The 230686-nt window shown below is 54.9% G+C and carries 209 protein-coding genes, 4 tRNA genes, 3 other RNA genes, 3 pseudogenes and 1 riboswitch (2 of these 220 cut by a window edge); of the genes and pseudogenes, 101 read left to right on the top strand and 118 right to left on the bottom strand.

Translation table 11 applies throughout. From position 1 onward, the window contains the following. Nucleotides 1-479, bottom strand: partial view of an oxygen-dependent tRNA uridine(34) hydroxylase TrhO gene (gene trhO / locus SK51_RS18425; RefSeq protein WP_022647710.1) — the 5' portion only. Its footprint begins 571 nt before the window's first position; the window shows 479 of its 1050 coding nt (coding positions 1-479); it begins with the start codon at nucleotides 477-479; the stop codon falls past the left edge of the window. 218 nt (nucleotides 480-697) lie between these two features. On the opposite strand from trhO, the gene SK51_RS18430 reads away from it, so the two are divergent. The 3 genes from SK51_RS18430 to SK51_RS18440 all read left to right on the top strand — a co-directional run bounded on the left by SK51_RS18430 (nucleotide 698) and on the right by SK51_RS18440 (nucleotide 3455). Further along, complete coding sequence (locus SK51_RS18430; protein WP_023305852.1) at nucleotides 698-1624, top strand: Kdo(2)-lipid IV(A) acyltransferase; 927 nt, start codon at nucleotides 698-700, stop codon at nucleotides 1622-1624. A gap of 141 nt (nucleotides 1625-1765) precedes the next feature. After that, nucleotides 1766-3001 carry a multidrug efflux MFS transporter MdtG gene (gene mdtG / locus SK51_RS18435; RefSeq protein WP_023305851.1) on the top strand — a complete coding sequence of 412 codons (1236 nt, stop codon included), beginning with the start codon at nucleotides 1766-1768 and terminating at the stop codon, nucleotides 2999-3001. Nucleotides 3002-3080: 79 nt separating this feature from the next. Then, the gene (locus SK51_RS18440) at nucleotides 3081-3455 is read left to right on the top strand and encodes a MysB family protein (protein ID WP_003858026.1); all 375 of its coding nucleotides are present in this window, start codon (nucleotides 3081-3083) and stop codon (nucleotides 3453-3455) included. A gap of 7 nt (nucleotides 3456-3462) precedes the next feature. Here SK51_RS18440 and SK51_RS18445 read toward each other — a convergent pair whose 3' ends face one another. The 3 genes from SK51_RS18445 to mdoG form a co-directional block, all read right to left on the bottom strand. Next, nucleotides 3463-3690, bottom strand: coding sequence for a YceK/YidQ family lipoprotein (locus tag SK51_RS18445; RefSeq protein ID WP_003858030.1), 228 nt, complete (start codon nucleotides 3688-3690; stop codon nucleotides 3463-3465). Nucleotides 3691-3774: 84 nt separating this feature from the next. After that, nucleotides 3775-6303, bottom strand: a complete 2529-nt coding sequence (gene mdoH, locus SK51_RS18450; protein WP_048206930.1) for a glucans biosynthesis glucosyltransferase MdoH — start codon at nucleotides 6301-6303, stop codon at nucleotides 3775-3777. Beyond that, the gene (gene mdoG, locus SK51_RS18455; protein WP_032622136.1) at nucleotides 6296-7849 is read right to left on the bottom strand and encodes a glucans biosynthesis protein MdoG; all 1554 of its coding nucleotides are present in this window, start codon (nucleotides 7847-7849) and stop codon (nucleotides 6296-6298) included. The genes mdoH and mdoG overlap by 8 nt, the downstream gene beginning before the upstream one ends. A gap of 255 nt (nucleotides 7850-8104) precedes the next feature. Here mdoG and mdoC point away from each other — a divergent pair, with 255 nt between their 5' ends. Further along, nucleotides 8105-9244 (top strand): glucans biosynthesis protein MdoC, encoded by a 1140-nt coding sequence (mdoC, locus tag SK51_RS18460; protein ID WP_022647705.1) that lies wholly within the window; start codon nucleotides 8105-8107, stop codon nucleotides 9242-9244. A 41-nt stretch (nucleotides 9245-9285) separates the two neighbouring features. Here the strand turns inward: mdoC and ymdB are convergent, their stop codons facing one another. The 5 genes from ymdB to csgB all read right to left on the bottom strand — a co-directional run bounded on the left by ymdB (nucleotide 9286) and on the right by csgB (nucleotide 11716). Further along, nucleotides 9286-9822: an O-acetyl-ADP-ribose deacetylase gene (gene ymdB / locus SK51_RS18465; RefSeq protein WP_022647704.1), complete on the bottom strand. Its 537-nt coding sequence runs from the start codon at nucleotides 9820-9822 to the stop codon at nucleotides 9286-9288. An 80-nt stretch (nucleotides 9823-9902) separates the two neighbouring features. Next, a complete protein-coding gene (locus tag SK51_RS18470) occupies nucleotides 9903-10223 on the bottom strand; it encodes a type 1 fimbrial protein (protein WP_022647703.1) in 321 nt (106 codons plus the stop codon). A gap of 153 nt (nucleotides 10224-10376) precedes the next feature. Further along, the gene (gene csgC, locus SK51_RS18475) at nucleotides 10377-10709 is read right to left on the bottom strand and encodes a curli assembly chaperone CsgC (protein ID WP_023299776.1); all 333 of its coding nucleotides are present in this window, start codon (nucleotides 10707-10709) and stop codon (nucleotides 10377-10379) included. Between the two features lie 56 nt (nucleotides 10710-10765). Continuing rightward, the gene (gene csgA, locus SK51_RS18480; protein WP_003858043.1) at nucleotides 10766-11221 is read right to left on the bottom strand and encodes a curli major subunit CsgA; all 456 of its coding nucleotides are present in this window, start codon (nucleotides 11219-11221) and stop codon (nucleotides 10766-10768) included. Nucleotides 11222-11260: 39 nt separating this feature from the next. Next, nucleotides 11261-11716, bottom strand: coding sequence for a curli minor subunit CsgB (csgB, locus tag SK51_RS18485; protein ID WP_023305850.1), 456 nt, complete (start codon nucleotides 11714-11716; stop codon nucleotides 11261-11263). 207 nt (nucleotides 11717-11923) lie between these two features. Here csgB and SK51_RS25365 point away from each other — a divergent pair, with 207 nt between their 5' ends. The 5 genes from SK51_RS25365 to csgG all read left to right on the top strand — a co-directional run bounded on the left by SK51_RS25365 (nucleotide 11924) and on the right by csgG (nucleotide 14806). Then, the gene (locus tag SK51_RS25365; protein ID WP_155404797.1) at nucleotides 11924-12160 is read left to right on the top strand and encodes a hypothetical protein; all 237 of its coding nucleotides are present in this window, start codon (nucleotides 11924-11926) and stop codon (nucleotides 12158-12160) included. A gap of 298 nt (nucleotides 12161-12458) precedes the next feature. Continuing rightward, nucleotides 12459-13109, top strand: a complete 651-nt coding sequence (gene csgD, locus SK51_RS18490; RefSeq protein WP_032676330.1) for a biofilm master transcriptional regulator CsgD — start codon at nucleotides 12459-12461, stop codon at nucleotides 13107-13109. Nucleotides 13110-13113: 4 nt separating this feature from the next. Further along, nucleotides 13114-13503, top strand: a complete 390-nt coding sequence (csgE, locus tag SK51_RS18495) for a curli production assembly/transport protein CsgE (protein ID WP_023305849.1) — start codon at nucleotides 13114-13116, stop codon at nucleotides 13501-13503. Nucleotides 13504-13529: 26 nt separating this feature from the next. Next, complete coding sequence (gene csgF, locus SK51_RS18500; protein ID WP_003858054.1) at nucleotides 13530-13946, top strand: curli production assembly/transport protein CsgF; 417 nt, start codon at nucleotides 13530-13532, stop codon at nucleotides 13944-13946. 26 nt (nucleotides 13947-13972) lie between these two features. Next, nucleotides 13973-14806, top strand: coding sequence for a curli production assembly/transport protein CsgG (gene csgG / locus SK51_RS18505; protein WP_023299773.1), 834 nt, complete (start codon nucleotides 13973-13975; stop codon nucleotides 14804-14806). Nucleotides 14807-14849: 43 nt separating this feature from the next. Here csgG and SK51_RS18510 read toward each other — a convergent pair whose 3' ends face one another. The 4 genes from SK51_RS18510 to ghrA all read right to left on the bottom strand — a co-directional run bounded on the left by SK51_RS18510 (nucleotide 14850) and on the right by ghrA (nucleotide 17763). Further along, nucleotides 14850-15332, bottom strand: a complete 483-nt coding sequence (locus SK51_RS18510; RefSeq protein WP_072200882.1) for a DUF1097 domain-containing protein — start codon at nucleotides 15330-15332, stop codon at nucleotides 14850-14852. 96 nt (nucleotides 15333-15428) lie between these two features. Further along, nucleotides 15429-15983 carry a TorD/DmsD family molecular chaperone gene (locus SK51_RS18515; RefSeq protein ID WP_022647698.1) on the bottom strand — a complete coding sequence of 185 codons (555 nt, stop codon included), beginning with the start codon at nucleotides 15981-15983 and terminating at the stop codon, nucleotides 15429-15431. Between the two features lie 19 nt (nucleotides 15984-16002). Then, complete coding sequence (locus SK51_RS18520) at nucleotides 16003-16740, bottom strand: phosphatase (protein ID WP_023305847.1); 738 nt, start codon at nucleotides 16738-16740, stop codon at nucleotides 16003-16005. A gap of 84 nt (nucleotides 16741-16824) precedes the next feature. Further along, nucleotides 16825-17763, bottom strand: coding sequence for a glyoxylate/hydroxypyruvate reductase GhrA (gene ghrA / locus SK51_RS18525; protein WP_023305846.1), 939 nt, complete (start codon nucleotides 17761-17763; stop codon nucleotides 16825-16827). 229 nt (nucleotides 17764-17992) lie between these two features. Between ghrA and SK51_RS18530 the strand changes: the two genes are divergently transcribed. The 3 genes from SK51_RS18530 (at nucleotide 17993) to SK51_RS24520 (ending at nucleotide 18445) form a co-directional block, all read left to right on the top strand. Further along, nucleotides 17993-18080 (top strand) — tRNA-Ser (locus SK51_RS18530). Nucleotides 18081-18127: 47 nt separating this feature from the next. Beyond that, nucleotides 18128-18264: non-coding RNA, RtT sRNA (locus SK51_RS24515), on the top strand. 44 nt (nucleotides 18265-18308) lie between these two features. Beyond that, nucleotides 18309-18445, top strand: a non-coding RNA gene (locus SK51_RS24520) — RtT sRNA. A 243-nt stretch (nucleotides 18446-18688) separates the two neighbouring features. On the opposite strand, the gene SK51_RS18535 is transcribed toward SK51_RS24520, so the two are convergent. Continuing rightward, nucleotides 18689-19594 (bottom strand): LysR family transcriptional regulator, encoded by a 906-nt coding sequence (locus SK51_RS18535; protein ID WP_032671021.1) that lies wholly within the window; start codon nucleotides 19592-19594, stop codon nucleotides 18689-18691. A gap of 109 nt (nucleotides 19595-19703) precedes the next feature. On the opposite strand from SK51_RS18535, the gene SK51_RS18540 reads away from it, so the two are divergent. From SK51_RS18540 to SK51_RS24525, 4 genes are all read left to right on the top strand, one after another. Continuing rightward, the gene (locus tag SK51_RS18540) at nucleotides 19704-20564 is read left to right on the top strand and encodes a pirin family protein (protein ID WP_023305844.1); all 861 of its coding nucleotides are present in this window, start codon (nucleotides 19704-19706) and stop codon (nucleotides 20562-20564) included. Between the two features lie 20 nt (nucleotides 20565-20584). Then, complete coding sequence (locus SK51_RS18545; protein WP_003858068.1) at nucleotides 20585-21262, top strand: isochorismatase family protein; 678 nt, start codon at nucleotides 20585-20587, stop codon at nucleotides 21260-21262. A 137-nt stretch (nucleotides 21263-21399) separates the two neighbouring features. After that, nucleotides 21400-21487, top strand: a tRNA-Ser gene (locus SK51_RS18550). Between the two features lie 45 nt (nucleotides 21488-21532). Beyond that, a non-coding RNA gene (locus SK51_RS24525) (RtT sRNA) lies at nucleotides 21533-21670 on the top strand. A 213-nt stretch (nucleotides 21671-21883) separates the two neighbouring features. Here SK51_RS24525 and SK51_RS18555 read toward each other — a convergent pair. From SK51_RS18555 to efeU, 5 genes are all read right to left on the bottom strand, one after another. Then, nucleotides 21884-23389 (bottom strand): alanine/glycine:cation symporter family protein, encoded by a 1506-nt coding sequence (locus tag SK51_RS18555; protein ID WP_022647693.1) that lies wholly within the window; start codon nucleotides 23387-23389, stop codon nucleotides 21884-21886. A 419-nt stretch (nucleotides 23390-23808) separates the two neighbouring features. Further along, nucleotides 23809-24600 (bottom strand): phosphate starvation-inducible protein PhoH, encoded by a 792-nt coding sequence (gene phoH / locus SK51_RS18560; protein WP_017384762.1) that lies wholly within the window; start codon nucleotides 24598-24600, stop codon nucleotides 23809-23811. A 499-nt stretch (nucleotides 24601-25099) separates the two neighbouring features. After that, nucleotides 25100-26383, bottom strand: coding sequence for an iron uptake transporter deferrochelatase/peroxidase subunit (efeB, locus tag SK51_RS18565; protein WP_023305843.1), 1284 nt, complete (start codon nucleotides 26381-26383; stop codon nucleotides 25100-25102). Between the two features lie 3 nt (nucleotides 26384-26386). Beyond that, nucleotides 26387-27514: an iron uptake system protein EfeO gene (efeO, locus tag SK51_RS18570; protein ID WP_022647690.1), complete on the bottom strand. Its 1128-nt coding sequence runs from the start codon at nucleotides 27512-27514 to the stop codon at nucleotides 26387-26389. A gap of 41 nt (nucleotides 27515-27555) precedes the next feature. After that, nucleotides 27556-28389: an iron uptake transporter permease EfeU gene (efeU, locus tag SK51_RS18575; protein WP_023305842.1), complete on the bottom strand. Its 834-nt coding sequence runs from the start codon at nucleotides 28387-28389 to the stop codon at nucleotides 27556-27558. A 251-nt stretch (nucleotides 28390-28640) separates the two neighbouring features. Between efeU and SK51_RS18580 the strand changes: the two genes are divergently transcribed. Then, complete coding sequence (locus SK51_RS18580; protein ID WP_023305841.1) at nucleotides 28641-29825, top strand: NupC/NupG family nucleoside CNT transporter; 1185 nt, start codon at nucleotides 28641-28643, stop codon at nucleotides 29823-29825. 82 nt (nucleotides 29826-29907) lie between these two features. On the opposite strand, the gene SK51_RS18585 is transcribed toward SK51_RS18580, so the two are convergent. Further along, the gene (locus tag SK51_RS18585) at nucleotides 29908-30327 is read right to left on the bottom strand and encodes a DUF3574 domain-containing protein (RefSeq protein WP_023305840.1); all 420 of its coding nucleotides are present in this window, start codon (nucleotides 30325-30327) and stop codon (nucleotides 29908-29910) included. Nucleotides 30328-30399: 72 nt separating this feature from the next. Continuing rightward, entirely contained in the window at nucleotides 30400-31908 is a 1509-nt protein-coding gene (putP, locus tag SK51_RS18590; protein WP_022647686.1) for a sodium/proline symporter PutP, read from the bottom strand. A 422-nt stretch (nucleotides 31909-32330) separates the two neighbouring features. On the opposite strand from putP, the gene putA reads away from it, so the two are divergent. Together putA and SK51_RS18600 are read left to right on the top strand one after the other, a co-directional pair. Further along, nucleotides 32331-36293, top strand: a complete 3963-nt coding sequence (gene putA / locus SK51_RS18595) for a trifunctional transcriptional regulator/proline dehydrogenase/L-glutamate gamma-semialdehyde dehydrogenase (RefSeq protein ID WP_023305839.1) — start codon at nucleotides 32331-32333, stop codon at nucleotides 36291-36293. 101 nt (nucleotides 36294-36394) lie between these two features. Then, entirely contained in the window at nucleotides 36395-36790 is a 396-nt protein-coding gene (locus tag SK51_RS18600) for a lysozyme inhibitor LprI family protein (protein ID WP_022647684.1), read from the top strand. On the opposite strand, the gene rutR is transcribed toward SK51_RS18600, so the two are convergent. Continuing rightward, entirely contained in the window at nucleotides 36787-37425 is a 639-nt protein-coding gene (rutR, locus tag SK51_RS18605; protein WP_023305837.1) for an HTH-type transcriptional regulator RutR, read from the bottom strand. The two genes, SK51_RS18600 and rutR, sit on opposite strands and share 4 nt — an antisense overlap. Before the next feature lie 245 nt (nucleotides 37426-37670). On the opposite strand from rutR, the gene rutA reads away from it, so the two are divergent. Genes rutA through rutG form a run of 7 tightly spaced genes read left to right on the top strand, consistent with a single transcriptional unit; the run spans nucleotide 37671 to nucleotide 43099 of the window. After that, nucleotides 37671-38762, top strand: a complete 1092-nt coding sequence (gene rutA, locus SK51_RS18610) for a pyrimidine utilization protein A (RefSeq protein WP_023305836.1) — start codon at nucleotides 37671-37673, stop codon at nucleotides 38760-38762. Next, nucleotides 38762-39451, top strand: a complete 690-nt coding sequence (rutB, locus tag SK51_RS18615; RefSeq protein WP_022647681.1) for a pyrimidine utilization protein B — start codon at nucleotides 38762-38764, stop codon at nucleotides 39449-39451. Before rutA ends, rutB begins: the two co-directional genes overlap by 1 nt. A gap of 11 nt (nucleotides 39452-39462) precedes the next feature. Then, on the top strand, nucleotides 39463-39849 hold the full coding sequence (gene rutC, locus SK51_RS18620) for a pyrimidine utilization protein C (RefSeq protein ID WP_015570870.1): 387 nt from the start codon (nucleotides 39463-39465) through the stop codon (nucleotides 39847-39849). 7 nt (nucleotides 39850-39856) lie between these two features. Next, entirely contained in the window at nucleotides 39857-40657 is an 801-nt protein-coding gene (gene rutD / locus SK51_RS18625; RefSeq protein ID WP_023305835.1) for a pyrimidine utilization protein D, read from the top strand. A 9-nt stretch (nucleotides 40658-40666) separates the two neighbouring features. After that, nucleotides 40667-41257, top strand: a complete 591-nt coding sequence (locus SK51_RS18630) for a malonic semialdehyde reductase (protein ID WP_022647679.1) — start codon at nucleotides 40667-40669, stop codon at nucleotides 41255-41257. 9 nt (nucleotides 41258-41266) lie between these two features. Further along, the gene (gene rutF, locus SK51_RS18635; protein ID WP_048206936.1) at nucleotides 41267-41761 is read left to right on the top strand and encodes an NADH-dependent FMN reductase RutF; all 495 of its coding nucleotides are present in this window, start codon (nucleotides 41267-41269) and stop codon (nucleotides 41759-41761) included. A 21-nt stretch (nucleotides 41762-41782) separates the two neighbouring features. Continuing rightward, a complete protein-coding gene (gene rutG, locus SK51_RS18640; RefSeq protein WP_032676333.1) occupies nucleotides 41783-43099 on the top strand; it encodes a pyrimidine utilization transport protein G in 1317 nt (438 codons plus the stop codon). 102 nt (nucleotides 43100-43201) lie between these two features. On the opposite strand, the gene SK51_RS18645 is transcribed toward rutG, so the two are convergent. Together SK51_RS18645 and SK51_RS18650 are read right to left on the bottom strand one after the other, a co-directional pair. After that, entirely contained in the window at nucleotides 43202-44122 is a 921-nt protein-coding gene (locus SK51_RS18645; RefSeq protein WP_023305833.1) for a DMT family transporter, read from the bottom strand. 116 nt (nucleotides 44123-44238) lie between these two features. Further along, complete coding sequence (locus SK51_RS18650) at nucleotides 44239-44409, bottom strand: con-10 family general stress protein (protein ID WP_001273664.1); 171 nt, start codon at nucleotides 44407-44409, stop codon at nucleotides 44239-44241. Between the two features lie 391 nt (nucleotides 44410-44800). On the opposite strand from SK51_RS18650, the gene wrbA reads away from it, so the two are divergent. Beyond that, nucleotides 44801-45397 carry an NAD(P)H:quinone oxidoreductase gene (gene wrbA, locus SK51_RS18655; RefSeq protein ID WP_022647675.1) on the top strand — a complete coding sequence of 199 codons (597 nt, stop codon included), beginning with the start codon at nucleotides 44801-44803 and terminating at the stop codon, nucleotides 45395-45397. Nucleotides 45398-45415: 18 nt separating this feature from the next. Further along, entirely contained in the window at nucleotides 45416-45643 is a 228-nt protein-coding gene (locus SK51_RS18660) for a YccJ family protein (protein ID WP_022647674.1), read from the top strand. Nucleotides 45644-45674: 31 nt separating this feature from the next. Here the strand turns inward: SK51_RS18660 and agp are convergent, their stop codons facing one another. Next, nucleotides 45675-46916 (bottom strand): bifunctional glucose-1-phosphatase/inositol phosphatase, encoded by a 1242-nt coding sequence (gene agp, locus SK51_RS18665; RefSeq protein WP_023305832.1) that lies wholly within the window; start codon nucleotides 46914-46916, stop codon nucleotides 45675-45677. A gap of 105 nt (nucleotides 46917-47021) precedes the next feature. Beyond that, nucleotides 47022-47522, bottom strand: a complete 501-nt coding sequence (locus SK51_RS18670; RefSeq protein ID WP_023305831.1) for a DedA family protein — start codon at nucleotides 47520-47522, stop codon at nucleotides 47022-47024. Nucleotides 47523-47680: 158 nt separating this feature from the next. Then, nucleotides 47681-47850: riboswitch (M-box (ykoK) riboswitch) on the top strand. Between the two features lie 60 nt (nucleotides 47851-47910). Between SK51_RS18670 and SK51_RS18675 the strand changes: the two genes are divergently transcribed. Beyond that, the gene (locus SK51_RS18675) at nucleotides 47911-48912 is read left to right on the top strand and encodes a magnesium transporter (protein WP_023299757.1); all 1002 of its coding nucleotides are present in this window, start codon (nucleotides 47911-47913) and stop codon (nucleotides 48910-48912) included. Between the two features lie 42 nt (nucleotides 48913-48954). Here SK51_RS18675 and SK51_RS18680 read toward each other — a convergent pair. Further along, nucleotides 48955-49042, bottom strand: a tRNA-Ser gene (locus SK51_RS18680). A 277-nt stretch (nucleotides 49043-49319) separates the two neighbouring features. Between SK51_RS18680 and SK51_RS18685 the strand changes: the two genes are divergently transcribed. After that, nucleotides 49320-50171, top strand: a complete 852-nt coding sequence (locus SK51_RS18685) for a hypothetical protein (protein ID WP_023305830.1) — start codon at nucleotides 49320-49322, stop codon at nucleotides 50169-50171. A 17-nt stretch (nucleotides 50172-50188) separates the two neighbouring features. Next, on the top strand, nucleotides 50189-50716 hold the full coding sequence (locus tag SK51_RS18690) for a helix-turn-helix domain-containing protein (RefSeq protein WP_023305829.1): 528 nt from the start codon (nucleotides 50189-50191) through the stop codon (nucleotides 50714-50716). Between the two features lie 31 nt (nucleotides 50717-50747). On the opposite strand, the gene SK51_RS18695 is transcribed toward SK51_RS18690, so the two are convergent. Then, complete coding sequence (locus tag SK51_RS18695; RefSeq protein WP_023299754.1) at nucleotides 50748-52361, bottom strand: mechanosensitive ion channel family protein; 1614 nt, start codon at nucleotides 52359-52361, stop codon at nucleotides 50748-50750. Between the two features lie 173 nt (nucleotides 52362-52534). Between SK51_RS18695 and SK51_RS18700 the strand changes: the two genes are divergently transcribed. The 3 genes from SK51_RS18700 to SK51_RS18710 are packed head-to-tail and all read left to right on the top strand — an operon-like array spanning nucleotide 52535 to nucleotide 55403. Next, a complete protein-coding gene (locus SK51_RS18700; RefSeq protein WP_023305828.1) occupies nucleotides 52535-53542 on the top strand; it encodes an ABC transporter substrate-binding protein in 1008 nt (335 codons plus the stop codon). Further along, nucleotides 53539-54570, top strand: coding sequence for a FecCD family ABC transporter permease (locus SK51_RS18705; protein WP_032671016.1), 1032 nt, complete (start codon nucleotides 53539-53541; stop codon nucleotides 54568-54570). Before SK51_RS18700 ends, SK51_RS18705 begins: the two co-directional genes overlap by 4 nt. Further along, nucleotides 54567-55403, top strand: a complete 837-nt coding sequence (locus tag SK51_RS18710) for an ABC transporter ATP-binding protein (RefSeq protein WP_023305826.1) — start codon at nucleotides 54567-54569, stop codon at nucleotides 55401-55403. Before SK51_RS18705 ends, SK51_RS18710 begins: the two co-directional genes overlap by 4 nt. Here the strand turns inward: SK51_RS18710 and SK51_RS18715 are convergent. Together SK51_RS18715 and SK51_RS18720 are read right to left on the bottom strand one after the other, a co-directional pair. Next, nucleotides 55390-55477 (bottom strand) — tRNA-Ser (locus tag SK51_RS18715). The two genes, SK51_RS18710 and SK51_RS18715, sit on opposite strands and share 14 nt — an antisense overlap. Nucleotides 55478-55621: 144 nt before the next feature. Further along, nucleotides 55622-57250 carry an ABC transporter substrate-binding protein gene (locus tag SK51_RS18720; RefSeq protein WP_023305825.1) on the bottom strand — a complete coding sequence of 543 codons (1629 nt, stop codon included), beginning with the start codon at nucleotides 57248-57250 and terminating at the stop codon, nucleotides 55622-55624. Between the two features lie 270 nt (nucleotides 57251-57520). Between SK51_RS18720 and yccA the strand changes: the two genes are divergently transcribed. Together yccA and tusE are read left to right on the top strand one after the other, a co-directional pair. After that, entirely contained in the window at nucleotides 57521-58180 is a 660-nt protein-coding gene (yccA, locus tag SK51_RS18725) for an FtsH protease modulator YccA (RefSeq protein WP_003858127.1), read from the top strand. Nucleotides 58181-58268: 88 nt separating this feature from the next. After that, complete coding sequence (gene tusE, locus SK51_RS18730; RefSeq protein ID WP_003858129.1) at nucleotides 58269-58598, top strand: sulfurtransferase TusE; 330 nt, start codon at nucleotides 58269-58271, stop codon at nucleotides 58596-58598. On the opposite strand, the gene yccX is transcribed toward tusE, so the two are convergent. Then, complete coding sequence (gene yccX, locus SK51_RS18735; protein WP_023305824.1) at nucleotides 58595-58876, bottom strand: acylphosphatase; 282 nt, start codon at nucleotides 58874-58876, stop codon at nucleotides 58595-58597. The genes tusE and yccX overlap by 4 nt on opposite strands. Nucleotides 58877-58969: 93 nt before the next feature. Here yccX and rlmI point away from each other — a divergent pair, with 93 nt between their 5' ends. Together rlmI and hspQ are read left to right on the top strand one after the other, a co-directional pair. Continuing rightward, nucleotides 58970-60160, top strand: coding sequence for a 23S rRNA (cytosine(1962)-C(5))-methyltransferase RlmI (gene rlmI / locus SK51_RS18740; protein WP_023299749.1), 1191 nt, complete (start codon nucleotides 58970-58972; stop codon nucleotides 60158-60160). Between the two features lie 60 nt (nucleotides 60161-60220). Further along, nucleotides 60221-60538: a heat shock protein HspQ gene (gene hspQ, locus SK51_RS18745; protein ID WP_003858136.1), complete on the top strand. Its 318-nt coding sequence runs from the start codon at nucleotides 60221-60223 to the stop codon at nucleotides 60536-60538. Between the two features lie 32 nt (nucleotides 60539-60570). On the opposite strand, the gene SK51_RS18750 is transcribed toward hspQ, so the two are convergent. Then, on the bottom strand, nucleotides 60571-60984 hold the full coding sequence (locus SK51_RS18750) for a CoA-binding protein (protein WP_006809337.1): 414 nt from the start codon (nucleotides 60982-60984) through the stop codon (nucleotides 60571-60573). A 171-nt stretch (nucleotides 60985-61155) separates the two neighbouring features. Between SK51_RS18750 and csgI the strand changes: the two genes are divergently transcribed. Continuing rightward, a complete protein-coding gene (gene csgI, locus SK51_RS18755) occupies nucleotides 61156-61818 on the top strand; it encodes a curli synthesis inhibitor (protein ID WP_023305822.1) in 663 nt (220 codons plus the stop codon). An 80-nt stretch (nucleotides 61819-61898) separates the two neighbouring features. Then, nucleotides 61899-62357 (top strand): methylglyoxal synthase, encoded by a 459-nt coding sequence (gene mgsA / locus SK51_RS18760; RefSeq protein WP_003858146.1) that lies wholly within the window; start codon nucleotides 61899-61901, stop codon nucleotides 62355-62357. A gap of 53 nt (nucleotides 62358-62410) precedes the next feature. On the opposite strand, the gene helD is transcribed toward mgsA, so the two are convergent. Continuing rightward, nucleotides 62411-64465, bottom strand: a complete 2055-nt coding sequence (gene helD, locus SK51_RS18765; protein WP_032676335.1) for a DNA helicase IV — start codon at nucleotides 64463-64465, stop codon at nucleotides 62411-62413. 122 nt (nucleotides 64466-64587) lie between these two features. Here helD and SK51_RS18770 point away from each other — a divergent pair, with 122 nt between their 5' ends. Beyond that, nucleotides 64588-65034, top strand: coding sequence for a YccF domain-containing protein (locus tag SK51_RS18770; protein ID WP_023299745.1), 447 nt, complete (start codon nucleotides 64588-64590; stop codon nucleotides 65032-65034). An 18-nt stretch (nucleotides 65035-65052) separates the two neighbouring features. Continuing rightward, a complete protein-coding gene (gene yccS / locus SK51_RS18775; RefSeq protein WP_023305820.1) occupies nucleotides 65053-67215 on the top strand; it encodes a YccS family putative transporter in 2163 nt (720 codons plus the stop codon). Here yccS and SK51_RS18780 read toward each other — a convergent pair. Then, nucleotides 67172-67798, bottom strand: coding sequence for a TfoX/Sxy family DNA transformation protein (locus SK51_RS18780; protein ID WP_023299743.1), 627 nt, complete (start codon nucleotides 67796-67798; stop codon nucleotides 67172-67174). The two genes, yccS and SK51_RS18780, sit on opposite strands and share 44 nt — an antisense overlap. A 217-nt stretch (nucleotides 67799-68015) precedes the next feature. Here SK51_RS18780 and sulA point away from each other — a divergent pair, with 217 nt between their 5' ends. Both sulA and ompA read left to right on the top strand, forming a co-directional pair. Continuing rightward, nucleotides 68016-68525: an SOS-induced cell division inhibitor SulA gene (gene sulA / locus SK51_RS18785; protein WP_032610196.1), complete on the top strand. Its 510-nt coding sequence runs from the start codon at nucleotides 68016-68018 to the stop codon at nucleotides 68523-68525. A gap of 356 nt (nucleotides 68526-68881) precedes the next feature. Further along, the gene (gene ompA, locus SK51_RS18790) at nucleotides 68882-69934 is read left to right on the top strand and encodes a porin OmpA (RefSeq protein WP_017694761.1); all 1053 of its coding nucleotides are present in this window, start codon (nucleotides 68882-68884) and stop codon (nucleotides 69932-69934) included. Nucleotides 69935-69999: 65 nt separating this feature from the next. On the opposite strand, the gene matP is transcribed toward ompA, so the two are convergent. Then, complete coding sequence (matP, locus tag SK51_RS18795; RefSeq protein ID WP_006809347.1) at nucleotides 70000-70452, bottom strand: macrodomain Ter protein MatP; 453 nt, start codon at nucleotides 70450-70452, stop codon at nucleotides 70000-70002. 186 nt (nucleotides 70453-70638) lie between these two features. On the opposite strand from matP, the gene SK51_RS18800 reads away from it, so the two are divergent. Next, nucleotides 70639-72399 carry an AAA family ATPase gene (locus SK51_RS18800; RefSeq protein ID WP_023305819.1) on the top strand — a complete coding sequence of 587 codons (1761 nt, stop codon included), beginning with the start codon at nucleotides 70639-70641 and terminating at the stop codon, nucleotides 72397-72399. A gap of 68 nt (nucleotides 72400-72467) precedes the next feature. Continuing rightward, a complete protein-coding gene (gene fabA / locus SK51_RS18805; RefSeq protein WP_000227926.1) occupies nucleotides 72468-72986 on the top strand; it encodes a bifunctional 3-hydroxydecanoyl-ACP dehydratase/trans-2-decenoyl-ACP isomerase in 519 nt (172 codons plus the stop codon). 71 nt (nucleotides 72987-73057) lie between these two features. On the opposite strand, the gene rmf is transcribed toward fabA, so the two are convergent. The 6 genes from rmf to rlmKL all read right to left on the bottom strand — a co-directional run bounded on the left by rmf (nucleotide 73058) and on the right by rlmKL (nucleotide 80983). Next, on the bottom strand, nucleotides 73058-73225 hold the full coding sequence (gene rmf / locus SK51_RS18810; protein WP_003858162.1) for a ribosome modulation factor: 168 nt from the start codon (nucleotides 73223-73225) through the stop codon (nucleotides 73058-73060). Nucleotides 73226-73479: 254 nt separating this feature from the next. Then, nucleotides 73480-74046: a membrane integrity-associated transporter subunit PqiC gene (pqiC, locus tag SK51_RS18815; RefSeq protein ID WP_022647654.1), complete on the bottom strand. Its 567-nt coding sequence runs from the start codon at nucleotides 74044-74046 to the stop codon at nucleotides 73480-73482. Beyond that, nucleotides 74043-75683, bottom strand: coding sequence for an intermembrane transport protein PqiB (pqiB, locus tag SK51_RS18820; protein ID WP_022647653.1), 1641 nt, complete (start codon nucleotides 75681-75683; stop codon nucleotides 74043-74045). The genes pqiC and pqiB overlap by 4 nt, the downstream gene beginning before the upstream one ends. Nucleotides 75684-75687: 4 nt before the next feature. Next, nucleotides 75688-76941 carry a membrane integrity-associated transporter subunit PqiA gene (pqiA, locus tag SK51_RS18825; RefSeq protein ID WP_022647652.1) on the bottom strand — a complete coding sequence of 418 codons (1254 nt, stop codon included), beginning with the start codon at nucleotides 76939-76941 and terminating at the stop codon, nucleotides 75688-75690. 13 nt (nucleotides 76942-76954) lie between these two features. Further along, nucleotides 76955-78862 (bottom strand): ABC transporter ATP-binding protein, encoded by a 1908-nt coding sequence (locus SK51_RS18830; protein ID WP_022647651.1) that lies wholly within the window; start codon nucleotides 78860-78862, stop codon nucleotides 76955-76957. A gap of 12 nt (nucleotides 78863-78874) precedes the next feature. Continuing rightward, entirely contained in the window at nucleotides 78875-80983 is a 2109-nt protein-coding gene (rlmKL, locus tag SK51_RS18835) for a bifunctional 23S rRNA (guanine(2069)-N(7))-methyltransferase RlmK/23S rRNA (guanine(2445)-N(2))-methyltransferase RlmL (RefSeq protein ID WP_032671569.1), read from the bottom strand. Between the two features lie 98 nt (nucleotides 80984-81081). Between rlmKL and SK51_RS18840 the strand changes: the two genes are divergently transcribed. Further along, nucleotides 81082-82191, top strand: coding sequence for a YcbX family protein (locus SK51_RS18840; RefSeq protein ID WP_022647649.1), 1110 nt, complete (start codon nucleotides 81082-81084; stop codon nucleotides 82189-82191). Here SK51_RS18840 and zapC read toward each other — a convergent pair. Together zapC and pyrD are read right to left on the bottom strand one after the other, a co-directional pair. Continuing rightward, on the bottom strand, nucleotides 82188-82730 hold the full coding sequence (gene zapC / locus SK51_RS18845) for a cell division protein ZapC (RefSeq protein ID WP_023305817.1): 543 nt from the start codon (nucleotides 82728-82730) through the stop codon (nucleotides 82188-82190). The genes SK51_RS18840 and zapC overlap by 4 nt on opposite strands. A 166-nt stretch (nucleotides 82731-82896) precedes the next feature. Further along, complete coding sequence (pyrD, locus tag SK51_RS18850) at nucleotides 82897-83907, bottom strand: quinone-dependent dihydroorotate dehydrogenase (RefSeq protein ID WP_015570907.1); 1011 nt, start codon at nucleotides 83905-83907, stop codon at nucleotides 82897-82899. A gap of 249 nt (nucleotides 83908-84156) precedes the next feature. Here pyrD and ssuE point away from each other — a divergent pair, with 249 nt between their 5' ends. Genes ssuE through ssuB form a run of 5 tightly spaced genes read left to right on the top strand, consistent with a single transcriptional unit; the run spans nucleotide 84157 to nucleotide 88397 of the window. Further along, entirely contained in the window at nucleotides 84157-84732 is a 576-nt protein-coding gene (gene ssuE / locus SK51_RS18855; protein ID WP_022647647.1) for an NADPH-dependent FMN reductase, read from the top strand. Next, the gene (locus SK51_RS18860) at nucleotides 84725-85687 is read left to right on the top strand and encodes a sulfonate ABC transporter substrate-binding protein (protein ID WP_023305816.1); all 963 of its coding nucleotides are present in this window, start codon (nucleotides 84725-84727) and stop codon (nucleotides 85685-85687) included. The genes ssuE and SK51_RS18860 overlap by 8 nt, the downstream gene beginning before the upstream one ends. Next, nucleotides 85684-86829: an FMNH2-dependent alkanesulfonate monooxygenase gene (ssuD, locus tag SK51_RS18865; RefSeq protein WP_023305815.1), complete on the top strand. Its 1146-nt coding sequence runs from the start codon at nucleotides 85684-85686 to the stop codon at nucleotides 86827-86829. Before SK51_RS18860 ends, ssuD begins: the two co-directional genes overlap by 4 nt. Before the next feature lie 9 nt (nucleotides 86830-86838). Next, nucleotides 86839-87630 carry an aliphatic sulfonate ABC transporter permease SsuC gene (ssuC, locus tag SK51_RS18870; RefSeq protein WP_023299738.1) on the top strand — a complete coding sequence of 264 codons (792 nt, stop codon included), beginning with the start codon at nucleotides 86839-86841 and terminating at the stop codon, nucleotides 87628-87630. Continuing rightward, nucleotides 87627-88397 carry an aliphatic sulfonates ABC transporter ATP-binding protein gene (gene ssuB, locus SK51_RS18875; RefSeq protein WP_023305814.1) on the top strand — a complete coding sequence of 257 codons (771 nt, stop codon included), beginning with the start codon at nucleotides 87627-87629 and terminating at the stop codon, nucleotides 88395-88397. The genes ssuC and ssuB overlap by 4 nt, the downstream gene beginning before the upstream one ends. A gap of 89 nt (nucleotides 88398-88486) precedes the next feature. On the opposite strand, the gene pepN is transcribed toward ssuB, so the two are convergent. After that, nucleotides 88487-91099, bottom strand: a complete 2613-nt coding sequence (gene pepN / locus SK51_RS18880) for an aminopeptidase N (RefSeq protein ID WP_023305813.1) — start codon at nucleotides 91097-91099, stop codon at nucleotides 88487-88489. A 253-nt stretch (nucleotides 91100-91352) separates the two neighbouring features. Here pepN and pncB point away from each other — a divergent pair, with 253 nt between their 5' ends. The 4 genes from pncB (at nucleotide 91353) to SK51_RS18900 (ending at nucleotide 97164) form a co-directional block, all read left to right on the top strand. Beyond that, nucleotides 91353-92555 carry a nicotinate phosphoribosyltransferase gene (pncB, locus tag SK51_RS18885; protein ID WP_023305812.1) on the top strand — a complete coding sequence of 401 codons (1203 nt, stop codon included), beginning with the start codon at nucleotides 91353-91355 and terminating at the stop codon, nucleotides 92553-92555. 168 nt (nucleotides 92556-92723) lie between these two features. Continuing rightward, nucleotides 92724-94124, top strand: coding sequence for an asparagine--tRNA ligase (gene asnS / locus SK51_RS18890; RefSeq protein ID WP_003858191.1), 1401 nt, complete (start codon nucleotides 92724-92726; stop codon nucleotides 94122-94124). A 606-nt stretch (nucleotides 94125-94730) separates the two neighbouring features. Further along, nucleotides 94731-95789, top strand: a complete 1059-nt coding sequence (gene ompF / locus SK51_RS18895; protein ID WP_022647640.1) for a porin OmpF — start codon at nucleotides 94731-94733, stop codon at nucleotides 95787-95789. A 184-nt stretch (nucleotides 95790-95973) separates the two neighbouring features. After that, the gene (locus SK51_RS18900; RefSeq protein WP_023299734.1) at nucleotides 95974-97164 is read left to right on the top strand and encodes an amino acid aminotransferase; all 1191 of its coding nucleotides are present in this window, start codon (nucleotides 95974-95976) and stop codon (nucleotides 97162-97164) included. Between the two features lie 52 nt (nucleotides 97165-97216). Here the strand turns inward: SK51_RS18900 and SK51_RS18905 are convergent, their stop codons facing one another. The 7 genes from SK51_RS18905 to cmoM all read right to left on the bottom strand — a co-directional run bounded on the left by SK51_RS18905 (nucleotide 97217) and on the right by cmoM (nucleotide 107853). Next, a complete protein-coding gene (locus tag SK51_RS18905; protein ID WP_022647638.1) occupies nucleotides 97217-97864 on the bottom strand; it encodes an MBL fold metallo-hydrolase in 648 nt (215 codons plus the stop codon). A 20-nt stretch (nucleotides 97865-97884) separates the two neighbouring features. Beyond that, nucleotides 97885-98436 (bottom strand): peptidoglycan L,D-endopeptidase MepK, encoded by a 552-nt coding sequence (locus tag SK51_RS18910; RefSeq protein WP_003858202.1) that lies wholly within the window; start codon nucleotides 98434-98436, stop codon nucleotides 97885-97887. Nucleotides 98437-98611: 175 nt separating this feature from the next. Beyond that, nucleotides 98612-100435, bottom strand: coding sequence for a L,D-transpeptidase (gene ldtD, locus SK51_RS18915; RefSeq protein ID WP_032671009.1), 1824 nt, complete (start codon nucleotides 100433-100435; stop codon nucleotides 98612-98614). Between the two features lie 179 nt (nucleotides 100436-100614). Then, complete coding sequence (mukB, locus tag SK51_RS18920; RefSeq protein ID WP_048206944.1) at nucleotides 100615-105063, bottom strand: chromosome partition protein MukB; 4449 nt, start codon at nucleotides 105061-105063, stop codon at nucleotides 100615-100617. Next, a complete protein-coding gene (mukE, locus tag SK51_RS18925; protein ID WP_003858208.1) occupies nucleotides 105063-105767 on the bottom strand; it encodes a chromosome partition protein MukE in 705 nt (234 codons plus the stop codon). Before mukE ends, mukB begins: the two co-directional genes overlap by 1 nt. Beyond that, nucleotides 105748-107070, bottom strand: a complete 1323-nt coding sequence (gene mukF, locus SK51_RS18930; RefSeq protein ID WP_022647635.1) for a chromosome partition protein MukF — start codon at nucleotides 107068-107070, stop codon at nucleotides 105748-105750. The genes mukE and mukF overlap by 20 nt, the downstream gene beginning before the upstream one ends. A 3-nt stretch (nucleotides 107071-107073) precedes the next feature. Then, complete coding sequence (cmoM, locus tag SK51_RS18935) at nucleotides 107074-107853, bottom strand: tRNA uridine 5-oxyacetic acid(34) methyltransferase CmoM (protein WP_006809373.1); 780 nt, start codon at nucleotides 107851-107853, stop codon at nucleotides 107074-107076. A gap of 120 nt (nucleotides 107854-107973) precedes the next feature. Here cmoM and elyC point away from each other — a divergent pair, with 120 nt between their 5' ends. Beyond that, nucleotides 107974-108753: an envelope biogenesis factor ElyC gene (elyC, locus tag SK51_RS18940; protein ID WP_048206947.1), complete on the top strand. Its 780-nt coding sequence runs from the start codon at nucleotides 107974-107976 to the stop codon at nucleotides 108751-108753. Here the strand turns inward: elyC and SK51_RS18945 are convergent. The 13 genes from SK51_RS18945 to SK51_RS19005 form a co-directional block, all read right to left on the bottom strand. Then, nucleotides 108730-109623, bottom strand: coding sequence for a YcbJ family phosphotransferase (locus SK51_RS18945; protein ID WP_023305810.1), 894 nt, complete (start codon nucleotides 109621-109623; stop codon nucleotides 108730-108732). The genes elyC and SK51_RS18945 overlap by 24 nt on opposite strands. Nucleotides 109624-109753: 130 nt before the next feature. After that, complete coding sequence (gene kdsB, locus SK51_RS18950) at nucleotides 109754-110500, bottom strand: 3-deoxy-manno-octulosonate cytidylyltransferase (protein ID WP_023299728.1); 747 nt, start codon at nucleotides 110498-110500, stop codon at nucleotides 109754-109756. Further along, nucleotides 110497-110679 carry a protein YcaR gene (gene ycaR / locus SK51_RS18955; RefSeq protein WP_003858220.1) on the bottom strand — a complete coding sequence of 61 codons (183 nt, stop codon included), beginning with the start codon at nucleotides 110677-110679 and terminating at the stop codon, nucleotides 110497-110499. Before ycaR ends, kdsB begins: the two co-directional genes overlap by 4 nt. Before the next feature lie 45 nt (nucleotides 110680-110724). Continuing rightward, nucleotides 110725-111954: a winged helix-turn-helix domain-containing protein gene (locus SK51_RS18960; protein ID WP_032676339.1), complete on the bottom strand. Its 1230-nt coding sequence runs from the start codon at nucleotides 111952-111954 to the stop codon at nucleotides 110725-110727. A gap of 43 nt (nucleotides 111955-111997) precedes the next feature. Then, nucleotides 111998-112975: a tetraacyldisaccharide 4'-kinase gene (gene lpxK / locus SK51_RS18965; protein WP_023305808.1), complete on the bottom strand. Its 978-nt coding sequence runs from the start codon at nucleotides 112973-112975 to the stop codon at nucleotides 111998-112000. After that, nucleotides 112972-114720, bottom strand: coding sequence for a lipid A ABC transporter ATP-binding protein/permease MsbA (gene msbA, locus SK51_RS18970; RefSeq protein ID WP_003858227.1), 1749 nt, complete (start codon nucleotides 114718-114720; stop codon nucleotides 112972-112974). The genes lpxK and msbA overlap by 4 nt, the downstream gene beginning before the upstream one ends. Nucleotides 114721-114756: 36 nt before the next feature. Beyond that, a complete protein-coding gene (locus SK51_RS18975; RefSeq protein WP_032676340.1) occupies nucleotides 114757-117021 on the bottom strand; it encodes a ComEC family protein in 2265 nt (754 codons plus the stop codon). Nucleotides 117022-117233: 212 nt separating this feature from the next. After that, nucleotides 117234-117521 carry an integration host factor subunit beta gene (ihfB, locus tag SK51_RS18980; RefSeq protein ID WP_003858233.1) on the bottom strand — a complete coding sequence of 96 codons (288 nt, stop codon included), beginning with the start codon at nucleotides 117519-117521 and terminating at the stop codon, nucleotides 117234-117236. A gap of 170 nt (nucleotides 117522-117691) precedes the next feature. After that, nucleotides 117692-119365, bottom strand: a complete 1674-nt coding sequence (rpsA, locus tag SK51_RS18985) for a 30S ribosomal protein S1 (RefSeq protein WP_003858235.1) — start codon at nucleotides 119363-119365, stop codon at nucleotides 117692-117694. Between the two features lie 111 nt (nucleotides 119366-119476). After that, nucleotides 119477-120160 (bottom strand): (d)CMP kinase, encoded by a 684-nt coding sequence (gene cmk / locus SK51_RS18990; protein WP_015570968.1) that lies wholly within the window; start codon nucleotides 120158-120160, stop codon nucleotides 119477-119479. Between the two features lie 185 nt (nucleotides 120161-120345). Further along, entirely contained in the window at nucleotides 120346-121629 is a 1284-nt protein-coding gene (aroA, locus tag SK51_RS18995) for a 3-phosphoshikimate 1-carboxyvinyltransferase (RefSeq protein WP_023305806.1), read from the bottom strand. 68 nt (nucleotides 121630-121697) lie between these two features. After that, nucleotides 121698-122786 carry a 3-phosphoserine/phosphohydroxythreonine transaminase gene (gene serC, locus SK51_RS19000; protein ID WP_022647627.1) on the bottom strand — a complete coding sequence of 363 codons (1089 nt, stop codon included), beginning with the start codon at nucleotides 122784-122786 and terminating at the stop codon, nucleotides 121698-121700. A gap of 162 nt (nucleotides 122787-122948) precedes the next feature. Continuing rightward, nucleotides 122949-123641, bottom strand: coding sequence for a DUF421 domain-containing protein (locus tag SK51_RS19005; protein ID WP_023299721.1), 693 nt, complete (start codon nucleotides 123639-123641; stop codon nucleotides 122949-122951). Between the two features lie 127 nt (nucleotides 123642-123768). On the opposite strand from SK51_RS19005, the gene ycaO reads away from it, so the two are divergent. From ycaO to pflA, 4 genes are all read left to right on the top strand, one after another. Continuing rightward, nucleotides 123769-125529, top strand: coding sequence for a 30S ribosomal protein S12 methylthiotransferase accessory factor YcaO (gene ycaO, locus SK51_RS19010; protein WP_022647625.1), 1761 nt, complete (start codon nucleotides 123769-123771; stop codon nucleotides 125527-125529). Nucleotides 125530-125934: 405 nt separating this feature from the next. After that, the gene (gene focA, locus SK51_RS19015) at nucleotides 125935-126792 is read left to right on the top strand and encodes a formate transporter FocA (RefSeq protein WP_017384832.1); all 858 of its coding nucleotides are present in this window, start codon (nucleotides 125935-125937) and stop codon (nucleotides 126790-126792) included. Between the two features lie 51 nt (nucleotides 126793-126843). Next, nucleotides 126844-129126 carry a formate C-acetyltransferase gene (pflB, locus tag SK51_RS19020; RefSeq protein WP_022647624.1) on the top strand — a complete coding sequence of 761 codons (2283 nt, stop codon included), beginning with the start codon at nucleotides 126844-126846 and terminating at the stop codon, nucleotides 129124-129126. A gap of 203 nt (nucleotides 129127-129329) precedes the next feature. Beyond that, a complete protein-coding gene (pflA, locus tag SK51_RS19025) occupies nucleotides 129330-130070 on the top strand; it encodes a pyruvate formate lyase 1-activating protein (protein ID WP_003858250.1) in 741 nt (246 codons plus the stop codon). Between the two features lie 36 nt (nucleotides 130071-130106). On the opposite strand, the gene SK51_RS19030 is transcribed toward pflA, so the two are convergent. The 10 genes and pseudogenes from SK51_RS19030 to lrp form a co-directional block, all read right to left on the bottom strand. Beyond that, nucleotides 130107-130628, bottom strand: a complete 522-nt coding sequence (locus tag SK51_RS19030; protein WP_022647623.1) for an anti-virulence regulator CigR family protein — start codon at nucleotides 130626-130628, stop codon at nucleotides 130107-130109. Nucleotides 130629-130751: 123 nt separating this feature from the next. Then, on the bottom strand, nucleotides 130752-131900 hold the full coding sequence (locus tag SK51_RS19035) for an MFS transporter (RefSeq protein WP_023305804.1): 1149 nt from the start codon (nucleotides 131898-131900) through the stop codon (nucleotides 130752-130754). A gap of 274 nt (nucleotides 131901-132174) precedes the next feature. After that, nucleotides 132175-133038 (bottom strand): dimethyl sulfoxide reductase anchor subunit family protein, encoded by an 864-nt coding sequence (locus SK51_RS19040; RefSeq protein WP_023299719.1) that lies wholly within the window; start codon nucleotides 133036-133038, stop codon nucleotides 132175-132177. A gap of 1 nt (nucleotide 133039) precedes the next feature. Next, nucleotides 133040-133631 (bottom strand): annotated as a pseudogene (locus tag SK51_RS19045) (DMSO/selenate family reductase complex B subunit). Nucleotides 133632-133665: 34 nt separating this feature from the next. After that, entirely contained in the window at nucleotides 133666-136110 is a 2445-nt protein-coding gene (gene dmsA / locus SK51_RS19050; RefSeq protein ID WP_023299718.1) for a dimethylsulfoxide reductase subunit A, read from the bottom strand. A gap of 211 nt (nucleotides 136111-136321) precedes the next feature. Continuing rightward, complete coding sequence (serS, locus tag SK51_RS19055; RefSeq protein WP_003858266.1) at nucleotides 136322-137614, bottom strand: serine--tRNA ligase; 1293 nt, start codon at nucleotides 137612-137614, stop codon at nucleotides 136322-136324. Nucleotides 137615-137706: 92 nt separating this feature from the next. Then, complete coding sequence (gene rarA, locus SK51_RS19060; RefSeq protein WP_023305801.1) at nucleotides 137707-139050, bottom strand: replication-associated recombination protein RarA; 1344 nt, start codon at nucleotides 139048-139050, stop codon at nucleotides 137707-137709. A 9-nt stretch (nucleotides 139051-139059) separates the two neighbouring features. Then, the gene (gene lolA, locus SK51_RS19065) at nucleotides 139060-139674 is read right to left on the bottom strand and encodes an outer membrane lipoprotein periplasmic chaperone LolA (RefSeq protein ID WP_022647618.1); all 615 of its coding nucleotides are present in this window, start codon (nucleotides 139672-139674) and stop codon (nucleotides 139060-139062) included. Between the two features lie 127 nt (nucleotides 139675-139801). Further along, nucleotides 139802-143485, bottom strand: a complete 3684-nt coding sequence (locus SK51_RS19070; RefSeq protein ID WP_023305800.1) for a DNA translocase FtsK 4TM domain-containing protein — start codon at nucleotides 143483-143485, stop codon at nucleotides 139802-139804. A 135-nt stretch (nucleotides 143486-143620) separates the two neighbouring features. Next, nucleotides 143621-144115, bottom strand: coding sequence for a leucine-responsive transcriptional regulator Lrp (gene lrp, locus SK51_RS19075; protein ID WP_000228469.1), 495 nt, complete (start codon nucleotides 144113-144115; stop codon nucleotides 143621-143623). Nucleotides 144116-144658: 543 nt separating this feature from the next. Here lrp and trxB point away from each other — a divergent pair. The 5 genes from trxB to infA all read left to right on the top strand — a co-directional run bounded on the left by trxB (nucleotide 144659) and on the right by infA (nucleotide 150482). After that, nucleotides 144659-145627, top strand: a complete 969-nt coding sequence (gene trxB, locus SK51_RS19080) for a thioredoxin-disulfide reductase (protein WP_048206950.1) — start codon at nucleotides 144659-144661, stop codon at nucleotides 145625-145627. Between the two features lie 114 nt (nucleotides 145628-145741). Next, nucleotides 145742-147508: a heme ABC transporter permease/ATP-binding protein CydD gene (gene cydD, locus SK51_RS19085; RefSeq protein WP_032676342.1), complete on the top strand. Its 1767-nt coding sequence runs from the start codon at nucleotides 145742-145744 to the stop codon at nucleotides 147506-147508. Continuing rightward, the gene (gene cydC, locus SK51_RS19090; RefSeq protein WP_023305797.1) at nucleotides 147508-149229 is read left to right on the top strand and encodes a heme ABC transporter ATP-binding protein/permease CydC; all 1722 of its coding nucleotides are present in this window, start codon (nucleotides 147508-147510) and stop codon (nucleotides 149227-149229) included. The genes cydD and cydC overlap by 1 nt, the downstream gene beginning before the upstream one ends. Before the next feature lie 45 nt (nucleotides 149230-149274). Beyond that, nucleotides 149275-149979 carry a leucyl/phenylalanyl-tRNA--protein transferase gene (aat, locus tag SK51_RS19095; RefSeq protein ID WP_023299713.1) on the top strand — a complete coding sequence of 235 codons (705 nt, stop codon included), beginning with the start codon at nucleotides 149275-149277 and terminating at the stop codon, nucleotides 149977-149979. 284 nt (nucleotides 149980-150263) lie between these two features. Further along, nucleotides 150264-150482 carry a translation initiation factor IF-1 gene (gene infA, locus SK51_RS19100; protein ID WP_002211347.1) on the top strand — a complete coding sequence of 73 codons (219 nt, stop codon included), beginning with the start codon at nucleotides 150264-150266 and terminating at the stop codon, nucleotides 150480-150482. A gap of 71 nt (nucleotides 150483-150553) precedes the next feature. Here infA and SK51_RS19105 read toward each other — a convergent pair whose 3' ends face one another. The 3 genes from SK51_RS19105 to clpS all read right to left on the bottom strand — a co-directional run bounded on the left by SK51_RS19105 (nucleotide 150554) and on the right by clpS (nucleotide 154083). Then, on the bottom strand, nucleotides 150554-151003 hold the full coding sequence (locus SK51_RS19105) for a hypothetical protein (RefSeq protein WP_023305796.1): 450 nt from the start codon (nucleotides 151001-151003) through the stop codon (nucleotides 150554-150556). Between the two features lie 452 nt (nucleotides 151004-151455). After that, nucleotides 151456-153735: an ATP-dependent Clp protease ATP-binding subunit ClpA gene (gene clpA, locus SK51_RS19110; RefSeq protein ID WP_022647611.1), complete on the bottom strand. Its 2280-nt coding sequence runs from the start codon at nucleotides 153733-153735 to the stop codon at nucleotides 151456-151458. 27 nt (nucleotides 153736-153762) lie between these two features. Beyond that, nucleotides 153763-154083 (bottom strand): ATP-dependent Clp protease adapter ClpS, encoded by a 321-nt coding sequence (gene clpS, locus SK51_RS19115; RefSeq protein WP_006174393.1) that lies wholly within the window; start codon nucleotides 154081-154083, stop codon nucleotides 153763-153765. Between the two features lie 267 nt (nucleotides 154084-154350). On the opposite strand from clpS, the gene cspD reads away from it, so the two are divergent. Next, on the top strand, nucleotides 154351-154572 hold the full coding sequence (gene cspD / locus SK51_RS19120) for a cold shock-like protein CspD (protein WP_006174390.1): 222 nt from the start codon (nucleotides 154351-154353) through the stop codon (nucleotides 154570-154572). A 70-nt stretch (nucleotides 154573-154642) separates the two neighbouring features. Here the strand turns inward: cspD and macB are convergent, their stop codons facing one another. After that, complete coding sequence (gene macB, locus SK51_RS19125; protein WP_023305795.1) at nucleotides 154643-156583, bottom strand: macrolide ABC transporter ATP-binding protein/permease MacB; 1941 nt, start codon at nucleotides 156581-156583, stop codon at nucleotides 154643-154645. Beyond that, the gene (macA, locus tag SK51_RS19130) at nucleotides 156580-157695 is read right to left on the bottom strand and encodes a macrolide transporter subunit MacA (protein WP_023305794.1); all 1116 of its coding nucleotides are present in this window, start codon (nucleotides 157693-157695) and stop codon (nucleotides 156580-156582) included. Before macA ends, macB begins: the two co-directional genes overlap by 4 nt. A 159-nt stretch (nucleotides 157696-157854) precedes the next feature. On the opposite strand from macA, the gene SK51_RS19135 reads away from it, so the two are divergent. Next, nucleotides 157855-158811, top strand: a complete 957-nt coding sequence (locus tag SK51_RS19135) for a VirK/YbjX family protein (protein ID WP_023299710.1) — start codon at nucleotides 157855-157857, stop codon at nucleotides 158809-158811. Here SK51_RS19135 and SK51_RS19140 read toward each other — a convergent pair. Next, entirely contained in the window at nucleotides 158808-160466 is a 1659-nt protein-coding gene (locus SK51_RS19140; protein WP_023299709.1) for an ATP-dependent endonuclease, read from the bottom strand. The two genes, SK51_RS19135 and SK51_RS19140, sit on opposite strands and share 4 nt — an antisense overlap. A 291-nt stretch (nucleotides 160467-160757) precedes the next feature. On the opposite strand from SK51_RS19140, the gene aqpZ reads away from it, so the two are divergent. The 8 genes from aqpZ to SK51_RS19180 all read left to right on the top strand — a co-directional run bounded on the left by aqpZ (nucleotide 160758) and on the right by SK51_RS19180 (nucleotide 170855). Further along, nucleotides 160758-161453: an aquaporin Z gene (gene aqpZ, locus SK51_RS19145; protein ID WP_026080729.1), complete on the top strand. Its 696-nt coding sequence runs from the start codon at nucleotides 160758-160760 to the stop codon at nucleotides 161451-161453. A gap of 176 nt (nucleotides 161454-161629) precedes the next feature. Beyond that, the gene (locus SK51_RS19150; RefSeq protein ID WP_022647606.1) at nucleotides 161630-162529 is read left to right on the top strand and encodes a LysO family transporter; all 900 of its coding nucleotides are present in this window, start codon (nucleotides 161630-161632) and stop codon (nucleotides 162527-162529) included. Nucleotides 162530-162673: 144 nt separating this feature from the next. Beyond that, complete coding sequence (gene hcp / locus SK51_RS19155) at nucleotides 162674-164326, top strand: hydroxylamine reductase (protein ID WP_023299708.1); 1653 nt, start codon at nucleotides 162674-162676, stop codon at nucleotides 164324-164326. A 10-nt stretch (nucleotides 164327-164336) separates the two neighbouring features. Continuing rightward, complete coding sequence (hcr, locus tag SK51_RS19160) at nucleotides 164337-165305, top strand: NADH oxidoreductase (protein ID WP_023299707.1); 969 nt, start codon at nucleotides 164337-164339, stop codon at nucleotides 165303-165305. 238 nt (nucleotides 165306-165543) lie between these two features. Then, complete coding sequence (gene poxB, locus SK51_RS19165; RefSeq protein WP_023305792.1) at nucleotides 165544-167262, top strand: ubiquinone-dependent pyruvate dehydrogenase; 1719 nt, start codon at nucleotides 165544-165546, stop codon at nucleotides 167260-167262. Between the two features lie 38 nt (nucleotides 167263-167300). Continuing rightward, nucleotides 167301-168302 (top strand): low-specificity L-threonine aldolase, encoded by a 1002-nt coding sequence (gene ltaE, locus SK51_RS19170; RefSeq protein ID WP_023305791.1) that lies wholly within the window; start codon nucleotides 167301-167303, stop codon nucleotides 168300-168302. A gap of 10 nt (nucleotides 168303-168312) precedes the next feature. Continuing rightward, on the top strand, nucleotides 168313-169749 hold the full coding sequence (locus tag SK51_RS19175) for an SDR family oxidoreductase (protein WP_023305790.1): 1437 nt from the start codon (nucleotides 168313-168315) through the stop codon (nucleotides 169747-169749). 92 nt (nucleotides 169750-169841) lie between these two features. Beyond that, nucleotides 169842-170855, top strand: coding sequence for an NAD-dependent epimerase/dehydratase family protein (locus SK51_RS19180; protein ID WP_022647600.1), 1014 nt, complete (start codon nucleotides 169842-169844; stop codon nucleotides 170853-170855). A 144-nt stretch (nucleotides 170856-170999) separates the two neighbouring features. Here SK51_RS19180 and SK51_RS19185 read toward each other — a convergent pair whose 3' ends face one another. The 15 genes and pseudogenes from SK51_RS19185 to gspC all read right to left on the bottom strand — a co-directional run. Then, complete coding sequence (locus SK51_RS19185; RefSeq protein WP_022647599.1) at nucleotides 171000-172826, bottom strand: chitinase; 1827 nt, start codon at nucleotides 172824-172826, stop codon at nucleotides 171000-171002. A gap of 134 nt (nucleotides 172827-172960) precedes the next feature. Continuing rightward, the gene (gene iagB, locus SK51_RS19190; RefSeq protein ID WP_023299704.1) at nucleotides 172961-173401 is read right to left on the bottom strand and encodes a type III secretion system invasion protein IagB; all 441 of its coding nucleotides are present in this window, start codon (nucleotides 173399-173401) and stop codon (nucleotides 172961-172963) included. A gap of 102 nt (nucleotides 173402-173503) precedes the next feature. After that, on the bottom strand, nucleotides 173504-176206 hold the full coding sequence (locus tag SK51_RS19195; RefSeq protein ID WP_023305789.1) for a glycosyl hydrolase family 18 protein: 2703 nt from the start codon (nucleotides 176204-176206) through the stop codon (nucleotides 173504-173506). A 253-nt stretch (nucleotides 176207-176459) separates the two neighbouring features. Continuing rightward, on the bottom strand, nucleotides 176460-177257 hold the full coding sequence (locus tag SK51_RS19200; protein WP_023305788.1) for a prepilin peptidase: 798 nt from the start codon (nucleotides 177255-177257) through the stop codon (nucleotides 176460-176462). Then, complete coding sequence (gene gspM, locus SK51_RS19205) at nucleotides 177254-177739, bottom strand: type II secretion system protein GspM (RefSeq protein WP_022647595.1); 486 nt, start codon at nucleotides 177737-177739, stop codon at nucleotides 177254-177256. Before gspM ends, SK51_RS19200 begins: the two co-directional genes overlap by 4 nt. Next, on the bottom strand, nucleotides 177736-178869 hold the full coding sequence (gspL, locus tag SK51_RS19210) for a type II secretion system protein GspL (RefSeq protein WP_023305787.1): 1134 nt from the start codon (nucleotides 178867-178869) through the stop codon (nucleotides 177736-177738). The genes gspM and gspL overlap by 4 nt, the downstream gene beginning before the upstream one ends. Nucleotides 178870-178884: 15 nt before the next feature. After that, on the bottom strand, nucleotides 178885-179895 hold the full coding sequence (gene gspK / locus SK51_RS19215; protein WP_023305786.1) for a type II secretion system minor pseudopilin GspK: 1011 nt from the start codon (nucleotides 179893-179895) through the stop codon (nucleotides 178885-178887). Then, complete coding sequence (gspJ, locus tag SK51_RS19220; RefSeq protein ID WP_023305785.1) at nucleotides 179892-180545, bottom strand: type II secretion system minor pseudopilin GspJ; 654 nt, start codon at nucleotides 180543-180545, stop codon at nucleotides 179892-179894. The genes gspK and gspJ overlap by 4 nt, the downstream gene beginning before the upstream one ends. After that, nucleotides 180542-180922, bottom strand: coding sequence for a type II secretion system minor pseudopilin GspI (gene gspI, locus SK51_RS19225; protein WP_022647591.1), 381 nt, complete (start codon nucleotides 180920-180922; stop codon nucleotides 180542-180544). The genes gspJ and gspI overlap by 4 nt, the downstream gene beginning before the upstream one ends. Next, entirely contained in the window at nucleotides 180915-181400 is a 486-nt protein-coding gene (gene gspH, locus SK51_RS19230) for a type II secretion system minor pseudopilin GspH (protein ID WP_023299697.1), read from the bottom strand. The genes gspI and gspH overlap by 8 nt, the downstream gene beginning before the upstream one ends. Next, nucleotides 181400-181849 (bottom strand): type II secretion system major pseudopilin GspG, encoded by a 450-nt coding sequence (gene gspG, locus SK51_RS19235; protein WP_023299696.1) that lies wholly within the window; start codon nucleotides 181847-181849, stop codon nucleotides 181400-181402. The genes gspH and gspG overlap by 1 nt, the downstream gene beginning before the upstream one ends. 3 nt (nucleotides 181850-181852) lie before the next feature. Next, nucleotides 181853-183061 (bottom strand): type II secretion system inner membrane protein GspF, encoded by a 1209-nt coding sequence (gene gspF, locus SK51_RS19240; protein WP_048206956.1) that lies wholly within the window; start codon nucleotides 183059-183061, stop codon nucleotides 181853-181855. Beyond that, entirely contained in the window at nucleotides 183061-184539 is a 1479-nt protein-coding gene (gspE, locus tag SK51_RS19245) for a type II secretion system ATPase GspE (protein ID WP_048206958.1), read from the bottom strand. The genes gspF and gspE overlap by 1 nt, the downstream gene beginning before the upstream one ends. Before the next feature lie 14 nt (nucleotides 184540-184553). Further along, nucleotides 184554-186476, bottom strand: a complete 1923-nt coding sequence (gene gspD / locus SK51_RS19250; RefSeq protein ID WP_023299693.1) for a type II secretion system secretin GspD — start codon at nucleotides 186474-186476, stop codon at nucleotides 184554-184556. 13 nt (nucleotides 186477-186489) lie between these two features. Next, nucleotides 186490-186996: pseudogene (gene gspC / locus SK51_RS19255) on the bottom strand (type II secretion system protein GspC); the annotation flags it as partial. A 108-nt stretch (nucleotides 186997-187104) separates the two neighbouring features. Here gspC and SK51_RS24555 point away from each other — a divergent pair. Then, nucleotides 187105-188313 (top strand): IS4-like element ISVsa5 family transposase, encoded by a 1209-nt coding sequence (locus SK51_RS24555; protein ID WP_001339197.1) that lies wholly within the window; start codon nucleotides 187105-187107, stop codon nucleotides 188311-188313. A 12-nt stretch (nucleotides 188314-188325) separates the two neighbouring features. On the opposite strand, the pseudogene SK51_RS19260 reads toward SK51_RS24555, so the two are convergent. Beyond that, nucleotides 188326-188559, bottom strand: a pseudogene (locus SK51_RS19260) (type II secretion system protein GspC); the annotation flags it as partial. 300 nt (nucleotides 188560-188859) lie between these two features. Here SK51_RS19260 and SK51_RS19265 point away from each other — a divergent pair. Together SK51_RS19265 and SK51_RS19270 are read left to right on the top strand one after the other, a co-directional pair. Next, the gene (locus SK51_RS19265; RefSeq protein ID WP_048206960.1) at nucleotides 188860-190422 is read left to right on the top strand and encodes an ExeA family protein; all 1563 of its coding nucleotides are present in this window, start codon (nucleotides 188860-188862) and stop codon (nucleotides 190420-190422) included. Continuing rightward, the gene (locus tag SK51_RS19270) at nucleotides 190422-191054 is read left to right on the top strand and encodes a hypothetical protein (RefSeq protein ID WP_023305779.1); all 633 of its coding nucleotides are present in this window, start codon (nucleotides 190422-190424) and stop codon (nucleotides 191052-191054) included. The genes SK51_RS19265 and SK51_RS19270 overlap by 1 nt, the downstream gene beginning before the upstream one ends. Before the next feature lie 3 nt (nucleotides 191055-191057). Here SK51_RS19270 and SK51_RS19275 read toward each other — a convergent pair whose 3' ends face one another. The 3 genes from SK51_RS19275 to SK51_RS19285 form a co-directional block, all read right to left on the bottom strand. Then, nucleotides 191058-191681: a helix-turn-helix domain-containing protein gene (locus SK51_RS19275; protein WP_022647582.1), complete on the bottom strand. Its 624-nt coding sequence runs from the start codon at nucleotides 191679-191681 to the stop codon at nucleotides 191058-191060. Nucleotides 191682-191943: 262 nt separating this feature from the next. After that, nucleotides 191944-192774 carry an N-acetylmuramoyl-L-alanine amidase gene (locus SK51_RS19280; protein WP_023305777.1) on the bottom strand — a complete coding sequence of 277 codons (831 nt, stop codon included), beginning with the start codon at nucleotides 192772-192774 and terminating at the stop codon, nucleotides 191944-191946. After that, the gene (locus SK51_RS19285; protein WP_003858361.1) at nucleotides 192771-193094 is read right to left on the bottom strand and encodes a heavy metal-binding domain-containing protein; all 324 of its coding nucleotides are present in this window, start codon (nucleotides 193092-193094) and stop codon (nucleotides 192771-192773) included. The genes SK51_RS19280 and SK51_RS19285 overlap by 4 nt, the downstream gene beginning before the upstream one ends. A 97-nt stretch (nucleotides 193095-193191) precedes the next feature. On the opposite strand from SK51_RS19285, the gene SK51_RS19290 reads away from it, so the two are divergent. From SK51_RS19290 to artJ, 6 genes are all read left to right on the top strand, one after another. After that, nucleotides 193192-193710 (top strand): lipoprotein, encoded by a 519-nt coding sequence (locus tag SK51_RS19290; protein ID WP_022647580.1) that lies wholly within the window; start codon nucleotides 193192-193194, stop codon nucleotides 193708-193710. Nucleotides 193711-193936: 226 nt separating this feature from the next. Then, a complete protein-coding gene (gene artP, locus SK51_RS19295) occupies nucleotides 193937-194665 on the top strand; it encodes an arginine ABC transporter ATP-binding protein ArtP (protein ID WP_006809439.1) in 729 nt (242 codons plus the stop codon). 18 nt (nucleotides 194666-194683) lie between these two features. After that, a complete protein-coding gene (gene artI / locus SK51_RS19300) occupies nucleotides 194684-195415 on the top strand; it encodes an arginine ABC transporter substrate-binding protein ArtI (RefSeq protein WP_006174322.1) in 732 nt (243 codons plus the stop codon). 6 nt (nucleotides 195416-195421) lie between these two features. Beyond that, nucleotides 195422-196138 carry an arginine ABC transporter permease ArtQ gene (artQ, locus tag SK51_RS19305; RefSeq protein WP_003858367.1) on the top strand — a complete coding sequence of 239 codons (717 nt, stop codon included), beginning with the start codon at nucleotides 195422-195424 and terminating at the stop codon, nucleotides 196136-196138. Continuing rightward, the gene (gene artM, locus SK51_RS19310; RefSeq protein WP_023305776.1) at nucleotides 196138-196806 is read left to right on the top strand and encodes an arginine ABC transporter permease ArtM; all 669 of its coding nucleotides are present in this window, start codon (nucleotides 196138-196140) and stop codon (nucleotides 196804-196806) included. Before artQ ends, artM begins: the two co-directional genes overlap by 1 nt. Nucleotides 196807-196979: 173 nt before the next feature. Then, nucleotides 196980-197711, top strand: coding sequence for an arginine ABC transporter substrate-binding protein ArtJ (gene artJ, locus SK51_RS19315; protein WP_015571008.1), 732 nt, complete (start codon nucleotides 196980-196982; stop codon nucleotides 197709-197711). A 75-nt stretch (nucleotides 197712-197786) separates the two neighbouring features. Here the strand turns inward: artJ and SK51_RS19320 are convergent, their stop codons facing one another. From SK51_RS19320 to nfsA, 11 genes are all read right to left on the bottom strand, one after another. Beyond that, nucleotides 197787-199256 (bottom strand): sensor histidine kinase, encoded by a 1470-nt coding sequence (locus SK51_RS19320; RefSeq protein WP_023305775.1) that lies wholly within the window; start codon nucleotides 199254-199256, stop codon nucleotides 197787-197789. Further along, nucleotides 199240-199947 carry a response regulator transcription factor gene (locus tag SK51_RS19325; RefSeq protein WP_023305774.1) on the bottom strand — a complete coding sequence of 236 codons (708 nt, stop codon included), beginning with the start codon at nucleotides 199945-199947 and terminating at the stop codon, nucleotides 199240-199242. The genes SK51_RS19320 and SK51_RS19325 overlap by 17 nt, the downstream gene beginning before the upstream one ends. A gap of 72 nt (nucleotides 199948-200019) precedes the next feature. Beyond that, nucleotides 200020-201147: a 23S rRNA (uracil(747)-C(5))-methyltransferase RlmC gene (gene rlmC, locus SK51_RS19335; protein WP_048206966.1), complete on the bottom strand. Its 1128-nt coding sequence runs from the start codon at nucleotides 201145-201147 to the stop codon at nucleotides 200020-200022. Nucleotides 201148-201187: 40 nt separating this feature from the next. Beyond that, entirely contained in the window at nucleotides 201188-201685 is a 498-nt protein-coding gene (locus SK51_RS19340) for a YbjO family protein (protein WP_087878582.1), read from the bottom strand. A 42-nt stretch (nucleotides 201686-201727) separates the two neighbouring features. Beyond that, nucleotides 201728-202573, bottom strand: a complete 846-nt coding sequence (potI, locus tag SK51_RS19345; protein WP_022647574.1) for a putrescine ABC transporter permease PotI — start codon at nucleotides 202571-202573, stop codon at nucleotides 201728-201730. After that, nucleotides 202570-203523, bottom strand: a complete 954-nt coding sequence (gene potH, locus SK51_RS19350; protein WP_022647573.1) for a putrescine ABC transporter permease PotH — start codon at nucleotides 203521-203523, stop codon at nucleotides 202570-202572. Before potH ends, potI begins: the two co-directional genes overlap by 4 nt. Before the next feature lie 9 nt (nucleotides 203524-203532). After that, nucleotides 203533-204666 (bottom strand): putrescine ABC transporter ATP-binding subunit PotG, encoded by a 1134-nt coding sequence (gene potG, locus SK51_RS19355; protein WP_048206969.1) that lies wholly within the window; start codon nucleotides 204664-204666, stop codon nucleotides 203533-203535. A gap of 143 nt (nucleotides 204667-204809) precedes the next feature. After that, nucleotides 204810-205922 (bottom strand): spermidine/putrescine ABC transporter substrate-binding protein PotF, encoded by a 1113-nt coding sequence (gene potF, locus SK51_RS19360; protein WP_022647572.1) that lies wholly within the window; start codon nucleotides 205920-205922, stop codon nucleotides 204810-204812. A 350-nt stretch (nucleotides 205923-206272) separates the two neighbouring features. Further along, on the bottom strand, nucleotides 206273-206749 hold the full coding sequence (locus SK51_RS19365) for a YbjN domain-containing protein (RefSeq protein ID WP_022647571.1): 477 nt from the start codon (nucleotides 206747-206749) through the stop codon (nucleotides 206273-206275). A gap of 63 nt (nucleotides 206750-206812) precedes the next feature. Then, on the bottom strand, nucleotides 206813-207715 hold the full coding sequence (gene rimK, locus SK51_RS19370; RefSeq protein WP_032621711.1) for a 30S ribosomal protein S6--L-glutamate ligase: 903 nt from the start codon (nucleotides 207713-207715) through the stop codon (nucleotides 206813-206815). Nucleotides 207716-207779: 64 nt separating this feature from the next. Beyond that, nucleotides 207780-208502 (bottom strand): nitroreductase NfsA, encoded by a 723-nt coding sequence (gene nfsA / locus SK51_RS19375; protein WP_023299683.1) that lies wholly within the window; start codon nucleotides 208500-208502, stop codon nucleotides 207780-207782. A 185-nt stretch (nucleotides 208503-208687) separates the two neighbouring features. Here nfsA and SK51_RS19380 point away from each other — a divergent pair, with 185 nt between their 5' ends. After that, nucleotides 208688-208957, top strand: a complete 270-nt coding sequence (locus SK51_RS19380) for a GrxA family glutaredoxin (RefSeq protein ID WP_014169305.1) — start codon at nucleotides 208688-208690, stop codon at nucleotides 208955-208957. 30 nt (nucleotides 208958-208987) lie between these two features. Here SK51_RS19380 and SK51_RS19385 read toward each other — a convergent pair whose 3' ends face one another. Beyond that, nucleotides 208988-209362 (bottom strand): inner membrane protein YbjM, encoded by a 375-nt coding sequence (locus tag SK51_RS19385; protein ID WP_023299682.1) that lies wholly within the window; start codon nucleotides 209360-209362, stop codon nucleotides 208988-208990. Between the two features lie 274 nt (nucleotides 209363-209636). Between SK51_RS19385 and SK51_RS19390 the strand changes: the two genes are divergently transcribed. The 3 genes from SK51_RS19390 to SK51_RS19400 all read left to right on the top strand — a co-directional run bounded on the left by SK51_RS19390 (nucleotide 209637) and on the right by SK51_RS19400 (nucleotide 212875). Then, nucleotides 209637-211322, top strand: coding sequence for an aspartate:alanine antiporter (locus tag SK51_RS19390; protein ID WP_001024855.1), 1686 nt, complete (start codon nucleotides 209637-209639; stop codon nucleotides 211320-211322). A gap of 266 nt (nucleotides 211323-211588) precedes the next feature. After that, nucleotides 211589-211987: a hypothetical protein gene (locus tag SK51_RS19395; RefSeq protein ID WP_032670998.1), complete on the top strand. Its 399-nt coding sequence runs from the start codon at nucleotides 211589-211591 to the stop codon at nucleotides 211985-211987. Nucleotides 211988-212092: 105 nt separating this feature from the next. Next, nucleotides 212093-212875: a DUF2971 domain-containing protein gene (locus SK51_RS19400; protein ID WP_032676351.1), complete on the top strand. Its 783-nt coding sequence runs from the start codon at nucleotides 212093-212095 to the stop codon at nucleotides 212873-212875. A gap of 137 nt (nucleotides 212876-213012) precedes the next feature. On the opposite strand, the gene SK51_RS19405 is transcribed toward SK51_RS19400, so the two are convergent. Beyond that, the gene (locus SK51_RS19405) at nucleotides 213013-213738 is read right to left on the bottom strand and encodes a hypothetical protein (RefSeq protein WP_023305770.1); all 726 of its coding nucleotides are present in this window, start codon (nucleotides 213736-213738) and stop codon (nucleotides 213013-213015) included. Between the two features lie 833 nt (nucleotides 213739-214571). Here SK51_RS19405 and SK51_RS19410 point away from each other — a divergent pair. The 5 genes from SK51_RS19410 to arsC all read left to right on the top strand — a co-directional run bounded on the left by SK51_RS19410 (nucleotide 214572) and on the right by arsC (nucleotide 218293). Next, nucleotides 214572-215279 carry a hypothetical protein gene (locus tag SK51_RS19410; RefSeq protein ID WP_023305769.1) on the top strand — a complete coding sequence of 236 codons (708 nt, stop codon included), beginning with the start codon at nucleotides 214572-214574 and terminating at the stop codon, nucleotides 215277-215279. A 221-nt stretch (nucleotides 215280-215500) separates the two neighbouring features. Next, the gene (locus SK51_RS19420) at nucleotides 215501-215980 is read left to right on the top strand and encodes an Hcp family type VI secretion system effector (RefSeq protein WP_023305768.1); all 480 of its coding nucleotides are present in this window, start codon (nucleotides 215501-215503) and stop codon (nucleotides 215978-215980) included. A gap of 224 nt (nucleotides 215981-216204) precedes the next feature. Then, complete coding sequence (locus SK51_RS19425) at nucleotides 216205-216525, top strand: metalloregulator ArsR/SmtB family transcription factor (RefSeq protein ID WP_023305767.1); 321 nt, start codon at nucleotides 216205-216207, stop codon at nucleotides 216523-216525. Nucleotides 216526-216565: 40 nt separating this feature from the next. Next, nucleotides 216566-217855 carry an arsenic transporter gene (locus SK51_RS19430; RefSeq protein ID WP_023305766.1) on the top strand — a complete coding sequence of 430 codons (1290 nt, stop codon included), beginning with the start codon at nucleotides 216566-216568 and terminating at the stop codon, nucleotides 217853-217855. Between the two features lie 12 nt (nucleotides 217856-217867). Then, complete coding sequence (gene arsC, locus SK51_RS19435) at nucleotides 217868-218293, top strand: glutaredoxin-dependent arsenate reductase (RefSeq protein ID WP_023305765.1); 426 nt, start codon at nucleotides 217868-217870, stop codon at nucleotides 218291-218293. Nucleotides 218294-218320: 27 nt separating this feature from the next. On the opposite strand, the gene SK51_RS19440 is transcribed toward arsC, so the two are convergent. Beyond that, the gene (locus SK51_RS19440) at nucleotides 218321-218872 is read right to left on the bottom strand and encodes a TetR/AcrR family transcriptional regulator (RefSeq protein WP_023305764.1); all 552 of its coding nucleotides are present in this window, start codon (nucleotides 218870-218872) and stop codon (nucleotides 218321-218323) included. An 82-nt stretch (nucleotides 218873-218954) separates the two neighbouring features. Here SK51_RS19440 and SK51_RS19445 point away from each other — a divergent pair, with 82 nt between their 5' ends. Next, nucleotides 218955-220169 (top strand): MFS transporter, encoded by a 1215-nt coding sequence (locus SK51_RS19445; protein ID WP_032676352.1) that lies wholly within the window; start codon nucleotides 218955-218957, stop codon nucleotides 220167-220169. Further along, entirely contained in the window at nucleotides 220159-220971 is an 813-nt protein-coding gene (locus SK51_RS19450) for a Cof-type HAD-IIB family hydrolase (RefSeq protein ID WP_022647558.1), read from the top strand. The genes SK51_RS19445 and SK51_RS19450 overlap by 11 nt, the downstream gene beginning before the upstream one ends. A 518-nt stretch (nucleotides 220972-221489) precedes the next feature. Here SK51_RS19450 and SK51_RS19455 read toward each other — a convergent pair. Then, nucleotides 221490-222722 (bottom strand): MFS transporter, encoded by a 1233-nt coding sequence (locus SK51_RS19455; protein WP_023305763.1) that lies wholly within the window; start codon nucleotides 222720-222722, stop codon nucleotides 221490-221492. A gap of 167 nt (nucleotides 222723-222889) precedes the next feature. On the opposite strand from SK51_RS19455, the gene SK51_RS19460 reads away from it, so the two are divergent. The 3 genes from SK51_RS19460 to deoR all read left to right on the top strand — a co-directional run bounded on the left by SK51_RS19460 (nucleotide 222890) and on the right by deoR (nucleotide 225060). After that, nucleotides 222890-223618: a phosphatase PAP2 family protein gene (locus tag SK51_RS19460; protein ID WP_023305762.1), complete on the top strand. Its 729-nt coding sequence runs from the start codon at nucleotides 222890-222892 to the stop codon at nucleotides 223616-223618. 7 nt (nucleotides 223619-223625) lie between these two features. Further along, the gene (ybjG, locus tag SK51_RS19465) at nucleotides 223626-224234 is read left to right on the top strand and encodes an undecaprenyl-diphosphate phosphatase (RefSeq protein ID WP_023305761.1); all 609 of its coding nucleotides are present in this window, start codon (nucleotides 223626-223628) and stop codon (nucleotides 224232-224234) included. 67 nt (nucleotides 224235-224301) lie between these two features. Continuing rightward, entirely contained in the window at nucleotides 224302-225060 is a 759-nt protein-coding gene (gene deoR / locus SK51_RS19470; RefSeq protein ID WP_022647554.1) for a DNA-binding transcriptional repressor DeoR, read from the top strand. Nucleotides 225061-225146: 86 nt separating this feature from the next. Here deoR and dacC read toward each other — a convergent pair whose 3' ends face one another. Beyond that, on the bottom strand, nucleotides 225147-226352 hold the full coding sequence (gene dacC, locus SK51_RS19475; RefSeq protein WP_023299674.1) for a serine-type D-Ala-D-Ala carboxypeptidase: 1206 nt from the start codon (nucleotides 226350-226352) through the stop codon (nucleotides 225147-225149). A gap of 243 nt (nucleotides 226353-226595) precedes the next feature. Between dacC and SK51_RS19480 the strand changes: the two genes are divergently transcribed. Continuing rightward, nucleotides 226596-227222, top strand: a complete 627-nt coding sequence (locus SK51_RS19480) for a glutathione S-transferase family protein (RefSeq protein ID WP_022647552.1) — start codon at nucleotides 226596-226598, stop codon at nucleotides 227220-227222. Here SK51_RS19480 and SK51_RS19485 read toward each other — a convergent pair whose 3' ends face one another. Then, the gene (locus SK51_RS19485) at nucleotides 227223-228341 is read right to left on the bottom strand and encodes a PQQ-dependent sugar dehydrogenase (RefSeq protein ID WP_022647551.1); all 1119 of its coding nucleotides are present in this window, start codon (nucleotides 228339-228341) and stop codon (nucleotides 227223-227225) included. Between the two features lie 106 nt (nucleotides 228342-228447). Beyond that, nucleotides 228448-228831 carry a biofilm formation regulator BssR gene (gene bssR, locus SK51_RS19490; protein WP_023305760.1) on the bottom strand — a complete coding sequence of 128 codons (384 nt, stop codon included), beginning with the start codon at nucleotides 228829-228831 and terminating at the stop codon, nucleotides 228448-228450. Nucleotides 228832-229048: 217 nt separating this feature from the next. Between bssR and rimO the strand changes: the two genes are divergently transcribed. Continuing rightward, on the top strand, nucleotides 229049-230374 hold the full coding sequence (rimO, locus tag SK51_RS19495) for a 30S ribosomal protein S12 methylthiotransferase RimO (protein WP_022647549.1): 1326 nt from the start codon (nucleotides 229049-229051) through the stop codon (nucleotides 230372-230374). Nucleotides 230375-230493: 119 nt separating this feature from the next. Here the strand turns inward: rimO and gsiD are convergent, their stop codons facing one another. Continuing rightward, nucleotides 230494-230686, bottom strand: the end of a protein-coding gene (gene gsiD, locus SK51_RS19500) for a glutathione ABC transporter permease GsiD (protein ID WP_015571027.1). It continues 719 nt past the right edge of the window; 193 of the gene's 912 nt are visible here — the last part of the coding sequence; its start codon lies off the right edge, out of view; its stop codon occupies nucleotides 230494-230496.

Raw genomic sequence — 230686 nt, forward strand, 5'->3', positions numbered from 1 at the left:
TCGTAGTGGTTACGCATATCGATGAACACTGCATCCGGATCGTCGAGCATCGCGTTCACTTCAGCGGCCTTGAGGTACTCCCCCACATTCGCGGCATTGAAGCTCGGATCGTCGATGCCATCCGCCACAATACGCTCACGCACCTTCATGCGCAGCACCCAGAACGATTTGCCGTCATCATCCAGCGCAATGTTCAGGCGTAAGCCGTTAAGCGCCGGATCAAAACCATAAAGGAGATCGCGGAAGGCGCTGACTTTGCTTTCCGGCACGCTGATCTGCGCGTTAATACCCTCACGCGCCAGATAGACGCGACCAAACACGTTCAGGGCGGTGAAAGCCTGGTAAAGCGCATCGCGGGTCGCCTGTGGATCGTTGATGGTAAAATATTTATAGAAAGAGATCGTTGTGCGCGGTTCGGTTTCGGCCAACATACGCGCTTTCAACATCTCATTCGAAACGCGGTTGTGTAACACTGGCATGGTGTACAAGTCCTGCAATCGTTGAGAAATAAAAATCGGTCGGCATGATATAGCAAACAAAGACAATTTACATCCACACAATTTACGCTACATTTCAGTCAACCTGATTAATCAGACTTAACACTTGCATATTCTTTCATGTTTCGATGACAGACATTTTGGCTATGCCTCAAAAAATGAGACAATAGCCCTTCAGGACGTTAGAACACAGGACAGACATGACCCAGTTACCGAAATTTACTGCCGCGCTTTTACACCCACGCTATTGGTTAACATGGTCAGGCATTGGCTTGTTGTGGCTAATTGTACAGCTGCCTTATCCCGTAATTTTCCGCATGGGTAAAGGACTGGGCCGCATTGCTCAACAATTTATGAAGCGTCGCGCCAGGATCGCGTATCGAAATCTTGAGCTTTGCTTTCCTCAGATGAGCGAATCTGAGCGTCACGACATGGTGGTTAAAAACTTCGAATCTGTCGGCATGGGACTGATGGAGACCGGTATGGCCTGGTTCTGGTCGGATAAGCGCATGGCGCGCTGGACGGAAGTGGCCGGAACCGGCATGGATCCGGTGCATAATCTCCAGGCCAACCAGACTGGCGTCCTGCTGATTGGCGTTCATTTCCTGACGCTCGAAATTGGCGCGCGCATGTTCGGCATGCAGGCGCCGGGTATTGGCGTTTATCGTCCCAACGATAATCCGGTGATCGATTTGATACAGACCAACGGACGCATGCGCTCGAATAAAAGCATGATCGACCGCAAAGACCTTAAAGGGATGATCCGCGCCCTCAAATCAGGTGAAGTGGTCTGGTATGCCCCGGATCATGACTATGGCCCGCAATCCAGCGTGTTTGTCCCGTTCTTTGCGGTGGAAGATGCGGCGACAACCACCGGGACCTGGATGCTGGCGCGGATGTCCAAAGCGGCTATCGTGCCGTTTGTACCGCGCCGTAAACCAGACGGTTCAGGCTATCAGCTCATCATGCTGGAGCCGGAACTCACGCCGCCGCTGGATGATGCAGAAACCACCGCGCGCTGGATGAATGCTATTGTCGAGAAATGCATTATGCTCGCTCCCGAGCAGTACATGTGGCTGCATCGCCGCTTCAAAACCCGGCCTCAGGGCGTCCCTTCTCGTTATTAATCTGCATGCGGTCTTCCGGGCCGCAAGCTGTTTTAGCTTTAAAAGCTCCCCGTCATTGCGGCAATCATACCCCAGGCGCATAATTAGCAGGCTTATTACCTCACTGGTCACGGTGCCCTGCACCTCATTATGCGGATAGTTATGTCCTCCACAGATGCTCCCATAAACTGGAAACGCAACCTGACGGTTGCATGGCTGGGTTGTTTTCTTACTGGCGCCGCCTTTAGCCTGGTAATGCCCTTCCTGCCCCTCTACGTTGAACAGCTCGGCGTCACCGGCCATAGCGCACTGAATATGTGGTCCGGCCTGGTGTTCAGCATTACGTTCCTGTTCTCCGCCATTGCGTCGCCTTTCTGGGGTGGGCTTGCGGATCGCAAAGGCCGCAAAATTATGCTGCTGCGCTCCGCGCTCGGCATGGCGATCATAATGCTGTTGATGGGGGTGGCGCAAAATGTCTGGCAGTTCCTGATATTACGCGCGCTCCTGGGTCTGCTCGGGGGATTTATCCCCAATGCCAACGCCCTGATCGCAACCCAAATCCCACGCCATAAAAGCGGCTGGGCATTGGGTACGCTTTCCACTGGCGGCGTAAGCGGCGCACTGCTGGGTCCGCTGGCGGGCGGGCTGCTGGCCGACCATTACGGACTGCGGCCGGTATTCTTCATTACCGCCAGCGTGCTGTTCCTCTGCTTCCTCGTGACGCTTATCTGCATCCGTGAGAATTTCACGCCGGTAGCCAAAAAAGAGATGCTGCACGCCCGGGATGTGCTGGCCTCGCTGAAAAACCCAAAGCTGGTGCTGAGCCTGTTTGTGACCACCATGATTATTCAGGTGGCCACCGGTTCAATCGCGCCTATTCTGACGCTCTATGTCCGCGACCTGGCCGGCAACGTCAGCAATATCGCCTTTATCAGCGGCGTGATCGCCTCTGTTCCCGGCGTGGCCGCGTTGCTGAGCGCGCCGCGGCTCGGCAAGCTGGGCGATCGCATCGGCCCGGAGAAAATTCTGATCTGCGCCCTGATCCTCTCCGTCCTGCTGCTGATCCCCATGTCGATGGTGCAATCGCCGTGGCAGCTCGGCGTGTTGCGCTTTCTGCTGGGCGCAGCGGACGGCGCGTTGCTTCCGGCGGTGCAGACGCTGCTGGTCTATAACTCCACCAACCAGATTGCCGGGCGTATTTTCAGCTACAACCAGTCGTTTCGCGATCTGGGTAACGTCACCGGGCCGCTTGTCGGCGCGGGGGTTTCGGCCAGTTTCGGTTTCCGGGCGGTCTTTATCGTGACGGCAGGCGTCGTGCTGTTCAACGCTGTTTATTCCTGGCTCAGCTTATCCCGGGCGCTACGCCCGGCGCGCATAACACAACATCGTGACGGCTAATTTACGCATTCATACTTGCACAATCATATAATCAGCTATTCTTTCCCTGAATACCTTCACGAAAAACAGGGAGACACCAATGACCATGTACGCCACGCTGGAAGAAGCTATCGATGCCGCTCGCGAAGAATTCCTCGCCGATAATCCCGGCATTGAGGAAGAAGATGCTGACGTGCAACAACTCAATATCCAAAAATACGTCCTTCAGGACGGCGATATTATGTGGCAGGCCGAATTCTTTGCTGATGAAGGTGAGGACGGAGAATGTCTGCCGATATTGAGTGGTGAAGGTGCGCAGGCGGTATTCGACGGCGACTATGACGAAATTGAGTTACGTCAGGAGTGGCTGGAAGAAAATACGCTGCATGAATGGGATGAAGGTGAGTTTCAGCTCGAACCGCCGCTGGATACCGAAGAAGGTCAGGCCGCAGCGGACGAATGGGACGAGCGATAAGCTCTCGTTACTCGTAAGGGCCGTGGCTGGCATCGATGGGCAGCAGTAGCGTGTCGAAAATGAGTGAAAACGGCAGATCGAGCACGGTGAGATAGCGCCATGCGGAATCGCGGACATCCCACTGTACGCCGGGGTAGTACTGATTCCCGTGGCCCTGTCCGGGAATGGTGCGGCTGATGATGCTGCCGCAGCCGCTGAGCAGGCATGCCATCATGACAACAATGATTACTTTCATTTCTGACCTCTAAAAAAATACCGGCGATTAAGCCGGTATTTTATTTGGCGGGTGGCGCTTCGCTTACCCGCCCTACTTAACAACTTACTTCGCCTTCAGGGCCAGCGGATTCAGCTTCACGTCTTTGTAGTAGTTCACCCACGAAGAGTATCTCTCCGGAGAAGTCCACACGCGGTAGTGAAGCCGTGCCATCGTCACCGGATCGCTCAACAGCACCAGACGACGGTCGCGGTTAAGCTTTTCTGGCGTCTCGTTCAGCGCCTGCTCAACGTGGCGATCGCGGGCGATCTCCAGCACCTGGCTGGCGCGGTGACGCGCAGTCGCCATCGCGGTTGCCAGCGCGTTGAATGACGGGTTAAACACGGCGTGCATAAAGCCATCATCCAGCGTGCGTTTGCGGTTCTGCTCCAGATAGGTATCGGTATCCACCAGCACCTGCGGCGGAGAATACTCTTCCGGGATCAGGAACAGCTTCCAGCGTTTGGTACGCAGGCCCACCGTAGAACGGCTGGAAATCACCGACACAAACGGCGACAGGATCAGCGAGAAGACGATTGGCGCCAGCCAGAACAGGAAACGCAGATCCAGCCAGGCCATACCAACGGCCCACACCAGGCCCAGCAGCAGCTGAGAGCCGTGGCGCATAAAGGCTTCACTCCATGGCGTAGAGTCATCGTCACGCTGCGGTGAATTCCACACCACTTCCCATCCCAGGAACGCGCTCACCACGAATACCGTGTGGAACAGCATACGCACCGGTGCCAGCAGGACCGAGAACAGCACTTCCAGCAGCAGTGAAAGGGTTACGCGGCAGAAACCACCGTACTCCTTCGAACCTTTACACCAGATCAGAATGATACTGAGCAGCTTAGGCAGGAACAGCAGCACCATGGTCGACGCGAACAGCGCAATCGCCAGCTCCGGACGCCACTGCGGCCACACCGGGAACAGCTGGCGCGGTTGCAGGAAGTACTGCGGCTCCGTCAGGGCATGCACAACCTGCAACGCGGTCGAGAGTGCCAGGAACATAAACCACAGCGGCGCAGACAGATAGGACATGACGCCCGTCAGGAACACCGCACGGTGAACAGGGTGCATCCCCTTCACCAGGAACAGGCGGAAGTTCATCAGGTTACCGTGACACCAGCGGCGGTCACGCTTGAGCTCATCCAGCAGGTTCGGCGGCAGCTCTTCATACGAGCCCGGCAGATCGTAGGCAATCCAGACGCCCCACCCTGCGCGACGCATCAGCGCGGCTTCCACAAAGTCATGCGACAGAATGGACCCGGCAAACGATCCTTCACCCGGCAGCGGCGCCAGGGCGCAGTGCTCGATGAATGGCTTCACGCGGATAATGGCGTTGTGGCCCCAGTAGTGAGATTCACCCAGCTGCCAGAAGTGCAGACCGGCAGTAAATAGCGGCCCGTAGACGCGGGTCGCAAACTGCTGGCAGCGCGCATACAGCGTGTCCATACCGGACGCTTTTGGCGAGGACTGAATAATACCCGCGTTCGGATTGGCTTCCATCAGACGGACCAGCCCGCTCAGGCAGTCGCCGCTCATCACGGAGTCCGCATCCAGTACCACCATGTAGCTGTACTGGTTACCCCAGCGACGACAGAAGTCATCGATGTTCCCGCTCTTACGCTTAACACGACGACGACGACGACGGTAGAAGACCTGCCCTTCGCCCTGCACTTCAGCAATCAGCTCCATCCAGGCTTTTTGCTCTGCCACGCAGATATCCGGGTTGTAGCTGTCGCTCAGGATGTAGACGTCGAAATGCGCCGCGTTACCGGTCGCCTTTACGGACTCCCAGGTGGCACGCAGCCCGGCGAATACGCGGTCAACATCTTCGTTACAGATAGGCATGATCAGCGCGGTACGGTGCTCAGGATTGAGGGGTTCATCCCCAACCGTCGACGCGGAAATGCTGTATTTGTCACGTCCCATCAGCAGTTGCAGGAAGCCCATCAGCGCCGTCCAGAACCCGGCGGAGACCCAACAGAACAGCACGGCGAACAGCAGAAGGATGCCGCTCTGTAAAATATACGGCAGCAGCTGCATGAAGGAGACCCAGATATCCTGGCCAATCATGTCAGCAGGGTTAATCAATGCCCAGCCCTGGTACGGCAGAATAGTTTTCATGTACCAGGTGGCGACAACCGTCTGTGCCAGCGTCAGCAGCAGCAGAATGTAACGACGAATCGTTCCCACGGTACGCCATTTCTGCTCGGACGCCTGCTGTTCTTTGGTGAGACGTGACAGATAGCGTGGCGTCACGTCACGTCCACGCAGGCGATCCCAGAAGCGACCCACCGGGTTGGTGCGCCACGGATCGGGGAACATAGAGGAACGCGTGGCCTTCGGCATCGCCTGTAGCTGGTCACGCCCTTCGTCATCCTTGATTAACTGCCCTTCTGCCAGCGAGTCTGGCCATGCCTGCTCCAGACGTGCCTTCACTGACCCCAGCGGCGTATCATCATCACGGGAAAAGTGACGATGTTCACCATCCAGCGCGGTGTGAACCGCGCGGATGTCGCTCGCAGGGAGTGCCGCTTTTTCAATGTCCGTTAGCGGCATGGCATCAATATATTCAGATGTATTATTCATTGGCAGGTAGCTGATAGCTCCAGGTTTCACTCAGCGGCTTATCGTTACTGACCAGCGCGGCGCGCATTTCAGTGGTCTGTTTCGGATCTTTCACCTTCACGCGCAGGGTCAAACGCCACCCTTTGGTGACCGGATTGTAACGCACGGCGTTCTCAACGATTTCACCGTTATCGCCAATGCTGGCCTGTGCCGTCACGGCAGTATCCGGCGCCAGTTTTTTCATATCCTGCCCGGTGAAGTCCACGATAAATGCCAGCGTGCCATCCGGCTGACGAATCAGGTTGGACTGCTTCACGTCCCCCGTAGAACGACGCGTCTGCATCACATACGCGTTATCCGGTGCGTGCAGTTTGTCTTCGTCACGGCTGAAGGTGATCGCATACTTGAAGTTCATCTCTTTACCGGCTTCAGGCAGCTGATCCGGTGTCCAGTACGCCACGATGTTATCGTTGGTTTCATCATTGGTTGGAATTTCAACCAGCTCAACCTTGCCTTTACCCCAGTCGCCTTTCGGTGTAACCCAGGCGCTTGGGCGCAGATCGTAGCGGTCGTCCAGATCTTCAAAGCGGGAGAACTGACGGCCACGTTGCAGCAGACCAAAGCCCTGCGGGTTTTCCATCGCAAAGCTGCTGACGGCGAGGTGTTTCGGGTTGTTCAGCGGACGCCAGATCCACTCGCCGTTACCAGCATGTATGGAAAGGCCATTAGAATCATGCAGTTGAGGGCGGAAGTTAGTCGCCGGAGACGGCTGATTCGGCCCGAACAGGAACATGCTGGTCAGCGGCGCGACGCCCAGTTTGCCCACTTTATCGCGCAGGTAAACTTTAGACTGCACGTCAACCACCGTGTCACGCCCTGGCATGATCACGAAGCGATAAGCGCCTGTCGCACGAGGGGAGTCCAGCAGCGCATAAATTGTCAGACGTTTGTCGGTTGGTTTTGGACGTTCGATCCAGAACTCGCGAAAACGTGGAAATTCTTCACCTGATGGCAGCGCGGTATCAATTGCCAGACCGCGCGCAGAAAGCCCGTACACCTGCCCCGCGCCAATCACGCGGAAGTAGCTGGCGCCAAGCATGCTGACGATTTCGTCGTTTTTATCTTTGCTGTTAATCGGGTAAAGCACCTTGAAGCCTGCGAAGCCGAGGTCTTTCACCGTGTCTTTATCGTGTTGCACATCGCCAAAATTGAAATAATCCGGGCTGTACTTGATTTTACGTACCGCGGTCGCCGTCACTTCATTGATGGCAACCGGCGTGTCGAAGTACATACCCTGGTGGTAAAATTCAAGCTTGAACGGGGTTTTAATATTGTTCCAGTACGCTTTATCGTGATTGAACTGGATCTGCTGATAGTCCGCGTATTTCATGTCGCGGAAAACGGAGGGCAGGTTACTTTTTGGCGCTTCGTAGCTCTTGCCCGCCATCGATTTAGCCTGTTTTGCGACATCATCGATGTTAAAGGCCAGTGCAGATGAGGTATACAGTGACAACAGCACTGCTACACCCAACCAACGCATTTTCATCATTTGTGGTTTATGTTTCATAATAAGTAAGCACTTCCCCCTTTGTGTGCTTATATCGATCCGATCCATTTTAATGGAAACTCAGGCAATCCGACAACATTATCACTGCTTTGTTCAGCTCGCTGGCTCATGGATTAAGCAAATGAAAGAACCCGCTTTTCACTTTGCGTGCTTATCCTGGAGACAGGGTGTCGGTCTTGGTGTAGGGTTGGCTCCGAATGTAACCATTATGAGTCTTAGGGATAAGGCGAAAAGTCTGAGAATGCGCAAAGTTATATGAGCACAACCCCTGTACAACGTGAATATTTCCTCGACTCGATCCGCGCATGGCTCATGCTATTGGGGATCCCTTTTCATATTTCACTGATCTATTCCAGCCACACCTGGCATGTGAACAGCCAGATGCCCTCCTGGTGGCTGACGCTGTTCAATGATTTTATCCATGCCTTCCGCATGCAGGTGTTTTTCGTCATTTCAGGCTATTTCTCTTACATGCTCTTCTTGCGCTATCCCCTCAAGCGGTGGTGGAAAGTGCGCGTGGAGCGCGTGGGCATACCAATGTTGACGGCCATTCCGCTGCTGACGCTGCCGCAGTTCATCATGTTGCAGCATGTTAAAGGCAAGGCGGAAAACTGGCCTAATCTCTCGTTCTATGAGAAATACAACACCCTGGTCTGGGAGCTAATTTCCCACCTCTGGTTCCTGCTGGTACTGGTGGTGCTAACCACGGTGAGTTTGCTGATCTTCAGTCAACTGCGCCAGCGCGCGAGCGCCGCAACCTCGACCTTCTTCGCCAACATCACCCTGGGCAAGCTGTCGCTGCTGTTTCTTGCGCTGGGGGTCGCGTATGCCGCCGTCAGGCGTACCCTGCTCATTGTCTACCCTCCCATTCTGAGCGATGGGCTGTTTAATTTCGTGGTGATGCAGACCCTGTTCTACATTCCCTTCTTCCTGATTGGGGCGCTGGCATTTATTCATCCCCGGCTTAAAGCGCTGTTTACCACCCCCTCCCCCTGGTGTGCGGTGGGTGCTGCGCTGGCCTTTGCCGCCTATCTTCTCAATCAGCGCTTTGGCAGCGGGGACGCGTGGATGTATGAGACAGAGAGCGTGATAACGATGCTGATGGGCCTGTGGATGGTTAACGTGGTGTTCGCCCTTGGCCATCGTCTGCTGAATTTTAAATCCAGTCGCGTCACCTATTTCGTTAATGCTTCACTGTTTATCTACCTGGTCCACCATCCGCTGACGCTGTTTTTCGGGGCGTACATTACGCCGCATATCAAATCGAATGCGCTGGGCTTCTTCACCGGTCTGGTCTTTGTGGTTGGCATTGCCATCGTGTTGTATGAAATCCACCTGCGGATCCCGCTTTTGCGTTTCCTGTTCTCAGGCAAACCTCAGGTTAAAGCGGGATAAAAAAACGGCGCCTCCAGAGCGCCGTTTTTGCTTTTCAAACATCAAAATGCCTGGCTGCGCGCGGTCAAAAGCCGCTGATACAGGTCGGCGGTGTGCTCATCGAAACAGACAAAAATGACTTTTTCCGGCATGGGTTTGAGGGAAAGGTAGTGATAAACGGTATTCACGGCGATCGTAGCTGCCGCTTCCTTTGGATAACCGTACACCCCGGTGCTAATGGCGGGGAACGCCATGGTCTTATAGCCGTTATCTGCCGCAAGCCGCAGGCAGTTACGATAAGCCTGCTCCAGAATCTCAGCCTCATGGCGGTCGCCACCGTGCCAGACGGGTCCAACGGTATGGATCACCGCTTTGGCCGGGAGATCGCCCGCAAGCGTAATAACAGCATGCCCCGGCGGGCACTCTCCCTGCTGCTGGCGCACGGTTTTGCATGCTTCAAGGAGCTGAGGGCCCGCGGCCCGGTGAATGGCACCATCCACCCCGCCCCCACCCAAGAGGGAGGAATTGGCTGCGTTGACGATCACGTCAACGTGCACCGTCGTGATATCACCATGAATAACGTCGATTTGCGGTCTCATAAACACCCTCTGCAACCCGCCTTTTTCATCAGTGTATCGCAGAGGGAGAAGGAGAAAAACTGTCGCGAAAAAAACGGCGGTTAACGGTAATCCACCTGAACGACCGCAAGCGTTTTCTTTTCATTCAGGTATTTCATGGTAACAGCGGCCAGCGCTGAGTGAGGATGATGGCCCCGGAGCGCCTCGTCATAACTGATGGTATGCGTTTTCATACGGTTATTTTCCGGGCAGGAAATTGCAAACTGCTGATGCCGGGGCGTGACTTCGCACGGGTCAGCGACCACCGCGCCACGAAAATGAATCACCCCACCATTCTCTATAGTTGCTGAATAAGCCGGAGAAAAAAAAGAGGACAGGATCAGTCCCAGACCAGAAATAATACACGCTGCGGATTTGAACATTATTTGTACTCCTCAATGAAATTCGTCCTTGAGGGGTAAAAACGCTCCGTTATGACGTATCAATTTAAGCAACCCGTTTGCTGGGTTCTTGATATCAGCATAGCTTACCTGTGCAGCGCCGCCACTTTATTAAATCATTGATTTTATGAATGATTAAAGCGTACTTGCCGGTGCGTTCCACTGCTGTGATAAATGAAGCGATTTTCCATCGGAAACGGTGACGATTATTTTTACCGCATCCCCTGAGCGAATATTTAAACTGATTCGCGTTAAATCAATCGGCTGATTAGCGGGTATAAAAAGAGTATTTTTCTGCCGCGATGTACTTTGCCCCCCCTGCCCCTGTCGGACAGATAACACCTCAACCTGACATTCGCAGGCGTCTGCCAGCGTGACCTGAGGAATAATGGTTGTCACATTTGCCTGCTGTGAGGTACTGAACGTTATCTGGCTGGCAAGCGCGGCAAGGAGAATGAATGTGCTCATGAGATCCTCCCGAAAAAAAACAGGGCGGATGCCCTGTTTTTTGGTACAGAAATGAATCAGTACTGGTGTGCGGTCGCGTTGTTGCCGAAGCCAACCTGGTGCACAGTCACCGTTGAGCCGGACGCTGTCTGGTCTACCGCCGCGCCGTTGCCGCCGCCGAACTGTTTCACGTTGATAACAGAATCTTTGCTATTCCACTGGTCGATGGTGGCGCTGTTACCAAAGCCTTTTTGCAGCAGATCGATAGAACTGTCATCAGAGCCCTGGCCAACATCTGCGCCGTTACCGCCACCATGCTGGGTAATGGTCAATTCAGAATCTCGGGCGTCCGTCTGCAAAGCAAGCGCGGAGTTACCGCCGCCGTACTGGTAAATGCTCAGGGTTGAGTCAGGGCCGTTATTGCCGCCACCCCAGCCGCCACCGTGACCGCCGCCAAATTGTGGTACCGCACCTGCGAAAGCACTGCCAGAAACTACGATTGCTGCAATAACTGCCACTTTGAAAAGTTTCATGGTAAACCCCCATCGGATTGATTAAGGCGTCACACATCGCTAGCGTTGAATAACGCGAATAGCCATCTGCGACTGTCTCTGTACTACAACTGCTGTTTTCTGCGTACCATACTGCGTTATATTCGCCCTGTTACCCGAGCCTTTCTGGATAATCATGGCGGTGTTGCCAAAAGCGCCCTGCTTAATACTCGCATCGTTGCCGTTGCCGGTCTGATCGATATAAGCAAGGTTATACGTCCCTGACTGATCAACATTCGCGCGGTTATTCCCGCCCTCCTGGGAAATAACGGACAGCAATTTAGAACCGCCCTGGCGTACATCAGCATTATTTCCTGAACCCTGTTGACCAATAATGGCTGCCTGATTGTATGAAGCTTTATTTAATTCATTTATCGCAAAATTATATTCAGAACTGGCTAAATCTGAATCACCTGCGATTACAAACCCAGGCGCACCCAGTAATGTAAACATCATAAACAACGTTTTGTTTTTCATGCTGTCACCTGGACCTGGCTATAAAAAAGGTATTCCTTACTCCGTTAACGCGATTCGTTTTGTTAACGCCGCGTTACGGAAAAGAGTATGTCTGCCGAAACATGTTTAATATCTCACCCGTGCGCCTTATTTTTATATTCCCCTTCACCTCAAAGTCGTAAATCTCGCCTGAAACGACGGGATACTCGCCTAAAGCAGAAACCAAAAATGTCTTCCTACGCTTGTACAACAGCGAGACAGGCTGTCCAACCTGTACCGGCTTCTTCAGACAAAAACGACAATGCCCTTTGTCACGCGCGTGACACGAAGCAAGTTTTCTTAAGAAAAAATTCCGGCTTAGGGAAGTCTTATGTTTTTAGCAGAGTTCATACTTTTTACCGGCTGGCTTACAATAATAAAAAACCAGATAATACAACTCATTATAATATACCTTATGGTTTTTAAAATCTGTGCACGTTTATACACCTGTACAACTTTCCCCTTATCTTAAAATCTATTAGCCCTGCAAAATACACAAATGAATATCGAATTTTACATTCTGTTACACGATTAACACTTGCTTTAAAGTTTGCAATAGCTAGATTGAAAACAGCAGTACGTTATTTGTTTTTAATTTTACCGCCTCCTTTGGAGGAAGGTTTTTTAACTACACACAGCAGTGCCACACCTGCAGTACTTCTGGTGCCCTTTTCAATAATACGAGGGCAGCTGCCGGGTGTCATAAATAACGTGGGGTTTCATCATGTTTAATGAAGTCCATAGCTTACCCGGTCATACATTATTGTTGATCACAAAACCTTCCTTACAAGCGACAGCGTTATTGCAGCATTTAAAACAATGCCTGTCACTTAACGGGAAACTTCATAACATTCAACGTTCTTTTGATGATATCGCTCCTGGCAGCATCATTCTTCTCGATATGATGGAAGCGGATAAAAAACTGATCCATTACTGGCAAGATAATTTAAGCAGGAAAAACAATAATATCCGCGTGTTGTTATTGAATACGCCTGATGAGTATCCTTTCCGCGAAATTGAGAGCTGGCCGCATATTAACGGCGTGTTTAACGTTACAGAAGAAGAAAACCGTGTCGTGGAGGGTTTGCAGGGCATATTGCGGGGGGAGTGTTATTTCTCGCAAAAACTGGCCAGCTACCTCATTACCCACTCCGGAAATTATCGCTATAACAGTTCGGAATCGGCCCTTCTGACGCACCGTGAGAAAGAGATCCTGAACAAACTGCGTATTGGTGCTTCAAATATTGAAATCGCCCGTTCGTTATTTATCAGCGAAAATACGGTTAAGACGCATCTTTATAATCTTTTCAAAAAGATAGCTGTTAAAAATCGCACGCAGGCGGTGTCGTGGGCAAACGATAACCTCAGGCGTTAATAGCATGAAACGCACCCTAATTTGGATTGCCGCCGCAGGCATTATGCTTGCTGCCGGAAACCTTCAGGCTGTTGAGGTGGAAGTTCCTGGACTGTTGACCGACCACACCGTCACCTCTGTCGGACACGATTTTTATCGTGCCTTCAGCGATAAGTGGGAAAGCGATTATCCGGGTAATTTAACCATCAACGAACGGCCCAGTGCGCGGTGGGGAAGCTGGATCACAATAACCGCTAATCAGGACGTTATTTACCAGACTTTTTTATTCCCAACGAAAAGAGACTTCGATCAGAACGTCGCTTTCGCACTGGCACAAACAGAAGAAGCTATTAACCGCCTACAGTTAGATAAAGCCCTTTTGAGCACAGGCGATTTAGCAAAAGATGAGTTCTAGCAACGACACCTATTTCGGAGGCTGTAATGCGTCTCGCACACACAGTGATTTCGTTAATGCTCATTGCGCCGTTGAGTTGGGCCGGAAATATGACATTCCAGTTCCGCAACCCTAATTTTGGCGGCAACCCGAATAACGGAGCCTTTATGCTTAACCAGGCGCAGGCTCAAAACTCCTATAAAGACCCCAGCTATGACGATGATTTCGGTATCGAGACCCCGTCAGCTCTGGATAATTTTACTCAGGCCATCCAGTCGCAAATATTAGGTGGCTTATTAACCAACATTAATACCGGAAAACCCGGCCGGATGGTCACTAATGACTTTATCGTCGATATTGCCAATAAAGACGGGCAGCTTCAGTTAAATGTGACGGACCGAAAAACCGGTAAGACGTCGACAATCCAGGTTTCCGGTTTGCAGACCAGTTCAACTGATTTCTAAACAACCCCGAAATAAGGACAATTATTATGCAGCGCTTTTTTATTTTAGTTGCAGTGTGCTTATTAAGCGGTTGTTTAACTGCCCCGCCAAAAGAAGCCGCCAAACCCACCCTAATGCCCCGTGCCCAGAGCTATCGGGATCTGACGCATCTGCCCGGCCCTACCGGGAAGATATTCGTCTCGGTCTATAACATTCAGGATGAGACGGGCCAGTTCAAACCGTATCCGGCCAGTAACTTCTCCACGGCCGTACCGCAGAGCGCCACCGCGATGCTGGTTACCGCCCTGAAAGATTCGCGCTGGTTTATCCCGCTGGAACGCCAGGGGCTGCAAAACCTGCTTAACGAACGAAAAATCATTCGTGCTGCACAGGAGAATGGTACCGTTGGCGTCAATAACCGCATGCCGCTACAGTCTCTCACCGCAGCCAATATCATGGTTGAAGGCTCGATTATCGGCTACGAAAGTAACGTGAAATCGGGCGGCGCGGGTGCCCGTTACTTTGGTATCGGGGCCGACACGCAGTATCAGCTGGATCAGATTGCCGTCAACCTGCGCGTGGTTAACGTGAGCACGGGTGAAATTTTATCCTCCGTGACCACCAGCAAAACGATTCTCTCATATGAAGTGCAGGCGGGGGTATTCCGCTTTATCGACTACCAGCGTTTGCTGGAGGCTGAAATTGGCTATACCTCTAACGAGCCGGTCATGCTGTGTCTGATGTCGGCCATCGAAACCGGGGTGATTTTCCTGATTAATGACGGCATCGATCGCGGCTTGTGGGATCTTCAGAATAAAAGTGACGTGAGTAATGCGGTGCTGGTGAAATACCGTGAGATGTCGGTTCCGCCGGAGTCATGATTGGCGGCGTATAAAAAGGCGAGATTTTCGTCTCGCCTTTTTTTTATTTACCTACCACAGGAACGTTCTGGCTCTTCTCGCGTCGGGCTGCAAGCCAGAGACCGCTGTTCTTCATAGCGTAGCCAAACAGTAATCCCAGCATGAGCGAAGGGACCACCAGCTTCCAGTCCCCCTGGCCTGCAAAGGTCGCGCAGGCACCCATGAACGTGCCGGGCACAAAGGACAACAGCAGATGTTTTGCCTGAACGCACATCAGGAAAGCCACAATACCAGTCATGACGTACCCCAGGATTTCCACATGCGGCGCCAGCGCGCTGCCCTTCATAATGATCAGCGCCCAGACCACGCCACTCAGTAACGTGCTGCCTGAAATAAAGAGCCCTTTAAAACCACCCTGCGGACAGGCGAAATAGGCCGTGCAGCCAAGAAAACCGGCCCAGCTCAACAAACCGAGAGATACCGCCACCCAACCCCAGAGGCCGGAGAGGATGCCAGTCGTGATTGCAATACAAAGTAATATGTTCATGGTGCGCATCTTAGCAGATGCGCACCCTAGAAATGAGATCAGAAGCACGTTACGTGCAAGTTGAAATGTATCGTTGCAGGATTTTTGTGATTTAAATCACTCTTCACTCTCTTCTTCCAGCTCATCCCACATGGCAGCGATAGCGTCACGCGTCAGCGGAGCCAGCGTTCTCCAGAACGGAGAGGTGGCGTGGGCTTCAACTTTACCCAGGAAGGTTCCGACCCACGGCAGCAGATACGTTTCGAACAGGGTTTCAATCGCCTCATTCTCATCATCACCTGCTTTATCTTCAATCCATGAGGCCGCCAGCAACAGGGTACCGATATGATCGGCAGGCATATCCGTCAGCGGCATGCCGCGTTCTGAAAGAAACGCCCGAACTTCCGCTTCGGTCGCACCTTCCTGCCAGGCAGAACGATACGGCGACACGCGACACTCTTCTCCCACGAACAGCGCGTTGTAATCCGTTGAAATCTGCTGCATATCGCAACTTTTTTGCAAGCGTTCCAGCAACTCATCCTGTTCCAGCGGCCAGCTCTGCGCCAGTTTACCTTCACGAATCAGGGTAAACAGCGGAACCAGCAGCGGATCCTGCGGCTGGCGGTAATATAAGGTGCCCAGCACGCGGCAAAGGATGGAAAACTCATTCATGTTTTTATTCCGTTATTAATTAAAGATCGGCAAATTCATCAATCGGCGCCATGCCGCGCGACTCAAGGAAGTCGAGCATACGACGCGGCGTGACGTTCAGGATCTGTTCTTCCGGGAAATTCACGTCCCGCAATATTTTCATGCACTCGCTGAAATCACCCAGCGTGAAGGCCGTGTGTGAATCAGAGCCCAGCGCCACCATTCCGCCCGCGTCACGCACGGCCGCCGCAACGTCGCGGCAGTTGGCCTCACTGCCCTTACGCGAATGCACGAACGAGGAGTTGTTGATCTCCAGCGCCACGCGGTGCTTCGCTGCGGCCTGTGCCACGGCCTGAATATCGATCGGGTATTTCGGATTTCCCGGGTGGCTGATAATGTGCACATTGCCGCTGGCAATGGTGGCAATCATCGCCGCGGTGTTGGTCTCTTTATCCTGGGGCGCAAAGACCGGCTCGTGGAAGCCGGCGAGGATCAGATCTAACGAGGTCAGCATCGGGCCGGTGCAGTCAATTTCCCCGTCGGTATTTTTGATGTTCGCTTCGATGCCGCGCAGTATCCCGATACCGTCAACCAGACGTGGCCAGATACGCATATTCACAAAATGCCAGTAGTGCGGCGCATCCGCCATATCCGGACCGTGATCGGTTATCGCAAACAGTTTGATGCCTTTCAGCTTTGCCTGAGCGATATAATCATGGAGGTTACTGTAAGCGTGGGTACTGGCGACGGTGTGCATATGCAGGTCAACGGGATACATCTTTCTCTCCTCTGCGGTTTTTCCAAAGGATAGCAGTTATCAGCGGCGAATATTAGCAAAAACCCGGCGAACGCCGGGTTTCTCTCAGTAGCCTCGCTGTCTGTCTACCTGTCCGGTCACCGCATTGCCCTTCTCTATTTCGCTGATGGTATGCGAGATATACGCCACGGCCTCCGCCGGTCGCGTCACGGCCGCAATATGGGGCGTCATCGCCACGCGTGGATGTGCCCAAAGCGGGCTGTCTGTCGGCAGCGGTTCGCGGCTATACACATCCAGCATTGCGCCTTTCAGTTTACCGCTATCCAGCGCTTTCAGCAGATCGTCTTCCACAACGTGTACCCCGCGCGCCAGGTTCATTAAGTAGCTATCTTCTGCCAACTGGTTGAGGAGCGTGCCATTGATAATGCCGACCGTTTCCGCCGTATTCGGCAGCAGGTTAATGAGAACGCGTGTCCCTTTCAGGAACGCCGGGAGTTCGTCCAATCCGGCAAAGCTCTCGACGCCCGGATAATCCTTACGGCTCCGGCTCCAGCAGCGCAGTGGGAAGCCCCACGGAGCGAGCGCTTCGGCGACTTTCGAACCCAGCACACCCGCCCCGAGGATGCCGATGGTGAAATCTTCACGCTGATAATCCGGGAGCGGTTCCCAGTGGGAGTGCTGTTTAAACGCCTGATAATCGTCGAAGCGGCGGAACCAGTGCAGCACCTGGCTTACGGCGTATTCCTGCATCTGCTCCCCCATACCGGTATCTTCCAGACGAAACAGGGGAATATCTTCCGGCAGCATTTCAGGGTGAGCCTTCAGCTTACTGAGAATGGAATCCACCCCCGCACCAAGAGCAAACACCGCCTTCAAACGGCGTCCCTGTAGCATTTCGACCGGGGGATGCCAGACCAGCGCGTAGTCGGCATGTTCATTATCGCCCTGTTTCCATTCGCGAACGCGTGCGCCAGGCAGTGCCGCCGTGAGCGCCTTAATCCAGTAAGCCGTATCAAAAGTGGGGTGATAGAAGATAATATCCATAGTCATTGCCTTTTAGTGCGCTGTTTTATTTTCATTTTTAACTGGCTTGTCAGCATAACAAATTTATCGCTAAACCGCGTTGCTGATAAAAGAGGCGCTTTTCGCACATTTCGAAATCAGGTTGCCTGAAGTTTGTCTAAACACGCTAAATTACTGAAAAAGTGGGTTGACGGCAGTACGGCTTTTCCTTACATTAGCGCCCGTCCCGACAACAACGGGATGACAATATGGTGAGGTGTCCGAGTGGCTGAAGGAGCACGCCTGGAAAGTGTGTATACGGCAACGTATCGGGGGTTCGAATCCCCCCCTCACCGCCATATTTGAAGAAGAGCTCGCATGAAAATGCGGGCTTTTTTTTTCGCATGTTGCACGACTGCGGGGGGGGATGAGAACCCCCGACCGGGGTTCGACAACTGGCGCAGCCAGTTGGACAGACTGTGAGCGAAGCGAACAGGCTGCCCGCAGGGCGAGCGAAGCGAGTCAATCCCCCCCTCACCGCCATATTTTAAGAAGAGCTCGCATGAAAATGCGGGCTTTTTTTTCGCATGTTGCACGACTGCGGGGGGATGAGAACCCCCGACCGGGGTTCGACAACTGGCGCAGCCAGTTGGACAGACTGAGAGTGAAGCGAACAGGCTGCCCGAAGGGCGAGCGAAGCGAGTCAATCCCCCCCTCACCGCCATATTTGAAGAAGAGCTCGCATGAAAATGCGGGCTTTTTTTTCGCATGTTGCATGACTGCGGGGGGATGAGAACCCCCGACCGGGGTTCGACAACTGGCGCAGCCAGTTGGACAGACTGTGAGCGTAGCGAACAGGCTGCCCGCAGGGCGAGCGAAGCGAGTCAATCCCCCCCTCACCCTAACCCTCTGCCCGGAGGGGAGAGGGGATAGTTAGGTGCTCGCATTCAGTTGTCCCCTGGAAACGTTACTCCTCCACCATCCGGGCATATTCTTCGGTTAGAAAATCCACCAGCGTCCTGACCGACGGCAGTAAACCGCGCCGGGAAGGATATACTGCGTGAATCACTTCCCGTCTTGGCTCCCACGCGTTCATCACCCGAACAAGCTCACCTGAAGCCAGCTGATCCTTCACCATCAAAATGGGCAACTGTACCACGCCCACGCCCGCCATCGCTGCCTCCCGCAGCGCCAGCATATCGGTAGTCACCAGGCGCGGCGTGAAGTGAATGTCTGCTTTCGCCCCCTCCGGCCCGCTCAGCTCCCACTTATGCAGGTGTTTACCAGCGCCCATACTTAAACCCGGCCATTCGCTGAGCTCAGAAGGCATCGCCGGGTTGCCCATCCGTTCAATCAGTGTCGGCCCGGCAACCAGACAGTGACCCCTGTCCGCCAGCACCCTTAATACCAAATCGCTGTCATCAAACGGGCGCGGACGAACGCGGATCGCCACATCCACCCCCTCCCCCACCAGATCGACCCGGCGGTTGGTGGCTTCAAGCTGGAGGTTAATTCCCGGATAGCGCGCCATAAACCTCGCCAGCATGGGCCCCACGTGAACGTGCAGTAGGGTTACGGGGCAAGTGATCCTGACCATACCGCGCGGCTCAGCCTGTAAAGCAGCCACCGCCTCCTCCGCAGCTTCAGCCTCCACCAGCATGGCTTTACAGTGCTGATAGAACGTCTGCCCCACTTCAGTCACCGCAAACTGCCGCGTGGTACGTTGTATCAACCGAACACCCAGGCGTTCTTCCAGCTGCGCAATCCGACGGCTCAGTTTCGACTTTGGCTGATCGAGCGCCCGCCCCGCCGCCGCAAAGCCGCCATGCTCCACCACCTTCACAAACCATACGAAATCATTGAGATCCTGCATACGCCCCCATTGTTCCATTTACGGAACAGTGAATGTCATTTTTGCTATCTACCGGGATATTAACCCTGAATATAAGCTAATTACATCAACAGGACATCAGGAGTTAATCATGAAAAACGTAACAGGCGTGTATACCGCACCTCGTCCGCACTGGGTCGGTGATGGTTTTCCGGTTCGTTCGATGTTTTCTTACCAGACGCACGGCGAACCGCTGAGCCCGTTCCTGCTGCTTGACTACGCCGGACCACATACCTTCCCGGCGGATGGCGCAAAACGCGGCGTGGGCGAGCATCCTCATCGCGGTTTTGAAACGGTGACCATCGTCTACTCAGGCGAAGTTGAGCACCGTGATTCCACCGGCAGAGGCGGCGTTATTGGTCCAGGCGATGTGCAGTGGATGACGGCAGGCGCAGGCATTTTGCACGAGGAGTTCCACTCCAGCGCGTTCTCGCTGAAAGGCGGTGAACTGAAAATGATGCAGCTGTGGGTCAACCTGCCCGCCAAAGACAAAATGGCGACGCCTGGCTACCAGAGCATCACTCAGGCGGATATCCCGGTGGTCACCCTGCCGGATAACAGCGGAACAATGCGCGTGATTGCTGGCCGCTTTGGAGAGGTAACCGGCCCGGCGCATACCTTCTCACCGCTTAACGTATGGGATCTCGCGCTGCACCAGGGCAGCCACCTGACGCTCAATCAGCCCGAAGGCTGGAGCACGGCGCTGGTTGTTGTTGAGGGCAGCGTGACGGTGAACGGCACCACGCCTGCGGGTGAGGCGCAGCTGGTCGTGCTGAGTCAGAGCGGCGACAAGCTGCATCTCGAAGCCAGCAGCGATGCCAAAGTGTTGCTGATGGCCGGGGAGCCACTGAATGAACCCATCGTGGGCTATGGCCCGTTTGTGATGAACAGTAAAACCGAAATCGCCGAAGCTATTCGCGATTTCAACTCCGGCCGCTTTGGCCAAATCTAAACGTAATAAAGGAGCGCATTATGTCTACCCCTGCAAACTTCAACGGTGCACGTCCCGTTATTGACGTCAATGATGCCGTTATGCTGCTTATCGATCACCAGAGCGGATTGTTCCAGACTGTTGGAGACATGCCAATGCCTGAGCTGCGCGCTCGTGCAGCAGCGCTGGCAAAGATCGCCTCGCTGGCGAAGATCCCGGTGATCACCACGGCGTCGGTTCCACAGGGACCGAACGGCCCGCTTATCCCGGAGATCCACGCCAATGCGCCGCACGCACAGTATGTGGCACGCAAGGGTGAGATCAACGCCTGGGATAATCCGGAGTTCGTGGCGGCGGTGAAAGCCACCGGACGCAAAACGCTGATTATCGCGGGGACGATTACCAGCGTTTGCATGGCCTTCCCGTCCATCAGCGCGGTGGCGGACGGATATAAAGTGTTTGCGGTGATTGATGCCTCCGGCACCTACAGCAAAATGGCGCAAGAGATCACCCTGGCGCGCGTGGTGCAGGCAGGCGTGGTACCGATGGACACAGCGGCAGTGGCCTCAGAGATCCAGCGCACGTGGAACCGTGAAGATGCGGGAGAATGGGCAGAGGTGTACACACACATCTTCCCTGCCTACCAGCTGCTGATCGAAAGTTACAGCAAAGCGCAGGACGTCGTGAAAAACAGCGAAGTGCTCGATTCGCAGCGTTGATCCTGCGCGGTGCGCCATAAGCTGATTAAGGCTTAACCGAACAGGCACGAATGCAGAAAATCTGCTTGACCGCTTTCGCGCAACTCCCTATAGTAGCGCCCCGTTGCCCCCCAAGCGGTCAGGCAGCAAAACAATATGGTGAGGTGTCCGAGTGGCTGAAGGAGCACGCCTGGAAAGTGTGTATACGGCAACGTATCGGGGGTTCGAATCCCCCCCTCACCGCCATATTTAAGATGAGAGCTCGTACGAAAGTACGGGCTTTTTTCTTTTATATTCTCCGAAAAGGGGGGGATGAGAACCCCCGACTGGGGTTCGACAACTGGCGGCAGCCAGTTGGACAGACTGAGAGCATAGCGAACAGGCTGCCCGCAGGGCGAGCGAAGCGAGTCAATCCCCCCCTCACCGCCATATTTTAAGAAGAGCTCGCATGAAAATGCGGGCTTTTTTTTCGCATGTTGCACGTCTGCGGGGGGATGAGAACCCCCGACCGGGGTTCGACAACTGGCGCAGCCAGTTGGACAGACTGAGAGCGAAGCGAGTCAATCCCCGCCGGTGCGGGTGATACCGCCTCACCCATAAAAAAAGCCCGCGCATAAGCACGGGCCCGTTTTAAACTATTCCTCAGTTATTCAACTTCCCCGCCGGCTGCTTTCCTTCAGGAGAAGAAACCTGCCCCGGCAATCCCCCCTCTTCATCTCTGCGCTCCCCCAGCCAGTAATCCGCATTTTTAATCCCAAGCCGAACCGGATCAAACTGTGGATCAATTCCCTGCGCATTCTGGGTTTCATAATCCTTCAGGCTGGCAAAGGCTTTTTTATGCAAGAGGACAATGGCAATAATGTTGAGCCAGGCCATCAGCCCTACCCCGATATCCCCTAATCCCCATGCCAGATCCGCGGTGCGGATTGTGCCATATACCGTGGAAGCCATCAGACATAATTTAAGCAGGAATGTCAGCCACGGACGGTGAATTTTACGGTTGATGTAGGCGATATTGGTTTCAGCGATATAGTAATAGGCAATGATGGTGGTGAAGGCAAAGAAGAATAGCGCGATGGCGACAAAGTAATTACCAAAGCCCGGCATCATACTTTCCATCGCTGTCTGCACATAGCCAGGACCCGCCGCCACGCCTGCAATACCGGTATAAAGGGCTGCGCCGTCGACGCCCTGAACATTATAAAGCCCGGTGATCAACAGCATAAACCCGGTCGCGGAGCAGACAAACAGCGTGTCGATATATACGGAGAACGCCTGAACCAGCCCTTGTTTCACCGGATGACTTACGGCTGCTGCCGAGGATGCATGTGGCCCGGTGCCCTGCGCCGCCTCGTTGGAATAGACGCCGCGTTTAACGCCCCACATGATAGCCTGGCCCAGAATAGCGCCAAATCCCGCTTCAAGGCCAAATGCACTTTTCCAGATCAGCAGGATAACAGCAGGCAGTTTTTCAATATTGATCGCGATAATAACGCAGGCAACAATAATATAGCCGAGCGCCATAAACGGAACGACCATACTGCTAAAGCTGGCGATCCTTTTTACACCACCGAAAATAATGAAGCTTAACAGTACAGCCAGTATTGCCGCCGTAACGTTTGGGTTAAGACCGAAGGCAATATCCAGGCTGGCGGCAATTGAGTTTGCCTGTACGCCCGGAAGTAATAAACCGCAGGAGAAAATGGTCACAATAGCAAATAACCATGCGTACCACTTCACCCCCAACCCTTTTTCAATATAAAAGGCAGGTCCCCCACGATATTCGCCGTTAATTTTTTCTTTATAAACCTGACCTAACGTGGATTCAACAAAAGCAGAGCTGGCGCCTAAAAATGCCACTACCCACATCCAGAAAAGCGCACCGGGGCCACCAAAGGTAATGGCGGTCGCCACACCGGCGATATTCCCTGTCCCTACGCGGCCCGCCAGCGTCATCGTCAACGCCTGAAACGATGATACGCCGGCATCGGTAGCCCCGCCCTGAAACATCAGGGTAATCATATGTTTTATATGACGTAATTGCAGAAAACGACTACGCAGTGAGAAATAGAGACCGACACCCAGACATAAAAATATTAACGCAGGGCTCCAGATAACACCATTAATTGCACTAACCAGTTCGTTCATGTATGACCCTCAGCGTGATGTTCCAGAGGAAACGATCCCCTGATGTGTTTCTTCTTAGAATTTAATTTGAACAAGTACGAAACATAGATAATTACCCAAAAGACACCAACTTAATTTTTACTGCTTAGTCATATTCTGTGACAACATTCACGTTTAATTTTCACCTAACAATTAGCGCGATCATTATATTTACAGGTATTTTGTGGGTATTGTAAATACATATCACATTTTTGCGACCTGTATAAAAAGCGTTCGCAGCAAATTAACAGCAATATTATTATTACCGAAAAACGGTGCGTAAATCCCGTTGAATGCTATAGGAAATAAATATGATTAAAAAAAAGCCATGCGAACAGAGGGAATAAAAGAAGCTTCCCGGCATGACGCCGGGAAGAAATGACTTAAAATGTGAAATGATCTTAGTCGGAGTACACTTCCAGCGTTCGTTGACACAGCGCTGAGCGGACGCAGTCCTCTTTTGTGAAGCGGACCACCCCTATCATCTCATCTTCCTCAAAACGTGACATAGCATCGCTCAGGCCAGACTTCACGCCCGACGGCAGGTCACACTGGGTAATATCGCCGTTGACGATAACCGTCACGTTCTCCCCGAGGCGCGTTAAAAACATCTTCATTTGCGCAGCGGTCACGTTCTGAGCCTCGTCAAGAATAACGACCGCATTTTCAAATGTACGTCCGCGCATATAGGCGAACGGCGCGATTTCCACCTTGCCAATCTCTGGTCGCAGGCAGTACTGCATAAAGGAAGCGCCCAACCGCTTCACCAGCACGTCATAGACGGGCCTGAAGTACGGGGCAAACTTCTCAGAAATATCGCCAGGCAGGAAGCCCAGATCTTCATCCGCTTGCAGTACCGGACGGGTAACGATGATCCTTTCCACGTCCTTATGAATCAGCGCCTCCGCCGCTTTGGCGGCACTGATCCAGGTTTTCCCGCATCCGGCTTCCCCGGTTGCAAAGATGAGCTGTTTACTCTCGATAGCATTCAGGTAGTGCGCCTGAGCTTCATTCCGCGCCACTATTGGCGATGCATCGCGGCTGTCCCGCGCCATGCCAATGGATTCTACGCCGCTCATCTGCACAAGCGAGGTGACCGATTCTTCTTCACGCTGTTTATGGCTACGTGAATCCCGTCTCAGCACACGTTTTGCTTCGCGACGAGCTTTGATCACTGCTTTCTGTCTTCCCATGGATAGCACCTTGAGTTGTTGGTATTCATCACACGCGCCAGCATCGGCACGATTATGCGCACGAACATCAGAGGGTTGGCTTCCTTGTAAGCCATTGCTTGCATTACCGGATGACGATACAGAACGGCTACGCGCACCGTTATGCACGTCGGTAGAAATCGTATTTAGAGGTGGAGGGGAGAATTTTGTGGTGAGGAAATCGCTGCCGGAGTCTGAGCCTCCGCGCCGGGTGCTGCGGTTGATGTGTTTACCTTGTCCAGTACAGGACGCAACCATTCGCGATCTCCATAGTGAGTCAATATCACTGCCGGGAACTACCGCTGTCTTATCTTAAGTACATCAGGAATTATCATAAATGCAACATTTATTTTACCTAGATGCAACCTTTAAGACTGCTCCTGCAGCGGAATCAGTCTCATATATGAATATTACAGAAATATAACAACAAGATAGTCATATGGAAAAATAATGTCCCCGCGAACTGTCGCAGGGACGATTATCAGGCTTCTATCAGACCCTGAGCGAGCCAGGTCTTCGCGTCACGCGCGCCGGGCAGGGCAAAGAAATAGCCGCCGCCGATGGGCTTGATGTACTCCTCCAGCGCTTCGCCGTTGAGCCGCTTCTGCACGGTGAGGAACCCTTTCTCCAGATCGTGCTGATAGCAGACAAACAGCAGTCCCATATCAAGCTGACCGGAATTGGTCACCCCCAACGAGTAGCTGTAGCCCCTGCGCATCATCAGGCTGGACTGGGTCTCTTTGGTGCGAGGATTGGCGAGACGAATATGGCTGTCCAGCGCGATGACATCTCCGTTCGGATCGCGGGCGTAGTCGGGTTCATCGTGCTCGTGCTTCATGCCGAGCGGTGCGCCGGTTTGCTTATCGCGGCCGAAGATCGTCTGCTGCTCTTTCAGCGGCGTGCGGTCCCAGAACTCCACGTGGAACTGAATGATACGCACCGCCTGATAGCTGCCACCCACCGCCCAGGCCGGTTCGCCCTGATCCGCCGTCACCCAGACCACGTTTTTCATCAACACGGTATTGCTGCTGTCCGGGTTGGCGGTACCGTCTTTGAAGCCCAGCAGGTTGACCGGCGTCTCTTTCCCTTTACTGCGCGCGGCGTGGTCAGAGATAAAACCTTCCCGCTTCCAGCGCACGCTGAGCAGATCCGGAGTGTGCTTGATGATATCGCGCAGGGCGTGGATCACCGTATCCTGGGTATTGGCGCAGATCTGCAACAGCAGATCGCCGTGGCACAACGCCGCGTCGAGAGAGTCATTCGGGAATCGCGTCATTTTTTGCAGCGCTTTCGGCTTCTGCTTCGCCAGACCGTAGCGATCATCAAACAGCGATTCCCCCACCGACACGGTGATGGTCAGATTATCGGGAGCGATAAACGCCCCGAGGATCCCGGAATCCATCGGCGGCAGGCGCGGATTCGGTGTTTCCGGTGCCGGACCGCCCGCCGTAAGGAAGGCAATGCGCGTGGTCAGCAGCCTGAACAGACGCTCAAGGTCAGCCTTATCACTCGCCAGCGAATCGAAAGCTACCAGCATCATCGAGGCCTGCTGCGGCGTCAGGATTCCTGCCTGGTGCTCACCATAAAATGGCTGCGTTTCCATACGCGCATCCGGGGAGAGCGTGCCGGGGGCGCTTTGTGGTTTTGCCGCATGCGCCACCGGACAGCCGCCCGCCAGGGCAAACGCGCCGCCCAGCGCCCCTACCCCTTTTAACAACCGACGTCGGGAAGGTTCCGCCACGTCGTACTCATCATGCTTATTCATCGCTTAGTCCAGACCCAGAACGCCACGCAGCAGGGAGAGATCTTCCGCCAGCGTCGTAATCGGGCCTTTCAGCGCGTTACGGTCAGCATCGGTCAGCTTGTCGTAGGTTTCGAACCCGTCTTTGGTACGGTATTTCGCCAGGATGGCGTCAACTTTCTTAAAGTTGGCATCCACTTTCGCCAGCAGTTCGCCGTTCTCTTTTTGCAGCTGAGGCCGCAGCAGATCGACAATTTTCTGTGCGCCGTCGACGTTTGCCTGGAAGTCCCACAGGTCGGTGTGGCTGTAGCGATCTTCTTCGCCGCTGATTTTGCTCGCGGCCACTTCTTCAATCAGACCCGCAGCACCACCCACCACTTTCGACGGCGGGAAGGCCAGCTCGCTGATGCGTTTTTGCAGCTCCAGCACGTCGCTGTTGAGCTGATCGGCGTATTTCTCCATCCCTTTGGTGGAGCTATCGCCAAACAGGGCTTTTTCCAGGCGGTGGAAGCCGGTGAATTTCGGATCGGCGGCCTTCTGCTCGTAGTCATCTTCGCGGGCGTCAATGCTGCCATCGAGGTCAGAGAACAGCTCGGCAATCGGCTCGATGCGCTCGTAGTGCTGACGTGTAGGCGCATACAGGGATTTCGCTTTTTCGATATCGCCCGCTTTCACCGCGTCGGTAAAGGCTTTGGTGCCTGCCACCAGGTCAGCCGTCTCTTTGGTGACGTAGGCTTTATAGGCGGTAATGGCGTCGCCGAGGCTCAGCAGCGCGGTACCTTTGGCCGCGTCCGCCGTCGCTGCGCCTTTGACGATCAGCTTACCTTTCGGGTTAGTCAGCAGGCCGCAGGTCATGTCATATTCCCCCGGCTGAAGATTAGCGGTCATTTTCTGGCTGAAGCCAGGCGCGATATTTTCACGCTCTTCTACCACCATCACGCCTTTCAGGATCTCCCACTCCAGCGCCTTCTGGCTGTGGTTCTGAATAATAAACTGGGTTTTACCGCTGTTAACCGTGATAGTCATCGGCTCGCACTGTTTATCGTTGACGGTGACTTTTACCTGCGGAATATCTGCTGCCTGAGCGGCGAAGGCAGACGCGAACAGCGCTGCCACACCAACCTGTAACGCGCTACGACGGAATTGAATAGCCATGTCTCTTCCCTTTAAAGTATGTTGTAACTAAACAAAGCGCTTCACGGCGCAGTACGCGACGGCTGAGCGCTGGGGCGCGATGGCATGAAGAACAGCACCAGCGCCGGAATAAGATAGATAAAGTACATCGCCACCTCGCTGACGCTCGGCGTTTCCTGATAGCCGAAGATACCTTCAAGGAGCGTGCCGGTCAGTGAGTGGGTGGAGAGAACGTTACTAAGATCAAACGCCACGTCCTGGAAGTGGTTCCACAGGCCCGCTTCATGGAAGGCGCGGATCGCCCCTGCCGCCAGCCCCGCGGCCACCAGCAAAATAAACAGGCTGGTCCACTTGAAGAACGCGCCCAGGTTAAGACGAATGCCGCCCCAGTAGAGCAGGAAGCCAAGCACAACCGCCGTGGCCAACCCAAGCATCGCGCCCAGCGGCGGCCAGATGCCCACGTCCTGCTGAAAAGCCGCGAGCAGGAAGAACACTGACTCCAGGCCTTCACGCGCCACGGCGAAAAAAACCATCATGATCAGCGCCCAGCCGTGTTGGTTGCCTTTTTGCAGGGCGTTATCCACCGCCTGCTCCAGCTGTACCTTCACGTTACGGGAGACCTTGCGCATCCAGAACACCATCCAGGTGAGGATCACCACCGCTATTACGGCAACAATGCCTTCAAAAAGCTCTTGCTCTTTCTGAGGAAATTCTCCGGTGGTTTCGTTGATAAGAATACCCAGCCCCAGGCAAAGCGCCGCGGCCAGGAAGACGCCAACCCACATCACGCCGATCCAGCGTCCACGATGGGTGCGCTTCAGATAACTGGCGATAAGGCTAACAATCAGGGCCGCTTCAAGGCCTTCACGTAACATAATGAGAAAAGGAACAAACATGCAGACACCTTAAATGTTTATCGCGGTCAACTGATGCAAAGAAAGGTAAATTCTTGTGATAGTGATTATCATTACGGCTACAAGAAAAACAAGCGAAATATGTGGAGTTTTGATGACCAGATGTAAACGCATTGCGGAATAATAATTGCCTGAGTAACCGTTGCGTTTATAAGGTATAACGAAAATGCCCATTTACGGTTAACCGGGGCTGTGGCTAAATGTCCGCCTCGAAAACCAACTGAAAATAAACCATGTTTAAAATTGTCCATTTCCTGCTGGCGCTGGTGATTATTCTTGCGCTTGCCTGGCTGGTGAGTTTCGACCGCCGAAAAATTCGCATTCGTTTCGTTTTACAGCTGATCGTGATTGAAATCGCGCTGGCATTCTTTTTTCTGCATGCAGAAAGCGGCCTCTTCATTATTAAACATGTCTCCGGTTTCTTTGAATCACTGCTTAAATTCGCTGCCGAAGGGACGAATTTTGTCTTTGGCGGGATGGGTGAAAAAGGGCTGGCGTTCATTTTCCTTGGCGTGCTCTGCCCCATTATTTTTATCTCGGCGCTGATTGGTATTCTGCAGCACTGGCGTATTCTGCCGATCTTTATTCGGGTTATCGGGACGCTGCTGTCAAAACTGAACGGCATGGGCAAGCTGGAATCCTTTAACGCGGTGAGCTCACTGATACTCGGTCAGTCTGAAAACTTCATTGCCTACAAGGGCGTGTTGGGCGATCTCTCCTCACGCCGCCTGTTTACGATGGCTGCAACGGCGATGTCGACGGTTTCGCTGTCGATTGTCGGTGCCTATATGACCATGCTCGACGCCAGATTTGTCGTCGCGGCACTGATCCTGAACATGTTCAGCACCTTTATTATCCTTTCGGTCATTAACCCGGCCCGCCCGGAAGCCGAACCCGATATCAAACTGGAAAAGCTGCATGAATCCCAGAGCTTCTTTGAAATGCTGGGCGAATATATTCTGGCCGGTTTTAAGGTGGCGATGATTATTCTGGCGATGCTGATAGGCTTTATCGCCCTTATTAGCGCCGTTAATGCCCTCTTCTCCAGCGTATTTGGCCTGAGCTTCCAGCAGATTCTGGGTTACGTGTTTTATCCGCTGGCGTGGCTTATTGGTATTCCGCTGAGCGATGCCTTAAGCGCGGGCAGTATTATGGCAACCAAACTGGTGGCGAATGAATTTGTGGCGATGATCGAGCTGCAAAAAATAGCCCACCAAATGTCACCGCGCGGACTGGGGATTTTGTCAGTGTTCCTGGTGTCGTTCGCTAACTTTGCCTCCATTGGTATTGTGGCGGGGGCAATAAAAGGCCTGAACGAGCAACAGGGTAATGTGGTGTCGCGGTTTGGTTTACGCCTGGTGTACGGGGCAACGCTGGTGAGTTTGCTGTCGGCGAGCTTTGCGGGGTTGGTGTTGTAAGTTTTGTGCGGTTAATGCCCGGCGGCGCTTCGCTTACACGGGCCTACGATACAACAACGGCGGGATTTCCCGCCGTTTTTTATTAAAACTGTACGCACACCGGCTGGTCGACCCGCATCACCGACTCCTGTGCGAAGCGGGATTTATAAATACCGCGTAAAGCCTCAATGTTTTTCTCGCTCTGCGCGTCTTTGCCGTGGATCAGCATCAGCGCCTTGCTCGGCTCGCGCGCCACCTTGCCGTCGTTACCCAGCCACTGACCACGGGCATCAAACACCGTTAAGCCATCGCGAAAGCGCGGCGTCACGTCCTGGTCGACAAACTGCTGCCATTCGTTGCCTGTAATTTGCGCCCCGGCAGGACGGTTTAAGCCGAAATAGAGCGTGGTTTGCTGCATCTGATTTTCTGCTTTGCAGGTTTCCACCGCCGCATGCTGCGCGGGTGCGTTACAGCCCGCCAGCATTACGAATGCTGCCACCATTAGCCCTGTTTTAATTCTCATTGATGAAGACTCACATAGGTGAAAGGACTATCCCCTCTCCCCACCGGGGAGAGGGTTAGGGTGAGGGGGAAATTACTCAGCCTGGAGCTTAGACGGCGGCGCTGAGTGGTAATGCGCATCCGCTTCCGCAAAGCGCTTCTGCATAGATGCAGACGGCGCTTTACCCAGCAGGCTAAACACCACAATACCGAGGCTGCCGAAGATGAAGCCCGGGATAATTTCGTACAGGCCCAGCCACGCGAACTGTTTCCAGACGATAACGGTAACCGCACCGATGATCATCCCCGCCAGCGCGCCGTTGCGGGTCATGCGTGACCACAGAACGGAGAACAGCACCACCGGACCAAATGCGGCGCCAAAGCCCGCCCACGCGTAGCTCACCAGCCCCAGCACGCGGTTTTCCGGGTTAGCCGCCAGCGCAATCGCCACCAGCGCCACCAGCAGCACCATAAAACGCCCTACCCACACTAACTCTTTCTGGCTCGCGCCCTTACGCAGGAACGCTTTGTAGAGGTCTTCGGTGATGGCACTGGAGCACACCAGCAGCTGACAGCTCAGGGTGGACATGACTGCCGCCAGGATCGCGGAGAGCAGGATACCGGCAATCCACGGGTTGAACAGGATCTGCGCCAGCTCGATGAACACGCGCTCGGCGTTCTGGTTCACCGCGCCCGCCTGCGCCGGGTTGTTGTTGAAGTAGGCGATACCGAAGAAACCGACCGCGCACGCCCCCGCCAGACACAGGATCATCCACGTCATGCTGATGCGACGCGCGTGAACGATGGTGTGGTGAGAATCCGCCGCCATAAAGCGCGCCAGAATGTGCGGCTGACCGAAGTAGCCCAGGCCCCAGCCCATCAGGGAGACGATGGCCACGAAGTTCAGCCCTTTCAGCATATCGACGTTTTCGATGCTCTTCTGCTTGATCACTTCCAGCGATTCGCCAAAGCCGCCGACGGTAAAAATCACAATTATCGGGGTCAGGATCAGGGCGAAAATCATCAGACTCGCCTGCACGGTATCGGTCCAGCTTACCGCCAGGAATCCGCCCACGAAGGTATAGAGGATGGTCGCGGCCGCACCGGCCCACAGCGCCGTTTCATAGCTCATGCCGAAGGTGCTTTCGAACAGGCGCGCGCCCGCCACAATGCCGGAGGCACAGTAGATGGTGAAGAACAGCAGGATCACCACCGCAGAGATAATACGCAATATGCGGCTGTTATCTTCAAAGCGTCCGGTGAAGTAATCCGGCAGCGTCAGGGCGTTGTTGTTGGCTTCGGTATGCACACGCAGACGGCCTGCTACCAGCTTCCAGTTGATCCATGCGCCAACGGTCAGGCCGATGGCGATCCAGCTTTCGGAGATACCGGAGATGAAAATCGCGCCCGGCAGCCCCATCAGCAGCCAGCCACTCATGTCGGAAGCGCCCGCTGAGAGCGCGGTGACCATCGGGCCTAAGCTGCGCCCGCCGAGGATGTAGTCGTCAAAGTTTTTAGTGGACCGCCATGCCAAAAACCCTATCAGGATCATGCCAAAAATATAAACGAGAAATGTCACCAGCATCGGTGTGCTAATAGCCATTCAAATTCTCCAAAATGTCGAGCGACAGCCGTCCGGGCTGCCTTGTTATGTCATCACCGGAACGTAGTGATGTGTGTATGTGTTTCCGTTGGGCGCGCTATCCTGCCGTATACGCATCCCACTGACAAACGATTTAACACTGCATTTACATGAATTTCATCCCTGGTTTTATACGTCTTTCCTATAGGTTGCACTCGCTCACGCTTTTATGGGTTGCACCTTTAAAAAATGTTAAGCACCGCATAAAAACTGGGCTCAGAAACCGCCGCGCGTTCTTTTTCACAGCTAACTAATCGTTAACAATCCATTCATTTTCCAGCTTGCAGACCAGGTCACATTTAACACGGTTGCACAAAGTTGCAACATGGTGGATATTTCACGCTATCAACAGAACGCTATTACAGAACAACAGGAGTTTTGGCATGGGGATGACCACCATGGGGGTTAAGCTGGATGACGCTACCCGCGAACGGATTAAAACCGCTGCGACCCGTATCGACCGCACGCCGCACTGGTTAATCAAGCAGGCGATTTTTAACTATCTGGAAAGACTGGAGAGTGAAGAAGGTCTGCCGGAGCTGCCTGCCCTGCTGGCGGGCGCTGCGAACGAAGGCGAAGAGGCCGCGACGGCCGCTGATGAGAACCACCAGCCGTTCCTGGAATTTGCCGAGCAGATCCTGCCGCAGTCCGTCAGCCGCGCCGCCATTACCGGCGCCTATCGCCGTGCCGAAACCGACGCCGTGCCGATGCTGCTGGAGCAGGCGCGCCTGCCGGAAGCCGTTGCCGCTCAGGCGCACAGCCTGGCGTATCAGCTCGCCGACAAGCTGCGTAATCAGAAAACCGCCAGCGGACGCGCCGGTATGGTGCAGGGTCTGTTGCAGGAGTTCTCCCTCTCCTCGCAGGAAGGCGTGGCGCTGATGTGTCTGGCGGAAGCGCTGCTGCGTATCCCAGATAAAGCCACCCGCGATGCCCTGATCCGCGACAAAATCAGCAACGGCAACTGGCACTCCCACATTGGCCGCAGCCCGTCCCTGTTTGTGAACGCCGCCACCTGGGGCCTGCTGTTTACTGGCAAGCTGGTCTCCACCCATAACGAAGCCAACCTGTCGCGCTCCCTGAACCGTATTATCGGCAAGAGCGGCGAGCCGCTGATCCGCAAGGGTGTGGACATGGCGATGCGCCTGATGGGCGAGCAGTTCGTCACCGGGGAAACCATTGCCGAAGCGCTGGCGAACGCCCGCAAGCTGGAAGACAAAGGCTTCCGCTACTCCTACGATATGCTGGGCGAAGCGGCGCTGACCGCCGCCGACGCGCAGGCCTACATGGTCTCTTACCAGCAGGCGATCCACGCCATCGGTAAAGCGTCCAACGGTCGCGGTATTTATGAAGGGCCAGGCATCTCTATCAAGCTTTCCGCCCTGCACCCGCGCTACAGCCGCGCGCAGTACGACCGGGTGATGGAAGAACTCTACCCGCGCCTGAAGTCCCTGACCCTGCTGGCGCGCCAGTATGACATCGGCCTCAACATCGACGCCGAAGAGGCGGATCGTCTGGAGATCTCCCTCGATCTGCTGGAAAAACTGTGCTTCGAGCCGGAGCTGGCGGGCTGGAACGGGATTGGTTTCGTTATCCAGGCCTACCAGAAACGCTGCCCGTTCGTCATTGACTACCTGATTGACCTGGCCAGCCGCAGCCGTCGCCGCCTGATGATCCGTCTGGTGAAGGGTGCCTACTGGGACAGCGAAATCAAACGCGCCCAGATGGAAGGACTGGAAGGCTATCCGGTCTATACCCGCAAGGTCTACACCGACGTCTCTTACCTCGCCTGCGCGAAAAAACTGCTCGGCGTGCCGAACCTGATTTATCCGCAGTTCGCCACCCACAACGCCCACACCCTGGCGGCGATCTACAGCCTGGCGGGTCAGAACTACTATCCGGGCCAGTACGAGTTCCAGTGTCTGCATGGCATGGGTGAACCGCTGTACGAGCAGGTGACCGGTAAAGTGGCCGACGGCAAGCTGAACCGTCCGTGCCGTATTTATGCCCCGGTAGGTACTCACGAAACCCTGCTGGCCTACCTGGTGCGTCGTCTGCTGGAGAACGGGGCGAACACCTCCTTCGTTAACCGCATCGCCGATACCACCCTGCCGCTGGACGAACTGGTGGCCGATCCGGTACAGGCCGTAGAGAAGATGGCGGCGCAGGAAGGCCAGATTGGTCTGCCGCATCCGAAGATTGCCCTGCCGCGCGAGCTGTATGGTGCAGGCCGCGTCAACTCGGCGGGTCTGGATCTCGCCAACGAACACCGTCTGGCGTCGCTCTCTTCTGCCCTGCTTAACAGCGCATTGCAGAAGTGGCAGGCCAAACCGATCCTTGAGCAGTCCGTTGAAGACGGTGAAATGCAGCCGGTGATCAACCCGGCAGAGCCGAAGGATATCGTCGGCTACGTGCGCGAAGCCACAGAAGCGGAAGTGGATCAGGCTTTGGAGAGCGCGGTGAACAACGCGCCAATCTGGTTTGCCACCCCGCCGCAGGAGCGTGCCGCCATTCTGGAACGCGCGGCGGTGCTGATGGAAGATCAGATGCAGCAGCTTATCGGCATTCTGGTGCGTGAAGCGGGTAAAACCTTCAGCAACGCCATCGCCGAAGTGCGCGAGGCGGTCGACTTCCTGCACTACTACGCCGGTCAGGTGCGCGATGATTTCGACAACGAAACGCACCGTCCGCTCGGCCCGGTGGTCTGTATCAGCCCGTGGAACTTCCCGCTGGCAATCTTCACCGGCCAGATTGCCGCGGCCCTTGCCGCAGGCAACAGCGTGCTGGCAAAACCGGCAGAGCAGACTCCGCTGATTGCCGCTCAGGGCATCAACATTCTGCTGGAAGCGGGCGTACCGGCGGGCGTGGTGCAGCTGTTGCCGGGGCGCGGTGAAACGGTGGGTGCCAAACTGACCTCCGATAACCGCGTGCGCGGCGTGATGTTTACCGGTTCGACCGAAGTAGCCTCCCTGCTGCAACGCAACATCGCCACCCGTCTGGATGCGCAGGGCCGTCCAACGCCGCTGATCGCTGAAACCGGCGGCATGAACGCCATGATCGTGGACTCCTCCGCGCTCACTGAGCAGGTCGTCGTTGACGTGCTGGCCTCTGCCTTCGACAGCGCGGGTCAACGCTGTTCCGCCCTGCGCGTGCTGTGCTTACAGGATGACGTGGCTGACCACACGCTGAAGATGCTGCGCGGTGCGATGGCGGAATGCCGCATGGGCAACCCGGGCCGTCTCACCACCGATATCGGGCCGGTGATCGACGCGGAAGCCAAAGCCAACATCGAAAACCACATTCAGGCCATGCGTGCCAAAGGCCGTCCGGTGTTCCAGGCGGTGCGTGAGAACAGTGAAGATGCCCGCGAGTGGCAGACCGGCACCTTCGTGCCGCCAACGCTGATTGAGCTGGCAAGCTTCGACGAGCTGAAAAAAGAGGTCTTCGGCCCGGTACTGCACGTTGTGCGCTACAACCGTAACAACCTCAACGAGCTGATCGATCAGATCAACGCCTCGGGTTACGGCCTGACGCTCGGTGTACATACTCGTATCGACGAAACCATTGCCCAGGTGACCGGCAATGCTAAAGTCGGCAACCTGTACGTCAACCGTAATATGGTCGGCGCAGTCGTGGGCGTGCAGCCGTTCGGCGGTGAAGGCCTCTCCGGCACCGGTCCGAAAGCGGGTGGCCCGCTCTACCTGTACCGTCTGCTGGCTAACCGTCCGGAGAACGCCCTGGGCGTGACCCTGGCGCGTCAGGACGCACACTATCCGGTGGATACGCAGGTGAAAACCGTGCTGACCCAGCCGCTGGAGGCGCTGATCGCCTGGGCGGAAAAACGTCCTGAACTGCGTGCCGTCGCCCGGCAGTACGGCGAACTGGCACAGGCGGGAACACAGCGTCTGCTGCCGGGTCCAACCGGTGAGCGCAACACCTGGACGCTGATGCCGCGCGAGCGTGTGCTGTGCATGGCGGATGACGAGCAGGATGCGCTGGTGCAGCTGGCAGCCGCTACAGCAACGGGCTGTGAGGTGCTGTGGCCGGAAGATGCGCTGCATCGCGACCTCGCCAAACAGTTGCCAAAAGCGGTCTCGGCTCGCATTCGCTTTGCGAAGGCCGATGCCCTGCTGACCCAGCCGTTTGACGCGGTGATCTACCACGGTGATTCCGACCAGCTGCGCGAACTGTGTGAGCAGGTTGCGGCCCGCAGCGGTGCCATCGTTTCCGTGCAGGGCTTTGCGCGCGGGGAAACCAACCTGCTGCTGGAGCGTCTGTACGTGGAGCGCTCGCTCAGCGTCAACACCGCGGCGGCAGGCGGTAACGCCAGCCTGATGACAATCGGTTAATCGTGTAAACTTTCCCCGGTGACGCTACGCTTACCGGGGCTACAAAATCACCGTAGGCCGGATAAGCGCAGCGCATCCGGCTTTTTTACACGGAGGGAATGATGAAAAGAGTATTTCTCGCAGGCGCAGCACTGCTGCTCAGCGCCAGTGCGCTTGCCGACGAGTGCGACAAAGCGACCACCCAGACAGAACTCAGTGCCTGTGCGGCAGAGCAGTACCAGGCTGCGGATAAAAAGCTCAACCAGACGTACCAGGCCGCCATCAAACGCGCGGCAGCCCCTCAGCGCGACCTGCTGAAAAAGGCGCAGCAGGCGTGGATCGCCCTGCGTGACGCAGACTGTAAATTGATGGGTTCAGGAACCGAAGGTGGCACTATTCAGCCGATGATTATCAACCAGTGCCTGACGGAGAAAACAGCGGAGCGCGAAGCCTTTCTGGCCTCGTTGATGCAGTGTGAAGAGGGCAATTTAAGCTGCCCTTTCCAACCGGCTGATTAACGCACGCGGATCCCTTCAATAATCATCCGCTGCACGTTTTCCAGGGTGCTCTGGAAAAACGCCTCGTCCTGGAGCGTTTTACCGGTTACCGCCTCGACCTGGGCCGCGAAGTCAGCGTAGTGCTGGGTTGAGGCCCAAATCATGAAAATCAGATGCTGCGGATCGACGGGCGCCAGTTTTCCGCTGGCGACCCATCCGGCAATAATGGCCGATTTTTCGTCCACCAGCTGCTTTAGATCTCCCGTCAGCTCCGCCTGCAACAGCGGCGCGCCCTGTAACATCTCCAGACAAAACAGCCTCGATGCCTGGGGATAATCGCGCGACACCTCCAGCTTCAGGCGAATATACTCCCCGATGGCCACCAGCGGAGCCAGCTCTTCGCGAAACGCCTTAAGCGGCGCAAGCCAGATATCCAGGATCTGCTGCATCACCGCCACATATAGCGCCTCTTTCGACGGGTAGTAGTAGAGCAGATTGGTCTTGGACACCCCGGCCTGCTCCGCCACCTGCTCAAGGCGCGTACCGTGAATACCAAACTGCGAAAATGTCTCCAGCGCGGCGCTGAGGATCGCCTGTTTCTTGGCGCTCACCGCCTGCGAACGTTTACCGGGTGTTTTCACTGCGCCTTGTGTCATTTTCGCTCTCCATTTTCTGTCCTGCGCTCAGCATAGCAAAACCCCCGTCTCGCCACGACCTTCTGCACCCTCAGCGCGCATGAGTGCCTGTTTTCTGTGCAATGATTTTGACCACTTAGTCCACATTTTCGCTGTTAAATTTAACAACCACCAGTTAACACCCTAATAACAAAGTATTTTTCAAAACTGGCACTCCCTTTGCAAAAACGTCGTGACACCTGCAACGTAATGAAGAGAGGTTCGTGATGAAAATTGGCGTATTTGTACCGATCGGCAACAACGGCTGGCTTATCTCGACCACGGCCCCGCAATACATGCCGACCTTTGAGCTGAATAAAGCCATCGTGCAGAAAGCGGAGCATTACCACTTCGACTTTGCGCTCTCGATGATCAAGCTGCGCGGTTTCGGCGGTAAGACCGAATTCTGGGACCACAACCTGGAGTCCTTTACCCTGATGGCGGGCCTGGCGGCGGTAACCTCGCGCATCCAGATTTACGCCACCGCCGCCACCCTTACCCTTCCCCCGGCAATCGTGGCGCGGATGGCCTCCACCATCGACTCCATCTCCGGCGGGCGCTTTGGCGTCAACCTTGTCACCGGCTGGCAAAAGCCGGAGTACGAGCAGATGGGGATCTGGCCGGGTGACGATTACTTCTCCCGTCGCTACGACTACCTGACTGAATACGTGCAGGTGCTGCGCGATCTGTGGGGCACCGGCAAAAGCGATTTCAAAGGCGACTTCTTCACCATGAACGACTGCCGCGTCAGCCCGCAGCCGTCGGTGCCGATGAAGGTGATATGCGCCGGACAGAGCGACGCGGGAATGGAATTCTCGGCGAAATACGCCGACTTCAACTTCTGCTTCGGCAAAGGCGTTAACACCCCGGCCGCCTTCGCGCCCACCGCGGCACGCATGAAAGCGGCCGCCGACAAAATCGGGCGCGACGTGGGCTCCTACGTGCTGTTTATGGTGATTGCCGACGAAACCGACGACGCCGCGCGCGCCAAATGGGAACGATACAAGGACGGCGCCGACGAGGAAGCCCTGAGCTGGCTGACCGAGCAGAGCCAGAAGGATACCCGCTCCGGCGCGGACACCAACGTTCGCCAGATGGCCGACCCGACGTCTGCCGTCAATATCAACATGGGCACCCTGGTTGGCTCGTATGCCAGCGTCGCCAGAATGCTCGACGAAGTGGCTGCCGTGCCCGGCGCCGAAGGCGTGCTGCTGACCTTCGATGATTTTCTCACCGGCGTGGAAACCTTCGGCGAGCGTATTCAGCCGCTGATGCAGTGCCGCGCCCACATCCCTGCCGTGACGAAGGAGGTGGCGTAATGACGACCCTCAACGCTCGCCCGGAGGCCATCACCTTTGACGCGCAGCAGAGCGCGCTGATCGTGGTGGATATGCAAAACGCCTATGCCAGTAAAGGCGGGTATCTGGATCTGGCCGGGTTCGACGTCTCGGCCACGCAGCCGGTGATTGAGAATATCAAAACCGCCGTGAGCGCCGCGCGTGCTGCGGGCATGCTGATCGTCTGGTTCCAGAACGGCTGGGACGACCAGTACGTCGAAGCTGGCGGTCCCGGCTCACCCAACTTTCACAAATCCAACGCCCTGAAAACCATGCGCCAACGGCCTGAACTCCAGGGCACGCTGCTGGCGAAAGGCGGCTGGGATTATCAACTGGTGGATGAGCTGGTACCGGAAGCTGGCGATATCGTACTGCCGAAACCGCGCTACAGCGGCTTTTTCAATACCCCGCTCGACAGCCTGCTGCGCAGCCGGGGCATTCGTCATCTGGTCTTTACGGGCATTGCCACCAACGTCTGCGTGGAGTCCACCCTGCGCGACGGCTTCTTCCTCGAGTATTTTGGCGTGGTGCTGGAAGACGCTACCCATCAGGCCGGGCCGGATTTTGCCCAGAAAGCCGCCCTGTTCAATATCGAAACCTTTTTTGGCTGGGTCAGTAACGTCAATGATTTCTGCGACGCGCTGGATCCCCCGCTCGCCCGCATCGCCTGAGGAGAACCGCTATGCCGAAATCCGTGATTATTCCGCCGGGCACCAGCACCCCGATAGCCCCGTTTGTCCCCGGTACCCTCGCCGACGGCGTGGTGTATGTCTCAGGCACGCTGCCGTTTGATAAAGACAACAACGTGGTGTTTATCGATGACCCAAAGGCGCAAACCCGCCACGTGCTGGAGACGATCAAAACCGTGATCGAAACGGCGGGTGGCACGATGGAGGACGTGACCTTCAACAGCATCTTTATCACCGACTGGAAAAACTACGCCGCGATTAACGAGATCTACGCGGAGTTTTTCCCCGGCGATAAACCGGCGCGATTTTGCATCCAGTGCGGGCTGGTAAAGCCTGAAGCGCTGGTTGAAATTGCCACCGTTGCGCACATCGCGAAGTGAGGCCGCCATGAAACTGTCCATTTCCCCGCCCCCCTTTGCGGGCGCGCCCGCGGTGGTGCTGATTGCCGGGCTCGGCGGCAGCGGCAGCTACTGGCTGCCTCAGCTCGCCGTGCTGGGGCAGGAGTATCAGGTGGTGTGCTACGACCAGCGGGGCACGGGGAATAACCCGGATACCCTGCCGGAAGATTACACCCTCGCACACATGGCCGACGAGCTCGCACTGGCGTTAGCCGGGGCCGGGATCGCCCGTTACTGCGTGGTCGGCCACGCGCTGGGGGCGCTGGTCGGCCTGCGGCTGGCTATCGATAAGCCTGACGCCCTCACCGCGCTGGTTTGTGTCAACGGCTGGCTGACCCTCAATGCCCATACCCGACGCTGTTTTGACGTTCGCGAACGTCTGCTGCATGCGGGCGGGGCTCAGGCGTGGGTAGAGGCACAGCCGCTGTTTCTTTACCCGGCAGACTGGATGGCCGCCCGCGCTCCGCGGCTGGAGGCCGAGGAAGCGCTGGCGCTGGCCCATTTCCAGGGCAAAGCCAATCTGCTGCGCAGGCTGCATGCGCTGAAACAGGCTGATTTCAGCCGCCACGCTGCACGCGTTCGCTGCCCCGTGCAGATTATTTGTTCCACCGACGATCTGCTGGTGCCGTCCGTCTGCTCCGCGGAACTGTACGCCGCCCTCCCGCACGCCCGCAAAACGGTCATGCGTCAGGGCGGGCATGCCTGCAACGTGACCGCGCCGGACATCTTTAACACGCTGCTGCTGAACGGGCTTGCCAGCCTGCTGCACAGCCCTGAACCCGCTTTGTAAGGAGCCTGAATGAGCGAAGCCATCACGCCCGCCGCGCTGGAAACGCTGTTTACCGGCGCACGTACCCATAACGGCTGGCTGGATATACCGGTCAGTGACGAGACGCTGCGCGAGATTTATGACCTGATGAAATGGGGGCCGACGTCCGCCAACTGTTCCCCGGCGCGCATTGTCTTTGTGCGAAGCCCGGAAGGAAAAGAGAAGCTGCGCCCGGCGCTCTCCAGCGGCAACCTTGAGAAAACGCTCACAGCCCCGGTCACGGCAATTGTCGCCTGGGACAGCGAGTTTTATGAGCGCCTGCCTGTACTGTTCCCGCACGGCGATGCCAGAAGCTGGTTTACCTCCAGCCCCGCACTGGCGGAAGAGACCGCCTTTCGCAACAGTTCGATGCAGGCCGCGTACCTGATCTTCGCCTGCCGCGCGCTCGGGCTCGACACCGGGCCGATGTCCGGCTTTGACCGGGAAAAAGTGGACGCGGCCTTTTTCACGGGCACGCTGCTTAAAAGCAATCTGCTGATTAACATCGGCTATGGCGATATGAGCAAAGTCTATGGGCGCTTACCGCGTCTGACCTTCGAAGACGCCTGCGGGCTGGCGTAAGGAGCCATCATGACGACACCCGATCAACAAACCTTCCGTGATGCCATGGCCTGCGTCGGTGCGGCGGTCAATATCATCACCACCGACGGCCCTGCGGGAATGGCGGGCTTTACCGCAAGCGCGGTATGCAGCGTGACCGATTCCCCGCCCACTCTGCTGGTTTGCCTCAACCGTGGCGCGTCCGTCTGGCCGATTTTCAGCGAGAACCGCACCTTGTGCGTTAACAGGCTGAGTGCCGGACAGGAGCCATTATCCAACCTGTTTGGCGGTAAAACGCCGATGGCGGAACGCTTTGCCGCTGCCCGCTGGCAGACAGGCGACACGGGCTGTCCACGTCTGGAAAATGCCCTGGCCTCGTTCGACTGCCGCATCAGCCAGGTGGTTAGCGTCGGCACCCACGACATTCTGTTTTGCGACATCGTATCCATCGTTCGCCACCCGGCACCGCAAGGGCTGGTGTGGTTCGACCGCGGCTATCACGCACTTATGCGACCCGCCTGTTAATCCGCATTCAGGAGACAGAACATGTTCGGACTTCCCCACTGGCAGTTGAAATCGACCTCCACAGAAGCAGGCGTGGTCGCGCCGGATGAAAGGCTCCCGCTCGGGCAGACAATGGTGATGGGCGTGCAGCATGCGGTCGCGATGTTTGGTGCGACGGTGCTAATGCCCATGCTGATGGGGCTGGATCCTAACCTCGCCATTTTGATGTCGGGTATGGGTACCCTGCTGTTCTTTTTTGTCACCGGCGGGCGCGTGCCCAGCTATCTGGGCTCCAGCGCCGCCTTTGTGGGAGTCGTTATTGCAGCGACCGGGTTTAACGGTCAGGGCATTAACCCCAACCTGAGCGTGGCCCTCGGCGGCATTATCGCCTGTGGGCTGGTCTACACCCTGACCGGTCTGGTGGTGATGAAAGTCGGCACGCGCTGGATCGAGCGGATGATGCCCCCCGTCGTCACCGGGGCGGTGGTGATGGCGATAGGCCTGAACCTCGCGCCGATTGCGGTGAAGAGCGTATCCGGCTCGCCGTTTGAAAGCTGGATGGCGGTGATTACGGTGCTGTGCATCGGCGTGGTGGCGGTCTTTACGCGCGGGATGATCCAGCGGCTGCTGATCCTGGTCGGGCTGATTGCGGCCTGTCTGATCTACGCGCTGCTGGCGAACGTGTTTGGTCTCGGCAAGCCGGTTGATTTCACACTGATTCACCAGGCCGCCTGGTTCGGGATGCCGCACATGACCTCGCCCACCTTTAACGCTCAGGCGATGATGCTCATCGCGCCTGTCGCGGTGATCCTGGTGGCTGAAAACCTGGGCCACCTGAAAGCCGTAGCGGGAATGACCGGGCGCAATATGGACCCGTATATGGGGCGGGCGTTTGTGGGAGACGGTCTGGCGACCATGCTCTCCGGCTCGGTCGGCGGCAGCGGCGTGACGACCTACGCGGAAAACATCGGCGTGATGGCAGTGACCAAAGTCTACTCGACGCTGGTCTTCGTGGCGGCGGCGGTGATGGCGATACTGCTCGGCTTTTCCCCAAAATTCGGCGCATTGATCCACACCATCCCGGCACCCGTGATTGGCGGCGCCTCGATTGTTGTATTTGGTCTGATTGCCGTCGCGGGGGCACGCATCTGGGTGCAGAATCATGTTGATCTGAGCCAGAACGGTAACCTGATCATGGTGGCGGTCACGCTGGTGCTGGGCGCAGGCGACTTCGCCCTGACGCTGGGCGGGTTTACGATTGGCGGGATTGGTACGGCGACCTTCGGCGCGATCCTGCTCAACGCCCTGCTTAGCCGCCGCAAAGGGGATAAAGCGCAAGCGGAAGCCATCACCCCCTGAACCTGAAATAGCCGGGTGACGCTACGCTTACCCGGCCTACATGCCAATTGTAGGCCCGTGCAAGCGAAGCGCCGCCGGGCAAAACGGACAGCGTGCGCGTTGTTAGCTATCTGCCCCTTGTTCAGTGCCCAACCCGGCAATCGACTTACGTCGTTTTTTTAACTTTAACTCGCTCACCAGCACCCCGGCGACAATAAATGCCGCGCCCACCAGCGCCAGCAACGGCAGACGCTCCCCGGCGAGTCGCCCGAAAATACCCGCCCACACCGGTTCACCGGTATAGATGACCGTCGCCCGTGTCGGAGATACGCTGCGCTGCGCCCAGTTCATGGTGACCTGAATAATGGCGCTAAAAACGCCCAGCCCCAGCGCCACGACGATAAGCCCGGTAGACATCGGCGGGACGGACTCCCCTGCCGGCACCATCGTCGCGAACGCCACCAGCGACGCGGTGGCAAGCTGCACGACCGTCACCCGCTTGACGTCCACTTTTCCTGCCCAGGCGCTAATCAAAATAATTTCTGCCGCAATGGCAACGGCCCCCACCAGCGTGATGATCTCTCCCGGCCCCAGCGCCAGCAGATTATTTCCCGGCCCGGCTAATAAAATGAGGCCGATGAACGCCAGCACGATACCAATGCACGACATCAGGCCCGGTATTCTGCCCAGGCACAGCCACTGCAACAGCGGCACCAGCGGTACGTACATGGCGGTGATGAAGGCGGATTTACTGCTGGAGATAGACTGGAGCCCCCACGTTTGCAGGCTATAGCCCATGGCAATCGCCACGCCAATAGCGACACCCGCTTTAAGCTCTCTCAGGGTCAACCCGCGCAGGGTTTTCAGCGAAATAAGCGCCACGGCAACCGCCGCGGTTGCGAAACGCAGCCCTACAAAGAAAAACGGATCGCTCATCGTGACCGCGTACTGAACGGCAAGAAAGGTTCCGCCCCAGAACATGGTGATCAAAATCAGGATGGCTTCCTGAGGCTTAATGGAGAAAGTAAAACGGGAAACGGACATGGGACACCAGCACGAAGAATCAATCCTGTAGTGTGCGATGCCTTTGATTACAGTTCAATGTAGCAGACATAAAAAAACCGCCGGGAAACCCGGCGGCAGAGAGTTAACCCGGCGTACTACTTGTTGCTGCCGTGGCTATTTTTACCCCCTTTTTTGCCAGCCTCTGATGCGCGCTGAGGGTCGTTTTTAAAATTGCCCCCGCTAGACTGGCCACCTTTACGACCTGCTTCTGATGCTCTTTCACGGTCTTCAGCGAAATTACCTGAACCACCACGATGGTTTGCCATCTCTAACCTCCAGAGTGTGAAACATTAGACATCATATTGCATTCAGTAAAAGAGGATTCTTTCACCTCGCGGCTCAAGGACAGTGCCTTTATCTGTGCCGCGTGAAACTAAGCTTAGTGTAATGCGGCTATCCGGCAAGCGAGAGGTAATATTCTGCAACATGATCTCAGCCTTTCGTATGAAATATTGAGGAGGTCATCCATAAGCCATTCTTATATTTTGAAAAATCAGCGCCGCTAAAGTTGTTTCATTTTGCTACAAAGCACGTAACAAAAAGATATTGTTATATATCAAATAAATGCCGTTCATTTTTGCAGTCTGGCCGTGATGTCATATCTTTAAAGTAACGCAGCGATCCGCTGTAAGAAAAACCAACGAGGAGTGATGCAAAATGGCAAAAGTTCTGGTGCTCTATTATTCCATGTATGGACACATTGAAACCATGGCTCACGCAGTTGCAGAAGGCGCAAACAGAGTAGACGGCGTTGAGGTTGTGGTTAAACGCGTACCGGAAACCATGCAGGCGGAAGCCTTCGCCAAAGCCGGGGGAAAAACACAAAACGCCCAGGTCGCCACCCCGCAGGAGCTCGCGGACTATGATGCCATTATCTTCGGCACCCCGACCCGCTTCGGCAATATGTCCGGCCAGATGCGCACCTTCCTCGACCAGACGGGCGGGCTCTGGGCCTCCGGCGCGTTATACGGCAAGCTGGCCAGCGTGTTCAGCTCTACCGGCACAGGCGGCGGCCAGGAGCAGACGATCACCTCAACCTGGACTACCCTTGCACATCATGGGATGGTGATTGTGCCGATTGGCTACGGCGCGCAGGAACTGTTTGATGTTTCCCAGGTTCGTGGCGGGACACCGTATGGCGCGACAACCATTGCCGGTGGGGATGGTTCACGTCAGCCAAGCAATGAAGAACTTTCGATCGCCCGCTATCAGGGTGAATACGTCGCGGGTCTTGCCAAAAAACTGAACGGCTAACCCAACAGGAGGACAAGTATGCCAACTCAAGAATCCAAAGCTCACCACGTGGGCGAATGGGCAAGTTTACGCAATACCTCTCCGGAGATTGCAGAAGCCATCTTTGAAGTCGCCAGGTATGACGAAAAGCTGGCTGAGCAGATTTGGGAAGAAGGCAACGATGAAGTGCTGGTTCGCGCTTTCGAAAAAACCGACAAAGACTCGCTGTTCTGGGGCGAGCAAACCATCGAACGTAAAAACGTCTGAATGTTCCCCCCGCCCGCGCGGGGGTTTTCTTCTATTTCGCCGCGTTGTTCATCACCGCATTGAATTTATCGATCGTACAGAAGCCGTTGCCATCTACCGGACAGCCCTTCAGCTCCAGCGTCACGCGCTGCGCAGGAGATTGCAGCGACAGCACGCTGGCATTACGCAACTGCTCTGAACTCTGGTAGACATACTCAATTTTCATCAGCTCCTGGTTAGTGTTTTTGTCATGCCAGCGCTGGAAGACAATTTTACCGCCAATCGGGGTTCGTTCCTGCTGGTCGTGCAGCTGATACGGCCTGAAATCCAGCGCGGTCAGCAGCGAGGCAATGTTGGAGTCGTGCCCCACCAGCAGGGTAATTTTTGGCGCTTTGGCCTGTTCGGTCACCAGCGCTTTATCAATGTACTTCACCAACGGTTTAGCCACGTTCTGCGCCACGTCCGTCGAGGTAAACAGCGAGTCCTGGTAGCCGTTTTTCAGCTTCGACAGCACGCGCCACTGCTGATCGGTTTTGATTTCCCCCCATGCCACCTGGTCTGCCGGGAATCCTTCGTAATACTGTAGGGTGAACGCATCCACCAGCGAGTTACCCACTTTCAGCGGCCCGGAGACGCCCGGCTCTTTTTCATAATCGGCGCTGAACGTATCTTTCGCCTCCGTCAGGGAACAGACTTTTTTCTCCTTGCAGGACGGCGAGTCGCTATAGTTTGTCAGCTGCTCCAGCAGTTTGTAGCTTTCATCCAGCTGCATTTTCTGCCGTTCTGTCTCCATCGCATTCAGCGCTTTCTCACGAAACTCAGGGGAATTATCGGTAATGACCGGATTGAAGGTGGGGTCCATGGTGCCCATTTTTTCCTGATGATGCACAGGCACATCGCACCCCGGGAACGCGCCGGTGATAAAGAACTGCGCGGTCGCCACGGTGCGCTGGAGGCTGTTGGCGTAGGCATAGACGGTATCCGCTTGCGGGCATTCACCCGTCTTCACCATCCCCTGCTCTGCCAGCCACTCGCGTATATAGTGACCCATATACACTTCCAGTACGCCCCCTTTGGTGGTGAGCTGTCCACCCGGGACGTCCCACTCCGGCCACTGCTTCGGCGTGGACTGCTCCAGTACGCTGCCGTTATTGGCGAGCGGTGCACGCAGGTTGTGGCGGCTCATGATGAGTACCTGTTCCAGCTGATAGCCGTCCGGTGTGTCCTGCGCCTGTGCGCCAAAGGTCACGGCAAGGGTACCTGCCACGGCAACTGCGAGTAGTGCTTTTCTCATCCCTAATTCCTCACACGTTTTTTTAATGTCGCATTGAGTGTGACAGATTCGTGACAGGTTTTTCGGGAAGCATTTCTCAAACTGATGAATACGTGACTCGCTGATTCAGAGGCTGATGCCGGTGACGATGCCGACATACAGCGCCGCCCATGCGCAGGCTGAAAGCAGGCTGATGGCGTAAACCTTTATCGCGCTCAGCCTGAGCATGCCCGCCGCCAGCGGCACGATATAGCGCAGTACCGCCAGGAAACGCGAGGTGAACAACACCAGCACGCCATTTTTATGCAGCTGGTGCTGTACCCGCAAAAACTTCCCGGCATGTTTTGCCGTGAAGCGTGACACTCGCCGGGTATGCCCCATCAGCTGGCCGATATGGTAATTCAGCACCGATCCTGCCGTAGCGCCCATCACCACCGCCAGCCACGTCAGCGCCGGATGCATACTCGACTGGCTGACGGCAATCCCCGCCAGCAGCATGACCGATGCGGGCGGGAGCACGGAAGAGATCAGTACCGTTGATTTACTCAGTGCCATAACAACGAGCAACGCGAAGAGATGCGTTGGATAATGCGCAAAATGATCCAGCAGCGTGTCCAGCCATGCCATTTTACTCTCCCCGGTAACATCAGAATTTCCCATTAGAAGTGAAAATAGTTAAATAAAACGTCAACATTCATTCAATAATATTCATTTAAACCATACCTAAACATTATTTAAATTCCTCAGCAGCCATTTTAAATAAGCGTATTATCCCTCACGTTTTACAACGATCTCGTTATGGCGAGGCTCCTGTACAAATACACGTTATCGCTCTGGTGGGTTCGAGAGAACCGGCACAGGGTAAAACAGGCACTGTCGAATCAAGGCTTTGCCAGTATAACTTCCCTTACGGGATACGGTGTACAGTGCTGAACCCAGGACGTGGGGATCTCCTTTCCGACATGCCCTGTCTTGCTCGCCCCTGAGAGATTTTATTATTCAAAGGGAAGTTACAATGTCTTACGCTATTCACAACCATAATCTGGCTTTTAACGACAGCGCCATCGCGCAATATATGAATACCGATTTTATCGTTATTGATATTTCATTATGCGTAGCTCTGGCACGCGAGCAGTTCTTTGAAAAATTAAAAGATGATGATATTCCGTCACATATTTTTATCGAAGACAACGGTCGCCTCGCGGGTTTGATTGCCGTACGTAAATTATTGCAGGCCACGGATACCGTACAGCCCGTTAAGGGGCTGATGATATCGGATTTTATCCAGCTTAAACCGGAAGATGAGCGGGCTGATGTCGCCGGGTTGCTGGCGCACGCAGGTGCGGATGTCGTACCGGTGGTGACCCACGGCAAGCTGGTGGGCTGCCTTACCGAGCGTGAAATCGCCCATCTGCTGGAAGATGACGTTACTGAAGATGCCCAGCTTCAGGGGGCAACGCTGCCGCTGGAGAAGCCCTATCTGGAAACCAGCGCCTTTAGCCTGTGGAAGAAACGCTCCGTCTGGCTGCTGCTGCTGTTTGTCGCGGAAGCGTATACCAGCTCGGTGATCCAGCATTTTGAAGAGGCGCTGGAATCCGCCATTGCGCTGGCGTTCTTTATTCCGCTGCTGATTGGCACCGGCGGAAACAGCGGGACGCAGATTACCTCGACGCTGGTGCGCGCCATGGCGCTGGGTGAAGTCCACCTTCGCGACGTGGGTCGCGTGCTGCGCAAAGAGATGAGCACCTCGTTAATGATTGCCGCCACGCTAGGCCTGGCGGGCTGCGTTCGTGCCTGGATGATGGGCATTGGGATGGAAATCACGCTTATCGTCAGCCTGACGCTGGTCTGCATTACGCTGTGGAGCGCCATTGTCTCATCGGTGATCCCGATGGTTTTGAAACGCTGCAAAATCGACCCGGCGGTCGTTTCCGCGCCGTTTATCGCCACGCTGATCGACGGTACCGGGCTCATTATCTACTTCAAAATCGCACAGTATACGCTTGGGCTGGAATAACGAAAAAACCCTGCGATATTGCTATCGCAGGGTTTTCGAATTTGGCGGAAGCGTAGAGATTCGAACTCTAGAACCCTTTCGGGTCGCCGGTTTTCAAGACCGGTGCCTTCAACCGCTCGGCCACGCTTCCAAAGTGAGGCGCACTATAAACATCTCTGAGCATGATGTAAAGCAGGAAATTGCATTACGTTGAGCTTCTTGCCTCATTCCCTTCCGCTCCGATCACTTCTTCGTCATCGGCTGGCTAAAATGTAAACATTTATTTTTACATCACATAAACTTATTAGAATGAAAGTTTGTGATCTAGACTCTTTTTCATACACCGCAGCTTATCCGTGCAACATTACCACCTCAATATGCCCTTGTAAGACCCTATTCACGCAGGTCACTGCGATAAGAGATTTTCCATGAAATTATTCGATACCGATAACTACAGACTTATTCTCTGGCGTAAATTTCTGCCGTGGCTGATCCAGAACGGTGCGCAAAAAAACAACCCGCATGACTATTTTCTGGTGTACTTAAAAGATGCCGACAATACGCGTTATATTCTGATGAAGCACGAAAGCAGCAACGTTGTGCTCTGCCCGATGCATAAAAGCGAAGATGTCAGTATGAGCGTGGAAGATATCAGCGAAATGCAGGCTGAAATCATTCACTATAAGCGCAATGGGTTTCAGGCTTACAAAGGCATTATCCCGTTTGCCTTTGACCATTATACGAAAATCATCACCTTAAAAACGGCCCTTGCTCGTCTGAAAGGGCGCTGTATTTCTGGCCTGAAATCTGATTCAGAAACCATCAGCCGGGACCGTTACAACTTGCTCAGGCTGCTGGTGACCGACTACGTCAACCAGCGCCCTTCGCGCGTTTCGTCTGGTTTCGCCCAGCGGGAAGTGATCGCCATGCTTTACGGCACACTTTGGTATAAACATATCAAAAATGAGTCGTTTAGCAGAAAAATCGCGCTCTTACTTGAGTCGCTCGTGATCACGGGCGATCTCAGCGAAGAGGGTAAGGTGTACTACGTGCAGGGCCAGGCTATTACCACCATGGTCGAGTATGAAAAAGAGGACCAGCGGGTAACGCATCAGCAAAAAATGCAGAAAAAAATTACGCGTTTTATGTTTGCGATAACGCTATCTACGCTGCTGATTATTCTGGTTCTGCTGTCGATGGCAGGGGTCGTCGACCTCGCCGCTGTCTGGCAGAAAATACTACAGATTAAGCCTCTTAGATTTTTAATGAATTTTATCTAAAACCCTGCCCATTAATTATGAATTTTATTTTTATCAGCGATAACTATTACCTTTGCCACGGTGTCTCAAGCTCACTGACATCTACCCATTTGATTCGCGATGAGGAGGATATTCACCATCTTTATGAGGTCGATCCCGAGCTGGATTTTATCATTGCGATTGAACAGGATAAGTTACGCAATAAAACCATTCAGCAGGTCAAAAAAGTCAAGCGTGATTACATTGTCCTGATGCATGAGATAGAAGCCAACAGCGCGGTGAGAATTGATAATATTATCTATTCGTCGATGCATTTTACTGCTCACCCTTTTCAGCAGCTGATGCGCTTTTATCGGGCGCTCAGGACACACTCCTTTACCCGACGCGAATATGACGTGCTAAAGCTTTTCCATATGGAAAATCATGAAATCGCGAAAAAGCTGCAACTGTCACAAAAAACGACCAGCACCTACCGCGTGAGGATCCTCGAGAAATTGAATATGCGTTCAAAAAACATTCTGGCGATGACCCGTATAAAATCGGCGATTGTCGATCAGAAACTGTGATCTTTTGGCTTACCTTGGGAAAACCGGGGCCTCAGGTTTCGCCCTGAGGGGGTTTGGCGGGCGCGGTATACCAGTTCTCTTTGGCAACCATTACGCTGCCCTCTGGCTGCATAACAAAATTCGGAGACATGATCTGCACGTTAAATTCGTTAAATACATCCTGTATCTGGCTATGCAGCTCATTGCGGGCAACCGCGAGGGACTGGTCGGGCAGCAGACGAACCTGCAACTCGTAGGCAATATACCAGTCCATTAACCCTAACTGGCGCACCAGCGGCGGCTCAGAAAGATCAATCCCTTTTGCCCGTTTCGCGGCCAGCTCCAGCATGGCATGCACCTGACGCCATGGGGTGTCATAACCAATAGTGACGCTGACCGTCAGATTGAGGCTGCCATCGGGCTGTAGCGCGCTAAGGTTGGTGATCTTACCGCTCACCACCACCGCATTGGGCACGGTAACGACATAATTTTCCCGGGTAATAATTTTGGTCGCCAGCATGCCTATTTCACTGACCTTACCTTCGTTATCCGCCACCCGAATGACATCGCCTTTACGCAGTGCGCGGGAGTAAATCAGGACCAGACCGCTCATGGCATGGTTCATCACCCCTGCCGAACCCAGCGTTAACATCAGGCCGAAGAAGACGCTAATACCTTTAAACGCCAGTGAGTTTGCGCCGGGCAGAAACGGCCAGGCAGCGGAGAGAGCAAATAGCCAGACGGCGACGGAAATGAGCTTACGGGTTGCCCCCACGGTTTCCGGATGTACGCCGGGAAGTTGCAGACGACCAGCCTCCACCTGATTCAGCACCATCCTCAGAAGCTTCAGAATAAAAGCGGTAATGAGGAAAATGATCAGAACAATCGTCAGCCCCGGCAAAGCCGAGACAATCGCCAGGGCAATTTGCTGCACCACGCGAAGCGACCAGTCTCCCAGCGACGTGCCCCACACCCGCGTCCACGGAAACAGACTGAATGCCCAGCTCAGCCAGACGTAAAAGCCAATCAAACCCAGCAGGAACATCAGCAAGGCGTAAAGCCGAATCTCAATGGCGCCAATGTACCGCCGCCAGCTTTGCGGCACCCGGCTGCGATTCTCCACAATACGCAGACGGTAGACGCGTCGAAACCAGCGCCAGGATCGCCAGGCGCCATAGCAGAGCAGCAAAAGCGCCAGCAGGCCAGCGGCAGCTTTTACCGTCGACAGCGCCAGCCAGCCGGTATCGTATTGATCGCGCAGCGCCATTCTCTGCGCTTCCATGCGCGCCAGCACGCGCTGCGCGGCCTGATCGAGGGTCAGATCGTCCCCTTCGTCCAAATCCCCTTCCGTCAGCAGCATCACGGGCTTACCGTTCATCACGATCAGCCGCCCCTGCTGGTTATAGCGGGTCACGGGGACGATAGTGAGCGGCTCACGCACGTCCGCCTCGGTAAAATTGCGCAGGGTGTTGCGGATGCGTAAAACGCGCTCCTCCGGCGTGGTCAGGCCAAATTTCGCCTGAAGCATGACGATCGGCTGATGAAAAATATAGACCGTCCGGGCGCGCTCCTGCTCAGAAGGCGCCTGGCGGGGCTCAGCGGCATACGATGAGAAGGCGCTCAGGGAGGCAAAACAGAACGCAAACGCGAGCAGGATCTTTTTCATCCTCACTACCCCAGATCAGAAATCTTGTTGTTTTTCAGGCAACCCGCGAATGCCAGGTGGGTATGTTGAGAATAGTCCAGCCTTTCGTTTCTGCAACAAGCGACGGTGAGCGTGTTGCTCTCAATCACAATATATGTATTATGTTATAACATAACAATTTGGGATTATGTTCTATGTTACTTAAAAAAGGGTTATTTCTGGCTTTATTGCTCTCCACGGCGCCTGCCGCTTTCTCAGCAACCTCCTGGCCCCTCACGATTGAAAATTGCGGCGTAAAGCAGACCTTTGCGCAGGCTCCTCAGCGCGTCGTGACCGTGGGACAGCATGAAACAGAATTACTGCTCGCACTGGGGCTGGAGAAAAAGATCGCCGCAACGTCGGTCTGGTTCGGCAAGCTCCCGGATCCGCTGGCAGATGCCGGGAAAAATATCCCCCGGCTTGCAGATAATTCCCCCTCCTTTGAAGCCGTGGTGGGACAGAAACCTGAGCTCGTTCTCGCGCAGTATCACTGGCACATTGGTCCGCAGGGAGAAGTGGGCACCCGTGAGCAGTTTGCCTCGCTGGGGATTAATACGTGGATCTCTCCTGCCGACTGCACGGATAAAGCGGTGACGGAAAAGTCAAACGCAGACGGAGCACGCAGCGCGCCGTTTTCGCTGGCCGAAATCACACGGGAAGTGACAGATCTGGCGACGATATTTGATGTTTCCGCGCGAGGTGAGCAGCTTAATCATACGCTGACGGAACGTATCAAAAAGGCCAAGGCGCGCGTCTCAGCGAAACCGCTTCGCGTCGTATTCTGGTTCTCAAGTAGCCGTCTGAATGGCGATCCCTGGGTGGCGGGGAATTACGGCGCGCCTGGCTGGATCAGCCGCACGCTGGGGTTGAAGAACATTATTGACTCTCATGACGAATGGCCGGCTGTAACCTGGGAACATATTGCCCAGTCGCAGCCGGACGTGATTGTTATCGCCGGGATGTCCCGCAGGCTCTACCCTGCCGATGACGTTAAGGTAAAAAAAGCATTCTTGCGTAATGACCCGGTGACGAAGAACATGCCTGCGGTCAGGAACAACCACATTATTGTGGTGCCGGCGATGTCGTTAAACCCTTCATTACGTAACGTCGATGCGGTTGAGCTTATCAGCGAGCGGCTGGCTTCTTTCCGGGATGAACAATGAGTCATTTCACTTTTGACCGCCGCCAGCAAGGTTTACTGGCAGCAGGCGTCATGGCGCTGCCGCTAATGCTGGTTTTTGCCGCCAGTATCGGTGATATGCCGGTGTCGTATGCCAGTACCGGGAAAGCGATCCTCAACGGACTGGGTTTGACCTCTTATGCGTTGCCACAAACGGAGGAGGGTATCGTCTGGCAATATCGCATGAGCCGGGCAGTGATGGCCGCGTGCAGCGGCGGTGGCCTGGCGCTGTGCGGGCTGGTGTTACAGTCGATCCTGCGTAACCCTCTGGCTGAGCCTTATCTGCTGGGGATTTCCGCGGGCGCCTCGCTGGGGGCCGTCTGCGTGATGCTTCTCGGCATGGGGGGAAGCGTGATTGGCGTGAGCAGCGGTGCGTTTGTCGGCTCCTGCGCCGCCTTTGCGCTCATCATGGTGATTACAAACGGCATGAGTGAAAGCCCGTCGCGCATTTTGCTGGCCGGTATTGCGGGCACCCAGCTCTTCAACGCCATGACCGCGTACGTAGTCAGCACGTCCGCCAATGCCGAGCAGTCCCGTAGCGTCATGTTCTGGCTGATGGGGAGTCTGAGCGGCGTGCGCTGGCCTGACGCGCTGCTGGCGCTGGCCGTTACGCTTGCGGGTTTACTGGTGGTATTGCTCTTTTCCCGGGCGCTGGACACCTTCACCTTCGGGGATGAGGTCTCCACCACGCTGGGGATCCCGGTTACCGCCGTGCGTATTGTTTTATTGCTGACCTGTGCCGTTGTCACCGCCACGTTGGTGAGCGCTACAGGCGCAGTGGGGTTTGTCGGGCTGGTCATTCCCCATGTGACGCGCATGCTATGCGGGCCGGGCCATCGCCGCTCGATCCCGCTGACGTTTCTCATCGGCGCCCACTTTATGATCCTTGCCGATATCGTCTCACGCACGTTGATCGTGCACCAGGTTCTGCCCATCGGGGTGGTGACTGCGCTGGTGGGCGCCCCCGTCTTTGTGGCGTTGCTTTATCAAAACCGAAAGGAGCATCCATGAATATAACAGTGGCCGGGTTAACCGTAACCCGCCAGGCGCAGACGGTGCTTAAGGATATCGATCTCGACCTGCCATCCGGGCAGATTGTCGGCCTGTTAGGGCCAAACGGCTCAGGCAAGTCGACGCTGCTGCGCTGCCTCGCCGGGCTGTTTCCACGACACAGCGAACGTGTTGCGCTTAATGGCACAACGCTTGGCTTGATGCCGCTGAAAATACGGGCGCAGCACATGGCGTTTGTCCCGCAACATGCTGAGGTCGACGGGGAACTGACCGTTGAGGATATTGTCAGGCTGGGGCGTACGCCCTACCGGAAAACATTCCAGAGAACCACGCGCGACGATGAGGCTGCGGTTGAACAGGCGATTGGCCTGATGCAGTTATGCAGCTTACGCCAGCGGCGATGGCACTCTTTGTCAGGCGGAGAACGACAGCGAAGTCAGATAGCCCGCGCGCTGGCCCAGCAGCCGCAGGTGCTGTTGCTCGATGAACCGACAAACCACCTGGACATTCAGCACCAACTGGAGCTGATGCGGCTCGTTTCACAGCTGCCGCTTACGGTGGTGGTTGCACTGCACGATCTCAATCTTGCGGCCAATTATTGCCAGCGCCTGATCCTCCTGAAGGCCGGGCAGATCGCAGCCACGGGTGCGCCCGAAGCGGTGCTGACGCCCTCGAACATCGCGGATACCTGGTGCGTAAAAGCTCAGGTCTGTAAGGCCGACGCCGGGATCACGATAAGCTATAACATGGGTGACATGGCGGAGAGCCAGAACAAAAGCAAAAACCCCTGCGATATTGCTATCGCAGGGGTTTTGAATTTGGCGGAAGCGTAGAGATTCGAACTCTAGAACCCTTTCGGGTCGCCGGTTTTCAAGACCGGTGCCTTCAACCGCTCGGCCACGCTTCCTAAGTGAAGCGAACTATAAACACCTCACCGCGCGCTGTAAAGGGTGCGCGCATTCGTTCGCTTTAAAAATAGCCAAAATGCGTTTAATCGGTTGAATAGACAACAGATTGGCCGTTTTACCAGCATAATATCCACCGCGGATCGTTAGTGCTTTTCGATGTACATATCTTTGGTGTAATAGTAGCCAAGCTTATCCGGCGTGAAGCCCCCTACCCACGGTTTCACCAGGTGCGTGCGCACGTAGTGATAGACAGGGATCGCCGGCACATCGCGCCCCAGCAGATCTTCTGCCTGCTGGTAGAACTTACCGCGCTCCTCCGCCGTTTTCGCCTTCGCCGCATTCACCAGAGCCAGATCGTATTCCGGATTGCTGTACTGAGTGGTGTTTTGGCTGTCACCGGTACGGAAGTTATTCAGGAAGGTTGCGGCGTCATCGTAATCAGCAATCCAGGCGTAGCGCACCGCGTCAAAGTTATGGGTGTGCATGGTATCAAGCATGGTTTTCCACTCCTGGTTTTGCAGCTTCGCCTCTACGCCGAGGTTCTTCTTCCACATCGAGCTGGCGGCAATCGCAATACGCTGGTGCGATTCCGAGGTGTTATAGAGGAGATTAAAGCTGAGCGGATGGCTGTCGTTAAATCCGGCTTCGGCCAGCAGTTTTTTCGCCTCGGCAATGCGTTTATCCATCGGCCAGCTGGCGTAATCAGGGTTCTGTAACTTGACGCCGCCAATATCCGGCTGGCTGATGAGCCATGCCGGGCGTTGCCCCTGCCCTAAAACTTTCCCGGCGATAATATCTTTATCCAGCGCCAGATTCAGCGCCTTACGCACGCGGGCGTCGCTGAACGGCGGCCGGGTGGTGTTGAATTCGTAATAATAGGTGGCAAGCTGCGGCGATACATCCAGCTCGCTCCCCAGCGTTTTCTTCAGCTGAGCAAACTGGTTGATCGGCACCGTGTAGGCGATGTCGATTTCGCCCGCTTTGTAACGGTTGACATCAGCGGCTTCAGAGGAAATGGGCAGATAGGTCACCTTGTTGATGACAGTATGTGCGTTATCCCAGTATTTCGGGTTTCGCACCGCCACAATGCGTTCGTTCACCACCCACTGTGACAGTTTATAGGCCCCGCTGCTGACGAAGTGCTCCGGTTTGGTCCATTTATCACCGAAACGACCTACCAGGACTTTATCTATCGGCACCAGAGACGGGTGAGCCAGCATCGCCAGGAAAGCAGCATTTGGCTGGGTGAGCGTCATTTCCAGCGTGGTGTCATTGATGGCTTTCACGCCCAGCGACTCGGGTGCTTTTTTGCCTTCTGCGATATCAGTGCCGTTGACGATACGCATACTGCCGGGATAGCTGGCATACGGAGAGACGGTTTTCGGGTCGACCAGTCGCTGCCAGCTCCAGACAATATCTTCCGCGGTGATGGGGGTGCCATCGCTCCAGGTTATGCCCGGGCGCAGATGGAAAGTCCAGACGGTGTTATCTTTATTTTCCCATTTCTCCGCCAGGCGCGGCTGGATTTCACCTGCCGGAGAGACGCTGACCAGCCCGTCGAATAAATCGCTGATAATATTGAATTCGACATCGCTTTCGACTTTATGCGGGTCGAGCGAGGCGGGTTCACTGCCGTTGTTCCTGACCAGTTCCTGCTTATCTGCCAGCTGGGTTCCTGCCGGCACGTTAGCCGCCCAGGTTGCCGTGCTGGCGCACAGGACCCCTGCGGTTAACAAAGAGAGCGTAAAGTGCATGCGTGTTTGTGGTTTCATTTCCTTCGCCTTATTGTCTGTTTTTATGACGATCCGGAAATAACTCTTAGCGGCCTTAGGGAAAGAACGCAATATTTTTCAGTGACCTATAAGAGGTTGATCTGAATACGCCTTGCATACCGCACTTCATTCTGAGTACAAAGGCTTTACCAGAATAAAAAACCAGCATAATCCCTAAGGGGCTGAGTAAAGATGGGTAAAACCACTTTGCGTCTGCCGCGCCGTTTCCTATTCTTTGCGCTAATTACATCTGTCATAAGAGAGTGACTCATGGATCGTATAATTACTTCTTCACGCGACCGCACATCGCTACTCAGCACCCATAAGGTGCTGCGCAATACCTATTTCATGCTCAGCCTGACGCTGGCGTTTTCGGCTATCACCGCGACGGCCAGCACCGTACTGATGCTGCCTTCTCCGGGCCTGATCCTGACGCTGGTGGGTATGTATGGTCTGATGTTCCTGACCTATAAAACCGCGGATAAACCAGTGGGTATTCTCTCCGCGTTCGCCTTCACCGGCTTCCTGGGCTACATTCTGGGGCCAATCCTGAACGCCTATCTGTCTGCCGGAATGGGCGACGTGATTGGTATGGCGCTGGGCGGTACCGCGCTGGTGTTCTTCTGCTGCTCGGCCTACGTGCTGACCACCCGTAAGGACATGTCCTTCCTCGGCGGTATGCTGATGGCGGGTATCGTGATTGTGCTGGTCGGTATGCTGGCGAACATCTTCCTGCAATTGCCTGCTCTGCATCTGGCAATCAGCGCGGTGTTTATCCTGATTTCATCCGGCGCAATCCTGTATGAAACCAGCAACATCATTCACGGCGGTGAGACGAACTATATCCGCGCCACCGTGAGCCTGTATGTGTCGCTGTACAATATTTTTGTCAGCCTGCTGAGTATCCTGGGCTTCGCCAGCCGCGATTAACTCACCGTGCTGTGAACAAAGCCCCGCTTATGCGGGGCTTTGTTTTTTTGGTAGACTGAGGCGGTTTTTGACTAACGCGTGAATGAATATGTTGAGTTTTGAAGGCAAAGAGATCGAAACCGATAACGACGGTTATCTGAAAGAGAGCAGCCAGTGGAGCGAAGCGCTGGCGGAGAAAATTGCGGAAAACGAAGGAATTACCCTCTCCCCGGAACACTGGGAAGTGGTGCGCTTTGTGCGCGAATTCTACCTCGAATTCAACACCTCTCCGGCTATCCGCATGCTGGTCAAAGCCATGGCGAATAAATTTGGCGAAGAGAAAGGCAACAGCCGTTATCTGTATCGCCTGTTTCCGAAAGGCCCGGCTAAACAGGCGACAAAAATTGCCGGCCTGCCAAAGCCGGTAAAATGCATTTAATAGCGAATACTGAAGTCAGGGTATTCCCGGCCGGGTTGATGCGGTTCCGTTAGCACCTTATCAACCCGCGCGCTGCGCGGTCCGCCCGCTTTCAGCCACGCCACCAGCTTCTCTACCCGATCCGCCTCACCGCAGGCCACAACCTCCACGCTGCCATCATCCATGTTACGCGCATACCCCGTCAGTCCGAGCTGAAGAGCTTCGCGCTGGGTGCTGTAGCGGAATCCGACGCCCTGTACAAGGCCATGGACCCAGGCAATGGTGCATACATTTGACATCATCCTTCTCCTTATCCGACTGGCGCGTTGCATTTCCTCGCTGAAGTCGGGAAAATGGCGGCCATTTCATTGGAATCGACAGAATAGCAAATTATGAGTGTACGTTTAGTGTTAGCCAAAGGGCGCGAGAAGTCATTACTGCGCCGCCATCCCTGGGTCTTTTCCGGCGCGGTTGCCCGCATGGAAGGTAAAGCCAGCCTCGGTGAAACCATCGATATTGTTGACCATCAGGGGAAATGGTTAGCACGCGGCGCATACTCGCCTGCATCTCAGATCCGCGCGCGCGTCTGGACGTTCGATAAAGAAGAAGCCATCGATATCGACTTCTTTGTCCGTCGTCTGCAACAGGCGCAGCAGTGGCGCGAGTGGCTGGCAAAGCGTGACGGGCTGGACAGCTATCGTCTGATTGCCGGTGAATCCGACGGGCTGCCGGGCGTGACCATTGACCGCTTCGGCAATTTCCTGGTGTTGCAGCTGCTGAGCGCCGGGGCGGAATACCAGCGTGCCGCGCTAATTAGCGCCCTGCAAACCCTGTTCCCGGAATGTGCCATTTACGACCGCAGCGACGTGGCGGTACGTAAAAAAGAGGGCATGGAGCTGACGCAGGGCCCGGTCACCGGCGAACTGCCGCCTGCCCTGCTGCCTATCGAGGAGCACGGCATGAAGTTGCTGGTGGATATCCAGGGCGGCCATAAGACCGGTTATTATCTCGACCAGCGTGACAGCCGTCTGGCAACGCGCCAGTACGTTGCCGATAAGCGCGTGCTGAACTGCTTCTCCTATACCGGCGGCTTTGCGGTCTCTGCCCTGATGGGCGGCTGTGCCCAGGTTGTGAGCGTCGACACCTCACAGGAAGCGCTGGATGTGGCGAAACAGAACGTTGAGCTGAACAAGCTGGATCTGAGCAAAGCGGAGTTTGTGCGCGACGACGTGTTCAAACTGCTGCGTAAATACCGCGACCAGGGCGAGAAATTTGACGTTATCGTGATGGACCCGCCGAAGTTTGTAGAAAATAAAAGCCAGCTGATGGGCGCCTGCCGTGGCTATAAAGACATCAACATGCTGGCGATCCAGCTGCTGAACCCGGGTGGCGTTCTGCTGACGTTCTCCTGCTCTGGCCTGATGACGACAGATTTATTCCAAAAAATCATCGCCGATGCCGCAATAGATGCGGGTCGTGATGTACAATTTATAGAGCAGTTCCGTCAGGCCGCCGATCACCCGGTGATCGCTACCTACCCGGAAGGGCTGTATCTGAAAGGGTTTGCCTGTCGCGTCATGTAACTTGAAAAGAGAAATATTGCCCGCACATAGTGTGTATGTAATGTTTCCCGGGAGGTGACTATGATTGCCAGCAAATTCGGTATCGGCCAGCAGGTCCGCCACACCTTGCTTGGATATTTGGGTGTGGTCGTGGATATCGACCCGGAGTATTCCCTTGATGAACCGTCAGCAGACGATCTGGCCGTTGACGCAGAGCTTCGCGCCGCGCCCTGGTATCATGTGGTTATGGAGGGCGACGATGGTCAGCCTGTCCATACCTATCTTGCCGAAGCGCAGCTGAGTGGTGAACTACAGGATGAGCATCCGGAACAACCCACTATGGACGAGCTTGCTCAGACCATCCGCAAACAGTTACAGGCGCCAAGACTGCGTAACTAAAGGTGTAAAAAAGCCCGTCAAGCGGGCTTTTTTTATTTTGCCAGCCCCAGACGGGGGATGTCGATTGCCGGACAGCGATCCATCACCACCTTCAGCCCGGCATCGCGTGCCAGCACGGCCGCCTGCTCATTAATCACGCCCAGCTGCATCCACAGCGTTTTCGCGCCAATGGCGATCGCTTCCTGCGCCACGCCCCAGGCCGCCTCTGAATTACGGAAAACGTCCACCATATCCACCTTTTCCGGCACGTCCGCGAGCGTCGCATAGCCCTGCTGACCCAGCAGTGTTTTCCCCGCCACCTTCGGCGAGACCGGGATCACGTGATATCCCTGGTCCAGAAGGTATTTCATGACCCGATAGCTTGGGCGATCCGGTTTATCGCTCGCGCCGACCAGCGCGATAGTGCGCGTGGACGTCAGAATCTCGACAATGTCGTTCTCTTTCATGCTGTTCCTCCTGGTTTTTCTCAAAGTGTACGTCAAAGCGGACATCTCAACCACGCATCCCATACAGAAGTATGAGGGCAAAACGGCAAAATATGTCTATATGTTAGTAAACGTGTTTATCGAAAAATTTTGATACATTCTTACCAGGTAGTTTGTCTACAGGAGTCTGCTATGAAAACCGGCATTGCCTGGGCTGTGGTTGCATTAATCATGCCGGTTTGTGTTTTCGCAACCACCCTCAGACTCTCAACCGACATTGACCTGCTGGTGCTGGACGGAAAAAAAGTCTCCAGCTCCCTGCTGCGGGGCGCAGACAGCATCGAGCTTGATAATGGCCCGCATCAGGTGGTTTTTCGGGTTGAAAAGACGATTCGCCTCGCCGACAACGAACAGCAGGTGTACATTTCGCCTCCGCTGGTGGTCAGCTTTAATACCCAACGCATCAGCCAGGTCAATTTTCGTCTCCCGCACCTTGAGACAGAAAAAGAGTCACTGGCATTTGATGCCTCACCGCGCATTGAGCTGGTGGACGGGGATTCTATGCCCATCCCGGTAAAGCTGGATATCCTGGCGCTGACAAAAAGGCCAAAAGGAACAGATTACGAAGCGGACACGGAGATCTATAACAGAGCCAGCAGGCGCGCCTCCCTGCCCCAGTTCGCCACCATGATGGCGGATGACAGTACCCTGCTTTCGGGCGTATCGGAGCTGGATGTACTCCCTCCTCAGTCGCAGACCCTTACTGAGCAACGCCTCAAATTCTGGTTCCAGAATGCCGATCCGGACACGCGCGCCCGTTTTCTGCAATGGGCGAAACGACAACCTTCGTCGTAAGCCACATTTTTTCGTCCTTTCTCTTGCAGCATCAGTCAGTTCCCGTCATCGTGTAGCGAGGTAACCTCACGGATAAGATTATGGAACTGACAACACGCACACTTCCGGCGCGCAAGCACATTGCTCTGGTTGCGCACGATCACTGTAAACAAATGCTGCTTAACTGGGTTCGTCGCCATCAGCCTCTTTTACAGCATCATGCCCTTTCTGCCACGGGAACAACCGGCAACCTGATCCACCGCGAAACCGGTCTGGAAGTGAATGCCATGCTGAGCGGCCCGATGGGGGGTGACCAGCAGGTCGGCGCTCAGATTTCGGAAGGTAAAATTGACGTTCTGATATTCTTCTGGGATCCGCTGAACGCGGTTCCGCATGATCCGGACGTTAAAGCGCTGCTGCGTCTGGCGACGGTATGGAACATTCCGGTAGCCACCAATCTTTCAACGGCAGATTTCATCATTGAATCGCCGCAGTTTAACGATCCGGTGGAGATTTTGATCCCGGATTATCAGCGTTATCTTGCGGAGAGACTGAAGTAGTTTTTTGCCCGGTGGCGCTGCGCTTACCGGGCCTACAGAATTTGCCCGGCGCGTTACGGCTTTCTCGCCACCGGCACGTCAATACTTTTCAAAATATCGACAAACACCGACGGCTCCTCTTTGTTGAACAAGAGCCACACGCGATGGCGCGCGCGGGTTATCGCCACGTACAGTAAGCGCCGCTCCTCTGCATCCGGGAAATCTTCCGGAACAGGCAATAACGCCTCTTCCATCACGGATTCCCGCGCCGGTGCCGGGAAACCGTCGCTCCCCTCTTTCAGCCCCACCACAATTACGTAGTCGGCCTGCTGCCCTTTACTGGCGTGAATGGTCATAAAATCGAGCTGTAGTTTTGGCCAGCGCGTTGCCGCTTTTTCCAGCGCCGTCGGCTTGAGGTGGTGATAACGCGCCAGGACCAGAATCCGTTCATCCGGTTTCGCATAGCCGCTCAGTTTATCCAGCAGCGGTTCCAGCTGATCGTCCGCCAGCAGCGTGACGGCCTTTTTATCCCCCGACGTCAGGCTGTTAAGCGGCTTCGACAGCTGATGTGGGTTCTGCTGAATAAAACGGTTGGCAATTTCACCAATCCGCGAGTTGAAGCGGTAGGTGGTGTCCAGATCGCTGCGATCGCCTTCCCCAAAATAGTGATGGAAGGCCGTCGTGAGGGAAAGTTGCGCCCCGCTGAAGCGGTAGATAGCCTGCCAGTCATCGCCCACGGCAAACAGCGACGTGTGTTTATTCTGCGCCCGCAGCGCCGAAAGCAGCGCAGCGCGCTGCGGCGAAATATCCTGAAACTCATCCACCAGAATGTGTTTCCACGGGCTGACGAAGCGCCCTTTCTCCAGAATGATAATGGCCTGATGGATTAGCCCGGAAAAATCGACCGCGTTTTCGTCTTTCAGCGCGGTTTTCCACGCTTTCAGCATCGGCGCCATTAGCTTTACCCGCTTAGAAAACACGGCGCGGATCGCTTCCGGTGCGCTTTCTATCATCTCCGCCTGAGAGCCGCCGTGCATGCGCATCAGGCTTACCCACCGGTCGAGACGAGAGCCCAGCCGGCGCGCCAGCTTTTCATCCTGCCAGAAACTGCCCTCCGGCACCTCCCAGTTGAGTTCCTCTTCAAGCCACTGACGCCAACCTTTCGCCTGCGCCTTTTTTTCACTGCACTGCTGACGCCATGCCTTGATAAACAGCGCCTGGCGAGCCTGAGCATCATTCTCCAGCTTGCTGACAACAGGGACTTTTTTGCTGCCCTGTTGAATGATGTGTAAAGCGAGGGAGTGGAACGTGCGCGCCGAGATATCCTGGGTATGCAAACGCGCCTGAATGCGCTCATCCATCTCCTGCGCCGCCTTGCGACCAAAAGCCAGCAGCAAAATCTGGTCGGCAACTGCCTCGCCCGTTGTCAGAAGCCAGCCCGCGCGCGCCACCAGCACCGACGTTTTGCCGCTCCCTGCGCCTGCCAGCACCAGTAAAGAGTGCTCGCCATTCACCACTGCGCGCGCCTGGGCAGGATTGAGAGGCGATGATTCCACCGTACTGAAGAAATCGGCATATTGCGTAAGCATCGCCTCAGTCCAGGCCTGGTTATGCGCCAGACGGCTTTTCTCGATATCGCTAAGCCAGGCCTGACACTTCCGCCACGCATCGCGACAGTTATCAAATTCCTCAAGCCGCGCCACCGGTAAAGGCAATGCCGTCAGCGCCTGGGTGATTTTTTGCTGAAGCCCGGCGGTTTGCTGGCGCGTCAGCCACTTCTGCTGCGTATTGCTTAGCGCGATATCGTCCAGCACCTGATGCAGCACCTGTGCGGCAATCACGCTCATCTCCTGGCTCCACTGGTGCCAGCGCATGTTCAGATGATGGTAGAAGCGTTGGGTTTCCGCCCACTCGGTCCCGTGGAGTCGCACCACTTTCTCTGCTGGCAGAACGAACTCCAGCTCCCCCCATACCAGCCCTCGTTTACAGTGAATGGCCAGTAGCTGATTAAACGGAATAAGGTATTCGTGGCGTTCACCGGAGACTTTCACTCCCGCATTAAGAAGCACAACCTTGTCGTAAGGGTGCTGCGCCAGGCGTTTGCCCATTGAAGTTGCTTTCAGTTCCATATCCTGCCGGATCCACGAGGTCATAATTTGTCAGACAGTTTAACTGCCAGTTTTAAGGTGCTCCAGCCCAAAAAAACGTTACAATCACCGGGCGTTAATCATATCGAAGGGAATGAGGGTTTATGCGTACCGTTCTGAATGTGTTGAATTTTGTCCTTGGCGGTTTTGCCACCACCCTTTCCTGGCTTTTTGCCACCCTGGTGAGCATCGTGCTTATCTTCACCCTTCCGCTGACGCGCTCCTGCTGGGAAATCACCAAACTGTCCCTCGTTCCTTATGGAAATGAAGCGATACACGTGGATGAACTGGAGCCGGAAAGAAAAAATGCCCTGATGAATACCGGCGGCACGCTGCTGAATATTTTATGGCTAATCTTCTTTGGCTGGTGGCTGTGTCTGATGCATATCTTCGCCGGTATCGCCCAGTGCATTACGATTATTGGCATTCCGGTTGGCCTCGCTAATTTCAAAATTGCCACCATCGCCCTGTGGCCGGTAGGACGCCGAGTTGTTCCGGTCGAAGTGGCGCAAGCCGCGCGTGAAGCCAATGCCCGTCGTCGTTTTCAGTAATAAGGACTGGCCGCTCTCATGCTAAGCCCCCTGCTTCGTCGCTATACATGGAACAGTAACTGGCTGTATAACGTCAGGATATTTATCGCCCTCTGCGGCACCGTCGCTCTGCCGTGGTGGCTGAATGATGTGAAGCTCACCATCCCCCTCACGCTTGGGGTGGTGGCCGGCGCGCTGGCGGATCTCGACGACCGCCTGGCCGGTCGTTTGCGTAATCTGGTCATCACGCTGGTCTGCTTCTTTATTGCTTCCGCCTCCGTTGAGCTGCTTTTCCCGTGGCCCTGGCTGTTTGCCTTAGGGCTGACGGTGTCCACCAGCGGCTTCATTTTGCTCGGCGGCCTCGGGCAACGCTACGCCACTATCGCGTTTGGCGCCCTGCTGATTGCCATTTACACCATGCTGGGCGTCTCTCTTTACGATCAGTGGTATCAGCAACCGGTCCTGCTGCTATTGGGCGCTATCTGGTATAACCTGCTGACCTTAACCGGGCATCTTATTTTTCCGGTTCGTGCCTTACAGGACAACATTGCCCGCAGTTACGAACAGCTGGCCCACTATCTGGAGCTGAAATCCCGGCTGTTTGATCCGGATATCGAAGAGGACAGCCAGGCGCCCCTGTACGATCTGGCGCTGGCAAATGGCCAACTGGTCGCCACGCTGAATCAGACCAAAGCGTCTCTGCTCACCCGTCTGCGCGGCGATCGCGGTCAGCGCGGTACCCGGCGCACCCTGCACTACTACTTTGTTGCCCAGGATATTCACGAGCGCGCCAGCTCCTCGCATGTACAGTACGCTGATCTGCGCGAGAAATTCCGCTACAGCGACGTGATGTTCCGTTTCCAGCGTCTGCTGTCGATGCAGTCTCAAGCCTGCCAGCAACTTGCGCGCTCAATACTGCTGCGCACGCCCTATCAGCACGATCCTCGCTTTGAACGCGCATTCAGCCACCTGGATGCGGCGCTCGATCGCGTTCAGGCCAGTGGAACTTCGCCGGAACAGTTCAAAGCCCTGGGATTCCTGCTCAACAACCTGAGAGCCATCGATGCTCAGCTCGCCACCATTGAGTCTGAACAGGCGATGGCGATGCCGGGCAATGACGCTGACAACCAGCTTGCCGACGACAGTCTCAACGGTTTCAGCGATATATGGCTGCGCCTGAGCCGGCATTTTACGCCGGATTCCGCACTCTTTCGCCATGCGGTAAGGATGTCGTTGGTACTGTGCGTTGGCTACGCGTTTATCCAGATAACAGGATTGCACCACGGCTACTGGATCCTGCTGACCAGCCTGTTCGTCTGCCAGCCGAACTATAACGCTACCCGCCATCGACTCGCGCTGCGTATTGTCGGGACGTTAGTCGGGGTCGCCATCGGGCTGCCGGTGCTCTATTTTGTGCCCTCAGTAGAAGGGCAACTGATCCTGATTGTGATTACCGGGGTACTGTTCTTCGCCTTCCGCAATGTGCAGTATGCCCACGCCACGATGTTCATCACGCTGCTTGTGCTGCTCTGCTTCAATCTGCTGGGTGAAGGCTTTGAAGTGGCCCTCCCCCGTGTGATCGACACGCTGATCGGCTGCGCCATCGCCTGGGCGGCGGTGAGCTTTATCTGGCCGGACTGGCGTTTCCGAAATTTACCGCGCGTGTCCGACAGAGCAATGAACGCCAACTGCCGCTATCTGGACGCTATTCTTGAGCAGTACCATCAAGGTCGCGATAACCGTCTGGCCTATCGGATTGCCCGTCGCGATGCGCATAACACTGACGCAGAGCTGGCTTCTGTTGTCTCGAATATGTCAACTGAGCCGCGCGCCACGGCAGAAATCCGGGAGACAGCCTTCCGCCTGCTGTGTCTGAACCACACGTTCACCAGCTATATCTCTACCCTTGGCGCCCACCGAGAGAAACTGACGAATCCGGGCATCCTGGCACTGCTGGACGATGCCGTTTGCTACGTTGATGATGCGCTTCATCATCAACCTGCGGATGAGCCACGGGTTCACCAGGCACTGGATGAACTGGTGCAACGTATCGCACACCTTGATCCAGGCACCGACAACAAAGCTCCGCTGGTCCTTCAGCAAATTGGCCTGCTTATCGCTTTGCTGCCGGAAATTTGTCGGCTGCGACAGCAGATCGCTACCTGGCGGAATGATGGCCCTGCGACTCAGGCAGCGCATTAAACCACTCCGTAAGCTCCCGGCGAATATCCGCCGGGAGTGCCGCTTCATGTAACCCTTCAATCGCGCCTTCAAGCGCGAACAATACCCGGATACTCAGCGCTTTATTCTTAGAGCGCATTTTCAGCCAGCTCGTCTTCGCCCCCAACTGTCGTAGCGTCTCTTCATTAGTAATGCCCGCCTCCATAAGCAGGACCTCAATCTGAAAGGTCAGGTTCGGCAGATCTTTAAGCCGGTTACGCTGATGGCGCTGGTAGCGCTCTTTCCTGGCGGCATCGAGCGCAAACGAGGAGAGCTGAAGCAGTTTTTCCCTGTTTTGCCACAGACCTTCATCCACACGGTAGTAATTAAGCAGCACAGGACGTCCTCGTTTCATCAGGGTCAGAAAAGAAGAGGCGTTTTTTACACAGTATTTTGCACTTTGCTCACAGGCGCGAAGGTAAAGCTCACCGTCAGACACCATCGCGAATACCGCTTCATCCACGGCCAGGGTATAACCGCCAAACAGGGCGCGATGATGAATTTCGCCCAGCGGAGAGAGGTATTCTTGAGATTGATAAATCCGATCATAAGATATCTTTTTCATGATAATTCCATTAAAAATCATACAGTAACCACGATATTTCTTACTAACGGATCCGTTAGCAGGAAAATAGGCAACTTATTGCCGTTGGGCAAGATGATTTTTTCAGGTTCACCAGGAATGGATGAAATTTGCGAGTCGCTTTCCGAAAATGAGGTTGATCTTTATGCATACAGGGGTTACTGTATATCCATACAGTAACTACAGGGCTGGAATGAATATGTACACTTCAGGCTATGCAAATCACTTAACACCTTCTACTTCTGCCGCAGGCAATGCTGCGCAGAATTCTATCGGGCGTGAATCGACAGGGCTTATCAGTGAAGTGGTTTACCGTGAAGACCAGCCGCTGTTGACACAACTCTTACTCCTGCCGCTTTTGCAGCAGCTCGGGCAACAGTCTCGCTGGCAGCTCTGGCTGACGCCACAGCAAAAATTAAGTCGCGAATGGGTTCAGTCGGCTGGGCTGCCGTTAGCGAAGGTGATGCAGATTAATCAACTCTCCCCTTGCGATACGGTCGAGTCGATGGTCCGGGCATTACGTACCGGGAACTATAGCGTCGTGATTGGGTGGTTGCCTGAGGATCTGTCGCAAGAGGAACATTTGCGTCTGACTGAAGCGGCTGAAGAAGGTAACGCGATGGGTTTCATCATGCGGCCAGTTCGTGGAGATTCCTATCGCAGAGGACAACATCCCGGGCTAAAAATTCACTCAAATGTGTACCATTGAGTCATTTTAAGAGTTTTCCTGGAATTTTTTTCGACCGCAGTATGCAAAAAAAGTTCAACGCGCCAAAACTGCGGCAAGGCTTGTCTGACGCGGTTCTCGTTAATTTTACTGCACAAAATTCGTTCAAAAATTGTTAAATATTAGGTATACGGAACTTTTTTTTTCATATGCCTGACGGACTTCACACTTGTAAGTTTTCAGCTACGTTGTAGACTTTACATCGCCAGGGGTGCTCGGCCTAAGCCGAAGATATCGGTAGGTTTATATTTGACCACGCCCCCCGGTGAAGGATTTAACCGTGATTCCTCCGATGGAGATATTCATGGCAAATTTTGGATGATAACGAGGCGCAAAAAATGAAAAAGACAGCTATCGCGATTGCAGTGGCACTGGCTGGCTTCGCTACCGTAGCGCAGGCCGCTCCGAAAGATAATACCTGGTATGCAGGTGGAAAACTGGGCTGGTCTCAGTTCCATGACACCGGTTGGTACAACAGCAGCCTGAACAACGATGGCCCTACTCACGAGAGCCAGCTGGGTGCAGGTGCGTTCGGTGGCTATCAGGTTAACCCGTATGTTGGCTTTGAAATGGGTTACGACTGGTTAGGTCGTATGCCTTACAAAGGCGACAACGTAAATGGCGCTTTCAAAGCTCAAGGCGTACAGCTGACCGCTAAACTGGGTTACCCAGTAACTGACGATCTGGACGTGTACACCCGTCTGGGCGGCATGGTATGGCGTGCAGACTCCAGCAACAGCATCGCTGGTGACGACCACGACACTGGTGTTTCCCCAGTATTCGCTGGTGGCGTTGAGTGGGCAATGACCCGTGACATCGCTACCCGTCTGGAATACCAGTGGGTTAACAACATCGGTGACGGTGCTACCGTTGGTGTTCGTCCAGACAACGGCATGCTGAGCGTTGGTGTTTCTTACCGTTTCGGTCAGCAGGAAGATGCGCCAGTCGTAGCTCCAGCTCCGGCTCCAGCGCCAGAAGTACAGACCAAGCACTTCACTCTGAAGTCTGACGTTCTGTTCAACTTCAACAAAGCTACCCTGAAACCAGAAGGTCAGCAGGCACTGGATCAGCTGTACACCCAGCTGAGCAACCTGGATCCTAAAGACGGTTCTGTAGTGGTTCTGGGCTTCACCGACCGTATCGGTTCTGACGCTTACAACCAGGGTCTGTCTGAGAAACGTGCTCAGTCTGTAGTTGATTACCTGGTATCTAAAGGTATCCCAGCTAACAAGATCTCCCCACGTGGTATGGGCGAATCTAACCCAGTTACCGGTTCTACCTGTGACAACGTGAAACCACGCGCTGCACTGATCGACTGCCTGGCACCAGATCGTCGCGTAGAGATCGAAGTTAAAGGTATCAAAGACGTTGTAACTCAGCCTGCGGCATAAGTTATCGTCTTATAAAAAAACCCCGCCATGCGGGGTTTTTTATTATCTGAAGAAAAGTAAAAAGCTTATTTTTTACCTAACAGTGCCTGTAGATCGTTTTTCAACGTCGACATCTGGCTGGCATACTTCTCTTTGTGCTCGGCATCTTCAATCAGCTGCACCACCGTTTCCGACAGGGTTTTCCCGCGCCGTTGCGCAAGCCCGGCCAGACGCTGCCAGACCATGAATTCCAGGTCGATGGATTTCTTACGGGTGTGCTGATGCTCGGCATTGAAATGCCGTTTACGACGAGCACGGATAGTTTGCTTCATCCGGTTTAACAAGGCCGGATTAATGTGTTTCTCGATCCAGCCGTTGACCTGTACCGGTTCGTTTTCGAGGGTCAGCAACATATCCACAGCTTCTTGTGCCGCGCTGGCTTCGATGTAGCAGGTGATCAGCTCCCCTTCACGGTGCTTTTTGACCAGGTACTTCCATTTCCAGCCGCTTTCGAGGTTTTCCAGTTGTTGATATTTCATTGCGATCTCAGTGTTACCGTGTAACTCTGTTCAGAATATCAGTTTTTTGGCAATCTGCTGAAAAGAAATCATATCCTGTGAAACGTCGCAGGCGATCCGCATGACGAAAACCCGAATCCTGATTGGGCAGAGTGCGCCGCTTACGGTATACTCCACGGTTTTACTTCTGACTAAAAAACATCAACTTTGACCATTACGAAACTTGCATGGCGTGACCTGGTTCCGGATACCGAGAGCTATCAGGAGCTGTTTGCACAGCCAGACCTCACAAAAGAACACAAATTCATACTTAGCGAGACACAACCGCGTTTGCATTACGCGCTGGAGCAGATGTCATCCCCATGGGCTACATCTCCTTTCATGCTGCTCAAAGCCCCGGAAGAAGCCGAGTATCTGACGCTTCTCGGTGATGCCATGCGCCAGTTGCAGCCAAAAACGAATGCCGTTTTTGGTGGTCAGTATCATATTGCCGGTCGCGACGTGACATTCGAACCTGCCACGCAGGCAGATGGATTGTTCGCTGCAAAAGGCGAGGTGATCACCGCCAACTGGGTGGAAGCAGAACAGTTGTTCGGCTGCCTTCGTCAGTTCAATGGCGATGTTTCACTGCAACCCGGGCTGGTACACCGCGCGAATGGCGGCGTATTGCTCATCTCCCTTCGCACACTGCTTGCGCAGCCGCTGCTGTGGATGCGCCTGAAAACGGTGGTGACGCAGCAACGTTTTGACTGGGTAGGCTTCGACGAGTCACGTCCTCTGCCTGTTTCCATTCCGTCTATGCCGCTGTCGCTGACCGTCGTGCTGACGGGTGACCGTGAATCCCTGGCTGACTTCCAGGAAATGGAGCCAGAACTCGCGGAGCAGGCGGTTTACAGCGAATTTGAAGACAATATTCAGATTGCAGATGCCGATGACATGGCGCAGTGGTGTCAGTGGGTTATGGCCGTGGCGGAACGTTTCGCGCTGCCCTCACCTGCCGAGGATGCGTGGCCGGGCTTAATCCGAGAGGCCGTACGCTACACCGGCGATCAGGAAACCCTGCCGCTCTGTCCGCTCTGGATCGGCAAACAGCTGCGTGAAGTGGGCGTTATCAGCGGCAACGGTACGTTCAACGGTGAGCAACTGAGCCAGATGCTGGCCCAGCGTGAATGGCGCGAAGGCTATCTTGCTGACCGTATGCAGGATGAAATTCTGCTTGAACAGATTCTGGTGGAGACCGAAGGCGAACGTATCGGGCAAATCAATGCCTTGTCCGTCATCGAGTTCCCCGGGCACCCACGCGCCTTTGGTGAGCCTTCCCGTATCAGCTGTGTCGTACACATTGGTGACGGCGAATTTACCGATATCGAACGCAAGGCCGAACTGGGCGGAAACATTCATGCTAAAGGCATGATGATCATGCAGGCATTCCTGATGTCTGAACTTCAGCTCGAGCAGCAGATCCCCTTCTCTGCCTCGTTGACCTTTGAGCAGTCCTACAGTGAAGTCGACGGCGACAGCGCCTCAATGGCAGAGCTGTGCGCCGTGATCAGCGCGCTTGCAGACGTGCCGATTAACCAGAATATTGCGATTACCGGGTCCGTGGATCAGTTTGGCCGTGCCCAACCGGTGGGCGGACTGAATGAGAAAATCGAAGGCTTCTTCGCAATCTGCCAGCAGCGCGGTTTAAACGGCAAACAGGGCGTGATTATTCCGGCACCTAACGCTCGCCATTTGAGCCTGAGCCAGGCGATTCTGGATGCGGTAGAGCAGGAACAATTCACTGTCTGGGCCATCGAAGGGGTTGAGGATGCACTACCCTTACTGACAAACCTGGTCTGGGACGGCGAAGGCCAGACAACCCTGATGCAGACCATTCAGGAACGTATAGCTCAGGCGACACAGCAGGATGCTCGTCATCGTTATCCGTGGCCGTTACGCTGGTTAAGTTGGTTTAGTGCGAACTGATCGGACTTGTTCAGCGTACACGTGTTAGCTATCCTGCGTCCTTCACTAAAATAAGGCTTACTGAGAACATGGTAGATAAACGCGAATCCTATACTAAAGAAGACCTTCTTGCCTCTGGTCGCGGTGAACTGTTTGGCGCGAAAGGCCCGCAGTTACCAGCCCCAAATATGCTGATGATGGACCGTGTCGTGAAAATGACCGAAACCGGCGGCAACTTTGATAAGGGTTACGTAGAAGCAGAACTCGATATCAACCCGGACCTGTGGTTCTTCGGTTGCCACTTTATTGGCGATCCGGTAATGCCTGGCTGCCTGGGCCTCGATGCCATGTGGCAGCTGGTTGGCTTCTATCTGGGCTGGCTTGGCGGTGAAGGCAAAGGCCGTGCGCTGGGCGTAGGCGAAGTGAAATTCACCGGTCAGGTTCTGCCTACCGCGAAGAAAGTCACCTACCGTATCCATTTCAAACGCATCGTTAACCGCCGTCTGATTATGGGCCTGGCGGACGGTGAAGTGTTGGTTGATGGTCGTCTGATCTATACCGCGAACGACCTGAAAGTGGGTCTGTTCCAGGATACCTCCGCTTTCTAATAACAGCTTTTAGCCCCTTCCAGAAAGGCGAAACCTCCGCATTGCGGAGGTTTCTTTTTAAAGAGACGGTATCAAGCAAGTACTGCCCTGTCTCCGATGGCTTCTCGCCAGCCCCCTAGCCATTGGGACCTTTGATTCAGGGCCTGATAGGGACACATTTCTTTAGAACGTCCGGCGATGCCAGCCTGATAACCACGTTGATGAGCCCTTTCCAGGCGATCTCGTTTCTGTCTCTTCATGCCTCGTTTCCCTCATTCTTTTGTCTGGTGGAAAGAAAACAGTGGTTGCAATATGTGCAAGCACAGTTAACGAATACCCCGAATCTGCGTCAGCGTCAACGTTCAAAATTCATACGGGTGTCATATTTGTGAGCTACATGGAAGATCGTTTGTACAAAAAGTGTGATGCGGGACAAGTAACAACCTGAACGTAAAACGAAAAAAAAGCCGCAATCAGCAAGAAGCTGAGTGCGGCTTTCGTCGATGAATTTTACTTATGGCAGGCGGGAAATCTCTCTTGCTATAGTAGCCGACTCCTGTGCCCATCCCTGCGCAAGTACTTTCACCATTTCGTCATAGCCATCTTTCTGCTGCTTGAGTTCAAGATGGAAAGGACGCTTAATCAGCTGACCCTGGTGATTCAGCAGCCACTCCCCGCTGATAACAACGGCACCATCATAGCGGCCATGGAATCCCGTCACGTTAACATTCAGAGTGTCCTGATCGCTTCCCAGAGGCTGCGAGGCAACGACCCAACCGGGGAGCTGGCTGCTCAGATTCGCCACCAGCGTATTGCGTAGCTGCTGATCCAGCGGGCTGGCCCACAGGTTATTGTTGGCGATTACATACTGCACATCGCTGGTCTGGTAGACCACCCCGTTGCCCGCCAGGTAATCTGGCACGGCAACCTGCTCAACCCACAGCAGACGGCTGCCCTGCGAGGCGCTGCTCTGCGCCCCCGACTGCGCGCTTAACGGCAGCTGGTAGTAGCTTTTGTTATCGCTTCCAGAGCTACAGGCCGTTAATACCAGTGCGCCTGCGATGATTAGCCATTTTTTCATTGTTTCGCCCTCTTAGGCTCAGGATCCTTTTTATCTTTCGCTTCAAACACCAGCGCGTTGCTCTTTTCATTGAGCGTTTTCAGAACGGGCTGTAGCTCGCGTAAAACCTGATCAAGACGTTGCATATCCGCCACCATCTTGTTGTAGGCCGCTGAGCCCGGCTGGAAGCCCTGCATGCTGCGATTCAGTTCACGCAACGTTTTCTGCATATCCTGCGGCAGCTGCTGCATGGACTGGTTGGCCGTGATCTTGTTGATATTATCCAGGGTGGTTTGCAGACGTTGCATCGTCGCCTGGCTCTGATGCAGTGATCCCGTCGCAGCCTCAAGCATTGGATTCAGCGGCAGATTGTTGATCTTATCCAGCGTTTCCATCAGACGCTGTTGGATCTGCGCCAGGCCACTGCTGACCGTAGGAATGATTTTGTAGCCGCCAAATTCACGGACTCCCGTCATAGGTGGCGCTTTTGGATAGAAGTCCATATCGACATACAACGCCCCTGTCACCAGGTTGCCGGTTTTCAGCGAGCCACGCAGACCGCGATTCATCAGGTCGCTGATATGCTCCCCAATATCCTGATCCTCACCAATCTGGTTAATTAAACGCTCAGGCTCAATGCGTATCAGCACCGGAATACGATAATCATCATCAAGCATTTGCTTGAGTCCCGGAACAAAGTAAGGCACTTGCCCTACTGTACCCAGACGGATACCGCGGAACTCAACTGGCGCTCCTGGCTGCAAGCCGCGTACAGAGTCCTTAAAGAACATCAGATAATCGATGTGATCGGTATAGAGCGCATCCTGAATGCTTTTTTGATCGTCAAACAATCTGAAGGCGGTTTTTTCCGCCACCGGTTGTCCCAGATCTATACCTTCCGGCACGTCAAAACTGACGCCCCCACCAAACAGCGTGGTGAGTGAACCCATCTCAACGCGCATCCCCGCAGAGGTGAGATCCACAGCGATCCCACTGTCTTTCCAGAAACGAACGTTACTGGTCACCAGTCGGTCATTAGGCGCATTGATAAATAGCTGATAGCTGATGGTCCGTTTTTGCGGATCGAAGGTGCTCGTTTCAACCGAACCGACACGATACCCACGGAACAGCACCGGATCGCCCGGCGAGAGCTGGCCCGCTTTTTTGCTGTCCAGAATGACGCGGATCCCTTTTGCATCCGGTGGCGCAAGCGGCGGTGAATCCAGCAACTGATAGTTTGCTGGCTGGGCGCCTTTATTGCCGGGCTGGAGTTCAATGTAAGCCCCTGACAATAGCGTCCCTAAGCCGCTGATCCCTTCTCTTCCGACCTGCGGTTTCACCACCCAAAAAACGGAATCTTCATGGAGCAGTTTTTCCATGCCAGCATTCAGGCGGGCCTTAATTTCAACATGGGTTAAATCATCCGTCAGGGTCGCGCTTTCCACGACACCCACATCCACGCTGCGGCTCTTGATGGTGGTTTTTCCGCCCTCAATTCCCTCTGCATTGGTGGTAATTAGCGTGACTTCCGGTCCCTGATGGCTGTAATGATAAAACAGGATCCATGCACCGATCAGCGCGGTCACGATGGGGAAAATCCACACCGGCGACCAGTTTCTGACCTTCTGCACTTTAGCCTCTCCACTCTTATTTTCCATGCTCTTACTCTTCCTCATGGCTTGAATCGGGCTCACGATCCCACGATAAACGAGGGTCGAAGGTCATGGCCGCAAACATGGTCATAATGACGACCAAAGCAAACATCAGCGCTCCCATAGCGGGATAAATACTCATCAGCCCACCCATACGCACCAGCGCTGAGAGAACCGCAATCACGAACACGTCAATCATCGACCAGCGGCCAACAAATTCCACGACCTCATAAATCAGATGCATGCGCTCACTGTCACGCTTACCGTGCCCTTTTGCATCCCAGCAAAGCCAGGCAATGGCAATCATCTTTAAGGTCGGAACCATAATGCTGGCGAGAAATATGACGCCTGCAACAGGGTATGACCCTTCGCTCCACAGCAAAATCACCCCGGCAAGGATGGTCGAGGGCATTCTGTCGCCGAGCAGATCGGTGATCATGATCGGCAAAATATTGGCGGGCAGATAAAGCATGACAGAGGTCACCAGCAGCGCCATGGTCCATTGCAGGCTATTTTTGCGTCGGACGTGACCTTTTGTTTCACAGCGGGGACACACCTCGACATCCGCGGGCAGCACGGCGGTGCAGCAGGAGCAGGAGCGCAGCCCCTGACGGATACCCGGTACGCCCACCTTTACCGTCTGCGAGAGCGTCGGTGCCGGGGCAATATCGTCCCAGGTCCAGCGTCGGTCCACGCACTGGAAAGCGCGCAGTTGCAGCACGCAATACAGACACCACGGAATAAAGCTACTGCCAATCCCCACATCGCCGTAGGCCATCAGCTTCACGAAGCTGACCAGGATACCCGCCAGAAAAATTTCCGCCATCCCCCAGCTTTTCAGCTGGAACAGGATCCGCGCGAGTTTGATTTTAAGGGCGGTGGGCATCCTGACGCGATTGACCAGTAGCAGAATGACGACCAGGCAAAAAGCCGGGACTATCTGCACGAACAGAAGAAAGAAGGTGCCAAGGCTGGCGTAATCTTCCGAGAACATCACGCCTGGAATTTCCAGTAACTCCACCTGGCTTACCATCCCACCCACTTTCATAGAGATGAAAGGGAAGAGATTGGAGAGCAGTAACATGAACAGGGCTGCCAGCGCGTAAGCCGTAGGACGCTGCCTTGGCGCGTCCCACTCGGTCGTCAGCGTAGCTCCGCAGCGCGGGCAGGCAGCCTTATGTCCGTGACCAAGCTCTGGCAACGCCACGAGCATATCGCATTGCGAGCATAAAATATGCCGATCGGCATGGTGCTGGTCACACATAGATTATCCCTGTTTATGCGCCGTTTTTCAGAGACTCAAGGTACTCCCAGCGCTCAAATGCCTCTTCCAGCGCCTGCTCGGCCTGGGAGAGTTCAGCCAATACTTTCTGAGTATAGTCGTGAGGCTGCGTAAAGAATGACGCATCAGCGACCTGAATTTGCAGTGCTTCCAGTGCCGCTTCCAGCTCTTCCAGACGCTGCGGCAGCCCTTCCAGCTCGCGCTGCAAGTTATAGCTCATTTTAGCAGGAGACTTTTTGACAGTTTCTGCTTTCACAACAACAGGTTCAGCGACATTTTTGGTCTTCGCCTGTTTTTGCGCCAGCGACTGCGATTGCTGTCCACGCGCGTCATGATAGCCGCCCACATATTGACCGATGCGTCCTTCGCCTTCGAAGATCCAGCACTCGGTCACGGTGTTATCGACAAATTGACGATCGTGGCTGACCAGCATCACGGTTCCCTGATAGCCATCAATCAACTCTTCCAGCAGTTCCAGCGTTTCGACATCCAGATCGTTCGTCGGTTCATCGAGAATCAGTAAGTTACTGGGTTTCAGGAACAGGCGCGCCAGTAAAAGACGGTTACGCTCACCGCCGGACAGCGCGCGCACAGGCGTCAGGGCGCGTTTTGGGTGGAACAGGAAGTCCTGAAGGTAGCCCAGCACGTGACGCGGCTTGCCGTTAACCATCACCTCCTGTTTACCCTCTGCGAGGTTGTCCATCACCGTACGGTCCGGATCCAGCTCTGCGCGATGCTGGTCAAAGTACGCTACTTCCAGCTTGGTACCACAGTGAATACGACCGCTGTCTGCCTGCAACTGGCCCAGCATCAGTTTCAACAGCGTGGTTTTGCCGCAGCCGTTTGGACCAATAAGCGCAATTTTGTCGCCACGCTGAACCTGTGCGGAGAAATCGTTCACCAGCACTTTGCCGTCAACCGAATAATTCACGTTCTCCATTTCGAAGACAATCTTGCCCGAGCGGGACGCCTCTTCCACCTGCATTTTGGCGCTACCCATGACTTCACGGCGTTCGCTACGTTCGCGGCGCATCGCCTTCAGGGCGCGAACGCGGCCTTCATTACGGGTACGACGCGCCTTGATGCCCTGACGGATCCATACCTCTTCCTGCGCCAGCTTGCGGTCGAACTCGGCGTTTTGCAGCTCTTCCACGCGCAGGTTCTCTTCTTTCTCCAGCAGATAGGTATCGTAATCGCCCGGATAGGTCACCAGCTTGCCGCGGTCGAGGTCGACAATGCGCGTGGCCATGTTGCGGATGAACGAACGGTCGTGGGAGATGAAGATAATGGTGCCATTGAAAGTTTTCAGGAACCCTTCCAGCCAGTCAATTGCTTCGATATCCAGGTGGTTCGTTGGTTCGTCCAGCAGCAGTACCCTGGGCCCGCTCACCAGGGCACGGCCCAGCGCGGCTTTACGCAGCCAGCCGCCGGAGAGCGCCGACAGCTCCATATCCGCTTCCAGGCCAAGCTGAGCCAGCACTTCGTTAATGCGGTTTTCCAGCTGCCACAGGCCGTGGTGATCGAGCATCTCCTGCACTTTTGCCAGCTCGTTGAGATTTTTGTCGCTCGGGTCGGTCATGACCAGATGCGAAATCTCGTGGTAGCGCTTGAGGTATTCCGCCTGCTCTGAAATTCCTTCAGCCACAAAATCGTACACGCTGCCGGTAACGTTACGCGGCGGATCCTGTTGCAGACGAGAGACGACCAGATCCTGCTCGTAAACAATACGGCCGTCGTCCAGCCCCTGCTCTCGGTTGAGGATTTTCATCAGCGTCGATTTACCTGCGCCGTTACGGCCGACCAGACAGACGCGCTCGTTATCTTCGATATGCAGCTCTGCATTATCGAGAAGCGGTGAGTCGCTGAAAGAGAGCCACGCGCCGTGCATACTAATTAAAGACATTTATTTTTCCTTTCAGACCGCGGAGATCAGCCAGCAGTTGTGGATTTGACGGTTACGGGCAAAGTCCTGAGACAGCGTTTTTTGGCTGATTTCTTGTGCTTTAAGTCCCAGTTCGGCCAGGCCGTCGTGATCCATGCGGAATCCGCGCTTGTTATTCGAGAACATAATGGTGCCGCCTTTACGCAGCAGACGCTTCAGGTCGGTCATCAGGCGCAGGTGATCGCGTTGAACGTCAAAGCTATCCTCCATACGCTTGGAGTTAGAGAAGGTCGGCGGATCGATAAAGATAAGGTCAAACTGCTCATCGGTATCGCGCAGCCAGCCCAGCACGTCGGCCTGTAACAGGCGATGCTGACGACCGGTTAAGCCGTTAAGACGCAGGTTGCGCTCTGCCCACTCCAGATAAGTACGGGACATATCGACCGTGGTGGTGCTACGCGCCCCGCCAAGCCCTGCATGAACGCTGGCGCTGCCGGTATAGGAGAACAGGTTCAGGAAGTCTTTGCCCTTACTCATCTGTCCCAGCATGCGGCGGGCGATGCGGTGATCGAGGAACAGACCGGTATCAAGGTAATCGGTCAGGTTAACCCACAGGCGCGCGTTATATTCGCCCACTTCGATGAAGTCGCCCTTCTCGCCCATCTTCTGATACTGGTTTTTGCCTTTCTGACGCTCACGGGTTTTCAGCACCAGCTTGTTTGGCGAAATGCCGAGTACGGCGATGGTGGCCGCAATCACATCCAGCATACGCTGACGCGCTTTTTGCGCATCAATGGTTTTCGGCGGGGCGTATTCCTGAACCACCACCCAGTCTGCATAGCGGTCAACCGCCACGTTGTATTCCGGCAGGTCAGCGTCGTAAAGGCGATAACATTCGATGCCTTCCTGCTTCGCCCACTTCTCAAATTTCTTCAGGTTTTTGCGCAGACGGTTGGCATAATCTTCCGCCACGCCAGACGGTTTGCTGTCCGCTGCTATCTCTGCCAGATGGTAGTTTTTCTGCACGCAGTCCAGCGGGCCGTTTTTCGCCTTGAACTGGCGATCGGCACGTAATTGCAGGCAGCTCAGCAGCTCCGGCGAGGCGCTAAACAGGGAGAGGTTCCAGCCGCCGAAATGCGCTTTCATGTTGCGGCCCAGCAGGCTGTGTAGCGCAATCAGCGCTGGCTCGCTGCCAAGACGCTCACCATACGGCGGGTTGCTGATCACCGTACCGTACGGGCCTTTTGGCAGCGGATTGGTCAGGTTCGCCACATCTTTGACGTCGAAGGTCACCAGCTCACCGATACCGGCACGACGGGCGTTGCTGCGCGCGCGTTCAATCACCCGTGGGTCGTTGTCCGAACCGTAAAAGTGAGAGGTGTACTCCGCCAGCCCTTTACGGGCACGGGTCTGCGCGTCGTCTTTGACCTCTTTCCAGAGGGCTTCATCGTGCTGCGCCCAGCCTTTGAAGCCCCACTGTCCACGATGCAGCCCTGGCGCGCGGTCGGTGGCCAGCATCGCGGCTTCAATCAGCAGCGTACCGGAACCGCACATCGGATCGAGCAGCGGCGTACCTGGCTGCCATCCGGAGCGCATCACGATAGCGGCAGCCAGCGTTTCTTTGATCGGCGCCATCCCGGTGCGATCGCGATAGCCGCGCAGATGCAGGCCTGCGCCGCTCAGATCCAGGGAAATGCTGGCAGTGTCGCCGTTCAGCCAGACGTTGATACGCAGATCCGGGTTTTCACGATCAACGTTCGGACGTTCTTTATTACGACGCGTGAAGCAGTCCACAATGGCGTCTTTGACGCGCAGGGCACCGTACTGGCTGTTGCGGATCTCATCGTTGACGCCGTTGAAATGCACCGCAAAGGTGGCGTCCGGGGTGAAGATCTCTGTCCAGTCGATCATCTGTACACCGGTGTAGAGATCAAGATCGCTGTAGACCTTGCACTCTTTCATCGGCAGCATGATGCGCGACGCCAGACGGCTCCACATCAGGCTCTGGTAAATAAGCCGCGTGTCGCCCTCAAAATGGACACCACCCTGAACCACCTGGCACTCTTTCGCGCCCAGGGTTTCCAGTTCAGTTTTTAACAGCTCTTCCAGCCCACGGGCCGTACTGGCAAACAGAGAATTCATATCGTCACTTTTACTCATAGAAAATTGTCGCGCATTATAGCTAATATGGCGTGTATGTCATAAAGTTGAAGGCTTATTTTATTTAGCGGGAGTGTGCAGTGGCGACGTTATCCAGGCTTTTTATTCATCCGGTGAAATCCATGCGTGGTATCGGCGTGACGCACGCGCTGGCCGATATGAGCGGATTCGCCTTCGATCGTATTTTTATGATCACCGAGCCTGACGGTACGTTCATCACCGCACGTCAGTTCCCGCAGATGGTTCGCTTTACCCCTTCCCCGCTTCATGACGGATTGCATTTGACCGCGCCAGACGGTTCAAGCGTCGTGATCCGCTTTGCTGATTTTGCGCCGGTTGAAGCGCCAACGGAAGTGTGGGGCAATCATTTTACCGCGCGTATCGCGCCGGATAACATTAACCAGTGGCTGAGCGGCTTTTTCTCACGTGACGTTCAGCTGCGCTGGGTTGGGCCTGCGCTGACTCGTCGCGTGAAACGCCACGACGCGGTTCCCCTCTCCTTTGCGGATGGTTTTCCCTTCCTGCTGACCAGCGAGGCCTCGCTGCGTGATTTACAAACCCGTTGCAAAGCCAGCGTGCAGATGGAGCAGTTTCGCCCGAATCTGGTGGTGACCGGAGCGGATGCCTGGGATGAAGATACCTGGAAAGTGATCCGCATCGGCAGCGTTATCTTTGATGTCGTGAAGCCGTGCAGCCGCTGTATTTTTACCACCGTCAGCCCGGAGAAAGGCCAGAAACACCCTTCTGGCGAACCGCTGAAAACCTTGCAGTCATTTCGTACCGCGCAGGATAACGGTGATGTCGACTTCGGCCAGAACCTGATCCCCCGCTCCAGCGGCGTAATCCGCGTGGGCGACGAGGTCGAAATTCTTACCCGCGGGCCTGCAAGAGTGTACGGCGCAGGCCAGGAAGAAGAAATGGTTGACGTTGTCACCAACGTCGCTTCCGCGGTGGATATTCACTGGGAAGGCAAAGTTATTCGTGGTAACAATCAGCAGGTGCTACTGGAACAGCTGGAGCAGGCGGGTATCCGCGTACCTTATTCCTGTCGCGCGGGGATTTGCGGATGCTGTCGCATTAAACTGGTCGATGGTGAAGTGAGTGCCCTGAAGAAATCTGCGATTGGCAGTGACGGCACGATCCTGTGCTGTAGCTGTGTACCGAAAACATCCGTACAGCTGGAAGCTTAAACCGCCTGTTCGAGGCTGAAGGAATCGACGCGCAGCTGAGGCTTCAGCCTGTCATTCATCACTTTGATGGCATCACCTAACTGCATGACTCGCCCGGCAATGGTCAAGCCGGGTTGGGCCAGCAAACAGAGCGCAGCGTTTTCACCGGGTTCAACCACCAGCAGATTCACCTCTTCTTCGGTATCGCTCAGATTGACGCTGGCCGCATCGCCGATAGCCGGGGTCCAGCTCATACCGTGCGCGAGGAAATGCCAGCTTTTCGGCATTTGTGGTTTCAGGAAACGGATCGCCACCAGCGCATTTAGTACCAGTTCAGCGCGCTGTTCTTTGGAGAGATTGAAGTCGCGGCATTTTTCTTCAAAAGAGAAATAGAGTGCAGCGTCGTCAACGCAAAAGCCTGAGGGAGCAAACGCGTCTGGCGTTAACATTCGGCGCGCAAAACGAGAGCGAAACAACATGCCATTGGCTAAGTCGAGCATCATACGGTCATGCTCGTCACAAAAATACCAGCGCCAGTTATCGTCAGGTTTAATTCGCATGTTTCTCTCCCGTCCCCAAAACGTCCTGTACTAAAAATGTCCTGTTTGCCGCTTCGCTTATAACACTAGTAATAAAAGACTATAATGTCTAAATAAGCAACAATGACGGAATATAAAACAACCAGGGCTGGAAATAAAGCCCTGGTTGTCTGATTAAGAGAAAAGATTAGATATGCGTGACAATTTCTTTAATCAATGGCGGCCCTTTAAAAATAAAGCCGGAATAAATTTGCACCAGTGAAGCCCCTGCCGCCATCTTCTCACGTGCAGCGATGACGGAGTCAATGCCACCCACGCCAATAATCGGCAGCTGGCCTTTTAATTCCGCAGAGAGTGCGCGAATAATTTCGGTGCTTTTTAATTGTACCGGACGGCCACTTAATCCACCCGCTTCGTCACAGTTTTTCATTCCCTGGACGAGGGAGCGATCGAGCGTTGTATTGGTCGCAATCACACCATCAATATTATGGCGAACTAAACTGTCGGCAACCTGGATCAATTCCTCTGCCGAAAGATCCGGGGCGATCTTAACCGCGACCGGAACATATTTATGGTGGATCGCCTGTAGTGCCGTTTGTTTATTTTTAATGGCGCTAAGAAGATCGTCAAGCGCTTCGCCATATTGTAATGAACGCAGCCCTGGGGTGTTAGGCGAGGATATATTCACCGCGATATAACCGGCATAAGCATAGACTTTTTCCATACAAATCAGATAGTCATCTTTACCCTGCTCGACTGGCGTGTCTTTATTTTTGCCAATATTAATACCCAGCACACCATCAAAATGGGCTTTCTTAACGTTCTCAACCAGATGATCGACGCCAAGGTTATTAAAGCCCATGCGGTTGATCAGCCCCTCGGCTTCAACCAGGCGGAACAGACGTGGCTTGTCATTTCCCGGCTGCGGACGCGGCGTCACCGTCCCGATTTCGATCGAGCCAAAGCCCATCGCACCGAGTGCATCAATGCATTCGCCATTTTTGTCCAGACCGGCTGCAAGGCCCAGTGGATTTTTGAACGTCAGGCCCATGCATTGGACAGGTTTTTCCGGCACGTTTTGACGCACCAGCGCGGCCAGAGGCGTTCCTGTAATACGACGTAACTGCTGAAATGTAAATTCATGAGCGCGCTCAGGATCGAGCTGGAAAAGGGCTTTACGAACGAAGGGGTAGTACATGAACTCTCCTGGATTCCCGGTGTGCAAACCGGGAGGGGATTATGTGCGATCCCGCCCGGAAAGGGAATTGACCTGTGGCAAAAAAAGCCATGTAAAACGCAATCGTTTACTTATCGGTTCGCTTCTTATGCTTTTTTCTGCATTCATCCTGAGGATAAATCATTTAGTGGAATAACCACGCAATGTCACACTCCTGAAAATTGTTATGAATGTTAGATAAAAGCAAACAATTAGTTATAAGGAGCAACCATGCGCGTCATTACCCTGGCCGGAAGCCCCCGCTTCCCCTCTCGATCCAGCGCACTGCTGGAATACGCTCGCGAAAAGCTTAATGCTCTGGATGTCGAAGTGTGTCACTGGAATTTGCACAATTTCGCGCCTGAAGATCTGCTCTACGCCCGTTTCGACAGCCCGGCGCTGAAAACCCTGATCGAACAACTTAAGCGTGCTGACGGGTTGGTCGTCGCGACACCAATTTATAAAGCCTCTTTTTCCGGTGCACTGAAAACGCTGCTCGATCTGCTGCCCGAACGCGCGCTGGACGGTAAGGTCGTCCTGCCGCTGGCCACAGGCGGTACGGTAGCCCATTTACTGGCGGTGGATTATGCCCTCAAGCCAGTTCTGAACGCGCTGAAAGCGCAGGAGATCCTGCATGGCGTCTTCGCTGACGACTCACAGGTAATCGACTACCAGCATAAACCGCATTTCACGCCGAATCTGCAAACCCGCCTCGACAGCGCGCTTGAAACCTTCTGGCACGCCCTTAATCGTCGGGATCGCCACGCGGCGGCATTTCATCAATCACAAGGAGTGGCGCATGTTTAAAACAGTTACCCGTATCGGGCTGGCAGGTCTGCTGGCAGTGGCATCGCTGGCTCAGGCGGCGGAGAAAACGCCGGAGAGCCTGCGTATCGGTTATCAGAAAGGCAGCGTCAGCATGGTGCTGGCGAAAAGCCATGCGCTGCTGGAGAAACGTTTCCCGCAGACCAAATTCTCATGGGTCGAGTTCCCTGCCGGACCGCAGATGCTGGAGGCGCTGAACGTCGGGAGTATTGATTTAGGCAGCACCGGCGATATCCCGCCGATCTTTGCCCAGGCGGCCGGGGCGGATCTGGTTTACGTTGGCGTTGAACCCGCCAAGCCGAAGGCAGAGGTTATTTTGGTGCCGGAAAACAGCGAGATCAAAAGCGTCGCCGATCTCAAAGGTCATAAGGTTGCTTTCCAGAAAGGTTCCAGCTCGCACAACCTGCTGCTGCGCGCGTTGCAGGAGGCCGGCCTTAAATTCACCGATATCCAGCCCGTTTACCTGACGCCTGCCGATGCGCGCGCGGCGTTTCAGCAAAAAAATGTTGATGCCTGGGCTATCTGGGATCCGTACTACTCCGCCGCACTGTTGCAGGGCGGTATGCGGGTGCTGAAAGACGGCACCACCCTGAAACAAACCGGTTCGTTCTACCTGGCGGCACGTCCTTACGCTGAAAAAAATGGCGCATTTATTCAGCAGGTGCTGGATACCTTCTCTCAGGCCGATGCGCTGACCCAAAGCCAGCGTCAGCAGAGCATCACGCTGCTGGCAAAAACCATGGGCCTGCCTGAACCGGTGATCGCCACTTATCTTGACCACCGTCCTCCCACCACCATAGCACCGGTTGACGCCCACGTTGCCGCTCTCCAGCAGCAAACGGCAGACCTTTTTTATCAAAACCGCCTGGTTCCAAAGCAGGTGAATATTCGCGAACGCATCTGGCAACCCGCTGGCATTGAAGGAAAAAAATCATGAGTCTGAATCTTTTCTGGTTTTTACCCACCCACGGTGATGGACACTATCTTGGCACAGAAGAAGGCGCCCGCCCGGTCGATCACGGCTATCTACAGCAGATCGCCCAGGCGGCAGACCGCATCGGTTTTACCGGGGTGCTGATCCCGACGGGCCGTTCATGTGAGGATGCGTGGCTGGTTGCCGCGTCGATGATCCCCGTCACCAAGCGCCTGAAATTCCTGGTAGCCTTGCGCCCAAGCGTGGTGTCGCCCACCGTCGCGGCACGCCAGGCGGCAACGCTGGACAGGCTCTCCAACGGCCGCGCGCTGTTCAATCTGGTGACGGGCAGCGATCCGCAGGAGCTGGCGGGCGATGGTGTTTTTCTCGATCATACCGAGCGCTATGAAGCCTCCGCAGAGTTCACCCGCGTCTGGCGACGTCTGCTGGAAGGGGAAACCGTCACCTTCGAAGGAAAACATATCCACGTTCGCGATGCGCAACTCTACTTCCCGCCGGTACAACAGCCGCGCCCTCCCCTTTATTTCGGCGGATCGTCGGACGTGGCGCAGGAGCTGGCGGCTGAGCAGGTCGATCTCTATCTGACCTGGGGCGAGCCACCGGAGCTGGTTAAAGAGAAAATTGCTCAGGTACGCGCCAAAGCCGCAGAACATGGCCGTACGGTGCGCTTCGGCATTCGCCTGCACGTGATCGTACGCGAAACCAACGACGAGGCCTGGCAAGCTGCCGACCGTCTGATCGCTCATCTGGACGACGACACTATCGCCAAAGCACAGGCGGCGTTTGCCAAAACCGACTCCGTGGGCCAACACCGAATGGCCTCCCTGCACAACGGCAAGCGTGAAAATCTTGAGATCAGCCCGAACCTGTGGGCCGGGGTGGGTCTGGTGCGCGGCGGCGCCGGTACGGCGCTGGTCGGCGATGGTCCAACCGTAGCGGCACGCATTAATGAATACGCGGCGCTGGGGATCGACAGCTTTATCCTGTCTGGCTACCCGCATCTGGAGGAGGCCTACAAGGTGGGTGAACTGCTCTTCCCGCACCTGGATGTCGCTATCCCGGAAATTCCGCAGCCACGTCAGCTTCAGTTGCAGGGCGAAGCCGTGGCGAATGCGTTTATCCCGAGAAAAGTCGCGCAAAGTTAAGGAGCCACCATGTCTTCAACCGCACAAAAATGGCTGCTGCGCGCCGCACCGTGGTTTCTGCCCGTCGGCATTGTCCTCGTCTGGCAACTGGCGTCTTCAACTGGCTGGCTGTCGAGCCGTATTTTGCCCTCTCCGGAGGGCGTTGTGGAAGCGTTCTGGTCGCTAAGCGCCAGCGGTGAGCTGTGGCAACATCTTGCCATCAGCTCCTGGCGCGCGGTAATCGGCTTTTCGATTGGCGGGAGCATCGGCCTGACGCTGGGGCTGATCAGCGGCCTGTCCCGCTGGGGTGAGCGGCTGCTGGATACCTCCGTTCAAATGCTGCGTAACGTGCCGCATCTGGCGCTTATTCCGCTGGTTATCCTGTGGTTTGGCATTGATGAGAGCGCCAAAATTTTCCTCGTGGCGCTGGGAACATTATTCCCGATTTATATCAATACCTGGCATGGGATCCGCAATATCGATCGCGGTCTGGTTGAGATGGCCCGCAGCTATGGCCTGTCAGGTTTTGCCCTGTTTACCCATGTGATCCTGCCGGGCGCCCTGCCCTCCATTATGGTTGGCGTGCGTTTTGCGCTCGGCCTGATGTGGCTAACCCTGATTGTGGCGGAAACCATTTCGGCTAACTCCGGCATTGGTTATCTGGCGATGAACGCCCGCGAGTTCCTGCAAACGGACGTGGTGGTGGTTGCCATTATCCTTTATGCCCTGCTTGGCAAACTTGCGGACGTCAGCGCCCAGTGGCTGGAACGTAGCTGGCTGCGCTGGAACCCGGCCTACACCGCTCAGGAGGCGAAAGCATGAATACTGCACGACTGAACCAGGGAACACCGTTACTGCTGAACGGCGTGACCAAACGCTACGGCGACAACACCATTCTGAATGCACTGGATCTGCATATTCCTGCCGGACAGTTTGTGGCCGTTGTTGGCCGCAGCGGTGGCGGCAAGAGTACCCTGCTGCGTCTTTTAGCCGGGCTGGAGGCGCCAAACAGTGGTGACATTCTGGCAGGCACCACGCCGCTGTCCACGATTCAGGATGATACGCGCATGATGTTTCAGGACGCGCGTCTGCTGCCGTGGAAAACGGTGATGGATAACGTCGGGCTGGGCCTGAAGGGCAGCTGGCGGGAGCACGCCCGGCAGGCACTCGCCGCCGTCGGGCTGGAGAATCGTGCGGGAGAGTGGCCTGCGGCCCTGTCGGGTGGACAAAAGCAGCGCGTGGCCCTGGCACGCGCGCTGATTCATCGTCCCGGCCTGCTGCTGCTTGATGAACCGCTCGGCGCGCTTGATGCCCTGACGCGGATCGAGATGCAGGATCTGATTGAAACCCTCTGGCAGACGCACGGCTTTACGGTGCTGCTGGTGACGCATGACGTAAGCGAAGCTGTGGCAATGGCAGACAGGGTGCTGTTAATAGAAGAGGGTAAAATTGGTCTGGATCTGACGGTGGATATTCCACGTCCTCGCCGGGTGGGATCGGCCAGACTGGCGGAGCTGGAGGCGGAAGTGCTGGATAGAGTGATGAAACGTGGAGAAGCGGAGATTCAGCGGATAAAGGCTAATGCCTGATGCCCTCACCCCGGCCCTCTTCAACAGGGAGCACGGCGCAAGGGCAAATCGTAGGCCCGGTAAGCGAAGCGCCACCGGGCTTTTTTACATCAGGCCAGCGCCTTTGTAATCTTCTCGTACAGATCGCCAGACAAATTTTCCAGCCCTTTCAGCTGCTCAAGTGCGGCACGCATTTTCGCCTGACGCTGCGCATCGTAGCGTTTCAGGCGGATCAGCGGCTCAATCAGACGAGACGCCACCTGCGGGTTACGGCTGTTCAGCTCGGTCAGCATTTCAACCATGAACTGATAACCGCTGCCGTCTTCAGCATGGAACGCGGCCGGGTTACTGCTGGCAAACGCGCCAATCAGGGAGCGGACGCGGTTCGGGTTGCTCATGGTGAACGAACGGTGCTTCAGCAGGCTGCGGACCTTGCTGAGTACATCGACTGCCGGGCTGGTGGCCTGAAGAATGAACCACTTGTCCATCACCAGACCATCCTGATGCCACCTGTCGTCGTACTCCTGCATAAGCGCATCGCGGCACGGCAGCTCGGCGGCAACGCTTGCAGCCAGTGCGGCCAGCGCATCCGTCATGTTATCGGCCTCATGGTACTGCTTGCTGACCAGCGTGTTCGCCAGCTCTGCCTCACCAAATGCCAGATAGCGCAGGCAGGTATTGCGCAGGGAACGTTTACCGATATCCGCATGTTCCACCCGATACGCGTCCAGCTTGTTGGCGTTGTAAATTGCGAGGAATTCATCTGCCAGTTCGGTCGCCAGCGTGCGGGTCAGCGCTTCACGCACGGCGACGATCGCAATGGGGTCAATGATGTCAAACAGCTCGGCGATTTCAGTCGCAGACGGCAGCGTCAAAATTTCAGCCGCCAGCGCCGGGTCAATATTCTCATCCAGCAGGATGGCACGGAAGGCGTCTGCCACATGAACCGGCAGCGTCAGCGGCTGGCCCTGCTGGTAACGGTTCACGTTCAGCTTGATGTACGTTGCCAGCAGGCTTTGTGCCGCATCCCAGCGCGAGAAATCGTTGCGCGCGTGACGCATCAGGAACGTCAGCTGCTGATCGCTCCACTTGTATTCGAGTTTCACCGGCGCGGAGAACTCGCACAGCAGGGCAGGAACAGGCTGGAAATAGACGTTATCGAAGATAAAGGTCTGCTCTGCCTGGGTCACGTTCAGCACGTTATGCACCGGGTGACCGCCCTTCTGTAACGGGATCACGTTGCCTTCGTTGTCGTACAGCTCAACGCTGAACGGAATGTGCAGCGGATGTTTCTCTTCCTGCTCCGCCGTTGGCGGTGTGCGCTGGCTGATGGTCAGCGTGTACTGCTCAGTTTCCGGGTTGTAGTCGTCTTTGACCGTCACAATCGGCGTACCGGCCTGGCTGTACCAGCGGCGGAAATGAGACAGATCCACGTTAGAGGCGTCTTCCATCGCCTGGACGAAATCGTCGCAGGTGGCCGCACTGCCGTCATGACGCTCGAAGTAAAGCTGCATCCCTTTCTGGAAATTCGCTTCGCCCAGCAGGGTGTGGATCATGCGGATAATTTCAGCGCCTTTTTCGTACACCGTCAGGGTGTAGAAGTTATTCATCTCAATGACTTTATCCGGGCGGATCGGATGGGCCATTGGGCTGGCATCTTCTGCAAATTGCAGACCACGCATGGTGCGCACGTTGTTGATGCGGTTTACCGCCCGCGATCCCAGATCGGAGCTGAACTCCTGATCGCGGAAGACGGTTAAGCCCTCTTTCAGGCTCAGCTGGAACCAGTCGCGGCAGGTGACGCGGTTCCCGGTCCAGTTATGGAAATATTCGTGGCCGATAACGCGTTCGATATCGAGGTAATCTTTATCCGTTGCGGTATCGGTACGCGCCAGCACGTATTTGGAGTTGAAGATGTTAAGACCTTTATTCTCCATCGCGCCCATATTGAAGAAATCGACAGCAACGATCATATAGATGTCGAGGTCATATTCGAGGCCAAAGCGCGTTTCATCCCACTTCATGGAGTTGATGAGGGAGGTCATTGCCCACGGGGCGCGGTCAAGGTTGCCACGGTCCACGAACAGCTCCAGCGCGACTTCACGGCCAGAGCGCGTTTTAAAGGTGTCGCGCAGAACATCGAAATCGCCCGCCACCAGCGCAAACAGGTAGCAGGGTTTAGGGAACGGATCCTGCCACTGTACCCAGTGACGGCCATTCTCCAGTTCCCCTTCACCAATCCGGTTGCCGTTGGAAAGCAGGTACGGGTACAGCGTTTTGTCGGCAATAATTTTGGTGGTAAAGCGCGCCAGGACGTCCGGGCGATCCAGATACCAGGTAATGTGGCGGAACCCTTCGGCTTCACATTGGGTGCACAGGGCTACGCCTGACTGGTAAAGCCCTTCCAGCGCGGTATTGGCGGCAGGGCTGATTTCATTCACGATGCGCAGGGTAAAGCGTTCCGGCAGGTTGTCGATGACCAGCTGGTTGCCTTCTTCTTTATAGTCTGACCAGGCTTCATCATTAATATGCAGGGAAACCAGCGTCAGGTCTTCACCATCCAGACGCAGCGGCACGGCTGTCGCGCTCTGGCGCGTCACCTGGCTTACCGCCGTCACGACGGTTTTTGTGGCATCCAGGTCGAAGGTCAGATCGATATCGCTTATCAGGTAATCCGGCGCACGGTAGTCGTGGCGGTATTTAGCTTGTGGCTGTTGTGTCATAGAAAACCTTATGCATCGTTTGTCGAGTAACGATTCAATATATTCCGGTTGTGTAAAACGCGCTATGCAGAATGTTCATCTTTTCAGGCACAACGCCGTTTTTGCTACATTTTTATAACACGGGGCACGAAATGCGCTCGACCATAAAGTGTGCTTATGTTGTGATCGGGGTTCAATAAATCACTAAACAGGGTATACTCCGGAGTTGTTTATTGTACTAAACGCTCCCGTGAGAGGATGCTACAGCGCACCTATGACTCAATTCGCTTCTCCGGTTCTGCATACGTTGCTGGATACCGACGCGTACAAGCTGCATATGCAGCAAGCCGTGTTTCACCACTATCATGATGTTCATGTTGCGGCGGAATTTCGCTGCCGGGGTGACGACTTGCTGGGTATCTACGCAGATTCCATTCGTGAACAGGTCGATGCCATGCAGCATCTGGCGCTCACCGATGACGAATATCAGTGGCTTTCAGGCCTGCCTTTCTTTAAAGCGGACTATCTGAACTGGCTGCGTGAGTTCCGCTATAAGCCGGAACAGGTCACCGTCACCAATGATAACGGCAAGCTGGACATTCGTCTGACCGGCCCGTGGCGCGAAGTGATCATGTGGGAAGTGCCGCTTCTGGCCGTGATCAGCGAGCTGGCCCACCGTTATCGCTCCCCTGAAACTGGTGTAACGCAGGCGGTTGCCGCTCTGGAGAATAAACTCGTTGAGTTTTCCAGACTGACAGAAGGGCTGGATATGTCCCGCTTCCGTCTGATGGACTTTGGCACGCGCCGCCGCTTCTCTCGCGAGGTTCAGGAAGCCATTGTCAGACGTCTGCAACAGGAGCCGTGGTTCGTTGGCACCAGTAACTACGATCTGGCGCGTCGCCTTGATTTAACGCCGATGGGTACCCAGGCGCACGAATGGTTCCAGGCGCACCAGCAGATCAGCCCTGACCTTGCCAACAGCCAGCGCGCCGCCCTCGCCGCGTGGCTTGAGGAATACCCGGATCGGCTGGGTATTGCCCTTACCGACTGCATTACCATGGACGCGTTCCTGCGCGACTTTGGCTCTGAGTTTGCCGAACGCTACCAGGGTTTGCGCCATGATTCCGGGGACCCGGTTGAGTGGGGTGAGAAAGCCATCGCCCATTACGAAAAACTGGGTATCGATCCCATGAGTAAGGTGCTGGTCTTCTCCGATAACCTTGACCTGGCGAAAGCCGTCGACCTTTATCGCCACTTCTCATCGCGGGTGAACCTGAGTTTCGGGATTGGTACGCGCTTAACCTGTGATATCCCCCAGGTGAAACCGCTGAACATCGTCATAAAGCTAGTGGAATGTAACGGTAAGCCGGTCGCGAAGCTCTCCGACAGCCCTGGCAAAACCATCTGCCATGACAAAGCGTTTGTCCGCGCATTACGTAAAGCCTTCGATCTGCCTCAGGTTAAAAAAGCCAGTTAACGGCTTCGGGGGAGCCTTCATGCTTCCCCTTCTCTTATTAATTTCTTATTTCTTCTCTTAAGACGGTGAAATTTACTTGTCTGATAGCGGATGGCAGGTAACATAGATATCCCCCCTATAAGGGCGGACAAGTGTTTATTTTTTCCGACTATTAACAGAGAGAATATTATGAGCGTTGTGCCTGTAGCCGACGTACTCCAGGGCCGTGTCGCCGTTGACCAGGAGGTCACCGTGCGCGGATGGGTGCGTACTCGCCGAGATTCTAAAGCTGGCATCTCCTTCCTCGCCGTCTATGACGGTTCCTGCTTTGATCCTGTACAGGCCGTCATTAATAATTCTCTGCCCAATTACAATGATGACGTTCTCCACCTGACAACCGGCTGTTCCGTGATCGTCACCGGTGTTGTGGTGGCCTCTCCGGGCCAGGGTCAGAGCTACGAAATTCAGGCGACCTCGGTGGAAGTGACCGGCTGGGTTGAAGATCCAGACACCTATCCGATGGCTGCAAAGCGTCACAGCATCGAATATCTGCGTGAAGTTGCGCACCTGCGTCCGCGCACCAACCTGATTGGTGCAGTGGCGCGCGTGCGTCATACGCTGGCGCAGGCGCTGCATCGCTTCTTTGACGAGCAGGGTTACTTCTGGGTGTCTACTCCGCTGATCACGGCATCCGATACCGAAGGCGCAGGTGAAATGTTCCGCGTTTCAACGCTGGATATGGAAAACCTGCCACGTACGCCGGAAGGAAAAGTCGATTACGACAAAGACTTCTTTGGTAAAGAAGCCTTCCTGACGGTTTCCGGCCAGCTCAACGGCGAAACCTACGCCTGTGCGCTGTCTAAGATCTACACCTTCGGCCCAACCTTCCGTGCGGAAAACTCTAACACCAGCCGTCACCTGGCGGAATTCTGGATGCTGGAGCCGGAAGTCGCCTTTGCCGATCTGAATGACGTGGCAGGCCTGGCAGAAGCGATGCTGAAATACGTGTTCAAAGCGGTTCTCGAAGAGCGCGCAGACGACATGAAATTCTTCGCTGAGCGTGTCGATAACGACGCCATCGCCCGTCTTGAGCGCTTCGTCTCCGCAGACTTCGCGCAGGTGGATTACACCGACGCGGTCGCTATCCTGGAAAAATGCGGCGAGAAATTCGAAAACCCGGTTTACTGGGGCGTGGATCTCTCCTCCGAGCATGAACGTTATCTGGCAGAGAAGCACTTCAAAGCACCGGTTGTGGTGAAAAACTATCCGAAAGACATTAAGGCGTTCTATATGCGCCTTAACGAAGATGGTAAAACCGTTGCCGCGATGGATGTTCTGGCGCCGGGCATCGGTGAGATCATCGGTGGCTCCCAGCGTGAAGAGCGCCTGGATGTACTGGACGCGCGTATGCAGGAGATGGGCCTGAACCCGGCGGACTACAGCTGGTATCGCGATCTCCGTCGTTACGGCACCGTTCCGCACTCTGGCTTTGGCCTGGGCTTCGAACGTCTGATTGCTTACGTAACAGGTGTTCAGAACGTACGTGATGTGATTCCGTTCCCACGTACACCGCGTAACGCAAGTTTCTAACCGACCAAATCATTAATGGCCAGCAAATGCTGGCCATTATTTTATCCTGCAATGTCAGTTTTCGTCAGTCAAAAGTAAGCGTCTATAAACCACAACCCCGCAATTCCCTCTACCTGTTACGTTTTGTTTCCACGAAATATCCTTAGACAAAAAAATAACCCTATTCTTATTGCGCTTAATACAATCCTTACGCAATAGCACAAAAAACAACCACTTTCACAGCCATCTGGATGGCTTTTGTCGATTATAAGAAAAAATGAGCCGTTTAACTTCTGTTTATACGAAAGACCTTTAGCTAAATTAAATATAAGGAAATCATATATATAAGAATAAAGCGGAGGTTTAATTCACCAGAACGCGCTGAAATTTGAGGTGCTTCACAAAGTTCCCAAAAATACATATTTAGTTACACATATTTTCTTTTGGTAACTGAATCTTGAAGATTGTAGCACTTTCAGTGTAGCGAAACGGTTCTATGAATGGAAAGATGCCTGTCAGACACATAAAGACACCTAACTCTCATCAATAGTTCCGGAAATATTTATTGACAGAATTTATTGACGGCAGTGGCGAGTGTCATAAAAAAACCAATGAGGGTAATAAATAATGATGAAGCGCAATATCCTGGCAGTGGTAGTCCCTGCCCTGCTGGTAGCCGGTGCAGCAAACGCTGCTGAAATCTATAACAAAGACGGCAACAAATTAGATCTTTACGGGAAAGCAGTTGGCCTGCATTACTTCTCTGATTACGCGGGCAACGATGGCGACAACACTTACGCGCGTCTGGGCTTCAAAGGTGAAACTCAGATCAACGATCAGCTGACTGGCTACGGTCAGTGGGAATACAATTTCCAGGGTAACAACTCTGAAGGCGGCGATGCGCAGAACGGCAACAAAACCCGTCTGGCATTCGCAGGTCTGAAATTTGGTGACGCAGGCTCCTTCGACTACGGTCGTAACTACGGTCTGGTCTATGACGCAATCGGCATCACCGATATGCTGCCTGAGTTCGGCGGCGACACCGGCGCGAGCGATAACTTCTTCGCAGGCCGTACGGGTGGTCTGGCGACTTACCGTAACAGCAACTTCTTCGGCCTGGTTGACGGTCTGAACTTTGGTGTTCAGTACCTGGGCAAAAATGAACGTGATGACGCGGTACGTTCCAACGGCGACGGCTGGGCGACCTCTCTGAGCTATGACTACGAAGGCTTCGGCATTGTCGGTGCTTATGGCGCCGCTGACCGTACCAACAACCAGCAGACTCTGGAATGGGGTGAAGGCGACAAGGCTGAACAGTGGGCAACCGGCCTGAAATACGACGCGAACAACATCTACCTGGCAGCCATTTATGGCGAAATGCGTAACGCAGCGCGCCTGGGCAGCCGTGGTTTCGCTAACAAGTCTCAGGACTTCTCTGTTGTCGCTCAGTACCAGTTCGATTTCGGCCTGCGTCCATCCATCGCTTACTACAAATCTAAAGCGAAAGACGTAGAAGGTATCGGTGACGAAGACTACATCAACTACGTTGATATCGGTGCGACCTACTACTTCAACAAAAACATGTCTACCTATGTTGACTATCAGATCAACCAGCTGAAAGACGACAACAAGCTGGGCATCAACAACGATGACATCGTGGCTCTGGGTCTGGTTTACCAGTTCTAATCAGCACACCTCGTTGCTATATGCTTAATGAACAGGGCTTCGGCCCTGTTTTTTTATTCCCGACAGAAAATAATAGCGACTTTTGAAAAGCCGCACGCTTTTCGTCGCAAACGGTTGGCATTTTGTAAATCTACCGTTAACCTGATAGCGGATTTCACTTCTGTAATCACAATGGAACTTCGTCATGTTTGAGAACATTACTGCCGCTCCTGCCGACCCAATTCTGGGCCTGGCCGATCTGTTTCGTGCCGACGACCGCCCTGGCAAAATCAACCTGGGTATTGGTGTATATAAAGATGAAACCGGCAAAACTCCGGTACTGACCAGCGTCAAAAAAGCTGAGCAGTATCTGCTGGAAAACGAAACCACCAAAAACTACCTCGGTATTGATGGTATCCCTGAATTTGGTCGCTGCACCCAGGAGCTGCTGTTCGGCAAAGGCAGCACCATTGTGAGCGAAAAACGCGCCCGCACGGCGCAGACCCCAGGCGGTACCGGCGCACTGCGCGTGGCGGCAGATTTCCTGGCGAAAAACACCTCTGTGAAGCGTGTCTGGGTAAGCAATCCAAGCTGGCCGAACCACAAGAGCGTGTTTAATTCTGCGGGTCTGGAAGTCCGTGAATACGCCTACTATGACGCGGCAAACCACGCGCTGGACTTCGATGGTTTGCTGGCCAGCCTGAGCGAAGCCCAGGCGGGCGATGTGGTGCTGTTCCATGGCTGCTGCCATAACCCAACTGGTATCGATCCTACGCTTGAACAGTGGGAACAGCTGGCTAAGCTGTCCGTTGAAAAAGGCTGGCTGCCGCTGTTCGACTTCGCTTACCAGGGCTTTGCCCGTGGTCTGGAAGAAGATGCTGAAGGTCTGCGCGCATTCGCCGCCGTCCATCAGGAGCTGATTGTCGCAAGCTCCTATTCCAAGAACTTTGGTCTGTATAACGAGCGTGTCGGCGCCTGTACGCTGGTGGCCGCTGACGATCAAACTGTCGATCGCGCATTCAGCCAGATGAAGTCCGTGATCCGCGCTAACTACTCCAACCCACCGGCACACGGTGCGTCTGTAGTTGCGACGATCCTGAGCAACGATGCGCTGCGCGCAATCTGGGAACAAGAGCTGAACGATATGCGTCAGCGCATTCAACGCATGCGTCTGCTGTTTGTGAACACGCTGGCTGAGAAAGGCGCCGACCGTGACTTCAGCTTCATCATCAAGCAGAACGGCATGTTCTCCTTCAGCGGTCTGACCAAAGAGCAGGTGCTGCGCCTGCGTGAAGAGTTTGGCGTCTATGCCGTTGCCTCTGGCCGCGTGAACGTTGCAGGTATGACGCCTGACAACATGGCGCCACTGTGCGAAGCCATTGTCGCGGTGCTGTAACCTGCACCCATAAAAAAAGCCTGCATCGCGCAGGCTTTTTTATTGAAAGGGTTTACCAGACAGGCATTTCATCCTGAAGGAACGGGTTATGCAACCGCTCATCGCCCAGCGTTGACATTGGTCCGTGTCCAGGGATAAACGTCACATCATCACCTAACGGTAATAACTTCTGCTTAATCGACTGAATCAGCTGACCATGATCGCCGCGTGGGAAATCGCTGCGTCCTACGCCCCCTTTGAAAATCACGTCACCGGAAATCAGCAGACGCGACGCGTCATCAAAGAAGACAATATGGCCAGGCGTATGCCCGGGGCAATGCAACACCTGTAAAGTTACATTCCCTACGTTAACGCGATCGCCTTCGTTCAGCCAGCGGTCCGGTGTCAGTGGCTGACAGTCATCCAGACCAAACATGCGGCTTTGGGCAGGCAGCCCCTGAAGCCAGAACTCATCTTCTTTTTCCGGGCCGATAATCGGCACACCGTAGTGTTCAGCCAGTTCAGCCGCTGCACCCACATGGTCAAGATGGCCATGGGTCAGTAAAATCTGCATCAGCGTTACACCGCTGGCAGCGACTTCCTGCTTGATTGTCTCAGCGTCGCCACCGGGATCAACAAGCGCGGCCAGTTTAGTTTGTTCACACCAGATCAATGAACAGTTCTGTGAGAATGCGGTAACCGGAATAATACGATAGTTCATACTGCTCCTGTGTTTCGTTATTACCAGTGCCGAACCGGCCCGGTATCAATATGCACAAAGTTGCTACGTGGGTAGTATCCTACACCACCTGCGCGCATAGATAACGCCGCTTTGCGAATATTGGCTAACGAAACGCCTTCAATATGGAAATCCATCGCCTGCCCTTTGGTGTGATAGCTTTTTTTCGCTACCCCACGGCTGTGGGCGCGCAGTTCATTGTTGGTATCCAGAGAGCGATAGCCAGAAATGAGTTGCACCGGCCTTTTGGTCCCCAGCAGTCCCTGCAAGCGGTAAAGCTGATCGAATAATCCAGGGTCGATGGCTTTGATTTTGTTCGCGCGGAAATCACGGAAAAAATGGTTGAGTCGTGCTAATTCATCCTGAATATAGCCTCTGCCATCGAAAAATTCCGCTTTAAGCGTCTCACCAGTATGCAGATTGTTGAGCGTTAAAATACGCGGACGAGGTGTCGAGAGGGTGGCAAATGCTGGCGTCGGAAGGATGGCTGCTGCGCCCAGCGCAACGCCACCTAACGCCAGCAATTTGCGGCGATTAGCGTCAAATTTGTCCATGATAATCAGGTCTACAGGTAAAAGAAATTGTCAATATGCTTAGCGCACGAAGGGCACCATAACTGGCAAAGCCTGCTACGTCAAGGCGCCCAATCCCAGTGAATACGCGGCTTTCAGCCAGATCGTCTCATATTCACCATAACTTACGACAATCATTTTTACCGAACTACTTCATTTACCTGATTAATTGTTCCGCTTTTGGCAAGATTTGTGCGCCGGATCGCGCTGTCAGATCATAATTGTAAATATCTGTACGATACTGGGTACGTCCGTCCGCGCCCACAAACGCCGTCAGATAGTAAAGATTGACCGGAATATTGTGGCGGATATTGACGTAACGCGTATCCCCCTGCTTCAGGGCATCTGATATCCGCGTATCGTTCCAGCCTGCATCCTGCAACAGCATATTCGCCAGTTCGGAGGCCTTATTCACGCGAACGCAGCCAGAACTAAGCGCGCGTGCGTCTTTCTGGAACAGATTATGGTTCGGGGTATCATGCAGATAGATTGCGTCCGAACTTGGCATATTGAATTTGTAACGTCCGAGCGAGTTATGCGCACCCGGTGCCTGCTGGAAACGGAACGGCAGGTTCGAAGGCGTAATCGTTGACCAGTCGACCATCCAGGGGTCAATCGCTTCTTTGCTGTTCCAGCCACGCATCACCGTATAGTTATGTCGCTCCAGATAGCCCGGGTCATTCCAGACCTTAGGCAGGATATCTTTGCGCGCCAGCGTCGGCGGCACGTTCCACGGCGGGTTAACCACCACGTTATTCAGCGCGCTGCTCATCATCGGCGTTTTGCGGTCAGGTCGACCCACAATCACGCGGGACGCCAGCACTTCGCTACCGTCCTGATAGTAGACCAGAGAGTACGCCGGAATGTTGACCATAATGCCGGTGGATAACGTGCCCGGCAGCAAGCGCAAGCGCTGGATATTCAACGCCAGCACCCCTGCCCGCTGGGCCGGAGAGACGTTCAGCCAGTCGCGAGTCGATGGACCAATCACGCCGTCGGCGCCCAGCCCCTGCGCGGCCTGGAACTGCTTCACTGCCGCGACCAGCTCGCGATCGTAAGCGGCGGGCTTATTGCTCAGCGCAACGGCAGTTTTCTCTTTTACCGGCGCCGACGGGCTGACGACTGCGTTTTGCGTCTCGTCGCCGGGCAGCGCAATTTTAGGGCCGCTGTCAAGCATGCCGGACCGTTTCATAATTTCGCGAATCGCAGGCACATCGCTGCTCCATTGTCCCGGACGCAGCGTTGCTGTTCCACGCAACTGAGGCCACGGGCGGGAATCCGCGACCAGCTCAAGAAGCGACTGATGCATCGTGGCATACTGCGGGTGGGCGGGCGCAAGGCTTGCGATAAAGCGCGGCAGTTCACCGTTGTCCAGCGACAGCTGCCACTGATTAATGACGGACAGCGCGGGCGTCGCCAGCTTGTACGGTTTACTGCTGTATAACCAGCGGTTGCCGTTCACCGAAATCCCCGCCACAAACTGCAAGTAGCCCATCATGGCATCAGACAGCACCACGTCACGCGCCTGTCCGATAACGGCAGGGTCGGTCAGGAGTTCAACCCAGGTCGTGAACTGTGGCTGAAAACCTGCAATCGCCACTTCAGCCAGCTGCTGCTGGAAGGCACGTACCGCCTCGCGATTTTCCCACATCGGTTTCATATCGCGCGCAGCGTAAAGCAGCGTGAGCTGGTTAATATAAGCGGGAGTATAGCCCGAGGGCAGCCCGGTCATAAGCTGCTGGCGTAATGATTCAGTATCGATGCCTTCCGGCAGCGGTTTAATGCCGGCCATGATGGCCGTCGCCGGAGACTGATCCAGCGGTTGTGACAGCGACGTCGGCTGCGCGCCCATCGTCGCGGAGCTGTCAGTCGGTACAATTTCAGGCTCATCGGCCTGAGCGGTAAACAGTGGAGCAAACATCACTGTCAGGCACAAACTCAGCGCAGACAGCTGACGACCACGATCTTTCTTAAGCAACATCCCTTGCCCCCTGTTTTTCACGACATGCCCAGTATTATGGAGCTTTCCTTCAGTATAGAAAGGCATACACGCTGCTGCCTTGCCTTATGTAAAGAAGTTTAAAGATAACGCAGCCCTGAACACAAGTTAAGTGAATAAAAAAAGCGACGCCTGAGCGCCGCCTTTTATCATACCCGGGGTTAAGAGGCGTCAGCCGTGCCCGGTAAAGACTCCGGAGGCTGCGGCGCAAAGCCACGCAGACCTACGACGTGAACATGTTCACTGTTCTGGAACACTTTACGCACCAGCTTATAGGTTGTCCCTTTTTCCGGACTGATGTTTTCCGGCGCCGCGATGATGAGCTGCATATCGAGTCGCTCGCAAAGCTCAAACAGCGTGGCGATGGAGCGGGCGTCGAGACGCGCGGCTTCATCGAGGAACAGCAGACGGCATGGAGAGATGTCCTTGCCGCGCAGACGACGCGCTTCATCTTCCCAGCTCTGCACCACCATCACCAGAATCGACATACCGGTACCGATGGCTTCACCGGTAGAGAGCGCACCGGATTCCGCGCGCAGCCAGCCGTCTGAGCCACGGTTAACCTCAACTTCCATTTCCAGATAGTTGCGGTAGTCCAGCAACTCCTCGCCGATGGTTTGCGGCGTACGCTGGCCCATGTCAATCTGCGGATTCAGACGCTGATACAGCTTCGCCAGCGCTTCGGAGAAGGTCAGGCGGTTACTGTTGAACAGATCCTGATGCTGCTCATGCTGTTCAGACAACACGTCAAGCAGCGTGGAGTGCGCCTCACGCACGTTCACGTTCAGCCGCACGCTGTTGACCTGGCCAAACGACACGCTTTGCAGGCCCTGGTTCAGCTGACGGATACGGTTCTGCTCGCGCTGAATGGTTTTACGAATAATATTCGCCACGCTGCGGGAGCTGATTGCCAGCTTCTGCTCGCGGGAGGTCAGCTCCTCCGTCAGACGGCCCAGCTCGATCTCCATCTGTTCGATCGCTTCAACCGGATCGTCGGTACGGATGATGTCCTGACGAATACGCTCGCGTAAGTGCTGATAAACCGCCACGAAGAACTGAATTTTGCGCTCAGGACGCTTCGGATCTTCGGACATGCGCAGCACGTCGCGCAGGTGTTCATTGTCCGCCACGGCCAGACGCAGCGCACCCAGCGCCTTATCCGACATAGAGCGCAGTTCATCGGCTGACAGGTACGCCAGCTCGCGACGGTGCAGACGACGCTCCACGTTGTTGTCCTTCACCATGCGCATCACCGCGCACCAGCCCGCCTTCGCGGTCACAACCTGTTCACGCATCTCAAAATAGTCGCGCTCCAGCTTGCGCAGACGACGCGTCAGGTTGTCCATCTCCGCTTCACAGAAGGTCAGCGCTTTTTCGAGCTGATTACGACGCGCACGGTTGTTGCTGAGCTGAGCATGCAGCTCATCACGGCGAATACGCGCCCGCTCTTCCGCGCCGCTGTCGGCGCGCACGCCAATGTCCTGCAACTCTTTATGCAGGTCATTTAACAGCTCTTTCTTGGTGTCGAAGGAGCTTTTCAGCGATGCCATGACCTGGCTGTACTGGCTCAGCTGTGCAGCGTGAGTACGCATCGCTTCACGGGCGCGCGTTCGTTCCGCTTCGGCCTGCTCAAGACGCTGGCGCAGCTTTTCATTCAGATCGCTGTTCCCGCTCAGCATTTCTGCTGAATCGGAGTAGCCGAAGTGTGCGCGACGTTGCACCACTTCCGTGAGGGCAAACGCCTGCTGACGCGCTTCGCGCTGCACCTGCTGTGACCAGGCGTAATCTTCTTTTAACTGCTCAAACTGTTCCGGGTCGCTCTGGAGAACGGAAACCATCGGCTCCAGTTTTGCCAGCTGATTGCCGTGTTGCTGCACAAAGCGCGCCGCTTCCTGCGCTTCGTCCAGACGTTCCTGAATCTCATCCACGCGGTCGGCGAGCGTATCGTCCGCCAGCAGGTTCAGGCGCGGCAGGATGCGGTTAAGGGCCGCAACGCCTTCTTTCGCCTGCTCAAACTGCACGCGGCTTTGCTGGTTGTCATTTTCATGGCTGGCAAGCGCACGCTCCAGCTCACCGCGGCGGGTGTTGAGCTTACGAATTTCGGCTTCCGGATCGGGCTGAAAGGCAACGCCCAGATGGCTGCCGATAAAGCGGCTGAACGCCTGATGCAGACGCTGGGTTTTCTGCACGTCAAACGACAGGGTCGCAAAACGCTCTGAAAGCGTTTCACGCTCGGCGTGCAGGCTTTCAATACGGTTTTCACGCGCGGCGCGGCCAAACAGCGGCAGTTCCGGGAAGCGCGAATAGCGCCACTGGCGATCGGCGATTTTCACCACCACCGCTTTTTCCAGCTCGTCGACGCTGAATACGCTGTCATCAAACGACTGCGGATCCCCTTCGATGAGGTAGAGATCTTCCGGGCAGTCTTCCAGCCCTGCAAGCTGGTCAGAAATCAGCGACAGATCCGGCACTACAATCGCGTTACGGGACGGACCGTACAGCGCGGAGAAGTACGGCGCATCGTCCAGGCCGACGTCGTCGTAAATTTCAGACAGCAGCACGCCGCCGAAACGCTCGGATAACGCATTCAGGCGCGGATCTTCTGAGCCGCCTGGCTGGCTTAAACGCTCGATTTCTTCATCGACGTCACGCTTGCGCGCGCCCACTTCGTCACGCTCAACAATCGCTTCGCGTTCGCGCTCCAGCAGCTGTTGCATGTATTCGGTGACGTCCTGGCTGGAGGCAAACTCCTGACCACACTGCTCGCTGAGCTGGTTCAGGCTGCTTTGTGCGGCCAGCCAGATCGGCGCACGCTGTAAGAGCGTCTTCGAACGGGACTGAAGCTGTTCCAGCTCCTGACGCAGCGTCATGCGCTGTTCGCTGGCGTTCGATACGGTATCGGACAGGGCCGCAATACGCGCTTCCAGCTCCTGATGCAGAGCCTCAAGCTCGTCGAAATCGTAATTTTTACCCTGACGTTTGCAGAATTCCGCCAGCAGACGCTCAGCTTCCTGCTGTTCACGCAGACGCTGTTCCAGCTCGTTCAGGCGCATGCGCAGCGGCTGCACCTGTTCGGCCAGATGGCGCTGATTGACGCCGTCGCGCAGTAGCTCACGGGCAACGTCCCATGCTTCGTTACGCGCCAGCGGACCGTTAATCGCCACCACCAGCTGGTACGCCTGCTCAAACTGGCTGTGTGCCGTTTGCGCCACGCTCATTTTCTGATCGAGAGAAAGCAGTTTCTCAGTGGCTTCCTGCTCTTTGGCCTGGAAGGTATCCAGCCATTCGTCAGCGCTTTCAGGGGTCAGGTCCGGCAGGTGGCACAGCTCTTTGGCACGCTGTAACGCCTGCAGCGCCTGGTTGTATTGGATCGCGCGGGTCTGCTGCACGTCCAGCGCCTGCTGGTAGTCTGCGAGCTGGCTTTTCAGCTCATCCACTTCCAGCTCGGCGGCTTCCGCGCGGGCTTCGTTCTCTTCCTGCAAATCGGCGGCTTCTGCCACCACTTCATTTTGCTCTTCAAGACGAATTTGCAGCTCATCGAGATCGGCTTCATAGCGCTCGATTTTTTCCTGCTGACGCAGCGCGGTTTGCACCAGGTTCAGATGATCGCTGGCCGCCTGGTAATCGGCTTCCAGATCCCCTTCGGCACCGTTGTGCTCGCCCAGTTCGCGCGCCATTTCGACATGCTTATACTGCTCGGCCACCAGCTGTTTGCGGGAGGTAAACAGCTCGCGGCGGTATTCCAGCGCCTGATCGAGATGAATACGGCGCTCGTTGGCGTGACGCATATAGTCTGCCGCCACGTAGTTGGTGGCTTCGCTGATCAGGTGCTTAAACAGATCGCGGTCAGATTGCGTAACGCGAATCGCTTCCAGCGTCATGCGGTTTTCACGCAGCGCGGCTTCCATATCCTGGAAGGCCTTACGCACGCCGCTGTTTTCCGGCAGCAGGTAGTCGCGCAGGGAGCGGGTAATGGCGCTTGAGATACCGCCGTACAGGGAGGCTTCAATCAGACGGTAGTATTTACTACGATCTGACGCGCTGCGCAGACGACGGGCCACCACGCCGAGATCGAACATCAGAGAGTGGTAGTCGGTAATGGAGTTAAACTGCTTAAACTGCACGCCTTCGATGGCTTCCAGCTTGTCCTTCAGCTCCTGGAGCGTCAGAACGCGCGCCTGACGTTCATTCAGGGTTTCCGTCAGCAGCGCGGTCGGCTGCACGGAGGTTGGCAGCCCCTGGATCGCAAACGGTTTGATATCTACTTTACGGTCGCGGCCGGCAACCTGCTGCAGGCGCACGCCTACAACCACGCGCTGATGACGGGAGTTGATCACGTCCAGCACCGAATAACAGACGCCCGCTTTCAGCTTACCGTGCAGCCCTTTATCTCGGGAGCCGCTCGTTGCACCCGCTTCAGTGGTGTTACGGAAGTGCAGCAGGGTCAGGTCAGGGATCAGCGCCGTCACGAAGGCCGCCATGGTGGTGGATTTACCTGCCCCGTTACCGCCGGAGAGCGTTGTCACCAGCTCATCCAGATCGAAGGTTCGGGCAAAGAAGCCGTTCCAGTTAATCAGCGTTAGTGAGCGAAATTTACCGCGTTCAATCATTACTCTTCCTCCCCGCTATCCGGCTGATTCTCTTCGTGCTCGTCATTGAGCTGCAAATGGTTTTCCACCGGCATCGCTTCACCGTCACGGATCATGCGCAGCTGTGCTTCACGCGCATCGTCACCCGCACGCACGTCGGCACCAAAGCGGAAGACCGATTCGGTAATGCGGAACTTGCTGCTGTCGTGACCCATGAACCAGACCATTCCCAGACGGCGCAGACGGTTCAGGGAAGAGCGAACTTTTTCCTGTAATTTCTGACGGTCCAGATCGGACCCCGTCGAGCGGTTATTTACCAGCTTGAGCAGCTTGCTTTCATCCGCCAGCGACAGCAGCTCATCGTAAAGCTCCTGCTGGGTGAAGATCCCTTCATTCGCCAGACGTTCCGGGCTGAGGTAGAGGTAGCAGAGAATTTTGCCGACCATCATATCCAGTTCGGAAAGCACCGAGCGCGGAATAAGCGTAGTAGAGCGCGGACGCAGATAGAAAAACCCTTCCGGCGCGCGGATCAGCTCAACGTTATAGCGAGCGTAAAACTCTTCCAGATACTCCTGAAAGTCCATCAAAAAGGCGTGATTATCCAGCTCGTCAAGGCCAATGTGACGACCGGCACGCAGCTGGCTGTCCAGCGCCGGAAACAACGGATTCGCCAGCGCCTGTGCCAGCTTAACTGGCATCACTTGTTCAATATTTGTCAATGACATGCGCCTGTACCTTGGCTCCGTAATCGTTAATCGGCTGCCACTTCGGCGGCAGTCCGGTGAAATCGGCTTGTGCGATGCCCAGGCGCACCGCCTGGTCTACAACAATGCGGGCAACATCGAAGTGGCGCGCGCGCGGATACTGCGCCAGATAGTCGCGTACCACGAGGCCAAGATCCAGCGGTGCTTGTCTGGCTTTATAGACAGCGAGCTGTTCTTCGATCATCGCCGCAAGCTGCTCGCGAATTTCGTTAAATTCTTCGTATTCCAGATCCGGCGGCAGTTCACCGGTGACCTCTTCATCACGCAGCGCCATCTCTTCGTCGCGCATATCCAGAAGACGATCGGCGTTGGCGTAGGTCAGCGCCCACGGCGCATCAAAGTAGGTCTGTACCGACTGGCGCAGACGCTGAGCAAAGACGCGGTTCTTATCCATATCGATGGCGGTACGGATAAATTTATGCACGTGGCGGTCGTAACCGATCCACAGGTCGATCGACTGCTGGCCCCAGCTGATAATGCGGTCAAGCTTACTCTGCAAATCAAACACCAGACGGTCGATAAAATGCAGATCGTCGTGCGCCATCGTCGCGTCCTGGATGCGCAGCAGGTTGGCCTGTAGCTTATCCCCAGCCGCCTCCAGCGTATCCTGCAACTCACGTAGCGTACCGGACGTTTCTGACAGCAAAAGTTCACAGCTGGAGATGGCCGCACGCCAGTCTTTATTCAGCAGTTGAGCGATATCGTCTTTGACCTGCTGCTGCTGTTCGTCCATCAGACGTTGAGTCAGATCGATACTGTCGAAAATCTCGGCGACCGAGTATTTTAGCGGCGCGTAAACGTTGCGATGCCAGTGGAACTCGTCACCGTTTTCATCAGCCGCGTCGGCGGCACGCTTCAGCTCGCCTGCAACAATGGAGAGCTGCATGGAGAGACGCAGCGTGGAAAATTCGCGCTGGCGGATGTAATAGTCGGTAATGCCAATGCCCAGTGGCGTAAGACGATAGATGGCGTTTCCTTCCGCCTGCTCGCTGGTAAAGCGGTTCAGCAGACGTTGACGCACCATATCATTGATTGCGTTGTTGGCACGCACGCTAATGGTTTCGCTGGTTTGCTCAAACGCATCACTGACGTGGCGGAACGCATCCACCAGTTCGCCTTCACTCATTTCGCCATCCAGGCGTTCGCCGTTTAGCGTCGCAACCGCCAGCAGGAATGAGAGTCTGTCTACCGGCAGCGAGATGGAGAAATCGTTTTTCCTGGCCCAGGCAACCAGTTCGGGGACTGTCTGGGAAAATTCACTCATAGATTATCCTTGCATCTGCGGCTTGCGCGCGGTGACGTGGATATAGCGGCCAAGGCTCAGATAAGGCTCCTGGCGGCAGTACCGCGTCTCTATTTCTGTTAAGGCGTCTAAACAGTCATCCTGTTTTTGTTTATCACGCAGATAATCATGAAACACCCTCACGCCGGTTTTGCCGGTAATTTCCCAACCGATCTCCTCCAGCCAGCCATAGACCTGCTGCGGTTCACGGGGGAAATCCGGTGAAAGCGTGCGTCGTTTCTTTTTATACATGCCCTGCTGTACATAGCCAAAATTGCCGACCAGCACGTTTCGCATCAGCAGGCCGTTGGCATTGTAAAACATCAGCGATAACGCACCGCCCGGGCGCAACATCGACCACAGCGTTTTTAACATCGCTTGTGGTTCGGCGACCCATTCGAGCACAGCATGAAACAATATCAGATCAACCTGCGTTTCCAAATGCTGCGGAATGTCCTGAGCGGCGCAATGTATAAAATGCATGTTGTCGCTCACACCTTTCTCTTCTGCCGCTCGCCCGGCGCGCGCAACCATCTCGGCAGAAAGATCGCAAAGCGTGACGTGATGTCCCCGCTGCGCCATCAGAATTGCAGTCTGCCCTTCCCCACCGCCGGCATCCAGTACGCGCAACGGTCGGTCACCAAATTCAGCCAGCAGCTTATCCAGATCCTGCCAGAGGATCGTCTGACGAAGCTGACCTTTGGTGGTGCCATAAATGTTGCGCGAAAACTTTTCCGCGATGTCATCAAAATTGCGATCCCGCATTGGGAGGGTTCCACTCACTGCAAAACCGCTATTTTGTCACACCCGCGCGGAGAATGAACCACTCTGGTGTAATATCACGGGCAATCGCCTGCTGTATGGTTAAAAAAGGAACCAAAAAGGATGCTTTTTACCCTAAAAAAATATATCGGAGGCATGATGCTTCCCCTTCCCCTGCTGTTGCTTCTCATCGCGCTGGGGCTGGCATTGATATGGTTTAGCCGCTTTCAGAAAAGCGGTAAATCCCTCGTCACCGTGGGCTGGCTGGCGCTGCTGTTACTCAGCCTGCAACCGGTCGCTGACGGTTTGTTACGCCCGATTGAAAACACCTACCCTACATGGCAGGGAAAACAGAAGGTGGGCTATATCGTGGTGCTGGGCGGCGGGTATACCTGGGATCCGAACTGGGCGCCCAGCTCGAACCTGATCAACAACAGTCTGCCGCGTCTGAACGAGGGGATCCGCCTGTGGCTGGCCAATCCGGGATCGAAGATGATCTTCACGGGCGCTGCGGCAAAAACCAACCCGGTAAGTACCGCTGAAGCAGGGGCAAGAGTGGCTGAATCGCTTGGCGTACCACGTTCCGCCATCATCACGCTGGATAGCCCAAAAGATACCGAAGAAGAAGCTGCTGCGGTGAAACAAGCCATCGGTGATGTGCCGTTCCTGCTGGTGACCTCTGCTTCACACCTGCCGCGCGCAATGATTTTCTTTGAGAATCAGGGCCTGCATCCGCTTCCTGCTCCGGCAAACCAGCTGGCCATTGACGCCCCGCTCAACCCGTGGGAACGGATAATCCCGTCCCCGGTATGGCTGATGCACAGCGACCGCGTCGGTTACGAGACGCTTGGCCGCCTGTGGCAGTGGCTTAAGGGTTCGTCAGGCAAGCCAGGGCAGAAGTGATTTTGCGGCCAGATCGAAACTGGCCCGATTAAAGCGCCCGGTGTTGACCAGTTGCGCCACCTCATCCCAGAGAAGATAGAGCCAGCGTCGCCAGAGAAAGGCCTCCGCAACGGGGGCGCGCTGAAGATAGTGCCAGAGCAAATCTTCCGCCGCCCCGCCCTCGCTCAGCCTGAACAGTTCGTACTCGCGCGGCGCCCAGAGCATGATCCCCGGCCCGACCATTGCCAGAAGCTGATCGCTGCGCGAGTCTTTAAGCATACTGCGCAGCGTGAAGTTGCCGTGAACCAGCACGCAGTTGTCGTTAAAACCCTCAAACAGCGTCGGCAGACATTCCCGGGTGCGGAACAGAATACGTTTGTCCTGCATCGTTAAACCGGTGTTGTTGAACTGGTTCAGCGTGCCCCAGAGCACTTCGACACGCTGGCGATACCATAGCGGCCACAGGTTTTCCTGGGTGCTATCTACCGCGCCAACAAGACCCCGGCTGTCCTGCCGATGCCAGGCAAGCAGAGCCTCGACAATCTGATCTTTCAGCTGTTCCCAGCGCTCCGGTGTACGCGTCGGAGCTTCAACAGAAACCCCGCGTAAACGTTCAATAAGCAGAACATCCGGGCCGGGATGCTCCTCATGGGTCATCACGCCGTAGACCATCGGCATACGGACAGTCCCTTCCCGCGCCAGCATCGACATTTTCCAGGCCAGCTGTCTGGCGACGCCCGGCGAGGTAAAACTTCTGGCCATCAGCGGCATGGGGTTTCCCTGACTGTCGTACAACGACCAGAGTGCGGTATCGGCCTTTTCATTCACGCATTCCACCCGGCTTAGCTTTTCGCCAAGGAGATGGCTGAGTTCAGCACGCAGCTGTTCCATATGAGATTACCCCCATTAAGACTACTGCTTTTATAATGAGCGCGCGAACCCCGGATGTCACCCGGTCGAGATCAATAATGAAAAAGAAAAGGAAGAGAACATCCCCCCAGAACGAGGGGATGGCAGCGAATTAACGCAATTCGACGCGTACGCGATCGAGATCTTCAGGCGTATCCACGCCGGTGCCAGGGACTTCCTGGGCAACCGCAACGTGAATTTTCTCGCCGTACCACAGCACGCGAAGCTGTTCGAGCATTTCGATATGCTCAAGCGGGCTTGGTGCCCAGGCGACATAGCGACGAATAAAGCCGGCGCGGTAGCCGTAAATACCGATGTGGCGCAGGAAGGTTTCGCCGATCGTCTCTTTCGATTGCGCGAAACGATCGCGATCCCACGGAATGGTGGCGCGGGAGAAATAGAGCGCGTAGCCCTCTGCGTCCATGACCACTTTCACCGCATTCGGATTGAACGCCTCTTCAGCGTGGTGAATCGGCACCGCAAGGGTCGCCATGCCAACCTTACGCTGGGCCAGGTTGTCGGCCACCTGACGGATAATAGCCGCCGGGATCATCGGCTCATCGCCCTGCACGTTCACAATCACCGTCTCGTCACTGAAACCGCATTTTTCGACGACTTCCGCCAGGCGCTCGGTGCCTGACTGGTGGTCGGCACGGGTCATGCACACTTCCCCACCCGCGGCCTCAACCGCTCGCGCGACATCCGGGTGATCGGTGGCGACGATGACGCGTCCGGCGCCCGATTCGCGTGCCCGTTCAAGGACATGCACAATCATCGGTTTACCGTTGATATCCACCAGCGGTTTACCTGGCAGGCGCGTTGAAGCATAACGCGCAGGGATAATGACAACAAAACTCATGGTTTGATCTCTTCTGCCACCAGGGAACGGGCTTCATTTTCCAGCAGGACCGGAATACCGTCACGCAGCGGGAACGCCAGGCTGTCCAGTTTGCAAATCAGCTCTTGTTTATCCTGGCTGTAATACAGTTTGCCGTTGCACACCGGGCAGGCAATAATTTCAAGTAAACGGTGATCCATAGTTCCTCCGTATGGGTAATCGCTAAAGCTTATCACATTCCCTTTTCAGGGAGTGCCTGTTTCCCAGCCACCTCGACAGGTCGTAAACAGCCCCGCAGGCACGCGACCGAGTACAATTTCATGCGCCCCCTGCCAGCGCGCAAATTCACTGAGCGCAGACGTTAGCCCTTTTTCCAGGCCAGCCGTGACTTTTATGCCCTCTTCCAGCCAGAGCGCGATAACTTCAAGCATGCCGGTTTTACGGTGCATTTTAGCGTCCATGCGCCCGACAAGCTGCCCTTTATGAAGCAACGGCAAAACAAAATAACCGTACTGACGCTTTTGCGCCGGGGTGTAGCATTCCAGACGGTAGCTGAAATCAAACAGCTGTTCGGCCCGCTTTCTGTCCCAGACTACGGGGTCGAATGGCGAGAGCACGGCACTGTGGGTCGCCTGGAGTTTGCCCTCTTGCGCCTGTGCCAGCAGAGGGAACAAATCCGCATGCAGCCACATTTCACCTAACGACTCAACCGAGACCGGCATCACGCGCTGTTCACGCTGCCACGTTTCCAGCAGCGGTTTTAGCTGCGGCTGACGCAGGCGATAATAATCCGCCAGCCACTGTGGGCGGAATATGCCCAGGCTGCGGGCGCTGTTCCCGAGCATGATGGCTTCGGCTGCGTCCTGAGACAGCAGGTCACGCGTATCGTCCCAGTGAGGCATAACGCGGTGCGTGAGGTCATAAACGCGCTGAAAGTTGCGGCGCTCGACCACCATCACTTTGCCCGACGTAAACAGCCCTTCAAGATGGCGTTTGTGCGGTTTCCACTCCCACCATCCGCTTGCGCCTTTTCGCGGGTGTTCAAAATCCGCAGAGCGTACCGGACCGTTTTCCTGAATATGGGCAATCAGTTGTTCTATTTCATCCGCGTGTTCCGCCATCCACTCCTGGCGGTATTTCCAGCCCATTTTGTCCGGGGCGAGCATGCGGTGACGCACCAGTGCAAAATCGCTGCGCGGGAGAAAACAGGCTTCATGCGCCCAGTATTCCATCAGTTCGCCCTGACTTAGCGCATTATCCAGCCACTGCGGGGGATAGTTTCCCAGGCGGCTAAACAGGACCAGATACGGGCTACGCGCCACGATGTTAATGGTGTCGATTTGCAGCAACGACATGCGTTGCACGGTAGAGAGGATATCCGCTGGCTGCGCGCGGCGGCGGGGCTTTTTCAGAAGCCCCTGGGCGGCAAGATGCAGGTTTCGTGCGGCTGCAAGTGAGAGTTGCGGTAGAGACATGCGTTTTCCTGTCAGTCAAAGCGCCACCGGAACCGCGTAGAAGTTACTGCACTAACGCGAGCAGTTCCTTGAGCAAATGTTCCGGCTGTTCGCCGCTGAGTTCAGCATCAACCGGCAGATACCACCAGTTTTCTTTCGCAAAGGCCCGGCATTTTACCGCGTCTTTTTCCGTCATGATCAGCGTCTGGCCCGGTGCGGCCAGCCTCTCAATCTCTTCGGCAACCAGCGCCTGGTGATCGGCCAGCGGTACCCGTTTCTCCAGCCGCGCGCCGCACTGCTCCAGCGTCGCGAAGAAACGCGGCGGATGACCAATCCCGGCCATCGCTATCAGATGATCCAGTAACGCGACGTCTTTACGCTCGCCGGTCAGCATATTCACTGCCTTTCCGGGACGAAGATGCATCGGGATCTCACCCGCTCTGGCTTCACCACCGTTTACAATCACGGCATCGACGCTCTTCAGGCGCGACGCACGCTCACGCATTGGACCGGCTGGCAGCCACCAGCCGTTGCCAAAACGCCGCACGCCGTCAATAACCACGATCTCTTTGTCACGCGCCAGCGCGTAATGCTGCAAACCATCATCGGTAATTATGATTTGTACGTCATGCTCTGCAAGCAGTGCCTTTACGGCATCACTGCGCACCGGCGATACCGCAACCGGCGCGCCAGTACGTTGGTAAATCAGTACCGGCTCATCACCGGCTTCAGCGGTTGTCGTAGCTAGGCTCAGCACCAGTGGATACTGCGCCGCTTTACCACCGTAACCGCGTGAGACAACTCCCGGGCGGATACCGCGCTTCTGGAGCTGTTCTACCAGCCAGATCACCACCGGCGTTTTGCCGTTTCCCCCCGCCGTCAGGTTGCCGACCACCACTACCGGTACCGGTGCGCGCCAGGCGCGCTTGATCCCGATGCGATAAAGCAGACGAATAGCACCGCTCACCAGGCCATACAGCCAGGAGAGCGGGAGAAGCAGCACCCACAGAGGGGATTCACCCGACCAGATGCGTGCAATCATTGACCGAACTGCATTTTATGAAGCTGCGCGTATACACCACGTTGTTCCAGCAGGTCCGCATGGCTGCCGCGTTCAACGATAACGCCGTCTTCCACCACCACGATTTCGTCAGCCTGTTCGATGGTCGACAGACGGTGCGCGATAACCAGCGAGGTACGGTTTTTCTGTAATTCATCCAGAGCCGACTGGATAGCGCGTTCAGATTCCGTATCCAGTGCGGACGTTGCTTCATCGAGGATCAGAATCGGGCTGTTGCGCAGCAGCGCTCGGGCAATCGCGATACGTTGACGCTGACCACCGGAGAGCAGCACCCCGTTTTCGCCAATGATCGTATCCAGACCGTTATCCATTTTGTTAATGAAGTCCATCGCATAGGCCATACGCGCCGCATTCTCGATCTCTTCACGGCTGTACTCTTCGGTACGGGCATACGCAATGTTGTTCGCCACCGTATCGTTGAACAGATGCACGTTCTGCGAAACCAGCGCGACCTGGTTACGCAACGACTGTAGGGTATATTCCCGCAGGTCGTGACCATCAAGCAGGATTTCGCCCTGGTCGATATCGTAGAAACGGGTAATCAGGCTGGCAATAGTCGACTTGCCCGAACCGGAACGACCGACCAGTGCAACGGTTTTACCCGCCGGAATGGACAGGCTGATATCACGCAGCGCCGGCACTTCACGGCCTGGATAGGTAAAGGTCACGTTGCGGAATTCCAGGTCACCTTTAGCGCGCTCGATCACGCGTGTACCTTCATCTTTTTCCTGTTCGGAATCGAGGATGCTGAACAGCGTCTGACAGGCTGCCATCCCGCGCTGGAACTGGGCGTTGACGTTTGTGAGCGATTTCAGCGGACGCATCAGCGCAATCATGGATGAGAACACCACGGTAATGGTACCCGCAGTCAGGGTTTCCATGACGCTCGGGAAGCTTGCTGCATACAGGACGAAGGCCAGGGCCAAAGAGGCAATCAGCTGAATGATCGGATCGGAAATCGACGAGGCCGATACCATTTTCATCCCTTGCAGGCGCATTCTGTTGCTGACCTTGTCAAAGCGTTTGGTTTCGACTTCCTGACCGCCGAAGATCAACACTTCCTTATGGCCTTTCAGCATCTGCTCGGCGCTGGTAGTCACCTGCCCCATCGTATTCTGCATATTTTTACTGATGTTGCGAAAACGCTTTGATACCACGCGGATCGCGATGGAGACAATCGGCGCCAGCACAATAAGGATCAGCGACAGTTGCCAGCTGTAATAGAACATCATCGCAAAAAGACCGATGATGGATGCGCCTTCACGCACAACGGTAATCAGTGCGCTGGAAGAGGACGACGCCACCTGCTCTGAATCGTAGGTAATACGCGACAGCAGGGTACCGGTTGACTGTTTGTCAAAGAATGAGACTGGCATCCCCATCATATGGCTGAATAACCGACGGCGCATGGTCATCACCACTTTACCGGATACCCAGGAGATGCAGTAGCTGGATACATAGCTGGAGATTCCGCGTAAGATCATCAGCCCAATAACCACCAGCGGCATCCATAGCAGCACTGAACGATCCGTTTTACCAAAACCGTCATCCAGTAACGGTTTGAGAAGCGATAACATAAACGTATCGCTGGCTGCGTTGAGGATTAACGCTACGCCCGCCACGATCAAGCCTGCTTTGAAAGGTGCAATCATCGGCCAGAGCCGGCGGAACGTTTGCCACGTGGAGAGATCTTTGTCGTTATGCATTCAAAAAACCAGCATTTGTTGAAATAGCCGCATATTCTACCCGTTATCTACGGGCGCGCCAAACCACTGATGATACCAACGCGGTAAATAGTGTTCACGTAAGCGGCGAATTTGCCGACTTTGGTGCGAAAACGTCACAGTTATCTGTCCGGACTGCGGGGTATCAAGCCAGAGATATCCCTCAGTTCGATAGCGCCTGACTACTTTGATGGAAGGGAAACGCCACGCGTTATAGCGGGCCATCGAGGCCAGCGAAACCTGCCCCTCCACGCGCTGTAGCAGCGGTGTTGAAGATGACGTGTTACTCCCATGATGCGGCACCTGAATCAGTGTAGCCGCAAGTTGACGCCAGCGGTGGCTCAACATTGCCAGTTCTGCCTGCGCTTCAATATCTCCGGTCAGTAAAACGCTCTGTTCGCCGTCATCGATTTTTACCACGCAGGAGCGGTTGTTACCTTTCGCCGGGGTGTTTTCGGGTGGCCAATGCACGGAGAACGTTAACCCATGCCACTGCCATCGCTGTCCACGAAAGCATGGAAGATGTCCGGTCCAGGCTAAGGGGCTTCTGATCCACATTGCAGGCCAGGCAGCTTTTAGCGATGCCAGTCCCCCCGCGTGGTCGAGATGTTCATGGCTCAGGATCACCCCTTCCGGCCTCAGATGATGCCAGCGTAGCCAGGGGATAATCAGCTGCTGCGCGCTGTCCCCACCGGGCCATGCCAGCCCGGTGTCATACAGAATGGCCTTCCCGTGACGCTCAATGACCATCGCCAACCCTTGCCCTACATCCAGCATATGCAGGGACCAGCTGTCAGTTTTAATCCTGTGCCAGAGGGGAAATGCCATCACCACGCTGCCTGCCAGACAGACTGCGGGTACTGCGCTGAAGGCCCTGAATCGCCAGCCAATGATCAGCAGCCACGGCAGTAACGTCAGGCATTGCCAGCGTTCATCCACGTCCTGCCAGCCATTCGGTAAACGCATCAATAGCCAGAAAAGTCCTGCCAGAGATTTATCGGCTGCCAGCCAGACGATACTTTCCAGCGTCGCCACCGGAAACAGATGCAGAAACATGCCGAGCAGGATCAGTGGAACTGAGATAAACGTTACCAGAGGAACAGCAAACAGATTCGCCACCAGCGAGGAGAGACTGAAACCATGGAAAATCAGTACCTGAAGCGGCAACAGAAGCAGCAGCATTCCAACCTGCAAATACAACAGCGTAACCAGCGGCCGCAGGCACCGGCCACGTTGCCAGTGCGGGAGAGGCAACCACTGATACCAAAAAATAAGCGCGGCGACCGCAAACGCGGATAACGCCAGGCTTTGTGACAGTACCGCCAGCGGATCGAAAAACAGGATCGCCGCCACGCAGGTAAGCCATACCTGCCAGGGCGACCACTGACGACCACTCATTTTTAATGCAGCCAGTACCACAAGCGCCATAACCGTACGCAGCGCGGGCGGCTGCAATCCCGTTAGCCATGCGTAAAACGCGGCAAAAAGCAGACCTGCCAGTAAGGGCACTTGCCAGATAATCCAGCGGCCCGGCAGGAAAAATTGGATGCCCCGAGCCAGTAGCCAGACAGCAGAAGCGGCCAGCGCAATATGCAATCCCGAGATTGCCATCAGATGCATCGTTCCGGTCTCACGCATCAGGTTTTTTATCTCCCGCGAGACCGACAACCGCTCCCCCATCCCCAGCCCCAGGATCACGGGCCCCCACTGATATGCTGAAAGCGTATTCTGTAGTGATGTCAGGTATTGCGAACGCAGGCTACAGCGTGCGTCGATAATCTCCGCATGGGTAAACCGTCCGCTCAGCGTCTGGTGTCGGGCAAAGGCGTTTTTCTGCGAATCATAGCCGCCATCGTTGAGTTCTCCGTGTACCGCCCTGAGCCGCAGGGTCATCGCCCAGCGTTGACCCACGCAGACATTTTGAGGCAGGTAGTTGCCGTAGAGTGACACGCCCATGGCAGCCCACACACGTTCTCCATTGAGGCTGATAATCCTTCCCTGATGCATCGTTGCGCCGTCCGTTGCGGTAATGACCACCTCGGCCTGCTGCGGTGCTTTCGTTAAATGGTTCATCGGCCACACGCTTTCCTGAGCGGCCAGGATCCCCCAGCACATAAAAAGCAATGCGAGGCCTGAAAACCTGAGCCATTTTCTCTGCTGTACGGATAACGCAATTCCTGCGGCAATCAGCAACCAGACAATATGCAAGTCTGGCAAAACGGGTAACCAACAGAGCGGGATTATGGCCAGAATGGCGCACATACTGATAACGTGGATCCCCATCTTCACCTCCATGTTTCAGGTGATTATGCGGCGGGAGTGATGCGTCGTCAGACAGAAAAGGCGTGATTTACAGCGGGCGCTGCAACGTTTTTAAGCGTTTACAGCAAAGAGAAAATTTAAATGCGGCGCGTATTCAGAAATGCAGGGACGGGATACAAAAAAAGCACCCTAAGGTGCTTTCTTTAAACTCAGTTTAACCCTGATGATTAAACTCAGTTACCGTAAATATTGGCGCGATCGCGCAGTTCTTTACCCGGCTTAAAGTGCGGAACATACTTTCCTTCCAGCTCCACTTTATCGCCAGTCTTCGGGTTACGCCCGGTACGTGGTGCACGATAGTGCAGGGAAAAACTACCGAAACCGCGGATTTCAATGCGCTCGCCCTGGGCAAGAGTGGTAGCCATATGCTCCAGCATCTCTTTAACGGCATCTTCCACAGCCTTGGCAGGGATATGCGGTTGCTGACTGGCAAGTCTTTCAATCAATTCTGACTTGGTCATGATTCCTCCGGTTCCTTTCAAACCCATTAGCTGAACAGCTTATTAAACAAGGGCGGCCGTAGCCGCCCTTTGTTATTGATTACAGGACGAATCCTGCAATCTGTCAAGTCTGCTCTCCATCCTTCGCGCTGTAAATGCGTTACAGCTCAAATCATGGTGCGAACCTGAACTTACTCGCCTTTAGCTGCTTTGAAAGCTTCAGCCATTGCGTTGTTAGAGAAGTTTGCATCTTCCTGTTTGTTCACAGTTGCGATTGCATCTTTCTCATCAGCTTCGTCTTTAGCACGAACAGACAGGCTGATTGCACGGTTCTTACGGTCAACACCGGTGAACTTAGCTTCAACGTCGTCACCAACGCTCAGAACCAGAGTTGCATCTTCAACGCGGTCACGTGAAGCTTCGGAAGCGCGCAGGTAACCTTCAACGCCGTCAGCCAGTTCTACGGTTGCGCCTTTAGCGTCAACAGCAGTCACTTTACCGTTTACGATTGCGCCTTTCTTGTTCAGTGCAACCCAGTTGTTGAACGGATCTTCTGCGAGCTGTTTAACGCCCAGGGAGATACGTTCACGCTCTGCGTCAACCTGCAGAACAACTGCTGCGATTTCGTCGCCTTTTTTGTATTCACGAACTGCTTCTTCGCCTGCAACGTTCCAGGAGATGTCAGACAGGTGAACCAGGCCATCGATGCCGCCGTCCAGGCCGATGAAGATACCGAAGTCAGTGATAGACTTGATTTTACCTTCAACACGGTCGCCCTTGTTGTGGGTTTCCGCGAACTGCTGCCATGGGTTGTTTTTGCACTGCTTCAGGCCCAGGGAGATACGACGACGTTCTTCGTCGATATCCAGAACCATCACTTCCACTACATCACCAACGTTAACAACTTTGGATGGGTGGATGTTTTTGTTGGTCCAGTCCATTTCGGAAACGTGCACCAGGCCTTCAACGCCTTCTTCGATTTCAACGAAGCAGCCGTAGTCGGTCAGGTTGGTAACGCGACCAGTCAGTTTAGTACCTTCTGGGTAACGCTTAGCGATAGCTACCCATGGATCTTCGCCCAGCTGTTTCAGGCCGAGGGATACACGAGTACGCTCGCGGTCGAACTTCAGCACTTTAACAGTGATTTCGTCGCCCACGTTCACGATTTCGCTTGGGTGCTTAACGCGTTTCCACGCCATGTCGGTGATGTGCAGCAGGCCATCAACGCCGCCCAGGTCAACGAATGCGCCGTAGTCAGTGAGGTTCTTAACGATACCTTTGACTTCCATGCCTTCCTGCAGGTTTTCCAGCAGCTGATCGCGTTCTGCGCTGTTTTCGGATTCGATAACGGCACGACGGGAAACAACAACGTTGTTACGCTTCTGGTCCAGCTTGATTACTTTGAACTCAAGCTCTTTGCCTTCGAGGTGCAGGGTGTCACGGACTGGACGAACGTCTACCAGAGAACCTGGCAGGAACGCGCGAATACCATTCAGCTCAACAGTGAAGCCACCTTTAACTTTGCCGTTGATAACACCGACCACAGTTTCAGCTTCTTCGTAAGCTTTTTCCAGCGTGATCCATGCTTCGTGACGTTTAGCTTTCTCACGAGACAGCAGGGTTTCGCCGAAGCCGTCTTCTACTGCGTCCAGAGCAACGTCAACTTCGTCACCTACCTGGATTTCCAGCTCGCCCTGGGCGTTTTTGAACTGCTCAGCCGGGATGGCGGACTCAGATTTCAGACCGGCGTCAACCAGTACTACGTCTTTGTCGATAGCAACAACAACACCGCGAACGATGGAACCCGGACGGGTTTCGATTTCTTTTAAGGATTCTTCAAACAGTTGAGCAAAAGATTCAGTCATGTTTAATCTTCAGGTTAATATTAACGTCCACCTGGCTCCGTGCCGGATGGGGTTGTTTCACATACCCGCCGTCAATCCATTGCAGCGGGGGTACTGCTAAATCGGTCGCGATTACGCGAGTGCCAGTTTTTGGCGCGCATATTGTAGCGCTTTTTCAATCACTTGCTCAATAGTTAAACTGGTTGAATCCAGCACTAATGCGTCTTGCGCGGGAACAAGTGGTGCGACGGCGCGGTTACGATCGCGGTCATCGCGCTCTTTTATCTCGGATAAAAGGCGATCAAAGTTAACACTAAACCCCTTTTCCTGCAACTGAAGCATGCGGCGTTGAGCACGTTCTTCCGAAGAGGCGTCAAGGAAAATTTTCACTGGCGCATCAGGGAATACCACGGTTCCCATGTCGCGGCCGTCGGCGATCAGCCCCGGCGCTTCGCGGAAACCGCGCTGGCGACGTAACAGCGCTTCACGAACGCGTGGGAAAGCCGCCACCTGAGAGGCCGCATTGGCCACTTCCTGCGTACGGATTTCACCGCTGACATCTTCCCCTTCCAGGATCACTTCAAGGTTGCCATCAGTAGAGACAAAGCGCACATCCAGATGTGCAGCCAGCGGTACCAGCGCTTCTTCAGACGCAACATCTACATGATGATGCAGCGCAGCCAGCGCCAGCACACGATAGATTGCTCCCGAATCTAAAAGATGCCATTGCAATGCTTCCGCCATCGCTTTGCACAGAGTACCTTTCCCTGCGCCACTTGGCCCATCAATGGTGATTACCGGGGCAATTGCCGTCATCTTTTTCTCCTTAATTAAGGCATACCGTTTACATGAACGCCGCGCATTATACGCGCCAACGTGCGCAACTGTTACCTTTGCGTGCAAATTACGGAATGATTGAAGCAGAGTGTAGAAGAAATGAAAGAGGATGACTGTCAGAAAGCGTAAGGAAATGCCGCATCAGGAGATGCGGCATACGATCGTCAGGCCAGGGTGCTAATGCGCGCCAGCTGTTCGAAGTAGTCCGGGAAGGTTTTCGCCGTGCACTTCGGGTCAAGGATGGTGACTGGCGTATCTGACAGCGCCACCAGCGAGAAACACATCGCCATGCGGTGATCGTTGTAGGTGCCAATTTCTGCAAATTGCAGTTTTGCCGGCGGCGTGACGCGAATGTAGTCTTCGCCCTCTTCTACCACCGCCCCCACTTTACGCAGCTCGGTTGCCATTGCGAACAGGCGGTCAGTCTCTTTTACGCGCCAGTTATAGATGTTACGCAGCGTGGTGGTGCCTTTCGCAAACAGCGCAGCGGTGGCGATGGTCATTGCCGCGTCAGGAATATGGTTCATGTCCATGTCGATGGCGTTCAGCTCACCGTGCGTACAGGAGATGAAGTCATCGCCCCAGGTCACAACCGCGCCCATTTTTTCCAGCACGTCGGCAAAACGAATATCGCCCTGCACGCTGTTGCGACCAATACCCGTCACTTTTACCGTACCGCCTTTAATCGCGCCTGCGGCAAGGAAATAGGAGGCGGATGACGCATCGCCTTCAACCAGGTAGTGACCCGGAGACTGATACTGTTGGCCACCGCGAACCACGAAGCGTTGGTATGACTGGTTTTCCACCTCAACACCAAAGGTTTTCATCAGGTGCAGCGTGATATCAATGTACGGCTTAGAGACCAGATCGCCTTTAATGCTAATCACGGTATCATTTGGAGCCAGCGGTGCGGTCATCAGCAGTGCAGTCAGGAACTGGCTGGAGACGCTACCATCAACCTCAACATTACCGCCAGTGAAACCACCGCGCAGACGCAGTGGCGGGTAATTTTCTTGCTCAAGATAATCAATCTGCGCGCCGCCCTGACGCAGGGCATCGACCAGGTGGCCGATCGGACGCTCTTTCATGCGCGGCTCGCCGGTCAGCACAATATCGTTGCTCCCAAGACACAGCGCAGCGGCCAGAGGACGCATCGCCGTACCGGCGTTACCCAGGAAAAGCTCCAGCGCTTCAGCGGAATGTAATGCGCCGCCGTTACCGGTGACTTCACAACGGGTACGATCGTCTGACAGCGCGTACTGAACGCCCAACGCTTTCAGTGCATTGAGCATATGGCGCACGTCATCGCTGTCCAGCAGGTTGGAAAGGACGGTGGTGCCGTTTGCCAGAGCTGCCAGCAGCAGAGCGCGGTTCGAGACACTTTTTGAACCAGGCAGATTAATGGTGCCATCTACCCGCGCGATAGGTTGTAACGTCAGGGATTCCATGAAACTTAACTCTCAACTCAACATAATAAAAACCCCGCAGGAACGCTGCGGGGGTGAAAAACAGCCAATTAACCGTGACGACGTTCGAAGTCGATCATGAAATCAGTCAGGGCTTTAACGCCTTCCAGCGGCATCGCGTTATAGATAGAGGCACGCATACCGCCTACCACACGGTGACCTTTCAGCGCATGCAGACCCGCCGCGAAGGACTCTTCCAGGAACACGTTATCCAGGTTGTTGTCCGCCAGCTGGAACGGCACGTTCATGCGCGAACGGTTAGTTTTGGCGACATCGTTACGGTAGAAATCGCTCTTGTCGATCACGCCGTACAGCAGTTCAGCTTTTTGCTGATTGATCTTGTCCATCTGCGCCACGCCGCCTTTTTGCTTCAGCCATTTGAAGACCAGGCCGGAGAGATACCAGGCGAACGTTGGTGGAGTGTTGAACATGGAATCGTTGTCGTTCAGGACGGTGTAATCCAGAATTGACGGGCAAGACTTATGGGCTTTCCCCAGCAGGTCTTCACGCACGATAACGATAGTCAGACCCGCAGGACCGATGTTTTTCTGGGCACCCGCGTAGATGACGCCGTAGCGGCTGACGTCCAGCGGCGTGGACAGAATGGTGGAGGAGAAGTCCGCCGTCACAATGACATTTTCGCCAAAGTCTGGCTCTTCGTGAATAGCGATACCGTCGATGGTTTCGTTCGGGCAGTAATGAAGATACGCGGCGTTGTCAGAAAGCTGCCACTCACTCATCGGCTTCACGGCGCGCATACCGTCAACGGTCACTTTGGCATCGATAACGTTCGGCGTGCAATATTTGTGCGCTTCTTTTACCGCACTGGCCGCCCAGTAGCCGGCATCAACGTAATCAGCGGTGGATTTGTCGCCCAGTAGATTGAGCGGAATACCCGCAAACTGACCGCGTCCACCGCCGTGACAGAACAATACTTTGTAGTTCGAGGGAATGTTCAGCAGATCGCGAAAATCCTTTTCTGCCTCTTCCGCCACCTGAATAAACGCTTTACCCCGGTGGCTAACTTCCATCACCGACGTACCCAGACCGTTCCAGTCACACAGCTCCTGTTGAGCCTGTTTGAGCACGTCTGCCGGTAACATTGCCGGACCTGAACTGAAATTAAAGACTTGAGCCATTTCCCCTCACCACGCTAAAAGCCATAAGTTATAACTGTGGATATCGGTTTTATCATTCAGTGACACGCGCCGCAATGTCTAAAACTTATGGCCGAAGAAATGTGCCCCTCGTCACACAAAACAATCTGCCGTACCGTTGTCGCAAAACCGACAAAATCGCTGTCAGGTAATGCGTTTAGCCCGGCTAACCTTCGTCCATTCTGGATTTGTACAGCGAGGGCATAATTGATGATCGCCCGCCTGCATGACCACCACGTGGCTGCATTTTATGCAAGCATACTGGCCCGCATCAGGGACGGTTTTGTATCGCTCGATAAGCATATCCGGCAGTATGCACAGGCCGGGCTTGACCTCATCGTCAGGATAGTAATAAACGCTGATTTGACCGTTCGTTTCCATAATCGCCAGACGCACCTGCCCCAGTTGTTCAACGCTGCTTATACGTAGCTCCATAAAGAACTCAAACTCCGTCATATTGGCGCTTTGCACATTCTCCCAGGCCAGTTGACCATCTTCGACAATCACCACCGGTTTTCCTTCGAACAGATCTTCCAGTTTTTCACTTTTCGACATCAGCCACATGACCAGCCGGTACAGCAGCGCAAGCGTCACGAAGACGATAAAAACCGGCACCATCGGCACATCGTCATAAAAGGCAACGTCCCCTGCCGCCGAACCCAGCGTCAGGATAATCAGCACTTCAAACAGTGACATCTGCCGCACGCCGCGACGTCCGGTGATTTTCAGAAACAGGAAGACGAGTACAAAGGTGTACAGGCTACGCAACGCCACTTCGCCTAAAAACTCAGGTGGGACTTTATCAAACGCCATCCGCTGGAGATCAAATGCTTTCATTTTTTCATGCCTTAACAGTAGGTTACTGCATATAAGCATAGCCCAGCCATTTATTTTCGCCGGAGATAGCACCCGTCACGCAAAACCCGTATCATTGCGCGCTTTACGTACGATAAAAGTGAACGCCATGACTCAAACGTTTATCCCCGGCAAAGACGCCGCTCTGGAAGATTCCATCGCTCGCTTCCAGCAGAAACTGACCGACCTGGGCTTTAATATCGAAGAAGCCTCCTGGCTGAATCCGGTGCCTCACGTCTGGTCCGTGCATATTCGCGACAAAGACTGTGCGCTGTGCTTCACCAACGGCAAAGGCGCGACCAAAAAAGCGGCACTGGCCTCTGCGCTGGGTGAGTATTTTGAGCGTCTGTCCACCAACTATTTCTTCGCCGACTTCTGGCTGGGTGAAACGATTGCCAACGGCCCGTTCGTTCACTATCCGAACGAAAAATGGTTCCCGCTACCCGAAGACGACGAACTGCCGGAAGGCATTCTCGATGCCCGCCTGCGCGCGTTCTACGATCCGGAAAACGAACTGACCGCCAGCATGCTGATCGACCTGCAATCCGGCAATGAGGATCGTGGTATCTGCGCCCTGCCGTTCACCCGTCAGTCTGACGAGCAGACCGTTTACATTCCAATGAACATCGTTGGCAATCTGTATGTGTCTAACGGTATGTCTGCCGGTAACACCCGTAACGAAGCGCGTGTACAGGGGTTGTCTGAAGTTTTCGAGCGTCACATCAAAAACCGTATTATTGCTGAATCCATCAGCCTGCCGGAGATCCCGGCTGACGTGCTGGCGCGCTACCCGGGCGTGGTGGAATCCATCGCCAAACTGGAAGCGGAAGGTTTCCCAATCTTTGCTTATGACGGCTCTCTGGGCGGCAAATATCCGGTTATCTGCGTGGTACTGTTTAACCCGGCAAATGGCACCTGCTTCGCCTCTTTCGGCGCGCACCCGGACTTCGGCGTGGCGCTGGAGCGTACCGTGACCGAACTGCTGCAAGGTCGTAGCCTGAAAGATCTCGACGTATTCACCCCGCCAACCTTTGATGATGAAGAAGTCGCCGAGCACACCAACCTCGAAACGCACTTCATCGACTCCAGCGGTTTGATCTCCTGGGATATGTTCAAACAGGACGCAGACTATCCGTTCGTGGACTGGAGCTTTGCCGGTACGACGGAAGAAGAGTTCGCCACCCTGATGGCGATCTTCAACGCGGAAGATCAGGAAGTCTATATTGCCGACTATGAACACCTCGGCGTTTATGCGTGCCGTATTATTGTGCCGGGTATGTCGGACATCTATCCGGCAGAAGATCTGTGGCTGGCGAACAACAGCATGGGCGCGCATCTGCGTGAAACCCTGCTGGCCCTGCCGGGCAGCGAGTGGGATAAAGAAGATTATCTGAACCTGATCGCCCAACTGGACGAAGAAGGACACGATGATTTCACCCGCGTACGCGAACTGCTGGGTCTGGCAACCGGAAAAGATAACGGCTGGTACACGCTGCGCATCGGCGAGCTAAAAGCGATGCTGGCGCTGGCGGGCGGCGATCTGGATCAGGCTTTGGCCTGGACCGAGTGGACGATGGAGTTTAACCAGTCCGTCTTCTCCGCCGAGCGCACTAACTATTACCGTTGCCTGCAAACGCTGCTCCTGCTTTCTCAGGAAGACGACCGCGAGCCATTGCAGTATCTGAACGCCTTCGTCCGCATGTACGGTGCAGATGCCGTTGAAGCTGCCAGCGCTGCGCTGAGCGGTGAAGAACCGTTCTATGGCCTGCAAGCGGTTGACAGCGATCTGAAAGCCTTCCCGGCGCATCAGTCACTGCTGAATGCGTATGAAAAATTGCAGAAGGCTAAAGCCGCTTACTGGTCAAAATAAGCGCATATAACATTAATGGCTGTAGGCGTATTCAATCGCCTGAGCTATATTACGGGGCAATTTCATTGCCCCTTTTTTTTATTTTTCCGCAATGACGTTTAATTGTAATAATTAAGTTAACCACGGGTAAATATAAAAACGCTTACCTGGGCTTTACTGTTACTAATTCTAATAAATACTCCATTTTAATTAACTGTTCCACGGGAGGCTGAAGGAAAAAATTCAACTCTTTTCATAACTTTTAAAATTTATTTTTATACGGATAATCAAATACTTACTCCGCTTTTGCTGTAAAACCATACACACTGCGGGCCTATAAGCCAGGCGAGATATGATCTATATCAATTTCTCTTCTATAATGCTTTGTTAGTATCTCGTCGCCGACTTAATAAAGAGAGAGTTAGTGTGAAAGCTGACAACCCTTTTGATCTATTACTCCCCGCTGCGATGGCGAAAGTTGCCGAAGAAGCGGGTGTCTACAAAGCAACGAAACATCCGATGACGACGTTCTTTCTGGCCATTACGGCTGGGGTGTTCATCTCCATCGCTTTCGTCTTCTATATCACAGCCACCACCGGCACTGCCGGGATGCCTTTCGGCATAGCGAAACTGATTGGTGGTATTTGCTTCTCACTGGGTCTGATCCTCTGCGTCATCTGCGGCGCCGACCTCTTCACCTCAACGGTGCTGATTGTTGTGGCAAAAGCCAGCGGAAGAATTACCTGGGGTCAACTGGGGCGCAACTGGCTCAACGTCTACGTTGGCAACCTGATTGGCTGTCTGCTCTTTGTTCTGTTGATGTGGCTTTCTGGCGAGTACATGACCGCCAACGGCGGCTGGGGGCTTAACGTCCTGCAAACCGCCGACCACAAAATGCACCATACATTTATCGAAGCCGTTGCTCTCGGCATCCTTGCAAACCTGATGGTCTGCCTGGCGGTCTGGATGAGCTACTCTGGTCGTAGCCTGATGGATAAAGCCATGATTATGGTTCTGCCGGTTGCGATGTTTGTTGCCAGCGGCTTTGAGCACAGTATTGCGAATATGTTCATGATCCCGATGGGGATTGTTATCCGCAACTTTGCAAGCCCGGAGTTCTGGACTGCTGTTGGTTCAACCCCGGAAAGTTTTTCACACCTGACTATTATGAATTTCATTACTGATAACCTGATCCCCGTCACTATCGGGAACATTATCGGTGGGGGTCTGTTAGTTGGGTTGACATACTGGGTCATTTACCTGCGTGGCGGCGATCATCATTAATGGTTGTCTCAGGCAGTAAATAAAAAATCCACTTAAGAAGGTAGGTGTTACATGTCCGAGCTTAATGAAAAGTTAGCCACAGCCTGGGAAGGTTTTACGAAAGGTGACTGGCAGAATGAAGTCAACGTCCGTGACTTCATTCAGAAAAACTATACCCCGTATGAAGGTGACGAATCCTTCCTGGCTGGTGCGACTGATGCAACCACCAAGCTGTGGGACAGCGTAATGGAAGGCGTTAAACTGGAAAACCGCACTCACGCGCCAGTTGATTTTGACACCTCCGTTGCTTCTACCATCACTTCTCACGATGCTGGCTACATCAACAAAGCCCTTGAGAAAATCGTTGGTCTCCAGACTGAAGCACCACTGAAACGCGCAATCATCCCGTTCGGTGGCATTAAAATGGTTGAAGGTTCCTGCAAAGCGTATAACCGCGAGCTGGACCCAATGCTGAAAAAAATCTTCACCGAATACCGTAAAACCCATAACCAGGGTGTATTCGATGTTTACACCAAAGACATTCTGAACTGCCGTAAATCTGGCGTTCTGACCGGTCTGCCAGATGCCTATGGCCGTGGCCGTATCATCGGTGACTACCGTCGCGTTGCGCTGTACGGTATCGACTTCCTGATGAAAGACAAATACGCGCAGTTCGTCTCTCTCCAGTCTGACCTGGAAAACGGCGTAAACCTGGAAGCGACTATCCGTCTGCGTGAAGAGATTGCTGAACAGCACCGTGCGCTGGGTCAGATCAAAGAGATGGCGGCTAAATACGGCTGTGATATCTCTGGTCCTGCAACCAACGCTCAGGAAGCTATCCAGTGGACCTACTTCGGCTACCTGGCCGCGGTTAAGTCTCAGAACGGTGCAGCAATGTCCTTCGGCCGCGTATCTACCTTCCTGGATGCGTATATCGAACGCGATATCAAAGCAGGCAAAATCACCGAACAAGACGCTCAGGAAATGATTGACCACCTGGTCATGAAACTGCGTATGGTTCGCTTCCTGCGTACTCCAGAATATGATGAGCTGTTCTCTGGTGACCCAATCTGGGCAACCGAATCTATCGGCGGTATGGGCGTAGATGGCCGTACGCTGGTAACCAAAAACAGCTTCCGCTTCCTGAACACCCTGTACACCATGGGTCCTTCTCCGGAGCCGAACATCACCGTTCTGTGGTCTGAAAAACTGCCACTGAACTTCAAGAAATTCGCCGCTAAAGTGTCCATCGACACCTCTTCTCTGCAATACGAGAACGATGACCTGATGCGTCCGGACTTCAACAACGACGACTACGCTATCGCGTGCTGCGTAAGCCCAATGGTTGTTGGTAAGCAAATGCAGTTCTTCGGTGCGCGTGCAAACCTGGCGAAAACCATGCTGTACGCAATCAACGGCGGCGTTGACGAAAAACTGAAAATGCAGGTTGGTCCTAAGTCTGAACCGATCAAAGGCGACCTTCTGAACTTCGACGAAGTGATGGAGCGCATGGATCACTTCATGGACTGGCTGGCTAAGCAGTATGTCACTGCGCTGAACGTCATCCACTACATGCACGACAAGTACAGCTACGAAGCCTCTCTGATGGCGCTGCACGACCGTGACGTCGTTCGCACCATGGCGTGTGGTATCGCAGGTCTGTCCGTTGCGGCTGACTCCCTGTCTGCAATCAAATATGCGAAAGTTAAACCAATTCGTGACGAAGATGGTCTGGCTATCGACTTCGAAATCGAAGGCGAATATCCGCAGTTTGGTAACAACGACGCTCGCGTTGATGACATGGCGGTTGACCTGGTAGAACGTTTCATGAAGAAAATTCAGAAACTCACTACCTATCGTAACGCTATCCCGACTCAGTCTGTTCTGACCATCACCTCTAACGTTGTGTATGGTAAGAAAACCGGTAACACCCCAGACGGTCGTCGTGCTGGCGCGCCATTCGGCCCAGGTGCTAACCCAATGCACGGTCGTGACCAGAAAGGTGCGGTTGCCTCTCTGACCTCCGTTGCTAAACTGCCGTTTGCATACGCGAAAGATGGTATCTCTTACACCTTCTCTATCGTGCCAAACGCGCTGGGTAAAGACGACGAAGTGCGTAAAACTAACCTCGCGGGTCTGATGGATGGTTACTTCCACCACGAAGCGTCCATCGAAGGTGGTCAGCACCTGAACGTGAACGTGATGAACCGTGAAATGCTGCTCGACGCGATGGAACATCCTGAGAAGTATCCTCAGCTGACCATCCGCGTATCTGGCTACGCAGTACGTTTTAACTCCCTGACGAAAGAACAGCAGCAGGACGTTATCACCCGTACTTTCACTCAGTCCATGTAAGTGGAATTGACTGAAATCACGCGTTAAAAAGCGTACAATAAAGGCTCCACGCAAGTGGGGCCTTTTTAACACCCTCGCTTCATCAGTCTCTTTTGTCCGCTATCTATACTTAATGGATAACAGCCAAAACAGACTCGACATAGCCTTTGAGCTGTGCATCTACATAGGCCCCCGGATGGGCCAAATTCGGAGATATCACCGCAATGTCAATTATTGGTCGCATTCACTCCTTTGAATCCTGTGGCACCGTCGATGGCCCGGGGATCCGCTTTATCACTTTCTTCCAGGGCTGCCTGATGCGCTGCCTGTACTGCCATAACCGTGACACCTGGGACACCCATGGCGGTAAAGAAGTCACCGTTGAAGATCTGATGAAAGAGGTGGTGACCTATCGCCACTTCATGAACGCGTCCGGTGGTGGCGTGACGGCATCCGGCGGTGAAGCTATTCTTCAGGCTGAATTTGTGCGCGACTGGTTCCGCGCCTGCCATAAAGAAGGTATTCATACCTGCCTCGACACCAACGGCTTTGTGCGCCGTTACGATCCGGTTATTGATGAACTGCTTGAAGTGACCGATCTGGTGATGCTCGATCTCAAGCAGATGAACGATGAGATCCACCAGAATCTGGTTGGCGTCTCAAACCACCGTACGCTGGAATTTGCCAAATACATTGCCAACAAAGGCGTCAAGACCTGGATCCGCTACGTGGTGGTACCGGGCTGGTCAGATGATGATGATTCTGCACATCGTCTGGGCGAATTTACCCGGGATATGGGTAACGTGGAGAAAATTGAACTCCTGCCCTATCACGAGCTGGGTAAACACAAATGGGTGGCAATGGGTGAAGAGTACAAGCTCGATGGCGTGAAGCCGCCGAAAAAAGAGACGATGGAGCGCGTCAAAGGTATTCTTGAGCAGTATGGCCACAAGGTCATGTATTAACGAAAAGGCCCGGTGAAAACCGGGCCTTTTTATATTCTATTTAAAGACGCCGTTAATCACGGAAGTCACAATCGCGGTACTCAGCGCAATTAAGACCAGGTCGTCACCCACCACGCGCCATTCATAGCCCGGATAAGAAGGAAGCTGACCCAGCATATCGGCTGGCACGGTTTTCTTCGCAATGCCCGGAGGCAGTGGCTTACCGCGCGCCAGGTTTTTCGCAATACCCGGAGGCAGAGAGTCGTAGCCCGTTAAGCCGTAATTCAGTGCCAGATGGCGGGCATGATCGAAGCTCACGCGGACGTCAACATCATGACCAACATCGTTGCTGTTTTTAAAGCTCTTATCCGATTTTCCTGGATTATCCTGGCCGGTATTGTGCTTATTACCATGGTTACCAGCGTTCCCGTTACCATGATTGCCGCTATTACCTTGTCCGCCACCGTTTCCGTGGCCACCGCCATTCCCGTTTCCAGGATTAGCCATGGCCGGAGCCGTTGCAAACGTTAAAGCCAACACTACGGCAAGTGCGGTAGTGGAAAAACGACGAGTAGACATGATTGCTGCCTTTTAGTGGTAGAACTCATTTGAATTATCGCCAGGCAGTAAAAACTCACAATAAGTAAAAGTCTTATATGTGACAGGGACAAAAAAGCCTGTCATCGACAGGCTTTTATTTAATCAGGCATGTGCCACTGGCGTTGGGTGCTCGCCCACTTTGCGCAGCAACATTAACAGATAAATAAACGATACGCTGGCGATCATGATAAACAGCAGATTATCAGAGTAATTTTGCATGAGCATAGCGGTAAAAGTCGGCCCCAGTAAACTGCCGATGGTGTAACTCAGCAACAATGCCTGGTTCATCGCCACCAGCTGGTGATGCTCAACTTTCTCACAGGCCCAGGCCATCGCGACCGGATAGAGCGTAAAACCCGCAGCCCCCAGAATGAACAGCGCAGGCGCCATCGCGGCGTTGCTGAGCATGGCGAGACAGCCCATGATGACCACGAAAACCTGGACGCGCAGCACCAGCAGACGACCAAAGCGGTCCGCCAGGCGGCCAATCGGCCACTGGCCGACAATCCCCGCGCTGACCATCACCGCCATCCAGAAACCGATCCCGGAATCGCTGACGCCCTGATGGTTGAGATAAAGCGGCATCAGGCCATAGAGCGACCCCAGCACAATCCCGGAAATAATACAGCCGTTAATCCCCAGGCGCGCATGGCGCAGTCTCAGCATCGGCCAAACGTGCGTGGCCTCCTGATGCTCACTGCTCTGGTTCACGATACGGGTAAAGAGCAGCGGCAGAATTGCGGCCAGCACCATCCCTGTTACCCATGGCAGAACGCTCATCAGGTCGGTTGGGAATTTGCTGACCATCAGTTGTCCCAGAACGGTACCGACGTAGTAAACCATCATATAAGCCGCCAGCAGACGCCCGCGATTACGGGACGTGCCGCTGCACATCAGCGCACTTTCAACCACCACCCAGATCATGGCGCAGCCAACGCCCGCAATAAAGCGCCAGACCATCCAGCTCCAGAAGCCGACCATCAGTCCTAAACCGGCGCATCCGACGGCAAAGATCAGTGACGCCAGATAATAGCTGCGGTTAAAACCAAAGCGCTTAATAAGGCTGCCCGTTAATAAGGTGCCCAGCAGATTGCCCGTAAAAAAGGACGAGCTAACCATACCCACCTGCCAGGTTGGTAAGTTTTCATGGGCGAGCCATAGCGGGACGAGTGTGTTCAACACCGCGATCGCCAGGGTCAGCAAAAGCAGGCCACAGAGCAACAAAAGCACCGGGCGGGTATAGGTGGTCATGGATTAAAAACCGTGAGGAAGTTCAGATTTCGTGCGCATCATGCCACTGGCAAAAACAAAGTCAATCCACCGATTCAGGCGTCACGCACGATATGCGCCTTGTCGATTTAAAAAACTCATCCTGCTAATGCAAAGCCTGCTACCAATATTAATTATCTATTTGTTTTTATTTATTTCCGGGAATTTTTACAACGAAACATCAGTCGAAAAATTTCATGAATGAAAAAAGAAAAGCCGGGCACTATGTCCCGGCTTTTTATAACAAAATCTAAAATTAGCTGGCGACAGCCATACCGACCGTCATATGCAGACCGTAAAATACGCCGCGACCAATTAACTCCCCTGCCAACACCAGCACAAAGGCCAGTGACAGCAACGGTAGCGCAGGCGCGTAACCTTTAAGCTGAGGGGCAATCCAGCACACCAGCGCCGCCGTCAGCAGCACCACACGCCAGGCCATCAGAGAACCGTAATCCGGTACCAGCGCCGAAGCCTGTTGGATAGAGCTGTGAATCGTCGCCAGCTCCGCTCCCTGCATAAGCGCTACAACGGTACTGATGACCAGTGCCAGCAGCGAGACCGCGGGCAGCAGGCGCATCGCCCAACCATTAATGCCAGCTACACGCAGAAGCAGATAACCCAGCAGCGGCCCGCCAATAAACATGGTCAGGAAGAAGCTCATCGGCGTCCAGACGCTGTACCAGGTCGGAACGGTATCAATGGTGTTGTACACCCGGACCATCATCCAGACAAAGACAACGCCCAGTACCATGGTGACGATGAGCCACAACGCACGTAACCCTGACGGCAGCTTTTTCAGCGCTGCCAGTAACCACCCCAGCCCGCCAACTGCAAAGAAGATTGCGCCGCTGGCAATCTCGTTACTCAGCGAAGAGGCACCTACGCGGTTCAGGGAGTTAAACGCGCGCATCGGTGAGCCCAGGTGCAACGTAGAGGCGATAAACCCAATCCCCATCAACACCCACAGGCCAAACATGCTCAACACTAAACGCTGCTGCTGTTCAGCATTGAGGTTCCCTTTTAACAGCGCCAGCGCAAGGACGATAAACCCGCCTGCAACACACTGCCCAAAGACCGTGAAGATCATAAGCGGCCATTCATGCCATCCACTTCCCATCTCACACCTCCTTCGGGTTTGCCAGGTAGCCGGTGGTGTCACCCGTCGGACGGCTGTTGGCGTTAGGTTTAATCACAATACTCGGCTTCGTGAAGTGCGCAGACGGCAGCGGCGCGACCGCAGCAAGCTGACCGTGTTTTTTACGCAGCTCTTCAATCGGGCCAAAGTCCAGCGCGCAGCGGGCAGGACTCGACGCAGATGGGCTTTTTGCCGTCCGCCACGCGGCTGTGGCAGCCGTCGCACTTGGTCATGTGGCCTTTAGCCGCGTTATACTGCGGCGCACCGTACGGGCAGGCCATGTGGCAGTAGCGACAGCCAATGCAGACATCCTCGTCCACCACCACAAAACCGTCGTCGCGCTTGTGCATTGCCCCGCTCGGGCAGACCTTGGTGCAGGCCGGATCTTCGCAGTGGTTGCAGGCAATCGACAGGTAATAGGCGAAGACATTCTGATGCCAGACGCCGTTATCCTCCTGCCAGTCGCCGCCCGCGTATTCATAAATACGACGGAAGCTGACGTCCGGGGTCAGGTCTTTATAATCCTTGCAGGCCAGCTCGCAGGTTTTACACCCGGTGCAGCGGCTGGAATCAATAAAAAATCCATACTAGGTTGTCATCGGTTACTCCTTACGCCTTTTCAACCTGAACGAGGTTTGTGTGGGATGGGTTGCCCTTCGCCAGCGGCGATGGACGCTGCGTAGTGAGAACGTTGATGCAGCCCGCCTGATCGATACGGTTCGCATCCGGGTTATACCAGGCCCCTTCCCCCAGCGCGACAACGCCAGGCATCATGCGCGGAGTCACTTTAGCTTCGATATGCACTTCGCCACGTCCGTTGAAGATACGTACGCGATCGCCATTACTGATGCCGCGCGCTTTCGCATCCATCGGGTTGATCCACATCTCCTGTCGGCAGGCCGCTTTCAGAACGTCAACGTTGCCGTAGGTGGAGTGAACACGCGCTTTGTAGTGGAAACCGGTTAACTGAAGTGGGAATTTCTCCGTCAGCGGATCGTTGTAGTTTTCGAAGCCAGGCGTATAGATCGGCAGCGGATCGATAACGTCCCCTTCCGGCAATTCCCACGTGGCGGCAATTTTTGCCAGCTCTTCGGAGTAGATCTCGATTTTGCCCGACGGCGTGGTCAGCGGATTGGCCTGCGGATCGTCGCGGAAGGCTTTATACGCCACGTGATGCCCTTCCGGATCGCGCTGCTTGTACATGCCCTGCTTGCGGAAGGTATCGAAGTCCGGCAGGTCTGGAATGGCTTTGCGTGAGAGCTCGTGCAGATGGCGCATCCACTCTTCCTGAGTACGCCCCTCTGTGAACTGCTGCTCAACGCCAAGACGTTTCGCCAGCTCGGACGTCATCTCATAGATAGTTTTGCACTCGAAGCGCGGTTTGATGGCCTGGTCTGTGAAGATCACATAGGACATGTTGCCGCAGGAGGCGTCCAGCGCGAAATCCATCTGCTCAGACGCGGTGCAGTCTGGGAGCAGAATATCGGCATACTTCGCCGATGAGGTCATGTGGCAGTCGATCACCACAATCATTTCGCACTTCTTGTCGTCCTGCAAAATTTCGTGGGTGCGGTTGATCTCTGAGTGCTGGTTGATCAGGCAGTTACCGGCATAGTTCCAGATCATTTTGATCGGCACATCCAGCTTATCTTTGCCCCGAACACCGTCGCGTAGCGCGGTCATTTCCGGGCCGCGCTCGATCGCGTCCGTCCACATAAACATGGAGATGCTGGTCTGAACCGGGTTATCCAGCGTTGGCATACGTTCAAACGGTACTTCATACGAGCCTTCACGCGCCCCGCTATTACCGCCGTGAATGCCGACGTTGCCAGTCAGAATCGAGAGCATAGAAATAGCGCGGGTGGCAATTTCGCCGTTCGCGTGACGCTGCGGTCCCCAGCCCTGGCTGATATAAGCCGGTTTTGCTGAACCAATTTCACGGGCCAGTTGAACAATACGTTCGACTGGAATGCCGGTGATGGTAGATGCCCACTCAGGGGTTTTCGCTACCCCGTCGCTGCCCTGACCAAGAATATACGCTTTGTAATGCCCGTTAGCCGGTGCGCTGGCTGGCAGCGTCTTCTCGTCATAGCCGACGCAGTATTTATCAAGGAACGGCTGATCGACGAGGTTTTCAGTGATCATCACATACGCCAGCGCATTGACCAGCGCCGCATCGGTACCAGGGCGGATAGGGATCCACTCGTCTTCTCGCCCCGCGCCGGTATCGGTGTAGCGCGGATCGACGATGATCATACGTGCGTTGGATTTGGCGCGCGCCTGCTCAAGATAATAGGTTACCCCACCGCCGCTCATACGCGTTTCGCCCGGGTTGTTGCCGAACAATACCACCAGCTTGCTGTTTTCTATATCCGACGGGCTGTTACCGTCTGCCCAGCCGCCATAGGTGTAGTTCAGGCCCGCGGCAATCTGTGCGGAAGAGTAGTCGCCATAATGGTTGAGATAGCCGCCGCAGCAGTTCATCAGGCGCGCTACCAGCGTTTTACCCGGCGGCCAGGAGCGGGTCATGGTGCCGCCCAGCGTCCCGGTGCCATAGTTCAGGTAGATGGATTCGTTGCCGTATTCTTTGATCAGGCGCTGCATGTTGGTCGCGATAATATCGTAGGCTTCGTCCCAGCTAATGCGCTCGAACTTCCCTTCCCCACGCTTACCGACACGCTTCATCGGATATTTCAGACGATCCGGGTTATAAACGCGACGGCGCATTGAGCGGCCACGCAGACAGGCACGAACCTGGTGTAACCCTTCGTAGTTATCATCGCCGGTATTGTCGGTTTCAACGTATTTGATTTCACCGTCCACAACATGCATACGCAGGGGACAACGGCTACCACAGTTAACGGTACAGGCACTCCACACCACTTTTTCCGGGGCTGAAGCGGGAGACAGAGCCTCCGCCGCCGACGCCAGACGGGTAAAAGGAAGCGTAAAGGCGCTGCTGGCAACCGCCAGACCACCTATTGCCGTGGTTTTCATCAACCCACGGCGAGTGACCTCGGCAGCCATTAACGCTTCAGGCGCTTTGATTTTCATAAAGACTCACTTTGGTTGCTCACAAAGAAAAGAGAGGCGGCGCATACCGCTATGTAGTTTTATATATAACGAATTCCTTCGTTACAGGTGTTTTATGCTAACTTTCGTTCGGAAGAGTATTACTACTTTAGAGGGAGGGAATATTGCGTCGTATCAAATCAAAGATATAAAAAAAGCGCCCTGAGGCGCTTTTTTGTTTTGCAGCAAAATATTAGCCGATGAACTGCTGGCCTTTCATGTAAGGACGCAGCACCTCAGGGATCTCAATACGACCATCTGCCTGCTGGTAGTTCTCCAGCACGGCAACCAGCGTACGGCCAACCGCCAGACCAGAACCGTTCAGGGTATGAACCAGACGGGTCTTCTTGTCGGACTTGCTGCGGCAACGCGCCTGCATACGACGCGCCTGGAAATCCCAGACGTTAGAGCAAGAGGAGATTTCACGGTAGGTGTTTTGCGCAGGCACCCAGACTTCGAGGTCGAAGGTTTTGCAGGCGCCGAAGCCCATGTCACCAGTGCACAGCGCCATACGGCGGTATGGCAGCCCCAGCAGCTCCAGCACTTTCTCTGCGTGACCTGTCATCTCTTCCAGCGCGTCCATAGACTCTTCCGGACGAACGATCTGCACCATCTCAACTTTATCGAACTGGTGCATACGGATCAGACCGCGCGTATCACGACCGTAAGAACCGGCTTCAGAACGGAAACATGGAGAGTGCGCAGTCAGTTTGATTGGCAGATCGTCTTCGTCGATGATCTCATCACGCACGAGGTTGGTCAGCGGCACTTCCGCGGTTGGGATCAGCGCGTAGTTGCTGCTGTCAGCTTCTTCGTCCAGCGGACGGGTATGGAACAGATCGCCGGCAAATTTCGGCAGCTGGCCTGTACCGTACAGCGTATCGTGGTTAACCAGATACGGAACGTAGGTTTCGCTGTAGCCATGCTGCTCGGTGTGCAGATCCAGCATAAACTGCGCCAGCGCGCGGTGCAGGTGAGCAATCTGACCTTTCATTACCACGAAGCGAGAACCGGTCAGCTTAACCGCAGCCGCAAAGTCCAGGCCCGCGTGCATTTCGCCCAGCGTCACGTGATCGCGCACCTCGAAGTCAAACTCGCGAGGCGTACCCCAGCGTTTCACTTCAACGTTGTCGTTTTCGTCTTTGCCGACAGGGACGCTGTCGTCAGGAATGTTCGGGATCGCCAGAGCGATATCACGAATTTCAGCCTGAAGAACGTCCAGTTCAGCTTTCGCCTGATCCAGCTCTTCACCCAGTTTGTTCACTTCCAGGCGTAATGGCTCAATATCTTCCCCGCGCGCTTTCGCCTGGCCAATGGATTTCGATCGAGAATTACGCTCTGCCTGCAGATTTTCTGTTTGTACCTGCAAAACTTTACGACGCTCTTCAAGAGCGCGCAGCTTATCTACATCCAGCTTAAAGCCCCGGCGTGCCAGTTTTTCAGCGACTGCGTCTGGCTCATTACGCAGCAGATTGGGATCGAGCATGCTTATCCTGTGCTTATCGAATTAAAAGAGGAAAAAGTGACCACAGCCTGCGGCCACAGAGATATATTGCCAACATTACCGCAACGATTGAACTAACGGTAGCGTTTTATAGGGCTATTTTGATCCTGTCCGGCAAGCCAGGCGAGCTTTTCGCCAATCTTACCCTCAAGACCTCTATTTGTGGGGTGATAATAGCGGGTTTGTGCCATCTCCTGCGGGAAATACTCCTCGCCGGCGGCGTAGGCGTTGGGTTCGTCATGGGCGTAGCGATACTCCTGCCCGTAACCCATCTCTTTCATCAATTTGGTTGGCGCATTGCGCAGATGAACCGGCACATCGTAGTCCGGACGTTCACGTGCATCCGACATCGCCGCTTTGAAGGCGGTATACACCGCGTTACTTTTCGGTGCGCAAGCCAGATAGACAATTGCCTGCGCAATGGCACGCTCGCCCTCCGCAGGCCCGACGCGGGTAAAGCAGTCCCAGGCGGAAATAGCGACCTGCATGGCGCGTGGATCGGCATTACCGACATCTTCTGACGCAATCGCCAGGCAGCGACGCGCGACATATAACGGATCGCCACCGGCGGTGATGATACGCGCATACCAGTAGAGCGCCGCATCCGGAGCGCTGCCGCGCACGGACTTGTGTAATGCAGAGATGAGGTCGTAAAAACGATCGCCTTTATTATCGAAGCGCGCGCTGCGCTCACCGGCAATTTCGGTGAGCAGTTCAGGCTTTAATACGCGCTTGCCCGCATCGTCCACTTCGGCCATATCGGCCATCATTTCGAGCGTGTTCAACGCACGACGGGCATCACCGTTAACCAGTTCGGCGATAGCAAGACGCGTCTCGTCCGGCAGAACGATATCCTGCCCGCCGTAACCACGCGCGTTGTCCTCCATCGCCTGCGTCAGAACTTTTTCGATATCTTCCGTGGTCAGCGATTTAAGCAGATACACGCGCGCCCGGGAGAGCAGCGCAGAGTTCAGTTCAAACGACGGGTTTTCCGTGGTGGCGCCGATAAAGAAAATCGTACCGTCTTCAATGTGCGGCAGAAAGGCGTCCTGCTGGCTCTTGTTGAAGCGGTGAACTTCGTCGACAAACAGAATGGTGCGACGTCCGGCATTGCGGTTTTGTCGCGCCCGCTCGATCGCCTCGCGGATCTCTTTCACCCCCGACGTGACCGCCGAGATGCGCTCAACGTCCGCGCTGGCATAGCGGGCAATCACTTCAGCGAGCGTGGTTTTTCCAGTGCCGGGTGGCCCCCAGAGGATCATGGAGTGCAGATGCCCCGCCTCAATAGCGCGCGGCAAGGGTTTCCCCGCAGCCAGCAGATGTTGCTGACCGATGTACTGCGCTAAATTTTCTGGCCGCATACGGGCGGCCAGAGGTTGAAACGCATTATCTGAAAAATCGAGCGACAGGTTGCTCACTCATACCTCTTACTTATTGCGTTGGTCGTCCACCGTTACGCCCTGCGGCGGGGTAAAGGTGAATTTCGATGCATCAATGGCGCCGTTTTGCTGAGACTTCAACTGATAGCTGCTGCGCTGATCGTCCTGCTCAACCGCGCCGAACTGATTGATGGTACCGTTGCTGCTCACGTTAATGGTGAACTGCTTCAGATTACCGTTGCTGCCTTTTGGCGTCAGGACGAACTCATCACCGTTTTGTTTGATGTTGTACTGCTGCCAGTCGCTGGACTGGTTACGGGCAATGAGCATAAACGGCGTATTGCTGGTCGCGTCTTTGAGCCAGGTGGCGGTCGCCTGCTCAACAAACGGATTGTAGAACCACAGGGTTTTACCGTCAGACACCAGAACGCTTTCATCCGGCTGGGTCATGTGCCAGTTGAACAGATTTGGGCGTTTTACCCACAAATCTCCCTGGCCTTCCTGCACCGCGTTGCCGCTGCCGTCAGTCACTTTTTGCGTGAAGCTGGCGTGGAAACTGCTCACTTTATCCAGTCGGCTTTTAAGGTCGCTGGCTGCATCAGCCCAGACGCTGCTGGCAACAAAACTGGAGAGTAATGCACAGGCGATGGCGATTTTTTTCATTGTTATTCCTTAAAATACGTCTTCCCGATATGGGGGTTCCGTTTCTATTCTGTACCTGCCCGAAGGCAGGCGACAGAAGAATATGCTTAATTTTTGCTGATTTACCCTTCTTTGCAATCGCTGAAGATTACTCAAAAGGCGGTGGCGCCAGCACCTCACGGTTACCGTTGTGCCCCTGTTCGCTCACGATGCCCTGGGCTTCCATCTGCTCAATGATACGCGCCGCGCGGTTGTAACCGATACGGAACTGGCGCTGCACGCCGGAGATGGACGCTTTGCGTTTTTCGGTGACGAAATTAACCGCCTGGTCGAATAACGGATCCAGCTCTTCGCCGCCGTCAAAACCACCGCCGCCACCTTCGTTTTCGCTGTCAGAGGTGATGCCGTCAACATATTGCGGTCGCCCGCGCGCTTTCCAGTCCTGCACAACCGCGTGCACTTCCTGGTCGCGAACAAACGCACCGTGAACACGCACCGGCGAGGTGGAGTTCGGCCCGGAATAGAGCATATCACCCATCCCCAGCAGCGACTCTGCTCCGCCCTGGTCAAGGATAGTACGGGAGTCAATTTTACTCGACACGGTAAACGCGATACGGGTCGGGATGTTTGCCTTAATAAGACCGGTGATTACATCCACGGACGGACGCTGCGTTGCCAGTACCAGGTGGATGCCCGCCGCACGCGCTTTCTGTGCCAGACGCGCAATCAGCTCTTCCACTTTCTTGCCAACGGTCATCATCAGGTCGGCAAATTCATCCACCAGCACCACGATGTAAGGCAGTTTTTCCAGCACCGGATGCTGGGCATCCATGCTGTCACCCGGCTTCCAGTATGGGTCCGGAATCGGACGGCCCATACGCGCCGCCTCGGCGATTTTCTCGTTATAACCGGCCAGGTTACGCACGCCCAGCGCCGACATCAGCTTGTAGCGACGCTCCATTTCATTGACGCTCCAGCGTAATGCGTTGGCGGCGTCCTTCATGTCGGTAACCACTTCCGTTAACAGATGCGGAATGCCTTCGTAGACGGACAGTTCGAGCATTTTTGGGTCGATCATGATGAAACGCACGTCTTCAGGCTGCGCTTTGTAGAGCATACTGAGGATCATGGCGTTCACCCCGACCGATTTACCGGAGCCGGTAGTACCCGCAACCAGCAGGTGCGGCATCTTCGCGAGATCGGCAACCACCGGATCGCCGGCGATATCTTTACCCAACACCACGGTCAGCGGGGACGGGTTGTCGCGGAATTTGGTGTTATCCAGAACTTCACGCAGATAAACGGTCTGGCGTTTCTTGTTTGGCAGCTCAAGGCCAACGTAAGGCTTGCCTGGGATCACTTCCACCACGCGTACCGCCACGGTGGACAGAGAACGCGCCAGGTCGCGGGAGAGGTTAGAAATACGCGCCGCTTTTACGCCCGGTGCCAGGTTCAGTTCGAAACGGGTGATCACCGGGCCCGGTGAGTAGTTCACCACGTCCGCTTTAATGCGGAAGTCAGCCAGACGCGCTTCCACCAGACGGGCCATCTGCTCAAGGGCAAAGGTATCCACCGGCTCGACTTCCGCTGGCGGTGGCGTTAACAGATCCAGCGACGGCAGCGGCGTACTTGGTCGTTGCAGCGGTCGGCTGTCTCCGTTACGCATCAGCAGCGGGTGAATCAGGCTCTCCTGCGGCTGTGGTGCTGGCTGCTGGAACTGTGGCTGAGGCGGTGGAGAAGGTGTCTGCGGCTGCGCATACGCCTGCGGCGCCGGCTGTTGCGGCTGCACGTAAGCCTGTGGTGCAGGCGGCTGACGCACCGGCTCCGCTTCCGGCATTACGCTCGGCGTGAACAGCGGTTCGCTTGGGCCATCATCCACCAGATCTTTCATTGGTGAGAATTCGAAATCCGACAGCGAGAACGGGTTTGCCCCCGAAGGTTGCTCACCGGAATAACGCTGCTGCTGCGTTGCTGCAAACTGGCGCGCCAGCTCCGCTTCGGCCGCATCATCCTCGTCCTGCTGTGAAGGCACGTGATGCTGTGAAGGCACGTCATGCTGATACTCTTCGCCGTAACGCTGATTCTGCTGGGCAGCAAACTGACGCGCCAGCTCATCCTGATGCAGTTCGTCGGCATCATCTTCGTAGTCGGACTCACGGGCTTTTTCTTCCGCCATACGCTGGGAAGGCAGTTTAATGCCATAAGAGGCCAGCTCCCGGCGAGTCGGTACGCGCACGCGGTTAGGGCGCGGCAGCTGTGGACCAATGCCCTCTTTCACCTGAGGACGCGGGGCGCTGTCGGCTGCCGGGCTGAATAGCGGAGCGGACGCGGCAGCGGCTGCCGTTGCCTGCTTCACGGCTTCTGCACCCGACGCAACGGCTGGCGTAGGTTCTACAGGTGGAACGCTGACCGAAGGCGCTTTTGCAACAGGCTCCTGCACCGGCTCGGGCACGGGCTGATACCAGGCGGCAAGCTGCTCGCGCTCACGGGCGCGGCGCTCTTCCACTTCTTCAAAATAGTATAATGGCGGACGGGATGGCTTCGCTTCCTCCACCACTTCGGGTTCAGACACCGGTGCAACGTATGGCTGTTCAGGTACAGCGGGTTCGGGCGTATAAGCCTGATACGGTTGTTGCGGCACGCTGGCAGGCTCAGGCGGCTGATACGGTTGCTGCCACTGTTCCTGCTGCACAGGAATATAACTTTCAGGCTCCGGCGCAATGGTCGGTTCAGGCGTATGGACGCCTGGCGCAGTCTGCCAGTCTACCTGCGGTTGCTGGATCGCGGACTCCGGTGCCGGAACAGGCGAGGACGGCATCACGGCTTCAACAGGCGCAACATGGGCCTGCGCAGCCGTCGTTGCGGCAGCAGCAGCGGCTACCGGTTCAGTCACGGAGTGGCCATTCAGCAGCGGATCGTATTCGTCATACTCTCCCGGCGTGGCTCGATGGCCAGAGAACAGTACGTCATCAGGGTCGACGGCCGCACCGCGATACTCAATCTGCTCGTCTTCATCCATACGTTTGCCGGAGAACAGCGCGGCATCCGTTTTACGGCCTAACGGGTTAGCAAATTTTTCAGCGACGCGCTGGCGGCGCGCCAGAGCACCGCGCAGAATACGCGCGCGGCGAGATTCACGCCGCTGTACAGGCGCCTCGTCTTCCTCTTCGTACTCATCTTCATACTCGTCTTCATCGACCCACGTATCGTCACGACGGGTACGGTTGCTGGCGAACGTCAGCAGCGTCAGAATAAAGCTGCCGATCTTCTCAGCAATGCTCACCCAGGACCAGCCGGTAAACAGCGTCAGGCCCGCCGCCCAGATACAGAGCAGCGCCAGCGTGCCGCCGCTGCTATGAAGCATCGGTTGCAGCGCGGAGCTCAACAGGCTGCCGATCACCCCGCCGGAGGCGAAGTACCAGATATCATCAGCGTTGATCGCCGCCAGCCCACAGGAGGTGAGGATCAGCGCCAGGGCGCCAATCAGGCGCAGCGAAACGGCAAAATAATCGATGTAGTCGTCGTTCTGTCGATGACGCCAGGCAAACCAGCATCCGCCAATAATGATGACGGGAAGGGTATAAGCCATCACTCCGAAAATGAAAAAGAGCGTGTCCGCAAGCCAGGCACCGGGAACGCCACCTAAGTTATGAATAGGCTCATGCCATGCGGTTTGCGACCAGCTGGGATCTGAGGGGTTGAAACTGAGTAAGGCGGCCATCAGCCAGACGGCAAAAAGGGCAATAACAATCAGTAACGCCTCGAGGAGACGACGTCCGCTGCTTAGCTTAGATAATGTGACTTCTTTGTCTTCAGTGTATTCCTGGCTCAAGAAAGGCTCTCCAGGTATCAGGCATGTCCTGCCTGTGTGCTAAAACGGACAACAGCGCCGGGTATCCCCGGCACTGTTGCTGTATGGATTAACAGGAGTGTAATCAAACTACACTGATTTTGCACCTGTTCCGTGTTAGCGCGTCTTAATAACCAGACGATTGCTCTGTTTGACCTCTTCCATCACCACATAAGTACGGGTGTCGTTCACGCCTGGCAGACGCAGCAGGGTTTCACCCAGCAGCTTACGGTAGGCGGACATATCAGGCACACGGGTTTTTAACAGGTAGTCAAAATCACCGGAAACCAGATGACACTCTTGAATTTCTTCAAGTTTTTGTACAGCGGCGTTAAATTGCTCAAACACATCCGGCGCACCACGATTCAGAGTAATCTCAACAAATACCAGAAGTGAGGCATCCAGATAATGCGGGTTTAGCAGAGCCGTATAGCCCTGGATAAAACCCTGTCTTTCCAGTCGACGCACACGCTCAAGGCACGGCGTCGGGGAAAGTCCCACACGTTTTGAAAGCTCGACGTTGGAAATACGCCCATCCTTTTGCAATTCATTAAGAATGTTACGATCGATACGGTCGAGATCTTTGCCAGGGCGCTTCTTGCTATCTACCATTATTATTGTCTCTCTGTATTCCTTCCCTACTCCTGCCTGGACCCTGTGCACATCACTGTTCAGAGCCTGCACCCGTTATTCATCACATCGCCTGGTTATGTATTAGACGCGATGTGGATTCGGGTTCTGCGGTAAGAAGACCGTTGCCCGAAAGCAGTCACAGACATCACGTATGGCGTCTGTCCACACCATGCGTAGATTTCACTGACCCGGTAAAAATGGCATTTACGTGCATGTCTATTCGACATGCAGTTCATGCGTCTTTTTTTCTTCCTTGAATGTTTTCGCAAAAGCGCAGGGGATTGTCAAAGCAAAACATCGATTTTTAGTACAAGATGCCGGATATTCATTACGGGGGGGTATTAATCATCATTTTATTGCCTTATAAACGCGCGATTTTCAGTAGCAGACGTGATATGACCGTGTCTGATCCATAGGGCGTGACTATTGCATATATCGGAAGCAAAACTGTCGTGCTCTTTTTTTACGGCAACAAATTCCCTACAATCCAGCCCATTGCCTGCCAACAACAATGGGGATCTCATGGGCACGACCAAACACAGTAAGCTGCTAATCCTTGGTTCTGGACCTGCGGGATATACCGCAGCGGTCTATGCTGCACGCGCTAACCTGCAACCGGTACTGATTACCGGGATGGAAAAAGGCGGTCAGCTGACCACCACCACGGAAGTGGAAAACTGGCCGGGCGACCCGAACGACCTGACCGGGCCGCTGCTGATGGAGCGCATGCACGAGCATGCTGCTAAATTCGAAACCGAAATCCTGTTCGACCACATTAATAAAGTGGATTTGCAGAACCGTCCGTTCCGTCTGACCGGCGACAGCGGTGAATACACCTGCGATGCGCTGATCATCGCTACCGGTGCCTCTGCCCGTTATCTCGGTCTGCCGTCTGAAGAAGCATTCAAAGGGCGCGGCGTATCAGCCTGCGCGACCTGCGACGGTTTCTTCTATCGCAACCTGAAAGTTGCGGTGATTGGCGGCGGCAACACCGCTGTTGAAGAAGCGTTGTATCTGGCGAACATCGCCTCAGAAGTACACCTGATCCACCGTCGCGACACCTTCCGCGCCGAGAAGATCCTGATCAAACGCCTGATGGATAAAGTGGCGAGCGGCAACATTGTGCTGCATACCAACCGTACGCTGGAAGAAGTGACCGGCGATCAGATGGGTGTGGCAGGTCTGCGAATTCGTGATACGCAGAACACCGACACCGTCGAAACGCTGGAGGTAGCAGGCCTGTTTGTGGCAATCGGTCACAGCCCGAACACGGCCATTTTCGAAGGCCAACTTGAGCTGGAGAACGGCTACATCAAAGTGCAGTCTGGCATTCACGGCAATGCCACGCAGGCCAGCATCCCAGGCGTCTTCGCGGCTGGCGACGTGATGGACCATATTTATCGTCAGGCGATCACCTCTGCGGGGACCGGCTGTATGGCCGCCCTGGACGCAGAACGCTATCTGGACGGACTGGCAGAACAAGGTAAATAATCTTTACAAGTCAGTAACAAACGTAAATAAAGGCGGCCACTGGTCGCCTTTATTTTTGCTCACGTGTAACATGCAGATGTCTAATTTCTTATAACGTCACCTGCAAAGTACGCAATGGAAAAAACCCGTCAACAAGAGTTAACGCGCTGGCTGAAACAGCAAAGCGTTCTGTCCCGCCGCTGGCTTATGATTTCCCGCGTTCTGGGATTTATCAGCGGTCTGTTGATTGTTGCCCAGGCATGGCTGCTGGCCCGCATTCTCAATCATATGATCATGGAGAGCATCCCGCGCGAAGCGCTGCTGCTGCCGTTTATCGTTCTGGTGCTGGTTTTCGTCCTGCGTGCGTGGGTGGTCTGGCTGCGCGAACGGGTTGGGTTCCATGCCGGCCAGCACATCCGCTATGAGATCCGCCGCAAAGTGCTCGACCGGCTTTCGGAAGCCGGGCCTGCGTGGATCCAGGGCAAACCGGCCGGTAGCTGGGCGACGCTGATCCTTGAGCAAATCGACGATATGCACGATTACTATGCGCGTTATCTTCCACAGATGGCGCTGGCAGTGTTTGTGCCTCTGATGATTGTTATCGCCATCTTCCCTGTTAACTGGGTAGCGGCTCTGATCCTGATGGGGACCGCCCCGCTCATCCCGCTGTTTATGGCGATGGTCGGCATGGGTGCGGCAGATGCTAACCGTCGCAACTTCCTTGCACTGGGTCGGTTGAGCGGTCATTTCCTGGACCGTCTGCGCGGAATGGAAACCCTGCGGATCTTTGGTCGTGGTGAAGCGGAAACCGAAAACATTCGCCTGGCGTCGCAGGATTTTCGTCAGCGCACCATGGAAGTGTTGCGCATGGCCTTCCTTTCTTCCGGCGTGCTCGAGTTCTTTACCTCCCTGTCGATTGCGCTTGTGGCGGTTTACTTTGGCTTCTCCTACCTCGGCGCGCTGGACTTTGGCCACTACGGTACGGCGGTCACGCTTTCCGCCGGGTTCCTGGCGCTGATCCTGGCCCCGGAATTTTTCCAGCCGCTTCGCGATCTCGGCACCTTTTACCATGCCAAAGCGCAGGCGGTGGGTGCTGCCGACAGCCTGAAAACCTTTATGGAAACGCCGCTGGCACATCCGGAGCGTGGTGAAGTGACGCTGAATACGAACGATCCGGTGACCATTGAAGCACAGGATTTTTCTGTTCTGTCGCCTGAAGGCAAAGTGCTGGCCGGCCCGCTGAACTTTACCCTGCCTGCCGGGCAACGTGTGGTGCTGGTGGGTACCAGCGGCTCAGGTAAAAGCTCATTGTTGAATGCGCTGTCAGGTTTTATGGCGTACACCGGATCGCTGCGTATCAACAAAACGGAGCTGCGCGAGCTCGATCCTGATGCCTGGCGTAAACAGCTAAGCTGGGTGGGTCAAAACCCTCAGCTGCCTGCCCCAACGCTGCGCGAGAATGTGCTGCTGGCAAGGCCGGATGCACGTGACGATGAGCTGCAATCGGTCCTCGACCGCGCCTGGGTCAGCGAGTTTTTGCCGCTGCTTGCGCAGGGTGTCGATACCGTCATTGGCGATCAGTCTGCCGGGCTGTCAGTGGGCCAGGCACAGCGCGTCGCGGTTGCCCGTGCGCTGCTGAACCCCTGTTCGTTAATGCTGCTGGACGAACCCGCCGCCAGCCTGGACGCTCACAGCGAGCAGCGCGTGATGGATGCGCTTAACGCAGCCTCACGCCAGCAAACTACCCTGATGGTGACCCACCAGCTGGAAGGTATTGCCGGCTGGGATCAGATCTGGGTGATGGAAAACGGACACATTGTTGAGCAAGGCGATTACGCCGCGCTTGTTGCCGCGCAGGGGCCCTTTGCGACCCTGCTGGCGAACCGTCAGGAGGATATCTGATGCGCGCCCTGCTTCCCTATCTTGCTTTGTATAAACGCCACAAATGGATGCTGACGCTCGGGATCGTACTGGCGATTATCACTCTGCTCGCCAGCATCGGCCTGCTTACGCTTTCTGGCTGGTTCCTCTCCGCGTCTGCGGCCGCAGGCTTTGCCGGGCTATACAGCTTTAACTACATGCTGCCTGCCGCCGGGGTGCGCGGCACGGCGATTACGCGAACTGCCGGGCGCTACTTCGAACGCCTGGTCAGCCACGACGCGACCTTCCGCGTGCTGCAACACCTGCGTATTTATACGTTCAGCAAATTGCTGCCCCTCTCCCCTGCCGGGCTGGCACGTTTTCGGCAGGGCGAATTACTCAACCGCGTAGTTGCGGATGTGGATACGCTGGATCACCTCTATCTGCGCGTCATCTCGCCCATGGTGGGCGCGTTTGTGGTGATTGTCGTGGTCACGCTGGGGTTGAGTTTCCTGGATGTTCCCATCGCACTGACGCTCGGCGGCATCATGCTGATGACGCTGATTATTCTGCCGCCCCTGTTTTATCGTGCAGGTAAAACCACCGGGGAAAACCTGACGCGTCTGCGCGGGGAATACCGCCAGCAGCTCACCTCCTGGTTGCAGGGTCAGGCCGAGCTCACCATTTTTGGTGCCAGCAAGCGCTACCGCACCCGTATGGAAAATACGGAACTGAACTGGCATGAAGCCCAGCGTCGCCAGTCTGAACTGACCGCGTTTTCTCAGGCGCTGATGATGTTAATCGGTGGGTTTGCCGTTATCGCCATGCTCTGGATGGCCTCCGGTGGCGTGGGCGGTAACCCGCAGCCTGGCCCGCTGATTGCGCTGTTTGTTTTCTGTGCCCTGGCAGCCTTCGAAGCCTTAGCCCCGGTCACCGGCGCCTTTCAGCATCTCGGCCAGGTGATTGCCTCTGCGCTGCGCATTACGGATATTGCAGAGCAGGAGCCGGAAGTGAAGTTCAGCGCGGGTCAAACCGCTGTGCCGGAGCAGGTCGCGCTGACGCTCAGCAACGTCACCTTCGCCTACGACAAGCAGGCGCAAAACGCGCTGGAAGACATCAGCCTTTCTGTTGATGCCGGGCAGCGCATTGCGATCCTTGGCCGTACGGGATGTGGCAAATCGACGCTTCTGCAACTCCTCACGCGCGCCTGGGACCCGCAGCAGGGCGAGATTCGGTTTAACGACCTTCCGCTGTCTGATTTTAGCGAAGCGGCCTTGCGTAAAACGGTCAGCGTCGTGCCCCAGCGTGTGCACCTGTTCAGCGCTACGCTGCGCGATAATCTTCTTCTGGCGGCACCAGACGCCTCTGACGATACGCTGCGGGCGATGCTGGAACAGGTTGGGCTGCACAAGCTGCTTGAGGACGACGGGTTGAACAGCTGGCTGGGTGAAGGGGGCCGACAGCTTTCCGGTGGCGAACTGCGTCGTCTGGCCATCGCGCGCGCCTTACTGCACGATGCGCCGCTGATGTTGCTGGATGAACCGACAGAAGGTCTGGATGCGACAACCGAGAGTCAAATTCTTGATTTACTGACAAAGGTGATGAAAGGCAAAACCGTGCTGATGGTCACTCACCGCCTGCGCGGGCTGGTGAATTTCGATCGAATAATTGTGATGGACAACGGACACATAATTGAGCAAGGTAATCACCCAGAGCTGCTGGCAAAACAGGGTCGCTACTACCAGTTTAAACAGCGCCTGTAGACTATATTTGTAGCGTCCTCTCTCGCGTACTGGAGTTCTGTTGTCATGCGCCTGGTGCAGCTTTCTCGCCATAATATTGCGTTCCCTTCTCCGGAGGGGGCGCTGCGTGAACCTAACGGATTGCTGGCTTTGGGCGGCGATCTCAGCCCGGCGCGTCTCTTAATGGCTTACCAGCGCGGCATCTTCCCGTGGTTTTCTCCCGGCGACCCGATTTTATGGTGGTCTCCGGACCCGCGAGCCGTGCTGTGGCCCGGGCAGTTTCACCTGAGCCGCAGCATGAAACGTTTTCACGCAAATTCGCCCTATCGCGTCACGCTCAATCATGCCTTCGGGCAGGTTATCGAAGGCTGCGCTGAAGATCGTCATGAAGGCACCTGGATAACCCGCGACATCATTATCGCCTACCACCAGCTTCATGAGCTGGGCTACGCGCACTCCATCGAAGTATGGAAAGATGATGACCTCGTTGGGGGGATGTACGGGGTGGCGCAGGGCACGCTGTTCTGCGGCGAGTCGATGTTCTCCCGCGCCACGAATGCGTCGAAAACCGCGCTGCTGGTTTTTAGCCAGGAATTTGCCCAACGCGGCGGACAACTGATGGATTGTCAGGTGCTGAATGAGCACACCGCCTCGCTCGGCGCGGTTGAAATTTCCCGCCGACGCTATATCGAACACCTTGAACAGTGCCGACAGGAGACTCTTCCGCGCGATTTTTGGGTTCCCAGAATGCTCTTTATGCCCAATGCCTAAATGTTTTCCGCATATTTTTTATGAGGGTGTTATAATTACGCCGCAGAGTAGCTTCTGCCTGTTGCCCCGCCGCCGTTTGGGACCCTCGCTTCAGATAACGTCCTGACGTTTATCCTGTCGTATCCCCTTTACGAATGCGCTTTCCGTTCGGTTGTACCGTGACGCTTGGGCAATACGCTGAAATTGTTTTGCTGCGTTTTAAACGCGCAATTCTTTACTTAATTGATGAATTTCGGCATTATCTTGCCGGTTCAAAACTTGGTAGTGATACCCCAGAGGATTAGATGGCCAAAGAAGACAATATTGAAATGCAGGGTACCGTACTTGATACGTTGCCTAATACCATGTTTCGCGTAGAACTGGAAAACGGTCACGTGGTAACTGCGCACATCTCCGGTAAAATGCGCAAAAACTATATCCGCATTTTGACGGGCGACAAAGTGACTGTTGAACTGACCCCGTACGACCTGAGCAAAGGCCGCATTGTCTTCCGTAGTCGCTAATTGTTTTCGCCTGTAATGGCAGATGAATATTTAAAAGGTCGGGACAATCCCGGCCTTTTTTATTTATGGCCTTAGTGTGGCTGTGTCGGCAGATGTATTGTCATGCACGAGTTCATGGGTACGATTAAATCTTCAGCTATCGCGTGGGTAATGTCATGCAACAGTCCCGTCAGGTGCGGCAACATATCGCGGTCAAAATGCGAAACCAGCAGCACGTGGTTTAACGCCCGGCAGTAGTCACATTTCGTTTCTGTATCTTCCAGCAACCACTCTTTTTGTCGCGGCTGTTCCGCTTCGTCCTCAAATTCCACCACCTGAAAATCACGCATGGATTCTGTGAGGCCGGATTTTACCTCTTCCAGATAAGCTCCGAGACAGCGGCAAACGGGCTGCGTTTGTGGGAGCGAATGACAGTCGAGCAGGATTTCAGTGAGCAGGTTACAGCGTTCGGCAAGAGTTGGGAGATTGGGGTTGAGGGAAAGTTCGCTATATAAATGGGCCAAATTGTTTTCTGTATTCATTGGGTAATTCCTTCACACACTTTGAATTTACCACCGCAGGAAACGCCAATTCGCTGGCGGCGGACGAAAAGGAATTGGCGTACCAGTGTGTGTGCTACTGGCGCTTCAAGAGAAGCTTCCGATTCGCCCGCCAGATGCAGAATTATACCCCTTTCCTTAGGGCGAACGAAGCCTTCAGCATTACTGCTGCTTACACACTTTCAGGACGCCAATCCCGGCACCTGATTTTGCAGGTGCGCCGCCATTTTATTACTGTGAATTTATCCAGCAACCAACTTCGAACGAAACTGGAAAGCGCCTCGCAAAATTTCACTGCGGCCTGTTCCCCTCACCCTAACCCTCTCCCCAAAGGGGCGAGGGGACTGTTCAGTGCAAACAGCCCACAGGCAGAGGGAGAAAGGCAGGCATAAAAAAACCGGGCTATTGCCCGGTTTTCAGACCTACGTAAGGAATCAGTGAGCCGCTTCCGGCTTGTGCTTCGCCGCGCTCTGGAAATCGTACGTCAGCTCGTTCTTCGCCTGATCCAGCGCCACGGTCACCTGGCCGCCGTCAACCAGCGATCCAAACAGCAGTTCGTTCGCCAGCGGTTTCTTCAGGTTGTCCTGAATCACACGCGCCATCGGACGGGCACCCATCGCACGGTCGTAGCCTTTCTCGGCCAGCCAGTTGCGGGCCTCCTGGCTCACTTCCAGCGACACGCCTTTCTGATCCAGCTGAACCTGCAGCTCGACGATGAACTTATCCACCACCTGATGGATCACCTCGGTAGACAGGTGATCGAACCAGATAATGTTGTCCAGACGGTTACGGAACTCCGGCGTGAAGATCTTCTTGATCTCCTCCATCGCATCGGTGCTGTTATCCTGATGGATCAGGCCGATGGATTTGCGCTCGGTTTCACGCACCCCGGCGTTGGTGGTCATCACCAGCACCACGTTGCGGAAATCGGCCTTGCGCCCGTTGTTATCGGTCAGCGTCCCGTTGTCCATCACCTGCAACAGGATGTTGAACACGTCCGGGTGCGCTTTCTCAATTTCATCAAGAAGCAGTACCGCGTGCGGATGCTTGATCACCGCGTCGGTGAGCAGGCCGCCCTGGTCAAAGCCCACGTAGCCCGGAGGCGCACCAATCAAACGGCTGACGGTGTGACGCTCCATATACTCGGACATATCAAAGCGCAACAGCTCAATGCCCAGCGCTTTGGAGAGCTGCACCGTTACCTCGGTTTTACCCACACCGGTCGGGCCGGCGAACAGGAAGGAACCGACAGGCTTGTGGTCATGCCCCAGGCCAGCACGGGCCATCTTGATCGCTTCGGTTAAGGCCTCAATGGCTTTATCCTGACCAAAGACCAGCATTTTCAGGCGATTGCCGAGGGTGCGCAGCGTATCACGGTCGCTCTGAGAGACGCTCTTCTCAGGGATACGTGCGATACGGGCCACCACGGACTCGATATCCGCTACGTTCACGGTTTTCTTACGCTTGCTCGCTGGCATCAGGCGCGCACGCGCACCCGCTTCATCAATCACGTCGATCGCTTTATCCGGCAGATGACGATCGTTAATGTATTTCACCGCCAGCTCCACCGCCGCACGCACCGCTTTCGCGGTGTAACGCACGTCGTGGTGCGCTTCGTACTTGGTTTTCAGACCGTTGATGATCTGCACCGTTTCGTCAACCGACGGCTCGGTAACGTCGATTTTCTGGAAACGACGCGCCAGCGCACGATCCTTCTCAAAGATGTTGCTGAACTCCTGGTACGTCGTAGAGCCCATCACGCGGATCTTGCCGCTGGAGAGCAGCGGTTTGATCAGGTTGGCGGCATCTACCTGACCACCGGAAGCCGCGCCTGCGCCGATGATGGTGTGGATCTCATCGATAAACAGGATGCTGTTGGTGTCCTGCTCCAGCTGTTTTAACAGCGCTTTGAAACGTTTTTCAAAATCACCGCGGTATTTGGTACCCGCCAGCAGCGAGCCGATATCCAGCGAGTAGATGGTGCAGTCGGCAATCACTTCCGGCACGTCGCCCTGCACAATGCGCCAGGCCAGACCTTCGGCAATCGCGGTTTTACCCACGCCAGATTCCCCCACCAGCAGCGGGTTATTCTTGCGGCGACGGCACAGCACCTGGATGGCACGTTCCAGCTCTTTGTCGCGGCCAATCAGCGGGTCGATACCGCCAACGCGAGCAAGCTGGTTAAGGTTGGTGGTGAAGTTTTCCATACGATCCTCCCCGCCTGCTTGCTCTTCATTGCTGTTGATCTGTCCGCTGGGATCCGATGCCTGGTTAGGCTCGTCTTTTCGCGTTCCGTGAGAGATGAAGTTGACCACGTCGAGCCGGCTGACTTCGTGTTTACGCAGCAGGTAGGCCGCCTGGGACTCCTGCTCACTGAAGATGGCGACCAGCACATTGGCGCCCGTCACTTCGCTACGTCCGGAAGACTGGACGTGGAAAACCGCGCGCTGCAGCACGCGCTGGAAGCTGAGCGTCGGCTGTGTGTCGCGCTCTTCTTCACTGGCTGGCAGCACCGGTGTGGTTTGTTCGATGAAGGCTTCGAGTTCCTGACGTAGCGCCACCAGATCCACGGAGCAGGCTTCCAGCGCTTCGCGGGCAGATGGGTTGCTAAGCAGTGCGAGCAGCAAATGCTCGACGGTCATAAACTCATGTCGGTGCTCACGCGCTCTGGCGAAAGCCATGTTTAAACTGAGTTCCAGTTCTTGATTGAGCATAGGCACCTCCCCCAATTTTATGCCTTATCAGGCCTTTTCCAGCGTACACAGCAACGGATGCTCGTTCTCCCTTGCATAGTCGTTCACCATCGCTACTTTGGTTTCCGCTACTTCGGCAGTAAAGATGCCGCAGATCGCTTTGCCACGATAATGAACGGTAAGCATCAGTTGCGTTGCACGTTCAACATCATAAGAAAAGAACTTTTGTAGCACGTCAATAACAAATTCCATCGGCGTGTAATCATCGTTCATTAACATAACTTTATACATAGATGGCGGTTTTAGCGCGTCGCGCACTTTATCTTCCGCCAGCTGGTCAAAATCCAGCCAATCGTTGGTCTTACCCATTATGCATAACCACTTTGAATCTACCTCAGATGTTAGATAACAATCATCTATTACTGTCATCCGCGATGTCTGTCACAAACTGTTGCAATAGCGTTAACTGCCTCAAATTTTGGTTGATTATTGTCCCAACTCCAGCGCCAAACGCTTGACGGCTTCTTCCGTTTCTCTAAATTGTACAAGCGTGAGTTGGCGAGGTTTTGAACAGCCCCCACTCCACCACCGGTTCATTCCATCTTAATTTATAAGATTTACGAAGGATGTCGAAGCATGGAAATGGGTACTGTTAAGTGGTTCAACAACGCCAAGGGGTTTGGCTTCATTTGCCCCGAAGGCGGCGGCGAGGATATCTTCGCTCACTATTCCACCATTCAGATGGATGGTTACAGGACGCTCAAAGCCGGGCAGTCCGTCCGGTTCGATGTACACCAGGGGCCAAAAGGCAATCATGCCAGTCTGATCGTCCCCGTTGAAGCAGAAGCGGTTGCATAGCTCTCTGATTCATTGTGTACACCCTGCAGGCAAAATGCCAGCCCGATCGGCTGGCATTTTTATTTTCGGGTTATTCGCGCGCCAGCGCATCCACCGGATCCAGCCGCGCCGCGTTTCGCGCCGGTAGCCAGCCGAACAGAATACCGGTGAAGGTGGAACATAAAAACGCCGTCAGGATCGCCATCGGCGAGAAGCCAATCTCCCAGCCCGGTAAGAAGAGCTGGAGCGCAAAGGCGATCATCATCGAGAGCGCAATCCCCATCGCACCGCCCACCAGACACACCAGCACCGCTTCAATCAAAAATTGCTGCAGCACGTCGCTGGCTCTGGCTCCGACCGCCATGCGGATGCCGATCTCCCGCGTACGTTCGGTCACCGACACCAGCATAATGTTCATCACCCCTATCCCGCCGACGACCAGCGAAATCACCGCCACCAGCGTCAGGAACAGCTGAAGAGTACGTGTGGTCTTTTCCGCCGTTTTCAAGAGGCCATCCATATTCCAGGTGAAGAAATCCTTTTTCCCGTGGCGCAGGGTTAACAGCCGCTCCAGCTGCTGTTCCGCCAGCCCGCTGTCGTAGCCCTCCTTCACTCGAACGGTAATTGAGTTAAGCCAGGACTGCCCCATGATGCGCCCGGAAATGGTGGTGTACGGCAGCCAGACGCGCAGGATTTTACTGCTGCCGAACATCGACTGCTTCTCTTCCGCCACGCCGATCACCGTCGCTGGCATGTTGCCTACGAGGATCACTTCCCCCACCACATTGGTCTTATTCGGGAACAGCTGCCTGCGGGAGTTAGCGTCTAACACCACCACCTGCGCCCTGCCCGCCAGCTGTTCAGCGTTGAAGGTCGCCCCTTCGCTGAAGGTCATGCCGTAGACGTTGAAGTAATCTCCGCTGACGCCGTTAGCGCTGGCCGCCACGTCGATGTTGCCATAGCGCAGACGCAGGTTTTGCGAGACGGCAGGCGTGGCGGAGTTCACCCACGGCTGCTTCTGAATAGCCGCCAGATCGTCATACTTCAGCGCCTGCTGATACTGCGGCTCGTCGTCGCCAAAATCTTTGCCGGGATAAACGTCGATGGTGTTAGTCCCGATGGCGCGAATATCTGCCAGCACCAGCTGTTTCGCCGCATCGCCCACCACCACAATCGACACCACTGAGGCAATACCAATAATGATGCCAAGCATGGTCAGCAGAGTGCGCATTTTGTTGGCCGCCATCGCCAGCCAGGCCATGGTCAGCGCCTCGCGGAAACCGCTGGAAAACTGGCCCCAGCCAGTTGCGGCCGGCAGCGCCTCTTTCGCCGCCGCCGCTCTGGACTGACGTGGCGGCGGGTTGCTGACCAGCTCGCCGTCGTGGATCTCGATAATGCGTTCCGCCTGCGCTGCCACCTGCGGATCGTGGGTGACGATAATCACCGTATGCCCCTGATCGCGAAGCTGATGCAGGATCGCCATCACCTCTTCACCGGAATGGCTGTCGAGCGCACCGGTTGGCTCATCGGCGAGGATCACCTGCCCACCGTTCATCAGCGCGCGGGCAATACTCACGCGTTGCTGCTGACCGCCGGAAAGCTGCGAAGGCTGATAATCAACACGCTCCGCCAGCCCAAGACGCGTTAACAGCGCCTTCGCGCGTTCGAGGCGTTTTTTGCGCTCGACGCCCGCATACACCGCCGGCACTTCCACATTCTGCGCCGCGCTCAGGTGTGAAAGCAGATGGTAACGCTGGAAGATAAAGCCAAAATGCTCGCGACGCAGCTTCGCCAGCGCGTCGCCGTCCAGGGTGGAAACATCCGTCCCGGCCACGCGATAGGTGCCGCTGGTAGGCTTATCCAGACAGCCGAGAATGTTCATCAGCGTTGATTTACCCGAGCCCGATGCCCCGACAATCGCCACCATTTCACCGGCTTCAACGCGCAGGGAGATGCCTTTCAGCACCTCCACCGGCCCGTCGCCGGACGGATAGCTGCGACGAATGTCATTCAGCTCAAGCAGCGCCGTCATTGCGCGGCTCCAGGCAGGCTTTCGCTGGTGACCACTTCCTCACCCTCTTCCAGCCCTTTTACCACCACCACGTCGGTGTCGTTACGTGCGCCAATCACCACTTCCCGCTCGCGGGTTTCACCGTTGCGCAGCACTTTCACCTTGTAGCGATTGTCCCCGGCGGATTCGCCCAGCGCGGAGAGCGGAACCGTCAGCACGTTTTTCACGCCGGTCAACTGGATATGCACCTGAGCGGTCATGTCCAGACGCAGCACGCCCTGCGGGTTTGGCACCTCAAAACGCGCATAGTAGAAGATGGCGTCGTTGACCTTCTCCGGCGTCGGCAGGATATCTTTCAGCATCCCTTCATAGCGGGTTTGCGGATCGCCCAGCACCGTAAACCAGGCTTTCTGCCCCGGCTTAAGGTGAATGACGTCCGCTTCAGATACCTGGGCTTTCACCAGCATGGTGCTCATATCCGCCAGGGTCAGGATGTTCGGCGCCTGCTGCGCGGCGATGACCGTCTGGCCTTGCAGGGTGGTTATCTGCGTCACTTCCCCGGCCATTGGCGCAACGATTTGCGTGTAATCGAGGTTGGTTTTCGCCGTATCCAGCGAGGCCTGATTCCGCTTGATTTGCGCATCGATGGTGCCAATCTGCGCCTGCTTCACCGCCAGCTCCGTGGCGGCTGTGTCCAGATCCTGTTTCGAGATGGCCTGCGTTTTCGCCAGCGCCTGCTGGCGCGACAGGGTGACCTGAGCGAGATTACGCTCCGCCTGAGCCTGAGCGCGCTGAGCGCGCAACTCCATCAGCGTCGCTTCCACTTCGCGGATCTGGTTTTGCGCCTGCTCAGGATCGATCACGCCCAGCAACTGGCCTTTTTTAACCTTATCGCCAATCTCAACCGACAGGGTTTTAAGCTGACCGCTGACCTGCGCGCCCACGTCAACCTTACGCAGGGCATCCAGCTTCCCCGTCGCCAGCACGTTTTGTTGCAGCTCGCCCGGACGAACAATCAGCGTTTGATACTGGGGTACCGGCGCGTTCAGTACCTTCCATAACCAGAATCCGCCTGCTAACACCACTACCGCCAGCAGCAGAAACAGCTTTCTGCGTTTTCCCTTCAGGTTCATAAATATTCCAAATAATTGTTCTGGCTATCATCACCGTTGATTTTATCTAAACCACTCCTCAACGAAACCCCCGATCCCCGTTATCGTCGGGAATTGTTTACCCGATGTTGATAAAGCGCCTGCTGAAATAGCGAAATTCCACCAGAAGCAGGATCTAACATGTCTTCCATCGTCGATACACCTTATTCAACGCTGTCCCAGCCTAAATCGGGCTGGCAACTGTTTAAAAGCCTGGCATCGGGTTCCCTCACGCCGGGGCTGGCGTGGCAAAATCCGGCCTATCGACGTAAGTTTATGTTGCGCTCGCTGGCAACGCCGTTCACCACTGCGCGCCTGCTCGGAAACCTTGCAAAACAGCCCCGTCTGATGCAGATCCTGCGCGTGCAGCCCGGCCTGCCGTGCCGCCTGCACCGACCGTGGCTGACCGTCAATATGGGCCGTCAGAATACGCTGGACGCATTGGACAATCACTATCAGATGATGAGCCGCCATCTTCCGGCGTCACTGCTGAACGGCTACCTTTCCAGCCAGGGCATCACGCTGGTGACGTTAACGGGCAAAGAGGAGCAGCAGTTTAGCGTTCGCCTGAGCGCGGATGCGTTTCTGGACAAAGAAGGGGAAGCGACCCTCACTTTTTGCGACCACCAGAACACGGTGCTGGCCGAGCTGACCTTTACGCTGTGCAAATACCAGGGCAATTCAACGCTCTTCATCGGCGGAATGCAGGGGGCGAAAGCGCATGTCCCGCACGAGCACATTCAGCTGGCGACCAAAGCCTGTCACGGACTGTTCCCAAAACGTCTGCTGGTTGAAGCGGTCATGACGCTGGCAGGCGCCTTCCCCGTCGAGCAGATCCTCGCGGTGAGTAACGCCACCCACATCTACCGCAGCTGGCGCTATCGCAAGAAAAAAGAGGGAAAATTGCTGGCTGACTATGACAGCTTCTGGCGCTCCCTTGGCGGACAGCAGCAGGAGAACGGCAACTTTGCCCTGCCACTGACCATGCCACGCAAACCGATGGAAGAGATTGCGAGTAAAAAACGATCCGAGTACCGCCGCCGCTATATCCTGCTTGATAGCCTGCATCAACAGGTATCGCAGGCGACTGCCCGTTAATCGGCCCTCCCGCGAGCCAGCCAGAGGACGCGGGAGAACATTTTACGCAGCAGCGTGGGCACCGACTCCACGCCCCGCCTGCCCGCTTCCGTCGCGACTTCAATGGCCAAATCCGGTTTTGACGACCGATGGATAGCTTTGGCAATCACCCGACGCATATTCATGGGCACATCCACCGGGATCATCGCCACGCGGTGAAAGACGTCGTCAAATCCCTGGCGGTACATAAAGTGCTCCATGTCCATCGCGGGCAGCGTGGTCAGATGTTCCCGCTCCTCTTCTCGATCGTTATTGAGCAGGCTGCGCACGGTCGCCGCATATTTTTTACCCGCCTCATCGCCATCCACCAGCACGTGCCACTCTATCCCCATCCGGCGCGCAAATTTGATCAGCGGCTTTAAGCCAGACTGAGCAAATTCGATCACTTTGATGCCTTCGGCATCAAAGTGGTGTCCGCACTGGCGAGCCAGCTCGTTTATCACCCAGGTTTCGGTTTCCCCTTCCACCAGCAACCAGCAGCGGGCAAACAGGGAAGAGGCACGGTTAAAACGGATATGAAACGCAATGCGTCGGCCATCTTCGGCATTTAACCCGCCGGGCCCGAGCCGGTAGGCGGTGACCCGCGAGGATTCACGCACCAGGCGGCAGACATACTCCACCGGCGTCAGGGAGAGCAGCTCGCCGGAATTCGTGGTGGTGACACGCTGCAACGGCAGCAGATTAAGAAGATGCCACGCCACGGAAAGCATAATCGGGTGCAGCCGCGTTTCCGGATCTTCTACCAGCAGCAGCGGGCGCGCGTCCCGATCCAGGCGCACCGTCCCTTTCGCCTGTAACAGCGTGGAGAATAATCCCAGCAGGATCACCCGATGCGTGCGCCCGCTGGGGCGGTCGATCATGCGGTTGATAATATCGAGATAGCGCCAGCTTCGTTGCTCGTCGTGCGAGCGGCGGCGCATCAGGCGGTGGCGCGCCTGCCCCGTTCCCTGCTCAGAGAAGTAGTGCTCCAGCAGTTGCACCATGGCAGACAGCCCCTGACGGATCTGGCCGTCGGTGAGGTTCTGCGGCCGCGAGACCAGTTCACGGGCGAGGAAATCCAGCTCGCGGGCGGTCACCTCCACCTCAGGCATATTCGGCACGGTGCCGTTACGGATCCGCCGCATAAAGCGCGCGTCTCGTAAGCGCAACACGGGGGAGAGGCGGATCAGATGGCGGGCAAGCTCGTCAATATTATCGAGCGGGATCGGATTCCCCTTCTCATCAAGAAATTCACGCAGGGTTAATACCCCGTCGTTTTGCGCCATTTCGCCCTCAAGGCGATAGAAAATACGCTGGAACCCATCTTCACAGGGCACCCAGCAGGGCGACATAGGGCGAAAACGACGCACGCGATGGCGACCGGGCTCGGATTCGCGGAAGGTCAGAATGATATGCAGGTGTTTCTCGCGCCCGTTGACATCCCCCGGCGGAAACCAGAAGTCATCATGGACGAAGTGGTACAAGTTCTCTTCGGGCGAAAGCAGCAGCGTCAGGGCATCCAGCAGGCTGGATTTACCCCAGGCGTTTTCGCCTATCAGGACGTTGTTCTGTTCCAGTTGCAGCGACAGGCGGTTAATCCCGCGAAACCCGACAATCTCCACACGTTCGAGTAGCATACATCCCCCGCATTTCGGCCACTTTTTCCTTCAAGTTATCAGCAGTATAGCGGCAGGCTGTAGGTCACGACAGCAGAATATACGCCCCCTTAAATATTGGGCTATGCTCTAATTACCTCCGTTCTGAACAAGGATTGACATCACATTGCCTTAAATCAAATTTAGTGAATTTATTTGAGTGGCGAAGGGATGTTGATGGTTTCAAAATACTGGCTCTTTGAGTCGTCATCCCTTTATGGCGATATAACCCGCGCGCAGGAATGGGCGTGGACGTTTATTATTGAGGTGGTTATGTTCAGAAAATTAGCGGCAGAATGCTTTGGTACATTCTGGCTGGTGTTTGGTGGCTGCGGTAGCGCAGTACTGGCAGCCGCATTTCCGGAATTAGGTATTGGATTTGTCGGCGTCGCGCTGGCATTCGGTTTAACCGTATTAACCATGGCATTCGCCGTGGGGCATATTTCCGGCGGTCATTTCAACCCGGCCGTCACGTTAGGTTTATGGGCGGGCGGACGTTTCCCGGCGAAAGATATTATTGGCTATATTATTGCCCAGGTTATTGGCGGTATTATTGCCGCGGCGGTGTTGTACGTCATTGCCAGCGGAAAAGCCGGGTTTGACGCCGCGGCCAGCGGATTTGCGTCAAACGGCTTCGGCGAACACTCTCCAGGCGGCTACTCAATGCTGTCTGCTATCGTGATTGAAATTGTGCTCACCGCAGGTTTCCTGTTGGTGATCCACGGCGCAACGGACAAATACGCGCCTGCGGGCTTTGCCCCCATTGCTATTGGTCTGGCGCTGACGCTTATCCACCTGATCTCCATCCCGGTGACCAATACCTCCGTTAACCCGGCACGTAGCACCGCGGTGGCTATTTTCCAGGGCGGCTGGGCGCTTGAACAGCTGTGGCTGTTCTGGGTGATGCCAATTATTGGCGGTATTCTGGGCGGCGTGCTGTATCGCACCCTGCTGGAAAAACGCGATTAATTAAGTGCGGCCTGTAATGTCGGGTGGCGCTAAAGCTTACCCGACCTACGTGAGTGTGCACTTTGTAGGCCGGGTAAGGCGCAGCCGCCACCCGGCTTTTTTTGTAGCTTTACCTCACAGCCTTTATTGGGTAGTGTCTCTGGCGCTTAAATGATACTCAAAAGGACCGGCTGTTCATGTTCTCAGGACTCCTCATCATTCTTCTGCCCCTGATTGTGGGCTACCTTATTCCGCTGCGTCATGAATCGGCCTTAAAGCTTATTAATCGTTTTCTCAGCTGGATTGTTTACGTCATTCTGTTCTTTATGGGGATCAGCCTGGCCTTCCTGGATAATCTGGCGACGAACTTGCTTTCCATCCTGCATTATTCTGCGGTTACGGTAGTGGTTATTCTGCTGTGCAATATTGCCGCGCTGTTCTGGCTGGAGCGCACTATTCCCTGGAAAAATCACCACCATCAGGAAAAGCTTCCCTCCCGAATTGCGATGGCGCTGGAATCATTAAAGCTGTGCGGCGTGGTGGTGCTCGGTTTTTTACTGGGGCTAACCGGATGGGCTTTTTTACAGCACGCTACGGAAGCCAGCGAATATACGCTGATTTTCCTGCTCTTCCTGATCGGTATTCAGTTGCGAAATAATGGCATGACGCTGAAACAGATTGTCCTGAACCGCCGGGGCATGATGGTTGCCGTTATCGTTGTGGCCAGCTCAATGGCGGGGGGAGTGATTAACGCCTTTATTCTCGATCTGCCGCTGAAAACCAGCCTGGCAATGGCATCCGGTTTTGGCTGGTATTCGCTCTCCGGTATTCTGCTGACCGAATCGTTTGGTCCGGTGATCGGCAGCGCCGCCTTCTTTAACGATCTGGCGCGCGAGCTGATAGCCATCATGCTGATCCCCGGCCTGGTACGCCGCAGCCGCTCTACCGCGCTGGGCCTGTGCGGGGCCACCTCAATGGACTTTACCCTGCCGGTGTTACAGCGCTCGGGAGGTCTGGAGATGGTTCCTGCCGCTATTGTACACGGCTTTATTCTGAGCCTGCTGGTCCCCATCCTGATGGCGTTCTTCTCAGCCTGATACTGCTTTGGCGGTAGTGAACCTGCCGCCAAAATTGCGCTAAATCAATAACCCTCCACTTAGTATAAGAAAGCACTTTTCTCCGTTGTGGCACAGGCATAACCTTAAACATGTATCTCAAATATAACTTTAACAGGTGTGATTATGTTTTGTGTGCAATGTGAACAAACCATCCGTACCCCGGCAGGCAACGGCTGCTCTTACGCGCAGGGTATGTGCGGCAAAACCGCAGAAACGTCCGATCTCCAGGACCTGCTGATTGCGGCGCTGCAAGGCTTATCCGCCTGGGCCTTCAAGGCCCGTGAATATGGCCTTGTCGATCACTATGTCGACAGCTTTGCGCCGCGCGCATTTTTCTCCACGCTGACTAACGTTAACTTCGATTCTCCACGCATTGTGGGCTATGCCCGCGAAGCGATTGCCCTGCGTGAAGCCCTGAAAGCGCAATGCCTGAATGCCGACGCCAGCGCCCGCGTGGACAACCCGATGGCGGAGCTACAGCTGGTGAGCGACGACCTGGGCGAGCTACAGCGTCAGGCCGCCGAATTTACTCCCAATAAAGACAAAGCGGCGATTGGCGAGAACATCCTCGGCCTGCGCCTGCTGTGCCTGTACGGTCTGAAAGGTGCTGCGGCGTATATGGAGCACGCGCACGTACTCGGCCAGTACGACAACGACATTTATGCCCAGTACCACAAAATCATGGCATGGCTGGGCACCTGGCCTTCCGACATGAACGCCCTGCTGGAATGCTCGATGGAAATCGGCCAGATGAACTTCAAAGTGATGAGCATTCTGGATGCCGGTGAAACCAGCACCTACGGTCACCCAACGCCGACGCAGGTCAACGTCAAAGCGACCGAAGGTAAATGCATCCTAATCTCTGGCCACGACCTGAAAGATCTCTACAACCTGCTGAAGCAGACCGAAGGCACCGGCGTTAACGTTTATACCCACGGCGAAATGCTCCCCGCGCACGGCTACCCGGAACTGCGTAAATTTAAGCATCTGATCGGTAACTACGGCAGCGGCTGGCAGAACCAGCAGGTGGAGTTCGCCCGCTTCCCTGGCCCAATCGTCATGACCTCTAACTGCATCATCGACCCTACCGTGGGCGCGTATGACGACCGTATCTGGACCCGCAGCATCGTCGGCTGGCCGGGCGTGAGCCACCTTGAAGGCGATGATTTCGGTCCGGTTATCGCACAGGCGCAGCAGATGGCAGGTTTCCCGTACAGCGAAATTCCGCACCTCATCACCGTCGGTTTTGGCCGTGAAACCCTGCTGGGTGCGGCGGATTCCCTGATTGACCTCGTCAGCCGTGAAAAACTGCGTCACATCTTCCTGATCGGCGGCTGTGACGGCGCGCGCGGGGAACGTAACTATTTCACCGATTTCGCCACCCGCGTTCCGGAAGACTGTCTGATCCTGACCCTGGCCTGCGGTAAATACCGTTTCAACAAGCTGGACTTCGGCAACATCGAAGGTCTGCCACGCCTGGTGGATGCTGGTCAGTGTAACGATGCGTATTCAGCCATCATTCTGGCGGTCACGCTGGCAGAGAAACTGGGCTGCGGCGTGAACGATCTGCCGCTGTCGCTGGTGCTCTCCTGGTTCGAACAGAAAGCGATCGTTATTCTGTTGACCCTGCTCTCTCTCGGCGTGACCAACATCGTCACCGGGCCGACCGCGCCAGGCTTCCTGACGCCGGACCTGCTGGCCATCCTGAACGAGAAATTTGGTCTGCGTTCCGTGACCAACGTTGAAGATGATATGAAGCAACTGCTGAGCGCGTAAGGAGTAACTCATGACCATGCCAACCTCACAATGTCCGTGGCGGATGCAGGTTCATCACATCCAACAGGAGACGCCGGATGTGTGGACACTGTCGCTGCTGTGCCATGACTACTACCCGTACCGCGCAGGTCAGTATGCGCTAGTGAGTGTGCGTAATTCGGCGGATACCCTGCGCGCCTACACGATCTCCTCCACGCCGGGCGTGAGCGAATACATAACGCTCACCGTCCGTCGTATTGATGACGGCGCAGGCTCCCGGTGGCTGACCCGTGACGTGAAGCGCGGGGATTACATCTGGCTGTCTGACGCGCAGGGCGAGTTCACCTGTGACGACAAGAAGGAAGACAAATTCCTGCTTCTGGCGGCAGGCTGTGGCGTAACGCCGATTATGTCGATGCGCCGCTGGCTGGCGAAATACCGTCCTCAGGCCGACGTGCAGGTGATCTTTAGCGTGCGTTCCCCGGAAGATGTGATTTTTGCCGAGGAATGGCGAAATTATCCGGTGACCCTGGTGGCTGAGCACAACGCGACGCACGGTTTTGTCGCGGGGCGTCTGAGCCGCGAAATGTTGCAAAGCGTGCCGGACATTGCGGATCGTACCGTGATGACCTGCGGCCCGGCGCCGTACATGGAGATCGTGGAGAAAGAAGTGAAAGCGCTCGGCGTGACCCGCTTCTTTAAAGAGCAGTTCTTCACGCCTGTAGCGGCAGCGGCGACCAGCGGGATGAAGTTCACGAAGCTGCAACCGGCGCAGACCTTCTTTGGTCGCGTGGGCACCACGCTGCTTGAAGCGCTCGAAAGCAATAACGTGCCGGTAGCGGCAGCCTGTCGCGCGGGTGTGTGCGGCTGCTGTAAGACGAAGGTGGTTTCCGGTGAATACACCGTCACCAGCACCATGACGCTGACCGATGCGGAAATTGCAGAGGGTTACGTGTTGGCGTGTTCATGCCATCCGCAGGGAGACCTGGTGCTGGCATAATCTGGCGCAGTGCCCCCATTTGTTGCCGGGTGGCACTGCGTTTACCCGGCCTACTTTGTACATGTTGGCTCTTCGTAGGCCCGGTAAGCGTTAGCGCCACCGGGCTTTTTGCCGGGTGGCACTGCGTTTACCCGGCTTACGTTGTGCCTACTGCCTGTGCGTATGGAATACCAGGCAGCCAATACAGTGACTTTCTTCTAAGCTTGTAAGCGATATCACATAAAGGAGAAGGACCACCATGAAACAAACCGTGGCTGCATACATAGCGAAAACCCTGGAGCAGGCTGGCGTAAAGCGTATCTGGGGCGTCACCGGCGATTCGCTGAACGGACTCAGCGACAGCCTTAACAAGATGAAGACCATTGAATGGATGCCCACCCGCCATGAAGAGGTCGCCGCCTTTGCCGCGGGTGCCGAAGCGCAGCTCACGGGCGAACTCGCCGTCTGTGCAGGTTCCTGCGGACCGGGAAACCTGCACCTTATCAACGGTCTTTTCGACTGTCACCGCAACCATGTTCCGGTGCTGGCGATTGCCGCACATATTCCGTCATCCGAAATCGGCAGCGGCTATTTTCAGGAGACGCATCCTCAGGAGCTGTTCCGTGAATGCAGCCACTACTGCGAGCTGGTCTCGTCGCCGGAGCAGATCCCACAGGTGCTGGCGATAGCCATGCGTAAGGCGATCCTGAATCGCGGGGTTTCGGTGGTTGTGCTGCCGGGGGACGTGGCGCTGAAGGCCGCACCTGAAACCGCCACCACCCACTGGTACTCTGCGCCACAGCCAACCATTACCCCTGCGGATGAAGAACTTAAAAAGCTGGCGCAACTGCTGCGATACTCCAGCAATATCGCCCTGATGTGCGGCAGCGGCTGTGCTGGCGCGCATAAAGAGCTGGTGGAATTTGCCGCTAAGCTGAAGGCGCCAGTTGTGCACGCCCTGCGCGGCAAAGAGCACGTTGAATACGATAACCCGTACGATGTGGGCATGACCGGGCTGATCGGTTTTTCCAGCGGCTTCCATACCATGATGAACGCCGATACGCTGATCCTGCTCGGCACCCAGTTCCCGTACCGCGCGTTCTACCCGACGGATGCGAAAATTATCCAGATCGACATTAATCCCGGTAGCATCGGCGCGCACAGCAAGGTGGATATGGCGCTTATCGGCGATATTAAATCCACCCTCGCCGCCCTCCTGCCGCTGCTGGAAGAAAAAACGGACCGCAAATTCCTCGATAAAGCCCTGAGCGACTATCGCGATGCGCGTAAGGGGCTGGACGATCTCGCCAAACCGAGCGAAAAAGCGATCCACCCGCAGTATCTGGCGCAGCAGATCAGCCACTTCGCCGACGACGATGCCATCTTCACCTGCGACGTGGGTACACCCACCGTCTGGGCCGCGCGCTATCTGAAAATGAACGGCAAACGACGCCTGCTTGGGTCGTTCAACCATGGCTCAATGGCCAACGCCATGCCGCAGGCGCTGGGCGCAAAAGCGACGGCACCGGAACGGCAGGTGGTGGCGATGTGCGGCGACGGCGGGTTCAGTATGCTGATGGGGGATTTCCTGTCGGTGGCGCAGATGAAGCTTCCGCTGAAAATCGTGGTCTTTAACAACAGCGTGCTGGGCTTTGTGGCGATGGAGATGAAGGCCGGAGGCTACCTCACGGATGGCACCGAGCTGCACGACACCAACTTCGCCCGCATCGCCGAAGCCTGCGGTATCACCGGTATTCGGGTGGAGAAAGCCTCAGAGGTGGACGAAGCCCTGCAACGTGCCTTCGCCATCGACGGCCCGGTGCTGGTGGATGTGGTGGTCGCCAAAGAAGAGCTGGCAATCCCGCCTCAAATCAAGCTGGAACAGGCTAAAGGTTTTAGCCTCTACATGCTGCGCGCCATCATCAGCGGGCGCGGTGACGAAGTGATCGAACTGGCAAAAACCAACTGGCTCAGGTAAAACATTTCACAAGACCTCTTAAATGAAAGGGATGTGAAATGATTGATTTACGTAGTGATACCGTTACCCGTCCGGGCCGCGCCATGCTCGAAGAGATGATGGCCGCCCCGGTCGGGGACGACGTCTACGGCGATGACCCGACGGTCAACGAACTCCAGCGCTATGCGGCCGAGCTGAGCGGTAAAGAGGCTGCCCTGTTCCTGCCCACCGGCACGCAGGCTAACCTGGTGGCGCTGCTGAGCCACTGCGAGCGCGGCGAAGAGTATATCGTCGGCCAGGGGGCGCATAACTACCTGTACGAAGCTGGCGGCGCGGCGGTGCTTGGCAGCATTCAGCCGCAGCCGATCGATGCCGCGCCGGACGGTACGCTGCCGCTGGACAAAGTCGCGGCAAAAATCAAAGCCGATGATATTCACTTCGCCCGCACTAAACTGCTGAGCCTCGAAAACACCCATAACGGTAAAGTTCTGCCGCGCGAATACCTGAAAGCGGCATGGGATTTTACCCGCGAGCGCAAGCTCGGCCTGCACGTTGACGGCGCACGTATCTTCAACGCCGTGGTGGAGTACGGCTGCGAGCTGAAAGAGATCACCCAATATTGCGACTCGTTCACCATTTGCCTCTCTAAAGGGCTGGGCACGCCGGTAGGTTCCCTGCTGGTTGGCAGCGCGGACTACATCAGACGCGCCAACCGCTGGCGCAAAATGACCGGCGGCGGGATGCGTCAGGCGGGTATTCTGGCGGCTGCCGGACTGTACGCCCTGAAAAATAACGTGTCACGCCTGAAAGACGATCACGACAATGCGGCGTGGATGGCAGCGCAACTGCATGAAATCGGCGCTGATGTCATGCGTCATGACACCAACATGCTGTTTGTCCGCGTCGGCAATGAGCATGCTGCCGCGCTGGGCGAATTTATGAAAGCCCGAGGCGTGCTGATCAATGCCTCCCCGGTCGTGCGACTGGTGATGCATCTTGACGTTAACCGCGAGCAGTTGACCGAGGTGGTGAAACACTGGCAGGCGTTTTTACAGCGTTAAGGAGCATACCGTGCCGCAACGTATTCTGGTGCTCGGTGCCAGCGGGTATATCGGTCAGCATCTGACCACTGCGTTAAGCCAGCAGGGGCACCAGGTGCTGGCAGTGGCACGCAACACGGAACGCCTGCAAAAGCTACATTTGCCTGGCGTGACGTGTCACAACGTTGACCTTAACTGGCCGAAAGCGCTTCCTGCGCTGCTGGAAGGGGTCGATACGCTTTACTACCTTGTTCACAGCATGGGCGAAGGCGGCGATTTTATCGCCCACGAGCGTCAGGTGGCGATGAACGTACGTGATACGCTGCTGCAAACGCCGGTAAAGCAGGTGATCTTTCTAAGCTCGCTTCAGGCGCCTGAGAACGAGCAGTCAGACCATCTGCGCGCCCGGCAACTGACGGCAGAGACATTGCGAAGCGCCCGTATCCCCGTCACCGAACTGCGGGCAGGGATCATCGTCGGCGCGGGTTCCGCCGCGTTCGAAGTGATGCGCGATATGGTCTACAACCTGCCTGTGCTGACACCGCCGCGCTGGGTACGCTCGCGCACCACGCCCATTGCGCTGGAGAATTTACTCCACTATCTGGTGGCATTGCTGGATCATCCGGCGGCGGCGCATCGTGTGCTGGAGGCGGCTGGCCCGGAAGTGTTGAGCTATCAGGCGCAGTTCGAACATTTTATGCGGGTGAGTGGCCGCCGCCGCTGGCTGGTGCCCGTCCCCTTCCCGACCCGCTGGATTTCGGTGTGGTTTTTGAATGTGATCACCTCCGTGCCGCCGACGACTGCCAAAGCGCTTATACAGGGACTGAAACACGATCTGCTGGCGGACGATCGTGAACTGCGTGCCTTGATCCCTCAGGAATTGATCCCCTTCGACGATGCCGTACGCAATACGCTGAAAGAAGAAGAGAAGCTGGTGAACTCCAGTGACTGGGGCTACGACGCGCAGGCGTTTGCCCGCTGGCGGCCCGAGTACGGCTATTACCCAAAACAGGCGGGCTGTACGGTAAAAACCACTGCCAGCCTCTCAGCGCTGTGGGACGTTGTGAACCAGATCGGCGGCAAAGAGCGCTATTTCTTCGGCAATATCCTCTGGCAAACGCGCGGCTCGCTGGATCTGCTGGTGGGTCACCGGCTGGCAAAAGGCCGTCCTGCCGCCCCGTATCTGAACGTGGGCGATACGGTCGACAGCTGGAAGGTGATCATCGTTGAGCCGGAAAAACAGCTGGCGCTGCTGTTTGGCATGAAGGCACCGGGGCTGGGGCGGCTCTGCTTCACCCTTAAAGACAAAGGCGTTCACCGCGAGCTGGACGTTCGGGCGTGGTGGCACCCGCACGGAATGCCCGGGCTGTTCTACTGGCTGCTGATGATCCCGGCACACCTGTTTATCTTCCGCGGAATGGCGAAACGGATTGCGCAACTGGCAGAAGAAAAGCGGGAAAGTAACTAAATAAAACTCTTAATCTTTCACCTTTCCCATTGCAACACATCGTAATTCACGAAAGAATGCGCACGAAATTCTTTTCAACACAGTGGATTGTTATGAAGGTACTGGTTACCGGGGCGACCAGCGGCTTAGGCCGAAATGCGGTCGAATTTCTGCGCAACAAAGGCATCAGCGTGAGGGCCACCGGTCGCAACGAGGCGATGGGCAAGCTCTTGCAAAAAATGGGCGCTGAGTTTGTCCATGCCGACCTGACGGAGCTGGTCTCCTCTCAGGCCAAGGTGATGCTCGCCGGTATCGATACGCTGTGGCACTGCTCCAGTTTTACCTCCCCGTGGGGTACCCAGGAAGCCTTCGATCTCGCCAACGTGCGCGCCACGCGCCGTCTGGGCGAATGGGCCGTCGCCTGGGGCGTGCGTAACTTTATTCATATCTCTTCCCCGTCGCTCTATTTTGATTATCACCATCATCGTGATATTCAGGAAGATTTCCGCCCTGCGCGCTTTGCCTGTGAATTTGCCCGCAGTAAAGCGGCTGGCGAAGAGGTGATCGACCTGCTGGCCCAGTCAAATCCGCACACCCGCTTTACCGTGCTGCGACCACAGAGCCTGTTTGGGCCGCACGACAAAGTCTTTATCCCGCGACTGGCCCAGATGATGCACCATTACGGCAGCGTGCTGTTACCGCGCGGCGGCGATGCGCTGGTAGACATGACCTATTACGAAAATGCCGTTCACGCCATGTGGCTGGCGAGCCAGCCGGAGTGCGATAAGCTGGTGTCGGGCCGCGCCTATAACATTACCAACGGCGAACCCTGTACCCTGCGCAGCATTGTGCAAAGGCTGATTGATGAGTTAAAAATCGACTGCCGGATCCGTTCCGTTCCCTACCCGATGCTGGACATGATTGCCCGCAGCATGGAGCGCTTTGGCAGTAAATCGGCGAAAGAGCCTGCGCTGACGCATTACGGTGTGTCGAAGCTCAACTTTGATTTTACGCTGGATATTTCTCGGGCGGAGAACGAGCTGGGGTATAAACCGATTATCTCGCTCGATGAAGGGATAGTGCGTACGGCGGCGTGGTTGCGGGATCACGGGAAGTTACACCGGTAAGCGTTCCAGCCTCATGTAGGCCGGGTAAGCGCAGCGCCACCCGGCAAAAAACAGAGAGTGCGGACTGATGCCCTCACCCGGGCTCTCTCCCACAGGTAGAGGGTGCAAACATTAAAACGGCAACCCGAGGGTTGCCGTTTGCTTTTACAGAGCCGTCCAGGCTTCAGCCCATGCCAGGCCTGCACCCGGCTCATAGTACGTCGGCGCACTGTTACACCAGCCGCTGTACGGGAACGGTTTGCACTGGAACAATTTACCGTGGTTGTTCACGATATCACCGGCGTTGTACTTGCTGTTCGCGCTCCATGCCGGGTAAGACGTATCTTCTCCGGATGGCGTTGCCGCTTTCGCTTTCACGTTCAGCAGGTAAGACGTGGTGCTGCTCAGCTCGCCATCGCTGACGGTCAGGCTCACTTCATACTGCTGCGCCGTTGCAGACTCAGGCGCCTTAAAGGTCACCACCGCTTTATCTTCGCCGGTCACGGTCTGGCCATCCTGAGAACGCCAGGTGTAGGTCAGCTTGTTGCCGTCTGCGTCGGTAGAGCCTTCCGCGCTCAGAGAAACCTGCGCGCCCGCTTCTACGGCACCGATTGGGCCTGCAATCTGCGCAACCGGCGCGTGGTTCACCGCGACAGGTTCAACCGGAGTTTCATCCGGAACTGGCGCTGGCGTTGGGGCCGGCGTAACATCTTCAGAAGGTGTTGGCGTTGGCGTGACCGGGGTTTCGTCCGGCGTCACCGAGGAACCGTCGTCATTCACGATATTCACGTTATAGAACTTCTGCACGCACTTGCTGTAGTCGCCCTCTTTGAACGCGCTGAACGGTGTCTGATAACCCACCAGCTGGCAAGAGTAAGTCTTGCCGTCCGGGGTATCCGCGCTCCATCCCCAGTCCTGTTCCCAGTAAATCTTCAGGGCGCCTGCGCCACCTTCGTCGAACTGCTTCATGTTGGCGCAACCCAACACTTCGTTCGCCGGAACAGGGACTTTCAGGTAGTTCGCAAATTCTTTGTAATACTTGATACGGTTCTGAGACTGCGCAATTTCAGTCGGGCCGCCGCACTCAACGCCACCGTTGATGATCTGGGTTGTTACACCGAAGCCCGGGACCAGGCCGTTGGCTTTATCGTGATCGTTCGGCTGCCATGTACCGTCGATCACCTGCAACATGCTTGGTTTTGGCGGCTGTGGATAGGCGAAGAAGAAGATAGCACTGGCCAGGTTCAGCCAGGTGTCCGCCACCAACTCAGGTTTATCGAGCAGGGTACGCACGTCGCCGTACATCGCTTCAGAGAATGGACCGTAGTTGTAGTTGTAGGACAACTGTTTCGCACCGCGTCCGAAATAGCTCAGGAAATCGCCGTCTTTGTCTTTACCGCAAGGCCAGGTCTGTCCCTGCCAGACGTCCGGGTTACATTCGCCGTTATAGCCGCCCTTCTGCCCTTCGCTCCAGCCCATTTCACGCACGTGGACCAGCGCCTGACGCCATTCGGCTTCCGGACGCCAGCTTTCGTGGCCGCCGGTTTCCTGGGCAAAGTGGGCAAACATGGTCGCCAGCTCTTTGCGGCAGATAGCGTCGCTGTCACGACCGTCGTTGTAGGTCTTACACAGCGCCGGGAATTTACCCACGGCTTTCAGGAAGTTGCTGTAGGTATAAGCCTGTGCACGCAGCGGGAAGAGATATTCCCAGTCGCTGGCTTTCACAATCCCTTCAACGCGTTTGACGTTGTCCGGGTTCGCCGCGCGGCCTGGCTCAATCAGTTCGACCTGCGCGTTGTCCAGGGTCTGAATAGTCTCTTTAACGGAGGCCATCAGCGGGAAGTTAGTGAGCTCATGCTCTTTCTTCGCCAGATCGCTGGCTTTCATGGTGTACGGCTCGCCGGTGGTCGCCTGCAAAGAGGCGGCCTGCGCCATAAAAGGTGCAACGCAAGCACCAGCAACAAGTACACTCAGTAACGTCCTTTTGTTCATTTCAGTTTTCCTGTTCGTTTAAAATTAAATGTTAATATCCCGGCTTAGGTATTATTCCGTTAATACATAAACCACATTCAGCTGTTTTCACTTTTCGAAGAACACCTTCAGGAATTCTTCAAAAATAAAAAACGTTAATCACGTGCTGCTAATTTTAATTGCTGATATTTAGCCCAGACCTTATGGGCATATTTCATCCGCTGCGGATAATTCTCTTTCTTCAACCCGGCGTTATAAGCGCCTACCGCTTCCCAGTTATAGCCATATACTCTTATCATTCCGGAGAGAATGGAGGCACCCACCATGATGGAGGTACACGGCTCGGTCATTAAGCGATACTCATCGATGCCTCTGCTTTCCAGCGCGGTAAAATGCGAGCTGTTGATTTGCATCAGCCCGACATCCCGCGTGCCATCGCGGTTTTTCCCAACCGCGTACGGATTCATACCGGATTCCACATTCGCTATCGCGTACAGTAAATAAGGGTCGACATGATAATAACGCGCCGCTTTATCCCAACAGTTTGCCAGAGCACCCTGGCTTATTATTAATAATAACAAAATGAGCTTTTTCATTTTTACCTGCTGACTTTATTGGTTATTTCTCCTTAGAAACATCCTGTAAAATGAATTTTTAATTACTCCCCCTCAGAAGGGGGGAGTAATTAATGGGTTAGATTATTTGCAATCTGTTGATGCGCCTTCTTTTACCCATACGTCGCTATTTGCTGGGTTATCACCACGGGTCCACCATTTCGCACGGTAAACGTTACCTTCATAGGTGGTGGTGTCGCCGCCGTTGTAGACCAGGTCAGAACGCCAGTTCATCTTCACGTTGCTTACCAGCTCCCACGCGTCCATACCGAAGCCAGGCTGATTGCCCTGAGTCCAGTATTTCGCTTTCCACACGAGGTGGTCGAAGCTTACGGTATCGCCGTTGTTATAGATTTTGCTCGCGTCCCACGCAGCGTATTTGCTGGCGTTGGCATCGACAGGTGCGTCGCAGCTGCCGGCGGTATCATCAGCTGGAGGGGTTACGTCGTCAGCTGGAGGGGTTACGTCGTCAGCCGGTGGTGTGACGTCATCGGCAGGAGGCGTTACCTCGTCAGCTGGCTTAGGCTCCACCGTCACCTGCACGTCAGACTGCACGCTGGTTTTACCGTCCGTCACAATAACGCTCAGGGTGTAGGAAGAGGTATTGTGCACTTCTGGCGCAGTGATGCGAACGTTGGCCGAATCAGTGCCGGTCGCGTTCATATCAGCCGGTACGCTCCAGCTGTAGGTCAGCGCGTCACCATCAGGATCGGATGCCTGTGCGTGCAGAGAAATTGCTTCACCGGACTGAACGGTAACGGCTTCCATAGCATTGATTACCGGCGCCTGGTTGGCTTTAGGCGCTTTATTCACAACCTGGACGTCAACAGCATTGCTCAGCCCTTTAGCGTCGGTTACGGTCAAACGGAAGACCAGGTTCTGGTCGCTTGTCACAGCCGGAACGCTAAAGCTGGCTTTTGCTTTGGTGCTATTGGCGATGGTCACAGAAGGGCCTGAAACCTGCGTCCATTTATAGGTCAGCGCATCGTCGTCCTGGTCGCTGGAAGCAGAGCCATCCAGGGTCACGGTTGCAGGACCGGTGACATTTTGATCGGCAGCTGAAGCCATTGGCGCATGGTTAGTCTCAACAGGCAGATCCGGGATGGAACTTCCGCCCAGCAGGCTTTCGTTCATGGCGTTCAGGATATCGCCGTTATCAGACTCGATAGACCATGCGAACAGTCCGCCCAGGTTTTTGTTCAGTACGTATTTGCCTTTCGCCATAACGGAACGGGCGTTATCGTACGTCACCAGCTCACCGGTGGACTTGTTGAACACGTACGGCGCTTCAGCCGCTTCGTCATATTTGTATTCCCAGCCCGGTTTGCCCAGCATCTGGTTGACGATTTGACGATAGTCAACGATACCGTTTTCCCATGTCCCTTTAATTGGTCCGGTTGCGGTGCCGGTAAATGGATTATCGCCGGTATAACCATGAACGCCGGTCCAGCCGCGACCATACATACCTGCGCCTACCACGATCTTGCCTGGCTTAACGCCCTGCTCCAGCATCGCTTTTACCGCGTTATCGGTGGTGTAGTTAGTGTCTGGTTTCCAGGAAGCACCGTACAGGGCTGTCTGGTGGCCCAGATCGGTATTGCTCCAGGCACCGTAGAAGTCGTAGCTCATCAGGAAGATATGGTCGAGGTACTGCTGCGTGGTGTTATAGTCCACGTCTTCGATCTTATCTTTACCGGCACCGATTGCAGTAGTCAGCTCGTAGGTACGACCGGTTTCCGCAGACAGTTCATTCAGCATCTGACGCAGGTCGTGCATCAGCGCGGTGTAGGTAGCTTTATCGGTCTGAGGATTGCCGAGTTTGGCGTTTTCACCGCCGCCGCCCGGGAATTCCCAGTCAATATCCACACCGTCAAACACTTTCCAGGTGGTCAGGAAGTCTTTTACCGACGCCACGAAACGGTCACGCAGTACTTTGTTATCCATCTGATAGAACGGATCGGACAGGGTCCAGCCACCAATGGATGGCAGAATTTTCAGGTCAGGATGGGCTTTTTTCATCGCCATCAGCTGCCCATAGTTACCTTTGTAGGGATCGTCCCAGTTGCTTACGCCTTTCTGCGGTTTCTGCAACGCAGCCCATGGATCGTGAATGGCCACGGTGTAGTCCTGACGGCCAGCACAGGCGCGTTTCAGGGATTCCAGTGCACCTGAAGATTTGGCGCTGTCATTAATACCGTCACCGCCGCAAATTGGAATAAAGCCGTACAGCAGGTGGTTAATGTTCGCGACCGGGATCTTATCCGCAGAGAAGTTTCGATCGTAAACGCCCCACTCAGGGAAATAGGCACCGACGACTTTATCGGTATGCTGAGCGAAAGCTTTGTTATTTTCCAGCAGCGGCGTATTCAGCGGCAGCAAATGGCTTCCGTCGGTATCCGCCACGATAATCAGTTTGCTTGCGCTTTTGGTACAGCCGCTGTCGTTACACAGTTCGACCTGTTCCTGATAGCGGCCCCCTTTTTTGACTTTGAAGGTCGCAGAACCCGCCGCGCTGCCCGCGCCGGTCCAGACGGTCTTGCCGTCCAGCAGCACTTTTGCAGACGTTGGGGCGTCACCGCTCCAGACGTTCCATTCCACTTTTACATCAACACCCTCTTTATGCACTTTGATGAGGTTGTTGTAATCCTGTGCCGCCTGATCCACTTCTACCAGCGCAAATTTATCATTGCCCGATGTAATAGAAGGCGTACCCGGCGCAGCTGCAAATGCGGAGCTGGTGGCCGCCGCAATAAAGAGCGCCAGATATTTTGGTTTCATAAATTTCATTTTTATTTCCTGATAAATTTATTTATAACGTAATAACCCATGCCTTCCGTGAGATCATGGATGCGTTTCGCGTAATGCGTATTTAACCAACGTGAGTGCCGTGAACAAAAAATTGTTGCTGCGCTGTATTCCTCCATAAAAAGATACAAGCCAAATCCCGTGTAGCTTATATCTCCTACGATACACCGAGCGTAAAGAGTCGTCCTTCTCTACCAGCATCAAAAAGATTTATAAAAAACCTTGACCAGTATATTTAAAATGTGAAAGCAAACTGCTGACTAATAAACACCACGATTCCAGAAAAGGCGAGGTAAGGACCAAAAGAAATAGTGAGGTTATTTTTATTTAAATTATTGACGGCGAAATAACCGACAATACCGCTTAACGCTGCCGCCAGCTCAATGGAGGGTAATGCCTGCCAGCCGCACCAGGCACCCAGCGCCGCCAGTAGCTTAAAATCCCCGTAACCCAGCCCTTCTCGTCCGGCGATCAGACGAAAAGCCCAGTAGAGCAGCCAGAGCGACAGATAGCCCGCCACCGCGCCAAACAGCGCAGCGCGTAGCGGCAATGTGTGGTCAATAGCATGGAGCACTAACCCCGCCCACAGCAGCGGCTGGGTCAGGCAGTCCGGCAACAACTGATGCTGCCAGTCGATCATGGCCAGCGGCAGTAAAAAAGCCGCCAGTAACCACAAAGAGAACAGCGCCTGAACGTCCGGCATGCACCAGGCCGTGATGCCAAAAAACAGCGCGGAGAACAGTTCCACCAAAAAGAGTCGCAGCGGGATCGCGCTGCCGCACTGGTGGCAGCGCCCCCGTAATAACAGCCAACTGAGCAGCGGGATATTTTCCCATGCAGCAAGCGTGTGCTGACACACCGGGCAGTGCGAGGCAGGAAAGAGCAGATTGCCGCTCCCCTCCTCATCCATCACCATTCCCGGTACGCGCTCGGCAACAACGCCGAGAAAACTGCCCATAATCCCGCCCAGGATAGCACTCATCATCGGGAAACCGAGCGGACAGGCCTCCCGCATCAGCGTGAAGGTATTCATGCGCTTTTTGACCAGGTAAGCTGCACCTGTGCTTTCACATCGCTGAGGTGGTCAACCGGCGTGAGGTTTATTTTTTGCAATGTCACGCCGGAGGTCTGATTAATTTCACGCAGCCAGCTTTTTAATTCATATACATTTACCCGATTCACCACGAACGATAAAGTTTGCCCCTCCTGGCGCACATCCGTCAGTGAAAGATTAATTTCATGAGCGCTGTTCTCGACCACCGTACGCGGATTATTCGTTTTAACTAACTGGACCTGAAGATGATTTTTATCAATTTCACTGCGCATCCAGTTGAGCGTCTCTTTTTGTCTTTTAAGCGTCGATTTACTATTTTGGATCATATTATCCAGGGGAATTACTCCTGTGTAATACACCGCAGCCCCCACAATGGCAACGGCACATATTTTTAAAATAATTTTTTCCCGAGCGCTGTAATTCTGATAGCGTGATTTCAGCTGCGCGATTCGCTCTTTCATTTATGTTTCCCTGCGATCATGGCGGTATACGGTTCGGTTGTTGAAACAGGTTGTAAGGTAAAATCAAAATTCTCACTGGTCTGGTTCACAAACGCCTGCAACGCGGGCTGGCTTTGCGCGCTAACGCTCAGCGTCAGGGTGTTTTGCTGCGCATCGTATTCCAGCAGATCGATCTCCATCGCAGGGACTGACTGCCGGGCTTTCTCCAGCTCCTCAAGCTGAAGAAAGAACCCCTTGCTCTGTTTTTTCAGGCTTTGGCCAAAGTGATATTTGATATTGGTCTGCTGGCGCATGCTGGGGAAATGGTGCTGATAAACCTGAACAATCTCCTGCTGAACCCGATTTTCCTGCTGTACCAGCATCCAGCCCATCGCAATGCGCGGCCCCAGCAGCAGACCAACGGACAGCAGGCCCGCCGCTATCATCGCTGCTTTCATGCTTTTTGCGGCCTGGCCATGACCGGCCTTAAGGCTGAATTCACCGTGAAGCAGATTCACACGACAGGTTTTCCACTGCGGCTGGATCAGCACCAGCGGGTGCTGCCAGGCATGCTGTACGTCAACGTGAACGTCCGCAGGCGCGTCGCCGTAGCAACACACTTCCCCGTCTCCGGCTTTCTGCATCAACAGCGGCAGCAGGGTTCCCTCCATTTCACCCGCCACGTGGGGAGATAAACGCAGCCAGTAGCCTTTATCCTGTGCGACCAGCGTGCTGCCCCCTGCCGCCACGGGCAGCAGCCAGGCATCAGGCAGGGCCTGAATCACGTTTAATCCGGCCTCGTGACAGCGGGTCAATGCCGCACGCAGGCGGTCGGCGTCAATGGCAACGGCGTCGACGTCAGCGCCTTTTTTGTAGAGCACTGTCCAGTGGAGGTTGTCCACGTCGCCAATCAGCGTCTCTTCCGCCATCCACGAGAAGGCCATCGCCTGAGAAGCCACCTTTTTCGGCAGCGTGAAATGGCGGAAAATCATGTCGCTGGCGGGCAGCAGGAGACAAACGCGTGTAGCCAGCGGGTGTTCGGCCAGCATCTCCAGGCTGTCGAGCACCTCGACGCGCTCGCTGCCGGACTCACAGCACATTATTTTCCCGCCCTCGCGGCTGTCGGGGCGAACAAAAAGTACCTGTTTCATAACGTTCTACTTTTCTTATTCAATCATTCGGTAACGACGCTGCCACGTCACGATCTCACCGGCTTCGTTATTCATCTGAAGCTGGCTGACCACGCGAAGCGTTAATTCATCGGTATTGCCGCTGTAATTCACGCGGAAGTACCGGCTGTTTATAGAAAATTGATCTGCCACCTGCGGGAGATCGTCTTTTAACTGCGGGAAGGTCTGCTCCAGCGCTTTGCTGAACGCGTCCATATTTTCCCAGCCCGATTCCGGACGTGTATCCAGCAGACGAACCGCGTCATCCTGCGTGAATTTTCCCGGAAACATGGCCGCCAGCACAGCGGCCTGTTCCGGTTGCAGGGTGTTAACGTCCACCTTGCTGGCGGCGTCCGGCAGCGCGCATAACAGCTTGCTCACCTTCGGATATGCCGTAACCGGGAACGCTGGCAGCAGTTTGATCTCCGCGATGCTGCGCATCATCTGGTTTGCCGGTTGCCGGGCGGGCACGATGCCAGCCCACGCATCGCTTTCGGCACCCTCTTTCGCCGTGGTGCTGTCACCATCGAGATAATCCACCAGCTGGAAATAGACCGCCTCCGCCGTGCCCGGACTGAGCCCGCTTTCCGTCAGGAGTTGTTCAACAATCCGCTCTTTACGCGGTTTTTCCGCCACAGCGGGAGCGCTTTGCCCCTGGGGCGCGACGTCGGCGGTCAACAGGTTATTGACGTTAAAGCAGTCCTGAGCGTCTTCCACCTGGCTCACGACCGTGTAGTCTTCTCCCTGCGTCTCCAGCGGCTGATGCCAGTCGCCGTCCAGCGCCAGCGGCTTGCTCTCGCCGCTGGCATCGGTCTGTAACCTGTCCTTCACCACTTTTTCCTGGGCCTGCATCGCCCAGCGCAGCTGCTGCTGGCTTATCTGATAATGCGTTTTCTGCAAATTACGGCAGAACTGCTGGCTGATTTTGGCGGCCAGCGCCGACATCATCACCAGCAAAATCAGCACCACCAGCAGGGCGACGCCCTTTTGTTGACGGATTCGGTTCATGGTCTGGTCTCCGGCGAAGGCGCAGGGGTTGCGTCCGGAGTCGTCGCAGGCGCGTCGGCGGCTTTCTCTGGGGCAGCGGCAGCGGCCACCTCCGGCATATCCCCTGGCGTGGTGAACACCCAGCGCCAGGTATCCCCGTTTTCCATCGTCAACGTGACCTCCACGCCGTCCGGCAGATGGGCGGCGTCGTGCCAGGCTGTCTGCCAGCCCTGACGATAAAACCGCCACTGCAATGCTTTTACGCCGCTGACAATCGGCACTTCGTCAGGCTTAACGTCCACCGGGCCGTCAATGACCTGCCAGACGTCGCGGTACAAACGCCCCTCTTCCAGCCGCCAGCGCACGCGCTCCAGCTGGACCGTTCCGCTCACGCCATTCAGGGTGGTCAGTTCAAGGGCATCGCCCTCCTGACGGAACAGATCTGGCTCATTACGCGGCGCTCGCGCCTGTAGCTGGAAAAAATCGCGCTCCATCAGACTCCAGCCGCGCTGAAGCTGGTTGAGCTTAGCGGCGCTGGCATCGGTGGCCGAGCTGGTACGCATCGCGCCGTCCAGAATTTGCCAGGCCAGGGTGCTGATTACCGCGAAAATAGTCAGCGCAATCATGATCTCCAGCAGGGTAAATCCGCGCTGGCGTCGCGTTTTCTTCACTTGCTCTCTCCCGGCGGAATGATGTGCAGGGAAATAACCGGCTGGCTCTCATCGCCTTCCGCATAGACGCGAATGGAGTTCGCCCAGCCGTTGTCGGCGGTTTTCACCCGCTGCTTACGCCAGTTCCAGCTGCGCCCGCCCATGATTTCCGTCCCCTGCTGCTCAGCATCCGGGAAGTCGGTTTTGGTGAGCTGCGCTTCCGCCAGCTGATTTTCCGCCACCCAACTGGCCTGCAAGGTATCGGCCAAGCCATGGGTAAAACGCACGTTCAGGGAGACCGAGTTCATTAGCGCCAGCGCGGCGGTGGAGAAAATCACCAGCGCGACCATCACCTCCAGCAGCGTCATCCCCTTTTGCTTTGTGTTGTCGTTAGCCATCGTTTTCTACCGATACCGGCGCCGCACCCTGCGACACCACGCGGAAATGGTGCTGTTTGTCGTAACTTTGCAGCGTCAGCGTAAAGCGGCTGATTTCACCGTCCGGTAAAAAGATCACCTGTGGCTCGGACGCCACCGTCGCGGCCAGGCGCTGCGGCGAGAGCGACACGTGCATCTCTTCCGGAAAATCACCTTTGGTGGTAATACGTCCGGCAGATAATGGCACCCAGTGACGCTCGCCATTTTTATCCGCGATCGTCACCAGCTGATATTTATCGGTGGCGATCACCAGCCCGACAATATTTCCGTCCATCACCGCACGGTCTGAACCATAATCAACGAGCGCTTTTAATTGCTGGCCAAATATATCCGCGCCGCTGCGCGAAGGAATGGTGGACACCACCATCATGGCGCAGCTGGCAAATATCACCAGCGCCAGAATAATTTCCAGCAACGTAAAGCCGCGTTGATTTTTCATTACTTCTCGTTCTTATCCAGAGACCAGTTGGTAATGTCATCGGCAGTATTCGCTTCGCCGTCCGGACCCGCAGAGAAAATGTCCACCGCACCGTGTTCACCTGGGCTGACCAGAATATAATCGCTGCCCCATGGATCCTGCGGCAGGCGGCGAATATAGCCATCCGCGCGATAGCCGTTCGGGATTGGTGCGATTTCCGGCTTCGTCACCAGCGCCTGCAAACCCTGCTCTGTGGTCGGGTAGCGGTGGTTGTCCAGCTTATACATATCCAGCGAGCCTTCGAGCGCGACAATATCGCTGGTCGCCTTTTGCGTATCCGCTTTTTCTTTATTACCCATTAAGTTTGGCACTACCATACTCGCCAGAACGCCAAGAATAACAATCACCACCATTAATTCGAGCAATGTGAAGCCCGCCTGGCGAGCCAGGTTTTTACGTTTTAGAGCCATGATTTAACCTACCATATTATTAAGTTGCAGAAGCGGTTGTAATATTGAAAGAACGATGAATAAAACAATCGTCGCCATGGATACCACCAGCGCCGGTTCAAATACCGACAGCGTTAATGTAATTCGATGCTGTAATGCCGATTCCTGATTTTCTGCCGCGCGATCCATTAAATTACCTAATTCCCCGCTCTCTTCACCGGAGGCAATCATATACAGCATGGTTGGCGGGAATAATTTCGCCTGTTCCAGCGCCGCATACAGCGACGCCCCCTGACGTACGGTATCGGCGGCCTGCTCAAGCACCTGACGGGCATAGAGATTTTCAATACCGTCCATCGCGATATACATTCCCTCCAGCAGCGGCACGCTGCTGGCCTGCAAAATGCTCAGGGTACGGATATAGCGGGCGCTGTTGATGGCGCACACCAGCTTTTTAATCGGCGAGCCGTTCACCAGCCAGCTGTGCCAGCGAAAACGGTTTTTCACGTTTCGCACCCAGGTTTTGAAGCCGACGAACGCCCCCGCCAGGCTGCCGACAATATAGATACCCCAGGCTTGCAGGAAATCACTTACCGCAATCAGCGTCCGGGTGGTGATCGGCAGTTGCTGTTTCATGTGGGTAAACTGCTCAATCACCTGCGGCACCACCGCCACCAGCAGAATGCCGCTCACCGCGATAGCGACCACGGTGAGGGTAATCGGGTAGACCATCGCCTGCGTCAGCTTGCTTTTCATCTTCTGGCGCTGCTCGTTGTACTCCGCCAGCTTCTCCAGCACGTCGCCCAGGTGGCCGGTCTTTTCACCAGCCATCACCAGCGTGCAGTAAAGTTTGTCGAAGGTGCGTGGAAACTGGCTAAAGGCGTCGAACAGCGTATGCCCCTCGACCACCTTCTCGCGGATCTCCACCACCATCGCCGCCAGCTTTTTATCTTCCGTCTGCTTAGAGATCGCCTTCAGCGCACTTTCCAGCGGCAGCGCGGCGTTCACCAGCGTCGAAAGCTGACGGGTAAACATCGACAGCACCGGGGTAGAGAGCTTCGCCCCGGTTTTCGCTTTCCCGCCTGTCGCCGTTTCGCGGGTTTCGGTGATACTCACGGGCATCAGCTTTTGCTCGCGAAGCCACTGGCGAACCTGCTTCTGTCCCTCGGCCTGTAACGTCCCGCGCTGGGTTTTTCCCGCGGCACTCGTCGCCGTCCAGGCGTAGAAAGCCATTACACATCCCCCCCACGCTCGGCGGTGACGCGCATGACTTCTTCCAGAGACGTCACGCCGCTAATCACCTTCAGCAGCCCGTTTTCACGCAGGCTGTAGGCCTGCTTAAAGAGCTGCGTTTCTATGGACATTTCGTCCTTATCTTCATGGATGGCGCGGCGCATGGTACTGTCCACCACCAGAAACTCATGAATACCGGCGCGGCCCTGATAGCCGCTCTGACGGCAGTGTTCACACCCCACCGCGCGATAAATCGCTTTTGGCGGCGCGTCCATAAAGCTGAACAACGCTTTTTCATTGGCATCCAGCGGACTGGTGGTCCGGCAGTGCGTACACAGCCGACGCACCAGACGCTGGGCAATGACACCGAGCAGCGATGAACCGATTAAAAACGACTCCAGCCCCATATCCCGCAGACGGGTTATCGCCCCAGCGGCACTGTTGGTGTGCAGCGTCGACATCACCAGGTGACCGGTCAGCGACGCCTGCACCGCGATCTGGGCGGTCTCACCGTCGCGAATTTCCCCGATCATCACCACGTCCGGGTCCTGACGCAGAATCGCGCGCAGCCCGCGGGCAAAGGTCATGTCCACGCGCGGGTTAACCTGCGTCTGCCCCACGCCTTCCAGCTCGTATTCGATCGGGTCTTCCACGGTCAGAATGTTGCGCTCGTGACCGTTCAGCGCCGAAAGAATGGCGTACAGCGTGGTACTTTTACCGGAACCCGTCGGGCCGGTAACGAGGATGATCCCGTGCGGGCGGTCAATCAGCCCTTTCAGCTTCTCCAGCTCTTCATCAATCAGCCCAAGCTTGTTGATGTCGGGCTTGAGATTGCTTTTATCGAGCAGGCGCATGACCACGCGCTCGCCGTACTGAGACGGAATGGTCGACACACGCACGTCGATGGCCTTACGGCCAATGCGCAGGGAGATACGTCCATCCTGGGGGAGACGTTTCTCGGCGATGTCGAGTTTCGACATCACCTTAATACGCGACACCAGCAGCGGCGCGAGCTTACGCGCCGGTTGCAACACCGGGCGCAGCACGCCGTCAACACGAAAGCGGATGCTCAGCGTGCGCTCGAAGGTTTCGATATGAATATCCGACGCGCCGTCCTTCACCGCCTCGCCGAGAATGGCGTTGATCAGGCGGATCACCGGTGAGTTTTCGTCGTTATCGAGCAGATCTTCGTTATCCGGGATCTCCTCGGTTAAGGCCATCAGATCGATATCCGCGTCCATGTCGTCCACCAGCTGCTGCGACACGCCGCTGCTCTGCTGCCAGATTTTGGCCAGCATCTCGTCAAACGCTTCCGGCGTCACAGTGACGGGGATGAAAGCACGGCCCAGCACCCGGCGCACCTCCAGCAGAGCATGCGCAGGAGTGTCGTCCCGGATATAGACATCATTGTTGTAAAACAGAACGCCGTTATCTTTTGCGTAGCTGCTGTTACACAGTGTTTTACTCAGTTCGTCCACTTTACCCCTCCGCGCTATTCTTTAAACGGATTGCGCGTGGCGCTGGTTTTCACCGGTGCGGCGCCAGTGCTTGCAGAGGGAAACGCGGGCAGGACAGCGTTGTCAGTCGGCTCAACAATACCGAGCTTTTTCTCCTCCACTCGCTGCATCTGGCGCACCCGGATCTGGTCATATTTCTCTTTCGAGGCCGCGCTGTAGTTGTCGTCGTCACGCAGGACGGTGGTATGAATAAACACCATCAGGTTGCGTTTGGAAGTATCCTGCGAGGTGTAGCGGAACAGCTGACCGACCAGCGGGATATCGCCGAGCAGGGGCACTTTGGACACGGACTGTTTGGTCACATTTTCCATCAGACCGCCGAGCACCACCGTCTGACCACTGTGGACCATCACTTCGTTATTAATCGTGCGCGTGTTGAAGGTTGGGCCGAGGCTGGAGTCTTCCGTCGCGCTGTTGTCGACACTCGACACTTCCTGCTCAATCTTCAGATGGATCATGTCGCCATCGTTAATCTGCGGCACAATCTTCAGCTTGGTCCCTACGGTTTTACGCTCAACCGAGTTAAAGACGTTGTCGCCGCTGGTGGTTTGCGAACCGGAAAGCACCGGCACATCCTGACCGACGTTGAACGACGCTTCTTTGTTATCCAGCGTGACCACGCTTGGCGTGGAGAGGATGTCATTTTTGCCGTCGGTGGAAAGCGCGGTCACCAGCGCACCGAAGTCACCGTTAAAGAAGCCGGTCGCAAGGCCAGTGAAACTTGCCCCTTTCATGGTGCCATTTTTAATCTGGCTGATTGGCAGGCCGGTGGAGCCAAACTGCACCCCGCCGTGCTTGCTGGTCCACTGCACGCCAAGATCCAGGCCGTTACCGTCCTGCACTTCGGCAATGATCGCTTCCACCAGCACCTGCGGACGGCGAATATCCAGCTTGTCGATCACTTTCTCGAGGGAGTTCATCACGTTAGGCTGTGCGGTGATCACCAGGGAGTTGGTTGACTCGTCGGCGGTAATATTCAGATCGGTTGAGGCGCTCGCGGATTTCGCTTTGGCCGCACCCGGCTTGTCTTTCAGCTGCTCACCAATGCCGGTGAGAACCGGCACCACTTTGGTGGCGCTGGCATACTTGAGGTAGAAGACGCGGGTATTGCCCTCGTTATTCTGCTCACGATCCAGCTGATGAATAAGGGAACGGGTGCGCGCCCGCGCATCTTCCGCGCCGCTGATCACCAGGCTGTTGGTTTCGTCATCCGCGACGACTTTAGTCGCCAGCTGCGGCGCGTTCTGCCCTTTCTGTTCTTCATTGTTGAGGTTATTCAACATCTCCGAGAGTTCTTTGGCGGACGCAAAGCGCAGCGGGATGATTTCGCGACGCTGGATGCCGTCTTTATCGACGCGCTGCACCAGATCCACCAGCCGGTTCACCACCGAGGCTTTACCGGTTAACAGCAGGACGTTGGACGGCTCAAAGTGGACCACGTTCCCGATACCGGTGGCATCGTTGAGCTGACGCAGCAGCGGGGCCAGCTCACGAACAGGCACGTTTTCCATGCGCACCACGCGGGTGATGATCTCGTCACCTTTGCCCGGATTTTTGCTGTCTGCCAGCGGCGCACCGGCGGTACGCGCCACGCTTGAGCGCACCACTTTGACCATGCCGTTGTCCATCGGGATCACCGACAGGCCGTAGAGATCCAGCACGCTCAGAAAGAATTGATAGTACTCATCTTCCGTCAGCACGTTGTAGGTTCGGACCGAGACGGTTCCCTGGACGGACGGATCGACCAGAATGGTTTTATTGAGATTGCGGCCTACCGTATCGATAAACTCGCGAATATCAGTATTTTTAAAACTCGCGCTAAAGTTAGCTGCAAGCAGCGAACTGGAATATAACGACAATGCGGTCAGCGCCACGCACGCCCAGGGAATTTTTTTCATGTCTGCACACTTTTTAATTGTTTAGAACATTAATCCGAATATTTTCAAGGTGAGCGTGACGTCGTACGATGACCTCCGCTTCTTTCATTTTTGACCAGTTGGCAATAATGCTTTTCGCTTTTGCTTCATCGGTCATATCGACAGAGTTAACCTGAACCGCCACATCGCCTTTTACCAGACCTGACTGGCTGTAAAAGGCGGACGCATTCCTTGGGTTTATCCTGTAGCCTTCCAGTCGGCCCTTTTCAATTATGGGTTTTAACACCAGATAATCATCAAGATGCACACTCTCTGCGCCAACATCTTTTGTCGATTTCGTTACCGGGCCGCTATCCACGCCACCCTTAAAATAGTCCGGTTTATTTAATGCCAGAACCTGCGTAGTACCTTCATAATTAACCACCACATTATCTTTGTTTATTTCCTGAATAAATGCGTCGTTAAATCCAGAGAGAGGTTCACCCTCACGGTAGCTTCTCTGACCGCCTGGCGTTTTGATGACAGCAAAGGAGAGCCAGGCGCTGATGAATCCCCTAATGATTTTGGTAAAAATCATTAAGTTAAGGTGGATACACATCTTGTCATATGATCAAATGGTTTCGCGAAAAATCAATAATCAGACAACAAGATGTGCGAACTCGATATTTTACACGACTCTCTTTACCAATTCTGCCCCGAATTACACTTAAAACGACTCAACAGCTTAACGTTGGCTTGCCACGCATTACTTGACTGTAAAACTCTCACTCTTACCGAACTTGGCCGTAACCTGCCAACCAAAGCGAGAACAAAACATAACATCAAACGAATCGACCGATTGTTAGGTAATCGTCACCTCCACAAAGAGCGACTCGCTGTATACCGTTGGCATGCTAGCTTTATCTGTTCGGGCAATACGATGCCCATTGTACTTGTTGACTGGTCTGATATTCGTGAGCAAAAACGACTTATGGTATTGCGAGCTTCAGTCGCACTACACGGTCGTTCTGTTACTCTTTATGAGAAAGCGTTCCCGCTTTCAGAGCAATGTTCAAAGAAAGCTCATGACCAATTTCTAGCCGACCTTGCGAGCATTCTACCGAGTAACACCACACCGCTCATTGTCAGTGATGCTGGCTTTAAAGTGCCATGGTATAAATCCGTTGAGAAGCTGGGTTGGTACTGGTTAAGTCGAGTAAGAGGAAAAGTACAATATGCAGACCTAGGAGCGGAAAACTGGAAACCTATCAGCAACTTACATGATATGTCATCTAGTCACTCAAAGACTTTAGGCTATAAGAGGCTGACTAAAAGCAATCCAATCTCATGCCAAATTCTATTGTATAAATCTCGCTCTAAAGGCCGAAAAAATCAGCGCTCGACACGGACTCATTGTCACCACCCGTCACCTAAAATCTACTCAGCGTCGGCAAAGGAGCCATGGGTTCTAGCAACTAACTTACCTGTTGAAATTCGAACACCCAAACAACTTGTTAATATCTATTCGAAGCGAATGCAGATTGAAGAAACCTTCCGAGACTTGAAAAGTCCTGCCTACGGACTAGGCCTACGCCATAGCCGAACGAGCAGCTCAGAGCGTTTTGATATCATGCTGCTAATCGCCCTGATGCTTCAACTAACATGTTGGCTTGCGGGCGTTCATGCTCAGAAACAAGGTTGGGACAAGCACTTCCAGGCTAACACAGTCAGAAATCGAAACGTACTCTCAACAGTTCGCTTAGGCATGGAAGTTTTGCGGCATTCTGGCTACACAATAACAAGGGAAGACTTACTCGTGGCTGCAACCCTACTAGCTCAAAATTTATTCACACATGGTTACGCTTTGGGGAAATTATGAGGGGATCTCTCAGAGCCAGGCGTCATCGCTGTTCACAATACCTTCGATTTCAGCTGCCAGCGGGGCTTTCACCGCACCCGGTAAGATTTCCTGACGCACGGCTGCCGTAAAAAGCGAAAAGGATTTCTCTTCGCGCGTTTTTTTCAGCGGCTGTTGATCGGCATTAGCCAACTTATTCATAACTTTTTTATAATCTTTAAAGGTGAGATACCCTTGCTGGCCGCAAAAGATCAGCAGCACAAACATAATACAAGGCGTTATCCACCGTGAAAGAAATGAGAACCTCATTTTTTATCCGGCCTATAGCAAAGCAAAAATAAGCAGCGTCATACTGCGCCAATATGGATGAAAATAGTAATAAGCTGATGCAAATGCGACCACTGACTTCGCCGCTAACTTTCATAAAGAAAAATATTGACCGTATAAAATCCAAATGTTAGACGCTGCCAGCAGGATATTTTTACCCTGTTTGCAAATTGACCGTTCAGGGGCGTTACCTTACTTTCTGATGCTGTTGCTATTCCTAATCAGAGACGGTAAGTCGTTATGTATCAGAGCCACTTTAATTTTAAAAATTCGCCATTCAGATCGATCGCCCGTTTATCCGGGGGTTTTCTGGTGCCTTATCATCAGGATGTGTTCAACCTGTTGAAAGAGAAAACCCAGCAGGCGGGAATTATCGGGCTCTTTTGCGACGACGCCCCGCTTCTGGGTCACTTCAGCGATGCGCTAAAAACCCGCCACAGTAACGTCCTTGTTATCAATGCGTTTCCCAAACTGAGTGCCAGTAGCCTGCTGTACAAGCTCAATCCGGTAACGAAAGAGAGCAAGAATCGCCTGCAGGCGGTGGATGCCATCCTGCGCCAGTGGCACGAGGGAAAAGCGAAAACCAGAGTGCTGGTGATTTCACACGCCGAAGCCATGAAAGAGAGCTGCCGTGAAGTCCTGGGTACGCTGCTCACGCGAGCCCTGGAGCTGAACTTCCGGCTCTCCGTGGTGCTGACGGGCACTGCGGATCAGGAAATCCTGCTTAAGCAACCTGAACTGCGCGAATATACACACACTCGTCATGTCCTGCGCCCCCTGACCTGCCGCGAATTCCTGGGCTATGTGCAGGCGCAATGCGAAGAACACGGCTGTGAAAATTCGCCGTTAACGCCGGCCCGCGTGCGCAAAATGCACACGTTGACCAAAGGCAACATCAGCAAACTTAACGAACTGGCGCACCTGTCAATGCTCGCTGCCTGGACGGAACGCGCGTCGCAGGTCAGCCCGCGTCATTTACGCCTGGCGGCGGGAGAGATCCTGCCCGCGAAAAAACACGGTAAGCGTCTGGCAACCGTGGGGCTGTTCGCATCGGTGCTGTTTGCCGCCTGCGGCTGGTATTTAACCTCGTCCATCAGCGAGCATCTTCCCATCCAGCTGCCGGTCCCCGTCAGTTGGAAACAGCCGACGCGAAAAACGGAGGCGCCCGTGGTGCCGGTTATCGACAATGAAATGGTTAATCAGCCGGATGCGATGCACCAGCTCTATCTGATGTGGGGATATGACGCCTCGGCCGAAGATGCGCTGTGCCAGAATGCCGCTAAAGTGAACCTGATGTGTAAACAGGGGAACGCGTCGCCGGAGACGCTGGCGCAGGAAGGGTATCCGTGGGTCAGTGAACTGAAAACCAGCGGTCACCTTAACTATGCGGTGGTCGCCAGGGTCGGAGATACATCAATTGACCTGTTAATGAATAACCGGACCTGGCAGGTGAGCCGCAGCTGGTTTAACCGGCATGCGACCGGCAACTTCACCCAGTTGCACCGCCTGACACCGGAAGGAAAAGACGCGATCGGCGCGGCCAGCGACAGCAAAGACATGGCCTGGCTCGGCCAGCAGTTAAGCCTGGCGCTGAACCAGCCCGAAACGCATGCCCGGATCTGGACCGCTGAGATGATGAAACGCACCCGTGAGTTTCAGCAAAAAATGCATCTGCACGTGGATGGCATCCCCGGCGAAGAAACGCTGATGCAGCTGATGCGCGTAACCAACAGCACGCCGAGCGTACTGATTCAGGCCACCCGCACTACCCCGGACGCAAAAATGCAGGAGAAGAAAGCCTAATGTCGACCATCTGCCTTGCGGCCCAGCGCAGCTATACAACCGGGGAAGCGGTCTGGTTTTCGTACCGCCTCCCCAGCCTGAAAAACGTTTTCGGCAAAACAGCATTATGGATGGTCGGCCTTTGCGCCATGCTGGTTGTCGGCCTGTATATGCATGTCTACTGGAACATGCGCCACCCGGCGCCTGACCCGGTCAACGCCAGCGTTGCCAAACCGGAAACCCAGCTTTCGGAGATGCACTACGTGTACGTGAGTAAACCGTTCCCGCATCCGCAGCCTAAAGCTGCGCCAGTGCCTGTTGATGTTCCACCGATGCAGGATCTGCCGATCATCAGTGATGATGCCGACTGGCAGCAGGCGCCCGACGGCGCGGTGCCGCAAGACCCCTCGCGGGATACCCTACCCGGAACTGAGGCGCATGAGCACGATACCGCCCCCGCCAGCACGAGCAGTGAAGAGTCATCATTAACGGAATTATTTAAACAGGCATTAAAAGAGCAGGAGCAGGATTATTCTCAAGGAAAAATTCCCGCACCGCCGGTTGACGAAACGCAGGATAATTCACAAGCAAGTGTTAAAAACAGTGAAAACAGCCGTTCCCCTTTCAGTGATAAAGGAGACCGGCGGGAGTAGGCATTAATATTTTTCAGGCAGTGCGGTGAGGTTAAGCAGTCGACCTTTTTCCACCACAATATATTGACCTTTTTTCAGATCGGAGAGGATTTTAATAATGGTGCTACGTGCCAGGTTAGTGTATTCCTGAATGTAATCATAAACGTTAATATCACGCTGATGCTGTACAATCAGGTCGTTGATCTCATATAAAAATTCGCGAACAACAGAATATGCGCTGCGAGCGACCAGAATATCATCGCGCTTGCTCATCAGGCATATGTACCAGGAAAGCACTTTTGTCAGTTCAGGCCACAGGTTTTTCTCGGTCATCAGCTGGGCGAAGACCTCTTTCTTGATCGAGCGAACAACCGTATTCGACCGAACAAGGCCGTACATATGGGTGGCGTTGTAATACATCGACGACAGGCCGAAAATGCATTGCCCGGTAACGGTGAACAAGCACAGTTCGTCAGAGTCACGTCGAAATTCAACTTCGCCGCTGACAATAATATGAATTAAACCGGAATCAGCAGTGGAAATCTTCTGCCATTTTTTTAACGTTCTTTCTTCAACGCATGAGGTTGCAGAAATAATCTTTTCCATTTCATGTTGCGGACGTAATTTTTTTCCATAGATGCTTAACATTGTTATACCCGTTTTAAGATGTGATTTAAAAAAAAACATGGCAACGGCATTCATACCGAACCATAAATATTTTCCTGATGAAAAACTCAAGAATAAAAAAAAGAGTAAAGTTTTTTATTCGCTAAATTGCTTAGCGTGCTATGTGTCCATCTTAAATCCGAATAATTTTAAGTCAATTAACTAAAAATGAAATGAGATTGTACTTAGGATTAATCTAATAGAAACTCGCGGAAATATACTCATTTGGGGGTAAGCCAAAGGTTTACCCCTGCCCGTATTTCTCTAAAAGTGCTTCGGCAATCGCCATGGTTTCCACATCCGCTACGCCATTCCATAACTGCGGACGAAAATGCATCTGGAACACCATGATGATGCGTTTTTGCTGTGCAGGCGTGCTGTTTTCTGGCACCTCGTAACCGTAGCGCGCCAGCAGATCGAGCAGTGCTGCGGTATCAACCTGCTGATAATGCGGTCGCCCGTTGATATAAAAATTCACCCGCGCCGGTTCGGGCCAGGCTCCGATGCCCTGCTGCGCCAGTTCGCGCCACGGAAACAGCGGGCCAGGGTCGTCTTTACGCTGCGGGGCGATATCCGAATGGGCCACAACGTTCTGCGGTTTAATGTCGTAGCGGGCGATGATGTCTCTGGCAAGCGGGATTAGCGCCGCAATTTGCCCCGGTTCGAAGGGGGTAAAGGTTTTCACACCATCGGTTTTCCGCCAGCCGCGGTTTTCCAGCTCAATGCCGACGGAGGTATCATTTATGCGGTTGGTCCCACGCCAAAAGCTAATACCTGCATGCCAGGCCAGCTCGCTCTCCGGCACCAGCTGCCAGATACGCGGTTTGCCCTGCGGAGCTGGGGGCTTTGCGGGGATGAGATAGTGAGAGCTGACGTTTTTATCGGTCAAGGTCGCAAGCGAGGTGTCGAAATCATCGGCGGTGTAATGGATCACCAGCACCTTTATGCGCGGGTAGGCCGCCTGCGCCTGATGGCGCGTATCAAGTTCGTACGCGCCTTTATCAACAATGCCCTCTTCCGAGGCGCATCCTGCCAGCAACAATGCCAGCAGGAGGGTTGAGAGCGAACGCTTCATCGACGGGTTTTCACCGCCGTGCCGCTTACGCTCACCATCAGCATGCTGGCATCTTTCCCGACCGTTTCGTAGTCGATATCAATGCCCACCACCGCATCCGCGCCCAGCGCCTTGGCCTGCTCGCCCAGCTCCTTAAACGCAATGTCACGCGCTTTACGCAGTTCTTTCTCGTAGGCACCGGAGCGCCCGCCGACGATATCCCGAATGCCGGCAAAGAAGTCCCGGAAGATGTTGGCGCCCAGAATCGCCTCACCGGTGACCACGCCGCAGTACTCGGTAATGGGTTGACCTTCCAGGGTTGGTGTTGTTGAAAATTGCATACTTCCTCTCCGTCTTTAGCGTTCAATGCGTTAGCAACTGCATTATCGGTTCGTTACGCTATGATTGAAAGGATAGTTAATAAATAAGGAAATCAACATGCGCTACTCTGCTTTAACGCTTTTAGTGCCCTGCGCGCTGGTGCTCAGCGCCTGCACTACGCCGGTCACGCCAGCCTTTAAGGATATCGGTTCCCGCAGCGGCCCCTGCATTGAGGGCGGCCCGGACGCCGTGGCGCAACAGTTCTATGATTACCGCATTCAGCATCGCGGTAATGACCTCACCGCCCTGCGCCCGTACCTGAGCGATAATCTGGCGAAACTGCTTAATGACGCCTCGCGCGATCCGCAGCAAAACGCGCTGCTTTCATCCGATCCGTTCTCCAGCCGCGCCACGCTGCCGGACAGCGCCGACGTCGCCAGCGCGTCCACCATTCCGAATACCGACGCACGGAATATTCCTCTGCGCGTGAAGCTAACCCAGGGGACGCAAACCTGGCAGGATGAGGTGCTGATGATCCGTGAAGGCCAGTGCTGGGCAATAGATGATGTGCGCTACATTGGCGGCAGCGTTCATGCTCCGGCGGGCACCCTTCGCCAGTCGATTGAGAACCGCTAACGCATACGTTAAATAAACGTTAACCCCGTAAAATGTCCGGCATTTCATGCGGAATGCCGACATTTATTCTCGCCCCCCTTCCCCGTCGCTATTTTGTGCTATGTTTAAGAGGAAACACGGGTTATATTTAACTTTTAACGCAGAAATATTGCATAACTATTCTGTCAACGGTACTATCTGCGGCCTCAATTGCTATAGATTGCCTGGATGAGTAAAGACTGCCCCGATGAGTATTAAACTAAACGGCATTAACTGCTTCTACGGCGCACACCAGGCGCTGTTCGACATTACGCTGAGCTGCCCGGAGGGCGAAACGCTGGTTTTGCTCGGCCCAAGCGGCGCGGGAAAAAGCTCCCTTCTGCGTGTTTTAAATCTGCTTGAAATGCCCCGTTCGGGAACGCTGGCCATCGCCGGTAACCATTTTGACTTCGCGAAAACCCCTTCTGATAAAGCGATTCGTGAACTGCGTCAAAACGTGGGCATGGTTTTCCAGCAATATAATCTCTGGCCGCATCTGACGGTGGTGCAAAACCTGATTGAAGCCCCGTGCCGCGTGCTTGGCTTAAGCAAAGACCAGGCGATGGCGCGAGCTGAAAAGCTGCTGGAACGTCTGCGTCTGAAACCGTACAGCGACCGTTATCCTCTGCATCTCTCTGGTGGTCAGCAACAGCGTGTGGCGATCGCCCGTGCGCTGATGATGGAGCCAGCGGTGCTGCTGTTCGACGAACCAACCGCAGCGCTGGACCCGGAAATTACTGCCCAGATCGTGAGTATCATTCGTGAACTGGCGGAAACCAACATTACCCAGGTCATCGTGACCCACGAGGTGGAAGTGGCGCGCAAAACCGCCAGCCGCGTGGTCTACATGGAAAACGGGTATATCGTTGAGCAAGGTGATGCGAGCTGCTTCACCAACCCGCAAACCGATGCCTTCAAAAACTACTTATCACACTGATGTGTTAGGGAAATTATAATGAAAAAAGTATTGATTGCCGCGCTGCTTGCTAGCGTCAGCCTTTCCGCTACCGCAGCCCAGACCATCCGTTTCGCCACTGAAGCGTCCTACCCTCCGTTTGAATCCATTGATGCGAACAACAAGATTGTTGGCTTCGACGTGGATCTGGCAAATGCCCTGTGTAAAGAGATCGACGCGACCTGTACCTTCAGCAACCAGGCGTTCGACAGCCTGATCCCAAGCCTGAAGTTCCGCCGTATCGACGCCGTGATGGCCGGTATGGACATCACTCCGGAGCGTGAAAAGCAGGTTCTGTTCACCACCCCTTACTACGACAACTCGGCGCTGTTCATTGGTCAGAAAGGTAAATACGCCTCCGTTGACCTGCTGAAAGGCAAGAAAGTCGGCGTGCAGAACGGCACCACGCACCAGAAATTCATCATGGATAAGCACCCGGAAATCACCACCGTGCCGTATGACAGCTACCAGAATGCGAAGCTGGACCTGCAAAACGGCCGTATCGATGCGGTGTTCGGGGACACGGCTGTCGTGACTGAATGGCTGAAAGCGAACGACAAGCTGGCCGCCGTGGGTGACAAGGTGACAGATAAAGACTACTTCGGTACAGGTCTGGGTATTGCCGTACGTCAGGGCAACACCGAGCTGCAGCAGAAATTCAACGCTGCGCTGGAAAAAGTGAAGAAAGACGGCACCTACGAAACCATCTACAAAAAATGGTTCCAGAAGTAATTCCTGATGAATGAAATTTTTCCTTTAGCAAGCGCCGCCGGGATGACCGTCGGCCTTGCCGTTTGTGCACTGATTATCGGCCTCGTACTGGCGATGTTCTTTGCGGTGTGGGAGTCCGTTAAGTGGCGCCCTGTCGCATGGCTCGGTTCAGCGCTGGTGACTGTGCTGCGTGGACTGCCGGAAATTCTGGTGGTCCTGTTTATCTATTTCGGCTCCTCACAGCTGCTGTTAACGCTGTCGGACGGCTTTACGATTAATCTCGGCTTTGCGCAGATCCCGGTGCAAATGCAGATTGAGAACTTCGACGTCAGCCCGTTCCTGTGCGGCGTAATTGCGCTCTCCCTGCTCTATTCGGCCTATGCGTCACAAACGCTGCGCGGCGCGCTGAAAGCGGTACCGCAGGGACAGTGGGAATCCGGTCAGGCGCTGGGCCTGTCGAAAGCGGCGATCTTCTTCCGCCTGGTGATGCCGCAGATGTGGCGTCATGCCCTGCCAGGGCTGGGCAACCAGTGGCTGGTACTGCTGAAAGATACCGCGCTGGTGAGCCTGATCAGCGTGAACGATTTAATGCTGCAAACCAAAAGTATCGCCACCCGTACGCAGGAGCCATTTACCTGGTACATCGTCGCGGCGGCTATCTACCTGGTGATCACGTTGCTGAGCCAGTACGTTCTGAAGCGTATTGATCTGCGCGCAACGCGTTTTGAACGGAGACCAGGCTGATGCTGGATTATTTACCCGAACTGATGAAAGGGCTGCACACCAGCCTGACGCTGACCGTTGCGTCTATCATCGTAGCGCTGATCCTGGCGCTGTTCTTCACCATCGTCCTGACGCTGAAAACGCCGGTGCTGGTGTGGATTGTCCGTGGCTACATTACGCTCTTTACCGGTACGCCGCTGCTGGTGCAGATCTTCCTGATTTACTACGGTCCAGGGCAGTTCCCGTCGTTACAGGAATATCCGGTTATCTGGCATTTGCTCTCTGAGCCATGGCTCTGCGCCCTGATAGCTCTCTCACTGAACAGCGCGGCCTATACCACGCAGCTGTTTTACGGCGCGATCCGCGCGATCCCGGAAGGCCAGTGGCAGTCCTGCGGTGCGCTGGGCATGAGCAAGAAGGACACGCTGGCGATCCTGCTGCCATACGCCTTTAAGCGTGCGCTCTCTTCCTATTCCAATGAAGTCGTTCTGGTGTTCAAAAGCACCTCTCTGGCCTACACCATCACCCTGATGGAAGTGATGGGCCACGGGCAGCTGCTGTACGGACGTACCTACGACGTGATGGTGTTCGGTGCGGCGGGTCTGGTCTATCTGGCGGTCAACGGTCTGCTGACGCTGATGATGCGTCTTATCGAGCGTAAGGCGCTGGCGTTTGAGCGCAGGAATTAATCACGCCAATGCATAAAACGGTATTCATTGAGCGGGTAACCTGATGGGTTATCCGCTTTTTTTTGCAACAAAGGTAATATTTAATCATTTTTATTGCATATAAATTCATTAGATGGCACTGTATATCCAGGCCGCAGACACGGCGCATAAATAAGACAGACGGGAGCATTACAATGAAAAAGTTAGTTCTGGCCGCATTACTCGCAACCTTCGCCGCAGGCGCATCCGCCGCAGATAAAATCAATTTTGGCGTTTCTGCCACCTATCCGCCGTTTGAATCGCTGGATGCCAGCAACCAGATCGTCGGCTTTGACATTGACCTGGCGAAAGCGCTGTGCAAGCAGATGCAGGCCGACTGCACCTTTACTAACCACGCGTTTGACAGCCTGATCCCGTCCCTGAAATTTAAAAAATACGATGCGGTTATCTCCGGCATGGATATCACCCCAGAGCGTAGCAAGCAGGTCGCGTTCACCGACCCGTACTACGCGAACTCTGCGGTAGTGATTGCGAAGAAAGGGGCTTATAAGTCTTTCGACGAGCTGAAAGGCAAGCGCATCGGCATGGAAAACGGCACCACGCACCAGAAATATCTCCAGGACAAGCATCCTGAAGTGAAAACCGTGGCCTATGACAGCTACCAGAACGCAATTATCGACCTGAAAAATGGCCGTATCGATGGCGTATTTGGCGACACCGCGGTCGTGAATGAGTGGCTGAAAACCAACCCGCAGCTGGGTACAGCGACGGAGAAAGTGACCGATCCGCAGTACTTTGGTACCGGCCTCGGCATCGCGGTACGTCCGGATAACAAAGCCCTGCTGGAAAAACTGAACGGCGCGCTAAAAGCGATCAAAGCTGACGGCACATACCAGAAAATCAGCGAGCAGTGGTTCCCGCAGTAATCTCTTTTTGCCGGGTGGTCTGGCCTACGGGGGTGGTCTGTAGGCCGGGAAAGCGCAGCGCCACCCGGCAATTTCTCATAGCGGCACAAAGAACCTGAACCGCGCCCCGCTCACGGACTCCATCAGCCTGATCCCGCCACCGTGCAGCTCCAGCATTCTCTTCACGATTAACAGCCCTAATCCCCCACGGTTCTCCCGCGACGCCTGAGGATTTAACGCTGAAGGCCGCTGGAACAAATCGTCGCGCAGCGAGGCATCTACGCCCGTACCATTGTCTGCCACTTCGACCTGAAGTCGTTCATTCTCCTGCCAGACCGCCAGACGAATTTCTCCGCCGCTCGGCGTATGACGGATGGCGTTATCCAGAAGATTAGTGACCACGCGCTCGATCATCGACACGTCGGCGTTCACCAGCGGCAATCGCCCCGGCACATCAATACGCAGGTTCACCTCGCGCGTGCGGGCGGTAAGTTCAAACTTCTGCGCCACGTCGGAAATCAGTTCAGCCATGGCAAAACGCTCGCGCTGGGGCTTGATGCCGCCGTGCTCAAGACGCGCCAGCTCGAACAGCTGCTGCGACAGATGGCGTACCTTTTGCCCCTGACGCAGCGCGGTAGCGAGGTACTGCTGATGCTCCTGCGGCGACAGCGTGGCGGATTTCAGCGACAGCGTTTCCAGATAACCCAGCAGCGACGTCAACGGGGTGCGTAAGTCGTGCGAAATGTTGGCGATAAACTCCCGCCGCTGGCGGTCGCTGTCGGCCAGCCGATCCCACTGAGAGGTGATTTTGCGCGCCAGCTCGATAAAGGTATTGCGCAGGATCGCCACTTCATCCTGGCCGGCAGGCTGGAGCGGCTGGGCCGCCAGCTGCTTAATCGCGCTGATGCTGTCCTGCTCCAGCCCGGCCACGTCCAGCGTGAGCTGTTTAACCGGGCGCGTCACCCAGTACCAGAGCAGCAACCCGGCCAGCAGACCAAACAGCGCCACCAGCAGCATCGACCACAGCGCCGTACTCCAGAGCGCTTTGTGCCAGGCCATCTCCGCCAGCGCGTTGGACTCCTCCCCCTGCAGAATAATGTACAGATACCCCTTCAGCTCACCGTCCTGCCGCAGCGGGGTGGCGCTGAAGACTTTCTTATTCTGGCTTCGGGGATCGTCGCCAAACACCGGCATCACCGTCCCGCTCAGGAAATTCTGTATCGGCGCGAGGTCAATTTTTTGCCGCTGAATGTGCCCCGGCGGGGCGGCATCGGCCAGGATATCGCCATCAGGCGAGACAACATACAGCTCGACGCTCGGATTAAAGGTCATCAGCCGGTCGAACAGCGGCTTTAAGGCGCTGCGATCCACCCTGCCCTGCGTATCCAGAATCGCTTCCCGCTGCGCAATCTGCTGCGCCAGCCCGCCGGAGAGACGCTGCACCATCGCATTGCCGTACTGCATGCTAACGTAGAGCTGCACCGCACAGGCGACGGTGGCGCAGAGCAAAAGTAACACCGTAAACAGCAGCGTCAGGCGCTGGCTCAGGCTAAAGCGACACATCATGTTTCTGCTCCGCAAATTTGTAGCCTTTACCCCAGACGGTGCGAACGATCTCCGGCTCGGCGGCATCTTTCTCTATTTTGATGCGCAGGCGGTTAATATGGGTGTTGACGGTGTGTTCGTAGCCTTCGTGCTGATACCCCCACACCTGCTCCAGCAATGCCAGCCGTGAAAAGACCTCTCCGGGATGGCGGGCAAAAAAATAGAGCAGTTCAAATTCACGCGGGGTGAGATCGACGTGTTGACCGTTAAGACGCACGGTGCGCGCCAGCGGATCGATAGTCAGACCGTGCGCCTGAATAATGCCGTCCGTCTGCGCCTGGCCCATCGCCTGCTGTCGGCGGAACAGCGCCTTAATGCGGGCAATCAGCTCCTGCACCGAGAAAGGTTTTGCCAGATAATCATCCGCCCCGGTTTCCAGGCCGGTAATACGGTCAGTTTCACTGCTGCGGGCGCTAATGATGATAATGGGCAGGTAGCGGGTCATCTGGCGGATACGGCGGCAAATCTCCAGACCATCAACATTCGGCAGCATCAGATCGAGGATCACCGCGTCCCACGGCTGTTTTTCCAGAAGCGGTAACGCCTTTCCCCCGTCCGGCTCGTGGGTAATGGCGTAGCCTTCATCTTCCAGGTTAAGACGCAGGAGTGCAGCGATATCGTGGTCGTCTTCTACCAGCAGGATCTGCTTCATGGGTAAGCCTTCAATCATTTGTTATGACGTAAGCTTACCTGATTTCGAGCGGGGGAAGAGTTCACATTTTGTTTAAGATTTCACGAGCAACGTCAGCACTTCGTAATGCGCAGTGTGCGGGAACATATCAAAGAGCTGAACGCGCGCAATGCGGTAGCCCGGCAGGCTGGCGATATCCTTCGCCATGGTCTGCGCGTTACAGCTGGAGTAGACAATGTACTCCGGCGCCATCTGGCTCAGGTAGTCGCAGAGCGCCTGGCCGATACCCCGGCGCGGCGGGTTCACCAGCACCAGCTCCGGCACGTTGCCCTGGCCGGTGGCGAACCGGGTCGAGTCCAGCGCCTGGAAGTGCAGATTCGTCAGCCCCAGCTCCGCGGCGGACTGTTTCGCGCAGGCGATGGCCTCCGCAGAAATTTCAATCCCGGTGAGCTGCATGTCTGGCGTGGCACAGTGCAGGCCAAAGCCGCCGACGCCGCAGAACAGATCCCACATGTGATGAACCTGTAACGCACGCACCCAGTCGCGCGCGGTCGCGTACAGCGCGCTGGCGACGGTGGGGTTAGTCTGGAAGAAGCTTTGCGGACGGATCCACAGCGGCACGCCGTTGAAATTCTCCGCCAGCGCATGCTGTTCGGTGAAGAAAATCTCTTTCTCTCCTTCCATGATCGCCATATGCACCGGCTGAATATTAGCGGTAATGACCTTGAGCTGCGGAAGCTGTTCCTGCAGCCACGGCAACACCGCGCGAAGCTGCTTCAGTTTGGTTTCCGAACGCAGCACAAAGCGCAGCATCATCCCACCGTCGATTTGGCTTTCGGTCAGCAGAAGGTATTTCAGCTCGCCGCGCCTGCGGGCAACGTTATAGGGCGTTAACCCCGCGCGGGCGATAAAGGGTTTCAGGGCGGTAAACACCGGCTCAAACGAGGCGGGATACAGCGGACAGCCGGTGAGATCGACGGGCGTGCCGTCACGGTGCAGCATGCCCAGCAGCGGCTTTTCGACGCTGCCGCTGACCACCATTTTGGCTTTATTACGAAAGCCCTGCTCCGGCCCGCTGACGGGTGCGCACCACTCGCCCACCGCGTGTGCTGCCAGCAGCTGTTGCAGGTCGGCCATTTTGGCGGTGAGTTGTTGAGGGACCGGCTGTTCTATCCACTGACAGGAGCGGCAGCGTCCGGCGTCATAGAGTGCGCACTGCATATGAAAACCTTAAGAATCACGAGGGCTGCGATTATACACATTATTGCAGGCGGAAGAACCGCCGACTGGAGGCGGGAACATAGAGCAGGCAGAGCACCAGCATGTCCGGCAATTTTTGCATCACTAAGGAATGGAAAATCTCGCGGCGGGAGCCGCCGGGAATGCTGAACAGCTCCGGATAGCCATAGCCCAGCGAGGCGGCCCACAGATAGCTGGCGGCGGTGATCTGCGTAAGAAAATATACCCAGCGCGCCCAGTTGCGCCCCTTTACCAGCGAGAACGCACAGTAGATCTCAATAAACACCAGCATCAGGCTGCTGAGAAACACCAGCGTCAGATTCCACGTCTGCGCGCTGCGGTGAATGAACTCCCCCATGCCTCGCGGGCCCAGCGTGTTCATAATCATCAGCACATCCAGGCAGCGGATCATAATAATGGCGAGCGCCGCCACCTGCACCAGCGCAGGGACGTTCGGACGTGCGTGCGAATGACGTGTTTTTTGTAAGAATCCCAATGTTTTTACTTCCCTGAAAAACAGTGCCGCGTCATACGCGGCACATCACTGGAAATAATAATTCCTTCAGCCGCGTCTTGCACGCTGGATATCGCGCACGCGCTGCTTTTCCGCGCGCGCCATCAAATACCAAGCGATAAATCCGACAATTCCGACCACGCCGAGGATGATGGAGGCCAGGGCATTAATCTCCGGATTCACCCCCATGCGCACGCTGGAGAAGACCAGCATCGGCAGCGTCGTCGCGCCCGGCCCCGACACAAAGCTGGCGATAACCAGATCGTCGAGCGAGAGCGTAAACGCCAGCAGCCAGCCGGAGATCACCGCCGGCATAATCATCGGCAGCGTAATGATAAAAAAGACCTTCAGCGGCGTGGCGCCAAGATCCATCGCCGCCTCTTCAATGGAGCGATCCAGCTCGCGCAGCCGCGAGGAGATGACCACCGCCACATACGCCGTACAGAAGGTGACGTGCGCCAGCCAGATGGTGAGCATCCCGCGATCCGCTGGCCAGCCGATGGCGTGCGCCAGCGCGACAAACAGCAGGAGCAGCGACAGACCGGTGATGACGTCCGGCATCACCAGCGGGGCGGTGATCATAAACGCAAAACCATTTGCTCCGCGAAAACGGCCGAAGCGCACCATCACCAGCGCGGCAATCGTGCCCAGCACGCAGGCCATCGTCGCCGCCAGCGCCGCAATGGTCAGGCTCAGCCCCACCGCACTCATCATCGCATCATCGTGGAACAGCTCGCTGTACCAGCGCGTCGACCAGCCCGCCCAGACGGTGACCAGCTTAGAGCTGTTGAACGAGTAGATCACCAGCATCAGCATCGGCGCGTACAGGAAGGTAAAGCCGATAATCAGGATCAGAATTCGCCACGGGGAGCGTACTACCGGTAAGTTGTTCATCCGTGGTCTCCCATCTGTTTCTGCTGATGTTTGTGGAACCACATGATCGGCACGATCAGCAGCAGTAACATGACAATCGCCACCGCCGAGGCCACCGGCCAGTCGCGGTTATTGAAAAACTCCTGCCACAGCACGCGGCCAATCATGATGCTGTCCGGCCCGCCGAGCAGTTCGGGGATCACAAACTCCCCGACCGCCGGGATAAACACCAGCATCGATCCGGCGATGATCCCGCCTTTTGTGAGCGGCACAATGACGCTGAAGAACGTCTTCAACGGGCGTGCGCCGAGATCCAGCGAGGCTTCCACCAGCGAGTAATCGATTCGCGTCAGCGCCGTATAGATTGGCAGCACCATAAACGGCAGATAGGCATAGACAATCCCGATATACACCGCAAGGTTGGTATGCAGGATCGTCAGCGGCTGGTCGATCACCCCAAGCCACAGCAGGAAGTTATTCAGTATGCCGTTATTCTTCAGGATCCCCATCCACGCGTACACGCGGATCAGGAACGATGTCCACGACGGTAAAATGACCAACAGCAGTAAAATATTTCGCGTCGACGGCTTGCTGTGCGCCACTGCCCACGCCAGCGGGTAGCCCATCAACAAGCAGCAGATCGTTGAGATCGCCGCAACCTGTAACGACTGTAAATAGGCTTCGAAATAGAGCGGATCCTCAGTCAGTTGCAGGAAATTCCCGAGGTTTAAGGTCAGCGTCAGCTGCCCGTCGGCCCACTCCCACAGATCGGTATACGGTGGGATCGCCCGCGCCATCTCCGCCAGGCTGATCTTAAAGACGATCAGGAACGGCAGCAAAAACAGCAGGATCAGCCAGATATAGGGCATGGCGATGACCAGCTTGCGGCCATGCGCCATCTGCACGCGCGCCAGCCAGTGCGAGAAACCGCCCGGTTTTTTGACGCGGGCTGGAGGTTCAAGTGTGCTCATGACCGCTCCTTATACCGTCAGGACTACGCAACTGTCCGCATCCCAGCAGAGGCTCACTTCGTCGCCCCAGGTTGGCTGTCCCTTGCGATACCGGTGTTCGTTCTGTAACTGGGCGCTGAGCATCTGGCCGCTTTTCAGGCGGACATGGTAAATCGACAGATCGCCGAGATAGGCAATGTGTACCACTTCGCCCACGGCAAAGTTATAGCCATCGGCGGGCGGCTCATCGCAAAGCATGATTTTTTCCGGGCGCAGGGCAACGTAAACCGGCACGTTGTCCACCACGGAATTATCAGAATCAACCTTAAGCGGGTGCACCAGCCCCGGCGATTCAATCACCAGACCGTCGTCCTGGCGTTCCTTCAGCAGCCCTTCGAAGACGTTTACCGAGCCGATGAACTCCGCGCTGTAGCGGGTTGTCGGGTGTTCGTAAATCTCCTCCGGCTCGCCTATCTGCACGAACTTACCGCGATTCATGATCGCAATGCGCCCGGCCATGGTCATCGCCTCTTCCTGGTCGTGCGTCACCATCACGCAGGTCACCCCTACGCGCTCAAGGATATCCACCACTTCCAGCTGCATCCGGTCGCGCAGTTTTTTGTCCAGCGCGCCCATCGGCTCGTCGAGCAGTAATAATTTTGGACGCTTCGCCAGACTTCTTGCCAGCGCCACGCGCTGACGCTGGCCGCCGGAAAGCTGATGCGGCTTACGCGTCGCGAACTCCTGCATGTGCACCAGACTCAGCATCTCCGCCACGCGCACGGTGATTTCGGCTTTCGGCAGTTTGTCCTGCTTCAGGCCGAAGGCGATGTTCTGCTCGACGGTCATGTGCGGGAACAGGGCATAGGACTGGAACATCATGTTAATGGGCCGCTGGTACGGCGGCACGCTGGAGAGGTCTACCCCATCCAGCACGATCTGCCCGGCGGTAGGTTGTTCAAACCCGGCCAGCATACGCAGCAGGGTCGATTTACCGCAGCCGGATGCGCCGAGCAAAGCAAAAATTTCACCTTTGTAGATCGTCAGGCTGACATCGTCCACGGCATGCTGGCCGTCGAAGGATTTGGTGAGGTTACGAATTTCAAGAAGCGGGGTCAGCGCTTTACGGACTTTCGCCTGCGGGCGGGGGATCGCGTCATTCACGGGGTGCTCTCCGGCATAGATCAACACTGGTGCAAACGCACCGTAAGGGTGCGCATCGCCGGGCGGCGCTAACGCTTGCCCGGCCTACGGGATTTGTCGGCCCGGTAAGCGACAGCGCCACCGGGCAACGATATCAAACGCCGTTACTTACCGCTTTTCACCTTCGTCCACGCGCGGGTACGCACACGGTCAATTTTCGGTTCCTGCACTTTCAGGGTGAAGAGCTTGGCAAACACATCGGCTGGCGGGTAGATCGCCGGATTATTGCGGATTTCTTCGCTCACCAGCGGCACGGAGGCCTTGTTACCGTTGGCGTAGTAGACGTGGTCGCTGATGTGGGCAATCACTTCCGGACGCATCAGGTAGTTGAGGAACTGATACGCTTCCTCTTTGTTTTTCGCATCAGCCGGCATCGCGAAGACGTCGAAGAACGCCAGCGCCCCCTCCTTCGGAATGAAGTAGGAAACATTCACGCCGTTTTTCGCCTCTTTCGCACGGTTCGCTGCCTGCCAGACGTCACCCGCCCAGCCGATGGCCACGCAGATATCCCCGTTAGCCAGGTCGTTGATGTACTGAGAGGAGTGGAAGTAGCGAATATTCGGACGCAGCTTTAATAGCAGGTCGGTCGCCGGACCGGTGTAGTCGTCGGCCTTGCTGCTGTTTGGATCTTTGCCGAGATAGTTAAGCACGGTGGCGAAAATCTCTTCCGGCGCATCGAGGAAAGAGACGCCGCAGCTTTTCAGCTTCTCGAGGTTTTCCGGCTTCAGCACGACGTCCCAGCTGTCCAGTTTGACGTCCGGCCCCAGCGCCGCTTTGACTTTATCCACGTTAAAGCCAATACCAGTGGTCGCCCACAGGTAAGGCATGGCGTATTTGTTGTCCGGATCATGCTTCGCCACCAGCTTCAGCACTTCCGGGTCAAGATTTTTCCAGTTCGATAACTTGTTCTTGTCCAGCGGCTGGAAGACACCGGCGGTCAGCTGACGCTCCAGGAAGCTTGCAGAGGGCACCACCAGGTCGAAACCGGTACTGCCCGCCATCAGTTTGCCTTCCAGTACTTCGTTGGAATCGAATACGTCGTAGACAACCTTAATGCCGGTCTCTTTTTCAAAATTCGCGACGGTGTCCGGCGCAATATAGTCAGACCAGTTATAGACGTGCAGCGTTTTTTGTTCCGCAGCGAGCGTGCCGGCAGAGACGGCCATCAGAGCACCCGCAACCAGACCCGATAACCATTTTTTATTCAAGGCGATCATATTGTTATTCCTTCTGAAAGCTCGTTAACAAACAAACCAAAACTGTGCAGCCTGAAGATATGCAATATTCATGCATAGTTTGTCGCTCTGCCCGAAATAAAATACCCCCCTCTTCCCGGCAGGTTCCGCTCGCTTTTTTAAGCACCGCAAGAATAACTGTAGCCCGTGTCTCCGGCTATAGCCCAGACGAAAAAACGCCTTTTATCAATTTTTTATGCAGATTATGTCTACGTGATAAGCCGAAACGGCCTGAGAGGAGGTGAAAAATTCTTTAAAGAAAGGTTAAAAGCAGCAGAAAAAGCGGTGTTATGCAGCCGCTCTGGTAGCGACTGCGCAAAAGTCAGACAGGCTTAGTGGAGAAAATTGGAAGATGCATCATTATTCTCGGCATCATCTTCCGCGCTATACAGCAGGTGATGTGCGTTGGCTTCCATCATTACCATGGAAATTTGCTCTTCGCTCAGGCGCATAAACCAGGCGAACTGTTTGAAGGAGAGCCCCGCGCCGGAGAATAAAGACTGGCAAACCACCAGCTTCGGCAGATTATCATCCTGTATGTCGAGAAACGCTTTCACGGTCAAAGAACTGGCGTTAATCGCTGACAGATCGGATGCCAGTGCAAGCAGCGCTGAAGGCTTCACTTCAGCCAGCGCCGAGAACAGGATCACGTCGTTAATCAGATCGATTTTGGCATCAAAAATACCATCGAAATTTTGCATGTGAGGCAGATGCAGCGCCTGGCAGGAGTCGCATTCGAAAAAAGTAATACCGGCATCATCGAGCCATTGACGTAACGTATCCAGTGTAGGTACGACCTGTAAATCCATCGCTGTGCAGCCTCTTAAATAAAAACGTTGTCCAGCTTACGCAAAAAGTGCGCGCCGATCCATTTAACCGCCCGTTTTCAGGCAAAATCCCGGCGTCGCATGGCGTTCAATCCATGCGATCATTTTACCTGCAATATCGACGCCTGTGGTTTTTTCCACCCCTTCCAGCCCCGGCGAGGCGTTAACTTCCATCACCAGCGGCCCGCGGTCGGCACGCAGCAGATCGACCCCCGCCACGTCCAGGCCCAGCGTCTGCGCCGCTTTCACCGCAATCTCGCGCTCGCGCTCGCTGATAAGGGCCACCCGCGCGATACCGCCGCGGTGCAGGTTAGAGCGGAAGTCGCCCTCTTTCGCCTGCCGCTCTATGGCGGCCACCACTTCATCGCCCACCACAAAGCAGCGGATGTCGCACCCTTTGGCCTCTTTAATATACTCCTGCACCAGAATATGGGCATTCAGACCGCGAAAGGCGTCAATCACGCTTTCCGCCGCCTGACGCGTCTCCGCCAGTACCACCCCAATACCCTGCGTGCCTTCCACCAGCTTAATGACCAGCGGCGCACCGCCCACCATGTCGATTAAATCGCTGGTGTCGTCCGGGGAGTGAGCAATCCCGGTGACGGGCAAATCGATCCCCTGGCGCGCCAGCAGCTGCAGCGAGCGCAGCTTATCGCGGGCGCGTGAGATCGCCACGGATTCATTGAGCGGATAGCTTCCCAGCATTTCAAACTGGCGCAGCGCGGCCGTGCCGTAATAGGTGATCTGGGAGCCAATGCGGGGAATTACCGCATCAAAATGCGGGAGTTTGCGGCCTTTGTAATGAATCGACGACGCCGCAGGGTCGATGTTCATATAGCAGGACATCGGATCGAGGATCTCAACCTGATGTCCGCGTTTCGCCGCCGCTTCTCGCAGGCGTTTACATGAATAGAGCGTTCCATCCCGGGACAATATGGCAATTTTCACCCTGCACCTCTCTAAAGACATGGGAAAAGCCTACCTATCATACACGAGGCGCAGGAGGAAGGGACTATCGCGTTGCCCAGCCCTGTTTGTGCAGGTAATCAAGAATGAACGGGCGGTTTTCTTTAATGATGGTGCGACGAATATGGTCGCTCCAGGTATCGCGGCGGTTGTTGCTGTCGCGCGTCAGATAGTAGTTCGCCAGCTCTTCATCGTATTGATGCAGAACGTCCTGATCGACCGGCTGGTAGTGGTTTTCATGCACCAGCATCGCAGCAGGAATACGCGGCTTCAGATCCGGGTTATCCGCCGGCCAGCCGAGGCACAGACCAAACAGCGGCAACACGTGTTTCGGCAGCTTCAGCAGTTGCGTCACGCTTTCGATGTTATTACGCAGCCCGCCGATATAGACGCCGCCAAGCCCCAGCGATTCCGCCGCCGTGAACGCGTTTTGCGCCATCAATGCCGTATCCACCACGCCCAGCAGCAGCTGTTCCGCCAGCCCCAGCTCCGCCTCAGGACAGATTTGCAGGTGACGGTTAAAATCGGCGCAGAACACCCAGAACTCAGCCGCCTGGGCAACGTGCTTTTGTCCGCCCGTCAGCGTTACCAGCTGTTCACGCATCGCCGGATCGGTGATGCGGATAATGGAGCTGCACTGCAAAAAGCTGGAGCTGGAGGTGCCTCTTGCGCTGTCGATGATCGCGTCCCGCTGCGCCTGGGTGATCGGCTCATCGGTGAAATGGCGAATGGAACGGTGGGAACGAAGCAGGTCAATGGTTGGCGTCATTTTGTCTCTCTTTGTATTGCGTAAAACGTATGGCAGCCAGTATAGGCAATGATCCACCTGATGTAATTGGCGAAACATAGCCTGACTGTATCAAAGTGACAGGTGAAACCTTCTTTCCATGACGGCAGGTTATCGTGCACTATAGGGATTATTCGCCGTCAGGCTTGTTTTTTGAGGAGAGAGAAATGTTTGCAGTAATTTTTGGTCGTCCAGGATGCCCTTACTGTGTGCGCGCGAAAGAGCTGGCTGAGAAACTGACTGAAGAACGTGATGATTTCAACTTCCGTTACGTGGATATCCACGCGGAAGGCATCAGCAAAGCCGATCTGGAAAAAACCGTGGGTAAACCGGTTGAAACCGTGCCGCAAATCTTCCTCGATCAGAAACACATCGGCGGCTGCACCGATTTCGAAGCGTACGCCAAAGAGCACCTGGGCCTGTTTGCCGCTCAGTAATGCTAAGACGCCCTCACCCTGAGGGCGTTTTTATTTATGATGCTTCCGCTGTTGCAGCAGGCTGCGCATAAATAAGAAACAGAGCGCCCCCAGCGCACACCAGAAAACGCCACTTAGTAGCCACGCCACTTCCTGCCAGACGCTTCTCGACGAGAGAAACAGCACGCGCATCAGAAGCAGGCAGAGGGGCGCCGCAAGGATGGCCCCCAGCAGCGGCATTACCACCTCGCCTTTGCGCGAGAGAAAACTGGCCACTACCCCCGGCAGGATGAAGAACAACAGGCCCAGCTCGGGATGACCGGACGCTCTGAAGGCGCCCTTCACATTAAAAGCAAGCGACATGCAAACGACCGTAAACAGCAAAAAGCAGCTGATTACGCCAACCCAGTTTCGTTTAAAGTTCAAACTATCCTCCTGACTTATCTCTATCAAATACAAAAATCGTCCGGTGGACGCCCAGTCAGATAAAGCATTGCGGCAATCCTTGCCAAAGCACGCACACAAGTCGTGCGATAATAGGTGGCTGTCGGTAGCTATTACGATTAAACTAACCGCCTGCTAGTGTTTAGGGTATTTATCAGGAAGCAGGGAGGTGCAAAGTGATTCCCTGACTCTGAAAACAGTAGCCCAAATAGTCCTTTCATTCAACAACTTACTGGTAAACAAGAAGTTAGCCTCCGTGAATATAAACGTCGCAGACTTGTTAAATGGGAATTACATCCTGTTATTATTTGTGGTACTGGCACTGGGCCTTTGTCTGGGTAAATTGCGCCTGGGTTCAGTTCAACTTGGTAATTCCATTGGCGTTTTAGTCGTCTCCCTGTTATTAGGTCAGCAACATTTCAGTATTAACACGGACGCGCTTAACTTAGGTTTCATGCTGTTTATTTTTTGCGTAGGCGTGGAAGCCGGTCCGAACTTTTTTTCCATTTTCTTCCGAGACGGCAAAAATTATCTGATGCTGGCGCTGGTGATGGTCGGCAGCGCCCTGCTGATTGCGTTAGGGCTGGGCAAACTGTTTGGCTGGGACATCGGCTTAACGGCCGGTATGCTGGCAGGCTCGATGACCTCCACGCCGGTGCTTGTTGGCGCGGGGGATACGCTTCGTCATTCTGGCATGGCAGGCACGCAGCTTTCCGCCGCGCTGGATAACCTGAGCCTGGGCTATGCCCTGACCTATCTGATTGGTCTGGTGAGCCTGATTGTTGGCGCGCGCTATCTGCCAAAACTTCAGCATCAGGATCTCCAGACCAGCGCCCAAACCATTGCCCGAGAGCGTGGTCTGGATACGGACTCCAAACGTAAAGTTTACCTGCCGGTGATCCGCGCCTACCGCGTCGGGCCAGAGCTGGTTGCCTGGACCGACGGGAAAAACCTGCGCGAGCTGGGGATCTACCGTCAGACCGGCTGCTACATCGAACGTATCCGTCGTAACGGCATTCTGGCAAACCCGGACGGTGACGCAGTACTCCAGATGGGCGATGACATCGCTCTGGTTGGTTACCCGGACGCCCACGCGCGTCTCGATCCGAGCTTCCGCAACGGGAAAGAAGTGTTCGACCGCGACCTGCTGGACATGCGTATCGTCACCGAAGAGATTGTGGTGAAGAACCACAACGCCGTGGGCCGCCGTCTGGCGCAGTTGAAGCTGACCGACCACGGCTGTTTCCTCAATCGCGTGATCCGCAGCCAGATTGAAATGCCTATCGACGATAACGTGGTGCTTAATAAAGGAGATGTGTTGCAGGTCAGCGGCGATGCCCGACGTGTTAAAACCGTTGCCGACCGTATCGGCTTTATCTCGATCCACAGCCAGGTGACGGACCTGTTAGCCTTCTGCGCCTTCTTCATTGTTGGCCTGATGATCGGGATGATCACCTTCCAGTTCAGTAACTTTAGCTTCGGCATCGGTAACGCTGCCGGTCTGCTGTTCGCCGGGATCATGCTGGGCTTCCTGCGAGCGAACCATCCCACCTTCGGCTACATCCCTCAGGGAGCGCTGAACATGGTGAAAGAGTTCGGTCTGATGGTCTTTATGGCGGGTGTCGGCTTAAGCGCCGGGAGCGGCATTGGCAATGGCCTGGGTGCGGTCGGCTGGCAAATGTTGGTTTCCGGACTTATCGTCAGCCTGGTACCGGTAGTCATCTGCTTCCTGTTCGGCGCCTACGTGCTCCGCATGAACCGCGCCCTGCTCTTCGGCGCGATGATGGGCGCGCGCACCTGCGCACCGGCAATGGAGATCATCAGCGACACCGCGCGCAGCAACATCCCGGCGCTGGGCTATGCAGGCACCTACGCCATCGCAAACGTGCTGCTGACGCTGGCAGGTACGCTGATCATCATTATCTGGCCAGGACTCGGATAAATCTCAAGATTGCGTGTGGCTGAAAAAATTTTCGTTACGCGCAGAACTTTTTACGCAGGGTGCAGTCATAACTAGTGCCACTGCTTTTCTTTGATGTCCCCAATTTGTGGAGCCCATCAACCCCGCCATTTTTGGTTCAAGGTTGATGGGTTTTTTGTTGCCTGCTATTTTATCCCTTCCAAATCACTGACTTACTCACTCCATTTCATGCCAATGGCGGCAAAGTGGCGACAGAGAAAGCTCATTAACTATGTAAGGCTACAGCTATGGCATCAGATAGAAAAGCCAGGTACGATTCTATCGAACTTTACGTTCCAGAAGACCTAAGGCAAAAATTCATAGATGGTTTTGATGAAGTGGGTTTGCATGCTGGAGTGGTACGTTGTTTCTCCGCCAAGCCATCAACCGTAAAAGAATTTCTTAGCGTACTATATGAACGTGGTAAAACCTATGCACCATTAGTACTGAAGGCACTTGAAATGTTACAGAGAAAAAATAGCATTAAAATAGAAATTTGCTCAGATCGAAGAATCATTGATTTAAAAGGTGTTTCAACTGAGGATGCTCTTGAAATTATCAAGGCCTCAAATGCAATTAAAGTTTCTCATATAGAGAGTATCGAAGAACAAAGCGACACATCTGGATTCAAAAATTCAAAAGAATAATGATATTGACATCAAAAAAACTTGCAATCAATCATTATCACCGAAATTGCATTTAGGATGCACAGTTTCACAGCATCTTTGAATATTTAATAGAGGAGATATCTAATGTTAAATGTTGGCATCAACCATTCCCTGACACGACCAGTCAATAGGAAATTCTATAAATATCTTAATATGGAAAATTGCTTAAAAACCCTGAGTAACGGTACATTATGGTATTCAAGACCAGAAAAATTCAACGATCCTTTTGACTGCTACCCATATTTTCCATCCCAAGGCAAACAAAAACTTTTTAAAAGACTTAAAAGCATCTATAAACTCGAACAAAAGGCATCTAATAAATTATTGCAAAGAAATTTTAATTTAATGAGTCAAACAGGCGTAGGTGGAATAACTCATCGTTTAGTGTCAAATAACTTAACAGTCACATGTTTTAGTTTAGACCATTTATCCGCTCCTATGTGGGCACATTATGCCGACGAACATCAAGGCTTTGCAATTGAGTTTGAATATACATCCGAAATGATTGCACGAATTTCAAAAACTGAAAATCCAATAATAATAGTTCCTTTCGATGTTAATTATACCGACATGCGACCTGCCTTATATGACAAAGACGGTAATATGAACGGGTTGAATATTGCACTATCTAAAAGCAAACAATGGGCTTATGAACAGGAAGTAAGAGCATTAAGTAACCGTGAGGGTATCCATGAATTTTCCAGATTTCAAATTACTAAGGTTTTTGCCGGAGTAAGAGCTGGTAAAGAGAATAAAGCCAAGATAAGAGGCGCAATCGCTGATATGAATAAAGAGATAAATTCACGATGCAAATTTATTGAACTTGGTATGGCATTCGATAGCTACAAATTTGTTGAGTTGAATTAATTTCAATTAGGTATGGGGATATCCACAATTGTTAAAGTGAAACTCGTTGCAGATTGTTATGAAGTGGCTTCCATGCGAAGCCTTTAACATTACTAACATAATTCCAATTACAGCTCCCCTTTTGAGAGTATAAACTTTCATTTTAAATTCGTAAAACTACATTCAGTTTTCTCTATAAACTTAAATTCCCGATAATCTCGTGTGACAAGCACTGCATCTGAGTTTATTTGTAAAGCATGATATTTCCCATTACACATGAGGGTATCCTTTTCACCATTAGCCACGGTCACACCAATAAAATACATCAATAACAATGCCGACATGCCCCAAGTTAAATATACAAATTGTGTTAATACATTAAACTTATGAGCAGCTTTTATTGATCCAGTAACTCTAGGTGATTTCAAATAAATATTAAACCTCCGCATATACCATTTTGTATTTACATTCTTTGGCACAACAGAAAACTCAGCCAGAAAAACAAAACAAAATACAAACACAATAAATGATAGTTTTGATATTGTCGGATCATGAAAAAAATCCATTATAGCCAAAAGCATTGTAATGATAATTAGACTATTTCGTTTAAAGAAAAGCCTCCATGGTTCACTCAGTGTCACAGCATCAGTCTGGCCTTCATTTATTTCACGCTCACCTATCGAAGTCAACATGTCAATAAAAAATGACATTAACCCTAAGACCCCTAACAAAAAAACACCAACCTTTATCATTGAAATCAACTGGATATCAATAAACTGCTCAGGAATGTTTTTTGCTCTGAAATATCCTAAAAAATATACGTATGTATATAAGTATGAACATGCAGTAATTATTAAAACCAATAATCCATCTTTAATTTTCATTATGCCACCATTATTCAATAAACAAGCACATTCAAAATGTGCGCATTTCAAGAATTTCAGTCAATTGTAAATTGGTATCAATCTGAAGGCCACGTCATCCTTGATTTCATCGCAAAAGATCATAACACATGATTACTTTATCAGTCATTTACACTCACGCAAAAAAACAGAAAAAATCATATAAATCAGATTATTAGCCAAGGCAGGGGCAAAGATATAAATCCAGAAAAATGAAAAACACTGAAATTTTTTTCAATCTTTTCAGTTCTGGGTTTCTGTTGAGCCGCCAGCACTGGCGCGGTATGGCGGTCTGATTTGGAGAAAAATAAAACTGAAAAAATTTTATGATCCAAAAACCGCAGGCGGGTGCGGTGTAGTGCGATTTTGGTCTGCGAAAGATTTTTTTGGCCATGCTGTGACGCGCCAGCGCCCTGCTGGGGGCTCGATCTGCTTTAAGGGTGGCGCTAACTGCCTGAAAGGCTGGAACACGCCAGAGCGCTACTAGTTGCGCGTGGCAAAGTCTGTATGTGATGATATTTCTGTTGGATTTTGGAACGAGTCACTCAATGTTGAACTTATCTATTCGCACTAAAAGCTCGCCGATAAATCGCATATTGGTTAAAAAACATCAAGTCATTATCCTAAAAATACCCTGCTTTTCATAAACATGATCTGCTTTGAACTTCCATATTAGTTACAGATATACGCTGGAGCGGATAGAAACACTATGGAGGGGACAGGAATGCAGTTTTCAAGTTCAGTAATAGCAATGCCGGTCTTAGGGGATGCAGCAAAAAATCGCTCAATTGAGCTGAAGTGCGAGGTCAGTAAGCATGTACCATTCTGAAGAGATCATCCGCCAGCTTCAGAGCCAAAAGATACTGGCAATGAAGCTGGACCGGGCGGTACGTGATGTAGGTGAAGAGGTAAAGAGCCACCTGAATAATATAGGTGCCGGTGCCCAACGCCTGCTGTACTACACCTCCTGCTTTACTGATGAATATTACGATGTATGCACCCGACAAAACCTGGAGGACGCTCGATTCCGAAAGGGCATATTCCATCTCGTTTCTCGCTGGAACATCGTCTTTGACCTAATCAACACGTACGTAGAGGAGCTGGTTAAGGATTATTCCCCGGCAGAATTATCAGCGATACAGCATGCTCTAATGCGCGCTAACGTTTATATATCCACCAGCACGCTAACCTCGTATTCATTCTCTGCAGGCGTCGCATCGACTGTTTGCCTCTATGTGACCCTTCCACCTTCAGGGTTAAAGGTCGTTTCAGGATTAACGGGCGCGGCTATTGGAGGGCTGGGGATATACGGGGTTGTGCAAAAAGCTGCTGACAGCGCTCATCGCCTGCAAGTGATGCATCCCGCCTACTATCAAGCGTTATACCTGCGAGAACTGGAGATGATGTATTTCCTGGTGGAGCCTGCTTTTATGCGCGCGGGCGTGCTAACCCAGCAATGGACTGACAGTCAAAGCCCTTATGATGCTGCTGACACGATCCTGAAGCTAATGGGTAGACACTGATGGGCTTTTTAAGACGCTGGTTCAAATCTCAGGCTCAGTTTTTCTTCTGGACCTATGTCCCGATCATCCTCACGTTCATTTTTGGCTATGTCCTTGACGTTTACTTCCCTGAGGTTAGCCAGGGATTCATCCTCCTGTTTTACCTGGTAACACTGGGACTGGCTTACTGGATATGGCATTGAGGAACATCAATGCGTTACGCTTACTAATAAGGAAATTACATGTCTACACCCGCACACCTATGGCTAGAAGACGAGAACGGTTCGCCGATTATCGGTAGCTGCATGATGCCCACGCGTCTTGGTTCCATAGAGCTAAAATCGTTCTCCCACGGTGTAACCATTCCGGTTGATCCAAGCTGGGGTAAACTCACCGGCACGCGCGTCCATCGCCCTATTACGATAGTTAAAGAATTTGATCAGACTACCCCGCTTCTTTACCGCGCCGTGTGCGAAGGGAGAGTTATGAAGAAGGGGATCATTAAGATGTACCGCATTCTGGAGTCCGGGATCGAGGCCGAATATTTCAATATCGTGATGGAAAACGTTAAGTTCACGACAGTGGCACCCTTCATGACCCCTAACGGGATGAGCAGCACCCATCTTGAAACGCTCGAATTGCGTTACGAAGCAATCTCATGGAAGTACACGGAGGGGAATATCATTTACCGTGACACCTGGAACGATCGCTGCTGCGCCTGAGCACAGAAGAGCGTTGAAAGTGAGCAGATATAAAGAAACCGTCCCCCTGGGGCGGTTTCTTTCCCATGACTATCAGGAGTAGTCCGGACAAGCCATAAAGACTATTTTGACCTTAGCGAGTCCTCCAGTCGCTTTTTTATCCTTCCTGCTATCTCCTTCTTCTCTCCTTTACTACAATCACATATGATTTAATGCATATGACACAAAACATTCAGGATGACAGAATGCTCCACCCGCTCCAGCTCTTCAAAACCCTCTCCGACGAAACGCGCCTCTCCATCGTCATGCTTCTGCGTGAAGCGGGCGAGCTGTGCGTCTGCGATCTCTGCTCCGCTACCAACGAGCCGCAGCCGAAAGTCTCCCGCCACATGGCCTTACTGCGCGAGGCTGGGCTGGCCATCGACCGTCGCGAGGGTAAGTGGATCTACTACCGTCTCTCTCCCAACATGCCCGCGTGGGCGGCAACCGTTATCGACACCAGCTGGAACTGCCTGCGGGAAGAGACGCGTATGAAGCTGAAAAACCGCCTCCCGGGCTCGTGCTGACCACAACACATTCACAAAAACAGATATAACGGAGTAAAAGATGTTTCTGGCAGGGGCTATTTTTCTGTTTACGCTGGTACTGGTTATCTGGCAGCCCAAAGGGCTCAGTATCGGCTGGAGTGCCACCATTGGCGCCGCGCTGGCGCTGGCGAGCGGTGTGATCCACGTTAACGACATTCCGGTGGTCTGGAACCTCGTCTGGAATGCGACGGCCACGTTTATCGCGGTAATCGTTATCAGTTTGCTGCTGGATGAGTCCGGTTTTTTCGAGTGGGCGGCGCTGCACGTTGCTCGCTGGGGAAACGGTCGCGGGGGGTTGCTGTTTACCTGGATCGTGCTGCTGGGTGCGGCCGTGGCGGCGCTGTTCGCCAATGACGGTGCGGCATTGATCCTGACGCCTATCGTTATCGCCATGCTGCTGGCGCTGGGATTCAGCAAGCAGGCCACGCTGGCGTTCGTGATGGCGGCGGGATTTATCGCCGATACCGCCAGCCTGCCGCTGATTGTCTCCAACCTGGTCAACATCGTCTCAGCGGACTTCTTTAAGCTGGGCTTTAGCGAATACGCCTCGGTGATGATCCCGGTTGATATCGCCGCAATTGCCGCGACGCTGGTGATGCTGCATCTGTTCTTCCGCAAGGAAATACCGCCGGAATATGACCTGGCAAAACTCCGCGAGCCCGCACGGGCCATTCATGACCTGCCGACATTCAGAACGGGCTGGATCGTGCTGCTGCTACTGCTCGTCGGGTTCTTTGTGCTTGAACCTCTGGGTATCCCGGTCAGCGCTATCGCAACAACTGGCGCGCTGATTTTATTTGCCGTTGCTAAACGCGGGCACGCCATTAACACCGGGAAAGTGCTGCGCGGCGCACCCTGGCAGATCGTTATCTTTTCGCTGGGGATGTATCTGGTGGTGTATGGCCTGCGTAATGCCGGGCTGACGGAGTCTCTTTCAGACGTTCTTGATCGCTTAGCCGGACACGGACTCTGGGCCACTACGCTGGGAACCGGATTTATCACCGCCTTTCTGTCATCCATAATGAACAATATGCCAACGGTATTGATCGGCGCGCTCTCCATTGAGGGTAGTGCGGCAACAGGTTTGATTAAGGAGGCGATGATTTACGCTAACGTGATTGGCTGCGATCTGGGGCCGAAAATCACCCCCATCGGTAGCCTGGCCACCCTGCTATGGCTTCATGTGCTGGCACAGAAAAACATGACCATTACCTGGGGCTACTATTTCAGGACGGGCATCATAATGACGCTGCCGGTTCTGTTTGTGACGCTCACCGCGCTGGCGCTACGTCTCTCCTTCACACTGTAATGAGTAACGGATATGAGCAACATCACTATCTACCACAACCCGGCCTGCGGCACGTCGCGCAATACGCTGGAGATGATCCGTAACAGCGGTACGGAACCCGAAATTATTCTCTATCTTGAGAACCCACCGTCGCGTGATGAATTGACCAGGCTGATTGCAGACATGGGGATTTCCGTGTGCGATCTGCTGCGCAAAAACGTCGAGCCTTACGAGCAACTGGGCCTTGCCGGGGGAAATTTCACCGATGACCAGCTTATTGATTTCATGCTGCTATACCCCATTCTGATTAACCGTCCGATTGTGGTGACGCCGCTGGGTACACGTCTGTGCCGCCCTTCTGAAGTCGTTCTCGACATCCTTCCGGACGCGCAAAAAGGGGCATTTACAAAGGAAGATGGCGAAGTCGTCGTTGACGCCAGCGGGAAAAAAATCTCCTGACATCAGGCGTGGCCGGGGCGAGCGCTATCAGACGGTATCCTCGCCTGCAATCCGTCCCACTATCGCCCGGATCTCCTCCCGGGTTAACGGCGACCGGTCGGTTACAAAATGCAGCGTCATCCCCTCGATAAACGCATCCAGCGCACGGGCGGTGGCTGGATCAAACCACTGCTTAAGCGTAGTCTGGCTCATCTTCATCCAGTCCTGCATCACCGTTTTCAGCGCGGCGCTGCGGTGCATAAAAGCGTACAGCTGATACATCAGCGCCATATTGTGTGGCGTGGTCACGGCTGAACTGTGGATCAGCGTGGTAATGGCCTCGCACGCCCTCTCCCGCCCGGTCACCCCCGCGAAGAAATCCCGGTACTGCTGAGACATCTGCTGCGTAAACCACGTGAACGCCTCCTCCAGAAGCGACTCCATCCCGTCGAAATAGTAGGTCATCGACCCCAGCGGTACGCCTGCGCAGGTGGCAATTTTGCGGTGCGTGACGGCATGAATACCGTGCTCAGCAATGGTGTCCAGCGTCGCCTGGAGTATCTTCTCGCGGCGGTTAGGGTCGTTTGGTGGTCTGCTCATAAAATCCTCATCCGGTTTATGTACAAATGTACACAAAGTTGCTAGTGTTGTCGCTATTGTTGTACTTCTGGTGCTGATCCCAATGACGCTAACTTCTCCTCGCAAAGCCCTGCATCTGCGCATGTGGGCGCTGTTTATGTTCTTCTTCATCCCCGGGCTGCTGATGGCTTCCTGGGCAACGCGCACCCCGGCAATCCGCGATACGCTATCCGTCTCGACGGCGGAGATGGGGATCGTACTGTTTGGCCTGTCGATTGGCTCGATGAGCGGCATCCTCTGCTCGGCCTGGCTGGTGAAGCGCTTTGGCACGCGCGCGGTGATCCGCACCACCATGTGCTGCGCCGTGGTGGGAATGTTCGCTTTGAGCGTGGCGCTGTGGTTCGCCTCGCCGCTGATGTTTGCCCTTGGGCTGATGGTATTTGGCGGCAGCTTTGGTGCGGCTGAAGTGGCCATTAACGTCGAGGGGGCCGCCGTCGAACAGGCGATGAACAAAACGGTGCTGCCGATGATACATGGCTTTTACAGCCTCGGCACGCTGGCAGGCGCGGGCGTGGGGATGGCGCTGACGGCGCTGGGCATTGCGGCCAATGTGCACATTTTGCTGGCGGCGCTGGTCTGTATTATCCCGATCCTCACCGGCATCAGGGCTATTCCCGCAGGCACAGGACAACACGCCTCGGACGAACAGAAGTCTGCGGCAAAAGGGTTGCCCTTCTATCGTGATTTCCAGCTAATGCTGATTGGCGTGGTGGTGCTGGCGATGGCATTTGCTGAAGGCTCCGCCAACGACTGGCTACCGTTGCTGATGGTGGACGGGCACGGATTTAGCCCCACCTCCGGCTCGCTGATCTACGCCGGATTTACGCTCGGCATGACCGTCGGACGCTTTACCGGGGGCTGGTTTATCGACCGTTACAGCCGCGTGGCTGTCGTCCGTGCCAGCGCCCTGCTGGGTGGGCTGGGCATCGCGATGATCATCTTTGTGGATGTGGACTGGATTGCCGGTGTGTCGGTGATCCTGTGGGGGCTGGGCGCCTCCCTTGGCTTCCCGCTGACCATTTCCGCTGCCAGCGATACCGGTCCCGATGCGCCGACGCGCGTGAGCGTTGTGGCGACCACGGGCTACCTTGCCTTCCTGGTGGGGCCACCGTTGCTTGGATTCCTCGGTGAGCACTACGGGTTGCGCAGCGCCATGCTGGTGGTGTTAGGGTTAGTGATTATTGCCGCCCTGGTGGCGCGTGCGGTGGCAAAACCGGAAGCAGAACAAACGACAATGGAGAAGGGATATGAGCGTTAAACTGATTGCAGTCGACATGGATGGCTCCTTCCTGAGCGATGCGAAAACCTATAATCGCGCGCGTTTTCTGGCGCAGTACGCGCGCATGAAAGCGCAAGGCATCCGTTTTGTGGTCGCCAGCGGAAACCAGTACTACCAGCTGATCTCATTTTTCCCCGAGATCGCCCATGAAATCGCCTTCGTCGCCGAAAACGGCGGCTGGGTTGTGGATGCGGGCGAAGACGTGTTTAACGGCGAACTGTCGAAAGAGCATTTTCTGACCGTCGCCACCCTGTTAAACGACGTGCCCGGCATTGAGATAATTGCCTGCGGAAAAAACAGCGCCTACACGCTGAAAACGTATAACGACCTCTTCAAAGAGATTGCGGCGAAATACTATCACCGCCTTGAAAGCGTCAGCAGCTTTGACAACCTCAACGATATTTTCTTCAAGTTCGGGCTTAACGTCTCTGACGACGAAATACCGCGCATTCAGGCGCTGCTGCATGAGAAGCTTGGCGACATCATGGTGCCGGTGACCACGGGTCACGGCAGTATCGACCTGATAATCCCTGGCGTGCACAAAGCTAACGGCCTGCGGATCCTGCAAGCGCGCTGGGGCATTGAGGACAGTGAAGTGGTGGCCTTTGGCGACAGCGGTAACGACGTGGAGATGCTGCGCCAGGCTGGGTTTGGCTTCGCGATGGCCAACGCCAGACCGCATATTAAAGCGGTAGCCCGCTATGAAGCGCCAAATAATAATGACGAAGGGGTGCTGGACGTGATTGATATGGTGCTGGAGGGGAAGGCGCCGTTTAATTGATTCCGTGCGCTCTGGTGCCTTCACCCTCTCCCACAGGGCTGAGGGTTCCCCACAAAATAATGCCTGCACAGATGGCCCCCTCTCCCTTGAGGGAGAGGGCTGGGGTGAGGGGGAACATACGGCTCTGGTGGTCATTCCGTTCACTTTATGTTCCTTGCTACTCTGCCACGACATGACCGGTGAACGTGCCAGGGTGGCTCAGTCGCCACCACCCTAGCGACCCGGGCTTCCGGCGGAAAATCGCCGCTTCGCGGTGCCTTCGGCTTATTCCTTCCGGCTTATCGGGGACGGGCGGAGGTAACATCCCTGTAAAGCCCGCCCTCTCGGCGCATCCCTGCGCCTCGCCCCGGCCTACAGGAAACGCCTCAGCGATTTACAGCCGGACCGAGGCATCGCTGAAAGCCCTCAGTTATTCTGAGGCAACGTTATCGCTTTTGCTTTCAAATTACTGGGGATCCCTCAGCCCACAGGGAGAGGGAACTGTCCCGAGCTCGCCCAGGGGGGAGAGGGAATAAGGATTACGGTTGCAGTGCGCTTCCGACGCGTTTGTCCTTCAGGAACACCACCATCAGCCCTACCCACAGCACACCGTTTGCGAGATTGAACAGGCTGAACAGCCCGTTTCCGCCAAACGCATAAGCATGCTTGCTCACCTCAATACCGACGGTGAAAATCAGCATTTGCAGCATCCCCATCGCGGCAGACACCGTGCCTTTACTCATTTCACTGGCGAACAGCGTCAGGCGCACCAGGCCAGCATTCGCCACGCCGATACCAAACGCGTAAACACTCAGCCCCGCCGTCATCCACAGGTACGCATGAGACGAGGCTACGGTCGCCACCGCCGCGATAATCAGCCCTGCCGCTATGGGCCAGCCGCCCAAAATAATCAGCGAACGCACGGTACGGCGCGACGTCAGACGCGCCAGCACCAGGTTACCGATAATCAGCGCGCCAAAAATCGGCACCTGTAACAGGCCATACTCATAGCTGCTAAGCTGTTCGCCGCTGATGATAATGACCGGCGACTGGGCAATCCACGCCAGCAGCGGCAGGCTGACAAAGCCCGTCGCCAATGCGCCCGCGACAAAACGGCCATTTTTCAGCACCGCCTTATAATCCCGCCCCAGCTCTTTAAGCGAGAGCTTTTCGCCCAGGCGGGTGGCGGTTTCCGGCATCGCACGGTGCAGGCCAAAGAAAGAGGTAGCCGCAAGCGCGGCAAAGAGGACGAACATCCCCTCCCACGGCGCGACGTGAACCCATGCGGCTCCCACCAGCGGCCCAAGAAGCGGTGCAATAAGCGCCACGTTTGCCATCAGCGCGGTAATTTTGATACACACCGCCTCCTCAAACGACTCCTGAATAGCGGCATAGCCCACGGCGCCAATAAAGCACAGGCTCACGCCCTGAAGGAAACGCAGCAGCGTGAACTGCTCAATACTCTGCGCCAGCAGCGTGGCGAGACAGGTGACGATAAACCACACTACGCCCGTCAGCATCACCGGACGGCGGCCAATACGATCCGACAGCGGCCCTAACAGCCACTGTAAAAACATGCCGCCCGCCAGATAGGCGGTCATGGATGTCGGTACCCACTCAATACCTGCGTTGTACTGCTCAACCACAGCCAGCATGCCGGGCTGGATCATGTCGTTGCCGATGTAGGTAGAGAATTCGTAAAGCACCAGACACAGAGGAAAAAGTAACGCCTGACGACCCAGACGATTACCGGAAGAAGAACGGTTTATCATGCAATCTCTTTAGTATGAAAAAATCGCGATGAGTGTAATGAATTGCCGCTGTCTGAGATAGCAAATTAACGTGAAAAAACAGAAATAACGCACTTATCGTTGTTGTTTAAGGTTTCCTTAAGTTGCCCTCCCTATGATAGTGCTATTTCACGTTATTGACCGAAACTATGACACACGCCGTCAGCCCTTCAGAATTATCTAAGTTACCGACAAATAAGACAAAACGTCTTTACCGTTTGCCTGCCCGCTTTTATGGTTATCAACTTTTCGTGCTTATTGCCCTTGCGGTGCTTTTTACCTGGCTTTCGCGCGATGAATCGCTTGACCGATGGATAACCGGTTTCTGGTATGACGCAGCGGCGCATCATTTTCCGCTACAGCAAAACCCGTTGCTGGATCTGCTGAACCATCGGCTGGCGAAATATGTGACCATTGTTATCGCTGCCGCATCGCTGATTTACGGCGCTTACAAACGCAATGCCCGACTGGTAACGGCCGCGATTCTGATGGGGCTGGGTGCGCTGGTAGTAGGGGTGCTGAAAAGCATAAGCCACCACAGCTGTCCGTGGGATCTGGTGGAATATGGCGGCAGGTCCGTTTCGTATCCCCTGTTCAGCGCCGTTCCGGCAGACAGCGGACCGGGACGCTGCTTTCCCGGCGGCCACGCCTCCAGCGGGTTTATGGTGATGGGGCTGTTTTTTGCCTTCTGGCGTGAACGTCCGCGCCTGGCATGGTCCTTTGTCGCGTCAGGCGTTGTTATGGGGCTGGTGATGGGCTTCGGGCAGGTCATGCGCGGCGCGCATTTTTTCTCTCACAACCTGTGGGCCGGGTGGTGGGTCTGGTTTTCCCAGGTGCTGGTTTACGGGCTGGTTTCCACCTGGTTTGCTAAAGAGTAACGAGATTATGTTAGAAAATCTGAACTACGAACTGTTTTACCTGCTCAACGCCACGCCGTCGTCACCGGAATGGATGATCGATCTCGCCACCTTCATTGCGAAAGATCTGATTAGCATTGTACCGGCGCTGGCGGTGATCCTCTGGTTATGGGGACCTCGTACACAGGTCACCGCCCAGCGCCATCTGGTGATCAAAATGGCGATGGCAATTGGCGTGAGCGTGCTGGCAAGCTACGTGCTGGGTCACGCCTTCCCGCACGATCGTCCGTTTGTCGATCGCGTCGGCTACAACTTCCTGCACCATGCGCCGGATGACTCGTTCCCGAGCGATCACGGCACGGTGATCTTCACCTTTGCGCTGGCCTTCCTGTTCTGGCATCGCCTGTGGTCCGGCATGGTGCTGATGGGCGTGGCAGTCGCCATCGCCTGGTCCCGCGTCTACCTGGGGGTGCACTGGCCGCTGGATATGGTCGGCGGTTTCCTGGTGGGGCTGATGGGCTGCGTCAGCGCAGCCATCCTGTGGAGCCTCTTTGGCCCGGCGCTTTATCGTGGATTATCACAGGCCTATCGCGTTCTGTTTGCTCTTCCGATCCGCAAAGGCTGGATACGTGACTAACCCCGGTCCGTCAGGTTACACTTGAGCCCCCGCCCTGCGGGGGCTCACTTTTTTAGCCCGAGGATCTATGGAAACACGTCGCGATGACCGCATTGCTCAGCTGCTTCAGGCGCTGAAGCGCAGCGATAAGCTGCATCTTAAGGAAGCCGCTTCCCTGCTTGGCGTGTCTGAAATGACCATTCGTCGCGATCTGAACAGCGACAGCGCCCCCGTTGTGCTGCTTGGCGGGTATATTGTTCTGGAGCCGCGTAGCGCCAGCCATTATCTGTTAAGCGATCAAAAAACACGCCTGGTGGAAGAGAAGCGCAAAGCCGCGCGGCTCGCCGCCTCGCTGGTGCAGCCGCATCAAACGCTGTTTTTTGACTGCGGTACGACAACCCCGTGGATCATCGAGGCCATCGACAGCACCGTTCCCTTTACCGCCGTCTGTTATTCGCTAAATACCTTCCTGGCTTTGCAGGAGAAACCAGCATGCCGGGTGATTTTGTGTGGCGGCGAGTTTCATGCCAGCAACGCCATCTTCAAGCCGCTGAATATTCAGGACACGCTGAGCAATGTATGCCCTGATATCGCCTTTTACTCTGCGGCGGGCGTGAATGTGAAACAGGGGGCAACCTGTTTTAATCTTGAAGAGTTACCGGTGAAACAGTGGGCGCTCAACGCCGCGCAGCAGCATGTGCTGGTGGTTGATCACAGTAAATTTGGCAAGGTCCGTCCGGCAAGGATGGGAGAACTGTCGCGCTTTGACGCCATCGTCAGTGATTGCCGCCCGGATGACGAGCTGGTGGCATACGCGAAAGCGCAGCAGGTGAAGTTGATGTATTGAGGTTATGCCGGGTGGCGCTGCGCTTACCCGGCCTACGTTCGAGCCGTTGTAGGCCGGGTAAGGCGAAGCCGCCACCCGGCAAAAACTTAGCTGAACCAGCTGCCAAACCAGCCGTGGAATTTCATTAACACAAAGTCCCACATCCGGCTGAAGAAGCCGCCCTCTTCCACCGCTTCCATTACCACCAGCGGACGCTGCTCAATAGATTTGCCGTTAAGCTGGAAATCTATCGTCCCGACCACCTGACCTTTTTTCAGCGGTGCGGTGAGCTGTGGCTCGGTCAGGGTATAGCTGGCTTTCAGGTTTTTCAGCTGACCGCGTGGAATGGTGACGGAACCCGCTTCACCCGCTCCCAGGTTTACTTCACTTTTATCACCAAACCAGACACGCTGGCTGACGAAGGTGGCGTCCGGCTTAATCGGCGTGACGGTTTCAAAGAAGCGGAAACCCCAGGTCAGCAGTTTTTCGGATTCGTTAAAACGAATTCGGTCGGTTTTCGTTCCCAGCACCACTGAGATCAGGCGCATATCGCCCTGCGTCGCAGAAGCCACCAGGTTGTATCCGGCCCCGGCAGTTGTACCGGTTTTCATGCCGTCCACGTTAACGTTACTGCTCCACAGCAGACGGTTACGGTTAGGCTGGCGGATATTGTTGAAGGTAAACTCTTTCTCTTTATGGATAGCGTACTCATCCGGCACGTCATGGATCAGCGCTTTGCCCAGCAGCGCCATATCGCGCGCGGTACTGAACTGACCCGGCGCATCCAGGCCGTGAACAGTTTTAAAAGTGGTATTGGTCAGACCCAGTTTTTTCGCGTAGCCATTCATCAGCCCAATAAATGAGTCCTGACTGCCCGCGACGTAATCGGCCAGCGCAATACAGGCATCATTTCCCGACTGAATAATGACCCCTTTATTCAGATCGGACACGGAGACCTGGTCGCCAGGCTTCAGGAACATCACGGACGAGCCGCGCAGCGCCGGGTTACCAGTCGCCCAGGCATCTTTCCCGACGGTGACCATGTCATTCAGCTTGATCTTGCCCGCTTTCAACGCCTGGCCGACCACATAGCTGGTCATAATTTTCGTCAGGCTCGCCGGGTCGAGTTTCTCGTCGGCGTTACCTTCCGCCAGCACTTTCCCGCTGGCGTAATCCATCAGGATCCAGGCGCGCGCATCAACAGGCGGCGCTTCGGGCGCTGTCTGTTCCGCCGCATGGAGCGTTGGGGCAAAAAGGAAAAGCAGCGCCGAGCCTGCCGCCAGGCTGCGCAGAGAGGAAGTTTTTTGCGTCATAAATGCCACCCGAGTGTCCATTCTAAAAATCACGTCACAATCACCGTGTCGCAAGAAGCGATGAGTAATAGCGCACTACAGCCTTCAAAGAAACCTGTTCCAGGTAAAGTTTTTAAAGTTTATGCAATAACATTCAGATACGCTTTGATTGCGGTGTTTTTTTTAGCATCTGTTGCGTAATTGTTAGGTTTATCTCACCATGGCGAAAAGCTGACTCGGATTCACATCTCATCGGGAGTAAATATGATTACGCTGTGGGGCAGGAACAATTCGACCAACGTGAAAAAAGTGCTCTGGACGCTGGAAGAGCTGGATTTACCGTTCAAGCAGGTTATGGCGGGCCTGGAGTTTGGCGTGAATAAAGACGCGGACTACCTGGCGATGAACCCAAATGGACTGGTGCCGCTACTGCGCGATGACGAGACAGACGCCACGCTGTGGGAGTCTAACACCATCGTGCGATACCTCGCCGCGCAGTACGGCCAGGGTCGGCTGTGGGTAGAAAATCCAGCCCAGCGCGCGCAGGGCGAAAAATGGATGGACTGGGCAAACCAGACGCTTTCCCCAACGCACCGCGTGATCCTGATGGGGCTTATCCGTACGCCGGAAGCCGATCGTGATTATCCCGCCATTCATGCCGCCCAGGACGCGTGCGAGTCGCTGTTTGCGATGATGGACGACGAACTGGCGAAGCATACCTGGTTCTCCGGCGACACGTTCGGCGTGGGCGATATCGCCGTCGCCCCTTTCGTCTGGAACCTCACTAACATGGGTCTCAGCTGGACCCCGCGCCCTCACCTTCAGCGCTGGATCCAGCAGCTCAGCGAGCGCCCGGCGTATCGCAACGTGGTGATGATCCCGGTGACCTGATTACGACCCGGACGGGCTGACTTTCCAAAGCTGCCCGTCCGTCTCGTCGGTCAGCACGTACAGATAACCATCCGGCCCGACGCGCACATCGCGAATTCGCTGATCTTTATCCCCAAGAATGCGCCCGTCCTCCGTCACGGTATTGCCCTTCACGCTCAGCACGATGACGTCTTTCTCCTTCAGCGCGCCGATAAACAGCTTGTTTTTCCATTGCGGGAAGACGTCACTGTTGTAGAACGCCATGCCGCTGACGGCGGGCGACACTTTCCAGACAAACAGCGGTTTTTCAGTGCCCTCAACGTGCTCGCCTTTCGCTTCCGGGATTTTCAGGCCGCTGTAGTTGATCCCGTGCGTGGCCATCGGCCAGCCGTAGTTTTTGCCTTTTTCAGGAATGTTGATCTCATCCCCGCCGCGAGGGCCGTGTTCATTAAGCCACAGCGCGTCGCTCCACGGGTTCATCGCCATCCCCTGCGGGTTGCGAATGCCGTAAGACCAGATTTCAGGCCGTGCACCGGCGGTGTTCACAAACGGGTTATCCGGCGGCACTTTCCCGTCCTCCGTCAGGCGCACCACCTTGCCCTGAAGCTTATCCAGATCCTGCGCCGTCGGGCGCTGGTTGTTTTCACCTAAGCCAATAAAGAGATGGCCTTTGCCGTCGAACACCAGCCGTCCACCAAAGTGGTTGCCAGTAGAGAGCTTCGGCATCTGTCGGAACACCACCTGGAAGCCCTCAATGCGCGAGAGGTCATCGCTCAACCGCCCGTAGCCCACCGCGGTGCCCGCTTTTCCATCATCACCCGCCTCGGCGAAGCTGAGCCAGATCCGCCGTGATTGTTCAAAATCCGGGGCCAGCACCACGTCCAGCAATCCGCCCTGGCCGCTCGCCCAGACCTTCGGCACGCCGATAATCGGATCGGAGAGCCCTTTCCCTGCCTGCCAGTGCTTAAGCTGCCCGTCTTTTAGCGTGATCAGCAGCCCCTTATTATCAGGCAGAAACGCCAGCGACCAGGGGTGATCCAGTTTTGTCTGTAGCACGTCGACCTTAACCGTCTCGGGCGCCGCAAGCAGCGAAAGCGGGAATAACAGTACAGGGAGGAAAAGCAGCGAGGATCGAGGCATAACGCACTCCTTTATCGGCATATGGCTTAAAGATTAGCCACTGTTCCCGGGTGCGTTAACACTTTTACAAAAGCTTAATCAAAAGGGGGAGTTGCCTCCCCCGGGTTCAGTGTCGGGCAAGCGTTTCCGGCTTGTTCAGACACATGATGCAAAGCGCGAGCGTGGTCAGGCAGTTTTCAAGCTTCTCCGCGTTAACGGCAATAAAATTCGGGCAGTCGTGACGTCCGTTCATCAAACAGACCCCGGCGATGGAAAGCACCTCGGCGGCGCGGCGCAGCGCCACTAGTTCGTTTTCAGCGCAGTACGCTTTCAGGATGGGTGCTTTTTCACGCATGAAATTGCAAAGTTCAAAGAAATTATCACGCAGATTTTCGCTTTCGCTGACTGACATATACCCTTTCGCCTTGCGGAGTTGCAGATATGCAGCCAGGTCGATTCGGGCGTTGATCAGCTTGTTAAGCAGATCGCGTTTCAGTCTGTCAACGGACATGCTATTTCCTCCTCTGTCAGCCATGTTACCCTATTAATAATAAGGTCATTTTTTGTACAATGTGATGCCTGAGATCAATAAACGATAACTGATTAACATTCTTTACAATGTTACAACGATTGCCCGCCTCAACTGCGCCATCAAGAGTGTATAAATCCCCCGCGATACGCTGTAAAATCCCGCCCTGATAACTCCATAATTGATGAATTTTTAACCTATGAGCAATGTTACGCACCCGCCGAAAATCGGCTTTGTCTCCCTGGGCTGCCCGAAGAACCTGGTGGATTCCGAACGCATCCTGACTGAACTTCGCACTGAAGGCTATGACGTGGTGCCAAGCTACGACAACGCCGACATGGTGATCGTCAACACCTGTGGGTTCATCGACAGCGCGGTCCAGGAGTCACTGGAAGCCATTGGTGAAGCCCTGACGGAAAATGGCAAAGTGATTGTCACCGGCTGCCTGGGCGCGAAGGTGGATCAGATCCGCGAAGTGCATCCGAAGGTACTGGAGATCACCGGCCCGCACAGCTACGAGCAGGTGCTGGAACATGTTCATCACTACGTACCAAAGCCAAAGCACAACCCGTTCCTGAGCCTGGTGCCGGAACAGGGCGTGAAGCTGACGCCGCGCCACTATGCTTACCTGAAAATTTCCGAAGGCTGCAACCATCGCTGCACCTTCTGCATCATCCCGTCGATGCGTGGCGATTTGGTGAGCCGTCCGATTGGCGAGGTGCTGGCAGAAGCCAAACGCCTGGCCGACGCGGGCGTGAAGGAGTTACTGGTCATCTCCCAGGACACCTCCGCCTACGGCGTGGACGTCAAACACCGCTCCGGCTTCCATAACGGCGAGCCGGTAAAAACCAGCATGGTTGGCCTGTGCGAGCAGCTTGCTAAGCTCGGGATCTGGACGCGTCTGCACTACGTCTACCCTTACCCGCACGTTGACGACGTGATTCCGCTGATGGCGGAAGGCAAAATCCTGCCGTATCTGGATATCCCGTTACAGCACGCCAGCCCGCGCATTCTGAAGCTGATGAAGCGTCCTGGATCCGTTGACCGCCAGCTGGCGCGCATCAAGCAGTGGCGCGAGATCTGCCCGGATCTGACCCTGCGCTCCACCTTCATCGTTGGCTTCCCGGGTGAAACCGAAGAAGATTTCCAGATGCTGCTCGACTTCCTGAAAGAAGCGCGTCTGGATCGCGTGGGCTGCTTCAAGTACAGCCCGGTTGAAGGCGCAACGGCCAACGAGTTGGCGGACCAGGTACCGGAAGAGGTCAAAGAGGAACGCTGGAACCGCTTTATGCAGCTGCAACAGCAGATCTCTGCAGAACGCTTGCAGGAGAAAGTGGGCCGCGAAATTCTGGTCATTATCGACGAAGTGGACGAAGAAGGCGCGATTGGCCGCAGCATGGCGGATGCGCCTGAAATCGACGGCGCGGTGTACCTGAACGGGGAAACCAACGTCAAGCCGGGCGATATTATTCGCGTGAAGGTTGAAAACGCCGACGAGTATGATTTGTGGGGCAGCCGGGTTTAATCTTTAACCCCTCACCCCGGCCCTCTCCCCAAAGGGGCGAGGGGGAACAGACCGCACCGAGCAGTCCCCTCTCCCCTCAGGGGAGAGGGTTAGGGTGAGGGGTAAGTTCCTGCAAAAACCTACCCCTTAATCCGCGGATCCAGCGCGTCGCGCAGCCCATCCCCCAGCAGGTTAAACGCCAGCACGGTCAGGAAAATCGCCAGGCTCGGGAAGATCGCCACGTGCGGGGCGATCACCATATCCGCCCGCGCCTCGTTCAGCATCGCACCCCACTCCGGCGTCGGCGGCTGTGCCCCTAACCCCAGAAACGAC

Origin of the sequence: Enterobacter sp. MGH85, assembly GCF_001037655.1 — a bacterium.
In the GTDB taxonomy this organism is placed as follows: Bacteria; Pseudomonadota; Gammaproteobacteria; order Enterobacterales; family Enterobacteriaceae; genus Enterobacter; species Enterobacter intestinihominis.

Bases quoted from the DNA above. Each gene is read 5' to 3' on its own strand.
- ltaE (WP_023305791.1), top strand. From the start codon at position 167,301: ATGATTGATTTACGTAGTGATACCGTTACCCGTCCGGGCCGCGCCATG.
- SK51_RS19400 (WP_032676351.1), top strand. From the start codon at position 212,093: ATGTTAAATGTTGGCATCAACCATTCCCTGACACGACCAGTCAATAGG.
- ycaR (WP_003858220.1), bottom strand. From the start codon at position 110,679: ATGGATCACCGTTTACTTGAAATTATTGCCTGCCCGGTGTGCAACGGC.
- ompF (WP_022647640.1), top strand. From the start codon at position 94,731: ATGATGAAGCGCAATATCCTGGCAGTGGTAGTCCCTGCCCTGCTGGTA.
- poxB (WP_023305792.1), top strand. From the start codon at position 165,544: ATGAAACAAACCGTGGCTGCATACATAGCGAAAACCCTGGAGCAGGCT.
- ldtD (WP_032671009.1), bottom strand. From the start codon at position 100,435: ATGTTGCTTAAGAAAGATCGTGGTCGTCAGCTGTCTGCGCTGAGTTTG.
- ssuB (WP_023305814.1), top strand. From the start codon at position 87,627: ATGAATACTGCACGACTGAACCAGGGAACACCGTTACTGCTGAACGGC.
- rimO (WP_022647549.1), top strand. From the start codon at position 229,049: ATGAGCAATGTTACGCACCCGCCGAAAATCGGCTTTGTCTCCCTGGGC.
- hcr (WP_023299707.1), top strand. From the start codon at position 164,337: ATGACCATGCCAACCTCACAATGTCCGTGGCGGATGCAGGTTCATCAC.
- cmk (WP_015570968.1), bottom strand. From the start codon at position 120,160: ATGACGGCAATTGCCCCGGTAATCACCATTGATGGGCCAAGTGGCGCA.
- SK51_RS19440 (WP_023305764.1), bottom strand. From the start codon at position 218,872: ATGAGCAGACCACCAAACGACCCTAACCGCCGCGAGAAGATACTCCAG.
- matP (WP_006809347.1), bottom strand. From the start codon at position 70,452: ATGAAATATCAACAACTGGAAAACCTCGAAAGCGGCTGGAAATGGAAG.
- SK51_RS19420 (WP_023305768.1), top strand. From the start codon at position 215,501: ATGTCTACACCCGCACACCTATGGCTAGAAGACGAGAACGGTTCGCCG.
- ssuD (WP_023305815.1), top strand. From the start codon at position 85,684: ATGAGTCTGAATCTTTTCTGGTTTTTACCCACCCACGGTGATGGACAC.
- SK51_RS19480 (WP_022647552.1), top strand. From the start codon at position 226,596: ATGATTACGCTGTGGGGCAGGAACAATTCGACCAACGTGAAAAAAGTG.
- SK51_RS19150 (WP_022647606.1), top strand. From the start codon at position 161,630: ATGTTCTCAGGACTCCTCATCATTCTTCTGCCCCTGATTGTGGGCTAC.
- lrp (WP_000228469.1), bottom strand. From the start codon at position 144,115: ATGGTAGATAGCAAGAAGCGCCCTGGCAAAGATCTCGACCGTATCGAT.
- ompA (WP_017694761.1), top strand. From the start codon at position 68,882: ATGAAAAAGACAGCTATCGCGATTGCAGTGGCACTGGCTGGCTTCGCT.
- SK51_RS18600 (WP_022647684.1), top strand. From the start codon at position 36,395: ATGAAAAGAGTATTTCTCGCAGGCGCAGCACTGCTGCTCAGCGCCAGT.
- rutD (WP_023305835.1), top strand. From the start codon at position 39,857: ATGAAACTGTCCATTTCCCCGCCCCCCTTTGCGGGCGCGCCCGCGGTG.
- SK51_RS18545 (WP_003858068.1), top strand. From the start codon at position 20,585: ATGTCTACCCCTGCAAACTTCAACGGTGCACGTCCCGTTATTGACGTC.
- putP (WP_022647686.1), bottom strand. From the start codon at position 31,908: ATGGCTATTAGCACACCGATGCTGGTGACATTTCTCGTTTATATTTTT.
- mdoC (WP_022647705.1), top strand. From the start codon at position 8,105: ATGAGCACAACCCCTGTACAACGTGAATATTTCCTCGACTCGATCCGC.
- SK51_RS18650 (WP_001273664.1), bottom strand. From the start codon at position 44,409: ATGGCAAACCATCGTGGTGGTTCAGGTAATTTCGCTGAAGACCGTGAA.
- csgA (WP_003858043.1), bottom strand. From the start codon at position 11,221: ATGAAACTTTTCAAAGTGGCAGTTATTGCAGCAATCGTAGTTTCTGGC.
- SK51_RS18780 (WP_023299743.1), bottom strand. From the start codon at position 67,798: ATGAAAAAGATATCTTATGATCGGATTTATCAATCTCAAGAATACCTC.
- rutF (WP_048206936.1), top strand. From the start codon at position 41,267: ATGACGACACCCGATCAACAAACCTTCCGTGATGCCATGGCCTGCGTC.
- yccX (WP_023305824.1), bottom strand. From the start codon at position 58,876: ATGTCAAATGTATGCACCATTGCCTGGGTCCATGGCCTTGTACAGGGC.
- gspH (WP_023299697.1), bottom strand. From the start codon at position 181,400: ATGAAAAATCAACGCGGCTTTACGTTGCTGGAAATTATTCTGGCGCTG.
- gspF (WP_048206956.1), bottom strand. From the start codon at position 183,061: ATGGCTTTCTACGCCTGGACGGCGACGAGTGCCGCGGGAAAAACCCAG.
- rpsA (WP_003858235.1), bottom strand. From the start codon at position 119,365: ATGACTGAATCTTTTGCTCAACTGTTTGAAGAATCCTTAAAAGAAATC.
- rutB (WP_022647681.1), top strand. From the start codon at position 38,762: ATGACGACCCTCAACGCTCGCCCGGAGGCCATCACCTTTGACGCGCAG.
- artQ (WP_003858367.1), top strand. From the start codon at position 195,422: ATGAATGAAATTTTTCCTTTAGCAAGCGCCGCCGGGATGACCGTCGGC.
- SK51_RS19460 (WP_023305762.1), top strand. From the start codon at position 222,890: ATGACACACGCCGTCAGCCCTTCAGAATTATCTAAGTTACCGACAAAT.
- SK51_RS18830 (WP_022647651.1), bottom strand. From the start codon at position 78,862: ATGTCTTTAATTAGTATGCACGGCGCGTGGCTCTCTTTCAGCGACTCA.
- cspD (WP_006174390.1), top strand. From the start codon at position 154,351: ATGGAAATGGGTACTGTTAAGTGGTTCAACAACGCCAAGGGGTTTGGC.
- rmf (WP_003858162.1), bottom strand. From the start codon at position 73,225: ATGAAGAGACAGAAACGAGATCGCCTGGAAAGGGCTCATCAACGTGGT.
- SK51_RS18440 (WP_003858026.1), top strand. From the start codon at position 3,081: ATGACCATGTACGCCACGCTGGAAGAAGCTATCGATGCCGCTCGCGAA.
- SK51_RS18720 (WP_023305825.1), bottom strand. From the start codon at position 57,250: ATGAAACCACAAACACGCATGCACTTTACGCTCTCTTTGTTAACCGCA.
- mdtG (WP_023305851.1), top strand. From the start codon at position 1,766: ATGTCCTCCACAGATGCTCCCATAAACTGGAAACGCAACCTGACGGTT.
- rutA (WP_023305836.1), top strand. From the start codon at position 37,671: ATGAAAATTGGCGTATTTGTACCGATCGGCAACAACGGCTGGCTTATC.
- elyC (WP_048206947.1), top strand. From the start codon at position 107,974: ATGCTTTTTACCCTAAAAAAATATATCGGAGGCATGATGCTTCCCCTT.
- pqiC (WP_022647654.1), bottom strand. From the start codon at position 74,046: ATGAAAAAATGGCTAATCATCGCAGGCGCACTGGTATTAACGGCCTGT.
- agp (WP_023305832.1), bottom strand. From the start codon at position 46,916: ATGAGAAAAGCACTACTCGCAGTTGCCGTGGCAGGTACCCTTGCCGTG.
- pflB (WP_022647624.1), top strand. From the start codon at position 126,844: ATGTCCGAGCTTAATGAAAAGTTAGCCACAGCCTGGGAAGGTTTTACG.
- SK51_RS18670 (WP_023305831.1), bottom strand. From the start codon at position 47,522: ATGGCATGGCTGGACACGCTGCTGGATCATTTTGCGCATTATCCAACG.
- aat (WP_023299713.1), top strand. From the start codon at position 149,275: ATGCGCCTGGTGCAGCTTTCTCGCCATAATATTGCGTTCCCTTCTCCG.
- SK51_RS19380 (WP_014169305.1), top strand. From the start codon at position 208,688: ATGTTTGCAGTAATTTTTGGTCGTCCAGGATGCCCTTACTGTGTGCGC.
- potH (WP_022647573.1), bottom strand. From the start codon at position 203,523: ATGAGCACACTTGAACCTCCAGCCCGCGTCAAAAAACCGGGCGGTTTC.
- SK51_RS18945 (WP_023305810.1), bottom strand. From the start codon at position 109,623: ATGGAACAGCTGCGTGCTGAACTCAGCCATCTCCTTGGCGAAAAGCTA.
- csgC (WP_023299776.1), bottom strand. From the start codon at position 10,709: ATGAGCACATTCATTCTCCTTGCCGCGCTTGCCAGCCAGATAACGTTC.
- SK51_RS18770 (WP_023299745.1), top strand. From the start codon at position 64,588: ATGCGTACCGTTCTGAATGTGTTGAATTTTGTCCTTGGCGGTTTTGCC.
- lpxK (WP_023305808.1), bottom strand. From the start codon at position 112,975: ATGATTGCACGCATCTGGTCGGGTGAATCCCCTCTGTGGGTGCTGCTT.
- SK51_RS19365 (WP_022647571.1), bottom strand. From the start codon at position 206,749: ATGGATTTACAGGTCGTACCTACACTGGATACGTTACGTCAATGGCTC.
- mgsA (WP_003858146.1), top strand. From the start codon at position 61,899: ATGGAACTGACAACACGCACACTTCCGGCGCGCAAGCACATTGCTCTG.
- pflA (WP_003858250.1), top strand. From the start codon at position 129,330: ATGTCAATTATTGGTCGCATTCACTCCTTTGAATCCTGTGGCACCGTC.
- SK51_RS19405 (WP_023305770.1), bottom strand. From the start codon at position 213,738: ATGAAAATTAAAGATGGATTATTGGTTTTAATAATTACTGCATGTTCA.
- SK51_RS18430 (WP_023305852.1), top strand. From the start codon at position 698: ATGACCCAGTTACCGAAATTTACTGCCGCGCTTTTACACCCACGCTAT.
- pqiA (WP_022647652.1), bottom strand. From the start codon at position 76,941: ATGTGTGACCAGCACCATGCCGATCGGCATATTTTATGCTCGCAATGC.
- SK51_RS18515 (WP_022647698.1), bottom strand. From the start codon at position 15,983: ATGAATGAGTTTTCCATCCTTTGCCGCGTGCTGGGCACCTTATATTAC.
- kdsB (WP_023299728.1), bottom strand. From the start codon at position 110,500: ATGAGTTTTGTTGTCATTATCCCTGCGCGTTATGCTTCAACGCGCCTG.
- gspL (WP_023305787.1), bottom strand. From the start codon at position 178,869: ATGAAACAGGTACTTTTTGTTCGCCCCGACAGCCGCGAGGGCGGGAAA.
- ymdB (WP_022647704.1), bottom strand. From the start codon at position 9,822: ATGAGACCGCAAATCGACGTTATTCATGGTGATATCACGACGGTGCAC.
- mdoG (WP_032622136.1), bottom strand. From the start codon at position 7,849: ATGAAACATAAACCACAAATGATGAAAATGCGTTGGTTGGGTGTAGCA.
- efeU (WP_023305842.1), bottom strand. From the start codon at position 28,389: ATGTTTGTTCCTTTTCTCATTATGTTACGTGAAGGCCTTGAAGCGGCC.
- artJ (WP_015571008.1), top strand. From the start codon at position 196,980: ATGAAAAAGTTAGTTCTGGCCGCATTACTCGCAACCTTCGCCGCAGGC.
- SK51_RS19135 (WP_023299710.1), top strand. From the start codon at position 157,855: ATGTCTTCCATCGTCGATACACCTTATTCAACGCTGTCCCAGCCTAAA.
- putA (WP_023305839.1), top strand. From the start codon at position 32,331: ATGGGGATGACCACCATGGGGGTTAAGCTGGATGACGCTACCCGCGAA.
- mdoH (WP_048206930.1), bottom strand. From the start codon at position 6,303: ATGAATAATACATCTGAATATATTGATGCCATGCCGCTAACGGACATT.
- SK51_RS19035 (WP_023305804.1), bottom strand. From the start codon at position 131,900: ATGACCACCTATACCCGCCCGGTGCTTTTGTTGCTCTGTGGCCTGCTT.
- SK51_RS19180 (WP_022647600.1), top strand. From the start codon at position 169,842: ATGAAGGTACTGGTTACCGGGGCGACCAGCGGCTTAGGCCGAAATGCG.
- SK51_RS18700 (WP_023305828.1), top strand. From the start codon at position 52,535: ATGTTACTTAAAAAAGGGTTATTTCTGGCTTTATTGCTCTCCACGGCG.
- pyrD (WP_015570907.1), bottom strand. From the start codon at position 83,907: ATGTACTACCCCTTCGTTCGTAAAGCCCTTTTCCAGCTCGATCCTGAG.
- artI (WP_006174322.1), top strand. From the start codon at position 194,684: ATGAAAAAAGTATTGATTGCCGCGCTGCTTGCTAGCGTCAGCCTTTCC.
- dmsA (WP_023299718.1), bottom strand. From the start codon at position 136,110: ATGAAAATCAAAGCGCCTGAAGCGTTAATGGCTGCCGAGGTCACTCGC.
- trxB (WP_048206950.1), top strand. From the start codon at position 144,659: ATGGGCACGACCAAACACAGTAAGCTGCTAATCCTTGGTTCTGGACCT.
- rlmI (WP_023299749.1), top strand. From the start codon at position 58,970: ATGAGTGTACGTTTAGTGTTAGCCAAAGGGCGCGAGAAGTCATTACTG.
- SK51_RS18580 (WP_023305841.1), top strand. From the start codon at position 28,641: ATGTTTAAAATTGTCCATTTCCTGCTGGCGCTGGTGATTATTCTTGCG.
- artP (WP_006809439.1), top strand. From the start codon at position 193,937: ATGAGTATTAAACTAAACGGCATTAACTGCTTCTACGGCGCACACCAG.
- nfsA (WP_023299683.1), bottom strand. From the start codon at position 208,502: ATGACGCCAACCATTGACCTGCTTCGTTCCCACCGTTCCATTCGCCAT.
- pepN (WP_023305813.1), bottom strand. From the start codon at position 91,099: ATGACACAACAGCCACAAGCTAAATACCGCCACGACTACCGTGCGCCG.
- artM (WP_023305776.1), top strand. From the start codon at position 196,138: ATGCTGGATTATTTACCCGAACTGATGAAAGGGCTGCACACCAGCCTG.
- SK51_RS18695 (WP_023299754.1), bottom strand. From the start codon at position 52,361: ATGAAAAAGATCCTGCTCGCGTTTGCGTTCTGTTTTGCCTCCCTGAGC.
- csgF (WP_003858054.1), top strand. From the start codon at position 13,530: ATGCGTCTCGCACACACAGTGATTTCGTTAATGCTCATTGCGCCGTTG.
- SK51_RS18690 (WP_023305829.1), top strand. From the start codon at position 50,189: ATGAATTTTATTTTTATCAGCGATAACTATTACCTTTGCCACGGTGTC.
- SK51_RS19485 (WP_022647551.1), bottom strand. From the start codon at position 228,341: ATGCCTCGATCCTCGCTGCTTTTCCTCCCTGTACTGTTATTCCCGCTT.
- SK51_RS18585 (WP_023305840.1), bottom strand. From the start codon at position 30,327: ATGAGAATTAAAACAGGGCTAATGGTGGCAGCATTCGTAATGCTGGCG.
- SK51_RS18960 (WP_032676339.1), bottom strand. From the start codon at position 111,954: ATGTCTCTACCGCAACTCTCACTTGCAGCCGCACGAAACCTGCATCTT.
- ihfB (WP_003858233.1), bottom strand. From the start codon at position 117,521: ATGACCAAGTCAGAATTGATTGAAAGACTTGCCAGTCAGCAACCGCAT.
- yccS (WP_023305820.1), top strand. From the start codon at position 65,053: ATGCTAAGCCCCCTGCTTCGTCGCTATACATGGAACAGTAACTGGCTG.
- ybjG (WP_023305761.1), top strand. From the start codon at position 223,626: ATGTTAGAAAATCTGAACTACGAACTGTTTTACCTGCTCAACGCCACG.
- serC (WP_022647627.1), bottom strand. From the start codon at position 122,786: ATGGCTCAAGTCTTTAATTTCAGTTCAGGTCCGGCAATGTTACCGGCA.
- wrbA (WP_022647675.1), top strand. From the start codon at position 44,801: ATGGCAAAAGTTCTGGTGCTCTATTATTCCATGTATGGACACATTGAA.
- macA (WP_023305794.1), bottom strand. From the start codon at position 157,695: ATGAACCTGAAGGGAAAACGCAGAAAGCTGTTTCTGCTGCTGGCGGTA.
- SK51_RS18900 (WP_023299734.1), top strand. From the start codon at position 95,974: ATGTTTGAGAACATTACTGCCGCTCCTGCCGACCCAATTCTGGGCCTG.
- SK51_RS19140 (WP_023299709.1), bottom strand. From the start codon at position 160,466: ATGCTACTCGAACGTGTGGAGATTGTCGGGTTTCGCGGGATTAACCGC.
- cydD (WP_032676342.1), top strand. From the start codon at position 145,742: ATGGAAAAAACCCGTCAACAAGAGTTAACGCGCTGGCTGAAACAGCAA.
- SK51_RS18675 (WP_023299757.1), top strand. From the start codon at position 47,911: ATGTCTTACGCTATTCACAACCATAATCTGGCTTTTAACGACAGCGCC.
- SK51_RS18520 (WP_023305847.1), bottom strand. From the start codon at position 16,740: ATGTATCCCGTTGACCTGCATATGCACACCGTCGCCAGTACCCACGCT.
- pncB (WP_023305812.1), top strand. From the start codon at position 91,353: ATGACTCAATTCGCTTCTCCGGTTCTGCATACGTTGCTGGATACCGAC.
- SK51_RS19275 (WP_022647582.1), bottom strand. From the start codon at position 191,681: ATGTTAAGCATCTATGGAAAAAAATTACGTCCGCAACATGAAATGGAA.
- gspK (WP_023305786.1), bottom strand. From the start codon at position 179,895: ATGAACCGAATCCGTCAACAAAAGGGCGTCGCCCTGCTGGTGGTGCTG.
- SK51_RS19445 (WP_032676352.1), top strand. From the start codon at position 218,955: ATGACGCTAACTTCTCCTCGCAAAGCCCTGCATCTGCGCATGTGGGCG.
- csgG (WP_023299773.1), top strand. From the start codon at position 13,973: ATGCAGCGCTTTTTTATTTTAGTTGCAGTGTGCTTATTAAGCGGTTGT.
- SK51_RS19195 (WP_023305789.1), bottom strand. From the start codon at position 176,206: ATGAAATTTATGAAACCAAAATATCTGGCGCTCTTTATTGCGGCGGCC.
- SK51_RS18905 (WP_022647638.1), bottom strand. From the start codon at position 97,864: ATGAACTATCGTATTATTCCGGTTACCGCATTCTCACAGAACTGTTCA.
- iagB (WP_023299704.1), bottom strand. From the start codon at position 173,401: ATGAAAAAGCTCATTTTGTTATTATTAATAATAAGCCAGGGTGCTCTG.
- potI (WP_022647574.1), bottom strand. From the start codon at position 202,573: ATGAACAACTTACCGGTAGTACGCTCCCCGTGGCGAATTCTGATCCTG.
- helD (WP_032676335.1), bottom strand. From the start codon at position 64,465: ATGGAACTGAAAGCAACTTCAATGGGCAAACGCCTGGCGCAGCACCCT.
- SK51_RS18445 (WP_003858030.1), bottom strand. From the start codon at position 3,690: ATGAAAGTAATCATTGTTGTCATGATGGCATGCCTGCTCAGCGGCTGC.
- cmoM (WP_006809373.1), bottom strand. From the start codon at position 107,853: ATGCGGGATCGCAATTTTGATGACATCGCGGAAAAGTTTTCGCGCAAC.
- aroA (WP_023305806.1), bottom strand. From the start codon at position 121,629: ATGGAATCCCTGACGTTACAACCTATCGCGCGGGTAGATGGCACCATT.
- SK51_RS19430 (WP_023305766.1), top strand. From the start codon at position 216,566: ATGTTTCTGGCAGGGGCTATTTTTCTGTTTACGCTGGTACTGGTTATC.
- gspD (WP_023299693.1), bottom strand. From the start codon at position 186,476: ATGAAAAAAATTCCCTGGGCGTGCGTGGCGCTGACCGCATTGTCGTTA.
- ssuE (WP_022647647.1), top strand. From the start codon at position 84,157: ATGCGCGTCATTACCCTGGCCGGAAGCCCCCGCTTCCCCTCTCGATCC.
- efeO (WP_022647690.1), bottom strand. From the start codon at position 27,514: ATGGCTATTCAATTCCGTCGTAGCGCGTTACAGGTTGGTGTGGCAGCG.
- bssR (WP_023305760.1), bottom strand. From the start codon at position 228,831: ATGTCCGTTGACAGACTGAAACGCGATCTGCTTAACAAGCTGATCAAC.
- SK51_RS19410 (WP_023305769.1), top strand. From the start codon at position 214,572: ATGTACCATTCTGAAGAGATCATCCGCCAGCTTCAGAGCCAAAAGATA.
- csgD (WP_032676330.1), top strand. From the start codon at position 12,459: ATGTTTAATGAAGTCCATAGCTTACCCGGTCATACATTATTGTTGATC.
- SK51_RS18540 (WP_023305844.1), top strand. From the start codon at position 19,704: ATGAAAAACGTAACAGGCGTGTATACCGCACCTCGTCCGCACTGGGTC.
- rutG (WP_032676333.1), top strand. From the start codon at position 41,783: ATGTTCGGACTTCCCCACTGGCAGTTGAAATCGACCTCCACAGAAGCA.
- msbA (WP_003858227.1), bottom strand. From the start codon at position 114,720: ATGCATAACGACAAAGATCTCTCCACGTGGCAAACGTTCCGCCGGCTC.
- SK51_RS19005 (WP_023299721.1), bottom strand. From the start codon at position 123,641: ATGAAAGCATTTGATCTCCAGCGGATGGCGTTTGATAAAGTCCCACCT.
- SK51_RS19040 (WP_023299719.1), bottom strand. From the start codon at position 133,038: ATGGGAAGTGGATGGCATGAATGGCCGCTTATGATCTTCACGGTCTTT.
- tusE (WP_003858129.1), top strand. From the start codon at position 58,269: ATGTTGAGTTTTGAAGGCAAAGAGATCGAAACCGATAACGACGGTTAT.
- SK51_RS19455 (WP_023305763.1), bottom strand. From the start codon at position 222,722: ATGATAAACCGTTCTTCTTCCGGTAATCGTCTGGGTCGTCAGGCGTTA.
- cydC (WP_023305797.1), top strand. From the start codon at position 147,508: ATGCGCGCCCTGCTTCCCTATCTTGCTTTGTATAAACGCCACAAATGG.
- clpS (WP_006174393.1), bottom strand. From the start codon at position 154,083: ATGGGTAAGACCAACGATTGGCTGGATTTTGACCAGCTGGCGGAAGAT.
- zapC (WP_023305817.1), bottom strand. From the start codon at position 82,730: ATGCGAATTAAACCTGACGATAACTGGCGCTGGTATTTTTGTGACGAG.
- deoR (WP_022647554.1), top strand. From the start codon at position 224,302: ATGGAAACACGTCGCGATGACCGCATTGCTCAGCTGCTTCAGGCGCTG.
- fabA (WP_000227926.1), top strand. From the start codon at position 72,468: ATGGTAGATAAACGCGAATCCTATACTAAAGAAGACCTTCTTGCCTCT.
- SK51_RS18630 (WP_022647679.1), top strand. From the start codon at position 40,667: ATGAGCGAAGCCATCACGCCCGCCGCGCTGGAAACGCTGTTTACCGGC.
- rlmC (WP_048206966.1), bottom strand. From the start codon at position 201,147: ATGCAGTGCGCACTCTATGACGCCGGACGCTGCCGCTCCTGTCAGTGG.
- rutR (WP_023305837.1), bottom strand. From the start codon at position 37,425: ATGACACAAGGCGCAGTGAAAACACCCGGTAAACGTTCGCAGGCGGTG.
- SK51_RS18470 (WP_022647703.1), bottom strand. From the start codon at position 10,223: ATGTTCAAATCCGCAGCGTGTATTATTTCTGGTCTGGGACTGATCCTG.
- SK51_RS18910 (WP_003858202.1), bottom strand. From the start codon at position 98,436: ATGGACAAATTTGACGCTAATCGCCGCAAATTGCTGGCGTTAGGTGGC.
- gspI (WP_022647591.1), bottom strand. From the start codon at position 180,922: ATGGCTAACGACAACACAAAGCAAAAGGGGATGACGCTGCTGGAGGTG.
- SK51_RS19280 (WP_023305777.1), bottom strand. From the start codon at position 192,774: ATGAAGCGTTCGCTCTCAACCCTCCTGCTGGCATTGTTGCTGGCAGGA.
- SK51_RS18750 (WP_006809337.1), bottom strand. From the start codon at position 60,984: ATGAAAGAGAACGACATTGTCGAGATTCTGACGTCCACGCGCACTATC.
- rlmKL (WP_032671569.1), bottom strand. From the start codon at position 80,983: ATGAATTCTCTGTTTGCCAGTACGGCCCGTGGGCTGGAAGAGCTGTTA.
- sulA (WP_032610196.1), top strand. From the start codon at position 68,016: ATGTACACTTCAGGCTATGCAAATCACTTAACACCTTCTACTTCTGCC.
- dacC (WP_023299674.1), bottom strand. From the start codon at position 226,352: ATGACGCAAAAAACTTCCTCTCTGCGCAGCCTGGCGGCAGGCTCGGCG.
- hspQ (WP_003858136.1), top strand. From the start codon at position 60,221: ATGATTGCCAGCAAATTCGGTATCGGCCAGCAGGTCCGCCACACCTTG.
- SK51_RS18685 (WP_023305830.1), top strand. From the start codon at position 49,320: ATGAAATTATTCGATACCGATAACTACAGACTTATTCTCTGGCGTAAA.
- SK51_RS19425 (WP_023305767.1), top strand. From the start codon at position 216,205: ATGCTCCACCCGCTCCAGCTCTTCAAAACCCTCTCCGACGAAACGCGC.
- mukE (WP_003858208.1), bottom strand. From the start codon at position 105,767: ATGTCATTGACAAATATTGAACAAGTGATGCCAGTTAAGCTGGCACAG.
- potF (WP_022647572.1), bottom strand. From the start codon at position 205,922: ATGATCGCCTTGAATAAAAAATGGTTATCGGGTCTGGTTGCGGGTGCT.
- SK51_RS18710 (WP_023305826.1), top strand. From the start codon at position 54,567: ATGAATATAACAGTGGCCGGGTTAACCGTAACCCGCCAGGCGCAGACG.
- macB (WP_023305795.1), bottom strand. From the start codon at position 156,583: ATGACGGCGCTGCTTGAGCTGAATGACATTCGTCGCAGCTATCCGTCC.
- SK51_RS18535 (WP_032671021.1), bottom strand. From the start codon at position 19,594: ATGCAGGATCTCAATGATTTCGTATGGTTTGTGAAGGTGGTGGAGCAT.
- csgI (WP_023305822.1), top strand. From the start codon at position 61,156: ATGAAAACCGGCATTGCCTGGGCTGTGGTTGCATTAATCATGCCGGTT.
- rutC (WP_015570870.1), top strand. From the start codon at position 39,463: ATGCCGAAATCCGTGATTATTCCGCCGGGCACCAGCACCCCGATAGCC.
- SK51_RS19290 (WP_022647580.1), top strand. From the start codon at position 193,192: ATGCGCTACTCTGCTTTAACGCTTTTAGTGCCCTGCGCGCTGGTGCTC.
- SK51_RS19285 (WP_003858361.1), bottom strand. From the start codon at position 193,094: ATGCAATTTTCAACAACACCAACCCTGGAAGGTCAACCCATTACCGAG.
- aqpZ (WP_026080729.1), top strand. From the start codon at position 160,758: ATGTTCAGAAAATTAGCGGCAGAATGCTTTGGTACATTCTGGCTGGTG.
- SK51_RS18555 (WP_022647693.1), bottom strand. From the start codon at position 23,389: ATGAACGAACTGGTTAGTGCAATTAATGGTGTTATCTGGAGCCCTGCG.
- csgE (WP_023305849.1), top strand. From the start codon at position 13,114: ATGAAACGCACCCTAATTTGGATTGCCGCCGCAGGCATTATGCTTGCT.
- SK51_RS19450 (WP_022647558.1), top strand. From the start codon at position 220,159: ATGAGCGTTAAACTGATTGCAGTCGACATGGATGGCTCCTTCCTGAGC.
- arsC (WP_023305765.1), top strand. From the start codon at position 217,868: ATGAGCAACATCACTATCTACCACAACCCGGCCTGCGGCACGTCGCGC.
- hcp (WP_023299708.1), top strand. From the start codon at position 162,674: ATGTTTTGTGTGCAATGTGAACAAACCATCCGTACCCCGGCAGGCAAC.
- mukB (WP_048206944.1), bottom strand. From the start codon at position 105,063: ATGATTGAACGCGGTAAATTTCGCTCACTAACGCTGATTAACTGGAAC.
- yccA (WP_003858127.1), top strand. From the start codon at position 57,521: ATGGATCGTATAATTACTTCTTCACGCGACCGCACATCGCTACTCAGC.
- SK51_RS19200 (WP_023305788.1), bottom strand. From the start codon at position 177,257: ATGAATACCTTCACGCTGATGCGGGAGGCCTGTCCGCTCGGTTTCCCG.
- SK51_RS18510 (WP_072200882.1), bottom strand. From the start codon at position 15,332: ATGAACATATTACTTTGTATTGCAATCACGACTGGCATCCTCTCCGGC.
- ycaO (WP_022647625.1), top strand. From the start codon at position 123,769: ATGACTCAAACGTTTATCCCCGGCAAAGACGCCGCTCTGGAAGATTCC.
- SK51_RS19270 (WP_023305779.1), top strand. From the start codon at position 190,422: ATGTCGACCATCTGCCTTGCGGCCCAGCGCAGCTATACAACCGGGGAA.
- SK51_RS18645 (WP_023305833.1), bottom strand. From the start codon at position 44,122: ATGTCCGTTTCCCGTTTTACTTTCTCCATTAAGCCTCAGGAAGCCATC.
- pqiB (WP_022647653.1), bottom strand. From the start codon at position 75,683: ATGGAAAATAAGAGTGGAGAGGCTAAAGTGCAGAAGGTCAGAAACTGG.
- lolA (WP_022647618.1), bottom strand. From the start codon at position 139,674: ATGAAAAAAATCGCCATCGCCTGTGCATTACTCTCCAGTTTTGTTGCC.
- SK51_RS19105 (WP_023305796.1), bottom strand. From the start codon at position 151,003: ATGAATACAGAAAACAATTTGGCCCATTTATATAGCGAACTTTCCCTC.
- serS (WP_003858266.1), bottom strand. From the start codon at position 137,614: ATGCTCGATCCCAATCTGCTGCGTAATGAGCCAGACGCAGTCGCTGAA.
- SK51_RS19185 (WP_022647599.1), bottom strand. From the start codon at position 172,826: ATGAACAAAAGGACGTTACTGAGTGTACTTGTTGCTGGTGCTTGCGTT.
- SK51_RS19325 (WP_023305774.1), bottom strand. From the start codon at position 199,947: ATGAAGCAGATCCTGCTGGTAGAAGACGACCACGATATCGCTGCACTC.
- asnS (WP_003858191.1), top strand. From the start codon at position 92,724: ATGAGCGTTGTGCCTGTAGCCGACGTACTCCAGGGCCGTGTCGCCGTT.
- efeB (WP_023305843.1), bottom strand. From the start codon at position 26,383: ATGAATAAGCATGATGAGTACGACGTGGCGGAACCTTCCCGACGTCGG.
- gspG (WP_023299696.1), bottom strand. From the start codon at position 181,849: ATGGCTCTAAAACGTAAAAACCTGGCTCGCCAGGCGGGCTTCACATTG.
- SK51_RS24555 (WP_001339197.1), top strand. From the start codon at position 187,105: ATGTGCGAACTCGATATTTTACACGACTCTCTTTACCAATTCTGCCCC.
- gspM (WP_022647595.1), bottom strand. From the start codon at position 177,739: ATGAAAGAGCGAATCGCGCAGCTGAAATCACGCTATCAGAATTACAGC.
- ghrA (WP_023305846.1), bottom strand. From the start codon at position 17,763: ATGGATATTATCTTCTATCACCCCACTTTTGATACGGCTTACTGGATT.
- SK51_RS19320 (WP_023305775.1), bottom strand. From the start codon at position 199,256: ATGATGTGTCGCTTTAGCCTGAGCCAGCGCCTGACGCTGCTGTTTACG.
- SK51_RS18705 (WP_032671016.1), top strand. From the start codon at position 53,539: ATGAGTCATTTCACTTTTGACCGCCGCCAGCAAGGTTTACTGGCAGCA.
- SK51_RS19395 (WP_032670998.1), top strand. From the start codon at position 211,589: ATGGCATCAGATAGAAAAGCCAGGTACGATTCTATCGAACTTTACGTT.
- infA (WP_002211347.1), top strand. From the start codon at position 150,264: ATGGCCAAAGAAGACAATATTGAAATGCAGGGTACCGTACTTGATACG.
- phoH (WP_017384762.1), bottom strand. From the start codon at position 24,600: ATGGGAAGACAGAAAGCAGTGATCAAAGCTCGTCGCGAAGCAAAACGT.
- ssuC (WP_023299738.1), top strand. From the start codon at position 86,839: ATGTCTTCAACCGCACAAAAATGGCTGCTGCGCGCCGCACCGTGGTTT.
- csgB (WP_023305850.1), bottom strand. From the start codon at position 11,716: ATGAAAAACAAAACGTTGTTTATGATGTTTACATTACTGGGTGCGCCT.
- SK51_RS18860 (WP_023305816.1), top strand. From the start codon at position 84,725: ATGTTTAAAACAGTTACCCGTATCGGGCTGGCAGGTCTGCTGGCAGTG.
- SK51_RS18975 (WP_032676340.1), bottom strand. From the start codon at position 117,021: ATGGGGATCCACGTTATCAGTATGTGCGCCATTCTGGCCATAATCCCG.
- SK51_RS19265 (WP_048206960.1), top strand. From the start codon at position 188,860: ATGTATCAGAGCCACTTTAATTTTAAAAATTCGCCATTCAGATCGATC.
- SK51_RS25365 (WP_155404797.1), top strand. From the start codon at position 11,924: ATGTCTTCCTACGCTTGTACAACAGCGAGACAGGCTGTCCAACCTGTA.
- SK51_RS18660 (WP_022647674.1), top strand. From the start codon at position 45,416: ATGCCAACTCAAGAATCCAAAGCTCACCACGTGGGCGAATGGGCAAGT.
- clpA (WP_022647611.1), bottom strand. From the start codon at position 153,735: ATGCTCAATCAAGAACTGGAACTCAGTTTAAACATGGCTTTCGCCAGA.
- SK51_RS19030 (WP_022647623.1), bottom strand. From the start codon at position 130,628: ATGTCTACTCGTCGTTTTTCCACTACCGCACTTGCCGTAGTGTTGGCT.
- mukF (WP_022647635.1), bottom strand. From the start codon at position 107,070: ATGAGTGAATTTTCCCAGACAGTCCCCGAACTGGTTGCCTGGGCCAGG.